We start from the raw sequence: 230,686 nt of genomic DNA, 5'->3' as shown, positions 1-230,686 counted from the left end.
TGTGGGATTCTCGCAGGTCTTCCAGCCGGACACACTGACGTTTGGCTTCATCGCACCGCTGGAAAGTTACCCTGACCAGCCTGCGCCGACGATGCGCAATCACTTGGCCCTTGCACGTACGGCGGATGAGGCCGGCTTTTCCGCCATCTGGCTGCGAGATGTCCCCTTCTACGACCCCGCATTTGGAGATCTGGGGCAGGTCTTTGACCCGATGTCCTATGCCGGCTTCCTGGCTGCGGCAACCAAGCGAATTGCGATCGGCACTGCTGGCATCGTCCTGCCCATACGCGATCCGCTCGCAATTGCCAAGCAAGCGACGACGCTTTCACATCTGACAGACGGCCGTTTCATTCTGGGTCTGTCCAGCGGCGATCGTCCTGCCGAATACCCCGCGTTTGGTGTCGATTTCGACACCCGCTCCGATCGCTTTCGTGACGCCTACGCGCTGATCCGTGCCGTTACCGAAGGGTGCTTTCCCCACTACCACTCCACGCACTTCGGCACGCTGGATGGCTCACTGGACCTGGTGCCTAAGCCGCAGGGCGGTCGTCTGCCGATCATTGCCGTCGGCCGGGCAGGCCAGAGCGTCGAGTGGCTGGCGCAGAACACCGACGGCTGGATCTGGCACCAGAGCGATTTCGCGCGTCTGGGCGAAGTTGTCGCGACCTGGCGGGGCTCAGTCCCCGGTTCGCTGTTCAAACCTTATGGCTATGGCACGTTCTTCGATCTCGATAGCGACCCTGACGCGCCACTGAGACCTGTCCGAGGTCTTTCGATCGGGCGCAAGGCGTTGATCGACCTGTGGCGCCGACAGCGTGATCTTGGCGTCAACCACGTCGCGCTCAACCTGAAGATGGCCCGCAGGCCAGCCGTCGAAATCATGGATGAGCTCGGCGAATACGTTCTTCCCCTATTCACTGCCGGCTGATCGGCACATTCGATAAATAAAGGAAAGTTTATGACCCGCGTTGTTCGCTTCCACCAGTACGGCACTGCAGACGTGCTGCGCATCGAAAACATTGACGTCCCCGCACCCGCTGCGGATGAGGTGCAGATATCGGTCCGTGCCATCGGCCTGAACCGCGCCGAAGTGATGTTCCGCAGCGGCGCCTACTTGCAAGAGGCCAAATTCCCGTCCCAGCTCGGCTACGAAGCTGCGGGCACTGTTCTGGCGACGGGTGGCGACGTCACCGGCTTCACCCAGGGCGATGCCGTCAGTGTCATCCCGACGCTTGACATGTCGCGGTGGCCCACCTATGGCGAGGTCATCAATATTCCGGCCCGGTATGTAGTAAAGCATCCGGCGAACCTCTCTTTCGAGCAGGCGGCAGCTTCATGGATGCAGTACGTCACCGCCTGGGGCGCGCTCGTCGATCAGGCGAGACTCACGGCAGATGACTTCGTCATCGTCTCGGCCGCCTCCAGCAGTGTCGGCATCGCTGCCTTCCAGATCGCACGCAGCGTCGGCGCCACAGTCATCGCCACGACCCGCACGAGCGCCAAGGCTCAAGCGCTGCTTGAAGCCGGTGCGCACCATGTGATCGTCATGGCCGAAGAGAACCTGGCCGCGCGCGTCAACGAGATCACTGGCGGCAAGGGCGCCCGCGTCGTGTTCGATCCCATCGGCGGCCCAGCCATTTCGCAGCTCGCTGATGTCATGTCCGTGGGAGGCATCCTGATGGAATACGGCGCACTAAGCTCGGACCAGGGCCCGTTCCCGCAGTTCGCTGTCCTTGGCAAGAGCCTCACCCTAAAGGGCTATTTGTACACCGAGATCGTGGGCAACGACGACGCGCTCGCGCGCGCCAAGGCCTTCATCACCGAGGGCCTGCGGACTGGCAAGCTCGACCCATTGGTGTCGCGCACGTTCCCGTTCGAGGACATCCAGGAGGCGACGCGCTTTCTGGAGTCCAACGAGCAGATCGGAAAGATCGTCGTCACCCTGTGACAAAGCCGAAGGTGCGAACAAGCGCATCTCGCTTCTTCCTCTCATTGCAACACTGGCGTCCGCACCGGGCGCCCTATAGAAAGGTATCCTCATGGCACGCGCAATTCGCTTTCACGAAACCGGTGGACCTGAAGTTCTCCGAATTGACGAAGTCCCAACATCTGAGCCCAAGAGCGGTGAAGTCCGGATCCGGGTTCACGCGCTCGGTCTCAACCGCGCTGACAGCATGTACCGTACCGGGCGATACGTGATCGAGCCAAAATTTCCCGCAAGCTTCGGCTATGAGGCCGCTGGCACGATCGACGCGGTCGGCCCAGACGTTGACGGGTTTGCAATCGGCGATCCGGTCGCGGTCATCCCGGCCTTCATGTTCGACGAGTACGCTGTGTTTGCGGATCTGGCGATCGCCCCGGCCCGCGCGGTCGTGAAGCTTCCGGCCGGGGTAAGCTGGGAGAAGGCGGCAGCAACCTGGATGCCCTTCACCACAGTCTGGGGGGCACTGATCGACATCGCGAACCTCGGTGCCGGTGACTTCGTCGTGCTGGGCGCTGCCTCGAGTAGCGTCGGCCTCGCCGCCATGCAGATTGCTCATCATGTGGGCGCCACTCCAATCGCGATCACCCGTAAGGGGGAGAAACTCGAAGAGCTGAAGAGCGCCGGCTTCACTTATATCCTGCAGACCGGTGCGGATGACATCGAGCGCGAGATCCTCAGGATCACCGACGGGCAAGGCGCTCGCGTCGTGTTCGACCCGGTCACGGGTCCTGATTTCGAGCACATCATCAAGGCCACTTGCAAAGACGCCATTGTCTTCATCTACGGCGCATTGAGCCATGACGCGACGCCGATACCGGTCATGCACATTCTCGGCAAACACACCACCATCCGGGGGTACGAGTTCATCGAAGTCACGAGCGACGACAGCAAGCTGGCGCGCGCCAAGGCCTTCATCACTCAGGGGATGAGTGCTGGTCACTTCAACGCCCAGATTGCTCGCACCTTCAAGTTCGAAGATGCCGTGGACGCCTATCGCTACCTCGAATCAAACAGCCAGTTCGGGAAGATCGTTCTGACGCTGGAGTGAGAGGTCGTTGATACCAGCGCTTTGACGTTGACCCAGTATGAACTACTGAAGCGAGCGGCATGAAAGCGCCGATTCTCCGTCCAGGCGGTCAATCAACGGTGTTGAGCCCTATTCTGACTTTGAATCAACCATTCACGACGAGGCAATTTATGAAGATTGGCATTTTGGGAACCGGAAATATCGGTAAGACGCTGGTCACGCGCTTGAGCCAGGTGGGGCACGAGGTGAAAGTTGCGAACGCACGCGGCCCCGAGACGATTGATCCAGAGATTTTGTCGTTTGGAGCGCGGGCGGTAAAGACCGAAGAAGCGCTTGTCGATGTGGATGCGGTGATTTTGTCCATCCCGCTCGGCCGCCTTCCGGGCATCGCTTCGTTGGTCGCGCGTCTTCCAGACGAGACAGTGGTGATCGATACCTCCAACTACTACCCCTTCCGCGACGAGAAGATCGAGGCGATCGACGGCGGACAGGTCGAGAGCCTGTGGGTCGTCGAGCAGCTCGGCCGCCCCATCGCCAAGGCATGGAATGCGATTGGCTCGGCTTCCCTGGCCAAGAAGGATAAGCCGGCAGGAGCGCCCGACCGCATCGCCATCCCTGTGGCTGCGGACCGGGAGAGCGATCGCGAGGTCGCCATGTCGCTGGTCGACGAGACCGGTTTGGACGCTTTCGACGCAGGCTCTCTTGCGGACTCCTGGCGGCAGCAACCTGGGGCGCCAGCCTACTGCACCGATCTCTCCTACGCCGAGATGCGCGCCGCATTGGATGCCGCGGAACGAAATAGGTTACCCAAGCGCCGAGACCTCGCCGTTGCCGTGATGCAGGAGCGCCTTGGCGACGGCACAACCAATCCGGACGAGGACTGGGGTGTCCGGTTGGCTCGTGTCATCAACATCTGATTGCTCAAGCAGCGGCGGGCAGACGCGCACGTTCACTGCTCCAACGAAAGCATCGGTTTCGATGTCCGCATTTGGCCGTAAGCAGTCATCAATGTGCCACGTAGCGTCGTTCAGACCCGACGTGACACAAGCTCGGCCAGAACCGTTTCAAGCTCGACATCGCCGTGGGTGATTTCATCCGGGCGTCCTTCGAAATCGATCCAACCTTCATTGAATCCATCCAGCATGCGCATCCGGGGCAGCGGATACTTCATGCCCTGCGATCGGAACAGCGCTTCCCAGGTCTGCCTGTCGACACGCTCGGCGCGGACGGGGCGAGCGAGCACGCGAGCAAAAGCCGACGCGAGATCGTTGGGCGACACCCGGCGCGGGCCTTCGAGTTCGAACACGCGTACGCCGGCCCAGGTCTGCTGGAGAAGTTCGGCTGCAACGCGCCCGACGTCTGCGGTAGCGACCATGGGTACGGGCTTGTCGAGCGGCAGCAGGTAACTGGCGATAACGCCATCGTCACGTGCGGACGCGACGTCCCATGCGGCGTTATCCATAAACCAGCCCGGCCGCAGGAAGGTCACCGGCATGGGCATCTTGCGCAACGCCTGCTCCATCAAGGTGCGCTGAGTGAGCAGATTGCTTTCTGGCGCGTGGGCTCCGATCGTCGACAGGCAAACCACTTTTTCGGGCCGTGCCTTTGCAATCGCCGTTGACACGGCATCGATCACCGCCTGCGCCTCGGGAAATCCTGGCTCGGGATCGAACTCGGAAGGAGGCAGGATGAAAACACCTTTTGCGCCTTCGAACGCAGCGGTGAGCGACGCAGCGTCTTCCATGCGAGCCATCGCGATTTCACAGCCTAGCGCGGCCCACGGACCCGCTCGTGTTGTGTCGCGCAACACCGCACGCACCGGTTGACCGGCTGCGAGAAGCTGGCGGGCGACTGCGCCGCCGACTTTGCCTGTGATCCCCGTAATTGCAAACATTGCCACTCTCCTTACATGGATAAATAACGTGGCGCCGCAAAGGCGCCGGTCATCGACGAAGCGTCGGTGAGGGGCATTCTGCGGAAATGCCAATCAAAACAAAATGACAGGGATGGCACTAGATAAGTGACACAGAATCACTAATTAGGCATGATTGAAATCGGTATTCAGCATGGCCGTCCGGGGCGAGGATGCTGTGCTGACCTGTAGCCGATCACTTGTTATCCCTCATCCGTCCTACGAGCGCGACCATGAAATACAGTAGCGAGAAGCTGTCCGGCGGCATTGGTGTGTTCGCAGCGGTAGTCGATGCAGGGACGTTTGCCGCCGCTTCGGAAGTGCTGGGAATGTCGCCGCCAGGCGTCAGTCGGGCGATTGCGCGGCTGGAAGAGAAATTGAAGATCCGGCTCTTTAACCGGACGACGCGCTCCGTCTCCCTGACAGAAGAAGGCCGCCGGTTTTACGAACAGGTCATGCCTCATCTTGCAGGGCTGGAGGAAGCAGCCGCGGCCGCGGCAGGTGGCGCGTCGGCGGTGCGCGGAAAGCTGAGAGTCAATCTGGACCCCGTGTTCTACCGGATCATTCTTGGGCAGCGGCTCAATGCGTTCATGGATGCGCACCCTGAGCTCGAAATCGAGTTCATCGCGCGAGACAGTCTGGGTGACCTCGTCATGGACGGCTTCGATCTTGCGCTACGGTTCGGCGAGCCCAAGTCATCCACCCTGGTCGCGCGGAAACTGCTGGATAGCGGCATTGTGACGGTCGCCGCGCCGTCGTACATCGCGCGTTGGGGGCGACCAGCTAAACCGGAAGAGCTTGAACGCGGCAACCACCGATGCCTTGAATTCCGTAATCCGGAGACGGGCAAGCCGTTCCCCTGGGAGTTCCACCGCAGGCGAAAACGCATCTTGGTCGACACCCGAGGCCGCCTCACGGTCAACGATCCCAGCGCGCTTCTCAATGCATGCCTGGCCGGCTCAGGGATTGCGCAGATGCTTGTCCTGGGCGCCGAGCATCTGATTGTCGAGGGTCGCTTGGTTAATCTGTTTCCCGAATGGACCGACGAGCGATATCCCTTTTACGCCTACTACCCGTCGCGGCATCACATGCCGGCAAAGACCAGGGCGTTTCTTGACTTCGTTATCGAGCTGACCCGCAATCCATGACGCGCCGGCACAGGCTGGCGCTGCGACGGCGTGACCGCGTCAACGCCGTTCTGTGCCGTTACGCACGTCGCACAAACTCCACAAAGGCGTCTGAGCTAAGCGGCCGGCTGACCAGATAACCCTGGATGGCGTCGCAGCCCGCGTCCTTTAACTCATCGGCCTGATGTTGGTGCTCGACCCCTTCGGCGATTGTTTTCATGCCCAGCGAACGAGCAAGACCGACGATGCCTCGAATTACCGCCGAGGCCTTCTCTGACGCCGCCAGCCCGCGGACAAAGGATTTGTCGATCTTGAGCGTGTCCACAGGCAGCCGGACCAGATAGCTCAAACTGGAGTATCCCGCACCGAAGTCGTCGAGCGACGTGGAGAGCCCGGCTTGTTTCAGCGTGGCGAGAACAGAAGTCGCCATTTCGATATCGCTGACCAGGCAGTCTTCCGTGATTTCCACATCGAGCATGGCGGCAGAGATGCCGTGTTTCCGGACGGCATGGTGAATGCGATCTGCCAGCCCCATATCGAGTAGTTGCCGAGCCGGTAGATTCAGGCTGATTCGCGGTACGTTGACGCCCATCTGTTGCCATGCGGCGATATGCAGGCAAACCGCATTGAGCAGCCAATCGACAAGTACGCCCTCGTAGGGGGACTCAAGCAGCAGCGCCAAGAATGCGTCAGGTGTCAGCAAGCCCCGTTCGGGATGACGCCAGCGAAGAAGCGCCTMGGCGCCGATCAGGGTGGCGTCCGCGAGAGATATCTGGGCCTGGAAATGAAGCTCGAACTGGTTCTGCGCAAATGCCGCACGCAGATCGGAGCGCAACGCGACCCGGTTGCGCACGCCCCGGTCCAGTATCACGTCATACGTGCGTACTTGAAGCCCGCCAGCCGACTTGGCCGCGTACATGGCCGTATCGGCCTGACTCAGCAACGTCTCGGCGGTTTCGGGGTCTTCTCCCATCAGCGCGATACCAACGCTGGCAGACAAAGATATCGCTCGACCGCCTATTTCGAACGGCATGGCAAGCGCGTTGAGCACCGCAAAGGCGCACGCTTCTGCCGCGCTTTTCGTGGTGTTGCGCAACAGTAGAACAAACTCGTCGCCGCCTACGCGCGCAGCAAAAAAAACAGGTCCGAGACTTGCGGTAAGCCTTACCGAGAAATTACGCAGCAGTGCGTCACCGGCAGCATGGCCGAACGCGTCGTTGACTTCCTTCAGATGGTCCAAGTCGATAAACAGCACCGCGACAGAGACGTCATTCGGCGTGCTTGGCAAGGCGGCGCCAGCGACGGCACGAGACAGGGCTTCCATGCAACTGCGTCGATTCGCCAACCCCGTCAGATAATCGTGACTCGCTTCAAACTCCAGTTGGGCAGCGTGCTCGTGTTCGCGCGTGACGTCGCGAAAAAGCACCGTAATACCCTCATCGTGGCGAAATGAGCGCGCTTCAAACCAAGTGCGGAGCGGGGCGTAATAGCCAGTGTGGCAGCCGGGACGTCCTGTGGCCGCTGTGTGCCGGTAGATCCGGTAGTAGCCGGAGTTCACCAAGTCCGGGTAACACTGCCAGATTTCGCGTCCGAGGAGGTTTTGTCGCTCCTGCTGCAAATATCGCTCGGCGGTGTTGTTGAGGTACGTAAAGCGCCAGGACTTGTCTATCGACATGAATCCGTCGCTAAGGCTATCAAGCATTTCCGCCAGGTGAGCCGGTGCCGGCTGGTGGGCGCCAGCAGCCGGTGGATCTTGCGTATGTCGTGCCATTTTTCGGACCTATGTTCGCGTGGAACTTAAGAGCCATTGTTGGCCCGCAAACTGTGCGTCCGCGCATTTTAACGGCCTTTGTGCAGCACAAAAATCGCGGTTTCTCGGGCCCCAGCCACCGCTGATGTTCAGTGACCGGCCCTCAGAGTCCCCGGATGGATATCGACCTAACCGGCGCCAAGGCCGTCTGCGAAAACGGCGTGCTTGTTCTGACGCTGCCGAAATCGGCAGGCAACCAGAACAGGACCCTTCAGATTGAATGAGTTCCGGACTCCACCCGCCACGACGGCTCGCGCTTTTCCAGGAACGCCGCGACGCCTTCGCGGGCCTCATCCGTGCTGCGGCAAGCCGCGATGCGTTCGACCGTGTCGTTGATGAGCGCGGCGTTGACGGGTTGCCCGGCGAAGTCTCGCACCAGCCGTTTGCTGGCCTGCACGGCGTCGGGGCCGTTGGCGCATAACGTGCGGCAGATGGCGTTGGCGGTGTCGTGCAATTGTTCGGCCGGAACTACCTCGTGCAGCAGGCCCAGGCGCAGCGCGGTGGCGGCGTCGAAACGCTCGGCCGTCAGGAAGTATCGATTGGCCGCGCGCTCGCCCATGGCGCGGATCACATACGGGCTGATCGTGGCGGGCAGCAGGCCCAGCCGGGTTTCGGACAAGCAGAAGTGCGCGCTGTCTGCCGCCACCGCGATGTCGCAGGCCGACAGCAAGCCCATGCCGCCCGCGTAGGCGTCGCCGTTCACGCAGGCGACGACGGGTTTGGGGCATGACCAAATGGTGTGCAGCATGTCGGCCAGCCGGGCGGCGTCGGCACGGTTGTCGGCGTCGGAGTAGGTGGCCATCTTGCGCATCCAGTTCAAGTCGCCGCCGGCGCAGAACGCCTTGCCCGCGCCCGTCAGCAGCAGCACGCGCACGCGGGGGTCTTCGCCCGCCTGCTTGACTGCGGTGGTCAGCGCGGCGATCAGCGTTTCGTCGAATGCGTTGCGCATGTCGGGGCGGTTTAGCGTCAGGCGGACGATGGCGCCGTCGTGGGTGATGTCCAGCGGGCCAGACAGCGGGGTGGTCACAGTCATGCGGAACCTCCGGATATTTTGAATTTGGCTCAATTACGTTGGATGATAAAGCTGATGATTCCAGCCGTAAATCGGGCCATTCAGGATGACTTCGATAAAAATATTGAGTTATCCTCAAAAAAATAACGGAGCGAGACATGAATCCACTTTCCGACGGCCAAGCTGCCGGTACGCGCACTGATTCCCACGCCAATGCCGGCGCGGATTCACGATACGCGTCGGTTTTTCGGCCCGGTTTGTTCGACGGCAAGACGGTTGTCGTGACGGGTGGCGGCAGCGGGTTGGGGCGCTGCACCGCGCATGAGCTTGCGGCGCTTGGCGCCCGCCTGGCGCTGGTGGGCCGCAAGCAGGACAAGCTGGATGCGGGGGCCGCTGAGCTTGCGCGCATCTACCCGGAAGCCGCCGAGCGCATCAGCCTGCACGCCTGCGATATCCGCGATGAAGCTGGCGTGCGCGCCACGGTGTCTGACGTGCTGACCCGCCATGGCGCCATCGACGGGCTGTTCAATTGCGCGGGCGGGCAGTTTCCCGCGCCGCTGGACCGCATCAGTTTCAACGGCTGGAATGCCGTGGTGCAGAACAATCTGCACGGCACGTTCCTGATGGCGCGCGAGGTCTACACGCAGCACATGCGCCAGCACGGCGGGGCCATCGTCAACATGTTGGCCGACATCTGGGGCGGCATGCCCGGCATGGGGCATTCGGGGGCGGCGCGCGCCGGGGTGTGGAACCTGACCGAAACCGCCGCCTGCGAATGGGCGCATGCCGGGGTGCGGGTCAACGCGGTGGCGCCGGGCTGGATCGCGTCAAGCGGCATGGACAGCTACGACGACCACTACCGCGCGGTGCTGCGCGAGCTGAAAACGAAGGTGCCGCTACAGCGCTTCGGCACCGAGGCCGAGCTGGCGGCGGCGGTGGTGTTCCTGCTGTCGCCCGCGGCGGCCTTCATCAACGGCAGCGTCATCCGGGTGGACGGCGGGGTGCCCAACGCGCGCCATTCGTGGACGTTGCAGCCCGCCGAACGCGGCGAGGTCTACAACGGCTTTCCTCAGTACGTGGCGCCGTCCTTGTTTGCAGAACCCGCGCCGGGTTCGTCTGATTCGTCCGACGCTTCGGACGCCTGAAGCCGATGCAGCGCGTCGCGCACTTCGCCGCGGAACCGGGCCAGCGCCAGCGTGTCCTGGCGCGGCGGCTGCAAGGCCTGCCACAGAAAGCCGACCAACTGGTCGGCGGTGGCGGCCACGTCCACGCGCGCGCCGCGCAGAATGGCGTCCCACAGCACATGCTCCATCGGGCCATACACGGTGGACCGCAGCAAGCGCAGCGGCATGTCGCGCCGAATGTCGCCGTCCGCCTGGCCCTGCGCCAGAATTCGCATCAGCGGCGCGGTGTAGCGGCGTTGCAGCCCGGCGTAGACCTCGCCGAAATCATCGTTGCGCGCGCGCCCCTCGGACAAAATGAACGCGCACAGCCCGGGCCCTTCGGCCAGCAGATGCCGCAAATGCGCATGCACCAGATAGTGCAATTGCGCGCGCGCGCCCTGCACATGGGGCAGGCTGTCTTCCACCTTGGCGATGATTTCGTCATACCAATCGCTGATCACCCGCACGCACAGTTCACGCTTGCCGCCGAAGTACGTAAAGATGGTGGCTTCGGACACGCCCAGCCGCTGGGCGATGTCGGTCGTCGTGGCGGCCTGGAAGCCGGCCTCGGAAAAGACCTGGCGGGCCATGTGCAGGATGTCGCGTATCCGCTGCTCGGACTTGGCGCTGGCAGGCGGGCGGCGTATCGGTACGGCGGGGGTTTTTTCCATGCGGACGGCGGTGGGGCGGGTAGGCGGAGCTTATTATTGAGCCAGGGTCAAGCCTGTAGAGCAAGCCCCTGGATGAATCCATAACAACATCAGAGACAAAATCATGCTGTCCCGAGCCGGATCTTATAAGCAGCTTGTGTCCGAATTCCAATGGCAGGTGCCGGCGGCGTTCAACATCGGCGTCGACGCCTGCGACAAATGGGCCGACGGCAGCGGCCGCCTGGCCCTGATCTTCGAAAAGAGCGACGGCGCGCAAACGCGCTACTCGTTTGACGACATCAAGGAACAGTCCAACCGCCTGGCGCACAGCCTGGCCCGCCACGGCGTGCGGCGCGGCGACCGCGTGGCGGTGTATTTGCCGCAGGCGCCTGAAACGGCCATGACCCATATCGCCGTCTACAAGATGGGCGCGGTGGCGGTGCCGCTCTTTACGCTGTTTGGCGTGGACGCCATTCAGTACCGGCTGGCCAATAGCGGCGCGGCCGCGCTGGTGACGGACACCGAAGGTTGCCGCAAGCTGCGCGAGATTCGCGCGAGCCTGCCGGATTTGAAAGTCATCTATTGCATTGATGGTGACGGCGACGGCGAGGCCGTGCCGTTTCACCCGGCGCTGGCCGCCGAGTCCCCCGACTACACCCCGGTGCAGACGGCGGCCGACGACCCGGCCGTGATCATCTACACATCCGGCACCACCGGCAAGCCCAAGGGCGCGCTGCACGCGCATCGCGTGTTGCTGGGCCATCTGCCGGGCGTGGAGATGTCGCACGAATTTTTCCCCGAGAACGCCGCCCTGATGTGGACGCCGGCCGACTGGGCCTGGATTGGCGGGCTGCTGGATGTGTTGCTGCCCGCCTGGCACCACGGCGTGCCGGTGCTGGCGCGCCGCTTCGAAAAGTTTGACGGCACGTCTGCCCTGGAGCTGATGGCGCGCCACGGCGTGACGCACACCTTCCTGCCGCCCACCGCGCTGAAGATGATGCGCGGGTMGGCTTACCCGGAAGGCGCGGGGCCGCTGGCGCTGCGCTCGGTGGCAAGCGGCGGGGAATCGCTGGGCGCTGAACTTATCGACTGGGGCCGCCGCGTGCTGGGCGTGAACATCAACGAGTTCTACGGCCAGACCGAATGCAATATGTTGGTGTCGTCGTGCTCGTCGCTGTTTGACCCGGAAATCGGGTCAGTCGGCCGCGCCGCGCCGGGCCATCGGGTGGTTATTGTGGATGACCAAGGCGTTGAAGTGGCCGATGGACAAGAGGGCAACATCGGCGTACTGCGGCCGGACCCGGTCATGTTCCTGGGCTACTGGAACAACCCCGAGGCCACCGCCGAAAAATTCGTGGGCGACGTCTTGCTGACAGGCGACTTGGGCGTGCGCGACGCCCAGGGCTTCATCCGTTTCGTGGGCCGCAACGACGACGTCATCACCAGCGCGGGCTACCGCATCGGCCCGGCCCCCATCGAAGACTGCCTGATCGGGCACCCCGCCGTGCGCATGGCGGCGGTGGTGGGCGTGCCGGATGCGCAGCGCACCGAAATCGTCATGGCCTATGTGGTGCTGAATGAGGGCGTCGAGGGCAATGACGACCTCGTCAAAGCCTTGCAGGCGCATGTCCGCACCCGGCTGGCCGCCCACGAGTACCCGCGCGCCATCCGGTTTGTAACCAGTTTGCCAACCACCGCCACCGGCAAGATCATCCGCAGGGAGCTGCGTGACGGCACCTATGCTTGAGCCGTCTCAACCCGTGACAATCTCGTCCATGTGGATGGGTTGACGGGTTGCCCAGCGCTGCAAGTATGATGGCGCAAATTGCATACGGCCCCACACAATTGGGGCCGTATCACCATTAGTCAAAGCATGGAGATAGCCCCAATGAATAAGCCATTGGATGGGGGTTTGGCCGCGTTGAACGTGCCAGCCTACGTCAAGCATCGCGGCCTGGTCGACTGGGTAGCCAGTTTTGTTGCACTGGCCAAGCCGGATCGCGTCGTGTGGTGCGACGGCTCGCAAGAAGAATATGACCGCCTGTGCGAACAGATGGTCCAAGCCGGCACCATGCGCCGGCTCAACCCCGCCAAGCGGCCCAATTCTTTCCTGGCGTGCTCGGACCCGTCCGACGTGGCGCGCGTGGAAGACCGCACCTTCATCTGTTCCGACCGCCCGGAAGACGCCGGCCCCACGAACAACTGGGCCGACCCGGCCGAGATGCGCGACACCTTGAACGGCCTGTTCGACGGCGCCATGCGCGGCCGCACGCTGTACGTCGTGCCGTTCTCGATGGGCCCGCTGGGCTCCGACATCGCCCACATTGGCGTTGAACTGTCTGACAGCCCGTACGTGGCCGTCAACATGCGCATCATGACGCGCATGGGCAAGCAGGTGTATGACGTGCTGGGCGCCGATGGCGACTTCGTGCCTTGCGTGCATTCCGTGGGCAAGCCCCTGGCCGACGGCGAAGCCGACGTGGCCTGGCCGTGCAACCCCACCAAGTACATCGTGCATTTCCCCAAGAGCCGCGAAATCTGGAGCTTTGGTTCCGGCTACGGCGGCAACGCGCTGCTGGGCAAGAAGTGCTTCGCGCTGCGCATCGCGTCCACCATGGGCCGCGACCAGGGCTGGCTGGCCGAACACATGCTGATTTTGGGCGTGACTTCGCCCAAGGGCCGCAAGTACCACGTGGCGGCGGCGTTCCCGTCCGCCTGCGGCAAGACCAACTTCGCCATGCTGATTCCGCCGCAAGGCATGGACGGCTGGAAGGTCACGACCATTGGCGATGACATCGCCTGGATCAAACCTGGCCCCGACGGCCGCCTGCACGCCATCAACCCGGAAGCCGGCTATTTCGGCGTGGCCCCGGGCACCAGCGAGCAGACCAACTTCAACGCCATGGCCACCTTGAAGGCCAACGTCATCTTCACCAACGTGGCGCTGACCGATGACGGCGACGTCTGGTGGGAAGGCATGACCGACACGCCGCCCGCGCACCTGATCGACTGGCAAGGCCAGGACTGGACGCCCGCCATCGCGCGCGAAACCGGCCGCAAGGCCGCGCACCCGAACGCGCGCTTCACGGCGCCCGCCGCGCAATGCCCGTCCATCGACCCCGAATGGGAAAACCCGAAGGGCGTCGTCATCGACGCGTTCATCTTCGGCGGCCGCCGCTCCACCACCGTGCCGCTGGTGACCGAAGCGCGCAACTGGGTCGAAGGCGTCTACATGGCCGCCACCATGGGCTCGGAAACCACCGCCGCCGCCGCCGGGCAGCAAGGCGTGGTGCGCCGCGACCCGTTCGCCATGCTGCCGTTCTGCGGCTACAACATGAGCGACTACTTCAACCACTGGCTGAAGCTGGGCAAGCAACTGGAAGCCACCGGCGCCACCTTGCCGCGCATCTACTGCGTCAACTGGTTCCGCAAGGGCCCGGATGGCAAGTTCGTGTGGCCGGGCTTTGGTGAAAACATGCGCGTGCTGCGCTGGATGCTGGGCCGCATCGACGGCCAGTCCAAGGGTGTGGACCAGGTGTTTGGCGTGTCGCCCAGCTACCAGGACATCGACTGGACCGGGCTGGAATTCACGCCCGACAAGTTTGAGCAAGTCATGTCGGTGGATGCGGGCGCGTGGCGCGACGAGCTGGCGCTGCACGACGAGCTGTTCACCCAACTGGCGGCGGGCTTGCCTGAAGACCTGCCGTCCACCAAGACGAAGATCGAAGGACGCCTGGCGGCCTGATCTGCCAGGCTTTGACCGGTGTGCTGAATGTGCAGCTGAGCGTTTAGCCGGTGCCGGTTAGCTGAACCGCACTCTGATCTGCCCGCGCGCCCCATCGGCGCGCGGGCTTTTTCTTTTCCGCTGGGCGGATCGCACCACCCCGCCGCAGATCACAAGGCACAATGCGTTCATGAAACTCGATCCGGAAGACCTGGCCAAGATCTCCTCATTGACCTTGGCGCATTACGAAGAGAACGCGGTGTCGTTTGAAGCGGGCACGCGCGACCACGACGTCAGCCAGAACATCGCGGCCTTGCTTCGGCATATCCCGGGCGCACCACCCTACGACATCCTGGACCTGGGCTGCGGCCCCGGCCGCGATCTCAAGACCTTTGCCGCCTTGGGGCACCGGCCGGTGGGGCTGGACGGCACGCCCAGTTTCGTCGATATGGCGCGCGCGGCCAGCGGCTGCGAGGTTTGGCAGCAGGACTTCCTGCAACTGGCGCTGCCCGCCGAGCGCTTTGACGGCATCTACGCCAACGCGGTGCTGTTCCATGTGCCGGGCCAGGAACTGCCGCGTGTGCTGCGCGAATTGTGGACGGCGTTGCGGCCGGGCGGCGTGCTGTTCAGCTCCAACCCGCGCGGTGGCAACCAGGAAGGGTGGAATCGCGGGCGCTATGGCGCGTATCACGACCTGGAAGGCTGGCGCGCGTTGATGACAAACGCGGGCTTTGAAGAGCTGGAACACTATTACCGGCCGGATGGCTTGCCGCGTGAGCAGCAGCCTTGGCTGGCCAGTGTGTGGCGGCGGGTGGGGTAGGGCGGCGCCGCGCGCTTGCAGGAATCGGACAGGCGCCGCGAATTTCGGCCAGGTCCGTCGACATAGATCAGACTTTCATCGAATAGCCGCAGTCTGCGGATAGCCGCCGCCGGATCTGGCTACCGCGGCCACGGCCCACGCCGCCAGTATTCACCTCATCCAATCAGCACTGCGATGAGGTGATGCGATGAAAGGTCTGGAAAACAAAGTCGCCATTGTGACGGGCGGCGCCACGCTGATCGGCGCGGGCGTCGTTCACGCGTTGCGCGCCAAGGGCGTGCGCGTGGCGCTCTTCGATATCGACGCCGCCAACGGCGAACGCGTGGCCGCGGCAGATAAGACCGGCGAACGCGTGGCCGCGGCCGGCAAGGCAGGCACGCGCTTCTGGCCGGTGGACATCACCGACGACGCACAACTGGCGCGCGGCGTGGCGGATGTGGCTGCCCACTTCGGGCGCATCGATTATCTGGTCAACCTGGCCGCCACCTATCTGGACGACGGCGCTGCATCCGGCCGCGCCGACTGGTTGCGCGCGTTGGACATCAACGTGGTCAGCGCCGTGATGGCGGCGCGTGCGGTCCACCCGCATCTGGTCGCCGCAGGCGGCGGCGCCATCGTCAACTTCACCAGCATCTCGTCGCGCGTGGCGCAGACGGGCCGATGGCTTTATCCCGTATCCAAGGCCGCGCTGCTGCAAGTGACCCGCAGCCTGGCGATGGATTACGCCGCCGACCGCATCCGCGTGAATTCCGTGTCGCCGGGTTGGACATGGTCGCGCGTGATGGACGAGCTGACCCAAGGCGACCGCGCCAAGACCGACCGCGTTGCCGCCGACTACCACCTGCTGGGCCGCGCGGGCGACCCGGCGGAAGTGGCCGAAGTCGTGGCGTTTTTGCTGTCCGACCATGCCAGTTTCGTGACCGGCGCCGACTACGCGGTGGACGGCGGCTATTCCGCCATGGGCCCGGAGCAGGCGCGTCCCGCCATCCCGCGTCTGGCCGAGTAAGCGCGCCGCCTTGCCACTACCGGCCCGCGCGCGCAGCGGCGGAGCCAGCAATCCAAAGGAGAGTAATGATGCGTCGAATCGCAATCGTGGGCGGCGGGCAGGCCGGACTGCCCCTGGCGTTGGGCCTGCTGGACAAGGGATACGCGGTGACGGTCGTCACCAACCGCGACCCCGACAACATCCGCAACGGCAAAGTGATGTCCAGCCAGTGCATGTTTGATGCGTCGTTGCAGGTGGAGCGTGACCTGGGCCTGAACCTGTGGGAGGCCGATTGCCCCACCGTCGACGGCATCGGCCTGGCCGTGCCGCATCCCGAACAATCGGGCCAGAAGGTGATCGACTGGGTGGCGCGGCTGGACAAGCCGGCGCAAGCCGTGGACCAGCGCATCAAGATGCCGGCGTGGATGGAATTGTTTGAAGCGCGCGGCGGCAAGCTGCTGATCCAGGACGGGGGCGTGGCCGAGCTGGAACTGCTGGCGGCGTCACATGACCTTGTGCTGCTGGCCGCAGGCAAGGGCGACGTCGTCAAACTGTTCGAACGCGATGCGCAGCGCTCGCGCTTTGACCGGCCGCAACGCGCGCTGGCGCTGACGTATGTCAGCGGCATGCGCCCCGCGCCGGACTATTCCCGCGTGGCGTTCAACCTGATTCCGGGCGTGGGCGAATACTTCGTGTTCCCCGCGCTGACCACTAGCGGCCCCTGCGAAATCATGGTGTTCGAAGGCATTCCCGGCGGTCCGATGGACTGCTGGCGCGACATCAAGTCACCGCAGGAACATCTGGCGCAAAGCCTGAACATTCTGCGCACCTATCTGCCGTGGGAAGCCGAACGCTGCGGCGCGGTGGAACTGACCGACGCCAATGGCATTCTTGCCGGCAGCTTCGCGCCCACCGTGCGCAAGCCGGTGATGACCTTGCCGTCGGGCCGGCTCGTGTTCGGGCTGGGCGACGCGGTGGTCACCAACGACCCGATCACGGGGCAGGGGTCGAACAACGCCACCAAGGCGTGCGCCGTTTACCTGGATGCGATTGTGGCGCACGGCGACGGCGCGTTCACCGCGGACTGGATGCAGCGCACGTTCGAACGCTTCTGGGAATACGGCGAAGCAGTTGTGGAATGGACCAACTCGATGCTGATGCCGCCCGCGCCGCATCTGTTGAAGTTGCTGAAGGCGGCTGAGGACTCGCCCGCGCTGGCCGGCGCCATCGCCAACGGCTTCAACCATCCGCCCGCATTTTTCCCGTGGTGGCGCGACGATGTCGCCTGCGACGCGTTCATCGCCTCGAATGCAGCCCGGGCAGCGCGGGCGGCCGCATGACGGCCCCGCTGGACTGGGGCAGCACGGACCTGCATCCCAAGGTCCTGCGTGGCGTGCTGGGCAGCTACCCGACGGGCGTGGCCATTGTGGCCACGCGTTGCCCGGACGGGCGCAATGTCGGGCTGACCATCAATTCCTTTGCCTCGCTATCGCTGGACCCGCCGCTGGTGTTGTGGAGCCTGGTGAACCATTCGCCAAACCTGGCGGCGTTTCGGGATTGCCGCCACTTCACCATCAGCGTGTTGGCCTGCGGGCAGGAAGCGCTGGCGATGCGGTTTGCGAGTTCCGCCGTGCCGGACAAATTCGACGGCACACCACTGCATGAAGTGCCCGAAGGCGTGCCTGCCATCGCCGGGGCCGTCGCCACCTTGGTCTGCGCCAACGATCAGCAAAGCCCGGCGGGCGACCATCTGCTGCTGTTTGGCCGCGTGCTGCGCGTGGCCAGCGCGGTCAGCGCCGTGGCAGCACCGCTGGTGTTCCACGCCGGGCGCTTCACCGCGCTGACCGCCGCCTAGCAGCCCCCCCCACTTCAAGTTGGAGCAAGTCATGGCGACCCCGTCAGCGGCGCAGATCATCATCGTCGGCAGTGGCATGAATTCATTGGTGTGCGCGGCGCTGTTGGCGCAGCGCGGCAAATCCGTGCTGGTGCTGGAACGCAACGACCGGCTGGGCGGCTGCATTCGTACCGAAGAACTTTTCCCCGGTTATCGGCACGACGTGCTGTCTTGCTGGTATCCGCTGTTTGTGGGGAGCCCCGCCTACGCGGCTTTGAAACCCGCGCTGCATGCGGCCGGTTTGGAATTCATGCAGGGCGATTACACGACGGGCCTCGTGCTGCCCGACGGTTCCGGCCTGGCGCTCAGGCAAGACATCGAAGACACCGCGCGCCGGCTGGACGCCTGGGCGCCGGGCGACGGCACGGCCTTTGCGCACATGGCGCAGCGTCTGTTTGGCGAAGACGCCGCGCTGACCTTCGGCCTGTTGGGGCAGAACCCCTACGGCGCCGGCATGGTGAAGCTGTTGTTCAAAGAATGGCGCAAGCGCGGTGCAGACGGCTTGGCCGCGTTTGCCGCGGATTCAATGGAGCCGTTTCGCCGCTGGGCCGAACGCGCATTGCAGTCCGACGCCGTGCGCGCCCTGATCGCGCCGTGGGTGTTGCACACGGGCCTGGGTCCGGATGACGCCGCGTCCGCGCTGATCGGCAAGCTGACGTTTGCGGCCGTGGTGGCGGGCGGCATGCCGGTGGTGAAGGGCGGAGGCAGCGGCATCGTCGCCGCGCTGGCCAAGGTGATCGAACAGCATGGCGGCCAGTTGCTGACCGGCACGACGGTCGAACGCATTCTGACGCGTGGCGATGGCCGCAAGCGCCGCGCGGTGGGCGTGGTGGCGAACGGCCGTGAGTACGCCGCGTCCGACGCCGTGGTGTGCAACGTGACGCCGGGCCAGTTGTATGAACAGCTGCTGCCGGATGCGCCCGCGCCCGTGCGCCAGCGCGCCGCCGCGTATCGCTACGGCCGGGGCGGCATGCAGATTCACTTCGCGCTGAATGCGCCGCCTGATTGGCTGACGCCGGAACTGCGCCACGTGCCGCTCGTGCATCTGACGGAAAGCATGGAGCAGGTCTGCCTGTCGGTCACCGAGGCCAACAACGGCCTGTTGCCCGCGCGGCCCACCTTGGCCATCGGCCAGCCCGTTGCCGTGGACCCCTCGCGCGCGCCGGACGGGGGGTGGATCTTGTGGGTGCAGATGCAAGAGCTGCCGGTGCGCGTCAAAGGCGACGCGGCGGGCCAGATCCACGTGCCGGCGGACGGCCGCTGGACCGATGCGCTGCGCGAAGCCGTTGCCGACCGCGTGCAAGCGCGTCTGGAAGGCGTGATGCCGGGCCTTGCCGGCCGCATCGTGGGCCGCCGCAGCTATTCACCCGCCGACCTTGAAGGCATGAACGTCAATCTGGTTGGCGGCGATCCGTATTCAGGGGTGTGCTCGCCCGACCAGTTCTTCTGGCTGCGGCCCTTTGCCGGCAGCCACGGCGCGCGCGGGCATCGCACGCCGCTGCGCAACCTCTTTCATATCGGCGCTTCTACCCATCCCGGCCCCGGCCTGGGCGGCGGCTCCGGCTATCTCGTCGCGCAACATCTGGCGCCCCGTGCGGGCAGGAGCGGAACATGAGCACACACTTTGAACCCCGGCGGCTGGCTTGTGCCGTGGCATTGGCGCTGGCTAGCGCGGCGGCGTCGGCCACCGAAGGGGGCGGGTTGGGCATCTACCCCGATGGCCTGGAAAACTTCATGTCGGGCGCGCTGCCGCCGCCCGGCGTGCACATGCTGGTCTATGGCGGCGGAGCGCGCTACGACACGCTGCGCGGCAACGATGGCCAACGTGTGCCGGTGCCGGGCTTCAAGGTCGACGTCAACGTGCTGGCGCCGCGGTTGATCTGGGTGACCGAGCAGCAGGTGCTGGGCGGGCAACTGGCCTTTCACGCCATCGCGCCCTTGCTGGACGTAACCTTCAAGGCGGCCGGCGAACGCTACCGCAGCACGGGCCTGGGCGACATGACGCTGGGCGTGGCGCTGGGCTATCACGTGTCGCCGTCGCTGCACTACGTGGTTGGGCTGGACATGTACGCGCCCACCGGCGAGTACAACCGCAACGACCCCTCCAGCCTGGGCAAGAACTACTGGACGGCGCAGCCCGTGTTCGCGTTGAGCCGCATCAGCCCCGATGGTTTTAACGCCGACCTCAAGCTGATGTACGACTTCAACTTCACGAACTCGGCCACCAACACCCGTTCCGGCCAGGCCATTCACGCCGACTACGCGCTGGGTTGGGGCGTGGGCAAGGGCTGGGTGCTGGGCGTGGGCGGCCACGCCTTCCAGCAGGTAACGGACGACAGCGGGCCGAACAGCGCCGCCGGCCGCGCCCGCGCGTTTGGTGTCGGGCCGGCGGTGCGATACCTGAACGACAAGGGCTGGCTGTTCACCGCCAAGTGGCAGCAGGAATTCAAGGTGAAGAACCGGCCCGAAGGGTCGCAGCTGTACGTGAAGCTGGCGATTCCGTTCTGATCGGCGCGCGGCCAGGGTTTGCCCGCCGCCGCGCCCGCGTGATACAAGACGGGCCTCTTCAGCTGTCTGCCTTGGTTTCATGGTCTCCGCTTCGACGCTTGGATTGTTCCTGGCAGGGGTCGCCGTCATTCTGGCGATGCCCGGCCCCACCAATACCTTGTTGGCCGCGGCCGGGTTGCGCCAAGGCTTCCTGCGGTCAGCACGCTTGACCGGCGCAGAACTGGCCGGCTACCTGATCGCCATCACGGTCTGGGGCCGCTTTCTGGAACAGGCGGCGCAGGCGTTCCCGTGGCTGCCGGCGGTGGTGCGCGTGGCGGCCAGCGTGTACATCGCCTATCTGTCCATCCGCATGTGGCGCGCGGCGCAAACGGTGCCATCGGCCGCGCAACAAATGATCGGCATGCGGACGCTGTTTGTGGCGACGCTGCTGAATCCCAAAGGCATCCTGTTTGCCAGCGCCATCTTCCCGCCTGCGGCCTTTTTGAACTTGTCCACGTACCTGGTCTTCATGGCGATATTCGCGGCGCTGCTGGTGCCGATCGGACTGATGTGGGTGGCGTTCGGCGCGTCGCTGGGCAACCAAAAAATCAAGTGGATCAGCCCGGCGCAAGTGCAGCGTGGGGCCTCTGTGGTGCTGGGTCTTTTTTCGTTGAGCCTGGCCTGGGCGGCGTTCCGATAGCGCGGCGCTCCATCGCGCCGGGTTCCGATAGGGCGGTGCTCCATCGCGCTGCGTTCCGATAGGGCGGAGTGAGCAGGGCGGTCTTATTCGCCCAGCCGCCGCAAGCTCTCGCTTGGGCTTTCGCCATAGCGTGCCTTGTAGCCGGCGCTGAACCGCCCCATGTGCGCAAACCCCCAGCGCAGCGCCACGCTGGCGATGTTCTGGCTTTCGCCAGACAGCAGCTCGGCGCGCGCGCGTTCCATGCGCAGGTCACGCAGATAATGCATGGGGCTCACGTCCAGGAATTCCTTGAACCCCGCATACAGGCTGCGCACGCTGACGCCCGCGATGCGCGCAAGATGCTCGGCGCTGACTGGCTCATGCGCGTGCGCTTGCAGGTAGTCTTGCACGCTGCGCACATGGCGCGGCAGCACCGCGCCGCGACGGCCAGGCGGCACGCCCGTGTAATTGTGGGGATGGGCCGACAGCAGGGTGGCGGCCACCAGTTGCTCCATCTGATGCACGATCAGCTTGTGCGTGGCCAGGTCCGCGTGCTGCGAAGAACAGTCCAGCAAATACGTCATCAGGCATCGCCATGCCGGACAATCGCGCCAGCGGAACCCCAGCTGAAAACGCAGCGGCCGATCCAGCGTACCGCCCAGCTGGCCCACCAGTGTGCGCTCCAGCAACGAACGCCCCACGCGCAGCATGAACTGATCGTTGTCGCCGCTCCAGCACATGGCCAGATCGTCGTCAGGGCTGACCACGGAAGCCAGCTCCGATGTGGAATCCACTTGTTGCGGGCCGCTGCGGATACAGGCGGAACCCGTCAACGGCATCTGCACCAGAAAGAAATCTTCCAACGGCCCGGGCCGAATCTCAACCTGCGCCCCGTAGCGCAGGCGGTTCAGCGAGACCTCGCCCAGCGGCAGATGATGCATGCGCGCGTCCAGCCGCTGCGCCGCGCCCACCACCCCCAAATGATGCGGCCGCATCACGCGGCCAACCATGGAACGCGCTTCGTCCAGATCGCCCGACGCAAACAACTGCTGCGCCGGCAAGCCCAGCACCGACTCGATCCGGGGGCCGGCGGGCGGCCAGGTCGTGCTGGAGGCGGACGATGTCGGGTTGAGCATGGCGGGGGCGTCCTTGCGGGGTCTCACGGGCCTTGAAGGCTCTGATAGTAAAGCGGTGCCGGTCCCGGGTGACTGGTGGAAAACCCGTCCCGCAGCCCGGGAGCCTGTCCGCTTTTTGCGTACGCTGTCCGCAAAATGCAGAAAACCGCGGAGGGCATCTGCGGTTTTCTGACGATGGCAACAATGCCGGCAGGTCAGTGCATCTGGCCGTAGCGTCCGGCGTTGAAGTCCTGGATGGCTTCAACGATTTCCGCCTGCGTGTTCATCACAAACGGGCCGTACCCCACCACAGGCTCATCAATTGGCTCGCCGCTCAAGATGAGGAACACGGCGTCGTTGTTCGCTTCGACCGTGATGCTTTCCCCATCTTGCGAGAACAGCGCCAGCTGCGCATCACGCGCCACCGTTTCCCCATTGACCAACACCGTGCCGCGCAGCATCACCAGCATGCTGTTGCGGCCCGCGGGAATGGGAAACGCCGCCGACTTGCCCGCATTCAAGCGCACGTCCCACACGTCAATCGGCGTGAACGTATGCGCCGGCCCGGCATGACCCGCGAAACTACCCGCAATCACCCGCACGCTGCCCGCGCCATCCGGCAATTCCGCCACCGGAATATCCGCATTGAGGATGCTCTGGTAACCCGCCGCCGCCGACTTGTCCTTGGCCGGCAGGTTCACCCACAACTGCACCATCTCAAGCTCACCACCCGTGCGCGTGAAAGCGTGCGAATGGAACTCCTCGTGCAGAATGCCCGACGCTGCCGTCATCCATTGCACATCGCCCGGACCAATCACGCCGCCGTTGCCGGTGGAATCGCGGTGTTCCACTTCGCCGCTGTAGACAATCGTCACGGTCTCAAAGCCGCGATGCGGATGCTGACCGACGCCGCGCGGATGGTCGGCCGGCTCGAACTTTGCGGGGCCGGCGTAATCCAACAGCAGAAACGGGCTCACGTTCTTGCCCTTGTCGTTGTAAGAGAACATCGAGCGCACGGGAAAGCCGTCGCCCACCCAATGGGGGCGAGGGGCTGCATGCAGGCCGAGGATCTTCTTCATGTTTCAACTCCTATTGCGCGGCCCCATCGGAGCCGTTCGACATAGCAATAAAGATAAGGGCGGAACGCTCGTTTCGGTAGACCCGGAAAGTGATAAGGACTGTTCCATGAATCGGACGATGACTATCAGTTCACATCTACAACTTTATGGCATCGGCCAGATGGATGACAGCCTGTTTTTTAGGAAAAGTCCGATATTTCAATCGGTTGGGCAACCGTAGAGTTCACCCATGCCGCCGGCAGCGCCGGCATCCCACCTACCGCCCACGCTCCAATTGCCTTCCGATCCCATGACGTCTACCACTCCCTTTCGCTTCCGCTCCGTCGCCACTTTTCTGTCCCTGGCCGCCGTCGGCATCGCCTCCGGCCTGCTAGCCGGCAAGCTCTACCTGCTGTGGCAAACCCTGGCGTGATGCGGCAAATCCTGGTGTGACGCGGCAAACCCTGGTGTGATGCGGCAAATTTCCGCCTGACGTATCCTTCCCGGCATGAAACAACGCGTGGACCCCGCGCCCGCCGGGCGCATCGAACCTGTCACCGGCTTTGCCCCCGTCGCCACCCCCGACGCGCGAGTGCTTGTCCTGGGCTCCATGCCCGGCGTGGCGTCACTGAAGCAAGCCCGCTACTACGCCCACCCCCGCAACGCGTTCTGGCCCATCGCCGCCCAGGTCCTGGGCTTTGACGCCACCGCAGACTACCCCCAGCGCCTGCAAGCCCTGCAAGCCGCCGGCGTCGCCCTATGGGACGTCCTGCAAACCTGCGAGCGCCCCGGCAGTCTGGATGCAGACATCCGCCACGACACCCTGATCCCCAACGACTTCGCCGCCTTCCTGCAAGCGCACCCGGCCATCACCCGCATCTGCTTCAACGGCGCCAAAGCCGCAACACTCTTCCGCCGCCACGTGATGCCCACCCTGACGGCCACCCTGGACTACCAAGACCTGCCGTCCACCAGCCCCGCCCACGCCGCCGCCTCATTCGATAAGAAACTGGCAGCCTGGAGCAGAGCGCTGAAAATCTAGGCAAGCACCCCGGCACCAGCACCAGCACCAGCACCAGCACCGGCACCGGCATCGGCACCGGCATCGGCACCGGCATCGGCACCGGCATCGGCATCCCGCAGCCCGCTCCCCAAAGCCCATCCGTCCAGCAAGGCCCCCCAAAAAAGCCCATCCGTTCAGCAGGCACCCCCCCAAGCCAAAAAAGGCCGCGCAGGGCGGCCGTCTTTGGCGACCCTGCACGATCTTCCCGCAGCCTCCGCCCCTGGCCAAAACGCCAAGCACCCCGCTCGCCCCAGCGGCGGTGGCTCAGCACTGACGCAGCCGGGTGTCCCGTGGGCGGGGCGGGCGCGGCCGTTCGGTGACGCCCGACGGAATCCGAAGGAAGCCGAAGGCGACGAGGATGAGGACGGGGCAGTCCGGCCCCGGCGGGCCGGACCGTCATCGTTGGCCGCGCCCGCCCCGCCCACGGGACTCCCGGCGGCCCAAGAACACCAGCCCCGGCAGGCAAGCAGCGCTGGCAAGCAAGCATCCCGGCCAGCAATTAGCCCGGCAGACACCCCCCCCATCAAGCAGTAACCGCGTCAAGCCACCAGCCAGCCCCCCGCTAGCAATCCCCAGCCCCCAAAAACAACACCCCCAATATCTCCGTCCCCAATTGACCCATATCAACTCCCTATATAACCAGGAGTGATAAGTTCATAACAACTAATAGCTACCCGTCACGAACACCTCAAACCCCATGCCTCCCGCACCCGACCACCCCCCCTCCAGCAAACGCGGCTTCCTTAAAGGCCTTCTGGGCTTAAGCGCCGCCGCCACCATCATCCCCATCCACGCCGAAGCCACCGGCCTGAACGGCCAACCCCCACGCCGCCCCGGCATCCCCGGCAAGCGCTACGGCATGGTCGTCGACATGCGCAAATGCATCGGCTGCCAGTCATGCACCGTCAGCTGTTCGCTAGAAAACCTGCCCCCCATCGGCCAATTCCGCACCACCGTTCTGCAATACGAAGTCACCCCCGACGACGGCGGCCCCTGTGCCATGGTCATGTTGCCGCGCCTTTGCAACCACTGCGACAACCCCCCGTGCGTTCCCGTCTGCCCCGTACAAGCCACCTTCCAGCGCGAAGACGGCATCGTGCTCGTCGACAACGAACGCTGCGTCGGCTGCGCCTACTGCGTCCAAGCCTGTCCCTACGACGCCCGCTTCATCAACCACGACACCCAGACCGCCGACAAATGCACCTTCTGTGAACATCGCCTGGAAGCCGGTCTGCTGCCCGCTTGCGTCGAAAGCTGCGTCGGCGGCGCGCGCGTCATCGGCGACATGAACGACCCCGACAGCGCCATCTCCAAACTGCTCGTCGAACACAAGGCCGACATCAAAGTCCTCAAGCCCGAAATGAAAACCGACCCCCACGTCTATTACATCGGCCTGCCCGATGCATTCGTGCACCAGGTCGACGGCCAAGCCGGCGTGCGCCTGGCTGGCGGACATTGAGCCACTGAAGGGGACATTCATGCAGATCTCGGAATTGCTCACGCCGGTCTATGACGCCGCCTGGCTGCCTTGGGCCGTGCAGTATTTCTTTCTTATCGGCATCGCCGCCACCACCGCACTGACCGCCGCCTTCGCCGCATTCGGCCACGCCGGCTCGCCCGCGCGCCAACTGCTGCCCGCCGCCGCGGCCGTACTGCTCGTCACCGCCATCGCAGCGCCTGTATCGCTACTTGCCGACTTACATCAACCCGGAAGATTCTGGCACTTCTACGCGCACCTCACGCCCTGGTCATGGATGTGGCTTGGCGCCTTGCTGTTGCCCGCCTTCGTCGGCCTGTCCGTGCTGTTCTGCGCCGCCTGGTGGTGGGGCCGAATCGCGTGGGCTCGCCTGCTGGCCGTTGCCCTGGCCCTGTCCGCCTTGTCCATCCTGGTCTACACCGGCGCCGAAGTCATGGTGCTGCGTTCACGGCCCTTGTGGCACACCGTGTTCCTGCCCATCAACTTCGCGCTGACCGCCTGGCTCGGCGCATTGGGCGCCATGTTCCTGGTGGGCCGCTGGCTGCCGGGCGGCCTGAAGGCGGTGCCGGTGGGCCTGCTGCGCCGCCTGAGCCTGACTGCGGTTGTGATGATGACGCTGGGCGCAGGCGCCTGGAGCCTGCTCGGCATGCTGGGCCTGGACCCGTCGTTTGACGCCGCGCTGCGCCTGTTCGCCGAATTCCCCATCTGGCGCATCAGCCTGGCCGGCGCCGTCATCACCGCCTTCTGCATGATCGCCTTGCTGCAACGGCCCGCATCGTCGCTGACTGCGCCGCTGCCGTCCGCCACGCTTGCGCTCACGATGCTGGCCGCCGCATGGATCTTCCGCTGGGTGGTCTTCATGAGCGTCCAAGGCGTACCCAAGTACGGCGCCGGACTCTATTTGTACGAGATGCMATGGGGCAGCGACGGCCTGCTGGGCATGGTCGGTGTGCTGGGCCTGTGCGTGGCGCTGGTCACCATGGTGACCTGGGCCTTGGAGCGGTTCCCCGCTCGCGCACGTGGCATGGCGGCCTGACGCGGCCGCCACATCAGGCCGCTAAATGATGCCGCTAAATCAGGCCCGCTAAATCAGGCCCGCCAAATCAGGCCCGCCAAATCAGGCTCGCCACATCAGGCCAGCCAAATGAGGCCAGCCGAATAAGGCCAGCCAGATGAGCCCGCCCGAACAAGACATGGAAGACAACACAATGAACAAGCACCCCGAACACGACAAGCCGGACCCTACGGCTGACGACCCCCACGAAAACTCCCCGCAAGACGCCGCCCGTCGCAAGCTGATGGTGCGCGGCGGCCTCGTCGCCGGCGGCATGGCCGCCTTTGCGGCCGGCTACGGTGAAACGGTCACACGCGCCGTCAAAGGCCTGGCCCACGGCACCGCCGGCGTCCCCACCGCCCACGCCGTGCGCGGCAACTCGCTGACGCCGGAATTCCGCATCGACCCGCTGACCGGCCTGCTCAACGCCCAACCCGGCCAGACCGTCAGCCCCTCCAGCTGTCTGGGCTGCTGGACGCAATGCGGCGTGCGCCTGCGCATCGACACCAAAGAAAACCGCATCCTGCGCGTGGCGGGCAACCCGTATCACCCGCTGGCCACGACGCGGCCCGCCGCCATGGAAGCGCCCGTGCGCGACGTCTACGCGCAACTGGGCGGCGACAACGGCCTGGAAGGGCGAGCCACGTCCTGCGCACGCGGCTCCGCCATGCTGGAACAAATGAACAGCCCGTTCCGCGTGCTGCAACCGATGAAGCGCGTCGGCGCCCGCGGCGAAGGCAAGTGGCAAACCATCTCGTTCGAACAGCTGGTGCAGGAAGTCTGCGAAGGCGGCGATCTCTTTGGCGAAGGGCATGTGGACGGCCTGCGCGCCATCTACGACCGCGACACCCCGCTGGACCCCGACAACCCCGAGTACGGCGCACGCGTCAATCAGTTCCTCTTTACCGATGCCTCCAACGAAGGCCGCACGCCGCTGATCCAGCGCTTTGCCGCGCAGTCGTTTGGCACGGTCAACTTCAGCAACCACGGCTCGTATTGCGGACAAAGTTTTCGCGTCGGCGCGGGCGCGGCGTTGGGCGACTTGAAAGGCATGCCGCACGGCAAACCCGATTGGGACAACGCACGCTTTGGCCTGTTCATTGGCGCGGCCCCGGCGCAGGCCGGCAACCCGTTCCAGCGGCAAGCCCGCCAACTGGCGGAAGCCCGCGTGCGCCCGGAAGAAGACAGCTTCACCTACGTCGTCGTGTCGCCCATGCTGCCCGCGTCGTCCAGCTTGTCGGCAGGGTCGGGCAACGAGTGGCTGCCCGTGAACCCCGCCGGTGACCTGGCCCTGGCCATGGGGCTGATCCGCTGGATTCTGGATCACGAACGCTTCGACGCCCGCGCGTTGGCGCAGCCCGGCCCCAACGCCATGAAGGCGGCGGGCGAAGCCACCTGGACCAACGCCACGCATCTGGTCGTGGCCGAACGCGGCCATCCGCGCCTGGGCAGTTTCGTGCGCGGCGCAGACATGGGCTGGCCGCGCCCGGCCGACGCCGATGACAAGTGGGAAGACGTCTACGTTGTGCGCCTGGAAGACGGCACGCTGGCGCCGCACACGACGGCGTCGCCCGCCACCCTGTTCGTGGACGACGCCATTGCCGTACCCGGGCTGTCGGCGGACCCGCTGCGCGTCTGCTCGTCGCTGGCCCTGCTGCGCGAAGAATCGCACCGCAAGTCGCTGGACGAATACGCCACCTTAAGCGGCGTGCCGGCCGACAAGATGGCATCGCTGGCGGAACGCTTCACCAGCTACGGCAAACGCGCCGTGGCCGATGCGCATGGAGGCACCATGAGCGGCGCGGGCTTCTACACGGCCTACGCCATCGCCATGCTCAACACGCTGGTCGGCAACTTGAACGTGGACGGCGGGCTGGTGCTGGACGCCGGCCCGTTTCCGCCTTACGGCCCCGGCCCGCGCTACAACATCGCCGGCTTCGCCAACCGCGCCACGCCCAAAGGCGTGGCCCTGTCGCGCAACCGTTTCCCCTACGAGAAATCCAGCGAATTCAAGCGCAAGAAGGCAGCCGGCCAGCCGGTGTACCCAGCGTCGGCGCCCTGGTATCCGGCAACCGGCGGCTTGAGTTCAGAGATGCTGGCATCCGCCTTGGCCGGGTATCCCTACCGCGCCAAAGTCTGGTTCAACCACATGAGCAACCCGGTCTACGGCATTGCCGGCTTCAAGACCGTGCTGGCCGACAAGATGAAAGACCCGCGCATCTTGCCGCTGTCGGTGTCGATCAACCCCTTCATCAACGAGACCAACGCGCTGGCCGACTACATCGTGCCCGACACCGTCACCTATGAAAGCTGGGGCGTGTCGGCGCCGTGGGCGGACGTGGTCGCCAAAGCGTCCACCGTGCGCTGGCCCGCCGTGCAACCCCGCGTGGCGCGCACCGCCACCAACGAACCCGTGTGTCTGGAAACATTCCTGATCGCCTGCGCCAAGCGCCTGGGCATGCCGGGCTTTGGCGCCAACGCCATCTCGGATAAAGACGGCGGCAAGCACGCGCTGGACACGCCGGAAGACTTCTTCCTGCGCGGCATGGCCAACATCGCATTTTCGGCGGGCCGCCCCGTGCCGGAAGCCAGCGACGACGACATGGCGTTGACTGGTGTGGACCGCTATCGCGGCCTGCTGGAGCAAAAGCTCAAGCCCGGCGAATGGCGGCAGGTGGCAATGCTGATGAGCCGGGGCGGGCGCTTCGACAAGATGGAAGACGCCTGGGTGCAAAACGGAGAATCGCGGCAGACGCGTCTGGCCTACGCCAAGCCTCTGCAAATCTGGAGCGAAGAACTGGCCGGTTTCCGGCACGCGATGACGGGCGAACGCTATAGCGGCTGCCCCACGTGGTATCCCGCAAGGCTGGCCGATGGCCGCGACGTGCGCGCCGAGTATCCCGCGCAGCAGTGGCCGTTCCTGCTTAGCTCGTTCAAGTCGAACCTGATGAGCTCGATGTCCATCGGCGTGAACCGCTTGCGCCAGGTGCATCCGCATAACCCGGTGTCGATCAACCGGCAGGATGGTGAACGCCTGGGCATCCGCAACGGCGACGCCGTGCGCATCGTGACGCCGGGCGGCGCGGTGACGGGGTTGGCGCTGCTGCGCGACGGCATCCAGCCGGGCGCGGTCGGCATCGAGCACGGCTATGGCCATACCGAACTGGGCGCGCGCGTGCACGTGGTGGACGGCAAGCCCATGCCGCATGACGCGTCGCTGTCGGCGGGCGTCAACCTGAACGACTTGGGCTTTGGCGACACGACTCGGGGCGAGCACGCCAACGTGTGGATCGATTGGGTGTCGGGGGCGGCGGTGCGCCAAGGCTTGCCGGCGCGCATCGAGCGGGTGTAGGGAAGGGGGGCCGATGCCCCAGCCTGACGCGGAAAGCCTCGCGTCAGTGCCTGAGGCTGGACGTCATCACGGCGTGACCGTGTCGGCCACCAGTTCCAGCCCGTCGGCAGGCACTGCCACGTCAGGCAGCATGCCGCTCAAGTCGCCAGGCTGAGCGGCGGCCGTGCCAGACCGGCTGATCCGGATTTCCACCCGGACCTTGCTGGCGCGGGACAGCGTGGCGTCGGGCGACATCGCGTTGCTGTCATCCAGTACGAAGGCGCGCGGCAAGTCCGACACGCGCATGCGCAGAATAGCCAGAGGCATGCGCGAGCCTTCAACGGGCCGCGCCAGAATGAACACGGTATCGCCGGGCTGCACGTTGCTGCGCAGCGATTCGGCGATGCGTGCGTGGCCGCTCAGGCGGGGCGTGGTGGCGGCGGTGCTGGCCTGCGGCGCCGGTGTTGCGGGTGCGCCGGCAGCCGGGCTGCCCGCAGCCGGTATGCCCGCAGCCGGTATGCCCGAAGCCGGTACGCCCGCAGCCGGTATGCCCGCAGCCGGTACTCCCGTCGCCGCCATCCCCCGAGCTTGCGCGATGTTCGATTGAATCTGACGTGCGGCTTCCGAATCCGGGGGCAGCAGCGTTTGCAAGCGTTCCCAATGCGCCAGCGCTTCGGCCGCGTCGCCCCGGCGCAGCGCCATCATGCCCGCCAGCGCCAAGGCTTTGGGCTGGTCGGGTTGTGCCGCCAACGCTTGCGCCACGGCCGCGATGGCGTTCGCGTCTGGCACGCCCTGATTGGCTGAAAGCAGTGCGTCGGCCAGATCGGCCAGCACGGCGGGTTGCCCCGGCACCAGACGCAGCACCTGCTGATACGCCGCCACCGCATCCGTGTAGCGGCCCAGCGTTTCGTAAGAGCGCGCCAGCGTGTACCAGCCGTCGGCGTCATCCGGCGTGGCGCGCAGGCGCTGCGCCAACGCGTTGATGGCTAGCGCCATGTCGTCGCCCGAGTCCTCGGCATGCGGTTCGGCCGCACGCGTCATGGTCACATCCGCCGCCGCCCGCGGGTTGCCCAGCTTGCCGTACAGCAGCACGGCGGCCACGGGAATCAGAACGCTTAACAGGCAGGCGGCGGCGATGCCGGCGCGCTGCCCACCGGCCGGCGCCGCTTGCGATTGGCGCAGCGCCAGGTCTTGCAACAGGTCACGCTGCAACTCCTCTTCCGCCCGCACACGTGCGGCCGGACTGAGACTGCCGTTGTTCAGGTCGCGCTGCAATTGTTCGCGCTGAGCCAGATAGAAGGCGCGCACATTGGCGTCTGCCGTGGCGGACGGCCGCGTCGGCGGACGGCGCACCAGCGGCGGGATCAGACACAGCAGCGTGGCCAGCAACAGCAACAGCACAACGAGCCATAGCGTGGTCATGAGCCAGTGTCCAGAAAGCGGGCGGCGCGGGCGCGTTCGTCGGCGGTCAGCGGCGCGCGGGCGCCGGCGCGCCGTTTGAGCGTACGCAGCAACACCCAGAAGCCCAGCGCCAGCAGGGCAAAGGGGCCTAGCCACAGCAACCAGGTGATGGGTTTGAAAGGCGGGTCGTAGCGCACGAAGTCGCCGTAGCGGTCTTCGAAGAAACGCATGATCTGGGCGTCGCTACGGCCTTCGGCCAACTGCGCATGGATCAGGTTGCGCATGTCATGCGCCAGCGGCGCGTTGGAGTCGGCCAGCGTCTGGTTCTGGCAGACCAGGCAGCGCAAGCCGTGCGCGAGTTTGTCGGCGCGCTGCTGATCGGCGGGCGATAAGGCGGGCAGGGCGGCAGCCGGAGGCGTGGCGGCAAAGGCGGCGGGCAGCGCATTCAACGCCGTCGCCAGGGTCAAGGCCAGCGTCAACGCCAACGCCAGCCTCATGCCCACCCGCAACGCCAACCTCTCCCTCAGCGTCAGCGCAGTCATCCCTTGCCGGCGCGCCGTCATTTCAGCTCCTTGATCAGCGGCTGAATCCGCGTGCGCCAGATCTCCGGGGTGATCAGCCCCAGCTGCTTGTAGCGAATACGCCCTGCGCCATCGATCACAAACGTTTCCGGCACGCCGTAGACGCCGTATTCGATCCCGACGCGGCCATCGGTGTCGGACGCCGACGCGATGTACGGGTTGCCATTGCGCGCCAGCCAGGCCAGCGCGTCGTCCGGTTTGTCTTTGTAGTTCAACCCATACAACGGCACGCCGTGGCGCTGGGCGGCTTCGCGCAGCACGGGCAATTCTTCGCGGCAGGGCGCGCACCACGACGCCCACACGTTCAGCAGCCACACCTGCCCGCGCAGCGATTGCACATCCAATTGTTGGCCCGGCGCTTGCAGCAGCGGCAGGCTGATTGCGGGGGCGGGCTTGTCGATCATGGCGGACGGCACGGCGCGTGGGTCACGCGACAGGCCCATCGCCAGGAAAATGGCCATCGCCATGAACACGCCCAGCGGCAGCAGGTAGCGCAGCATCAGACGCCCTCCCGCGATGCGTGGTGAACCGGGCGGCTATCGGGGGGCAAGGTTTTCGGATCGCGCACCCCCGCTTCTTGCGTGCGGCGATAGCGCTTGTCGCCCGCCGCCAGCAATCCGCCCAGCGCCATCAGCAGGCAGCCCGTCCAGATCCATGTCATGAAGGGTTTGACCTGAATACGCACCGTCCACGCCGTGTCGCCCACGGGTTCGCCCAGCGCCACGAACAGGTCGCGCGTGAAGCCGCTGTCAATATCCGCCTGGCTCAGCGCCATGTCCTGCACCGTGTACAAGCGCTTTTCCGGGTACAGCGTCACCACCGGCTTGCCGTTGCGCGTGACGGGAAACACCGCGCGCTGCGCACTGTAGTTCGGCCCGGTTGCTGGCGCGAGGCTGGCGAATGTGAATTGGTAGCCGCCCGCTTCCTGCGTGGCGCCCAGCTCCAGGCGTAGCTCGTGCTTGACCTCATAGCCGTTGGCCAGCGTGACGCCGGCAATGAAGATGCCCACGCCCGCATGCGCCAGCAGCATGCCGTACCAGCTGCGCGGCTGCCTGCCCAGGCGGCGCAGCCATTGTCCGCGCCCGTCGGTCTTGTCGTTCAGACGTTGCCAGGCGTGGACGGCGGCGCTGGCGACTGCCCACGCCGCCAGCCACAGGCCCAGCATGATCATCGGCGAACCCAGCCGCAGCGGGCCGGGCATGGCCAGCGGCAACAGCACGGCGGTGGCTACGCTGACGGCGAAGGCGGCGCGCAAGCGGCGGGCCAGTTCTGGCACCTCGGCCTGCTTCCAGCGCGCCACAGGTCCGACCCCCATCAGAAAAATGGCGGGCGTCATCAACGGCACGAACACGGCTTCGAAGTAGGGTGGCCCGATCGAGATCTTGCCCCAGTCCAATACGTCCAGCACCACGGGATACAGCGTGCCCAGCAGCACGGAGCCGGCCGCTACCGTCAACACCACGTTGTTCGACAGCAACAGCGATTCACGCGACAGCAACGCAAAGCCGCCGCCCAGTCCGACCGTGGGCGCGCGCCAGGCATACAGCATCAACGACCCGCCGACGATCACCGTCATGAAGGCCAGGATGTACAGGCCGCGCCCCGGGTCTACGGCGAACGCGTGGACAGACGTCAGCACGCCCGAGCGCACCAGGAACGTGCCCAGGATGCTGAGCGAAAACGTGCAGATCGCCAGCAACACCGTCCAACTGCGAAACGCGCCGCGCCGCTCGGTGACGATCAGCGAATGAATCAGCGCGGTGCCTGCCAGCCAGGGCATGAACGACGCGTTCTCCACCGGGTCCCAGAACCACCAGCCGCCCCAGCCCAGCACGTAGTACGCCCACGCGCTGCCCAGCAAAATGCCGACGGTCAGAAATGTCCACGCCGCCAGCGTCCAGGGCCGCACCCAGCGTGCCCACAGTGCGTCCAGCTCGCCCGACAGCAGCGCGGCGATGGCGAAGGCGAAGGCCACCGAAAATCCCACATACCCCATGTACAGCATGGGCGGATGCACGATCATGCCGGGGTCTTGCAGCAACGGGTTCAGGTCGCGGCCGGCCATGGCGGGGGGCATCAGCCGTTCAAACGGGTTGGACAGAAACAGCAGAAACAGCAGAAAGCCCACGCTGATCCCGCCCATCACCGCCAGCACGCGGGCGGCAAAGGGCAGCGGCAGGCGGCGGCTGAAGACGGCCACGGCCAAGGTCCAGGCGGTAAGCAAGTACAGCCATAGCAGCAGCGAGCCCTCATGCCCGCCCCACACAGCGGCGAAACGGTAGGCGGCGGGCAGGTCGGCATGCGAATTGCCCGCCACGTACAGCACCGAAAAATCGTTATGCACGAACGACCAGGCCAGGCAGCCAAAGGCCAGCGTCGTCAGCGCGAATTGGCCGACAGCGGCGGGCCGGGCCACGCGCAGCCCCGCTTGCCAGCCAGTGGCCGCGCCAATCAGCGGCAGCGTCGTTTGCGCCAGCGCCACCAGCAGCGCCAGGATCAGGCTGAAAAGGCCGATCTCGGGAATCATCGCGCCTCCGCCCGCATGGCGCTGTTGGCCGTGGCCGTGGCGTTGGCGGGACCTTTGTTGCCCGCGCGCTTCAACGCGTCGGCGGCTTCGGGCGGCATGTAGTTTTCATCGTGCTTGGCCAACACCTCGGTGGCGCGGAATACGCCGTCGGCATCCAGCTTGCCGGCGGCGACGACGCCCTTGCCCTCGCGGAACAGGTCGGGCAACAAACCTTGGTAGGTGACGGGTACGGTGTGCGCGGTGTCCGTCACGATGAAGCGCAAGGTCAGGCCGTCGGCCTCGCGGCGGACCGAGCCTGGCTCCACCAGCCCGCCCACGCGGAAACTGCCGGTGCGCGGCGCTTTCTTGGCCGCCACTTGAGACGGGCTGAAGAAGAACACCAGATTGGATTGCAATGCGTTGAGCACCAGCGCGGTGGCCAGCGCCAGCAGGCCGAGCCCGCCCGCGATGGCCAAGGCGCGACGCTTGCGCGGGGTCATGGGCGGTCCTCATCGGGGCGATCCGCACCCGCGCGCCTATCGCGGCGAACGCGTGCGCGGCGCCACAGCAGCATGACTTCCACGCCCATCAGCACCGCCGTCACGCCATACGCGCCCAGAATGTACGGACCATGCCCCTGAAGGGTAAAGATCGCATCCCAAGTCATCGGGCCTCCTTGGCGTTGGCGTGCAGCACGCCCGGCTCACGCTCCGCGATGATGCCGCGCACGCGCGCCAGCGCCACGGCCGCGCTGTACAGCCAGAACGCCGCCACCATCAGCAGCATGGCGGTGACCATGATGCGCGCCATGCTGGGCGCGGCCGTCAGATTGATGGACGCGCCTTGATGCAGCGTGCTCCACCAGCGCACCGAGAAATAGATGATGGGCACATTCACCACGCCGGCCAGCAGCAGAATGGCGCCGCCGCGATCGGCGCGCCGGATGTCGTCGGTGGCGGCCTGCAAGGCCATGAAGCCCAGATATAAGAACAGCAGAATCAATTCCGACGTCAGGCGCGCATCCCACACCCACCACGCGCCCCACGTGGGCTTGCCCCACAACGCGCCCGTCCACAAGGTCAGGAAGGTGAACAGCGCACCCGTGGGCGCCAGCGCGCGCATCATCATGAACGACAGCCGCGTGTTGTAAATCAGGCCCAGCGCGGCATACCCGGCCATCACCAGATACAGAAACATCGACATCCACGCCGCCGCCACATGGATGAAAAGAATGCGGTAGACCTCGCCCTGCTGGCTGTCGGTAGGCGCAACCGCCAGCCCCACCACCAGGCCCGCGGCGGCGAATAACGCGGCGGCCAGCGCCAGCAGCGGAATCAGCCGCCCGGCCAGCGGGTAAAACACCGCCGGCGATGCGTAACGCATCCAGCCCGAGCCAGACGCGGCGGCGTGCGCTGAGCCCGGCAGCGACGGTGACATGGACCCCGGCGAGGGCTGAGGCGAATGGAAGGCGGGAAGCTTCTGCATGGGGCCTCTTAGTCCAGCGCCACGCGCAGCGCGGCGGACGCGCTCCAGGGGCACAACAGAATGGCCAGGCACAGGCAGGCGCMCAGCAGCGACAATTGCGGCCCGGCGCCCAAGCCCGCGTGCGTGGCCGACACCGCGCCCGCGCCAAAGATCAGCACGGGCACATACAGCGGCAGCACCAGCAAGGGCAAGAGCGCGCCGCCGCGCAAACCCAGCGTCAGCGCCGCGCCCAGCCCGCCCACCAGCGCCAGCGTGGGGGTACCCAGCAGCAGCGATAGCGCAAGCACGCCAATCGCCTCGGGCGGCAAGCCGAATTGCAAGGCCAGCACGGGGCTGGCGAGTATCAGCGGCAAGCACACGCTGAACCAGTGCGCGGCCAGCTTCACGCCCACCAGCAAGGGCAGCGGATGCGGTGACACCAGCAACTGTTCCAGCGCGCCGCTGTCATGGTCTTGGGAAAACGGACGATGCAGGCTCAGCAGGATGCCCAGCAGCGCGCAGACCCACAGCACGCCTGGCCCGATGGCCAGCAGCAACGCGGGGTCCGGGCCTATTGCCAGCGGGAACAACGAGCCCGCAACGATGAAGAACAGCGTGGCGCCCAACGTATCGGCGGGCCGGCGCCAGGCGAGCCGGATATCACGCAGCGCCAACTGAGACAGCGTAGCCAGCATCCGCGTAGTCATCCAGGTTGAGGGTTTGCGTGCGGGTTGCGGCCGCGGCCACCGCATTCGGCTTGCGATGCGACGCCACCACCGCTGCGCCGCCGGCGTCCAGGTGCGCATCCAGGGCCGTCCACAACTGATCCAGGCTGGCCGCGTCCAGCCCCGCATCGGGTTCGTCCAGCAGCCATAACGGCTTGCCGCCCAGCACCACGGCGGCCAGCGCCAGCCGGCGGCCCTGGCCTTGCGACAGGCGCGCGGCAGGGGTGTGCAGACAGGCATCCAGGCGCCAGGTGCGCAAGGCGCTTGCGATGGCGTTATCGTCTTGCGGCGTGCCTGCCACGTGCAGGCTATACCGCATGTTCTCCAATGCGCTCAACTCGCCGGTCAGCCCATTGGCGTGGCCCAGAAACGCCACGCGGGCGAAGTAGGCGGATGGGTCTTGCCGGAAGTTGCTGCCTTGTGCATACAAGTCGCCGGACAGCGGGCGCAGCAGCCCCGCCAGCATGCGCAGCAAGCTCGTCTTGCCGCTGCCGTTGGCGCCTTGCACATGCAGCAGCTGGCCGGCGTGCAGATCAAAGCTGACCGCGCGTAAGCCATCGGGTTCGCCATGGAGTGGGCCACTGCGTTCGCCATGGGGGCCGCCAACCTGTCCGCCGTTCAGTCCCCCGCGCGGGCTGCGTAGCGCGCAAGCCGCCAGCATCGGCGGCGGGGCGTCAGCGGGCCGCATTCGCAACCTCTTTGGGCGCGCCGGGCGGTGTTGCATCGGAAGTCTGGCCCGGTGGAATGTGCGGCAGCGTGTGGGCAATGCCCTTGTGGCAATCGATGCAGGTCTTGGACTTGTCCGCCAGATACGTGCTGTGCATGTTCTGCGCACGCACGCTCTGGCGCGTGAAGTCCATGTATTCGTAGTTATGGCAGTTGCGGCATTCCAGCGAATCGTTGGCCTTGAAGCGCGCCCATTCGTGCTGCGCCAGTTCCAGCCGCTTGTCCACAAACTTTTCCCGTGTGTCGATGGTGCCGAAGATCTTGCCCCACACTTCCTTGGACGCCTGCATCTTGCGCGCGATCTTGTCCGTCCAGTTGTGCGGCACGTGGCAGTCGGAACACAGCGCGCGCACGCCTGACCGGTTGGTGAAGTGGATGGTGCCCTTCAATTCGGCGTACACGTTGTCGCGCATTTCGTGGCAGCCGGTGCAGAATTTTTCGGTGTTGGTCAGTTCCATTGCGGTGTTGAAGGCGCCCCAGAACAGGATGCCGCCAATAAAGCCGCCGATCGTCAGAAAGCCCAGGCTGAAATGCACGCTGGGGCGGCGGATGATGTTCCAGTAGCGCTTCAGAAGCTTGAACATGGCGGCGTCCTCTTCCTTACTTCTTCTGGGACGCCGGGGCGGTCAGGCGCTTGAGGATCACGTCGATGTCTTCATACGTGTTCGACACCAGCGGTTTGGCCTCGGCCTGCGGCACGTGGCATTGCACACAGAAATAGCGGCGCGGCGACACCTCGGCCAGCACATTGCTGTCGCGGTCCATGTAGTGCGTCACGCTTAAGGGTGGCGCCTGCGTTTCCTCGGTGTTCACGCGGGCATGGCAGGCCAGGCAGCGGTTGTAGTTCTTGTCGATCTGATAGCCGTCGATCTTGTGCGGAATGGTGGGTGGCTGCATCGAATACGTCCGCATCCGCTTGATGTCCTTGTTTTCAATCGGGCTGATCAGCGGCGGATTGGTTTCCTCGGCAATTGGCGTAGGGCCGCGCATGGGGTCTTCGACCTCAAGCGGCGGGGCGGCCCAGGCGGCCGAACTCAGGGCCGAGCCGATGGCGATCACGATGGCGATGGCGGTAGCGCGTACGTTCATGGCTGTCTCCCGGGCGCCTTCAGACCTTGACGATCTTGACCGCGCACTTCTTGAAGTCGGTCTGGAACGAGATCGGGTCGGTGGCGTCCAGCGTGACCTTGTTGATCAGCTGGCCGGCGTCAAACCAGGGCACGAAGACAAGGCCGCGCGGCGGCTTGTTGCGCCCGCGCGTCTCAAGCCGCGTGCGCATCTTGCCGCGCCGCGACACGATCTCGACTTCCACGCCGCGGCGCAGGCCCATCGCCTGCGCATCGTCGGGGTGCATGAAACAGACCGCGTTGGGAAAGGCGCGATACAGCTCAGGCACGCGCCGCGTCATCGAACCCGAATGCCAGTGCTCCAGCACGCGGCCGGTGGACAGCCAGAACGGATATTCCTGGTCTGGCGATTCCGGGGGCGGCTCGTAGGGCAGGGCGTAGATGACGGCGCGGCCGTCCGGGTTGCCGTAGAACTCGAAGCCCGCGCCGGCTTTGACGTAAGGGTCGCTGCCTTCGCGGTAGCGCCACAGCGTTTCCTTGCCATTGACGACCGGCCAGCGCAGGCCGCGCGCTTCGTGGTAGGTGTCAAACGGCGCCAGGTCGTGGCCGTGGCCGCGGCCGAATTCCGCGTACTCCTCGAACAGCCCTTTCTGCGCATAGAAACCGAACGCCTTCGCTTCCTGGTTTTCGTAGTCGGCGTTCAATTCGCTGTTGGGGAATTTGTTGACCTTGCCATTGGCGAACAGCACGTCGAACAGCGTCTTGCCGCGGTACTCGGGCTTTTTCGCCAACAAGTCCGCCGGCCACACTTCTTCCACCTTGAAGCGCTTGGAAAACTCCATCAGCTGCCACAAATCAGAGCGCGCATCGCCCGGCGCATTCACCAGCTGATGCCAGAACTGCGTGCGCCGTTCTGCGTTGCCATAGGCGCCTTCCTTTTCCACCCACATCGCGGCGGGCAGGATCAGGTCGGCGGAAATGGTGGTGACGGTGGGGTAGGCGTCCGACACAACGATGAAGTTGTCGGGGTTGCGGTAGCCGGGCAAACCTTCATTCATCAGGTTGGCGGCGGCCTGCATATTGTTGTTGACCATCACCCAGTAGGCGTTGATCTGCCCGTCTTTCAGCATGCGGTTTTGCAGCACGGCGTGCGCGCCCACCTTGTCGGGGATGGTGCCGTCGGGCAGTTGCCACAATGCTTCGGCATGCGCGCGGTGCTTGGGGTTGGTGACCACCAGGTCGGCGGGCAGGCGATGCGAGAACGTGCCCACTTCGCGCGCGGTGCCACAGGCCGAAGGCTGCCCCGTCAACGAGAACGGGCTGTTGCCCGGCGTGGAGATTTTGCCCGTCAGCAGGTGGATGTTGTAGACCATGTTGTTGGCCCACACTCCGCGCGTGTGCTGGTTGAAACCCATTGTCCAGAATGACGTCACGCGGATTTTCGGGTCGGCGTAAAGCTCAGCCAGATCCTGCAATTGCTTTTGCGGCACGCCGGTCAGTTTGGACGTGTATTCCAGGTCGTACTTTGAGACGAACTTCGCAAAGTCGTCATAGGTGATGGGCTTGGAGCCGCCGGCCTTGTCGGCGTTCTTGGCGGCCTTTTGCAAGGGGTGGTCGGGCCGCAAGCCATAGCCGATGTCGGTATTGCCTTCGTGAAACACCGTGTGCTTGTCCACGAAGTCGCGGTTCACGCGCTTGGTCTGGATGATGTAGTTGGCGATGTAGTTCAGAATGGCMAGGTCCGTTTGCGGCGTGAACGTCAGCGTCAGGTCGGCCAGTTCGTACGAGCGGTGCTCGAAGGTGGACAGCACCGCCACCTTGGTCTTGGGCGCAGACAAACGCCGGTCGGTGACGCGCGTCCACAGAATGGGGTGCATCTCGGCCATGTTCGAACCCCACAGCACGAAGGCGTCGGCGTTCTCGATGTCGTCATAACAGCCCATGGGTTCGTCGGCGCCGAAGGTGCGCATGAAGCCCACGGCGGCCGACGCCATACAGTGCCGCGCGTTCGGGTCCAGGTTGTTTGACCGGAAGCCCGCCTTCATCAGCTTGAGTGCGGCGTAGCCTTCCCATACGGTCCATTGCCCTGAACCGAACATGCCCACCGCAGTCGGCCCTTTGTCCTTCAACACCCGCTTGAACTGTTCGGCCATCACGTCAAAGGCCTGGTCCCAGGACACCGGCGCGAACTCGCCGTCCTTGGCGTACTTGCCGTCTTTCATCCGCAACAACGGGGTCGTCAACCGGTCGTTGCCGTACATGATCTTCGACAGGAAATAGCCCTTGACGCAGTTCAGGCCCTTGTTGACCTCGGCGTTGAAATCGCCATGCGTGGCCACGACCTGGTTGTCTTTCACCGCGACGTTCACGCCGCAGCCGGTCCCGCAGAATCGACAGGGCGCCTTCGACCATTTCAGTTTGGCGGCCTCGGATTCGGTCACGATGTTCTGCGTGTAGCCCACGATGGGAATGCCGGCCACGGTGGCGGCGGCAGCCGCTGCGGATTGCTTGATGAAGTCTCTACGAGCCATGGACATCGCCAATCTCCTCGTTCATCGCGGCGAGCGTGTCGGCGTGCTGGTAGACCAGCGCCGAAGCCAGCACGCCATCCAGGCGCTGGATCTCGGAGATCCGCGCCATCATGTCGTCGGTGGAGGGCGCTTCCAGCGTGACGACCAGCTTGCCGGTGTCGGACGCGCCATGGATTTCCGATCCCGCAATCGCCAATATCGCGGCGCGGACCTCGGGCAGTCGTTGGGGCAGGGCGTGCACCACCAGGCTCGCGATGTGCAGCTCGGGCGCCGCAGCGGGCGCAAGGGGGGGAAGCGCGGACATGGAGGGTTCCGTCGCGTCTGTTCAGCTGCCCGGAGGGCCGGCAAGCAGCTGGTAGAACCAGACGATGAAACCGTATCCCGCCACGATGATGACCGTAAGGACGGGGGCCATGACTGCCGTCAGGAACAGAAAGCTTCGCAGCTCCTGCGGCTTGGTATAGCCATCAGACTCGTTTTGCACACACCACCTCACTTTGATAGTTGGGGTATTGCATTGAACGTGCGGATGTCGAAGTTTTTAGCAGTGCTTTTACATGCCGTCAATGTTGCATCACGGCGAAACAATCATGAATTGGCGCTGTATAGGCAGGTGCCTGACGCTTGCCCGGACGGGTGTCCGGGGCAAGCGTCAGGCAGCCGTACTGATTCGCGTTGCTAATCAGAAGAAGGGTGACGGCTTCCAGTAGGAAGGGTGAGGGCTTCCTACTGGAAGGGCGAGCGCTTCGCTGGATCAGCCGATTGCGCCGTAGATGCGGCGCGCATCTTCTGCCGTGGCCAAGGGCCGGCCCAGCGCGCGGGCGCCTTCGGCGGCTTGGCGCACCAGGTCGGCATTGCCCGGAGCAATGCCGCCGTCGCGCAGCTTCAGATTATTTTCGAAGCCCACGCGCATGTGGCCCCCGAACGCCGCCGCCGTCGTGACGCAGGCGTTTTCCTCGGGCCCGAAAGCGCAGATCGCCCACGGCAGCGAATGATCGTAGGCAGCCAGAAAGGGCAGCAAGTCATACGCGGATGAGGTCTGGCCCACGCTGTACCGGCCAAGCACGAACAGCACTGACCACGCGCCGGGCGGCACCAGCCCGCGCGCGCGCAGCGACAGCCAGCGCCGCACATCGCCTTCGTCATACAAAATGATCTGCGTCATGATGCGGCGCTCGGCAATCCAGGCCAGGAACGCCGCCAGTTCCGCTTCGGGAATATCCGGCACGGCAATTTCACGCAGGCCGATCGACACGGCTTCGGGTTGCAGTTCACGCACCAGCGCGATTTGTTCCGCGGCCTTGTAGACGCCCGCGGCTTCGCTTGTGACCTGCACCAGCAGCTCGCGGCCCACGGCGCGTTCCACGGCCGCCAGCGCGTCGCGGTACGCCTGCGCATCCAGCAGATGGCTGCCGTCGGGCTTGCGCACATGCATGTGCATCATGCCGGCGCCCGCGTCCAGGCAGGCGCGCGCTTCACGCGCCAGGTCGTCGGCCGTCAACGGCACGGCGGGGTGGTCGGCGGCCTTCTTGTAGGCGCCGTTGGGCGCCACGGTGATGATGACGGGGGAATCGGCCAGCGCGGCGCGCGGCAGGGCGGGGGCGTTCAAGGTTGAATCTCCGGCAGCTCGGGGTTGATCAGGTCCAGGCCGGCGCGCAGCAGGCGGTCATAGCGCGCGCGTTCGGCGGCGATGGTCTCGGGCGTCCAGGTGTAGAAGCCTTCGCCCGCCTTCATGCCATAGCGGCCGTCAGCGGCGCGCTCGGTGAGGCAGCGCGCGGGGTGGTCCGCGTTGCAAAAGGTGGGATACATGGTGGCGCCCGCGGCGGCGTGCACGTCGATGCCCGCGTGGTCGCGCTGCATGACGGGGCCGGCGGCCAGAAAGCGGAAGCCGAAACCAAAGCGCACGGCGGCGTCCACGTCTTCCGGCGAGGCGATACCGCGGTCGATCAGGTCGAACGCTTCGCGCGACAGCGCGTGCTGCAAGCGGTTGGCCAGAAAGCCCGGCAGGTCCTGCTTGACCTTCACCGGCACGCTGCCGCAACGGCGCATGAAGGCGATCAGTGAATCTGCGCACGCGTTGTCGCTGGCCTCACCCAGCACCACTTCCACTAGCGGCACCAGATGCGCCGGCATGAAGAAGTGCAGGCCCAACATGCGGCCGCGCGTCTCCAGGCCCTGGCCGATGGCGCTGATCGGAAAGCTGGAACTATTGCTGGCCAGGATCGCGTCCGGCCGCGCGCGGCGCACCAAATCCGCAAACAGCGCCTGCTTGATGTCCAACCGTTCGGGAATGCACTCGATGACGAGGTCAACCGTGGACCAATCCACCTCGTCCAGGCTGGGCGCGGTGGCCAGCAGCGAGGCATTGGCTTCGCGGCCTATCGTCTTCAAGTTTTCGGCCACGCGGGCGGGCAGGCCCGCCGCGCGCTCGGTGTTCGATTCGATCACGGTCGTACGGCAGGCCGCGCGGGTCAACACCACCGCCACGTCAGCGCCCATCGTGCCGCCGCCCACCACCACTGCATGCGCCGCGCCCGGATTGGGCAGCGCTTTTGCGTCCGTCTGCATGGTTTGCTCCTATGTCTGGATCATCATTGGGGGCGAGTGTAGAGAACCCGCTTTGATTGATGAATCAGATTTTTTGGATAGAATGATCGCCAAATCAGATCAATAGGGCGGGGCGGCAAACCATGCAGATCAATCTTTCGATGCGCGATATCGACACCACCCTGGTGCTCGGCCGCACGCTCAACTTCCGCCAAGCGGCCGCGCAGCTGCATTTGTCGCAATCGGCGCTGTCCACGCAGATTCAACGCATTGAAGAGGCGCTGGGCGTGCGCCTGTTTGACCGCACCACGCGCACCGTGCGGCTGACGGCGGCGGGCGAGGTCTTCATGCAGCAGGCCGCGACCTTGCAGGTGGCCTTCCGCGACGCCATTGCCGCCGTCAGCGGCGTCACCAGCGCCGAGCAGGGCCAGGTGTCGGTCGCCGCCTTGCCGTCGCTGGCCGCGCGACTGCTGCCGCGCGTGCTGATGGCCTATCGGCAGGAGCACCCCAACGTCGCCCTGAAAGTGCGCGACACCTTGTCTGGCCCCGCGTTCGATCTGGTGCGCGCAGGCGAGGTCGACTTCGCGCTTACCGCCGCCGACCCCCAACACGCCGACCTGCACTACGTGCCGCTGATGTCCGACAGCTTTCTGCTGCTGATCCCCGAGTCGCACGCCCTGGCGAAAACGCGTGGACCGCTGCGCTGGGCCGACACCGCTACCGCCGCGCACGTGTCGATGGTGCAGCCCAGCAGCGTGCGGCAGTACACAGAGTGGGCCTTCCTGCAAAACCGCATCCGCTTCACGCCCGCGTTTGAAGCCGAACACCTGACCACCATTGTTGCGATGGTTGAATGCGGTTTCGGCGTGGCGGCGCTACCTGAGATTGCCGCGGGCGCAGTGTCGCAAACCGCCATTGTTCAGCGCCCGCTGATCGGGCCGGTGGCGGAACGGTCGATCGGCTTGGTCACGTCACGCAACCGCAGCCTGTCGCCCGCCGCGGCGGCGTTGGTGCAAACGCTGCGGGAGTATCTGGCGGCGCAGGTGCGGTAGGCGGTCAACGGTCGCGATTCTGCCAGCGTCCTTTTAGCGAGAATCGCTTGGGACGCGGCGGCGGCGAACCCGGCTTGACGACCCAGCGGTGCAGGTTCTCCAGCAGCGCCGCCCGAACCTCCGGCGGATAGTCGTCGATGGTCGTCAGCGGCGGAATCGGTTTGCCCGGCAGTCCCGCTTCCTGAATGATCTTCGGCCAACGGGGCCGCCAGCACAGCAACAGTGACGCCCAATGCGCCAGGCCCAACACCACCAGCGCAGGCGAGATCAGCAGCATCCCGAACCAGGTAATCGGGCCGCTGTGCCGCAAGTACGGGCCTAGCGCCTCGAACTGCGCGGCGAACGCGGGCCAGGGTAAAGGCAGATGCGAACTGATGCGCGGCGGGTCAACCGCGTCCAAACCGCCTTCGTCCATGTAGCGGCGGATGTACTCCCATTCGGCTTTCATCTCGGCTTCGCTAGCGCTTTTCTTGCCGACAAAAACCATGTTGGGGAATGGCAGCGGGGAATAGGGCGGGTACCAACCGACGATGAGATTCACACCCGGGACTTCATCGTGATGGATGTCATCCCAAGGCAATATCGCAATGCCGCCGCAGCTGGGCGGGCGATGGAGATAGACCTGGCGGGTGATGCGGTTGAATCGGATGAGGAGGTGGCGAGAGGTGAAGGATTCTAGGCGGGTGAAGCGGAAGAGGTATTTGAAGTAGATGTAAGGAGCGCCAAGGGTACCGATCAGCAATACTGTCAGCAGTATTGACTCTGCGATTCCCCATGTCCGCCATTCGTAGGCCGAGAAAAGAGAATGCATCAGATCAACGCCTGCAATGGAGGGTAAGAAAAAAATGGCCGATATCATCGTTATAAAACCGCGCTTTTCTTCCATGCCGCCGCATCGCATTTCCAGGATGGTGTTGTTGCAGGCGTAGACGGGGCCGCGCGATTGGGCGCGATCAAACCTCGCGGCGCGTAATCGCGCATATTCGGCAACGAGCAGATCTTCGTAGACTGGTCCCACAGGTTTGCTGGCGAGCTCGCTTGAGCCTTCGTCGACATGCTCTTGCAGCCAGGAATCGGATTTGACGACGGAGAGCCACATCAGCCATTCCATGAGGTACATCAGACGACCTCCAGCAAGGCGCTGTACAGCTGGGCCAGCTCATTTTCCATTTCCTTGTGAGGGGTATTTTTTTGGTAGTCGTGTCCGCGATAGGTTGAGCGCTTGCACCACTTTTCAAGAGCATCGTCATCAAAGATGGCTATCGCCACAGTGGCGCCAATGCCAATCAGCGTGCTGCGAAGGAGCAGTCCGCGCATGAAGGCCTGTATGGCTTGTCCTCCGAGAAATGAGGAAAACTTGGCTGCCGCGAGGATGATAGAGGTCACTGCGTAAGATTTTCCGCCTCGCTCCGCCAAGATCTTTAGCATTGAACCTGCGGCGGCGAATGCGATGCTAGATTGGCTGACAAACATTGCAAAAGCAGCACCGAAACGCACGGAGTATGCGGTCGCTAGGATTGACTTTCTTTCATCGATGGCAGTACCCGCATCCTCCCAGTCATACCTCATCAACACCACCCCACCCACCGCCGCAAGCGTCCCACCAATCAGCTTCAACTGCCCCAAGAACATCGTGGCTCCCTGACCGGTAGCGCTGGTCTGGCTGTAATGCCCCAGCACCAGCTCCGTACCCGCCGCGAGAATCTCCGTTCCTGCCGCGCCTGCAAGCAAACCATGGGCGATCAGTTCTCCCACGCCGCGTTCGTTGTCAGGCAGGTCGTGAACCTTCAGCGCAATCAGCGCAGCTTCGAAGAACAACAGCCAACTGCTTATGCGCAGCTTGTAGAAATCGCTGCGGCGGGCGTCGACGAGTTCCGTGGCGAAAGCGAAACGGGTGTTCCGGCCAATCTGCGCCCGTAGTTGTTTGGGGTCGGTGCTTCTGCCGAGCAGGGCAAGTTCGTCCATGCGTAAGTTGGTGGCGCGTGTGCTGATGCTGGCGGCGAGCCAGCTGCGCGTGACGCCGTGGAAGAACCATTCCTTGCCTGTGGAACCGTAGCGCAAGGATTGGCGGCCCAGGCTGGAATACCAGGCCAGCGCGCCGCCGGCCATATTGGTTTCTCCTGCGGCCGACAGTTCCTCGAATACGCCGTTGGCTTTGTCGAACAGATCGGCAAGATGCTGCACGGCGGCGAAGCCGGATTGGACCTGTTCGTAAATTTGATTATTGGATAACACAGGCGTGCGCATAGGTGCCTGTGTTTGGCTCGCTGTCTGGCCTTGCGCCTTGTCTAGGGTGCGTTGCAACTCCGCCTGAATTTCCCGCTGATTCAGCGCAAATCCCCGCATTGCCAGATTCGCGCGTTCGGTGGGATTGCCCGTCCACCATTCGTCAATCAAGTCAGCCGTTGACTTGCACCCGTCTGCACCCAGTACGCACAACCCTGTCTGCCCCGCGAATCTCCAGCCACTGGGCAAGTCTTCGTCGTCATAAACATCCAACGCGGTCAGCAGTTGTTCACTGGTAAGCCAGGATTCGTGATCGCGGGCGCGGGCCTGGCCCAAGCTTTCCGCGGCATCAGACACGGCGTCGAACTTTTCCAGCGCGACTTTCATGTCAGCCACCCGGATGGCTTGCCCCGGTTGCGCGGGAGCCAGGTATTTGGTCTCGAATCTGCGCCGGTACTCCCCGCTATCGAGCTTTGCCTGTACCTTTGCACGCATGGCGTCTTCGAACTGCGTGAGGTATTTTTCCGCTTCGCTGTCCCAGCGTTCGCGCTCATCGTCATTCAAGACCCAGTTGCGGCCGGCGGCCATGCCGGGGTCGTAGACTCTTGCGCGTTCGATATCGATATAGTGCTGGGCTTCCAGCGCCGCCGAGCGCGATTCGAACTGCTGTTTGACGTCAGTGAAGGCCTGGGCCACCAGGACGTTGCGCTGGTTTTTAACGCCCGTGGCGTCCTTGTCATCCAGATAGCGCTGCACCGATTCGTAGGCATCGTTGCGCCAGCTGTTGAGCTGTTGCGTGATGGCGATGGCGTCGTTCAGCACGATGGCAAAGCCCCGTGCGCGGCGCGAGCTTTCCTTCAAATCCGAAGACACAATCTGGCGTGCGTACCGGTTTTCGGGACTCGAGTACAGATGACCTGCCAGCCCGGGGGCGGTCTCGGGGTGATCCTGGGCGATGGCGTCCGCCAGCGTTTCGTCGATGATGCTGGGATCAAGGACGTCGGGGGCGCGCGAGCACGACATCATCAGTTGGCGGATATCGAACTTCTGTAGCTGGTTGCGCAAGAACCCGGAGCCGCAAATCTTGTMCAGCATGCGATCCGTCAAGAGGTCGGGCGTGAACAGCGCGCGCAGTTCTTCGATATCTTCAGGCGCTTTCAGGCGCAGCGTCCACCCGCCTGGACCGCTTTCGCCGGAACCGTACAGGGTGTGCACGCTGGGCTGCTGATCCAGGAGCGGATTGTCTGGCGGGAAGTGCTGTGGAGCGTAAGGGAAGACACGTTTCAGCAGGCCGCTGTCATAGCTGCGGTAGGCGCTTTCGCAGAACCACTCTTTGCCGAGCCGCTTCGTGAACAGGTACAGATAGCCCATGCGCATCGTGCGTACCGCATAGCGCGCCTGGCCACCTTCAAGCGGGGGGAACGCCGCGCCCAGCTGAGGCGGCAGCGCGGGCGCGAGGACGTCCATGGCGTTGCCGTCGTTGGTGATGACGGCGTAGCGCAGAGGAAGGATAGCGACCTCGGTTTTGCACGTAACAGCCGCGCTGGGGTCGTCTGCGCAGCGGGTTTTATCGGCAAGACGGAAGATCTGCGGCAACAGGGAAGCTAGAGTCGGCGTTGTCATGAGGCGGCCTTGTCGCGGATTACGGATGCCGGGGCGGTTGCGGCCAACGGCGCTTCTCCACGGGCCGCACGGTGGAGCGCGGTTTGCCAGACGGGGTCGGTTTGCAGGCTGGCGGCTGACCGCGATAGCGACATCAGTACAAAGGCGACCAGATCCTCGTGGCGGGCAAGACCAATCTGCTTGGCGGACGCTAGATGCGCGCGGATTTGGGCCAGGCGAACGCCCCGGCACGGGCTGGAAAAGACGTCGGGCGAGGCCTGTTCAAGCTCGTGCAGCAGCCGGTGAGGAAACGGGTCCCCCGTCAGCGCGCTCCAAAGCGTGTCGGTCAGCGCCAATGGGCCAGGGGGGAGGGATGGCGCGTGGGCGCTGCCTGGAATGCAGTGCCATTGCGGTTGCTTCACATCGGCGCCAAGAAACCACCATGACACGACCGGCGCGAAGACGTTGGCGACCCAGGCACGATCGGCGTTTCGATACAGCACGGGTGTAATCAATGGGTCGTAGTAGCGCAACAAGTACCGGTCACCGTTGTCGCCCTGCGCAAAGCTGGCGTGGTTCAAATGGGTGGCCAGATCGGCGGGGCTGAGCACGCTGGTGATCCAGGCCTGGACGAGATCGACGTCATAGAGGCCCGCCACCGACAACAGGCGATCCAGCGCGGCGTGACTGCTGTTGTCCGGCCCGGCTAGCATCGCGCCCAATGGCTGCAACGCCAGGTAGTCGGGATGCTGCAACAAGGGGTGCAATTGGCCGGCCATATCGCGATGTACCTTTGCACGCTGGGCCTCCGACAGCGGCGCCATATCGATCAAGACCATCAGATAGCGGGTTTTTCCGGGCGGGGCGGCATGGATGTCTTCTTCCAGAGCGCGTTGAAGCTGTTGCGGAATCATGGGCTTATCTTCATCAAGGCCGAGCGTTCTTTTGCTGCCTTGAGCCAGCAACTCAGGCAAACGGGTTCATCAAGATTCGGCGAGCCGTCGATGTGCAGCGGGATGCCTGCCCCGCCGCTTTGCTGGCTGAGCGGCCCCTTGAGGTTGATTGACACACCCTCCAGCGTGATGCCGCCATCGTCCAGCGTGATGGAGCCGCCGGGGCTTTGCAGCACGATGCGCTCGCGGGTTTGAAGCCGGTAGGTGGTGGTCTTGCGTTCGATGGCTTGGCCGGCTTCGATGCGGTGGTGCCCTTGAACCTGATGTTCGACGTGGCCGCCGGTGTTGATCCAGTGGTTGGCGTGCGTCTTGTCGCGCCGGTTATTGCCGACGTCTTCTGTGCGGTCGCGGCCGGTGATGATGGTGTGATCACGCACGATCTCCAGCAGGTCATCCTGGCCGATGCGATGCCGGCGGTCTTGGCCGATGTCCACCCGCTCATCAAGCCCCACGGTCTCGTCGCGGTTGTGGCCAACAAGAATTGTCTCGTCGTTTTCTACTTTTTCATGGCGGTCATGACCCACAAACGTACTCTCGTCGTGGTTGACGTGGATGTTTTGGTCCTTCTGCGCATGGATATAGATTTCTTCCTGATCCCGTTCGTCTTCAAAGCGCAGCTCGTTATAGCCGTCGCCTTTATGGGTCTGGCTCTTGATGGTCATGCGCGTTTTGTGGCGGGGCAGTTCATAGGGCGGCAATTGCAGCGCCATGTGGGTCCGGCCCGTGATGACCGGCTGGTCTGCATCGCCGTCCAGATAGTTCACGATGACTTCCTGCCCCACTCGGGGAATCGCCATGTGCCCCCAGGTGGCGCCAGCCCAGTTTTGCGATACCCGTATCCAGCATGAGCTGTGCTCGTCGTGATTTCCCAGGCGGTCCCAGGGGAATTGCACTTTGACGCGGCCGTAGCTGTCGCAATAGATTTCCTCGCCTGCGGGACCGGTCACGATCGCAACCTGCGGGCCATCAATGCGGGGCTTGGCCAACGGCGCGGCGCGCCATTCGGTGTGCTTGGAGACAAGTTCTGCGGTGTAGCTATAGCGGGTGCCTTGCTGGGCGTCGGCGCCGTCTTCCTGTTGGCTTGTGTGTTGGATGCCGTGGTGGCGCATGCGGATCGGGCGCCAGCCTTGATTCAAGTCTGGCCGGGGATGGCCAACGAGTTCGAACGACAGGCCGGGCACCAGACGAGGATCATCGCCTTCCACCTGGGCAATGCGCGCATCCCGCCGCAGGCCGCGCAGCCGGTTCTCGGTAAAAGGCTTACCCGCTTCGTCGCGCTTGTAGCGGCCGGGATAGTCATAGCGTTCGTAGCGGCGATCTTGGTGTTCCAGGTTGACGCCGTTGCGGCTGTGTTCCTGGCTGTAGCGCGGATGGGTATAGGTGTAGTCGCGTTGCGTCTGCCGGGCGGTGCGTACCTGCTCGGCATACGAAAACTTGCGTAGCGCGGGTTCTGGCTGCGTGCCGCCCGGCGCCGGGACGTAGCGCACGGGTTCGCCATCAATGCGGCCGTGTATCTGAAGGCGGTCGCTGTGCACCAGCCTGTGGCCCTTGGCGTGGTGGTGAAAGGCGTAGAAGAAGCCTTCTTCGCGAGCCAGGCGTTCCAGAAAATGCAAGTCGGTGTCGCCGGCCTGAACGCAATACTCGCGCGCCAGATGCTCGTTCGTAATCGTTTGTTCGTAGTCGATGATCCCATGCGCTTTCAGCACGGCTTGCAGAATTTCAGGCACCGACAACTGCTGGAAGATGCGCCAGTCGGAACACAAACCGGCGCGGGCCAGCATGGGTTCGACGGTGGCGCGGTAGCGCGTGCGGCGAAAGCCGGTGGTGCCTTGTTCAAAGCGCGACACCACGCCGTGCACGTACCGCACGGCGGTGTCGCCATGACTAAGCGTCAGCAACGCGGGCTGATCCAGGACGAGTCCGAAGTCGATCGAGGAATCGTCGCTGGCCAGCTCAAGATTCAGGATGAAAGGCTCGGAAAGCGCTTCCTCCAGCGTGAACTCGACGACCTCGAACGCCATGCCGCCGACGATGCTGAAGCTGAAGCGCAGGTCGCGCTGTCCGGTCACGATAGGCCCCCAAAATTCGGAGCCGACATGGTCGGCCACATTTCAGAGAGGGGCTATAGGACGACTATGAAAGTCAGGGGAATGGGTTTTGTACTGTGGCGCGGAACATCACGCCCGCAACCGCATCTGCTCCGACGCCAGATACGCGTCTCTCGACGGCAGCAGATGGTCCCGGCAGATGGTCATCAGCGCATTTCGGTCGCCGTCGCGCAGCGCCTGGATCATGGCCCAGTGTTCTTGTCTGGCGCGTTCTCGGTAGCCGGCGGCAACCAGGGTGCCGAAGCGGATCGGGTGGGTGCGGCGGGCGTATTCTTCGATGGCCTGGCCCAGCACGGCATTGTCGAGCAGGCCGAAGAATTCGCGGTGAAAGCGCTGGTTGCTGCGGAACACGCGGCGCGCGTCGCCGTCGGTGACTGCGGCGTCGTGTTCGCGCTGCACCGCCACCAGCGCCGCCAGCCGGGCTTCGGGCACGGGTAGCGGCATCTGGCTGGCGGCGTGCACTTCCAGCACTTCGCGCAGCGCGTACAACTCCATGACTTCGCGCGCGGAGAACGTCCGCACGACGGCGCCGATGTTGCGCTTTTTCTCGACCACGCCCAAGAGTTCTAGCTCGCTCAGCACTTGCCGCACGGCATGGCGCTTCATGGAAAAGCGCGCCATCAGCTCGTCCTCGGTCAGGCGTTCGCGCGGGTGCAGCCGGCCGAAGACGATGTCTTCTTCCAGGGCGGCCACCGCGGATTGCGTGGCGTCGGGGGCCTCTGCTTGCAGGGCGTCGGGCGTGATGGCGTTCATGGCGGCGGTTGGGTTGCGGGGGCCTGTGGCGTGGGGGTTGACAGCGTGGGGCTTACTTCTTGGGCACGGTGTCGTGCGTAACGCCGGCGCGCAGGAAGTCGAAATCAACGCCCTGGTCGGCTTGCGTCACGGTTTGCAGGAACAGCTTGCGGTAGCCGCGGTCGGCGGTGGGGCGGGTGATGGGCTTTTCCGCTGCGCGGCGCGCGAGTTCGGCATCGTCCACCAGCAGGGCAATTTCACGTTGCGCCACCGACAGGCGGATGCGGTCGCCATTTTGCACGTAAGCCAGCGGGCCGCCAATGGCGGACTCGGGCGTGACGTGCAGCACGATGGTGCCGGCCGCCGTGCCGCTCATGCGTCCGTCGGAAATGCGCACCATGTCTTTCACGCCCGCGCGCGCCAGCTTCTTGGGGATCGGCATGTAGCCTGCTTCGGGCATACCCGGTGCACCGGTCGGGCCGATGCGCTTGAGCACCAGGATGTCGTCGGCGGTCACGTCCAGCGCGTCGTCATCGATGCGGCGCGCCATGTCTTCGGCGTCTTCGAACACCACGGCGCGGCCTTCGTGTTCCATCAGCTTGGGGTTGGCGGCCGATTGCTTGATGATGGCGCCGCCCGGGGCCAGGTTGCCGCGCAGCACGGCCAGGCCGCCCACGGGGTAGATCGGCGACGCGGCCGTGCGGATCACGTCCTGCTTGAAGGGGGCGGGTGCGGCGTCCAGTTCTTCGCCCAGCGTGCGGCCGGACACGGTCATCACGTCCAGGTGCAGGTAGGGGCGCAGTTCGCGCAGCAGCGCGAGCATGCCGCCGGCGTCGTGGAAGTCTTCCATATAGTGCTGGCCCGACGGCTTCAGGTCGACCAGCACGGGGGTTTCGCGGCTGATGCGGTCCAGGCCCGCCAGGTCGATGTCGATACCCAGACGGCCGGCGATGGCGGTCAGGTGGACGATGCCGTTGGTGGACCCGCCGATGGACAGCAGCACGCGCAAGGCGTTTTCGATGGACTTGCCGTTGATGATCTGGTCGGGCGTCAGGCGCGACGCGGCCATGGCAACCGCTGTGGCGCCGGTGCGTTCGGCCACGCGCACGCGGTCGGCGGTGACGGCCGGGGCGGAAGCGCCGCCCGCCACCATCATGCCCAGCGCTTCGGTGATGCAGGCCATGGTGCTGGCCGTGCCCATCACGGAACAGGTGCCCACGCTGGCGACCAGCTGATTGTTGACGTCGGCGATTTCCGGCGCGTCGATCTCGTCGGCGCGGTAACGGCCCCAGTAGCGGCGGCAGTCGGTGCAGGCGCCCACGCGTTCGCCGCGATGCGAGCCCGTCAGCATCGAACCGGTAACCAGTTGAATGGCCGGCACGCCAGCAGAGGCCGCGCCCATCAGTTGCGCCGGCACCGTCTTGTCACAGCCGCCGATCAGCACGACCGCATCCATCGGTTGCGCGCGAATCATTTCCTCGGTGTCCATGGACATGAGGTTGCGCAGGTACATGCTGGTGGGCTGCGAGAAGCTCTCGTGCACCGAGATGGTCGGGAAGTCCATCGGCAGGCCGCCCGCCAGCATGACGCCGCGCTTGACCGCTTCGATCAGTTGCGGCGCGTTGCCGTGGCAGGGGTTGTAGCTGCTGCCGGTGTTGACGATACCGATGATGGGACGAGCCAGCGCGTCGTCGGACAAGCCGGCGCCCTTGATGAAGGCCTTGCGCAAAAACAGCGAGAAACCCTTGTCGCCGTAGTTCGTCAGCCCGCGGGCGACGCCGTGGGCGGTGGCGCTGTCGCTGTCAAAAGGGCCCATCGCGGGCTTGTCGCCCTTGGTCTCATCCGTCATTTTCAGTCCCGATAATATTATTGATAATCCAGGTGCAAGATCATATCCAGCCTTTGAAAGCGACCGCAAGCGGTTTGTGCGCCCCGATATATTGATCTATTTATCAGATCAGTCGATAGAAAAATTCTGATTCTTCTATCAAGTTTGCACTCCTACACTGGCGCGGTTGACGAGCCGGGCGTCCGTCCTATTCCAATACTCATCCCGGCTGGAGAGACCCCTATGTCAGACCTGCGTCTGCGGCCGCGCCGTGCCGTCCTGCTTTCCCTGCTGGCCATCTGTGCCGGTGTGTCCGCCCCGGCGATGTCCGCCGATGCCTACCCCGACAAACCCATCCGCCTGATCGTGCCGTACCCGCCCGGGGGCGCCACTGACGTGATCGGCCGCGTACTGGCGCAAGAGCTGACGGGCGCGCTGGGCCAGTCGGTGATCGTGGAAAACCGCGCAGGCGCGGCGGGCAATATCGGCGCCGACCAGGTCGCCAAGGCGCAGCCGGACGGCTACACCTTGCTGATGGGCGCGCTGACCAGCCACTCCATCAATGCCGCGCTGTACCGTGGCCGCGTGACGTATGACGTGGAAAAGAGCTTCGCGCCGGTGTCCATCGTTGGCACGGTGCCGCTGGTGTTCGTCGTGAACCCGTCGGTGCAGGCCAAGACGCTGTCGGAATTCATTGCGCTGGCCAAGTCCAAGCCGGGCTACATCACGATGGCGTCGGCCGGCAACGGTTCGCCGCAGCATCTGGCGGGTGAAATGTTCAAGCGCACCGCAGGCGTCGACATCCTGCACGTGCCGTACAAGGGCAGCGGCCCGGCCATGACCGACCTGATGGGCGGCCAGGTGCTCAGCATGATCGAAACCGTGCCTGCCGCACAGGGCAACATCAAGGCCGGCAAGCTGCGCGCGCTGGCGGTGACCTCGCCCCAACGCGTGGATGCGCTGCCGGATGTGCCCACTGCCGCCGAAGCCGGTTTGAAGGACTTCGAAGTCAGCTCCATGTTCGGCATCGTCGCGCCCGCCAATACCCCGGCGCCGGTGATCGACCGCCTGAACGGCGAGCTGAAGAAGATTCTGGCCAAGCCGCAAGTGCAGGCATCGCTGTTGAACCAGGGCGCCATCGCCACGTGGACGACGCCGGCCGACGCCAGCGCCCGCGTGTCGGCAGAACTGGCTCGCTGGACGAAGGTGATTGATGAAGCCGGCGTGAAGGGCGACTGACCGCCTGCTCGCGCTGCAAACGGCTCCGGGCGCTGATTATTCGCCCGAGTCCTCGCAAATTTGCGCCATTTACGCCACACGCCAGAGATTTCCCAAKGAATCTCTGGCGATATTTTTTGTGCGTTGCGTAGATGCTTGACGCAACAAGCACTTCAAACGCCGGTTCGCAGACGCATTAAATGGTCGGGAATGGCAAGAGTATTACGCGGCGCATCACAACGCCGATGCAATAATCCGTAATACAGCGTTTGACGCCCCTTAAGCGGGTATTGACCCCATTCGGACTAGGCCGTAATGTACTTTTCGGTCCAGGCCTTGGACAGTGGGGGGATACCACGATGACTGAGAATCAGGACGAAAAGTCGATCCTGTACACGCATTTCGGTACGCATAGCCCTTATTGGAGGCTGGCGGCCGATAGCGATGCCATAGAACTGGCTGCCATCAAGGGCGCAACGAATGTCGCGATGGGATTGCGCCCGGATCAGGCGGACATCATCCGCGCGCTGACGGGCATTACGTCCAGCGTGCGCATCGATATTGCGTTGTACGGCGATCTGCTCAGGCTCCATCTGGTGGGCCGCAAGATCAATCCGAATGAATGGGCCGGCACCGCATCGGCGCATTCCGATACCGAATCGGTTGCCAAGGACCTGGTCGAAGGCTTGTCGTTTGCCGAAACCGTGGTGTCCGAAGCCAACTCGGTGATCGTCATCGTGGACCAGAACGGCCGTGTGCAGCGCTTTAACAAGCTCAGCGAGGAATACACCGGCAAGCGCGAACAAGACATCGTCGGACGCAGCGTGTTCGAGATGTTCATGACGCGCGAAGAGGCCATGGCCTCGCGCCGCAATATCGCCGAGTTCTACAAGCGCGGGCAGTCCTATGAAGTGGAACGCCTGATCAACACGGTCAAGGGTCCGCGCCTGTTCCTGTTCCGCAATAAGTTCGTCACCAGCGGCAGCGGCGAAAAGCGCGTCTACCTGATCTGCTCGGGCACCGACATCACCGAAGAACGCGCCGCGCAGGAACGCCTGCGCGTGCTGGCCAACACCGACATGCTGACCAATCTGCCCAATCGCCACGCCATCACGGCGCGGTTGAAAGAGGCGCTGGCGGTGGGCAAAGACGGGCACGGCGGCGTGTTGTTCCTGGACCTGGACAACTTCAAACGCATCAACGACCACTACGGCCACGGCTTTGGCGACCGCCTGCTCAAAGCCGTGTCGGTGGCCATTTCGACTTGCCTGGCAGAAGGGCAGACGCTGGCCCGGCTGGGTGGCGACGAGTTCATCGTCTTGCAGGAAAAAGCGCAAGCCTGGGAACTGGAAGCCACGGCCGAACGCATCATCGAACGCCTGCGCGAGCCGTTCCGCCAGGGGCTGATCGAGGTCTACACCAGTTGTTCGATCGGCATCGCCATGTACCCCGACCACGGCGCGGATCTGGACAGCGTGGTGCGCAGCGCCGACATCGCCATGTACGTGGCCAAGGAAGCGGGGCGCCACACTTACCGCGTGTTCCAGCCCGAGATGGACCGCCGCAACGCCGACTACGTGTGGCTGGACACCAACCTGCGCAAGGCCTTGGCCGAAAACCACCTGATGCTGTACTACCAGCCCAAGCTGGCAGGGCGCACGGGCGAAGTCGATAGCGTGGAAGCCTTGCTGCGCTGGCGCTCGCCCGAGCGCGGCATGGTCTGCCCCAGTGTCTTCATTCCCTATGCCGAAGAATCGGGGCTGATCTCGCCGTTGGGCGTTTGGGTCATGCGCGAAGCCGCAAGGCAGGCGGCCGCATGGAAGCGCGACGGCCTGAACATCCGTATCGCCATCAACATGTCGGCGCGGCAGCTGGACGACAAGGGCGTGGTCAGCGACTTCATGCGCGCCATCAACGACGCGGGGATGGGCCCGTGCATGCTCGACATCGAGCTCACGGAAAGCTGCCTGATCGAAGACGAAGGCGCCGCCATCGACCTGATCAAGCAATTCCGCCAACTGGGCGCGCGCGTGCACCTGGACGACTTCGGCACGGGGTATTCGTCGCTGTCGCAGCTGGCGCGCATTCCGCTGGACGCCATCAAGCTGGACGCGAGCTTTGTGCGCGGCGTGAATGAAAATCCGGTGTCGCAAGCGTTGGCGCGGGCCATCGTGGCGGTGGCGCGCACGCTGGAATTGAAGGTCATTGCCGAAGGGGTTGAGACGGTTGAGGAAACCACGTTCCTCGATACCCTGGGCGTGGACGCCAAGCAGGGCTATCTATACGCCAAGCCCATGCCCGCCGCCGAGCTGTCGGCGTGGCTGGCGCATCGGCGCCGGCTGCATCTGATCGCATGACGTTTATTGCTTGACGCACATCGCCTGATTTGATCGCGTGATGTCTGCGCGTTGCGATCGACGGGGCCGGACGCCGGACGCCAGCCCCGTTATGCCAGTAGCGGCAATTCAATGCCGTGCTATCGGCGGCGGTATCAATGCATCGTCGCCTCCTGCACGGCGTCCGTGCTGGAAGCGCTGCGGCGGTTCTGCGCCAGCACCAGGCGTTCCATATAGGCGCGGTCCTTCGGATCGATCGAGAACGCGGCTTCGACCCAGTCTTCGGTAATGTCCATCAATTCGGAGCGTGACAGGTTCAGCACGCGCTGGCGCGCCCGCAGCATGGCCCGCATGCCGTTGAGCTTGGGCCGCATGACGTCGATGAAAGTGCGCGTGGCGCGGTACGCCTCGCCCGGTTCGAACAGTTTGTCGACCAAGCCCTTGCCGTGGAACCATTCGGCCGTGTGCGATTCGCCGGAGCTGATCAGCTCTTCGGCCAATTGCATGCCTGACCGGCGCGCCACCAGCGAATAGCCGCCCATGCCCGGGAACAGGTTGAACGCCATTTCCGGGAAGCCCATACGGGCATTGTTCTGCGCCAGCACGAAGTGGTGGGCCAGGGCGGCTTCAAAGCCGCCGCCCAGCGCCGTGCCTTCGATCATGGCCAGCGAAATGGCGCCGGTGTCGAAACCGCGCGACGCGGCATGTACGCAGTCCACGCAAGCCCGCGCATAGGCGCGCAGCGCTTCGCGCTTGCCTGTCCGGATGGCTTCGGCGAAGAAGTTCAGGTCTCCGCCCACGTTGTAGATCTGCGGCACCAGCGAGCCCGTGACCCAGAAGTCGATGGGCAGGCCCGAATCCTTGGCGGCGCGCGCCAAGGTCATGATTTCGTCGATAAGTTCGTGGTTAAAGCAAGGCCGCGGCTGCGCCCGGAGCATCATCCACATGACACGACGTCCTTCCTCATAAAACGCAGAAATCTGCTTCATGTTGCCGGCTGCGGTAAAGGGGTGGCAGTCTGTATGAATGAGTTGATTCATGTGCTTTCGTCCAATCGATCAAGGTGAGTCGGAGTACTGCCGGGTCAGCCTAATACAGAGCTTCCGGCTGTCGTCTCATGCAAACCTCGACCGGCTGGCCAGACTTGTCCGTAGGTCAAAGGCCCGAGTGATGAATGCAAAAACCGTGCGAACGGCGTTGCCGGCTCAACCGGTCGAACGAGCCGCGCATCGGCGCAACGGATGAGCACCTTCGCAAACTCAAGAAGATCCGGGCGTTCCCGGATGACCCGCTGAAATCAACAGGACTCATGCGTTGGGATGACTCTGTGGCGGAATGCCGACACAAAATAATTCTCATTTGCAAACAAAATTCGTTCTCGTTAGCATCGCGGCTTTCATAAACCTGAATTGTTGAAGGCGTTGCGATGTTTCCCCCGTTTGTTCCGCGCTCTCTGTCGTTGAGCGTTGCGCTTGCGCTGTCTTGCGCCTTGCCCCAAGCCGTTGCCCAGACGGCGCAGTTGCCCGCGATCAGCGTCGAAGGCGCCAATGCCGACGATCCCCGCGTGCCAGAAGTCACCACCGCCACGCGCACGCAGACGCCGGCCCGCTACGTGCCGCAGACGATCGACACCGTCAAGGTTGAAAACGTGCAGAACTACGGCGTCTCGACCATCAGCGATGCGCTGTCCGGCATGCCCAACGTGTCCAGCGCGCAAGACACGCGCTTTGACTCCGTGCGCATCCGCGGCTTTGACGCCAGCAATGACTTCTATCTGGACGGCATTCGCGACGACAGCCAGTACGTGCGCGACCTGCACAACATTGAACGCATCGAAGTGCTGAAAGGCCCCGCCGCCGTGTTGTACGGGCGGGGCAGCCAGGGCGGCATCATCAACCGCGTCAGCAAGGCGCCCACGCCGGGCCGCGAGTCCACCGTGGAAGCGCAGACGGGCAGCTGGGACCTGCGCAGCGTGTATGGCGACCTGAGCGCCGACCCCAGCGACAACGTCAGCGTGCGCTTGAACGTGGGCCAGGAAGACACGAACAGCTTTCGCCACAAGATCGGTGGCACGCGCCAACTGGTGGCGCCCGCCATCAACTGGCGCATCACGCCCAACCTGGACTGGCTGGTGCAGTACGAGTACAGCCGCTATGACCGCACGCCTGACCGCGGCATCCCCAGCGTTAACGGCCGCCCCGCCGACGTGGGCCGCAGCACCGTCTATGGCGACCCCGACCGTGACTACATCGACGACCGCGCCCAATCGTTCCGTTCACGCCTGGCCTACACGCTGGCGCCCGACTGGCAACTGCGCTACACGCTGGGCGTCTTCAAGCTGGATAGTGATTTCGACAACACCTACCTGACCGGCTACAACGCCGCCACCGGCAAAGTCACGCGCACGCGCTGGCAGCAGAACCTGTCCACCCGCAACATCACCAACAACCTGGAAACCGAAGGCCTGTTCCACACAGGCAGCATCGAACACCGGGTGTTGCTCGGCGTTGAGCTCTCGCACCAGGACCGTTCGCCCACGCTGTATTCGGCGGCCACCAGCGGGCCGGGCGCGCAACCCGTGCCGGCGTTGGACCTGGTCGATCCGAACCTGTCCTTGCAGCACAACGGCCGCATGGCGGTCAGCAGCGATGCGCGCCACAAGGTCAAGAGCCAGGGCTATTACCTGCAAGACCAGATCAAGCTGAACGACGCGTGGCAGGTGTTGATGGGCGTGCGCATGGACCGTTTCAGCATTGATTCCACGAACAAGCTGCTGGACGCGTCGGCCTCGCATGACAGCAGCGGCGTCAGCCCGCGCGTGGGCCTGGTGTGGACGCCGGTGCGCGACCATTCCTTCTATGCGTCCTATAGCAAGACGTTTTCCCCCACGGGCGGCGGCACCATCGGCATCACGCCGAATGCGCGCGGCAATACCAACGACCTGGACCCGGAACACACGCGCCAGACGGAAGTGGGCGTGAAAAGCGATTGGCTGGACGGGCAACTGAGCACGACGCTGGCCGTCTATCAGCTTGAGCTCTACAACCGCCGCACGACGGACCCCAATGATCCGACCCTGGTGCTGCTGACGGGCAAGCAGCGTTCACGCKGGGTCGAGCTGACCGCGGCGGGCCGCCTGATGGGCAACTGGTATCTGCGTGGGGGCGTGGGCTTACAGAACGCGTCCATCGTGGAAGACAACAATGGCCTGGCCGGCAACCGCATCAGCAACGTGGCGCGGCGTAACGGCAGCGTGTTCCTGACGTACAAACCCGCTGAAGGCTTGTACGGCGAAACCGGCCTGACCTTTGTGGGCGAACGCTATGCCGACAACACCAACCTGACGACGCTGCCGGGCTATGCGCGCTGGGACGCGCTGCTGGGATACCGCACGGGCAAATGGGATTGGCGCCTGGCCGTGCGCAACATTACCGACAAGACCTACTACAGCTCGGCCACTAGCGCCGGCCAGATCCAGTTCGGCGAACCGCGCACCGTTGTCGCCACGGCGCAATACCGGTTCTAGGCAAGGCGGGCAGGGCGGGCCCGCGTCAGTAGCCCGCATTCATGGCACGCAGCGTTGGCACGCAGCGTTGGCACGCAGCGTTGGCCCGCAACCATGGCCCGCGCTGCCCGCTACCCGCCAAGCGGTCAGGCGATGCCGCCGTTGGCGCGCAGAATCTGGCCGTTCACCCAGCCGCTGTCCGGCCCCGCCAAGAACGACACCACGCCCGCGATGTCGTCGGGCTGGCCCAGGCGTTCCAGCGGCGGCAGCTTCGTGAAGTGTTCGATCAGCTCCGGGCTTTTGCCTTTCAGGAACAGCTCGGTGGCGACGGGGCCGGGGGCCACGGCGTTCACGGTGATCTGGCGGCCGCGCAGTTCTTTCGAAAATACATGCGTGAAGCTCTCGACCGCCGCCTTGCTGCCGATGTAGATCGCGTAGCCGGGCAGGTTCAGCGCAATGGTGGTGCTGGACACGTTGACGATGCGGCCGCCATCGGCCAGCCGGGTCGCCGCCGCGCGCAGCGTGTTGAAGGTGCCGCGCGTGTTGATGTCGAACGTGCGTTCGAACTGTTCGTCGGTGGTGTCGGCCAGCGGTTGCACGCTGAGCACGCCCGCGCTGTTGACCAGCACGTCGATGCGGCCGAGTTCGGCCTGCACCTGGTCAAACAGAGCGGTGACGTCGGCCGCCTTCGACACGTCAGCGCGCACGGCAAGCGCGCGGCCGCCGGCGTCGCGGATCTCAGCGGCCAACGCATCGGCCTCGGACGCGCTGGCGGCATAGTTGATGGCCACGGCAAAACCGTCGCGGGCCAGGCGGCGCACGATGGCCGCGCCAATGCCGCGCGAACCGCCGGTCACCAGCGCAACACGTTGGGGGGCTTGTTGGGTCATGAGGCTAACTCCGTCTACAGGGTGGGGATGGAACGAATCATGAACTATTCCAAACAGAAGATAATTACCCTATATTCGCGAACATAATTCCATCTGCATTAATAATGGGCCGCCGCTATGGATCGTTTTCAAGAAATGCAGGTGTTTGTGCGCATCGCCGAACGCCGCAGTTTTTCGCAAGCGGCCGAAGACCTGCAAATTCCCCGCGCCACCGTCACCACGCTGATCAAGCGCATGGAAAAGCGCTTGGGCGCGCGCCTGCTCGAACGCACGACGCGGCAGGTCCGCATGACGCACGATGGTGAAGCCTATTACCAACGCTGCGTGCGCCTGCTGGCCGATCTTGAAGAAGCGGACGGCGCCTTTCTGAACACCGCGCCCAAAGGCTTGCTGCGGATCAATGCGCAAGGCACGCTGGCCAAGAATTTCGTCATGCCCGGCTTGCCTGGCTTTCTGGCGCGCTATCCCGATATCGTTCTGCACCTGGGCGAAGACGACCGCCTGGTGGATCTGGTGCGGGAAGGGGTCGATTGCGTGTTGCGCGCGGGGGCCTTGCAGGACTCATCGCTGGCAGGGCGGCAGATTGCGCAGATGCCGCAAGTGACGGTGGCCAGCCCCGCCTATCTGGCGCGCTTTGGCGTGCCGGCGCGGCTGGAAGACCTGGCCCATCATCAAACCGTGGATTTCCTGTCCAGCGCCACCGGGCGCGGCATTCCGCTGGACTTCATGGTGGATGGCCGCAACGTGCAAATCCGTGCGGCGGCGATTGTCAGCGTGACGGGGGCCGAACTCTATACCAGCGCAGCGGTGGCCGGCTTGGGGTTGGTGCAGGTGCCGCGGTATCGGGTAGAGCAGGAGCTGGCGGCGGGGCAGTTGCAGATCGTGCTGCCAGACTGGCCGCCCGCGCCCATGCCCGTGTCGGTGCTGTATCCGCAAAACCGCCAGGTGTCAGCGCGCGTGCGTGTCTTCACCCAGTGGCTCGCGGAGGTTTTCGCCAACGCCTTCGGTCAGACGATGCCGGTCAGGTAGTACACGGCGATCACCACGAAAACAGACATCGTCGATATCAATGTGATGGCGAAGATGTCGCCGTAGGACTGCCGGTGCGTCAGCCCCGTCACCGCAAGCAGCGTGATGACCGCGCCGTTGTGCGGCAGCGTGTCCATGCCGCCGCTGGCCATGGCGGCGATGCGGTGCAGCACGTCCATGGGGATGCCGGCGGCGTGCGCGCCGTCGATGAACGTCTGCGCCATGGCCGCCAGCGCAATGCTCATGCCGCCGGAGGCCGACCCGGTAATGCCCGCCAGCGACGTCACCGCAATGGCTTCGCCCACCAGCGGATCGGGAATGGACTTCAATGCGTCGGCCACCAGCAGGAAGCCGGGCAACGCGGCGATGACGCCGCCAAAGCCGTATTCCGCCGCCGTGTTCATCGATGCCAGCAACGCGCCCGACACGGCGCTCTTGCTGCCTTCGGCAAAGTGCGCCTTGATGCTGCGAAACGAGAACAGCAAGATCGTGAAGATGCCCGCAATCAGTGCGCCCATCACCGCCCACAACGCCACCTGGTCTTCCACATTGACGGCCATGGGCTTGGGTAAGCCGGGCAGGTTCACTTCGGAACCGGCCGGATACCAGCCCGGAATCCAGCGCGTCAGCAGGTAGTTCATCACGCCCACCACCACCAGCGGCAGCAGCGCAATCAGCGGATGGTGGTTGCGTTCGCTGGCGGGCGTGACCGGCTCATTGCGCAGTTCGGTGCCATAGGTTTCGCCCGCGGCGGCCGCGCGCTTGCGCCGCCATTCCAGGTACGAGACCCCTACCGTCAACGTGAACGCTGCGCCGATCAAACCCAGCCAGGGCGCGGCCCAGGTCGTGGTTTCGAAGAAGGTGGTGGGGATGATGTTCTGGATCTGCGGCGTGCCAGGCAGCGCCGTCATCGTGAAGGTGAAGGCGCCCAGCGCAATCGCGCCCGGCATCAGCCGCTTTGGAATGCCGCCTTGGCGGAACATCTCGGCCGCGAACGGGTACACGGCAAACACCACCACAAAGAGCGACACGCCGCCATACGTCAGCACCGCGCACACCAGCACGATGGCGACAATGGCGCGCTCCGCGCCAATCATGCGCAGCACCGCCTGCACGATGGCGCGTGAAAAGCCTGATAGCTCGATCAGCTTGCCGAACACGGCGCCCAACAGGAACACGGGGAAATACAGCTTGGCGAAGCCCGCCATGCGTTCCATGAACACGCCTGAGAACATGGGCGCCAATGCCGACGGGTCCGTCAGCAGCACCGCGCCCATGGCAGCAATGGGCGCGCACAGAATCACGCTATAGCCTCGATACGCCGCCAGCATTAGGAACGCCAGCGCCGCCACCACGATAAACAATCCGGTCATTCATTGCTCCTGGAATGAAGAGATAAGGGGTGCAGGGGCTACACCTTACCCGATCAAGCCGGGAGATCAGACCCGCAGCAGCGCGAGGGCCTGATGCGCGATGTTCAGGTCGACCGCAGCATCGTCGCCGTCGCCCAGATACCAGGCGGCCGACAGCCCGCACCAGGCCACTACCCATTGCAGCAGGCGGCGGCGCTCCAGGCCGGATTCATCCACCACGATCTGCAAGCGGCGTTCGAAGCAGCCGGGCACGGTGGCCACGGGTGGCACGGGGTCGGACAGGTCGGGGTTGCAGAAGATGTTGGCGTAGTCGAACGTGCGTTCGCCGGTCAGGCGCTTGGGGTCGATGACCAGCCAGCCGCGCTCGCCGAAATCCAGCACGTTGTCGTGATGCATATCGCCGTGCAGCACGGAGACGTCACGCGGGTCGTCCAACAGGGCGCGCGCGTAACGGGCGCTTTCGGCCAGGATGCCGCCGTGCGATTGCGCCATGGGCCAGAGATCGGTAAACCATCCCTCCAGGCCGCGCAGAGGGGGCAGCGGCTTGGCGCGTGGCGCGTGTAAATCGTTGAGCACGCCGCAAAGAATGCGCGTGGCTTCGTCGTCGCGGCCGGTGCGGGCATAGGCGGCGAGTGAGCGCGGGCCCATCGCGCGCTCAAGCAGGATGGCGTCGTCGTCGTGCGCCAGCACACGGGCCGCGCCGTGGCCGTCCCACCAGCGCATCAGCACGCCGCCTTGCCGTTCGTCTTCTTGCAAGGCGATCTTCAGCATGGCGGGCGCGCCCTGATGGATGACGGGCAGCAGCCGCGCCGCATGCGTCTCGATAGGCGCGCCGTCGGGCGTAAGGTTCCAGCGGGACAGGTAGGCGTCGAACATTGTGGGGACCATCGCTTAGCAATCCGAACAGCAATCCGAACAGGAATCCGAACCGGAATCCGAACCGGAATTCAAACCTGAACCCGAACTCGAACCGGAATCCAACGCCGCAGTCAGCGCCGCCGCCTTGCGCGCCAGCCTCGCCACGCCAAAGCTTGTGGCCAGTTCATGGCCTTCCAGATCGGCAAGCGGTATCCAGCGTGCGTCCCGCGCATCGTCGCCCGCCACGGGCTCGCCCGATTGCCAGCGGCACAGCACGGCGATCAGGATGAAATGCCGGCGTAATGCGCCCGCGTCGTCGCGGTCGAAGACGTCAACGGCGTCGAATACATGCAAGGGTTCGGCCACCACGCCGGTTTCTTCGAGCAATTCGCGCGCCGTCGCCGCTTCGATGCATTCACCGGCGTCAATCTTGCCGCCTGGAAATGCCCAGCAGTTTTCATCAGGCGGGTTGGCGCGGCGAACCAGCAGCACGTGGCCGTCTCGGATGACGGCGGCGATGGTGGCGGGAATGGGGCGAGCGGGGAGAGTGGTCATGAGGGCATCCAGCGGCAATGCGTGCAGTGTAGAACGCGGACGGGCAGGCGCCCGTCCGCGTGTCTATTGATGGCCCATGCTGATGCCGGGTGCCCATGCTCACTGCGGATGCTCAGTACCGAGCCTCCTTCCTGAGCCTCCGCTTACTTCTTCACCAGCGGGCAGGTCGACTTCGACAAGGGCATGAAGGCTTGATCGCCCGGCAAGGTCGCCACCAGCTTGTAGTAGTCCCACGGCCGTTTGGATTCTGACGGCTGCTTCACTTCAAACAGGTACATGTCGTGCACCATGCGGCCGTCTTCGCGGATGCGGCCGTTGGTGGCGAAGAAGTCGTTGATGGGCATGGCCTTCATCTGCTTCATTACGGCCTCCGGCGCATCGGTGCCCGCCGCCTGCACGGCCTTCAGGTAATGCATCACCGACGAATAGGTGCCCGCCTGGCTCATGTTGGGCATCTTCTTCAGCTTGTCGTAGTAGCGCTGCGACCAGGCGCGCGTCTGGTCGTTCATGTCCCAGTAGAAGGCTTCGGTCAGCGTCAGGCCGGCCGCCGCGTCCAGGCCGATGGCGTGGATGTCGTTGATATACAAGAGCAATCCCGCCATCTTCTGGCCGCCCTTGGTCAGGCCGAATTCGCTGGCGGCCTTGATGGCGTTGACCGTGTCGCCGCCGGCATTGGCCAGCCCTACGACCTGCGCCTTGCTGGCCTGGGCCTGCAACAGATAAGAGGCGAAGTCGCTGGAGCCCAACGGGTGGCGCGCCGCGCCCAGCACCGTGCCGCCATTGGCCTTGACGACCTCGGTGGCGGACGCCTGCAAGGTGTGGCCGAAGGCGTAGTCGGCGGTCAGGAAGTACCAGCTCTTGCCGCCTTTTTCGACGGTGGCGCGCGCGGTGGTGTTGGCCAGCGACCAGGTGTCGTAGGTGTAGTGCACGGAATAGGGCGAGCACAGGTCGTTGGTGATGCGTTCGGTGCCGGGGCCGCTGAAGACCACGATCTTCTTTTTTTCGCGGGCCACTTCCAGCACGGCCAGCGCGGGCGCCGAGCCTGCCACGTCCATGATGGCGTCGACTTTCTGCGTGTCGTACCATTCGCGCGCCTTGGCGGCGGCGATGTCGGCTTTGTTCTGGTGGTCAACCACCATCAGGTCAATCTTCTTGCCCAGCACCGTGCCGCCGAAATCTTCAATGGCCATCTGGGCGGCGGTGGCGCTGCCCTTGCCGGTGACGTCGGCGTACACGCCGCTCATGTCCAGGATCAGGCCGAGCCGGACGATGTCGTCAGAAATGGCGGCGGGCTGCTGCGCCCAGGCCGGTGCGGCGGCCGCCGCCGATAGGGCGGTGGCGGCGAACAAGCGGGTAATCGTGCTGCGGCAATGCATGGAAATCCGGGGCGTGTTGGCGTAAGCCATGGTTTGTCTCCTCTTGTGCCGGATCTGTCTGAAACTTGCTGGCGCTTCAATGGCGCTCTGGTTTGGGGGCGGGCCGCGCAAATGGACGTGGCGGTGGGGTGGGGCTCCTTGGGCGGTTGAACGAAGGGCGCGCGAATCAGCGATGGGCAAGCAGATCGAATTCCATCCGCACCTTGCGGAACGGGAATTCCAGCCGCGCGAAATACACCACGCGGCCGTCGATGCAGGCATAGCGGCGCAGCTCGGCCACGGGCGACGACACGGGAATTTGCAGAGACTCGGCGGATTCCTGGCCCGCTTCGATCACGTTCAGCACCTGACGCGCTTCGGTGATGCGCGCGCCGTAGAACTGATCCAGCACCGGGGCCACCGTGCTTTTCTGGATGCGGGTGCGATGCTTGCGGAACAGCCCGCTTTCCAGAAAGACTTCGCTGTAGCAGAAGGGGCCGGCGTCGGTCGTGTGTACGCGGCGCAGGTATTGGAACAGCCCGCTGCGGTCGGCCTCGCAAGGCATGCCCAGCGAGTCAGGCAGCGGAGAATCAGCGCTGGATTCCACCAGCGACACCGTGCCCAGCTGATTGCTCAGCTCGACGGTTTCGGCCCAGGTTTTTGGAATCAGCAAGGTTGGCGTTTCGGGCAGCTCGGCATTGACGAACGTGCCAGACCCGCGCGACCGCCGGATCAGGCCGTCTTGCTCCAGCAGGCCGAAGGCCTGGCGGATGGTCGCCCGCGAGATTCCATAGGTTTCCATCAGCGATTCCAGCGGCGGGATCTGCTGGCCCGGCCGCCAGGTGCGGTTCTGGATATGGCTGCGGAACAGCGCCGCCGCTTGCAGATAAAGCGGCTGGGGGCTGCGCGAGAAAAGCTTGCGGGCGGGCATGGTCAGGGGGCGGCCGGTGGGGAAAGATCCGAGAGCATAGCCTCCGCCATGTCGCGCAGGCGGTGTTTTTGAATCTTGACCGAGTTGGCGCTTTCCACGGACGGGAAGGCGTCCAGCACGGTAAAGCCCACGGGCGCCTTGAAACCGGCCATCGCCGCCTTGCACGCCGCCGTCCAGCCGGCGGGGTCGGCCGTGGCGCCGGCTTGCAGCAGCACAAACGCATACGGCACGATTTTGCCGTGGCGGGTGGCGCCCACCACCTGGCAGGCGCGCACGCCGGGCAGGGTTTCGACGACCTGCTCGATTTCCACGGGGTTCACCAGAAAGCCGGATAGCCGCAACGAATCGCCCATGCGCGTCTGGAAGACGAATTGGCGCGGGGTCAGCGTGTAGCCCAGGTCGCCTGTCTTGAAATAGCCGTCATCCGTGACCGCGTTGCGCGTGGCGTCGGGGTTGTCCAGATAACCCTGCATCAGGCTGGGCGACAAGATTTCGATTTCGCCCGATTGGCCGTGCGGCAGCACTTGCCCGGATTCAGGGTCGCGGGCGCGCACGCGGGCATCAGGATAAATCAGCGTGCCGCCGGGTTGATGGCGCGCCGACACGTCACCCTCTTGCGGGTCGCGCGGCTGGCCTGCCACCAGCGCGATCAGTTCGCTGGAACCGTACAGCCCCGTCAGCGGCACGCCCGCGTCGCGCGCCAAGTCCAGCATGTTGTCCAACGCGGGGGTGAAGCTGGCGAAGCCGAAGAGGCGCGCCGACGCAAACGTGCCGGGGGCTGCCGCCTGCATCATGCCCACCAGCGCTTCGTTGTTCGCATAGGTGTGCGTGACGGCGTAGCGGGCAACGGCCTGCGCGGATTCCGCCGCATTGAATACCGGCGCGCACACCACGGGCACGCCTTGCGCCAGCCCGCCCACCAGCGTCGCAAAGCCGAACGCCCCGCAGAACGGGGCGCTGGCCAGCACGCAGCTGTGGTCATCGTAGCCGAACGCCTGCACCACCGCCGCGCCATGACGCAGCAGCGTTTGCTGGTCGTGCAGCACAAACTTGGGCTTGGACGTGGTGCCCGACGTGGTGAAGCACAGCACGCCCGCGTTGCCATGCGGGGCGGGCGGCGGAGTTTGGGTGGCGAGCAAGTCTGCGTAGCGATGCGCCGGTTTGTCATGCAGGGTAGCCGGCGCATGTTCATCGTCAGCCCCCAGCGTGACGACGCCTTGCAAACGCGTCAGGTGTTCCGGGGCGACGCCGTCAAGAATCCCGGCGAAGTCGATGCCCTTGAAACCCGGCCAGAACACCAGCCAATCGGCCTGGCCGCGGCCAAGGATATCGGCCACTTCCAGCGCGCGAAAACGCGTGTTGACGGCCAGCACCAGCGCGCCCAGATGCGCGCAGGCCAGAAACGATTCCACCCAGGCCGCGCAGTTGGGCAGCCACACGGCCACGCGATGGCCGGGCTGCACGCCGATGCGTGCAAGCCCTGCCGCCAGGGCGCGGCTTTGTGCGCGCAGCTGTGTGGCGCTGATCCGCTGGTCTTGATCGATCAGCAGCGTGGCGTCGGGACGGCGGGCGGCAAGCGCGTCCAGGTGCGCGGAAAAAGTCGACGTGGGTGCGGTCATGGCTTACACCGTGGCAATCGGCGTTACCGGAGAACCCACCGCGCCGGGCATGCGCAAGGGCGGGGCGGTCAGCAGGAAGCGGTTGCGTCCCTGGGCGTGCAGCCAGTCGGCCAAGTCCTTCAAGTACCAGAGCTCGGCCAGCGGCACGCCGAGCTTGAACAGGCAGTGGTGGTGCAGCGGCAAGATCGAATGGCCGGGGCCGGACGTGCGCGCAGGGTAGGACTCCACGGCGTAGTTGTCGGCGCAGATGGCGGCGATGCCGCTGGCGGTGATCCAGTCCAGCAGGGCGGAGTCGGCGCCGTCCAGCACCGCGCCCGTCTGTTCCAGTTCGTGGGGATCGGGCTGGCCGTTCATGGCGACGACGCGCTCGGCGAAGCCTGTGCGCAGCACCAGCATGTCGCCGGGTTCGACGACGACGTTCTGGTCACGCATGGCGGCTTGCAGTTGTTCGTGGCCGACGAGCGTGCGGCCAGGGCCGAAGGCGCGCGCCAGATCCACCAGCACGCCGCGCCCTTGCATGCCTTTTTCGGCGTAGCGGCTGACGCTGAGCTTGCGCGCATACGAACCGCCGGGCGGGCAGCAGGCGTTGTCGGACGTGTCCGGGTCCACGCCGCCAAAGACGTCAACGCCCGCCGCAAAGCCGTTGTAGTAGACGCGGCGCGGCTCGCCGTCGCCTTGGATATCGAACATTGCGCCCACATGGCACAGGCCGTCCCACTGCGTGGAATATTGCATCGACAGCGTGACCTGATCGTCCGACAGCACGTCAACGGCCTCGGGCTGCACCTGCGACATCGCAAAGTTCAGGTAGGGCGTGCCTTCGCGGAACGTGGGTTTCAACGTAGGCGCATGACGGCGCGGGTTCAGCACGTTGCCGCCGGGCAGGTCCAACGGCAGCGACAGGCAGAACACCTTGCCCGCCTGCACTTCACGCACGCCCTGAAGCACCTTTTCTTCGGTCAGCAGGTTCAGCCTGCCGAGCTCGTCGTCCGGCCCGAAGTCGCCCCAGGTGGAACCTTCGGGGCGTTGCGTCCAGCGTTTCATCTCTTGTCTCCTGGTTATGTTCTATGTTTTTATAACTATAGTACGTATTTACGTACTTTGAAGTGCTTTGAATATTCCGCAGGTTGGAATTTTCCCCGATGTTGCCGAGTTGTACCCACAAGACTTAAGAAGAAATCCGCAGTCAGCGGATTCAAGAGGAGACAGATTCATGACCCAAGCCGTACCCCCGCGCGCCGGGTGGCGCAGCGTTGCCGTGGCCGCGTTGGCCACGCTGGCGCTGCCCGTCATTCACTCCGCCGCGCATGCCGCCGGCTACCCCGAGCACCCCGTCACGGTCGTCGTGCCGTATCCGCCCGGAGGCGGGGCCGACATCTTTGGCCGCGCCATCGCCAACGCGCTGCAACCGGGCTTGAAGCAAACCGTGCTGGTTGAAAACAAGCCCGGCGCGGGCGGCAATATCGGCATGGCCTACGTGGCGCGCGCCAAGCCGGACGGCTACACGCTGGGCTTGGGCACCATCGGCACGCAGACCATCAACCAGTTTCTGTACAGCAACATGACGTTCGACCCGGAGCGTGATCTGGTGCCGATTGCGCTGGTGTCCACCACGCCGAACGTGATCGCCGTCAGCGCAAAGTCGCCGTACAAAACCGTGGCCGATGTCATCAAGGCCGCCAAGCAATCGCCCGACAAGAAGCTGACTTACGCATCGCCCGGCATTGGCTCGTCGGTGCATTTGACGGGCGCGTACTTCGAGTCGATGGCGGGCGTGACGATGCTGCACGTGCCGTTCAAGGGCACGTCTGCCTCATTGCCTGCTGTGGCGGGCGGGCAGGTGGATCTGTTGTTCGACAACCTGCCGGGCGCGCTGGCGCAGATCAAGGACGGCAACCTGGTGCGCGGCGTGGCGGTAACGTCAGGCGCCCGCGACCCGTCGGTGCCCAATCTGCCCACCGTGGCGGAATCCGGCTTGCCCGGCTTTGACGTCACCGCCTGGTTCGCGTTGTACGCGCCGCGCAATACGCCGGCGCCGGTTGTCCAACAGCTGATCGACGCGGCACGCAGCGGTCTGCAAAGCCAGGCCATCGCCACGAACTTCGCCACCATGGGCGCGAAACCCGGTACGCTTTTCGGCGCCGACCTGGCCGCCTTCGAATCCGCCGAGCGCAAGAAGTGGGGCGGGCTCATCAAAGACAAAGGAATCACCGCGCAATGACAACCCCCATCGCACTGGTTACCGGCGGCAGCCGGGGCATCGGGCGCGCCATTGTGGCGCGCCTGCTCAAGGACGGCTATCACGTCGTCAACTTCAGCCGCCGCGCGCCTGATGACACGCTGCCGGGCGAAACCTTCCGCTCGGTTGACCTGGGCGATGCCGCCGCAACGCGCGCCGCCGCAACGGAACTTGCGGCCGAGCGCCCCGTGCTGCATCTGGTGAACAACGCCGGCATGATTCAGGTGGCCGATATTGAAGACGTCACTGAAGCCGACCTGCTGCGCACGATGGCGCTGAACATCACCGCGCCGGTGTTGCTGATGCAGGCCTTGCTGCCGGGCATGCGGCAGGCGGGCTACGGACGCGTCGTCAACATCGGCAGCCGCGCGGCGTTAGGCAAAGGCGGGCGTTCGGTGTACGGCGCATCCAAGGCGGGCTTGGCGGGCATGACGCGCACCTGGGCGCTGGAACTGGCCGCCCACGGCATCACGGTGAACACCGTAGCGCCAGGCCCCATCGCCACGGAACTGTTCAATCAGTCCAACCCGCCGGGCGCGCCCAAGACGCGCGCGCTGGAAGCGTCCATTCCCGTGGGCCGTGTCGGAACGCCGGACGAAGTGGCCCACAGCGTCGCCATGTTCCTGGACAAGCAGGCGGGCTTCATCACGGGGCAATTGCTGTACGTGTGCGGCGGAATGTCGGTGGGGCTGGCCGGGTAGGCCTGGCGGGGTAGGCGTGGCGGGGTAGGCGTGGCGGGGTAGAGGCGGCGGGGTAGAGGCGGCGGGGTAGAAGCCGCGAGGTAGAAGCCGCGGGGTAGAGGCCGCGAGGCAGAAGCCGCGGGGGCGCGGCTTGCTGCGGTTTACTTCGGCTTCCAGTGGCGCCCGTCGGTGGACCGGAACACGCCGCCCGTTGCGCAGCAGCCGCCCGCGCCCATCGCCATTTCACCGATCTCGGCTTCCACGGTGTTGCCCTTGCGGGTCAGCGATTGGCGCTGGCACGCCATGAACGACGGGTAGAACTCGGGTTCCAGCACGATCGTCCAGCGGCGCGCGCCGGTCGAAGATTCCGGGTCCGCCTCGTTCAGATAGACGTCGCAGTCGTGGACGATCAAATGCACGGGCTGCCCGTTGAGATCCCCCTTGAACTCGCGATGGGGAGCCAGGTCTTGAAACAGCTTTTGCTCCAGCGTCAGCTTTGGCTTGGAAGGCGTATCGTCGCAGGCGGTCAGCAGCGTCAGCGTCAGCAAGGCGGCCGCAACAGCGGTCCAGCGGGCAAGGCATTCGCGGTGATTCGGTAGCGTCATTGGGGTGGCCTGTTGGGTACCGGCCCCACGTGATGTTGGACCGTTTTTTTCGACATCTTACCGGTGCTCTGTAGCGCGCTGGCGCGTTCTTCTCGCAGCCGCCGCAAGACTTCCGTGGGCGCCACGCCAAAGTGCACCGCAAATTTGCGTTGGAAGGTGCGGCGCGACATATGGCAGGCGTCGGCCATGTCGTCCACGGACCAGCGGGCCGACAAGTGCGCTTCGATTTTTTCCACCAGATCGCGAAAGGGCGCCGCCACACGGTCTTGCAGGCGCAGGCTTTGGCTGTATTGGCGCTGGTCGCCATCGCGGCGCATGAAGACGACCAGCCGCCGCGCCACCTGCTGCGATAGCGCGCCGCCATGGTCACGTTCAATCAGCGCCAGCGCCAGGTCGATGCCGGCGGTCACCCCCGCCGACGTCCAGTACTTGCCGCTTTCAATGAAGATGCGGTCGTCTTCCACGCGCAGCGCCGGGTACAGCTGGCGCAGCCGGTCGGCCGACCGCCAGTGCGTGGTGACGGCGCGGCCATTGAGAAGATCGCAGGCGGCCAACAGAAAGGCACCCGTGCAAACGCTGCACGTGCGCGGCGTCGTTGCATCCCGGCGGCGCAGCCAGGCGCGCGTTTCCGCGTGCGCGCTGGCGCGGTCCACGCCGGGGCCGCCCGGCACCAGCAGCATGTCGATGGGCGTATCGCCATCGGCCTCGAATGTGTTGTCTGCCTGCATGCGCAAGCCCTGTTCCCAGGTGCTGACGACAGGCGTGGCGGCGATGGTGCTCAACTGATACAGCACGCGTCCGGCTTCTTCGTTGGCCGAGCTGAACGCCTGCCACGGGCCCGCCAGATCCAGCGGCTGGAAACCGTCGTACAACACGAACACCACGCGCTGAGGCGCGCGTTCTGGCGCAATCTCTGCATTTTTTGGCACACGCGGCCGGGCGCGTCCGCCTATGCTGGGCGTTGGCGTTCTTGAGGGAGCATCGTCATGCATGTGAATATTCTCTTGTTCGAAGGGCTGACCCAGCTGGATATGACCGGCCCCTACGAGGTCCTGGCGAATGCGCCGGGGTTTACCGTGGATTTTGTCTCAAAAAGCCTGGACCCGGTACGTTGCGATCGCGGCCTGAAATTTTTGCCGACCCAGACGCTGGCATCCGCCACGCAATGCGATCTGCTGGTGGTGCCGGGCGGGCCGGGCACGGATGATGCCATCGTTGACGCCGATTGGGTGGCGTTCACCCGGCAGCAAGGCCTGGCGGCGCAATATCTGTTTGGTATTTGCACGGGTTCTCTGCTGCTGGGCGCGGCCGGCCTGCTGCGCGGCAAGCGGGCGTCCAGCCATTGGCGTGCGCGCGAATTGCTGTCGCGCTTTGGCGCGATTCCTACCGACGAACGCTTGTGCGTGGACGGCAACACCTACACCGCGGGCGGGGTGACGTCAGGCATCGACATGGGCTTGAAGGTGGTGGCGGCGCTGTGCGGCGATGACGTCGCCAAGCTGATCCAGTTGCAGATCGAGTACGACCCGAAGCCGCCGTTTCCGGGCGGCACGCCCGCGACGTCTGAACCCGCTATCGTCGAGCGCTATCTGGCCATGTCGCAGGCGCGTTTTGACCGCCGCGCGGCGTTGGTGGACCGGGCGGCGGCGACTATGCCGTAACCCGCCACGAGGTGCGGCGCGGGCTACTTGCCCAGATGGTCCAGCGGCAGCGGGCTTTGCCGCTTGACCGTCTGAATGGCGAAGTTGCTGCGGATGTCTTTCACGCCGGTCAGCTTCAACAGCGTGCCCAGCAGAAAGCGCTCGTAGCCGCGCAGGTCCGGCACCACCACTTGCAGCAGAAAGTCAGACTCGCCCGACACCAGATGCGCCGCGATGACTTCGGGCAGGGCGCTGACCTCTTTGCGGAACTGTTCGGCGTCGCGTTCGTGGTGCCGTTCCACCTTCACGCCGACGAACACGGTCAGGCCCAGACCCACTTCGTCTGGCGCCAGCCGCGCTTCGTATCCCTGAATCACCCCCGCTTCTTCCAGCATGCGCACGCGCCGCAGGCAGGGTGAGGGCGACAAGCCAATCTGCTCGGCCAGCTCCACATTGGTCAGGCGGCCATTCTGTTGCAATGCTTCCAGAATGCGGCGGTCGTAAGCGTCCAGTTCATGTTTTGGCATGGAATTAGGAAAAGTGTTTTTCTGCTAGTGGATTATGCCAATCATCATAATTCCATTGGCATGAATCGCAAGCACATGCCAGCCCGATTTTCCTAGAATGACCGCCTTGAAGAGCATGCGTGGGAGCGCGGATATGGCCGATATGGCGTTGTTTCTTGGGGCCTTGCTGATTGTGTACGTGGTGCCCGGGCCGGACATGATCCTGTTGCTGGAAACCGGCGTCCTGCGCGGGCGCGGGCAAGCGCTGGCGGTCGCGGTGGGGCTGGCGATTGCGCGTGCCGCGCATGTGACCTTGGCGGCGCTGGGTTTGGCGGCCTTGTTCAAAACCCATCCCTGGGCCTTCGACGCTGCGCGCACGGTAGGCGGCTGCTATCTGGTGTGGTTGGGGGTGAAGTTGTTGCGCGCGAAGCCGGTGGCGCTTGACGCGACGGGCCAGCCGGCGGCGGGCGGCAAGGGGCTGGGCGGCGCGTTGCTCAGCGGCGTGCTGACCAACGTGCTCAACCCCAAGGCCTTGCTGTTTTGCTCGGTGCTGCTGCCGCAATTCGTGTCGCCTGCGCACGGGTCCATCGGACAACAATTTGCCGTGCTGGGCGTCATCCTGGTCAGCCTGGGGCTGACGTTCGACGTGATCTGCGCGTTGGCAGGCGGGGCAGTGGGGCGCTGGATGTCAGCCAGCCCCCGCGCTCAGAAAGTGCAAAGCGTGATCTTCGGCACGGCGCTGATCGGCTTCGGCTTACGCCTGACGTTGGCGCAGCGCCCGGCGTGATGCCGGGCGCTGTATGGCGAACGGGTTTTGGCAGAGCCTATTTGCCAAAACCTATTTGCCGGCCGCGATCTGCCACCCCTTAGATCTGCCACCCCTTACTTACCGAACGCAAACTCACCGGCGTCCACGTCTTCGTCTTCAGCGGGAGGCGGCGTGGCGCCGTCTTGCAACATCTCGGCTGCCGTCATGCCCTTGGTCAGTTCCAGCGCCTGCCGTTCAAACAGGCGCCGATACAGGCCGCCCTTCAAACGGACCAGCACGTCGTGGCTGCCTTCTTCGATGATGCGGCCGCGGTCCATCACCAGCAGACGGTCCAACGCGCGCACGGTGGACAGCCGGTGCGCCACCACCAGCGTCGTGCGGCCCACCATCAGACGGTCCATGGCCTGCTGGATCAGCACTTCGCTTTCGCTATCCAGGCTGGACGTGGCTTCGTCCAGAATCAGGATGGGTGAGTCCGCCAGGAACGCCCGCGCAATCGCCACGCGCTGGCGTTCACCGCCCGACAGCTTCACACCGCGTTCACCCACCAGCGTGTCGTAACCCTTGGGCAGCGACATGATGAACTCGTGCGCGCTGGCCAGCCGCGCCGCCTGCTCGATCTCGGCTTGTGTGGCGCCGGGCCGGCCGTAGGCAATGTTCTCGGCCAGCGTGCGGTGAAACAGCACCGGGTCCTGCTGCACGATGGCGATCTGGCTGCGCAACGATGCCTGCTTCACCTGGGCGATGTCCTGCCCATCGATGGTGATGCGGCCGTCGTTCACGTCATACAGGCGCTGAATCAGCTTGATGAACGTGGTCTTGCCCGAGCCCGAATGCCCCACCAGCCCGACGCGTTCGCCCGGCGCAATGCGCGCGGAGAATTTGTCGTACAGCGCGGTGTTGTGCGAGCCATAGCGGAATGTCACGTCCTCGAAACGGATTTCGCCTGCGGTGACGTGAATGGCGCCTGCGCCCGCGCGGTCAGCCACGCCCAGCGGCTGGCGTTCCATCGCGACCAGTTCTTCCATGTCGTTGACCGAGCGTTGCAGGTTGCGAATGTGCATGCCCACGTCACGCAGATAGCCTTGCAGCACGAAGAACATCGTCAACGTGAACGTGATGTCGCCCACCGTTGCCTGGTTGCGCGACCACAGCAGCAGCGACGCGCCCAGAATGGCGGCCTGCATCGCCACCAGCATCGCACCCTGAATGCCGCCGTTCAGCGTGGCGCGCACCCAGGTGCGGCGCGTGCGGTTGCGCCACTTGTTCACCACGCGATCCAGCCGCGCTTCTTCACGGTTTTCAGCGCCAAAGGCCTTGACCACCGCATTGCAGCTGACGGCGTCAGCCAGCGCGCCGCCCATGCGCGTGTCCCACGCGTTGCCCAGGCGCGCGGCGGGCGCGACAAACCCCAGCGACAACGCGGCGGTGACGGCGATGTACAACACCGAACCCAGGCCCACCACCAGCCCCATCAGCGGCCAATGCGCACCCAGCAAGGCGGTGGCGCCCACCAGCATCACAACGGATGGCAGCAGCGCAATCAGCAGCGTGTCGTTCAGGATGTCCACGGCCCACATGCCGCGCGTAATCTTGCGCACCGTCGAACCGGCGAAGCTGTTGGCATGCCAGTCCGTGGAGAAGCGCTGCACGCGATGAAACGCGTTGGACACGATGCCGTTCATCATCTTCAACGTGAAGGTGATGATGTTCTGGAACACGGCCTGGCGCAGCAGCGTGCCGCCCACGCCCAGCGCCACCAGCAGCCAGAAGGCGGTGATGGCGGCGCTCCAGGCCAGCTCGTTGCCGGATGAGCCAGAGGCCACGGCGTCGACCAGTTTGCCGGCGTACATCGGCGTCAGGATATCGGCCACAGCCGACAGCAGCGCCAGCAGCACGATGACAAGCGTGCGCCAGGGTTGCAGGCCCCAGTGCCGGAAGGTAAAGCCCAGAACATCCTTAAAGGCCTGTCCTCGAAAGTCGATTTTTTTTCTAGCCATAACAATGGCCTGGCGGCACAAGACACGCCAGGATGTCCTTGTGATGAAAGAGGGATAACAAGCCATGCGCCGAATGGGCACAGGCGACTGCGTTCAGGTTTTTGGAACAGGCACGGAGGACCAGTCGCTAGGTAACGGTCTAGCGATGGGTCCGCGCGGGCGACGACTTAGTGGCGTCGCGGGGACACGCGCGGGACGGCGTTCGGCATGGGGTGAATCATCATGCAGCCTCCCTGACGGTGAGTTGAGTGGACGAAAAGAAATGGGCACACGCCCGAATTGCTGATTCTATAGAAATGAGTTATGGGAATCAACGGGGCCAGAATGCGGATCGGGTCTGCTGTGGGTTTTTTTCAACGATCAATGTTCCAGGGTCAGCCAGAGCATCGGAGCATCTGCAAAAAAAACCCGCCTCCTGATCCAGGGTGCGGGTTTTTTGCGTCAGGGCCGGAGCACGCCTGTTGCGGATTCCGTCATTCCTTCTTGTACGCCAGGTAGTCCAGATGGATTCCGATATGGTCGGCGATGTAGCGGGCGTCGTGCCAAACCCCCCAGATGAACGAGGAACTTCGGTTGGTGAGGTTGGGCAGGCCGAGGAAGTAGATTCCTTTTTCGGCGGAGATGCCGCGCTTGTGGATGGGGTAGCCGTTTTGGTCAAACGTGTCGACGTCGATCCAGCTGAAGTCGACCTTGAAGCCGGTTGCCCACAGGATGGTCTTGATGCCGGCCTCGGCCAGATTCAGGCTTAGGGTGGGATACGTCAGGCACTCCGGATCGGGCAGCAGTTTCCAGGCATCCGGCTCGGGCGGAAGGTCCAGGCCATTCTGCTCGATGTAGGCGTCGGCTTCGCGCAGAACTTCGAAGTAGTCGGCATCGCCCTGGGCGACATCGCGGCCAAGGTTGTCGGCGAAGTGCAGCACCCCGTTTTCATACGACGTCGTGATGCCGACCAACTGGATGCCGTCGTGGGCAAGGCGCCGGAAGTCGATGGTCTTGCCGTTCTCGTAGCCGCTCACGGCGAAGGCGACGTGTTCGCGCTTGGGCTTTTTCTTCACTTCGTCCCACATGCCCAGCGCGCCCAGCCACCAGCAGTAGTCGCGTCCGCGGTAGGAGCGGGGCGGCCGGTAGTGTTCGCCCACGGACAGGTAGACGGTGCGGCCGGCCTGGCGGAGTTCTTCGGCGATCTGCGAGCCGGAGGCGCCCGCGCCGACGACGAGCACGGCGCCGTCGGCCAATTGCCCCGGGTTCTTGTAGGCCGAGGAATGAAGCTGCTGGATGCCGGCGCTTTCCGGCACGATTTTCGGATAGGTGGGGATCTGGAAGGGGCCGGTTGCGGCGACCACGTGCTGGGCTTCGATGGTGCCCGCGGAGGTGGTGACGGTGAAGCCCGGGCGCTTGTCGTTGCGCTGCACGCGCAGGACTTCGACGCCGGTGCGCACGGGCGCATTGAGCATCTTCGCGTAGTCTTCAAAGTACTGGGCCATGCGCTCCTTGGGCGGGAAGATATCAGGCCCGACGTCATCGAACTTCAAACCCGGAAAGCGGTCGTGCCAGGCGGGGCCGTTGGCCACCAGCGAGTCCCAGCGTTCGGAGCGCCAGCGTTCGGCGATCCGTTTGCGTTCGAGCACGATGTGCGCAACGCCCATCGCGCCGAGGTGCTCGCTCATTGCGATGCCGGCCTGGCCGGCGCCGATCACCAGCGTGTTGGTTTTTTCAATTGACATGTGAAGATCCTAAGGAATACCGAGACCCTGGTGCGTCTCGTGGCTGACACGACGATCCGATTGGCACGCAGTGTGACCCCGAAGCCTCAACTTGATAACTTCGTTTTTCGGACGGCTGACTTAGGAAAAAGCAAAGGTGTGGGTTTGCCCCGGGCGGCACACGCCATTGCGCTTGCGCCGTCATGATTTCTTTTTTCCGATGGCCCCCATCAGCATCGGCAATGCACTGGAAATAGGGCTTTACCGTATTCTTGACTGCACCAGAACGCTGGCGCCGCAGCACTTGCGTGCCATGCGGCCACCGCCTGTTTTTCCCGGAATTCTCGCGCCGGGAAACTGATCTTCAGTGAGTGCAGCAGCCATGCCGAATAGTCCCTATTCCTCCGATAGCTCCAGCGCGGTCAGCCTGGAGGGAGTGGTCAAGAAATATCGCGGTCACGCGGTGCTTCAACAGGTGTCCCTGAAGATCGAGCGCGGGGAGTTCCTGACGCTGCTGGGCCCGTCGGGCTGCGGCAAGACCACCTTGCTGAACCTGATCGCGGGATTTGCCGACGCGGACAACGGCGAGATCTTCATCGACGGCACGCCCGTCACGGCGCTGCCGCCGTATCAGCGCCAGATCGGCATCGTGTTCCAGAACTACGCGCTGTTCCCGCACATGACCGTAGAGCGCAATATCGCGTACGGCCTGCGGATGCGGCGCGTGCCGGCCGCCGAGATCGAGCGGCGGGTGCGTGAAGCCATGGCGCTCGTCAAGCTGGATGGCTTGGGCGAGCGCAAGCCGCGCGAGCTGTCCGGCGGCCAGCAGCAGCGCGTGGCGCTGGCGCGCGCGTTGGTGATCCGTCCTAAGGTCCTGTTGCTCGACGAGCCATTTTCCGCGCTGGACAAAAGCCTGCGCGGCGCCATGCAGGTGGAAATCCGCGATATCCAGCGCAGGCTGGGCGTGACGACGATCTTCGTCACGCATGACCAGGGCGAAGCCCTCAGCATGTCGGATCGCATCGCCGTGATGAACCAGGGCGTGATCCGGCAAGTCGCCACGCCGGACGAGCTATACCGCAATCCGCAGGACCCGTTCGTGGCATCGTTCCTGGGCGACGTCAACATCCTGCCCGCGCACTATCACGGCACCAGCGCGGAAACCATCCAGCTGCGCCTGGGCGCGGGGCTGACGCATATCCCCCGCCAGCGCTTGGTGGGCGGGTCGCACGAGGGCCACCGGCTTGATCTTTATGTCCGGCCTGAACATATCAAGCTGGAAGCGCTGCATAGCGGATCGGTCCTGAGCGGCACGGTCGTCAACCACGTGTTCCAGGGCGATCACGTGGATTTGTACCTGGATGTGCACATTCCTGTGGAAGGGCGCCAGCACGTCATGGTGCGCACCTTCGACCTGAACTGCCTGCATGAATGGCCCGTGGGCGCCGTGGCGGGGCTTGCCTTGCCCGGCCACGGGGTCAGTGTCTTCAACGCGCCGTCCTGAATACGGCTTCACGCGATGCCCCTTCCTGGCGGCCGCGCCTGCGCAGCCGCCGAGTTTCCATTCGTCTGCGAGGCACAGTGCCATGAATCAAATCCCCACTGAAATGCAAGCCATCATCGCCCGCGAGCCGGGCGACGCCACAGTGTTGACGCTGGCCGGCAGGCCAGTCCCGGCGCCGGGTCCCGGTGAAGTGTTGTTGCGCGTGCATTCGGCCGGCATCAACCGGCCCGACATCATGCAGCGCCAGGGCGTGAGCAAGCCGGCGCCGGGCGTGACCGACGTGCTGGGGCTGGAAGCTTGCGGCGAGGTCGCGGCGTGCGGACCCGGCGTGCCGGATTCCTTGCTTGGGCAACGTCTCATGAGCCTGCTTGCGGGCGGCGGCTATGCGCCGTGGTGCGTGGCGCGCGTGGATCATTCCCTGGCAGTGCCCAAGGCGCTGGACGACGCGCAGGCAAGCGCACTGCCGGAAGGCCTGTTCACCGTCTGGCATAACCTGTTCGAACTGGGCCGCCTGCGCATGGGTGAGACCGTGCTGATCCATGGCGGGGGAGGCGGCATCGGCACGCTGGCCATCCAGATGGCGCATGCCGCTGGCGCGCGGGTCATCGCCACGGACGGCGAACGCGATCGCTTGGATGCCCTGCGCGAACTCGGCGCCGACGAGGTGATCTGCTTTCATGACACGGATTTCGTGGAAGCCTGCGCGGCGTTCACGCAGGGCCGTGGCGTGGACGTCGTGCTGGATATCGTTGGCGGCGATTATGTGCGGCGCAATCTGCAGGCGCTGGCCTTCGGCGGGCGGCACGTGAGTCTTTCATTTCTGCAGGGGTCGGCCGTCAACATCGAACTGCTGACCCTGATGCAAAAGCAGTTGAGCTTGCACTCATCGACCATGCGTCCGCAAACCGATGCCGAGAAGGCTCGGATGGCGGTCGCGCTCAGGCGCCATGTGCTGCCGTTGGTGGCTGCGGGCCGCGTCCGGCCCAGGATGGCGCAAAGCCTGCCCCTGGCCGACGCCGTGCGCGCGCATCAGTTGCTGGAAAGCGGCAAGGTGTTCGGCAAGCTGGTCCTCAAACCCTGACAAACGGAGAACGGATTGAAACTTCTCTATGCCCCGACGTCCCCCTTCGTGCGCAAGGTCATGGTGTGCGCGCACTTGACCGGCCAGGCTAAACAGATTGAATGGCTGGCCAGCGCTGCACATCCGGTGAATCGCGACACGCGCATCGCCGCCCACAATCCGCTGGCCAAGGTGCCCACCCTGATCCTGCCGGACGGCAGAGCGCTTTACGACAGCTGCGTGATCTGCGAATACCTGGCCGAGGCCGCCGGCGATACGCAATTGTTTCCGGCGGGTCCGGCCCGCTGGGTGGCGTTGACGCGGCAGGCCCTGGGCGACGGCCTGCTGGATGCCGCCTTGCTGGCGCGCTACGAGCACACGGCCCGGCCGGCCGAGATCCAGTGGCCGCAATGGCGCGAGGCGCAGCTCGTCAAAGTCCAAGCCTGCCTGGCGGACATCGAGTCGCAGGCAGACGACCTGCCGCGAACGCATCCCAGCATCGGTGACCTGACCCTCGCTTGCGCCTTGGGGTATCTGGATTTCCGCTTTCCCGAATTGGACTGGCGCACGGCGCATCCGCGCGCCGCCGCGTGGTTCTCCGTATTCAACGACTTGCCTGCCATGCAGGCGACCCTTCCTCACGAAGCCTGAGACTGCCTCCATGACGACGCCAAGCGCCACCCCTRCATCTTCCACGGTCTGGTTTCTGAACGGGCCGAACGCCAATCTCTACGGACTGGACGCCAACAAGACTTATGGCTCCGACAGTTTTCCCGTGTTGCAGCAGCGCTGCGAAAGCAAGGCCGCCTCGCTAGGCATCCAGTTGAACTTCGTTCAGTCCAACCATGAAGGGCAGTTGGTCGACTGGATTCAGGAAGCGCGTGGCGCCGCGCAGGGCATCATCATCAACGCGGCCGGCCTGACCTATTCGTCGGTGCCGATCCTTGATGCCTTGTTATCCTTTCCGGGCAGAATCATCGAAGTCCACATGAGCAACATCTGGCGGCGGGAAGCGTTCCGCCATCATTCCTATATTTCCAAGGCCGCGGATGGCGTCATCGCGGGGCTGGGCGGCGATGGCTATGAGCTTGCCATCGAGGCCATGTCCCGCCTGATCCACCGCGGCGCCTGAGGCAGACCGGCCATGCACGCATCCTCCCGCCCCGCCGTATCGGGTGCAATGATCTTCTATAGCGATTTCGACGACTACACGGCCTGGCGCGACGCCATGCAGGCGTGCCTGCCGGACTTGCGTGTGGTGCACGCCAACGACGCGCACGATCCGGCCGACATTCATTACGCGCTGATCTGGAAGGCGCCGTCGGGCTTCTTCAACCGCATGAAAAACCTGCGCCTTATCGTGAATCTGGGCGCAGGGGTGGATTCGATTGTCGGCCGCGAAGACCTGCCCGCCGAGGTACCCATCACCCGTATCACCGATCCCAATATGGCGCGCATGATGGCGGGCTATGTGCTGTTTGCCGCCCTGCGGTATGCGCGTGACATTCCTTATTTCGAAGCGGCGCAGCGGCGGGGCGAATGGGCCTATCGCCATCCGCGCTCGCCGGAGGCGGTGCGGGTGGCGGTGCTGGGCCTGGGCGAACTGGGCGCCTATGCGGCGCGCGAACTGTCCCGCCAGGGGCTGAACGTGCTGGGCTGGTCGCGCAGCCCGCGCAACATCGAAGGCATCGAATGCCACGCTGGCATGGCGTCGCTGGATACCGTGCTGTCGTGCGCCGACATCCTGGTGGTGATGCTTCCGCTCACGCCGCAAACGCGCGGCCTGTTGAACCGTGAACGTCTGCAACGCCTGCCGCGTGGCGCGGCCCTGATCAATGTGGCCCGGGGCGCGCTGGTGGACCAGGCCGCCCTGACCGACCTGCTGAGTAGCGGCCATCTGGGCGGCGCGACGCTGGACGTCTTCGAGCGCGAACCCCTGCCGCCTGGCGACCCGCTCTGGGCCATGGAAAACGTGCTGATCACGCCTCACCTGGCATCGGTCGCCATTCCGGCATCCGCTGCCGGACAGATCGCCGACAACGTGCTGCGTGTCAGCCAAGGCTTGCCGCCCGTCAATCGCGTCGATGCCGCGCGCGGCTATTAAGCGGCGCCGCCCTGGCCCACGGGCCAGGGCATGTTGACCGGCTCTAGTGGTTGTCCTCGATATTGAGAATCCGGCCCAGCCCGAGGAAGCGGTTCGCGAAGATCAGCAGGCTGGCCGTCACCACGATATACACCACCGACAACGCGGCGAGCGTCGGGTCGGCGAACTCGCGCACATAGTTGTACATCGTCACGGGAAGGGTCTGCGTGCTCTGCGTGGTCACGAACAGCGACGCGGTGAATTCGCTGAACGACATGATGGCCGCGAACAGCCAGCCGCCTAACAAGCCGGGCGCGAGCAAGGGCACGGTGATGGTGCACAGGACCCGAACCGGCGACGCGCCCAGGCTGGCGGCGCTTTGCTCCAGGCGCTCGTCCAGGTTCTCCATCGAGACATAGACGCTGCGCAACACGAAAGGCAAAACAAGAATGACGTGGCACAGGATCACGATGCCGTAGCCACGATCAATGTTCAGCTGCGCCACCAGAATCAACAAGCCCAGTCCCACCGTGAAGTGCGGGATCACCAGCGGCGAGAGCAGAATCGCCTGCAGGATGTTCTTGCCGGGAAACGCCATGCGCTTGACGGCAATGGCCAGGCCGGTGCCGATCACCAGCGCCAGCAACGACGACCAGAATGTGACGACCACGCTGGCGCGAAAGCCGTCGCGGAAGTCGGAGTAGGTGAAAACACGCTCGAACCACCGCCAGGACCACGCCTGTGGCGGAAACGTGAGCAAGGCTTTTTCATTGAAGGAAGCCAGCACCACCACCACGACGGGCAGCAGCACGAAGGCCAGGATAAGCGTGATCAGCACGGGCGCGCCGATGCGCAGCCATAGGGGCAGGGATTTACGAAGACCCATGTCAATGTCCTCCAATGACTTTGAGACGGCGCGTGACGCGGCCAAGCAGCATCAGCGCGATCGCCGTCAGGCCCAGGCCCATGACGCTCAGGCTGGCCGCCAGGGGAAAGTTCATGGACGAGAATCCCAGCTGGTAGACCAATGTGGAAACCGTTGGAACGCGGCCTCCGCCAATCATTTGCGGCGTGGCGAAGGCGCTGAACGTCCAGGCGAATGAGGTCGTGATGCTGGCCAGGATGCCCGGCATCGATAGCGGAAGCGTGATGGTCAGGAACGTGCGGACCGGCCCCGCGCCCAGACTTTCGGCGGCTTTCTCATAGTCGCGGTCGATGTGTGAAATGGCGGTGGCCAGCATCAGCACGACCACCGGAACGGTAACGTGCACCAGCGCCACCAATACGCCAAGATGACTGAACATCAACGCACGCGGCGTATCGATCACGCCTAGCTTGAGCAGCATCGAATTGATGAAACCCGTACTGCCCAGCACGATGATCCACGAATAGGTGCGCACGATCTCACCCAGAAAGAGCGGCGTGATGGAGACGATCAGGATGAAAGACTTGATGTAGCGGTTTCGCACCCTGACCAGCGCATACGCCAATGGGTACGCGACGAGCAAGGAGAAGACCGTGGTTTCCACGCTCAGGCGCAAGGTGTTCACAAAGGCATCGACGTAAATCTGCTTGCCCATGCCCGAGAAGTTCGAGAGCGTCAGGCCGCCGACATCCAGCGACCCTGGAATGAAAGTGCGCAAGCTGTACTGCAGCACGGCCGCCATGGCGACGCAGATGCATAGCGCGATGAAGCTGGCCGGGGATATCAGCCATCCTCTCAGGGTGGAACGCGCATCCATGTTGGACCCATCCTTCGTATAGGGTGAAAGCGTGGCGGCGCCGCGGCCGGCAAGGCCGCGAGGCTGCGGGGCTGCGGTAGCGGCAATCAGTTCATGATGTTTTCGGTAAACCACTTGCGCCATTCAGCGGTCTTTTCGGCGCGCAGCTTGTCATCGATGACGATGGCCTGCGTATCCCATTGCTGCTTGGTCGTGAAAACGCCCGGCAGCGCGGCGTCTTCGGGTGAGACCTTGGCGTCGTCGATGACGGGGCTGGCTTTCTTGGCGGCCACGATCTTGGCCTGCACGTCTGGCGACAGCGCGATGTTCATGAACTTGTGCGCCAGGTCGGACTTGGCGGTGCCTTTCATGATGCCCATGGTGTCCACCCCCAGCACCGCGCCTTCCTTGGGCATCGCCACCTTGATCGGCACGCCTTGGCCGATCATGTAATAGGCGTTCATGGACAGCACGATCTGCACGGGCGTCTCGCCGGCAGCGATCAGTTGCTGGCTGTTGGCATCGTTGGTGTAGAAGGCCTTGAAGTTGGGTTTCAGGGCCTTGAGTTTGTCCTGGCCCTTTTCCCAGGTGCTCGCGTCGCCGCCCGAGAGCAACGCCGACACGTCGATGATATGGCTGGGGTCGAAATCGGGCGCGGACAGCTTGCCTTTCAGTGCCGGGTTCCAAAGATCGTTCCAGCTGTTGAAGGTGATGCCGGCGGGAACCAGATCGGGGCGATAGCCGATGGTGTACACATACGCCCAGCTGCCGATATGGTACGGGCTGATCTTGGCGCGATCGACCAGGTGCGAGTAATTGGGAATTTTGCTCAGGTCCAGCTTCTCGTACAGGCCGCCATTGACGTAGAGCCAGCCGATGTGCGATGTCGTGAACGTGATGTCGCTTTCCGGCTTGGTGGCGAGCTTGGCCTTGTTCAGGCGGTCGATGGTGCCGCCCGTGATGTACTTCACCGGCACCCCTGTCTGCCGCGTGAACTCCTTGCCGATGGTCTCATCGATAAGGTCCCGGAAGCTGCCGCCCCAGGTGCTCACCACCAGGGCATCCTGCGCGTGCGCCGTGCCAGTGAGGGCCGCGCCGGCCAGCATGCCCGCGCCAATGAGTTTCTTGATCATGACATCCCCTTGTCTATGTTGTGAACTACAAAACCTGCTCTAGGAAATTCTTCAGGCGTTCGTTTCTGGGCGAGGCAAAGAACTGTTCGGTGGGCGCGGTTTCGATGATCTCGCCGCGCTCCATGAACACACAGCGGTCGGCCACCCGGCGGGCGAAGCCGATCTCGTGGGTGACGCAGATCATGGTGATGCCGGTCTGGGCCAGGTCTTCCATGATGCGCAGCACGGAACCCACCGATTCCGGATCGAGCGCCGATGTGGGCTCGTCAAAGAGCATGATGCGCGGGCGCAGGCAGAGCGCGCGCGCGATGGCCACGCGCTGCTGCTGCCCGCCGGAAAGCTGGATCGGATACTTGCCGGCCTGTTCGGTCACATTGACCTTGGCGAGGTACTCCCGTGCCGTCTGTTCGGCTTCGCTGGCCGGCGTCTTCAAGGCGATCTTCAGCGCGAAGGTGCAGTTTTCCAGCACCGTCATGTGCGGAAAGAGATTGAAGCTCTGGAACACCATGCCCAGCTGGCGCCGAACCTGCTCCACGCTTTCCGGGCTGCGGGTCAGGGCGGTGCCATTGACGTGGATATCGCCCGAATCATGCTGTTCCAGATGGTTGATGCAGCGGATCAGCGACGACTTCCCGGACCCCGAAGGCCCGCACAGGATGACGATTTCGCCGCTGGCTACCTCAAGGTGAATATCGCGCAAGGCGTGGAACGACCCGTAGAACTTGTTCAACCCCGAGATGGATACCGCGGGCGCGCAGTCAGCGCGGACGGAGGACAACGGCGGCGTGATGCTGGACAGGATGGCAGTCATGATGGTTCGCGCTCTGATAGACGGTCGGCCGGACGGTTCAGACTCTGACGAGATAGCGGTTCAACCTGCGATCCGCGATCGAGAATCCAAGACGTATGCAGTTGGTGATGCACCAGTAGATGGCCGCCGCCGTGATCAGCGGCGTGAACGGGTCATAGGTGTAGTCGAACACCGTGTTGGCGGCCGCGGTCAGGTCAACCAGCGTGATGGCGCTGACGGCCGCCGTGCTCTTCACCATGATGAGCAACTCATTCTGATAGGCGCGCAGCACATAGCGCGCGACCAGCGGGAGCCGCAAGCGGAACAGGATTTGGGCGGGCTTCAGGCCCAGGGTCTGCGCGGCTTCGATCGTGCCCTTGGGAATTGCCGCCAGCCCGCCGCGGATGATCTCCGCCATGAAGCCCGAGTGCGTCATCGACAGACCCAGCCAGGCGCAGACATAAGCGCTGGAAAAAATGTTCCACAGAAAGGTGTCGCGCACGAAAGAGAACTGCGGCAGTCCGCTATAGATCAGATACAGCAACACCAGGCTGGGCACCCCGCGGAAAAACCCGATGTAGCTGCTGGCGAAGAGGGCGCGCGGGCCTGGCCGGAAGCTTGCCAGGGCAACCGGCAGCGCCAGCAGGAGGCCGATGACCAGCACCGGCAGCAGCACCGCGAACGTTGTGCCGGCGCCGGCCAGCAGTTTGGGCAGGCTCTCCCAGGCCACCTGGAAATCAAAGTGCATGAGAGGCTCCCTGAGTCACGACGGGATGAAAGCCGCGCGCGGCCCACGTTTCAACGCGGCGGGCCACGAAGTAGGTCAGCCAGGTCATCATGAGAAAGAAGCACGCCGCCAGCATGTAATAGACGAAGGGTTCCTTGGTCACGCCAGAGGCGAGCTTGGCGTAGGCCATGATTTCCTTCAGGCCGATCAACGAAATGAGCGCCGTATCCTTGAGTACGACGATCCACATATTGGTCATGCCGGGCAAGGCTAGGCGCAGCATCTGCGGCAGGATGACCTTCAGCCAGATGGCGCTGCGCGGCACCAGCAGCACGCGCGCGGCTTCGAACTGCCCGTGGGGCACGTTCTGGATTGCGCTGCGTATCAAGTCGGCCAGGTAGGCGCCGTACACCATGCCCAGCGCCGCCACCGCCGCCATGAAAGGCGTGATCTCGATACCCTGGCCAATGCCGAACGGCGAGAGCAAGCCGGCGACGATCTGCGAGCCGCCGTAATAGAACAGGAAGCCCACCAGCAGCGAAGGCACGCCCGTGAAGATGGACGCATACGGGAGCCAGATGATTCTGGCCAGCAGCGTTGGCCGTAGTGTGATCAGGGCAAAGAACGTCCCGATCGCAAGCGCCAGCAGATAGGCGCAGACGGCGACCTGGATCGTCATCATCGCGCCGGTCGCGAGTTGCTGCACGAAACCCATCGAAGGCATGAGGTATTCCTAAAGCCTGTTCACATTGAAAGGCGCCTTGCACAGACCTTGGCAAGCGTATGAAACATGCCGCCTGGTCCGCCGGCCTCGTGCCGGGCGGCTCAGGCAGGGCGCGGCTGCGGCTAGCGGCAGGCGGCTTCCTCGGGCAGGAGCTCCACGTCCATGTAGGGTTTACGCAGCTTGGTGAAGGTGCAGTCCTTGATGATGGTTTCCAGCGTGGCGTTCATGCGGCCGAGCAGTTCGCCGCTGTCCTTGCGGGCAATCCAGCTCGAGCCCGCTTCGCCGCCACCGGTCCACAAGTCGCCGCCCGCGAATTTCCAGCCTTTGCCCTGGGGCTTGGACAGGAACTCGTTGGTCCAGCTGATCTTGGGGCCCAGGCTCATGTCCAGCCGTCCGTTGGCAAGGTCAAGCCGGATCTGGTCGGGGTTGTCGTAGAACACGATCTGCACCGCGTTGCGGAACGTCTCGGACACGTATTTGGCTTGCGCCGAACCGCGTTGCAGGCCGATGCGCGCGCCCTTGAGCCCTTCGGGTGTGAAGGTGTAGTGCTTCGCTTCCGGCACCACGTAAGAGTCCGGATTGAACAGCACCGGACGGCCGAACAGCACCTTTTCCTTGCGTTCCGGCAGCGGCTTGGTCTGGCTGACCACGGCATCCAGTTTTTTCTGTAGCAGCGCGGGAATCAGGGCCTTGAAGTCCATGACGACGATTTCGCAATCGACCTTCATCCGTTTGCATGTCTCGCGCGCCAGGTCGGGTTCGAAGCCCGTCAGGCGGCCCGAGGGATCGACCATGCTGAACGGGGGATAACTTCCCTCGTTGCCAAGCACCAGCTTTTCGGCATGGGCCGGCGCCAGGACGAATAACGAGGCGCTTGCGAGTGTCAGCGCCGTGATGGTTTTGTGCAGATGCATCTTTTTCCCCTTGTTTATTGGTTCTCCGCCGTGGCGAAGTGCTTACACGACGTCTTTACATCGTGTCGGCCTTGTTCAGGTTTCCGTTGAACAGCGACCCGTAGCCGGGCTTGGCGCCTGCCGCGCCGGTGAGTTCCAGGCAGTGCCAGAACGAGGCCTGGATGGCCGAGATCACCGGCTTGCCGAGTTTCTGTTCCAGCGCCTCGATGGCCCCGACAGTCCGGAAATTGGTGCACGACACGAAGATGGCTGTGGCATCCGGGTGGTCGACCGACATCACGTGGTCATAGACTTTTTCAAGCGAGACCTCGGCCAGCGCGTGATCATCCGAGATGCCCAGGCAGGCGCTTCTGACGACCTCGTGGCCGTTTTCCTGCAGGAAGCGGATGGCGCGTTCGTGGATCTCGGGCAGATAAGGCGTGGCCAGCGCAACCTTGCCGGCCTTCACCTTCTTCAACGCCGCGAGCGTGGCGGTGGACGCCGTGGTGATCTTCGGCCCCGGCACCCATTGCCGCAGCTTCTGGATGAGCGCCTGGTCGTAGGCGGTGCCGTGCAGAAACGAAGCGCTGGTGCCGCCGAACAGCAGCACGTCGATAGGGGCCGCGCCCGCCAGGCGAGCCGCCTGCTCCAGCTCCGGGGCGTTCATCATTTCCTCGATGCCCTGCACGGTGACCTTGGGCAGCTTGATGCGTGCGGTATGAGTGGAAACCCCCGGCGCGGACATGGCCCACATCTCTTCTTCCATCACGACACTGGAGGCGATGTAGATCAGACCGATGCGGGCAAGGTCGCCCGAGCCGTCGTAGCGGAATTGGGGATAGGCAGCGGGTGGGGGCATTGAGGCGGTGTTCATCCGGTTTCCCTGCAAAGAGAGGTTGCTTCGGCTAGCGAAAACCAATGATGAGAGACGCGATCCGAGCGACCAAGTCGCCTTTTCCGTTGGCATGAATAGATTTTCCTGATGGCCGGACGAGCCGCCCCGATGCATGGCGAAGGTGCATCGCTGCAGGCGCCGCCCGCGTCAGGATTTCCGAGACGGGACGCCGGAAAAAACAAATAGGCGGCCGCCCGGCTTGGGCCGACCATCAGCGGGCAGGTCAAGGCCTTATGCGACGCCGCTTGCCAGGCTGGCGCGAGAGGCCCCGGATAAACCCTAATAAAGAGTCGAGCCATGAAGCACAAGCGCATACGCACCTTCAATACCAAGGCAACCTACCCGGAACAGAAACTCGACAACGATCTGTGCCAGGCCGTCGTCGCGCGCGGCAGCACGGTCTTTCTGCGCGGGCAGATCGGCCAGAACCTGGACACGTCCGAGAGCGTCTGCATCGGCGATGCCTCGGGTCAGGCGGAGCAGGCGATGAAGAACATCGACATGCTGCTCAAGGAAGCCGGCGGCGAACTGCAAGACATCTGCAAGATCACGATCTATCTCATTGATCCCCGTTATCGCGAGGCGGTCTATCTTGTGGTCGGCAAGTGGCTCAAGGGCGTGTTCCCCGTGTCCACGGGTATCGTGGTGTCGGCATTGGCGCGCCCCGAATGGCTGGTGGAAATCGACGCGACTGCTGTTATTCCGGATTGACGCCACAGGAGGCCCCGTCATGACTTTCTCGATCATTGCCCGTTGTCCGGCCACCGGCCAATTCGGCGCGGCCGTATCATCGTCGTCGCCCGCGGTCGCGGCGCGTTGCGTCCGGGCGCGTGCAGGCGTGGGCGCGGCGGTCAGCCAGAACATCACCGACCCCGCCCTGGGGCCGCTCATCCTTGATGCGATGAGCCAGGGCCATTCGCCCGAGCGCGCGCTGCAGTCGCTGGCCGAACGTCCGTTCATCAGCTACCGGCAGCTGATGGCCATCGACGCCACGCAGGCGCCGGCCATCTTCACCGGGTCGAACGCGCTCGGCCGTCTGGCCAGTGCAAAGGGTGAGCACGCCGCGTGCGCCGGCAATATGCTGGCGTCGCTAGATGTGCCCGCCGCCATGCTGTCGGCGTTCGAGAAGACGCCGGGTTCGCTGGCCGAACGCCTGATGCAGGCCATGCTGGCGGGGCAGGCGGCGGGCGGCGAAGAGGGGCCGGTGCATTCGGCCGGGCTGCTGGTGGTGGCGGAACTGGATTGGCCTATCGTCGACCTGCGCATGGACTGGGTGGAGCAATGCCCCGTCGAGACGCTTTACGAGGCCTGGAAGATCTACGAGCCGCAGATACAGGACTACATTACCCGCGCCCGGGACCCGCGCGCCGCGCCAAGCTTCGGCGTGCCCGGCAATCTGTGACAGGCGGTGGCAGGCGCCGAGTGCGAGAAAACCCGAGGAGCGTCCAGCCCGCTGTCCGGGCATAGTGGGACACTTTTTCCTCGGTGCGGCGCATGCCGGCGCCGGGCCATGGTGGCGGCCCGCCAGCCGGAACGCCACCTCCCTCCAGCCCGCTCCAGTTTTCTCACTTCGGACTATGCTCAATCGCATTTCGCTGCGCCAGATGGAGTACTTCGTTGCCACCGCCAAGCATGGCAGTATCGCCGCGGCATCCAGCCAGATCCACATTTCGGCGCCTTCGATTTCGGCCGCCATCGCACATGTTGAAACCGAGCTGGACGTGCAGTTGTTCGTCCGGCATCCGTCCAAGGGCTTGGCCCTGACGGTGCTCGGCCAACAGGTCATGAGCGAATGCGAAGATCTGCTCGAGCGCGCGTCGCGCCTCTACAAGATCGCGTCCGTCTCCAGCAACACCATCCAGGGCACTTTGCGCGTGGGCTGCTTCCAGTCGCTTACGGCCATGATCGCGCCCGAGGTGATCTTTGGATTCGCGCGTGCGTTCGACAAGGTCGAGCTGCACATGGTCGAAGGMGACCAGCAGTTGTTGATCGACAAGCTGCATACGCTGGAGATCGACGTTGCGCTGAGCTACGACCTGAGGCTGGGCGACGAGATATCGTTCGAGGCGCTGGCGCGTTTGCCGCCGCATGTGGTGGTGAGCGAACTGCATCCGCTTTCGCAGCAGATCGCGGTGACGCTGGAGGAGCTGGCCCGCCTGCCCATGGTGCTGCTGGACCTGCCTTTGAGCCGTGACTACTTCATGTCCCTGTTCGCGAAGGTCGGGCTGGAGCCGAACATCGTGGCGCGTTCGCGTTCCGAGGAAGTGGTGCGGTCCATGGTGGCCAACGGGATCGGCTATGCCTTGTTCAACGTGCGGCCGAAGTCCACCCAAGCGCTGGATGGCAAGCGGCTGGTGCGGCTGCGCCTGGTGGGTGAACACCGCCCCATGCTGCTGGGCCTGACGACCTACAAGCCGATGAAGCCGTCGCGCCTGACCGAGGTGTTCATGCAGCGCTGCCGCTCCTATATCTCAGATCAATACATTCCCGGCATGAGCGAAGGCAGCTTCTTCGATCCTTACGTACTTCCCGAAAACGTACTTCCCGAAAACGTGCTTTCCAAAACCGTGCTTCCCAAAACCGTGCTTCCCAAAACCGTGCTTCCCAAAAACAAATGAACGGACGGCGCGCCTGAGCGCCTTCCGCCTACTAGCAGGCCCACGCCATGAGCAAACCCACTCCGGACAACAGTCCCGACCTATTGCGCGAATTGCTCGCGTTCCCATCTGTCACGCTGACGCCGAACATCGAACTCATCGAGCGTGTGCGGGAGTTGCTGGCGCAGGCCGGCATCGCGTCCACGCTGGTGGCGGACCCGCAGGACGCTGGGCGGAGCAACCTGTACGCGTCCGTTGGCCCGCAGGATGTGCCCGGCATCCTGCTGTCGGGCCACACCGATGTGGTCCCCGTGACGGGCCAGCCCTGGACCTCGCCGCCTTTCGAGGCAACCCTGCGCGATGGGCGCATCTATGGGCGCGGCAGCGCGGACATGAAGGGCTTCGTCGCCTGCGCCGTGATGGCCATGATCCGCGCGGCCCGCCAGCCGCTTGCGCGCCCCTTGCATCTGGCGCTGTCGTTCGACGAGGAAATCGGCTGCGTGGGCGTGCGCCATATGCTGCGCGCGCTGGAACATATGGAACCGGCTCCGCTGCTCTGCGTCGTGGGTGAGCCCACGCTGATGAAGATTGGCACCGGCAACAAGGGCAAGGCGGCCTACCGGGCCTTGTGCTGCGGCCAGGCGGGCCACTCCGGGCTGGCGCCGCATTTCGTCAATGCCATCCACACGGCCAGCGATCTGATCAGCGCCCTGCGCGATGTGCAGCGCGACCTGGCCGAACACGGCCCGCGCGAATCCGGCTATGACGTGCCGTACACGACCGTGCACGCGGGCACCATCAAGGGCGGCACGGCGCTGAACATCGTGCCCGCGGAATGCGAAGTCAATTTCGAGATCCGCAACGTCGCGCAGGATGACCCCAACCAGATCCTTGAGCGGGTGCTGGCGCTCACCAGGACGAAAATGCGTGCCGCGGACGCCCGGCCCGATGCCGAGCCACCCCGGGTCACGACCGTCAACACCTATCCCGGCCTGTCCACGGCAGACGACTCGGAGGCCGTCGCGCTGCTGGCCTCGTGGCTGCCGCCGGACACGCCACGCGTCAAAGCCGCTTTCGGCACCGAGGGCGGGCTGTTCCAGCAGCTGTGGGCGCAGACGTCGGTGCTGATCTGCGGACCGGGCAGCATCGAAGTGGCGCACAAGGCCGACGAGTACGTCGAGCTGTCGCAGCTGGAGGCGTGCGACGCCATGATGGAAAAGTTGACGCAGTATCTGATGGCCTAGGGCGGGCGGGCATCCGGGTCATTGCGGCGTTTCGGACGCCTTCAGGAACCGCTGTCCCGCTGCTATGCTTGGCTGACTGGTCGCCACGCCGCAGTGCCGGGCCATGGCGACAGCCAAACCGCAACCTAGGAGCATCGACATGAAGCTATCCAAACGCGCGTTGTTGACAGGGCTGGCGCTATCCGCGTTGTTGGCAGTGGCCCCCGCGGCCATGGCGCATCACGGTTGGTCATGGGCAGAATCCGAACAGATGACCTTGAAAGGCACGGTCGAGCAGGTGCAGGTCGCGCCTCCCCATCCGACGTTGAGGGTGCGAGCCGATGACGGTGTCTGGGTGGTCGAACTGGGCAATCCCACCCAGACGAAGGAAGCGGGATTCGTCGAGGATTCCGCCAAACCGGGCGATGCCATCACCGCCATTGGCAACCGCGACCAGGACGCCGGCAACAAGCGCATGAAGGCTGTCCAGATCATGGTGGGCGGCAAGACCTACGACATCTATCCCAGCCGCATCAAGAAACCCTGAATTCCACAGCCTTTATCCATGCCCGAACTGCTTCGGCTGGCCCTGGAACAGCTTACGGCCCTGCCGCCAGCGCTGTGGCTGCGACGGTCCGGAACCCTCTATCTTCTKGTCAACGCCGCCCATATCGGCGCCATCGGCTTGTTGATCGGTTCGATCGTTCCGCTGGACCTGCGGCTGCTCGGCGTCCTCAAGCCCACTTCCTTGGCGCTCCTGGCGCCTGTGCTCGCGCGCACGGCCGCGGTTGGCCTTGCGCTGGCCATACTGTCCGGCGCCATACTGTTCACCGTGCGGGCGCAGGAATACCTGCAGAACCCGGCATTTGTCGTGAAGATGGGCTTGTTGGGCGCGGGCGCAATCAACGCCTGGCTCGTGCGCCGGGGCGGGGCATGGGGGGAAGTATTACAGGGAGGCCGCCCATCCAGCGCGCTGCGCTGCCAGGCCGCGTTCTCGCTGCTGCTATGGACCGGCTGCCTGGTAGCGGGCAGATGGATCGGGTTTCTGTAGCCCGCCTTTCGTCAAGACATCAATTTGATCAGGTAGGCGTCTGCGACGCTGGCCACCGCATTCAAGGTGGCGTCATCAGCCGAGCATTGCCAGAAACCTGGATGCCTTCGCCGCGTTGCGGGCCGATGTCGACGCGAATGCGGCAGGGGACACCCATGTCATCGCCTTGATCGATCCGGATGCTGCCCTCATGAGGCCAGCCCATATCGCGCAAATAGCCGCCCAGCGCGGCGGCGGCGGCGCCGGTGGCCGGGTCTTCGAACACCCCGCCCAATGGGAACGGATTGCGCACATGAAAATGTTGGTCCTGTTCCGCATGGATCAGGCAAAAGGTCGTCAGGCTTTCACGCTGGGCCAAGGCCTGGCCTTTGACGATGTCGTAGTCCATCTGGCGTAGCGCGTCGCGGGATTGCAAAGCCAGAACCAAATGGTCCGCCCCTGCATGCGCTAGCGCAGGCGGTATCCGACGGTCAAGATCCTCTTCCCGCAGCGCGAAGAGCTGCAGGGTTTCTTCGAGCAGCGCCGACCGCACGGCGCAACTTTTGGTGGCAGGCGACCGAAACGACGCGCTCCAGTCCGCCTTCGAGTAGCGCCCATCAACGGTGATCGTCGCCCGATTCAGTTGAAGCCTGAAGGTGCCCGAACCCTGCCGCTTCGCCAACGCCGCGCCAAGTGCGATCGTGGCATGGCCACAAAAATCCACCTCGACAAGCGGTGAAAAGTAGCGCACCCGCCAGCCGTATTCCTGCGGCGCGGCGAAGACGGTTTCCGAATAGCCGACCTGCCGGGCGATACGTTGCATTTCGTCCGCTGCGGGCAGCGATTCGCCAATGACCACGCCTGCGGGATTGCCGCCGGAGGACGCGGCCGAGAATGCCGCGATGTGCTCAACGTCCATTTTTATCCTTTGTGTCACACGCCACCCTCGCGCCATGCGCTGACGGCGTCAGGCCTGAGCGTGTATGGGTTCGAAGGAAGCAATCAGGTCAATTTCGACTTTTGCGCCATTGATCGCCAGTTGGGATACGACCGTCGAACGGGTCGGCCGGTGCTGCCCAAATGACTTGCCGAAGGCTTGGTCGAACGCGGCGAAGTCCGCTTTTTCTGTCACCCAGGCGTTTGCTTTCACCACGTTTTCAAGCCCTAGCCCATGTTTGGTGAGAACGGCGGCATGGTGCGCCAGGATCAGGGACGTTTGGGCAGCCACGTCTCCGTGAATCTCGCCCTTGTCATCGAATGCCAATTGGCCGGACAGAAACAGCAGGGAACCGGTGCGCAGCGCGGTTGAGAGGTGAGGCATGAAGTCTTCCTTTATCTTGGTGTGGTGTGAATAAAGAAATTTTCACGCGAATGACTGGCTCGCCGCCATAGCCGCTGATTGCAGGTCATTGCTGCACTGAATGCAGCGATGGAAAACGGCGTTACTACGTTGGCGCGCCGCCGGACCAGGGGAGATGGCGAAAAAGGTCCGTGATCCATTCGGCAAACGCTTCGGTCCTGGCTGGCGCATAGCGGCGCGAGGGACGGACCAGATAGATGCCTCCCTCCCTGTCGAACGTCCATGCCGGAAGCACTCGCACCAAAGAACCTGCCGCCAAGTCACGGGCCACCAGCCACTCTCCGGCGCCTATCACCCCAACGCCCGCCCGGGCGGCCTCAAGCAGCGCGATCGGGTCGTTGGTGCGCAATGTGCCGTTGGCACGCACCGTTTCTACCCGCTGTCCATCCGAAAGCCGCCACATCGGAAACGAGTTCAGGCTGGGGTTGCCGAGGCAGTTTTGCTTTTGCAGATCGGAGGGCTGATTCGGCATGCCATGGCGCTCAATGAATTCAGGCGAGGCGGCAAGAATGCGTTCATGGCTTGCCAGCTTTCTGGCGACGAGTTGGCTGTCGGGCAAATGCCCGATCCGAATTGCCGCATCGAAGCCGCCCTCGATCAAGTCGATGACGGCGTCGCTGTATTGGGCGTCAAGCACAAGCTTCGGGTGCTGGTTCATGAAAGAGGGCAGGCGAGGCGCCAACCACTGACGCCCCATCGTCGCGGGTAAAGCGACTTTCAGGGTGCCGTGCAATTCGCTGGCTTGTTCGGCCGCATCTAACTGCGCTTCGTTCAGCAGGTCCATGGCAACCTTGAGCTTGTCGGCAAGCCTTTTCCCAGCCTCGGTTAACTGCACTTGCCTGGTGGAGCGTTCCACCAACCTTACGCCAAGGCGAACTTCCAACGAAGCGATTCGCTTGGAGATAATGGTCGGATGCCGACCCAGTGATCGACCTGCGGATGCGAAGGAACGTTCCGCGGCCACCGCCAGCAAGGCCGCGATTTCGTCGATGTGGCGACTTTCCAATTCGGTCATTCTAAAAGCTACAAATTTGTAGGGCAGGTAAAACGGGAACGGGGCGCGGTCCCGCATCTAGCGGCCGTGTGAGCGCGGCGATGCTTCGACGCTCACCGACAGCGTTCAGCGTGCCGACATGCACCACGCAGGCATATGCTCAGATGTGGCGGCGCAGCCCGGGTTTGAATGACATTGCCCAGTGTGAACGGCCTGGTTCCAATAGAGGCGGAGCCGACTTGGATAAGTGTCGCATGCGGCGCCAGTTGGAGGCTCCATTTTATCGCCGCAGCCCAGAATTAAGCTCGTCGAACCGCGATAGGCGGAGCACGCCCGACAGCCCGTAGGGGCTGGCGTTGGCGTTCTGAACGGTTGGACTCGTCTTGATTATCGCGGACATAGCACACGTGCCTGGTCGGCTCTTCCCTTCTGATACGTGCGGGTCGCGGATGAGCTACGACCGCTTCTGGCTGTGAGGACGCTCGAGGACGTCCGCTGCCGACCCGAAGACCGTTAGGCCAACGCCTCGTTTGGAAATGTCGAGCCGACTCCGATGCTGGCGCTATCTGGAGGCGCCAGAAATCGCAGATTGCGCGCCCTGCGACGTTAAATCGGGAGGGGCGGTGGACAGCAAGCCCAGGTCGCCGAATACAGCGCGCACGATTTTCATGCGCGCAGCGGCATCCTGGCTTTTCTTAACGTCAATGTTGAGCGCGAAATAGAAAACCTCTCCCTGCCGTTCCAGATAGCCTACAAGCCAGCCCGTTTGCGGCGCGCCTGGTTCACCAAGCCCGGCCCATCCCGTCTTGCCACTCAGACGGTAGTCAGGTGTCTGTTCCAGGACGAGCATGTCTTTGGTCATCTGCACCGTCCGCTCGGCCAAGCCGAATTGATTGACATAGAACCGCCGCAAGAATTCCACCTGCTCGTTCGCGGAAATTCTGAGCGAACCGGTTAGCCAAAATTGATCTATGCCTCCAGAAATGTTCCGGTTGCCGTAGTCAAAGCGGTCGACATAAGCCTGCATACGTTCCGCGCCAATGCGCCTGGCGATTTCCTGGTAGTACCAGACCGCGGAGTTTTGTAGCGCCGATTCAAGCGTATGGTTTTGCGCCCATGCCGCCGGCCACCATGGCTGGCGAGGCGCGCGTTTACTGTCCCACTCGATTACGAAGTCCTTGCTTTTCGCTTCACCTGTTTCCAATGCAATGAGCGAATTGGGAATTTTGTAGGTGGACGCTGGCAGATACCGTTGAGCGGCCCTGACCTCGTCATAGCGCCGAAACTCTCCGGTCTGTCCGTCAAGAAGGACGAACGTGCCCTCTACTTGCTGCTCATGAAATCTCGCACCTATATCGACCACGGGCAGTTCGGCCTGAGCAGCTGCCGATCCGAGCAACGTCATTAGCAGCGGCAAGGCTGCTTTGGCAAACCGACGAAATTTTGACTTCATGTTCTCTCCTTGATTGTCATGCGGGATACATGCGGGCGCCAGAATATGCGTGTGTCTCAAGAGCGCCAATCAAGTTGCCGTAACCTCTGTAACATGGCGGAATGACTCGGCAAATCCAAATCGATTTAGGCCGTCCACTTCTTGTGGACGGAATGCCTGCGCGGTATCAGTCGGTTTGGCTGCTGCTAAGAGTCTGGTACGCGCAGCAAACAGGTGAGGTGTCAGTGCCCGGGTCGTCATTGCAGGCCCGATACCCGGGGAACTCCAACCTTCGCATGCTTGTTTCCCGCGCTTTTCGTGATTTCGCAACGTGGGGGGTGGAGGTGGGGTGGGGAAATTCCATTGACCTGCCCCCTGCGCTGCTCAATGCATCACGCCGCAGCCAGGGACCATTCTGGATGACGCGAGCGCAGGCAGATAGGGTGCTGTGCCGCCACGGCTCGGAGCCCGCAAGCCTGGACTTCTTAGCGAACTTTCTTGGCCTGAGGGGGCATGTATCCCCGCGCGCAGACCTTCTGCAATACGTGACCCAGGATGGGGACTACTGGAATCACCTGACCCAGGCCATGCGGCTCGCGCGAGATGGCATGGCGACGACGGGTATGAGTTGGGCTGCGAGTTATCGGGCCGCTGACCGAACGGCACTGGACGACTTTCAGCGAGCGTTGGCCATACTCAAAGAGAGTCTCGCATGGCGTCGTCACGGTAACGTAAGGCGCAGCGAGGCCGCGTTAAACAGGCTGGGGCGTATTCTCCAGTCAGAAGGCGTCGGCCCTTCCATGCCGACCTTGTCGGCAATGGCGTCGGTCGCCTCGGCCTGGAATAGCTATGCGCGCGGAGATATCAGGCAATCGCATGCCGGACTGGACCGTCTAGTGGCGGACCAGTTTCTGGCGCCTGTCATTCGCTACAACCCCCGCGTGCGCTTCGAATACCTGAATTTGCGTGCCTTGCTGCACAAAGGCAGCGCTCTCGAGGACAAGAGTGCTGATCGAGTCTTGAGAATGAATGAGGCGGAGAAGGCGATTTGCGCCTTGTCAGAAGCACTGCAGGCCGCTTACGAGGCGGACTCTGTCGAGGCCGCTCAGGATGTGGCGGCAAACATCGGATGGACGTTGTGGTTATTTTGGCAACAGCGGCTGCTTGCTGTACTCAACGACCAGGACGTTCATACGGTGCAAGGATTATCGCTACGCTGGCTGGGGCTATCGGAATGGATATGCGACCGCTTTGGCGTCGGCGGCAGTTCTGCCTGGAATACCGTGTTCGTACTCCGCATCGCTCGTGGCAGCTGTGATGACAGAAGCGGAGACTTGAAGCGCTTTCAAGCGCAGTCGCCCCTTCCTTTGGGCAAAATGTTAGAGGCAGTCAAGCCGTTCCAAGCGGCCTTTTCGCGTGCCAAGGGCTACGAAGACTGGTCGAATGTCGCGGCCTTCACGCTTGAGGAAAATGACGCAGGCCGAGTTTTCTACGGGGCGCATCAAGTGGCTAACTTGCTGCTTGAATTCGTTTGGTATCGCACCCATAGCGAGGGGCTGAGCCACCAAGTTTTCGCTGCGGTGGAGCGGTTTGCACACGTCGTGCAAGGTTTGGGTTCGGGGCAACGACGCTTTTTCAGGGAAAGCCTCAAAGCCTTGCCTGAGCCGCTCCAGATAGCCGCAAAGGATGCTGGGGCCTCACGCGACGCCGATTCGACAACGCTCCCACGGCAATGCAGTCAGGCGGACGGAGGCTAAACGACAACGCCGCCGGACTGCCCCGACGCGAATTCCGACCAGCACGTTTGCGTGAACGTATACAACGCGTCTTGTGCCGTCAGCGGCGTGCGCCCGGCCAAGCGCGCCAGCACGTAGTGGCCTTGGCGTTGCCGGTCGGGCGCAATGGGCACTTCCACCAGATGGCCCGCGGCCTGCTCGCGCCGCGTCACGCAGATCACGCCTAGCAGTAGCGTGTCAGTGTGCAGGGCAAGCCTTACCAGCGCGTCCAGATTTTCGCAGCGCGTGGTCACCATGGTTTCGGGCGCGCCGCCCGGCCCCAGCGTTTCGGCCAGCCGCAACGACACCTCGGGGCTGAGCGTGCTGGAGGCCACCGGGTACTGCCTGATCTGATCAATGCCCACGCGCTTGTGCGCCAGAATCGGATGCCCTTTGCGGCACACCATGCCCGCGCGCAAAGGCGCCAGCGGACGCGTGTCGATATCGGCGGCGTCGTACAGCATGCGCGCGTCGCACACCATGGCGTCGATGCGTTCGGCGCGCAGCATGTCCAGCAACGTGGCGGTGGCGCCAAGTTCGACGCCTACGCGCACGTGTGGGTGGTTGGCGGCCATGTGCGTGAGGAATGGGGAGAGCAACAAGGAGGCCGGCGTGGGACTTAGTCCTATATTCAGCGTGCCCGACTCGCCGCTGTGCAAGGTTTTGAGCTCACGTTGCAGCTCGGCCTCTTCGAATCGCATGCGGCGCGCACGTTCCGCGACGCAAGCGCCGTAGGGCGTCAGGCGCACTTGGCGCGTGCCGCGGTCCAAGAGCGGCAGGCCCAATTCGGCTTCCAGCGCCTGGATGCTGCGGCTGAGCGCGGGTTGCGACAGGTTCACTTTTTCTGCCGCGCGCGAAAACGTGCCGTGTTCCACAACGGCGAGCAGGTGTTTAAGTTTCTGAAAGTCCATGTCAGAAAAGCATCAATGCTATGAAATAAATGCATTGGAATTATAGTTTGCGGCTCCGTATGATGGCCCGCAGACGGTGTCCGCCAGAGACGCCGCACCCCGCGCCGGGTGACTCGCACCGTGACGCGGTTTCAAGAAATTCGGAGACAGATTCATGAAGCAGCACTTGTTGATGGCCGCCATCCTGGCGGCCTGCACGGGCGCGTTCGCCGCCCACGCGCAAACGCCGGCCACCCCTTCGGCTACCCCTTCCACAACATCTTCCTCAGCCGAGGCCCCCGCAGAAACCCGCGCCACGCGCCCGGCCGGCGGGCAGGTCACGATCCGCCGCGACGACTACGGCATGCCGCATGTGTACGCCAACACCGTCTACGGCATCTTCTATGGCTACGGTTACGCCGTGGCGCAAGACCGCCTGTTCCAGATGGAGATGGCGCGCCGCAGCACGCAGGGCCGAGTCGCCGAGGTGCTGGGCGAAAAAATGGTGGCCTTCGACAAATCGATACGCGGCAATTTTTCGCCCGAACGCATCCAGCGCCAGTTGGCCGCGCTGCCGGCATCCGAACGCCAGATTCTGGATGGCTACGCCGCGGGCATGAATGCCTGGATTGCGCAGGTGCGCGCCAAGCCGGGCAGCCTGATGCCCAAAGAATTCAATGACTTGCAGTTTCAGCCGTCAGACTGGACGCCTTACGACGTAGCGATGGTTTTCGTCGGCACGATGGCCAACCGCTTTTCGGACGCCAACAGCGAGATCGATAACCTGGCGCTGCTGACCGCGCTGAAAGACAAGCACGGCGACGCGCGCGCCATGCAGATCTTCAATCAACTGCGCTGGATGACCGACAGCCGCGCACCGACGACGGTGCCGGAAGAAGAGGGGGTGTATCAGCCGAACGCGGCGAAAGCGCAGGCCACGCTGTCTTACGCTTTGCCGCGATATGACGGCACGCCGCCCATGCTGGAACGTATCGCCCGCGATCCGCAAACGCGTGGCGTGCTGGACGCTGCCACGGCCGACGCGCCCGCGCGCCTGTTGGCGCAGTTTGCGGAATCGGGCCAGCCCGGCATTGCCGGTTTTCCCACCACCAGCAATATGTGGATCGTCGGGCGCGACCACGCCAAGGACGCGCGGTCGATTCTGTTGAACGGCCCGCAGTTCGGCTGGTGGAACCCGGCCTACACCTACGGCATCGGCCTGCACGGCGCGGGGTTTGACGTGGTGGGCAACACGCCGTTCGCCTATCCCAGCATTTTGTTCGGCCACAACGCGCACGTCACCTGGGGTTCTACCGCGGGCTTTGGCGACGACGTCGACATCTACGCCGAAAAGCTCGACCCTGCCGACCACACCCGCTACTTCCACAATGGTGAATGGAAGACGATGGAAAAGCGCACCGAGCTGATCGCGGTGAAGGGCGGCGAGCCCGTGCTGATGGACGTCTACCGCACGGTGCACGGCATCGTCACCAAGTTCGACGACAAGCAGCATGTGGCCTACGCGAAGGCGCGCGCGTGGGAAGGCTATGAGCTGCAATCGCTGATGGCCTGGACGCACAAGACGCAGTCGAAAAATTGGGACCAATGGAAGCAGCAGGCCGCGCGCCACGCGCTCACCATCAACTGGTACTACGCGGACGACCGCGGCAACATCGGCTATGCGCACACGGGCTTCTACCCCAAGCGCCGTGCCGGCCACGACCCGCGCCTGCCCGTGCCTGGCACCGGCGAGATGGATTGGGACGGCATGCTGCCGTTTGCCACCAACCCGCAGGTGTACAACCCGCGCCAGGGCTTCATCGCCAACTGGAACAACCAGCCGATGCGCGGCTACCCGTCCACCGACCTGTTCGCCATCGTCTGGGGGCAAGCTGACCGCTACGCCGAAATCGAAACCCGCATGAAGGCCATGACGGCCAACGGCGGCAAGGTCAGCCCGCAGCAGATGTGGGACTTGATCCGCACCACCAGCTACGCCGACGTCAACCGTCGCCACTTCCTGCCGTTCCTGCAACGCGCCGTGGCGGGGCTGCCCGCTGATGACGCCCGTGCGCGCCTGGTGGCGGGTCTGGCGTCCTGGGATGGCATGGGCACCAGCGACAAACAGCCGGGCTTCTATGACAACGCCGGTTCTGCCGTGATGGACGCCTGGCTGCGCGCCATGCTCAAAGCCACGCTTGCCGACGAGATGCCCGCCGACTTCTTCAAGTGGTACAGCGCAACCGGCTATCCCACGCCCGCGGCGCCCGCCACGGGTTCGGTCAACCTGACGGTGGGCGTGAAGGTGTTATTCAACGCGCTGGCCGGTCAGAATTCGGGGGTGCCGCAGCAATACGACTTCTTCAACGGCAAGCGCCCCGAAGCCGTCACGCTGGCCGCCTTGGACGAAGCCCTGGCCACGTTGCAGAAGACGTATGGCCAGGACCCCGCTGCATGGCGCATCCCCGCGCCGCCGATGGTGTTTGCGCCCAAGAACTTCCTGGGCGTGCCGCAGGCGGACGACAAGGCGGTGCTGAGCTACTCGGCCACGCAGAACCGCGGCACCGAAAACAACATGACGGTGTTCGATGCCAAGGGCGTGCACGCGGTGGATGTGGTGGCGCCGGGGCAGAGCGGCTTCGTCGCCCCGGACGGCACGCCTTCCGTCCACACCCGTGACCAGTTCGATCTTTACAACCGCTTTGGCAACAAGCGGGTCTGGTTCACGGATGCGGAGGTGCGCGCCAACGCTACGTCGGTTGAGACGTTGCGCTACTGACTGCGTAGCCGCCCTGGTGGCTGGCCAGGCGCGCATAGGCCCCTTGCTTTCGCAGCAATTGGTCGTGCGTGCCGGCCTCCGCCAGCGTGCCGCGTTCTAGCACCAGGATCAGGTCGGCGTCGCGGATGGTGGACAGCCGGTGCGCGATCACCAAGGTGGTCCGATGGCGCATCAGCGTGTCCAGCGCGCCGCGCACTTGCATCTCGGACAAGGTGTCCAGATGCGAGGTTGCCTCGTCCAGAATCAGCACGGGCGCATTCTTCAGGAAGGCGCGCGCAATCGAGATACGCTGACGCTGGCCACCCGACAACTGCATGCCGCGTTCTCCCACCTTGGTCGCCAGGCCCTCGGGCAGGGTGCGCACGAAGTCCGTCAAGGCGGCTTGCTCCAGGGCGCGCGCCAGCTCGTCGGGCGAGGCCTCGGGGCGGGCCAGCCGGATGTTGCCTTCCAGCGTGTCGTTGAACAGGTAGGTGTCTTGCGTGACCAGCGCTACCCGTTCGCGCAAGCCATCCAGCTGCAACTGGCGCACGTCCACGCCATCCAGTTTCACCACGCCCTGGCGCGGGTCCCAGAAGCGCAGCAGCAGGCTGGCGACGGTGCTCTTGCCCGCCCCTGACGCACCCACTACCGCCACGGTGGCGCCGGCCGGGGCCTTGAAGCTCAGGTCCTTCAAGGTGTCTTCCTGCTTGCCCGGGTAGGCGAAGCTGACGTGGTCGAACGCCAATGACAACCCATGCGTGGCGACAGGCGGCGCCAGCGGGCCGTCGGTAACGGGTTCCGGTTCGTTGGCCACCACATGCAGGCGGCGCGTGGCGGCAATGGTGTCGGCCAGTTGACGGCTGACCTGCGAAATTTCGGACACCGGCAGGAAGGTGGCCAGCGCAATCAGCACCAGCAACGGCAGCATGCTGGCCGACAGCGTGCCAGCCGCCACCTGCAACGCGCCGACGACGGCCACCGCCAAGCCGCCCAAGCCCATCGCGATTTCAAACCAGGCCGTTTGCTTGGAGAGATCACGCAGGATGTCCAGGCGGCGCACGCGGTACTGATCGGCCACTTTCAGGAACTGGTCGCGCCGGCGGCCGGTGGCCTGGAACGCGGTCAGATCGGCCAACCCCTGGATGGTGTCGGTGGTGTGCGCGCTCATTTCGCCCAGCGCCTGCCGGGCCTTGTCGCCCAAGGCGTCAACGTGACGGCGGCCACGCACGGGCGACACCAGCGCATAGGCCAGGAAGGGCAGCAGCGCCAGCGCCACGGGCCAGCTGTACACGCCCAGGAAGCCCAGCACCGACAGCGGCACCAGCACCGACACGATGGCCGGCGCGATGGTGTGCGCGTAGAAGTATTCGACCATCTCGATGTCTTGCGTGGCCAACGCCACCAGGTCGCCCGAACGTCGTTGCAGCAGGTAGGCGGGCGCCAGGCGTTCCAGCTTGTCGTAGAGCTTGACCCGCATGTCGGCCAGCAATTGATACGCCATCGCATGCGCCAGCCACGACTCCAGCCAGTGGAACAGGGCGGCCAACGGCGCGGCGATCAGCAGGCCAACCACCAGGCTGGAAATGTCACGGCCATCGCGTATGGCCGCTACGATCAGCGCGCTGAAAACGCCCACGCCGATGAAGGCCGCCACGCGCGCCACGCCCAGCAAGATGGTGGCGATGAGCGTGCCGCGCCACGGGCGCACCACCGACAGCAGGGTGCCCAAGGTCGCGCGCCAGCCGACCTGTTCAGCGTCGGCATCCAGTGAGCGCAGCACCGGGCCTTGCTTGGTGTCGGGGTCTGCGGCGGGGGTCGAGTCAGCGGTCCGGGCGATGTCGGGCGCAGCGTTGGCGGCGTGCGGGGCGGACCCGGTTACTGGCCCGTCTGTCGGCCCCGATATCGACCCGGATATCGACCCGGCCTCTGCCACCAAGGGCAGGCCCGCCGAGGGGTTCTCATGCGCCTCCGCCTGCTCGTGCATCAGCCGGTAGTACAAGCCGCGTTGCTGCATCAGCTCGGCATGCGGGCCCGCTTCCACCACGCGGCCCTGGTCCAGCACCAGGCTGCGGTCCGCGCCGATCACGCTGGCCAGCCGGTGCGCCAGGATCAGCGTCGTGCGTCCGGCCATCAACCGGTCCAGCGCCTGTTGAATCAGGGCTTCGTTTTCGGTGTCGACGGATGACAGCGCTTCGTCCAGGATCAGGATCGGCGCGTCGCGCAACAGCGCTCGCGCAATCGCCACGCGTTGGCGCTGGCCGCCCGATAGTTGCAGGCCGCGCTCGCCGATGCGGGTCGCGTAGCCGTCGGGCAGCGCCATGATGAAGTCGTCGATATTGGCCGCGCGCGCAGCGGCGCGCACCTGCTCGTGCGTGGCGTCGGGTCGGCCCAGACGCAGGTTGTCGTCTATGGTGCCGTGAAACAGCGTGATGTCCTGGCTGACCAGCGCCATCTGCGACAGCAGTGTTTGCGTGTCCAGCGTATTCACATCGTGTCCGCCCACGCGGATCACGCCCGCCTGCGGCACGCATTCCCGCAGCAGCAGACGCACGATGGTGGACTTGCCCGCGCCGCTAGGCCCGACGACCCCGACGCGTTCGCCCGCTGCAATGCTGAACGCCAGCCCCTGATGGGCGCGGCGTTCGGGCGTGTAGGAGAACGCGACGTTGTCGAATTCGATGGTCGGCGCCAGCCGGGCAGTCGTAGCGGGAATGGAGGAAGCAGCCGAAGCAGCGGAAACAGCCGAAGCAGCCGAAGTAGCCGAAGTAGCCGAAGTAGCCGAAGTAGCCGAAGTGGCGGAAGTAGCCGAAGTAGCCGAAGTGGCGGAAGTAGCCGAAGTAGCCGAAGTAGCCGAAGCAACCGAAGCAACCGAAGCAGCCGAACCAGCCGAAGTAGCGGAAGCAACGGTAGCGACGGAAGTCGCGGGTGCAGCCGGCTTGGCCACATTGGCGACCGCGTCAGGCGCCGGCGTCAACGGCTGCGCGTCCATCAGAGCGTGAATGCTGACAGCTGCCGATTGGCCCAGCATGCCTCGGTGCAACACCGAGCGCAGGTCGCGCAGTGGCCGGAAGATTTCGGTGCCGGCCATCAGCACGATCAGCAGCGCTTCAACGCTCATGTCGCCCGCCGACACGCGCCACGCACCCAAGGTCAACGCCAGCGCGGCGCCCAGCGCCACACCCAGGTCGCTGATGCCGCGCGTCAGCAGGCTGACCGACAGCACCCAGAACGTGTTGTCCGACAGGCTGCGAGCCTTGGCGGCCAGACGCTGGCCCCAGGCTTTGCCCTGGCCGTACGACTTCAACGTGGGCAAGCCTTGCACGGCGTCCAGAAAGTCTTCGCCGAAGGCGTTCAGCGAGCGCGTGCGCGCCTGGCTGGCGCGGCGGTCCAGCATGTGTACCGCCATCGGGCCGAACAAGGCGAACAGCGCCGCCGCGAGGAACACGAGCGCAGTGGGCACGTCCCAGAAGGCGATCACCGCAAAGATGGCGAAGGGCGCGGCGGCCGCAATGGCGACCTGCGGCAAATACTGGCCGAAGAACGTTTGCAACTGCTCAACCCCGTCCACCACCGTCAGCATGACGCCGCCCGTGCGCTGGTTGGCAAACCAGGCGGGGCCAAGTGTGACGATGCGGTCATACAGTTTGCCGCGCAGCGTCTGCTGAATCTGGGCCGAGGTGTGATTCGCCTGCACGGTGCGCCAGTGGTCAAAGCCCGCGCGCAGCAGCACCATTGCGCCCACGCACAGCGCGGGGGTGATCCAGTCTTGCCACGGCGCGCCGTTGAACACGCGGGCCAGCAGCTGGCCCAGGAAGACATAGCGGGCAATGCCAGCCGCCAGCGCCAGCAGGCCCAGGAAGATGCCGCCCGCCATGCCGGCGCGCAAGCCCGCGGTTAACCGCCACAATCGAGAGTCGAAATACATATCAATGCTCCATCCAGAGCCTGCATGGTCACTGATCCGCCGCACGCGCGAAAGCGATAGTTTTTCAATCATGGGTTGAGATAAACTCAACCGATGCCCGATCTGCCCAACCACACGCCGCCGCTGGCAGCGTTGCGCGCCTTTGAAGCCGTCGCCCGCCTGGGCAGCCTGAGCCGCGCGGCTGCCGAATTGCACGTCACCAAGAGCGCCGTCAGCCATCAGTTGCGGGCGCTGGAAGCAGATTTGGGCGTGCCGCTGTTGCGGCGGGGCGGCACAGTACGCCGCGCAGAGACAACCGCCGCGGGCACCGAGCTGCTGGCGTCCGTACAACAGGCCTTGACCCTGTTGGATACCGCGTGCCGCAATGTGCGCGCCTCGGCGCGAGGCCGCCGACGCTATACCTTGAACGTGTCCGCCAACCCGTCGCTGGCCGCGCTGTGGCTGGCGCCGCGCATTGGCCGCTTCATTGAATTGCATCCCGACATCGGCGTTCAGGTCTACCTGCACGCCAGCCAGGACCCGGCCTGGAAAAGCCAGGACATTGATCTGGCGTTTTTGCACGTGCGCGCGCGCGGGCCGCATCTGGCCGAGCCCGGCGATATTGCGTTGATGACCGAAACCGTCGTGCCCGTGTGCAGCCCCACGCTGATTGCCGAGGCGGATCGCAATGACCCTCGCGTTTTCCTGCGCCATCGCTGGCTTGAAGAAAAGCACATCGACAGCCCCGAAACCGATTGGCGCACGTGGAGCCCGCGGTTGGGCCTGGCCGAATCCGATTGGCAGGAGCCCATGGTGCTGAGCGGCCTGAGCACGGTGGTGGCGGCAGCCGCGGCGGGCGTTGGCATTGCGCTGGGCCGCGCGCCGCTCATCGATGAAGACCTGGCCAGCGGCCGGCTGGTGCCGCTGATGCCGCAACTGCGCATGCCGGGTTCGTGGGGCTACGTGATGCGCATCCACGCCAACCGGCCGATGGATGCGTCGTTGCCCGCGCTGGTGGAGTTTCTGGCGGAAGAAGGGCGCAGCAAAGGGGCGTGGTAATGCCGGACTGATCACCCGACCGCCCCACCTCCAGCCCGTCGGATCGCGGTGGGCGGCTTTCCTGGGGGCGTTTTAGTCGCTGGTCAGTTCCATGCTGCGCGTCACTTCTTCCTGCACGCGCTCCCAGATCGACCGCTTCAATTCCACAAAGCGCGGTGACAACTGCACATCAGCGCTGCGCGGATGCGGCAGGTCGTTCTGGATGTCTTGCACGATGCGCCCGGGTTTGGAACCCATCACCGCCATGCGCGTGGACAGCGTCAGGGCTTCGTCGATGGAGTGCGTGATGAAGACAATCGTCTTGCCGCTTTGCTCGTAGATCGACAGCAACTGGTCTTGCAGCACCTGACGCGTCATGGCGTCCAGCGCGGCGAAGGGCTCGTCGAACAGCATCACGTCGGGGTCATTGGCCAGCACCCGCGCAATCGACACGCGCTGCTTCATGCCGCCTGACAGCGCATGCGGATACTTGTCCGCCGCCTGCTTTAAGCCGACCATTTCGATGAACTTGCGGGCAATCGGCGCACGTTCCTGCTTGGACATGCCGCGCATCTTCAGGCCGAATTCCACGTTCTCTTGCACCGTGCGCCACGGAAACAGCGCGTACTGCTGAAACACCATGCCACAGGCGGCGGTCACGTCAGTGACGGTCTTGCCATTGATGGCGACGGTGCCGGTGTTGGGCGTGATGAAGCCCGCCATCAGGTTCAGCAGGGTGGACTTGCCGCAGCCAGACGCGCCCAGCAGCACCAGGAACTCACCGCGCTTGACCTCCAGGTTCACCTTGTCCAGCACGGTCACGTCGCCATAGGCCTTGGACACATCGGTCAGCTGGATCATCGTGTCGTTCATCGTTGCCATGCCAGCACCCATCGTTCAAGAAGCCGCAAACACAAGTCAGTTACCAGGACGGTGAAACTGATCAGGACCATGCCCAGCACCACGGTGTCGGTCTGGAAAAATTCCTTGCCGTTCATGATCATGAAGCCCAGGCCTTCCTTGGACGCGACCAGTTCGGCAGAAATCACGCACGTCCATGACAGGCCCAGAATGATCTTCATGCCCGATAGAATCTGCGGCAGGCATCCGGGGAACAGCACTTCGCGCATGACCTGCCAGCGGTTGGCGCCCAGGTTGCGCGCCGCCCGCACCAGCACCGGGTCGATGCTGCGCGACGCTTCCATCACGTACAGCAGCGCCGGCACGAACGACCCCATGAACACGATGCTGTACTTCTGCGTTTCGGTAATGCCGAACCACAAGAGCGACAGCGGAATCCAGCTCATGGAGGGCAGCGGGCGCAGAAACGAAATGATGGGGTCGAAGACGGCGCGCGCCACCTTCGATGTGCCCAACAGAATGCCCAGCGGAATGGCCACGATGACGGCTGCCAGAAAGCCCACCATCACGCGGCGCGTGGAGGCCAGCACGTTGTAGAGCAGCGTGCCCTGGTCCGACATCGACATGGCGCGCGCCAGCACCTGCGACGGCGCGGGCAGGAAGATCGGGTCGACCGCGCCGGCGCGGCACAGGCCTTCCCACAGCAACAAAAAGCTCAGAAGCGAAAACACGCTGACCCAGATCAGCCGTGTTTCCCTTGAAGACGAACGCGTGGACATGGCTTGTGTCCCGCTTACAGGTACGAGGCCTGGACCCAGTCCTTGACGGTGGGTGCGCGGTCGATCTGCTTGAGGGACACCAGCATTTCGGCCAGTTGCTGCATGCCGGTGACGAACTTGCCCGGCTCCACCATCAGCGCTTGCTGGTCCGCAGCCGAATACCACTGCGTCTGCTTGATGACGGCCAGCTGTTCTTCCTTGGACAAGCCCGTCAGCTCCAGCAGCACGCCTGCGGCCTCATCGGGCTGCTCGGTCAGCATGGTGTTGGCCTGGAACACGGCGTGCAGGAATTTCTTCACGGCGTCAGGGTTCTMTTTGCCCAGCTTCGTGTGCGTCAGCAGCACATCGGGGCCGGGGGTGATGCCGTATTGCTTGTAGAGCGAGAACGCCGTGTCGTCCAACAGCACGTGCGTGCCGGGCACGGCCTTGATGCGGTCGAACGCCGGGGTCCAGGCCACCGCCGCGTCGATCTGCTTGCCTTGGTAGGCAGACAGCAGGTTGGTCGCGGGCAGGTTGATGATGGACACGTCGCGGTCGGGGTTCATGCCCGCCTGGCGCAGCACGTCCAGCAACAACACGTGCGCGCTGGATGCATAGGTGACGCCGATCTTCTTGCCCTTCAGGTCAGCTACCGACTTCACGTCTTCGCGCACCAGCACGCCTTCGGCGCGGCCGAAGTTGTTGGGCGTGGCAATCACCTGAAACTGGCGCGCGCCCGCCGCCATCAAGGCCAGCGACGACACCACGCCCGTGCCGGCTAGGTCGATGTTGCCGGCCATCACGGCGCTCATGCGGTCGGACGACGTGGCGAAGCTCTGCCACTTGATGTCCAGGCCCTGCTTGGCGAACAGCCCCGTCTTCATGGCGATGTAGGCCGAGTAATGCCCCAGCCAGGCCGAGCCGCCGTACGTGTATGACGCATTGGCGGCGCGGCCGATCATGGGAAAGCCCAGGGCGCTTGCGCCCGCCAACGCTGCGGTGCGCACCAACATGGCGCGGCGATTCATGTTCATATTTTTCCCCTACGTAAAGTAGATTGACTGATAGATGTCATGTCGCCGGCACTCTGTGGTGCGGCAGACGAGACTTTCACCCGGGCATCGCGCCGCAGCATGAATATAAGGATTGGCGATGGTCGAAATTTGTTCTGCTTAAACAAAGCGGGCGGAACGTCGGCGTTTCATCAAGGCTTTTATTCAGTATTCGCGGTGCTTATATTGCGAAGCGCCACACACGGCAGGTTCACACTCGCGCCACTTGTCCTTGGAGCCTTGTCGTGAAAAGTTATGACGTGATCGTGATTGGTGCCGGCGTGATCGGCAGTTCGGTGGCGTTCCACCTGGCGGAGCTGGGCGCCAAAAACGTGCTGGTGCTGGATCGCGCCACGATCGGGGCGGGTACGACCTCGCAGTCTTCCGGCATTTTGCGCACGCACTATTCGGTGCGCGAAAACGTGGAGCTGGCCCAGCGTTCCTGGAACGTGTTCAACAACTTTGCCAGCTATGTCGGCGACGACGAGGCGTCCTGCGGACTGGTCAAGTGTGGCTACCTGATTACGGCGGCCGACGACGACAAGCTGGAACCGTTGCGCGGCGCGCTGGATCAGCAACGCGCGCAAGGCATTGCGCTGGAATTGCTGAACCCTGCCCAAGCCCGCGAACTCCTGCCGATTGCCTCGTTCGATGATGCCGCGCTGATCGGCTATGAACCCGAAGCCGGTTTCGCCGACGCCTATCTGGTGGCGACCAGTTTCGCGCGCGGCGCACGCCGCCGGGGCGTGACCATTCGCGAAAACGTCGACGTGCGCAAACTGCTGATCGAGAACGGCCGGGTGGTTGGCGTGTCCACGTCTGATGGCGACTTTGCCAGCCCGCTCGTCATCAGCACGCAAAACATCTGGACGCCCGAACTGGCCGGCTGGACCGGTGTGGCGATGCCCGTCGTGCCTGAACGCCATGCCGTGCTGGCGCTGGAATGCAGCGAGGCGCCCTATACCTATTCCATGCCGGTCTTCAAAGACCTAGCGTCGCCGGGCATGCTGTATTGCCGCAGCTATGGCGGCAACCAGATGCTGGTCAGCGAAGGCATCGTGGGCGAGGCGCTGCAAAAGAGCGACGCCGAGCAGGGCGATATTCCGCTGGACTACGTGGCCGAAGTGGGCGAACAGGTTGCCGCGCGCTTCCCGGCGTATGAGACGGCAGGCCTGGCCTCGTCCTGGACCGGCGTGTACGACGTCACGCCCGATTGGAATCCGGTGCTGGGCCGCGTGCCCAGCGTGCAGGGGCTGATTGTGGGGTTCGGCTTTTCGGGTCACGGCTTCAAGCTGTCGCCGACCGTGGGCCGGGTGCTGGCACAGGAAGCGCTGGGGCTGGCCACCGACGTGTCGCTCAAGCCTTACGACATCGGCCGCTTTGAAAGCGGCGCGTTGTTGACGGGCAAGTACGGCCTTGGCGCGGTGTCCTGATCCGATGCGCGCCGTGCACGCCAACTGGCAGGACTTGCCGCCTGAACCCTGGAAAAACGGCGGCGGCGTGACGCGCACCCTGGCGGTGGATGACGCCGCCAGCGCACGCATGATGCCGCCGCGCTGGCGGGTCAGCGTGGCCGACATCACTCGTGACGGCGCGTATTCACGCTTCCCGGGCGTTGACCGCGTGTCGGTCGTGCTGTCGGGGGCGGGCGTGGCGTTGCGTGGCGACGGCGTGGACATCGCGTTGTTGCCGGGCAGGGCGGTCGCGTTCGCGGGCGATGTCGCCTTGCAGTCGCACTTGCTTGAAGGCGCGGTGCGCGTGCTCAATCTGTTCGTTTTACGCGGCGCGGTTCAAGCGCAGGTTTGCTGCGGTGGCGCGCAGCCCGTCACCGTCAAGGCCGGATCGTTGGAAGACGCCGCCGGCCCCGCGTCCCACGTGCGCATCGTGGTGGACGCGCAGAATTTTTATATCGACTCGTCCTGTCAGGACGATGCCGTGTCCGCAGACGCGTTGCCGCCGGACGCCGTGCGGATCGATCTGCACATGGCGGCGCTTGGCGCGGTTTGATCGTTACGTTTGATGCGTTTGATGCGGTTGACGCGGTTGATGGGTTTGTTTGTTGGGTTGCTTTATTGGGTTGCTTTATTGGGTTTGATTATTGCTGTTCGCGCCCCGCGCGGCGCGTTTTGTTGATTCCTTGATTCAGGAGTGTTCGCATGAAGGTGATAGCCGCGGTCAAGCGCGTGGTTGACTACAACGTCAACGTGCGCGTCAAGGCCGACCAGAGCGGCGTGGAGATCGGCAACGTCAAGATGTCGATGAACCCGTTTGATGAAATCGCCGTCGAGGCGGCCGTGCGCTTGAAAGAGCAGGGCGTGGCGCAAGACGTGGTTGCGGTGTCTTGCGGCACGGCGCAGTCGCAGGAAACCTTGCGCACGGCCTTGGCCATTGGCGCTGACCGGGGCGTGCTGGTGCAAACCGACGTTGCCCTGCAACCGTTGGCGGTGGCCAAGCTGCTGCGCGCGGTCGTGCAAAAAGAACAGCCCGCGCTGGTGATTCTGGGCAAGCAGGCCATCGACGATGACGCCTGCCAAACGGGTCAGATGCTGGCCGCCCTGCTTGGCTGGCCGCAAGCGACCAACGCCAGCGCGATTGATATCGACGGCGGCGTGGCGCGCATCACGCGTGAGGTGGATGGCGGCCTGGAAGTGCTGGAGCTGACCTTGCCCGCCATCGTCACCGCCGACCTGCGTTTGAACGAGCCGCGCTACGTCACGCTGCCCAACATCATGAAGGCAAAGAAGAAGCCGGTGGATATCGAGACACCCGAGGCATTGGGCGTGGACCCCGCGTCGCGGCTGGAAACGCTGCGCGTGGAAGAACCCGCCGCGCGCGCGCCCGGCATCAAGGTGGCCGACGTGGCCGCGCTGGTCGACAAACTGAAGAACGAAGCGAAGGTGATCTGATGACGGTCTTGGTTATTGCCGAACACGACAACCGCGCCCTGAACAGCGCAACGCGCAACGCCATTGCCGCCGCCGGCAAACTGGGCGCACCCATTCATGTGCTGGTGGCGGGCGCGGATGCGCAAGCCGTGGCGGATGCTGCGGCCCGTACACCGGGCGTGGAGAAAGTGCTGTGGGCGGATGCGCCGCATCTGGGCGAAGGGCTGGCCGAGAACCTGGCCGCGCAGGCCGTGGCCGTCGCCGCGCCTTACTCGCATCTGTTCCTGGCCGCCACCACGCAGGGCAAGAGCGTGGCCCCGCGCATCGCCGCGCTGCTGGACGTGGCGCAGGTGTCTGACGTGATCGAGGTGTTGGCGCCCGACACGTTCAAGCGCCCCATCTATGCCGGCAACGCGATTGCCACGGTCAAGAGCGGCTACGCGGTGGTAGTGGCGACGATCCGCCCCACGGCGTTCGATGCCGTGCCGGCCGAAGGCGGTAGCGCGGCGGTGGAATCCGTGGCGGCGGTGGCCGATATGGGCCTGGCGCGATTCAAGCGCCGCGAGATCGCCGTGTCCGAACGCCCGGAATTGGGCGGTGCGCGCGTGGTGGTGTCAGGCGGCCGGGGTCTGGGCAGCGCCGACAATTTCAAGCTGCTGGACCCGTTGGCTGAAAAGCTGGGGGCGGCACTCGGCGCCTCGCGCGCGGCGGTGGATGCGGGCTATGCGCCCAATGATTGGCAGGTGGGGCAAACCGGCAAGATCGTTGCGCCGGAACTCTACGTGGCCGTGGGTATTTCAGGCGCCATCCAGCATCTGGCCGGCATGAAAGACTCCAAGACCATCGTCGCCATCAATAAAGACGGCGATGCGCCGATCTTTGGCGTGGCGGACTACGGCTTGGTGGGCGACTTGTTCGACGCCGTGCCCGCGCTGGCCGCGTCGCTGTAACGCGGGCTTAACGCCGCATGCTGCGCCACAGCGTGGCAGGCGGCAGCCCGAGCGCCGGCGCGATGTCTTTCTGAATCAGGCGTTCTACCGCCATCAGGATCACGTCGCGCGCTTCGGTGGGCAGCTTGCCCACTTCCTGCTGACGCGCGGCCAGATACAAGGTGCGCGACAGGCTGGGGTCATCCGCGCGGGTCACGCCCAGGTACGGCCCCAGCGGCAACACACGCAGCTGGTCCACAAAATGGCGCGACTGCCAGATGCACAGCGGCGTGCTGATCGCAAAGCCGATGCCGCCAGTAACCAGGCTGAGCAGCGGGTCGGTGTTGTCGAATTCAAAAGTGCGTTCGATCATCACGTCGTGTGATTCGATCAGACGGTCGATCTCGGCGCCGATGAACGAACGGGCGCTATAGCGAATGAACTGCGTGCGCTTGCCCAGTTCCTTCAGCGTGGTGATGGCCGACATGTCCATCGACCGCGGCACGATCAGCACATAGGGTTCGCTGAACAAACTGTACTTCTTGATGGTGGGCTTGCCCGCGACTGCGCTGGTGGTGACAACCAGATCCAGCTGCCGGTCTTCCAGCTGCTTGTCCAGCACGGGCGTGATGCCCGACCACAGCCGGATCTGGCGCGACGCGCCCGACAGGCCGTGGATCAGCGTCGGCCCCAACGTACCCGCAAAGGAATCCACGCAGCCAAAGCGCACGATGTTGCGTTTGGCGCGGCTCAGGTTGCGCACGCTTTCCGTCATGTCGCCCGCTTGCGCGAGCAGGCGCGCGGCATGGTCGAACAGCAGCTCGCCTGCGGGCGTGGGCCGCGCGGGGCGGGTGCTGCGGTCAAGCAGCTCGGTCGACATCGCGGCCTCAAGCTGCTTCACGCGCTGCGATACCGCCGCTTGCGACAAGCCCAAGAGCCGCGCCGCGCCGGATACCGACGCGGCTTCCACCACCGCCACCCAGGTCAGCAGCAGGCTCCATTCCGGATAGTTTTCCGTCGTGCTGAAGGAAAAACGGTTCATCGCCTGGCGGTGTCCTGAGGGGGGCTTAGGGTGTGCGGCGGGGGGCGCGTGTGGCTTAGCGCTGACGCGCCGTGGTTTGGCGCAGCGCCGCTTGCACCATGCCTTCAACGACGGGAATGACCTTGCCAGCCAGATCGGCGCGGTAGCCATAGGGATGCGTTTCGTCCATGTAGGTGGACTGGCACATTTCCAGCTGGATGGCGTGGATGTTGTCGGCCGGCGAGCCGTATTGGCGCGTGATGTAGCCGCCCTTGAAGCGGCCGTTGATGGCCCAGGTGTAGTCCGCGCAGCCGTCCAGTTGTTCGCGGACGGCGGCCAGGATGTCGGGCGCACACGCCGCGCCATCGGACGTGCCGATGTTCAGGTCGGGCAGCTTGCCGTCGAACAGACGCGGCAGCACGCTCGCGATCGAATGCGCTTCCCACAGCAGCACCGTGCCGTGTTCGGCCTTGATGCGGTCGAGTTCTTCGCGCAGCTTGGCGTGATAGGGCTGCCAGTACGTTTGCAGGCGGTGCGCGCGCTCGGCGTCCGTCAGCACGGCGTCGTTCTGATAGAGCGCGTCGCCGCGGAACGTTTGCGTGGGGCACAGGCCGGTCTTGGTCTGGCCGGGGTACAGGCTTTCGTCGTTGGGCGGGCGGTTCAGGTCCACCACATAACGCGAATAGCGCGCGCCAAGCACGGACGCGCCCAGCGCCTGGGCAAATTGGTACAGCGTGTCCAGATGCCAATCGGTATCGCCGGATTGCAGGCCCAGCGGCGTCATCTGTGCGCGTTGCGCATCGGGAATCTGGCTGCCGAGATGGGGAATGGAAATCAGCAGCGGCGAGGTGCCACGGCTGAAATGATAGAGGTCGCTCAAGGGAAAACTCCGGGTCACAAAGTCAGTGCGCTGCGGGCTCGGCCGCAGATGACGGGCGCTTGTATGCTAGGCAGCGCGGCCCGCCGCGGTAATTGCATCAGTTTAATGGATATTGATAATCAGGAAGGGTGATGCAAAAAAATGGGCTGGTGAAGCATGGGTTGCACAGGTTGCATTCATTGCATCGGTGGCATGGGTTGCATTGATTGCATAGGTGGCATCGGTTGCATGCCTCGCATCGGTTACGCGTACGGGCGCCACGGCAGGTCGGTGTTCCAGGCAGCGGCGATGTCATCGATCAGCACGCGCACTTTAGGCGATAGATGCCGCCGATGCGGATACACCGCATATACCGGCGCGCCCGCGCCCGCCACGGATTCCAGCACGGGGGCCAGGCGGCCGGCGCGCAAGTCGTCGGCCACCAGGAACGCGCCCAATTGCGCAATGCCGTCGCCGGCCACGGCCGCGTCGCGCAACGCCTCGGTGTGGCCCACCCGTAGCCGGCCCGCCACCGGAACCTGGCGTTCCTGTCCCTGAACGGTAAAGCGCCATGGCACCGGTTGCCCGGTATGCGTGAAGACCAGCGTCTGATGCTGGGCCAGCGCGTCGATGGTGGCGGGCGCGCCGTGGCGATGCAGATAATCGGGCGCGGCGCAGGTGATCAGCCGGTGGGGCGCCAGCACGCGCCGCACCAACCGGCTGTCTGCTTCGCCGCCAATGCGGATGGCGACATCGATGCCGTCGCGCACCAGATCGGTGTAGTCGTCCGAGAAACTGATGTCCGCGTCCACGTCCGGCCAGCGCTGCAAGTAGCTGCGCACCAGCGGCATCACATGCAAGCGGCCCAACGAGACAGGCAGGTCGATGCGCAAGCGGCCACGCGGCGCCTGCTGCCGGCTAGCCATGGCGTCGGTGGCGTTGTCCACCTCGGACAAGATGCGTTGCGCGTGCTCGTAGAAGAGGCGGCCGTCGTCGCTCAGGCTGACGCTGCGCGTGCTGCGATGAAACAGCCGCACGCCCAGGCATTGCTCCAGACGCGCAATGCACTTGCCGATGGCGGATCGGGACAGGCTCAGTTTTTCAGCGGCCGCGGTGAAGCTCTGCGCGTCGGCCACGCGCACGAAGGCGAGCACGTCGCCGATGTGATCGAGCCGTTGAAGCGGGGGCGGGTTGTTCACGAAAGATTGTCCACGGTTCGTCCCTTGTATTGCGCTTGTTGCCTGCTTTATCTGCAAATTGGAAACAGTAGACTGCATAAGGGTCGGCCCCGCAATGGGGCTTTTCTGGAACGCAACGCACGATGACCCAAACCTCTACCCCGCAAGCCGGCAGACCGGATTCGGCTTCAACTTCCCTGCGCGCCTGGCTGGGCGTCACCGCCGTGGGGCTGGCCACCTTCAGCGTGGTCACCACCGAAATGCTGCCGGTGGGCTTGCTGGTGCCGATCACGCACGAATTGAATGTATCGGTGGGCGAGGGCGGTTGGATGCTTTTCGTGCCGGCCATTCTGGCGGCCTTGTTTGCGCCGCTGATCGTCATCCGGCCCAAGGGCACCGATAGCCGTTGGCTGCTTTGCGGGCTGCTGGCCTTGCTGATGGGGGCGAATCTGGCCAGCGCGCTGGCGCCGTCCATGCCGTGGTTGTTGGGCGCGCGCGTGCTGGTGGGCATTTGCATCGGTGGCATTTGGGCGATCGCGGGCGGGCTGGCGGGCAGACTCGTTGCACCGCACGCGGTGGGTGCGGCCACCGCCATCATCTTTGGCGGGGTTGCGGTGGCCTCGGTGCTGGGCGTGCCGCTGGGCGCCTTCATTGGTGAACTGGCAGGGTGGCGCGCCGCGTTTGGGACGATGGCGGTGTTGTGCGCAGCCGTGCTCGTGCTGATCTGGCTGGCCTTGCCGCCGCTGCCCGCGCCGCGCGGCTTATCGGCGCGCGAACTGGCCGGGCTGCTTTCGAATCTGGCGTTGCGTCGGGGCTTGCTGATCACCTTGTTCATGGTGGCGGGCCATTTCATGGCGTACACCTTTGTGCGGCCGATGCTGCAAACGCAGGCGGGGTTTGGCCAGCAATGGATAGGCCTGCTGTTGTTCGCGTATGGCGTGGCGGGTGTGGCGGGAAATTTTCTGGCGGGTTCCGCCGCCGCACGCCGTCCCGCCGCCGTTTTGATGACAATTGCCGTCACCTTGCTGCTGACCCTGGCCCTGCTGGGCGGGCTGGGCCATTGGCCGCCGGCCAGCGCGCTGTTGTTGGTGGTGTGGGGGCTGGCGTATGGCGGCGTGTCGGTGTCGCTTCAGATCTGGATGCTGCGGGCGGCGCCTGACGCGGTGGACGCCGCCACGGCTTTTTTCGTGGCGATGTTCAACCTGGCGATTGCGGCGGGTTCCTTCTTGGGCGCGGCCAGCGTGGATGCGCTGGGCTTGCAGATGAACGCATGGCTGGCGGCGGCGTGCATGCTGTTGCCGGTGGGCGCGCTATGGCGCCGGCCGCACGCGCTGAAAGCCGCGTGATGGCGCGATCAGTCGCCGCTGAACATCGGCCGCAACGACGTTTCAAGGCGGACGGCGTGGCGCCTGCCTTCGACCTGGAACTCGTCTTCTTTGCCATTCGGCGCCGGATCGCGCAACCACATCAAGGCCGACAGACCCGACTTCGCGTCGTAGCTGCCGAACCAGTCGATCAGCCGCCCGAGATGGCAGCGCGCGCCCACCTGCACAGGAAAGTCAGCGACGATCTCGATCGAATAATGTCCCGGGCCGTAGTGGTAGTAGGCATCCTGATCCTCCGCTTTGACGCCCGCAGGGATGGGGCATAGCGGACGGGCAGGAGCGCCGGGCTCGCGGGCGGCGGCGGGCCCTTGCGCAGTTTCAGGATCAATGCGCGTCAACGCTTGCGTGAGCGCGGCGTGCAAGGAGTCGTCCAGCGTGCGGGCCGGTTCTTTGTCGGCGCGCTTCTGGTGTTTGGGAATGCTTAGCTGATAGCGGTAGCGCACGGTCAGCGTGGGGGCGTCACCGGGGTCACGGAAGGGGCGCAGCAGGTAGACATCGTCCGCGCCGAACCGGCTGTTGCGATAGGCCGCGTAGACGCGTCCGCGCAGCGTGATCCAGTCAGCCGCCTGGTTGGAGCCGCGTCCATTCAGTGTGTACAGGCCGGAGGCGGATTCGTTGTTGCCGTCGCCTGCGGTAGCGGTGAATTTGCCTTTGTCTCGGCGCAGGGCGCTGACGTCCGAGAACAGGCCCGTGCCGCCGGTGTAGGAGTCGATCACCACGTCGCGCAGGCCGTCGCCGTCCAGATCCATCAAGGTGTAGGACGCCACGCCGTTCTCGCCGCCTGACTCGATGCCGGATGCCAGCAGCGCCGCCCATTCATCTTGCGATACGCCGTTGGGGCGTTTGGTGGGAAATTTGGCTTCATCATCATCGTCACTTCGAACATTGTCGAAGCGCGTCTTGCCGGTTTTCACCGATAGCGCGGCCAAGGTGGACTCCAGCGGAAACTCGGCATCCGTCTGGCTCGCGGTTTGTACGGCCTGGCGCAAATCTTCAAGCGCCTGCCGGTCGGTCTCGTCCGGCACATAGGCGTTGGCACGGCGCAAACCATCCTGCAAGGCGCTCAGGCGCAGCAGGGTTTGGTCGCGGATGCAGTCGGTGTTGCCGCCGCAGCGGTTGCGCGTGCGCAGCCACTCGCGCTGTTCGTCGCGCAGCGCTGCGCGCCCGTCCGGCCGCGCAGCGCCAAGCTTGGCGTAAGCGTCCGACAAATCACTGTCTTGACGAAGCAGGTCGGCGTTGGCGCAAATGGCCAGTTCGGTCGGCGTTTTAGCTTGGGCGCAATTCATGCCTGCGGCAAGCGCCGGCGAGGCCAAGGGCAGCAAAATGAGCAGGCCGCCGAGCAAGAGCTTGGGAGTCGGGGTCAATAGGCACCGGGAAATGTGTAAGGTAGAGGGCATTACACGATTGAACGTTGAACCAGGCAAGCGGCCCGTCAGGTAAATGGGCCGCCTCCTTTTTTTATGAGCCCCATGATTGACGATCTGATCCAACTCGCCAAACTCACCAGCCTTGGGCTGGCGCTGATGCTTCCCTTGGCCAACCCGCTGACCTCGATGACGCTGCTGCTGTCGCTCGGCGCGCAGATTCCTTATAAAGAGCGCGAACGCCAGGTGACGCAGGCGGCGTATTACGTGGTCGGCATCATGCTGGTGACCTACTACGCGGGCGCGTGGATCATGCATACGTTCGGCATTTCGATTCCGGGCTTGCGCATCGCGGGTGGCCTGATCGTGGTCAGCATCGGTTTCAGCATGCTGTTCCCGCCTGCCGAACCGCGCTCGCTGGCGGCGGAAGCGGCCGCCGACGCCAAGGCGCGCGACACGCCGAACATCGCGTTCGTGCCGCTGGCGCTGCCTGGAACGGCGGGGCCAGGCACCATCGCCATGATCATCAGCGGGGCGGCCTCGGTTGATGGCGCGATCACGCCACAGTATCCGACGTGGGTGGTGGCGGTAACGCCCATCATCGTGTTCGCCTTGCTGGGCGTGCTGTTCTGGATCTGCCTGCGTTCGGCGGGCCGCATCGTGGCGGTGATCGGGCAAAGCGGCGTGGAAGCCATTTCACGCGTCATGGGCTTCCTGCTGGTGTGCATGGGGGTTCAATTCGTCATCAACGGCGTGTTGGAAATTGTGGGCAAGCATGTTGGTGGATAAGCCGGTGCGCCGCGCTGGACGCTTGCGTCGGGGGCTGGTGGGGGTGGGGCGCGTGCTGGTCACGCTGCTGGTGGCCATGTCTGCTCTCTGGGGTTGTCTTGCGCTGTGGTATCAGGCGCCGGGCGGCGTGTGGGGCAAGGGGGCGGCGGCCGCTGTGTGGGCCGCGCTATGCCTGGGCGCGGCGGTGGCGTGGTGGCGCGCGGGGCCGTGGCGGCGGGCAGGGTGGGCGTATCTGATCGGGCTGGTCCTGCTGGCCGGCTGGTGGCAAACGCTTGCGCCGTCCAATGACCGCATCTGGGCCGACGACGTGGCGAAGATGCTGCGCGGCACGGTGCAAGGTTCGACGGTCACGCTCGAGAACGTGCGCAATTTCGATTGGCGCACGGACACCGACTACACCGCCCGCTGGGAAACGCGGCAATACGATCTGGACAAGCTCGTGTCCGTGGACATGGCGCTGTCCTACTGGGCGGGCCCGGCCATTGCGCACACGCTCGTCTCCTTCGGTTTTTCCGACGGGCGGCACGTGGTGTTCTCGGTTGAGATCCGCAAGGAACGCGGCGAACAATTCTCCGAGATCGGCGGCTTCTTCAAACAGTTCGAATTGAGCGTGGTGGCGGCCGAAGAGCGCGACATCCTGTATGTGCGCGCCGGGCCTCGCGGGGAAAGCGTGTATCTGTACCCGGTGCACATGCCGGAGCGCGCGATGCGCGAGCTGTTTCTGTCCTACGTCAACACCGCCAACGCGCTGGTGACGACGCCGCGCTTCTATCACACGGTTACGGCCAACTGCACCACATTGGTCTACCGCATGGTCAACGCCATCGTGCCGGGCCTGCCGTTAGACTTACGCATCCTGCTGTCGGGCTATCTGCCCGAGTACCTGTACGACCAGGGCGGACTAGATACCAGCGTCCCGCTGGACGTGCTGCGAGCGCGGGCATCGATTGGCCATCAGGCCCCGCCGGGTGACGACCCGCTTGCCTTCTCCCGCCGGATTCGGCCTTAAATCTGATACGCGCGCAGCAACGTATCAATGCCGTAATGACAGGTCGCCAGCGCTTCGGCGGGCGGCCCGTCGGCATAGCCGCCGACCAGCCGCGCGTGGAACGCAATGCCGTTGATCAGGTTGCCGAGCGTCAGCGCCGCCTGGCGCGGATCGTCAATCTTCAGTTCGCCTTGTTCGCACGCGGCGCGCAGGCACTGTTCCAGCGGCGCATGAATTTGCGTGTCGACGGCCTGTTGCAGCGACGCCGCCAACTGCGGCATGCGATGGCATTCCGACACCAGCAGCCGGTGCAGCGCGGCCGATTTGGGTTGCACCGCATAGGTCAAGAGCCGCACCGCCAACTGCTGCAGCGCCGGCCCCACCGCCTGGCCGGGCGGCGCCTTCAGGAACACGGCGGCCCGCAAGTTGTCCAACTCGAATTGCAGCACGGCAGCCAGCATGCCTTCCTTGCTGCCAAACAGCTGATACGCCGTGGCGGCGGACCCGCCAGCCTGCTGCACGATGCGTTGGATGGACGTTTGTGCGTACCCAAGTTCCAGTAACAACTGACTGGCCACTTCAAGCAGCCGCAGCCGCCTGGCTTCGCCCTTGGTGGTCAGGGCGCGCGGCATCGGATCGGCCGAATCGCTCATCACCTGTTTCTCCCGGTTTCCATGGCATGGACATGACAGGGTTTTACCCCGTTTCGTCATGTAATGTGGAGTACATTTCATTTTTGAGCGCCGCAAAAGCGCGCTTCAAAAGAGTCAAAAGCGGGTATTTCCCACGCGAGTTGTTGACCCGGGACGAGTCCGGGCTGTTTTTGTAGGAGGGCGCCCGAATGTCCTGGCTGACCCTGAGCAGTGTCTTGATCATTGCGGCTGCCGCTGGCGCCGTTCTGCTGCGCCACCCCGGCGTGCTGTTGTACGACTGGATTGCCACTCGTAAGGCGGGCACCCGTACACGCGCAGCCCTGGCCGCCCCGAAAGCGCGTCCGCAAGCCGCCTCCGCCAAGCACGCCGAACCCGCCGCTCTGGCGGGGTAAAAAAATCCACACATAAAAAAAGCCACCCGTTTCCGGGTGGCTTAAGTCGTCAAGGGCGCCCCGACTCTGCTCAGTTGGGGCGGCCCGCAGCCTGCTTAGAAGCGATGGCGGATGCCGACGCCAACCGTGCTCATCTTGTCACCGTTGATGAAGGCGGCGCCATCGGCGTAGGACGCCAGAGCGTACAGGTTGGTCCGCTTGGACAGATCATACGTGTAGCCCAGGCTGTAGATGTCCATGGCGTACAGGTTCTTGTTCGGATCAGCACGCTGCCACGACGCGAAGACGTTGCTGGCGGCGCCGATGGGGGCGCTTACGCCGACCATGTACGAGTTGATGCGCAGGCCGTCCCACGTGAAGCGGCCATTCGTGAAGCCCTGGCCGTTGGCCGGGCCGCCTGCTTGCTGGCGGCCGCCCATCAACGAGAAATCCTGGCCGGCGAAAACGCCGTCTTCGGAACGGCCATAAGCCAGCGACAGCTTGACCACTTCGAAGTCGTAGGCGGCGCCGATAATGAACTGCTGCGGTTGCGGCTGGTTCGGCTTGCGGTATTGCACGTCATAGGACAAGGCCACCTTCAGCGGGCCGTTGTCGTAACGCACGCCGGCCGTCCAGGCGCGGTTGTTTTCCTTGGTCTTGAAGCCGGTCGGGCCTTCGACGTCATCGGTCGAGAACGAATAGCCCACGCCGCCTTGGAAGCCGCTCCAGACCGGGGTCTGGTACATGACCATGTTGTCGTAGCGAACCGTGTTGGCCGCGCTGAAAGCCATACCCATGTTGGCGTTCAGGTAGTCGAGCGAGAACGGATCAATGTCGCCGAAGTACTTGGACGCGATGTTGGTTTGGCGGCCCAGTTCCAGCAGACCGAACTGCTCGCTGTTCAGGCCGACGGTGGCTTGACGGCCGAACAGGCGGTCGCCTTGCGAACGGTTGCCATTATTGGCGGTGAAGCCGCTTTCCAACGTGAAGACAGCCGACAGGCCATCGCCCAGGTCTTCCGTTCCGCGCAGGCCAAAACGGGAACCGTTCTGGATGCCGTCGTTCATGCCGATCCGGGAGGAATAGTCGCCGCCGTTCACGCCACGGTTTGCGTCCGTGGTGCCAACCTTGCCACGTTGATAGGTCAGGCCCAGATCGACAATGCCGTACAGGGTGACAGACGTTTCAGCTTGGGCCGCACCGGCCATGCCAGCCAGAATCGCGCCTACGAGCAAAGTTTTCGTTAGTTTCATATCCACATCCGGTTCTAAGGCTTGTATTGCCTGCTTTCAGCATTGCGAAAGCAGCCCTGGTGTCCACAATAGGGAACACCGCCGGAATACATGAAACTGAAAACTACATAATGGTTCGGAATATACAAATTGGGGTCGTATTCCGATGGCTTACCCCTGACTCCTTCCTTAATGGCTAAGATTCAGTTACTTGAGACACATATGAAAACCTCCGATTTATTGCGAGATAACAACAGTTCTTTAGAGAGATGAACGGGCGTTAATCGCTAATGCAGGGAGGGTAACGAATTGAAGGGCGAATTTGAGCAGGGCCTCTTTCGTACAAATTGATAAATTGTGTCTATCATTTCGTTGCGATGAAGGCCCTGAAGGGTCGTTCAGCTGCCGTGCACGCGCGTTCGCGCAACTGGGGGGCGCTGGAGATGCCGCTACAGCAGCCCGTAACTTTCAAGAACGTAACGGTGCCGTCGCCCCTATGGCGCGCTGCGCAAGGTATTACCGGCCAGGTCTTTCCAGCCCAAGATGACCGCGCAGCGTGCGATGTTCGTACTCAGTGCGGAACAGCCCGCGACGTTGCAGCACGGGAATCACTTGTTCCACAAAGTCGTCGATGCCGCCGGGCAGAGACGGTGGCATCAGGTTGAAGCCGTCGGCGCCTTCGTTTCTGAACCAGTGCTCCATCTTGTCCGCGATCTGTTCTGGCGTGCCGACCATGGTGCAATGGCCGCCGCCCGCCGCCAGTCGGCCAAGTAACTGGCGCACGGTGGGTTGTTCGGTTTCGATGATCCGCAGAATGGTGCCGTACCGGCCTTTGGGCCCCTTGAAATCTTCAAGGGGCGGCAGTGGCGGTACGGGCGCATCCAGCTCCCACGCGCTGCAATCCTGAAGCACAAAGGTGCCAAGCTGGCGCAGCGACGCATCGCTGGGCAGCAGCACGTCCAGCTCGCGTTGCTTGGCGCGGGCCTCGGCCTCGGTGGACCCCACATACGTGACCAGCCCCGGCATGATTGGCACAAAGGCGCTGCGGCCGGCCGCAAGCACGCGTTGTTTGATGTCGCGGTAATAGGACTGCGCGGCGGGCAGGTCGTAGGCGACCGCATAGATCGCTTCCGCGCGCCGGGCGGCCAGGTCGCGGCCCTGGTCCGATGCGCCAGCCTGGAACAGCACCGGATGGCCCTGCGGCGGGCGCGGCACCGTTAGCGGGCCGTCGACCAGGAAATGCTCGCCATGGTGATGGATGGCTTGCACGCGTTCGGGCACGCCATAGACGCCGTTGCGGTCGATGGCCAGCGCATCGTCTTGCCAGGAATCGAACAGGCGCAACGCGACGTCGACGAATTCTTCAGCGCGCGCGTAGCGCCATTCATGGCCGGGCATGGCTTCATAGCCATGGTTGCGGGCCTCGGCGTCGAACATCGACGTGACCACGTTCCAGCCCATGCGGCCGCCCGAGATGTGGTCCAGCGACGCCACCATGCGCGCCGCGTGAAAGGGCGTGAAGAAGGTGCTGGACACGGTGCTGATCAGGCCGATGTGCGTGGTGGCGCGCGCGATGGCGGCCATGGTCGTCAGCGGTTCCAGATACCAGCGCGGGCCGTCGCCGATGTTGTCCATCGACTGCCCATCCGCAAAGAAAATGGCGTCCAGCTTGCCGCGTTCGGCCGTGCGCGCCAGCGACTCGTAGTAGCTGATGTCGCCCAGCCGTTCGGCCGCCGAATCGGGATGGCGCCACGCGGCGCGGTGATGGCCGCAGCCAAAGATGAACAGGTTCAAATGCAGCATGGCGCTTAGTTCTTCACGAGGCCGCCGTCGACGACCAGGTTCTGGCCGGTGACGCTGCGCGACCAAGGGCTGGCAAAAAACAGCACGGCGTCGGCGAACTGTTCGGGCGTGGTGACGGTGCGCAGCGGCGTGCTGGCGGCAATCAAATCGAACACCGCTTCGGGCGTTGCAGCCGACGCGTCGGTGGTGCGCAGCAGGCCGCCCGACACCATGTTGACCGTGATGCCATGGGGCCCAAGGTCGTGCGACAACGTCCGCGTGAACGACAGCAGCGCAGCCTTGGCGGCGGTGTAATCGTGATACGGCACGACCGGGTTCTGGACGAGGTTCGTGCCGATGTTGATGATGCGTCCGACCCCGGCCTCACGCATGCCGGGCAGCGCCGCCTGAGTCGTGTTCAACGCGCCGCGCACGCTGCCTTCGATCTGCTGATTCAGGTTGTCCCACGTCAGCGTGTCCGCATGCGGGCGGGCGTCGCCATTGAACTGGAACGCGGGCAGCGCGTTGTTGACGACGGTGGTGACCGGCATGCCGAAGTGGCTTTGCGCCTGCGCCACCAACGCCTGCACCGCCTGTGCATCGCGCACATCGGCCTGGATAGCCAGCGCGCGGCCCGGTGCGGTGGCGGCCAGCGCCTGCGCGGCGTCAGCGCTGTTCAGGTAGTTGATGACCACGCGCGCGCCTTCACGCAGAAACGCGCGCGCGATGTGCGCGCCCAGTCCACGGGCGCCGCCCGTGACAATCACCAGTTGTTCGTTCAGGGCAGGGGCGGGGTGTGCAAGGGACATGATCGGCTCGTCGGTTTCACCGGCACGCATGCAATCGGGTGCCGCAAGCGGGCGAACTTAGCACATTCCACGCGTTGACATTGACGCGCCGCTCTCCTACTCTTGCGGTCAATTCCTGGGGGAGCCCTGTTGGGCTGAGATTCCGCTTCATTGCGGTAACCCTTTGAACCTGATCCGGGTAATGCCGGCGAAGGGAAGGACATCGCACGGTTCGTGCGCCCTCCCTAGACTTTTATTCATCAGCGGCCCCTGTTACCGGACGGGCCGCTGCGCTGCGCGTCCGGCTGTCCGCCGGACCAGGGAGGACCGACTTCATGCTGACCCAATCCACCGCCTTGATGTGGCTGCTGCTGTTCTCGGGCGGCTTCGCCGTCGCCAGCGTCCTGTACACCCGGCGCAAGCGCGGCTCGCTGGAAGACTACATCGTGGCCCGCAACAGCCAGGGCGCGTTCGGCACCATCCTGACGTTGATGGCGTCAACGCTGGGGGCATGGATTCTGTTCTCGCCCGCACAGGCCGCAACCTGGGGCGGACTGGCCGCAGTGATCGGCTATGCGCTGGGCTCGATGTCACCGCGTCTGGTCATGATTCCGCTGGGCCGGCGCATGCGTGAACTGATTCCGCATGGGCATACGCTGACTGAATTCCTGATGGCGCGCTACGGCCGCCCGATGTACGGGCTGGCGCTGTTCATCATGCTGTTCTACCTGTTCATCGCCTTGTCGGCCGAGGTGACGGCGATTGCAAAACTGGTCACCATGCTGGCGCCCGTGCCGCTGTGGGCCACCGCCGCCATCGTGATGGGCACGACGCTGCTCTACACCACCTACGGCGGGCTGCGCTCGTCGATCTTCACCGATCAGGTGCAGATGATGGTCATCGTGCCGTTGCTGGTGATCTTGTGCGTGGTCGGCTGGCAAGCTGCGGGTGGCGCGCTGCCCACCATCGAAGCCCTGCAAGCGCGCGCGCCACAATTGCTGGACCTGACCGACCCCGTGGGCGTGAAAGCCGGCCTGACTTTCTTCGTGGCCATCTTGCTGACCGGCATCTTTCACCAGGGCAACTGGCAGCGAATTTATGCCGCAAAAGATGCCCGGTCGATGCGCAATGGTTTTCTGCTGGGCGGCATCCTGGCCGCACCGTTCATCTTCCTGATGGGCCTGTTCGGCCTGGCGTTCGTGGGCCTGGCGCCGCAGGGTGACAGTTCCATCGCACTGTTCAGCGTCATCATGCCGCACGCGCCCGCGTGGTTCGTGATTGCGTTGATCCCGCTGGGCCTGTCGTTGGTGATGAGCACGGCCGACACGGCAATCAGCGCCGTATCGAGCATCGTCGCCGTCGACATGCGCCGGCTGATGCCCAACGCCAACGGCATGGACATGAAGCGCCTGGCCCGCTGGGCGGTCTTGCTGCTGGCGATTCCGGTGATGATCGTGGCATCGCAAGGCTACAGCGTGCTGTACCTGTTCCTGCTGGCCGACCTGCTGTGCTCCGCCGCCGCGTTCCCCGTGTTCTATGGCCTGTTCAGCCGCAAGCACGATGGCGTGACGGCAACGACGGCGACCGTCGCGGGGCTGGCGGCAGGGCTGTTCTTCTTCCCGGCCCCGGGCGACAAACCCACGTTTCTGCTGGAATCGTTCCTGCTGGCGGCGTTTGTGCCGGTGGTCGTCACGGTGCTCATGCGCCTGGCGCGGCGCGGTATTCGGGAGTTTGATTTTTCGACGCTGAGCGCGGCGGTGCGGCGGCTGGATAAGGACGCGGTGTAAATCCGGCCTGCAACCCCCATCCCCGCAGACCGCCCGGAAAACAAAAAAGCCTTGGAACACGTTGTGGTGTCCAAGGCTTTCTTGTCTGGAATTTGGTGGAGCGGAGGAGGATCGAACTCCCGACCTTCGCATTGCGAACGCGACGCTCTCCCAGCTGAGCTACCGCCCCATTGAAGCAAGAGCAAAACTATACCTGAACTTTAAAGCGCCGTGCAATACGGCGCCAGGCAAAAATTTTCAGACGAATTCCAAGGTGGCGACGACAGGCGCGTGGTCCGACGGCTGCTCGTTGCGGCGCGGTTCCTTGTCGATCACGCAGGCGACGCAGCGCTTGACCAAGGGGGCCGACAGCAGGACGTGGTCGATCCGCAGGCCGGCGTTGCGGCGGAAGGCGAATTGGCGGTAGTCCCACCAGGAAAACGACTTTTCGGGCTGCTCGAACAGACGGAAGGAATCGGTCAGGCCCAGGTCGATCAGGCCTTGCAAGGCGGCGCGTTCCGGTTCGGACACCAGCACTTGGCCTTCCCATTTTTCGGGGTTGTGCACGTCTTCGTCGGCGGGCGCCACGTTGTAGTCGCCCAGCACGGCCAGGCGCGGGTACTGCTTGATCTCGTYGGCCAGCCAATTGCGCATGGCGTCGAACCACGCCAGCTTGTAGACGTACTTGTCGGAATCCAGCGATTGCCCGTTGGGGCAATACGCGCACACCACGCGCACATCGCCTTCGGGGCTGGGGAAGGTCAAGGCCAGCACACGCTGCTGCGGGTCTTCATAGCCGGGAATGTTGCGCACCATGGACGTGCCCGGCACGCGCGAAATGATGGCGACGCCGTTATACGTCTTCTGACCGGCCCAGACGGCGTGATAGCCGGCTTCCTTGAAAGCGTCTTCGGGGAAGTTTTCGTCGGTGAGCTTCAGTTCCTGGATGCACAGCACGTCGACAGGATTGGCGGCCAGCCAGTCCAGCACTTGCGGCAGGCGCACCTTCAGAGAGTTCACGTTCCAGGTGGCTAATTTCATGTTCTGCGTAGACCGTTTGTTGATGCGGTTCTCAAAGGCGCCGCCTTCCAAAAACCCGGTCTAGCTACGTATCTGGCTACGAATCTGGCTATTCATCCGGGGCGTGACCGGCGGGCGCCGGGATAAGGGCAGATGATACCTGCTCGTGCGGCGGCAAGGGCGCCGGGGCATGCGAAGGGTGGGGGCGTGATTGCGTCCTATATTGCCTTCTTGATAGGCCGCAGTTCGATGAAACTGACTAGACTGCCTGAACGTTTCAAATGGAGGAGCCTATGAAGACTTGGCCTTTGCAGGACGTTCAAACGCAGTACGCAGAATTTGTTGACGACGATGTATCAGCAGGTCCGCAACGCCTGATCGCAGGCGGCTTCAAACCGTCGGCGGTGGGCGCGGCGCCTCCAAGACTGGCACTGATGGCGCCCCGACCAACGCTTAAGTCGCTCTTGCTGACCGACTTTGCGCGCACAGAACATTTGGTGCCCGCCTGATTACCCCTCCGACCCGCTATTCAACATCCGGCTCTTCGCCTTCTCGATATGCGCGCGCATGACGTTACGCGCGCCGTCGGCGTCTTGTTCCTGAATCAGCCGATAGATATGGCGGTGTTCGTCGATGGCGGCGCGGGTGCGTTTCCAGGGTTCGCTGTGGACCAGGTGGCGCATGACGTTGACGGCGTGGCTGACGTCGTATTCCAGCGATTTCAGCACTTGTACAAAGCGCTGGTTGCCGGTGGCGGCGGCGATGGCGCGGTGGAAGCCGTAGTCGTGGTGGTGCGCGATGGCGCCTGACGCGTCGGCTTCTTCGTAGCCGGTCAGCATGCGGTCCATTTCGCGCAGGTCGTCGGCGCTGCGGCGCAGGGCGGCCAGGTAGGCGCATTCGGGTTCGATCACCATGCGCAGTTCAAGGCCTTCCAGAATGTGGCCGACGCGGCGTGCCGGGTCGATGGCGGGCATGCCGCCCATCAGGTCGGGCTTGGCGCGCACATAGGTGCCAGAGCCGCGAATGGAATCCACCAGTTGGTCTTCGCGCAGCCGGTCCAGCGCTTGCCGGACCACGGGGCGCGATACCTCGAACAACGCGGCCAGTTCCAGTTCCGTGGGCAGCTTGTTGCCCGGTGCGATCTTGCCGGTGGCAATCGCGTAGAACAGGCTTTCATAGACGCGCTCGGCAAAGCGTTCGGCGCGCACATAGCCCAGGCCCGACGCCACTTCGGCCAGCACGTCCAGTTCGGGGCGGGGGCGGGCGGCTGCCTCCAGCAGGGATTCCAGCTGCGGGTCACGCACATTGCTCATTGGGGCGCGCTCTTCTATTAGTGAGTTGAAGCCGGTCCATCAATAGGACCGGGCTTGTCAGTCTTCCGAACAATCCCTGCATCGTCGTAAATGGCTGAAATATCAGGGATTACCCGTATTCATATCCAAATATCCCGAAGCTTAGGAAAAAAGCTGTCAATTCAATTGACAAGTTATAGGGGGCTCCCGTAACTTGCCATCAAACCACATCAGCCGCGCCTTTGACGCGCGGACGGCGTAACCGGCCTGCCGGGTACGCCGGGAGACATCACACAAATCCCCACAGCAATCCCTCTTATGGGCACCCGCACACACTTCGCTTTCCGGCACCTTGCTTCGTGCCTGGGAGGCTGCGCGCGCGTCGGCGCCTTTTCCGCAACTGGCTATTCGGCCGCTACTTTACTCCGCACATCGTGACTCAGAAGAACTTTATCGCCAACCAATGGGTGGCCTCGGCCACCGGTGAAACCATTCCCGTCCTGAACCCGTCCGATGGCAAGCCCTTCGAGTCGATCGCCCGCTCGGGCGAGGCGGATGTCGACCGCGCCGTCACGGCTGCCCGCCAGGCGTTTGAAGGCGAGTGGGGCCAGATGGCGCCGGCTGCGCGCAGCCGTTTGCTGATGCGTATCGCCTTCGCGTTGCTGGACCGCCAGGAGGAATTGGCGCAACTGGAATCGGCCGATACGGGCAAGCCCATCAAGCAGGCCCGTGCGGATGCCGCCGCCGTTGCGCGCTACTTCGAGTTCTACGCCGGCGCTGTCGACAAACTGCACGGCGAGACCATTCCCTACACCCCGGGCTTCACCGTGCTGACCGTGCGCGAAGCGCATGGCGTGACCGGCCACATCGTGCCCTGGAACTACCCGTTGCAGATCTTCGGCCGCAGCGTCGGCGCGGCGCTGGCCGCAGGCAATGCCTGCGTGGTGAAGCCCGCCGAAGACGCCTGCCTGTCGCTGTTGAAGCTGGCCGAAATTGCCGCCGAAGTGGGCCTGCCCGCGGGCGCGTTGAACATCGTGACCGGTTATGGCCACGAAGCGGGCGCGGCGCTGTCGGCGCACCCGGGCATCGACCACATCTCGTTCACCGGTTCGCCGCAGACGGGCAAGATGGTGGCCCACGCGGCGGCCGAAAACCATGTGCCGGTGACGTTGGAACTGGGCGGCAAGTCGCCCCAGGTGGTGTTTGACGATGCCGACCTGGACGCCGCCATGCCGGTGCTGCTGGCCGCCATCATCCAGAACGCCGGCCAGACGTGCTCGGCTGGTAGCCGCGTGCTGATTCAGCGCGGCGTGTATGAAACGGTGATCAAGCGTTTGTCGGAAGCGTTCTCGGCTACTGTCACCGGCCCGGCCGCGCAAGACCTGGACGTGGGCCCGCTGATCAGCGGCCGTCAACATGACCGCGTGCGCGGGTTCCTGACGGAAGCCGAAGCCGAAGGCCTGAAGGTCGCCGCGCGCGGCAAGCTGAAGGACGGCGCGCCGGAAGCGGGCTACTACCAGCCGCCCGTGCTGTTCCGCGACGTGCCGCCCAACAGCCGTCTGGCGCAGGAAGAAGTGTTCGGGCCAGTGCTGGCCGCCATGGTGTTCGACACCGAGGAAGAGGCGCTGGAAATCGCCAACGGCACGCTGTACGGCTTGGTTGCGGGCGTCTGGACGCGCGACGGCGCCCGTCAGATGCGCTTGGCTCGCAAGCTGCGCGCCGGCCAGGTGTTCATCAATAACTACGGCGCGGGCGGCGGCGTGGAACTGCCGTTTGGCGGTTCGCGCCAGTCGGGCTACGGCCGCGAAAAAGGCTTTGAGGCGCTGTACGGCTTCACGACCTTGAAGACCATCGCCATCCGTCATTGATGGCACGCCGGGTGGCGCTCGCCACCCGCGTCCAGCGGGGCGGCTCCTGGCAAAATATCGGTTAACGTTGATGTTTTGCTTCAGGGGCCTGCCGCCCCGTTTTCAGGAACCGTATGTTCACCGGTATTGTTCAAGGCACCGCGACGATCGCGAAGATCGCGGATCGCGAAGGCCTGCGCACCTTCACGCTGGATTTTCCCCCTGGTTTTTGCGTTGATCTGGCCATCGGCGCCAGCGTGTCGACGGACGGCGTCTGCCTGACCGTGACCGAGCTGCTGTCGGACAACCAGGCGACGTTTGATGTCATGCTGCAAAGCCTGGCCATCACCACGCTGGGCAGCTATGCCGAAGGCGATCGCGCCAACGTCGAACGCGCCGCGAAAGATGGCGCCGAGATCGGCGGCCACCCCTTGTCCGGCCATGTGGACTTCACGTCTGAAGTGGTGATGGTGAAGTCGTCTGACACCAACCGCCTGATGCGCTTCAGCATCCCCGAACCCTTCCGCAAGTACGTGTTCGCCAAGGGCTATATCGCCATCAACGGCGCGAGCCTGACCGTGTCGGAAGTGAACCGGGCGGAAGGCTGGTTTGAAGTCTGGCTGATTCCCGAAACCCGCCGCATGACGGTGTTCGAGGACAAACAGGTGGGCGATTTCGTCAACATTGAAATTGAACGAAGCACGCAGGTGGTCGTGGACACCGTGCGCGAAACGGTGCAGGAAAGCCTGGGCAAGTTGCAGCCCTTGCTGGAAGCCATCCTGAAGGAAAAAGGCCTGACCCTGGAAGACTTCGTCAGCCCCCAGGGCAAGCTGAAGTAAGCAATGATCCGGGGCCACGGCCGGCCCCGGAGTCAAAGCCCAGGGCAGGTCGCAGAGGCTATGGCCATCCCTGACTGCGCTGGAATCCACGCTTACGCCAAACCCGTCAGCCCTCGAACGGCTGACCTTGCGGACGCACGCGAATGCCCGGCTGCAAGCGCGTCCACGGCAGATCCGCCGGGTCAGCCTGCATCGGACCGGGCGCTTTGGCCACCAGCACCTCGTGCGCGATAGGCTGGAAGTCGGCACGGAAATGCACCGAGCTTTTCACGACCAGAATCCCCATTTCCTCGGGCTGCACGCCGCCGACACGGAACAGGTTGCGGTCCAGCATCTGCGCCTTGCTGGCGCTGACCACGACGCGCACGCCGCCAATGCGCAGGCCCGCGACCGCGCCCAGGTCCACATCCATGCCATGCATCATCGGGCCGTCAAAGCGCAGCTTGCCGGGCGATAGCGTTTCGACGACGAAGTCGCCGGTAAAGGCGGAGTCGCCCGGCACGCCCGATTGCCCGCCCAGTTGCAGCGTGACCGTGCTGCCGATGCCAGCCGCGGTGGCGGTGCGCACGGCCTCGGGGTCGTAGAACAAGCCCAACGCGGCGTTCTGCGCATTGGCTTCGACCAGCGCGCGCAGCATGCCCGTGGTGTTGGCATCCCCACCCGCGCCGGGGTTGTCTTGCGTGTCCGCAATCACGACAGGGCGGGATGCGCCCGCCGCCAGCGCCTGCGCGCGCCGCACGGCTTCGGCGGGTTCAAGAAAATCGGGCGACCATTGCGGCTCCAATTCCAGCACCTGGCGGTACAGCGCTTCCGTGACCTGTTCCACGGCCGCCGCATCGGTGCCGTACGCCCAGACCACCGGACCACATTCCGGAAAATCCGCCGCCGGAAAGCCGGGCGCAAATGAGATGGACGCGACCCCAGGCGTTTGCTCCAGCTGCGCCAGCGTGTCGTACACGCCTTGCGACGGTTGCAGCATCGTGCACATGCCGTTGATCGGAATCAGGAAGGGCAGGCGGCGTTCGCTGCGCGCCCATTGCTTTCCCGCGGCGATGCGGGCCAGCAGCAGCCGGGCCGCGTGTTCGCCGGTATCGGCCATGTCCACGTGCGGATAGGTGCGGAAGGCGGCCAGCGCGTCGGCCTCTTGCAGCATCTGCGCAGTGACATTCGCGTGCAGGTCCAGGCTGGCCACAACCGGTACGTCCGGCCCCACGATTTGCCGCACGCGCGCCAGCAATTCGCCTTCGCCATCGTCCAGGTGTTCGGTGACCATCGCGCCGTGCAAGTCCAGGTAGACGGCGTCGTAGCGGCCCGCCCGAGCGGCGCCCAGGATTTCGCCCGCGATGCGCTCAAAGGCGTCGCGCGTGACATGCGCCGAGGGGCTGGCGCCCGCCCAGATCACCGTGTGCACGGTATGGCCTTGCGCCTGGATGGCGTTGATGAAACCGCCCGCTGGAATATTGACCGAGCGCAGCGCCAGCATGGCTTCGCCGCGCACCATGGCAGGGAAGCCCTCGCCGCGAACAAAGTTGTCATACCCCGCCTTGGACGGCGCAAAGGTATTGGTCTCGTGCTGGAAGCCAGCCACCAGGATGTGCATGTCGTTTCCTCTCGGTCTTGAGTCCGTGGATTCAGGGGTCCGGGAATTATTGGAGACGACGCCGGGATCAGCAATAGCGGCGCGCTGTTTTGTTTGATCAGCGGACGGCCGGTTTCAGCGACGTATGGGGTTACGGTTTTGAGACATTCTTTAGATTTAGATCAAGCAATACCAATGCGTTCCAGCGTCTTCTGGTCTAAGACCCGCATAAACACTCAAGAAAATTCTGAATTTCCCATGTGACGGGCGTTTTGGGGCGGCTTCGAATACAATGACGCCACTTTCGGAGGTTTCTATGTCGGTCATATCCGATATCAAAATACGCCCCCTGGAGCGCGGCGACCTGCACTTTGTGCACAAGATCAACAACAACGACGTCATCATGCGTTATTGGTTCGAAGAGCCTTACGAGGCCTACGACGAACTGGTCGCCCTTTATGACCGCCACTTGCACGATCAGAACGAGCGGCGCTTCATCATCGAGCACGACACCGGCCAACCCGCCGGCCTGGTGGAACTGGTGGAAATCGACTACATCCACCGCCGTGCCGAATTCCAGATCATCATCGCGCCCAGCTATCAGGGCCGGGGCTACGCCAAGGCGGCAACCCGCATCGCGGTCGGTTACGCATTCCGCGTGCTGAACATGCACAAGGTCTACCTGGTCGTAGACAAAGACAACACCGCGGCCGTGCACGTGTACGAGCGCTGCGGCTTTCAGATCGAAGGGCTGATGAAGGAAGAATTCTTCTCGAACGGCGCCTATCGTGACGCTTACCGCATGGCGCTGCTGCAACACGAGCACCTGCGCGATGTCGGCCCCGGCGCACCGGATGCGCCCGTGCTGCGCGACTGGCCGCAGGAAGAACAAACGGGCTGACAAGGCCCGTCCGTCTCATTCCTGAAAGCTTGCGTCACTCTGCCGCGCGCAGCAGACGCAGGCCGTTGGCCACCACCAGCAGGCTGGCGCCCACGTCGGCGAACACCGCCATCCACAGCGTGGCGTTGCCGGTCATGGCAAGCGCCAGGAACACCACCTTGATGCCCAGCGCCAGCACGATGTTCTGGATCAGCACGCGGTGCGTGGCGCGCGACAAGCGCAGGAAGGTGCCAATTTTTCGCAGGTCGTCATCCATCAAGGCCACGTCAGCGGTCTCGATCGCCGTGCCGGTGCCGGCCGCGCCCATCGCAAAGCCGATGTCGGCGCGCGCCAGCGCAGGCGCGTCGTTGATGCCGTCGCCCACCATGCCGACCTTGCCCGGGGTTTTGCCTTGGGGCGCCAACTTGCTTTCGATGGCGGCCAGCTTGTCTTCAGGCAGTTGATCGCCACGCGCTTCGTCAATACCCACCTGCTTGGCAATGGCTTGCGCCGTGGACGTGTTGTCGCCCGTCAGCATCAGCGTGCGCACGCCCAACGCATGCAGGTCGGCGATGGCGGTGGCGCTGGTGGGCTTGACGGTGTCGGCTACGGCGGCAAGCGTCAGCACGCGCGTGCCGTCGGTCAGCGCGATGGCGCTTTTGCCTTGGCGTTCCAGCTCGTCCAGCCGGGCTTCCAGTTTGTCGGTGGACACGCCAAGTTCACGCATCAGGCGGCGGTTGCCCAATTGATAGGTCACGCCATCCAGCGTTGCGCTGACGCCGCGGCCGGGCAGGGCGGTGAAGGCGCCGACTTCCAGCAAGGTCTTGCCGGCCTCGCGCGCGGCGTTGGCCACGGCGAGCGACACGGGGTGGTCGGACCGGGCCGCCAAGCTAGCAGCGATCAACGCAGCCGGCTGGCGGGTGGTGTCGGACACGTCCCAGTCTTGCAGATCGGTTTGCACCGGCTTGCCGTGCGTTAGCGTGCCGGTCTTGTCCAGCGCCAGCCATTTCAGGTTGCGGCCTTCTTCCAGATACACGCCGCCCTTGACCAGAATGCCGCGCCGCGACGCTGCGGTCAGGCCGCTGACGATGCTGACGGGGGTAGAGATCACCAGCGCGCACGGGCAGGCGATGATCAGCAGCGCCAAGGCGCGGTAGATCGCGTCAAACCAGGGCTGCGCCCACAGCAGCGGTGGCACCACGGCCACCAGCACGGCCACGCCCACTACGGCGGGCGTGTAGATGCGCGAGAAGCGGTCGATGAAGCGCTGGGTGGGGGCGCGCGCGCCCTGCGCCTGTTCCACGGCGTGGATGATGCGGGCCAGTGTGGTGTTGCCGGCCGCAGCCGTAACGCGATATTCGAACGAGCCGGCCGCGTTCACCGTGGCGGCGAAGACGGGGTCGTCCTGCGCCTTTTCCACGGGCAGGCTTTCGCCGGTGATGGGCGATTGGTCTACGGTAGAGCTGCCGCTGACGATGATGCCGTCAGCCGCGATGCGTTCGCCGGGGCGCACGCGCACCACGTCGCCCACCTGCAATTGCGCGGCGGGTACGTCCCGCCACGTGCCATCCGCCTGGCGGACGGTGGCCGTTTCGGGCGCCAGGTCCAGCAAGCCACGGATGGCGTTGCGGGCGCGGTCCAGTGAACGCGCTTCGATCAGCTCCGCTACGTTGAACAGGAACATCACCATGGCGGCTTCGGGCCACTGGCCGATCAGCACGGCGCCGGTGACGGCGATGCTCATCAGCGCGTTGATGTTCAGGTTGCCGTTGCGCACGGCGATCCAGCCCTTGCGATAGGTGCTGACGCCGCACGCCAGAATCGCGGCGACAGCCAGTGCCGCCGTCACGGCTAGCGGCCAGCTTGCAAAGTGCGAGAGCTCGGACAGGGCGGCCAACACGCCTGAACCGCCAATCAGCCACCAGTTCACCGGCTTGGCGCCGGGCGCGGGCGTGCCGGGGGCGCCATCGGCAAGCGGCTCGGGCGTCATGTCCAGCGACTTGATGGCGGCCACGATGCGGTCCAGCGCGCCTTCGGCGTGTACCACCGTCAGCACGCGTTGCATCAGGTTGAAGTCCAGCGCATGCACGCCGTCCAGCCCGTCGAGCTTTTTGCGGATCAGGGTTTCTTCAGTGGGGCAGTCCATCTGGCCGATGCGCAGGCGCGCCAGCACCTGGCCAGGGCCGGCGCTGAGGGTGGCCGTGCTAGAGGCTGATGCCGTGAAGCCCTGCCCGCCGTGGTCATGCCCGCAGCAGGCAGCCGCGGCATGCGACTGCGCGGGGGCGTGATCGTGATGGTGGCTGGTGGGGCTGTGACCGTGGCTGTGGTCATGGCCGTGAGCCGCATGGTCGTGGCCCGCATGCCCGTGGTCCGCATGGGCGTGGCTGGCATGCCCGTGGCTGGCATGCCCGTGGCCCGAGTGGCCGTGGCCGGCCTGTTCGTGGCCCGCATGGTCATGACCTGCATGCTCATGCGCAGCGTCTTGCCCCGTTTCCTTCTTCTGCCCGTGTGCATGCCCATGGCCGCCGCAGCAGGCGTCGCCCTGCGTTGCAGGGGAGGGCTGTTGGGATTTGACCGGAGGAAAAGCCATCGTTCTTCGCCTTGTTGAATCGGATGTTGGCATTCCACACCTTGGAGTTACTATAGGGTCAAGCCCAAATTTCAATCGGATGCGATCCAGGAGGCACGATGCGTATCGGCGAATTGGCCACAGCGGCCGGCACGACGGTCGAGACCGTCAGGTACTACGAAAAGGAAGGGCTGTTGCCCGCGCCCGACCGGGGCCTGAACAATTACCGCAGTTACGGGCAACCCCATCTAGAGCGTCTGCGGCTGATCCGCAACTGCCGGGCGCTGGACATGACGCAGGACGAGATCCGCGCCATTCTGTCCCTGGCCGACAACCACCAGACGGGTTGCGGCCCCATTAACGAACTGTTCGACGAACACATCTCGCACGTGGATGAGCGCATCGCCGAGTTGCTGCAATTGAAGGGCCAGCTGACCGAATTGCGCCAGCGCTGCCTGTCGGCGCGGCCCGACGCGGAAGACTGCGGCATCTTGCACGGCCTGTCTGAAATGCAGGTTGAAGAACGCCAGGAGCGGCACACGCACCTGGGTTGACGCCAAGGCGGAATCCGGTCCCAAAGTGGGCCGGATGTCCATGCTCGAGGCCGGGAGATACCCGACCCGGCTGCCGCCATCGATTAATATGAGAATCTATCTCTTTCACATTTGCGCCAGAATCAATGACCGCCACTTCTACTGCGACCCCGCTGCACGCCCTCACCACGCGCCGTTCCGTCAAGTTTCTGCGCGGCCCGGCGCCCAAACCCGACGAACTTGAACAGATCCTGCAAGCCGCCATGTCGGCCCCCGACCACGGCGCGTTGCGTCCGTGGCGCTTTGTCGTGATCCAGGGCGAAGCCATCGGCAAGCTGGCCGATGTGGCGCTGGAAGCGGTCAAGCGCAGCGGCGACCCGCGCATGACGCCCGAAAAAGAAAAATCAGTGCGTGAATGGATGGCTGGCGTGCCGCTGTTCGTGGCCGTAGCGCAGAAGATCGCGCACGACAACACCAAGATCCCCGAGCACGAACAATTGCTGGCCACGGGTTGCGCCGTCATGAACATCCTGAACGCCACCCACATGCTGGGCTATGGCGCCTTCTGGAGCACGGGCGTGGGCACCTACGTTGAAGACGTGCAGAACGCGCTGGGCCTGGATTCGCTGGATTACCGCTTCCTGGGCTATCTGGCGATTGGCACCCCGGCTTGCGCCGTGCCGCCCGCCAAGCGCCCCGACTTCCGCGACTTCGTCACGGAATGGACCGGCCCCGTCTAAGCCCTGCCGTTTTGCCATGACCGCATCCACGCAGCCTCCGGAGCCTTCCGCCGCCGAGCTGTATGACGCCCACCATTCCTGGTTGCAGGAGTGGCTGCGGCGCCGGTTGGGGTGCCGCCATGATGCGGCCGATCTGGCGCACGACACGTTCGTGCGCCTGCTTGCTGGCCGGCACACCGACCCCATTTGCGAACCGCGCGCATTCCTGACCACGTTGGCGCAACGCACGCTGTTCAGCTTCTGGCGGCGCCGGGAATTGGAACGCGCGTATCTCGACAGCCTGGCCGGCTTGCCGCAAGCCAGCGCACCCAGCGAAGAAAGCCGCGCGCTGGTGCTCGAGGCCTTGATGCACATCGACCGCGCCTTGCAGCGCTTGCCGCTGAAGGCGCGCCAAGCCTTCCTGTACAGCCAGCTGGATGAACTCAGCTACGCCGAAATCGCCCAGCGCATCGGCACGTCGGTGATCACGGTGCGTCGCTATATGAAACAGGCCATCACGCTTTGCGTGGCGGCACGCTTGTCTTTGCCCGTATGACGGCCCCGGCGTTGCCTGCCGATCTGGAGTCGGCCGTGGACTGGATGGTGCTGCTGTCGTCTGGCAGTGTGGCCGCCGCCGACCGAACCCGGTTTGAGCAGTGGCGGCAGGCCGACCCCCGTCACGCCGCAGCGTGGGACACCGTCAACACCGCCGTCAAAGCGTCGTTTTCCATGCTGGAAAGAGGCGAGCAGCGCCAGGCGGCCGGCGCCGCCTTGCTGACCCCGCCCGCCCGGCGAAGAATGTTGCGCAATGCGCTGGCCCTGGCGCTGACGGCAGGCGGCGTCGCCGCATTGGCCGACCGCCAAACGCCCTTGCGCACGCTAAGCGCCGACCTGCGCACGGGGACCGGCGAGCGTCGCGCCTACACCTTGGAAGATGGCAGCGAACTGACGCTGAATGCGCGTTCGGCCGTAGACGTGGACTTCAGCGCTGGCGTGCGCCGTGTTCGCCTGCGGGCAGGCGCGGTGTATGCGCGCGTGGCTGCCGATGCCGCGCGGCCATTCATCGTGTCCACCGCCGACGGCGAAGTGCAGGCGTTGGGCACCGTCTTCAACGTGGCGCGCGCGGATGGCGCAAGCCTGGCCAGCGTGGTCGAGCACAGCGTCGAAGTGCGCGCGGGCGGCCAGCGCCGGGTGCTGCAAGCGGGTGAGGGCGTGCGGTTTGATGTGCATGGCCTGGGCCAGCTGGACGCCGCGCTGGCCGATGCCGCCGCCTGGCACGGCGGCATGCTTGTCGTGCACGACGAACCGTTGGGCGTAGTGGTGGATGCGCTGAGGCCGTATCGGCGCGGCATTATCCGCATTACGCCAGAGGCCGCAAGGCTGCGCGTGTTGGGGGCGTTTCCGCTGGACGACATCCCGCGCACGCTGGAATCGTTGCGTCAGACGTTGCCGATCAGCATCAGCGCTGTGGGCGGATGGTTTGTCAGCATCGATCTGCGTGACCCCCGCGCTGAAAAATAAATGATCACTTTTGTGCGCGTCGTTGGACATCCCTCCTGAAACACCACACTGTTGCAGGAGCCTCCATGTTTCATCGCCACCCGCTGCGGCCGTTGACCGCCGCGCTGTTCATTGCCCTGGCCGCGCCCTACGCGCAGGCGCAATCTCAAAGCCAAAGCCAAACGCCGCCGCCCGCATCCGCCCGCGCCACCCTGCATTTTGATTTGCCCGCCGCAGCCTTGGGCGACACGCTGACGCGCATCGCACGCCAGAGCGGCCGCGCGGTGTCGGTTGACCCCGCCTTGGTCGCGGGCCGTAATGCGCCCGCCATCGCGGGCGATTACACCGCCGAAGACGCCGCGCGTCGTGCGCTTGCCGGTAGCGGCCTGGAACTCGCCGTCACCGCCAACGGCACGCTCAGCGCCCGGCGCGCACCCGACAGCACCGCGATGCTTGAGCCCGTCCGCGTGACGGGTTCCATCGAATCGCCCACCGGGCATGTCGACGGCTACGTGGCGCAACGCGCGTTGTCCGGCACCAAGACCGACACGCCCTTGATCGAGACGCCGCAATCGGTGTCGGTCGTAACCAGCGATCAGATCCGCGTGATCAAGGCGGGGTCGGTGGCGGATGCGCTGGGCTATACGCCCGGCGTGTCGTCGCAATCACCCGCCTTCAGCCGCATGGTCGATGACCTGATGCTGCGCGGCTTCAACGTAGCGGCCGGCAACTCCGGGCAATTGCGCGATGGCCTGAAACTGCAATCCAGCGTTTACGACGGCGGCCAGGAACCCTATGGCCTGGAACGCGTCGAGGTGCTGCGCGGCGCGTCCTCGGTGCTGTACGGGCAGCTTAGCCCCGGCGGCGTGGTCAACAGCGTCAGCAAGCGGCCATCGGCCGATACGCTGCGCGAACTGAATCTGGACGTGGGCAGCTATGGCCGCCGTCAGGTATCGGGCGACTTTACCGGCGCGCTGTCCGAGGACGGCGCGTGGACGTATCGCTTGACGGGTCTTGCCCGCAACGCCGACAACTGGGTGGACCACGTGCCGGACGACCGGACCTATCTGGCGCCCGCGCTGACGTGGCAGCCGTCGGCCGCCACGTCCCTGACCTTGTTGGCCAGCTATCAGCGCATCCGCACACGATTCGCTGCGCCCATGCCCGCCGCCAATACCTTGAACGGCCAGATCCCGCGCGACCTCTTCATCGGCGAACCGGATTTCGACCGCTACGACACCGACACCTACACCATCGGCTATGCCTTCGAGCACGCCTTCAACGACCGCGTGACACTGCGCCAAAGCGCCCGCTACTTCACGGCCGATGGCAACTGGGATTACTTGAGCTTCGGCGCGTTGCAGGCCAACGGCCAGACCCTGCGGCGCGGCGTGGTCAGCCGCAACGAACATTCGTATGGCGTGGCCACCGATACCTCGCTGGAGCTGAAGCTGGACGGCGGCCCCTTGCAGCACACGGTGCTGGCGGGCTTGGACTATTACCGCAGCGGCTACGACTCGCATCGCCATTCAGGCACGGTGGCGGCGCTGGCCGACATCTACCACCCCGTCTATGGCGCGGTGCCGGTGCTGAACACCGCCGCCGACTACGGCATCAACACGCGTTCCGATTCGCTGGGCCTGTACCTGCAAGACCAGATCAAGATCCAGGACAAGTGGGTGCTGGTGCTGGGTGGGCGCCAGGATTGGGCCGATACCGATCAGACCAACTACGCCAACGGCGCCAAGACCCGGCTGCGCGACACGGCCACGACAGGCCGCGTGGGCGTCGTCTACCTTGCCGACAATGGCCTGGCGCCGTATGTCAGCGCCAGCCAGTCGTTTGCGCCAACCATCGGTGTGGACCGCGCGGGCAATGCCTTCAAACCCACCAAAGGCACACAGTACGAACTGGGCCTGCGCTACGAGCCGCCGGGCGGAAACATGCTTTACAGCGCGGCCGTCTACGACCTGACGCAGACCAATGCGTTGACGAGCGACCCGGCCGACGCCACCTATTCCGTGCAGAGCGGCCGGGCGCGCTCGCGCGGGCTGGAGCTTGAAGCAAAGGCGCGGCTGGGCGCCATGAACCTGACGGCCAGCTATGCCTATACCGACGCGCGCACCACGCGCAGCACCGTGCCGTCGCTAGTGGATCAGCGCATCGCACTGGTGCCGCTGCACAGCGCCTCCGTCTGGGCCGACTACAACCTGACCGCCGCCGGCGTGGCCGGGCTGACCGTGGGCGCGGGCGTGCGTTACGCCAGCTCGACGAACCTGCCCGGTTACCCCGCCAATGTGCCGGGCCAATTCCTGGTCGACGCCATGGCCGCCTATGACTTCGGCGCGCTGGACCCGACGCTCTCGGGCCTGTCGCTGACGGTGAACGCGCGCAACCTGTTCAACCGCGGCTACCTGGCATGCGCGGGCGCGACGGGCTGCCGTTATGGCGACCCGCGCACGCTCTATGCCACCCTGAGCTACCGCTGGTAAACCAGGGAAAAACCCCTAGTGCGATGCGGGTCAGCAGCACGGCTGACCCGCCTCAACGAGCCTGTCCCCTGTGCTAATCTCGTCGACGGCCACGCATATTTATCCCTATGCGCGGGCCGACGATGGCAGCGCTTAGGGTCACACGCCTTTGGCAATGTCTTGGTAGGAAGAAAACGCGTGACACGATCAAGCGTGGAGACAAAATATGAGCCAATATGGGCCGTTGAAGTTGCACGTCCCCGAGCCCACAGGGCGTCCGGGTTGCAAGACTGACTTTTCCTATCTGCATCTTTCGCCGCCCGGCGAGGTGCCCAAACCCCCCATTGATGTTGCCGCGGTTGATACCGGCGCCTTGGCGTACAGCCTGGTCCGGGTGATCGACGACGACGGCCGCGCGGTCGGCCCCTGGGCGCCCGAGATCAGCAACGATATGATGCGCGCCGGCATGCGAGCCATGCTGAAAACGCGCATCTTCGACGGGCGCATGCTGACCGCCCAGCGCAAGAAGAAAATCTCGTTCTACATGCAGAGCCTGGGCGAAGAAGCCATTGGCTCCGCCCATGCGCTGGCGCTTGAGCAGGGCGACATGTGTTTCCCGACCTATCGCCAGCAAAGCCTGCTGCTGTCGCGCGATGTGTCGCTGGTGACGATGATGTGCCAGCTGATGTCCAACGAGCGCGACCCCCTCAAGGGCCGCCAGTTGCCGGTGATGTATTCCGATCGCCCTAACGGCTTCTTCACGATTTCGGGCAACCTGGCCACGCAGTTCATTCAGGCGGTGGGCTGGGCGATGGCCTCGGCCATCAAGGGCGACACGCGCATCGCATCGGCCTGGATTGGCGACGGCGCCACCGCCGAAGCCGACTTCCATACCGCGCTGACCTTTGCGCACGTCTACCGCGCGCCGGTCATCCTGAACGTGGTCAACAACCAGTGGGCCATATCAACGTTCCAGGCGATTGCCGGCGGCGAAGGCGCCACCTTCGCGGGCCGCGGCGTGGGCTGCGGCATTGCGTCGCTGCGCGTGGATGGCAATGATTTCCTGGCGGTCTATTCCGCCTCGCGCTGGGCCGCCGAACGCGCCCGCCGCAACCTGGGCCCGACCCTGATCGAATGGGTGACGTACCGCGCCGGTCCGCACTCTACCTCCGACGACCCTTCCAAATACCGGCCCGGCGACGACTGGGCGCACTTTCCGCTGGGCGACCCGATCGAACGCTTCAAGAAGCACCTGATCGGATTGGGCATCTGGTCAGACGCCGAGCACGACGCCGTGCGCGCCGAACTCGACGCCGAGATCGTTGCCGCCCAAAAGGAAGCGGAAAGCTACGGCACCCTGGTGGACGGCCACGTTCCCAGCGCCGCCAGCATTTTTGAAGACGTCTACAAAGACATGCCGGAGCATCTGCGCCGGCAGCGCCAGCAGCTCGGAGTTTGATCATGGCCATTGATAACAACGCTGGTCCGGCCTCTGCGCCGATGACCATGATCCAGGCTTTGCGCTCGGCCATGGATGTGATGCTGGAGCGTGACAACAACGTGGTGGTGTTCGGCCAGGACGTCGGCTATTTCGGCGGCGTGTTCCGGTGCACGGAAGGCCTGCAAACCAAGTACGGCAGCTCGCGCGTGTTCGACACGCCCATCTCCGAAGGCGGCATTGTCGGCGTCGCGGTGGGCATGGGCGCCTACGGCCTGCGGCCCGTGTGCGAAATCCAGTTCGCTGATTATTTTTACCCGGCGTCCGATCAGATCGTGTCGGAAGCCGCACGCCTGCGTTACCGCTCGGTGGGCGAATTCATTGCCCCGATGACGATCCGCATGCCTTGCGGCGGCGGCATCTACGGCGGGCAGACGCACAGCCAAAGCCCCGAAGCCATGTTCACGCAGGTGTGCGGGCTGCGCACGGTGATGCCGTCCAATCCGTATGACGCCAAGGGCTTGCTCATCGCGTCCATCGAGAACGATGACCCGGTGATCTTCCTGGAACCCAAGCGGCTGTATAACGGCCCGTTCGACGGCCACCACGACCGGCCCGTCACGCCATGGACCGGCCGGCCCGGCAGCGTGGTGCCCACGGGTTACTACACCGTGCCGCTGGATTCCGCCGCCATCGTGCGGCCGGGCAATGCGCTGACGGTGCTGACCTATGGCACGACCGTGTATGTGTCGCTGACGGCCGCCGAAGAAACCGGCATCGACGCCGAAGTCATCGACCTGCGCAGCCTTTGGCCGCTGGATCTTGAAACCATCGTGAACTCGGTGAAGAAGACCGGCCGCTGCGTGGTGGTGCACGAAGCCACGCGCACGTGCGGGTATGGCGCGGAATTGATTGCGCTGGTTCAAGAGCATTGCTTCCATCACCTGGAGGCGCCTGTGGAGCGTGTGACTGGTTGGGACACTCCCTATCCGCATGCGCAGGAATGGGCGTACTTCCCCGGTCCGCGCCGGGTCGGCGAAGCGTTCAAACGCGCGATGGAGGTGTGAGATGGGGATTCATATCATCAAGATGCCCGACATCGGCGAAGGCATTGCCGAGGTCGAACTGGTGGGCTGGCACGTCAAGGTAGGCGACACCGTCGCCGAAGACCAGCCGCTGGCCGACGTGATGACGGACAAGGCCACGGTGGAAATTCCATCGCCGGTCGTGGGCAAGGTGATTGCGCTGGGCGGCGACGTGGGCCAGGTGATGGCCGTGGGCGGGGAGTTGATTCGCCTGGAAGTGGAAGGCGAGGGGAATGTGCGCGCCGGGGCGGGCGCACCGCCGAAGCCTGCCGCGCCGGGACAAGGCGCGGACCCGTCCGCAACGCAAACCGCAGCACAAGGCGCAATGCAAACCGCAGCACAAGGCGCAACGCAAACCGCCACCCAGGCTGCAACGCCAGGGGCAACGCAAACGCAAACGCAAACGCCAACGCAAACGCCTGCCGCGAAGTCCGCGGGCGGCATCGCCGGCCAGATTGCGGCGTCGATGACGCCCGCCGCGGCGTCCGCCAAACCGCAAGCGGCGCGCTCGTCATTCGCTGCTTCGTCCGCCACGGGCGGCTCGCCGTCCGTTCCCCGTCAGCCCGGCGACAAACCGCTGGCCTCGCCCGCGGTACGCAAGCGTGCGTGGGATCTGGGGATTGAATTGCGTTTCGTCGCGGGCAGCGGTCCGGCCGGCCGCGTCATGCACGAAGACCTGGACGCCTATCTGCAATCGCAAGGGGCGGGCAACGCCGCGCGCGGCGGCACGGCGTATGTCGAACGCCACGACGAAGAGGCGGTGCCTGTCATCGGGCTACGCAGAAAGATTGCGCAGAAGATGGCCGAGTCCAAGCGCCGCATTCCGCACTTCAGCTACGTCGAGGAAATCGACGTGACGGAACTGGAAGACTTGCGCGTGCAGCTCAACCAGAAATGGGGCGAGTCGCGCGGCAAGCTGACCTTGCTGCCGTTGCTGGCGCGCGCCATGGTCGTTGCGCTGCGCGACTTTCCGCAGATCAATGCGCGCTATGACGATGAAGGTGGCGTGGTGACGCGTTACGGCGCTGTGCACATCGGCATCGCCACGCAAAGCGAAGGCGGTCTGATGGTGCCGGTGATGCGTCACGCCGAAGCGCGCGACCTTTGGTCGATGGCGGCCGAGATCGGCCGGCTGGCGCAAGCGGTGCGCAGTGGCACGGCCGGGCGCGACGAGCTGTCCGGGTCCACCATCACCATCACCAGCCTGGGCCCCTTGGGCGGCATCGTCACGACGCCGGTGATCAATCACCCCGAGGTCGGCATCGTGGGCGTGAACCGTATCGTTGAGCGGCCGGCCTTCCGCAATGGCGCCGTGGTGGCGCGCAAGCTGATGAACCTGTCGTCGTCGTTTGACCACCGCGTGGTGGACGGCATGGACGCGGCGCGCTTCATCCAGGCGGTGCGTGCGCTGCTGGAACAACCCGCGCTGCTTTTCGTGGAGTAAGCATGAGCCAGATCACAAAGACAACGACCTTGCTGGTGATCGGCGGCGGCCCCGGTGGGTACGTGGCCGCCATCCGCGCTGGCCAATTGGGCGTGCCGACCCTGCTCGTCGAAGGCGCGCAACTGGGCGGCACCTGCCTGAACATCGGCTGCATTCCGTCCAAGGCGCTGATCCACGCGGCCGAGGAATTCGACAAGGCGCGCCACTACGCAGGCAAGTCGGCGCTCGGCATTTCGGTGGCGACACCCGCCATCGACATCGCGCAGACGGTGTCGTGGAAGGACGGCATCGTCGGCAAGCTGACGGGCGGCGTCGGCGCGCTGTTGAAGAAGAACGGCGTGGAAGTCGTGCAGGGCTGGGCCAGCCTGCTCGACGGCAAAACCGCCGAAGTCACGACCGCAGACGGCAGCACCTTGCGCATCCAATGCGAACACCTGTTGCTGGCGGCCGGGTCCGAACCCACGCCGCTGGTGTCGATGCCGTTTGGCGGCATCGTGGTGTCGTCCACCGAAGCCTTGTCGCCCACGTCCATCCCCAAGCAGTTGGTGGTGGTGGGCGGCGGTTACATCGGCCTGGAGCTAGGCACCGTGTACCGCAAGCTGGGCGCGGAAGTCGCCGTGGTGGAAGCGCAGGACCGCATCTTGCCGACCTACGACGCCGAACTGACCAAGCCCGTTGCCGCCGCCCTGGTGAAGATGGGCGTGGCGCTGCACGTCAGCCGCAAGGTGTTGGGCTTGAACGGCGCGGGCGATGCGGTGCGTATTCAAGATGCGTCTGGCGCCGAAACCCTGTTGCCGGCCGACCGCGTGCTGATCGCCGTGGGACGCCGTCCGCGCACGCAGGGCTGGGGGCTGGAAAGCCTGCAACTGGATCGCAAGGGCAACGCGCTGCGAATTGACGACCAATGCCGGACGTCGATGCGTGACGTCTGGGCCATTGGCGACATTGCCGGCGAACCGATGCTGGCGCATCGCGCCATGGCGCAGGGCGAGATGGTGGCCGAATTGGTGGCGGGCAAACGCCGTCACTTCCACCCGGCCTCTATTCCCGCCGTGTGCTTTACCGACCCTGAAGTCGTGGTGGCGGGCCTGTCGCCGTCGGAAGCGGAAGGCGCGGGGCTGGACTGCCTGACGGCATCTTTCCCGTTCGCCGCCAACGGCCGCGCGATGACGCTGGAGTCCACCGACGGCTTTGTCCGCGTGGTGGCCCGGCGCGACAACCACTTGATCGTGGGCTGGCAAGCGGTGGGGCGCGGCGTGTCGGAATTGTCGACGGCGTTTGGCCAGTCGCTGGAAATGGGCGCCACGCTGGAAGATGTGGCGGGCACCATTCACGCGCATCCGACCTTGGGTGAAGCCGTGCAGGAAGCGGCGCTTAAAGCGCTGGGCCACGCGCTGCACATCTGATTCGGGTTGGGCTGATCGATGATCGGCCGGTAGCCGCAAGTGCTGCTACCGGCTGCCATCGACGTACGGCCGGGCCTGCAAGACGATGATGTTGTCGCCTTGCACGGCCCATTCGATATCCTGATCCACATTGCCCAAGCGCAGCTTGATCTGGTTGCCCACGGCGGCCAGCCGCGCAACGAGCGCATCGTTCAGCACTTGTCTTGATCCTTCGATCGGCACCTCGCGCACGCCACCCGCGGCGTCGGCCACCAACTGCGTGTCCTCGGCGGAACGGCTCAGCACCTGCACCGCCTTGGACCAAGTGGAATACATCAGCTGCTCGGCTTGGCGCTTGCCTTCCACCACCTTGATGCCCAGCCCGCGCTTGGCGGAAATGTACGTGACGTAGCGGCGCGACGCGTCAAAGGGGTCACGCGTGATCATCACGCCCGAGCTGTCTGATGCGGCCGCCTGCTGCACCAGCACCGCCATCACCACGCCATCCTGGCCGATGCCGGCCGCGCGCCGCGCCTCATAGGCTTCGAAGTTATAGACCGACGCCCATACGGTTTGCACGGCTTTTGCCAACGCGTCGGCCTGCGTCACGTTGGGTACGGTGGTGTACAACCCTGCGCCGCTGAAGCCGGGCAGGTCTTCGGAATTGGACGAGCTGCGCACGAACACGCCGCGCCCGTGCAACTGCTTCGTCCAGCGTTCGCGCCACGCGGCGGCAAGCGCGGCGTCGGGCGAGGCCTGGATGATGTCTTGCCGCAATGCCGCCAATTCGGCGCGGCGCACGTTGGCGTCCTGGGCGAAGTCGGGCCGTTGTTCCAGCGCGGCGATGCGTGCCGGAATGCCAAGTTGCTTGATGAATGCCGCGTACTGCGCGAATGGAATGCAGAAACCATCCGGCACGCTGGCCAGCGGCGGCAGCGCCGATTTCAGTGCGCCCAGGTTGGCCGCCTTGACCCCGCAGTACCGGCTGTCGCGCGTGGCCATGCCAGTCAGGGATTTCAGCGCGCGCACCGATAGATCGGGTTTGGGCAGGGCAGCGGCTTTGGGCGGGTCGTTGGGTTTGCCGTCGGGGTTGGTCCCGGGCGTTGGATCGGGTTTGGCCTGCGGCTTGGCGATGGGCTGCACCTGGTAGCCGTTGCTGTTGACGGTCAGCTCCACCCACTGGCCGTCATACTGGCGCAGCGCCGAGACGGCATCGCGCACGTAAGCGTTGGGAATGCGCCAGCCCTTGGCCAGCAGGTTCACATGCGACAACAAGGTGGACGGCCGCTGCGTGACCAGGCCCGCGACCGGCGAAATGGCGACAGGCACTTCGTCCAGCACCACGATATCGGTGGGCGCCAGATCCGGCGTGTCTTCGACCGACTTCACGATGCGAAGACGGCCCTGCGCACGGCCGGTGTTCAGCGGCAGAAACGTCTGTTCGCGCAACAGCGCCTCTTGCGTCACCAAGGCCAGCCCGGCGGTTTGCGCCGTCTGCTCTTGCGTCGTGGAGTTCGCCTTGAAGCGCACGGGGTCGTAGAACGTGGCGCGCAGCTTGTCTTCGGTCAGGCGCAACAGCGCGGGCGTGACGCGGTCGCCTTCCCAGAACTCGTAGGTGTAGCCGGGCAGATCGCGCTGCCAGCTCAAGGTGCCGAACAACAGACGCCGGTCGGGGTCTTTGTACTGGGCAATCAGCGTGGCCTTGTCCGCGTCTGGCAGCAACCGGCGTTCGCGCGCAAAGTTCTCGTGCAGCGTATAGCGCGGCGTGTCGATGTAATAGATGCGGTCGCCGTGACGCCGGTCAATCACGAACAGCACATGCGGAATCTCAAGCGGCGTGCCAGYGTTATAGACGCGCGCCAACTGCTGGAATTCCGCCTGCGTGCGGATCTGGTTCAGATACGCCGGCCCGCCGTGCTTGGCATCTTCCGCTTGTTTGGCGGCCCGCTCGTCCGGGCGCAGCGGGCGGGCGTTCTCATAGGGCGAAGGCTTGCGTGCCGTCTGCGCCTGCGCGGCCGGGTGGATGCTGGCAGCCAGCAGGCCAAGGGCTGTCAGAACGATCAGGCTGGGGCGGCGCAACGGGCGTAGCGCGTGAAGGCGGCGGGTGGCGGGCGATAGGCGCATGAAGGGGGCGCAAACAGGGGGCGCAAAAAGGGGAGGCGAGATGGGGACGCAAAAAAGGGGCAGGTCGCAAGGAGTTGCGATGATATCGGAGCCCCTGCCCCGGCCCGTAGTCGGATGTGACCGGATGTGCCCATTCCTGTACGAATCGCCTTTCGCGCCTTGACGCGCTCTACGCGCCTCAAGCGCCTCAAGCCCCTCAAGCGCCTTACAAAATACCCAGTTTCAGTGATACGCGGCCGCAAGCGATTCCCGTGTAATCCACCCCTGGCAATAAGCCGCGCCGGCGGCACGAGACCCAGCCCGTTTCTGCACGCGCGGACGGGCGAGGTGTCTCGTAGGGCCTTTCCGCAGGGGGAGCGAAAGCTGCCCCTGTTTTTTTTGGGGCTTGAGGATTGCTGTGGGTGACCGCAGAAAGCGGTGACTTGGTCTGGTCCTCGGCTTTGCGACGTATTCGATGTCCGAACCAGGAAGCGTGACCGCTTCCTGGCCGGTCAAGCTATCAATACGTGCCGCGCAGGGTCAGCATGAAGTTGCGAGGCGCCCCGTACCAGTTGCCGCCGTTGGACGCGCCGACTCGTTCGTAATACACCTTGTCGAACAGGTTGTTGACGTTGACCGTCGCCGTCCATTGCGGCGCAAAGCGGTATTGGGCCATCAGGTTGACGGTGGCGTAGCCTGCCTGCTGGAACTTGTACGGCGTATACGAGCCGCTGTCGCGCGAGTAGGCCGTGCCTGTCACGTAGTTGGCGCTTTGCACCTGGGCGCTGCCGCCGATGCGCCAGCGCGACAAGTCGCCGGGCAGCGTGTAGGCCGTTGACACCTTCAGCAGATGGCGCGGCGTGATGCTGCTGTAGACGGCGTCGTTGGTCTTGTCGCGGGTGTTGTTGAAGGTGTAGCCCAGCGCCACTTCCCAGCCAGGCGAGACCTCGCCGCCAATTTCCATGTCCAGGCCGCGGCTGACCACTTTGCCTTGGGCCAGGTAGCAGCAGTTGCCGGCCCACGCGTCGTAGTCTTCCGGGTAGCGGCTGTCCAGCACGCCGGTGCCGGTGCGCTCGACGTTGAACAGGCTGAACGTGGCGTTCAGGCGGCCATCCAGCAATTCGCCCTTGACGCCCATTTCATAGCTCTTGCCTTTGATGGCGGGCAACGGGGAGCCGGGCAGAGGGCCAGCCTTCAGCAGCCCTTGCGGTTTATGGATGGTGGCGTAGCTGACATAGGCGGACCACGCGTCGTTCAGGTCATAGATGATGCCGCCGTAAGGCGTGGTGGCGGTCGGTTCGCGGTAGGACGTTTTCGAATAGGGCACCCAGCTGCCATTGATGGGTTCGGACACCGTCTGGTAGAACTTATAGGAGCTGAAGCGCGCGCCCGCGATCAGGTGCAGACGTTCGGTGGGGTTGATCCGCAACACGCCGTACATGCCTTTCTGCTCTTGGCCCCACGGGTCGTAGCGTTCGTTTTCCGGCAGACTCAGGTCGGGGTTCCACAGGTTGCGGTTAAAGACGTTGACCGGCACCTTCCATTCGTCCACGGGTTTAGAGACGGCCCACGTGCCTTCGCTGCGCTGCCAATCGGCGCCCAGCAACGCTTCGTGCGTGCCGCCTAACAGGTCGAAGCTGCCAGACAGATTCACATCCAGCAGGTTCTGCGTGTTGGTCATTGCGTACCGGCCGCCGCCCCAGGTGGCGCCCAGACCCGTTTCGCGATCCACGCCGCCGTTGGCGAAGGCGGTGAGCGATTTGCTGTCGGTTTCCTCGCGGGTGTAGTTGGCTTTGAAGCGCCAGGTGTCGCCCAGCCGTTGTTCCAACTGCGCAAAGATCTGCTTGGTGTCGGTATGGATGTAGGTCCAGGGCTGGCTCAGGTTGGTTGAGCGAGACAACCCGATGTCGCCGCCATCCGTGTACCGCGGCAGGCCGCTGCGGCTGCCTTGTTCGCGCATCCGGCTGTAGCTGCCGCCCACCGTCAGCAGCGTGCTGCGAGTCAGGTCGGCTTCCAGCACCCCGTAGATCTGCGGCGTTTCGGTCGTGCTGTGCGACATGAACGAGCCGGTGTCCCCGTAGACGGCGACGGCGCGGCCGCGCAGCCGGCCGTCGAAGCCCAAGGGGCCGGTGGCGTCGATCATGCTGCGGTAGTTGTCCCAGCTGCCGGCCGAAGCCTCCACCGTCAGCTGATATTCCCCCATCGGCTTCTTGCGCACCAGGTTGATGATGCCGCCCGGGTCGCCCATGCCACCCATCAGGCCCGAGGCGCCGCGCATGATCTCGACGCGGTCATAGAACGCCATGTCCTGGGTGGGGCCGTAGGTGTACGAGCCCAGCGCCAACGGGGCGCCACCGTCGATCTGCATGCTGGTGATCTGGAAGCCGCGTGAGTAATAGTCGGACGAATAGGAATTTACGCGGCGCACCGTGATGCCGGGCGCGCGGCTCATGGCGTCGGTGACGTTGACCAGATGCTGGTCGTCGATCAATTGCCGGGTCACGACCGACACCGACTGCGGCACTTCGCGAAACGCCAGATCGGTTTTGGACGCGGTGCTGGTGACCAGGCTGGTGTAAGACCCGGTGCCTTCGGTCGTGCCGTCGGCAGCGCGACGCGCAATGACGGTCACGGCCGCCATGGTGGTGGCGTCCAGGTCCTTGGGTTCGGGTTCGATGGTGACGGTGTTGCCACGAATGACCGCGATCAGGCCGCTGCCGGCCAGGATGCGGTCCAGTGCTTGTTGCGGCGTCAGGCGCCCCGAAACCGGCGGCGCCGTCTTGCCCGCCACCAGTTCCGGTGCGTACAGCACTTCCAACGACGCTTGGCGGCTCACTTCCACCAAGGCGTCATGCAAGGGTTGACGCGCGGTGTTGACCAGCACGGCGGCGCTCTGGCCCTGTGCTTCCTGGGCCTGCGCGTCGGGGGCTTGAGTCAGACCCAGCGCAATCAGCAAGGGCAGCGTGCGCAGGGCAAGACGCGGGCTGCGCAGTCGCAACGGCAGGGCGACGCCGTTGCGGGAAAGTCTACGGTTCACAAGAATAGTTCCAATAATGATTCTCAGCGGCAATGCCGCGCCACCCTTTGGCCAAAGGTCTCCTCGGGCCGCCGCATGCGCGGCCGCCCCTCTTAGCTAAAGAGTGCGATTGGCGCGAAAACCCTGAAGAAATCGCGAATCGATTGTGAAACTATATGTTTCACTGAAGAGGGGGCGGCCTTGTCGTCCGCCCCAAGCCGTCAGCGCGCCTTGACGACGTACCGCTTGTCGCCTTCCGCTTCGATGCGCACGGGCGCAATGCGAGGCAGCAATTCCAGGAAGCTGGCTGGCTGGTCGATGCTGATCGCGCCCGCAATGCGCACCTTGTCCCATCCGCCGTCCGCCAGCCGGATGGCATAGGGCGCATAGCGGTTCATTTCGGCCACGGCATCAACCAGCGGCGTGTTGTTGAACACGATGCGGCCCTGGTGCCAGGCGGTCAGCGTCGACGTGTCCACGGCATGCGGCGCGCCCAGGCTTGACCGTGACGCCGTCAGGCCTTGGCCGGGTGTCAACGCGGCACGTTGCCAAAATCGCATGCCCGCCGGCTTGACCTCGACCGCGCCAGACAGCACGGCGACGTCGGTGGCATCGCCGTGGCGGCGCACGTTAAAGCGCGTGCCGGTGACCCGGATCTGTGCATCGCCTGTCTTAACGATGAATGGGCGGCTGGCGTCGGCCTTGACCGAAAACGTGATCTCGCCCGCCGTCAGATCGACTTCGCGTCGGTCGGGATAGAAGCGCACGTTCGCCTGCGTATCCGTATTCAGTTCCAGGACGGAGTCGTCCGCCAGCGCAACCTGGCGGCGTTCGCCATGGGCGCTGGAAAGTGCGGACTCGTAGGTCGGTGCAGTGTTCTGCATCAGCGGCGCCATGGTCACGCCAATGGCCAGCGCCACGCCGCCCGCCAACGCGATGTTGGCCCACTGCGGCAGCCTGCGAGCCGGCGCGGCGGCGGCTTCGGGCTCGCGGGCCAGCGCACGCAGCCGGTCGGCCGGCACCGCCAATGTGTCACGCCACACCTCGTCCAGCAGCGCATATTCGCGCGCATGCGCAGGGGCTTCCCGCAACCAGCTGTCAAAGGCCTGCTGATCGGCATCGCTCATCCGGCCCGAGCGCGCGCGGGCGTACCAGAACGCCGCAGCGTCGCGCGGGTCATCGAAGGTGGGACGGGGGCCGGAGTCGGTCATGGAGGCGGGTTCAGTCGGGCGCATAGCGGTGCAGAGCGTCGCGCAGATGGCGCATGGCGCGCATGATATAGCGCTCGACGGAATTCAGCGACACGCCCAGCCGCGCGGCAACTTCTTGCTGAGAATACCCCTCCAGCCGATGCCAGATATAGGCCTGGCGGCATTTGATGGGCAGTTGCAGCAGGGCCGCTTCAACGGCCTCGGCAAGTTGCGCGGTGCGCACGGCGGCGCTGCTGTCCACATCCTGGGGATGCTCGTCTTCGCTGATTTCATGCAAGGGCAGCGTGGGCAGCCGCGCTTCGCGGCGCGCATTGCCGGCCAGGCGGTTCATGCTGGAGCGGTACAGATAGGCCTGCGGCTCCAGGATGCTGCTGCTGTCTGCCTTCAACAGGCCGATGGCTGCGTCTTGCAGCGCATCTTCGGCCTCGTGGGTATTGCCGACCTTACGCACCCAGCCGCGCACCATCTCGGCATAGCAGCCGATCCAGCCTTTGTCTTGAGGTTTGCTGCGAGGCATGGACGAATGGGGCAGAGGCAACGGGGGAAAGGCGCGTAGTGTAAATCATTCTTATTAAAGCCGGCGCGCGCAGGGGCGGCTGGATAAGAAGGCGGGCTCCAGATGCAACAAGGCCCCCAATCGGGGGCCTTGCTTCAAGCCGCCAGCCGGAGCCAGCGCTTGCCGGAATCAGCCTTCGGCCGTTTCCGCCAGCACGCGTTTGGCTTCTTCGGCCACGCGTTCGGGGGCGGTGCCGCCGATGTGCTTGCGGGCGGCAACCGAGCCTTCCAGCGTCAGCACCTGGTGGACGTCGTCGCCGATCTGGGCGTGATAGGCCTTCAGTTCGTCGGTGGACAAGTCAGCCAGGTCGCAGCCGCGTTGTTCGCAATCGCGCACGGCGTGGGCGACCACTTCGTGCGCGTCGCGGAACGGCACGCCGCGCTTGACCAGGTAGTCGGCCAGGTCGGTAGCGGTGGCGAAGCCTTGCAGGGCGGCGGCGCGCATGTTGTCGGCCTTCACCTTGATGCCGGCAGCCATGTCCGCAAAGATGGTCAGCGTGTCGCGCACGGTGTCCACGGTGTCGAACAGGCCTTCCTTGTCTTCCTGGTTGTCCTTGTTGTAGGCCAGCGGCTGGCCTTTCATCAGGGTCAGCAGGGCGACCAGGTTGCCGTTGACGCGGCCGGTCTTGCCACGGGCAAGTTCTGGCACGTCGGGGTTTTTCTTTTGCGGCATGATCGAGCTGCCGGTGCAGAAGCGGTCGGCCAGGTCGATGAAGCCCACGCGCGGGCTCATCCAGAGCACGAGCTCTTCGGACAGGCGCGACACGTGCGTCATGATCAGCGCGCCGGCGGCGCAGAATTCGATGGCGAAGTCGCGGTCAGACACGGCGTCCAGCGAGTTGCGGCACACGCCATCAAAGCCCAGCGTCTTGGCGACGCGTTCGCGGTCGATGGGGAAAGACGTGCCGGCCAGTGCCGCCGCGCCCAGGGGCAGGCGGTTCACGCGGCGGCGGCAGTCGGCCAGGCGCTCGGCGTCGCGGCCGAACATTTCGGCGTAAGCCAGCAGGTGGTGGCCGAAGGTGACCGGCTGAGCGACTTGCAGATGGGTGAAGCCCGGCATGATGGTGCCGGCGTTGTCCAGCGCGACGGCGGCCAGCGCGTGACGCAGCTGACGCAGCAGGTCTTGCAGGTTGTCGATTTCATCGCGCAGCCACAGGCGGATGTCGGTGGCGACCTGGTCGTTGCGCGAACGGCCGGTGTGCAGGCGCTTGCCCGCATCGCCTACCAGTTCCACGAGGCGCTTTTCGATGTTCAGGTGCACGTCTTCCAGATCCAGCAGCCATTGGAAGCTGCCGGCGTCGATTTCAGACAGGATCTGGGTCATGCCGCGCTGGATGTCAGCCAAGTCCTGGGCGCCGATGATGCCCTGGGCGGCCAGCATGTCTGCATGCGCGAGCGAGCCCTGGATGTCGTGGCGCGCCAGGCGCTTGTCGAAATCCACGGAAGCCGTATAGCGTTTGACGAGTTCGGAAACCGGTTCCGAGAACCGGGCGGACCAGGCCTGCGCCTTATTGGCGAACTGGTTTTGATCGGAGGAGGGAGTGTTTGCCATGATGGGCGGAATTATAGGGCCTGCCGAACCGGCGGCGCACGCAAGGGGGTAGCATGGCCCCAATATCGGCGGCTCGGAACCTCGGATGACGCCGACTTGTCGGATAATCCCCGGTTAGTTTCAAGACCTTAGAGCGAGTCAGAAGAATATGCCCCTGGAATGGGAAGAACTGGTCACCCAGCTTGATACGCACATGCCGCACGAGGCTTGGGCGCAAACGCTGGTCGGTATTGGCGCGCTGATCCTGACGGCGCTGTTCGTCCAGTGGGTGGTCGCGCGCGTCGTGCTGCTGCTGGCGCACCGGGTCCTGGTGCTGAGCGGCCGGGGCGATTGGGACAAGGCGCTGCAACGCCGCCGCGCCTATCAAAACCTTTGGTATGCCGTGCCGTTTGCGGTCGTGTCTATGGGCATCGACCTGGTCCCGCACGTGGAAAAAGCGGTGACGGTGGTGGGCCGGCTGGCGCATGCCGGCGCGTGGATCTGTGTGTTCGTGGCGTTCTCGGGCGTGCTGAGCGCCTGGCAAGACACGTATTCCGCCACGACGCGGGCGCAGACCCGGTCAATCAAGGGCTATATCCAGATCAGCAAGCTGGTGCTGATGGCAGTGTGCACCGTGCTGGTGCTGTCCATCCTGATCGACCGCTCGCCGCTATGGATGATTTCCGGCCTGGGTGCGCTGTCGGCGGTGCTGCTGCTGGTGTTCAAGGACACGCTGCTGTCGCTGGTGGCCAGCACGCAGCTGACCAGCAACGACATGCTGCGCATTGGCGACTGGATCGAAATGCCGCAGTCCAACGCCGACGGCTTCGTCAAAGACATCGCCCTGCATACGGTCAAGGTGCAGAACTGGGACAACACCGTCACCACGGTGCCCACCTACAAATTGTTCTCGGAAAGCTATCGCAACTATCGCCACATGTTTGAATCGGGCGGGCGGCGCATCAAGCGCACGCTGCGTATCGATGCATCCAGTGTGCGGTTTCTGACCGACGAAGAAGCCCAGCGGCTGATGCGGTTCCGGCTGCTGCATGACTATCTGCAAGCCAAGACCCACGATATTGCTCAGGCTAATCAGACGATGGGCGAGCTGGCCAGCGTGCCGGCCAACCGCCGCCGGCTGACCAATATCGGCACGTTCCGCGCGTATGGGCTGGCGTTTCTGAAGCAGAACCCGGAAGTGCGGCAAGACATGGCGATGATGGTGCGCATGATGGAGCCCACCGCCGACGGCATCCCGGTCGAGGTCTATTGCTTTACGGCGGTGACCGCCTGGGTGGAATACGAGCGCATCCAGGGTGATATTTTTGACCACCTGCTGGCGATTCTGCCGGAACTGGGCCTGCGTCTGTACCAACAGCCGTCCGGTGCCGACATCGGCGCCATGGGCAGCCAACTGCGTGAAAACGCCATCCAGACGGCGCTGGCCGCCGAGCGCGACCGGCAAGGGCTGGCGCTGACGGACGGGCAGGGCATGCCGCCTGAGCGCGGGCCGGCTGACGGGATGATGCCGCGCTAGGGCGTGGCGGCCCCGGGGCGCCATGAGATAATCCGCCGGTTGGAACTTACGTCTTCATTGACTCCAGGCGATCACCCCGATGTCGAACCCGTTCTTCAACCTGTATTCCCACGGCTTCGCCCGGGTGGCGGTCGGCGTACCCGAATGCCGGGTCGCCGATCCGGCCTTCAACGCCGCGCAGACCATTGAATTGGCCCAGCAGGCCGCCCAGGGCGGCGCCGTGCTGGTGGCGTTCCCCGAGCTGGGCCTGTCCGCCTACACCTGCGACGATCTCTTCCACCAGAAAGCGCTGCTGGATGAATGCGAAGCCGCGCTGGCCCAAGTGGTGGCTGCCACGGCCGAGCTGGACATCGCCGTCATCGTCGGCGCGCCGCTGCGCGTGTCGCACCAACTGTTCAATTGCGCGGTGGTCGCGGCTGGCGGCCGCATTCTGGGCGTGGTGCCCAAGAGCTACCTGCCCAATTACGGCGAGTTCTACGAAGCGCGCCAGTTCAGCGCCGCCGATTGCGCGGCCGCCACTGAAATCCGATTGCTGGACCAGACGGTGCCGTTCGGCCCCGAGCTGCTGTTCCAGATGGACAAGCTGCCGCTGTTCCAATTCCACGTTGAAATCTGCGAAGACGTCTGGGTGCCGATCCCGCCGTCCTCGTTCGCGGCCTTGGCTGGGGCGACCGTGCTGGTCAATCTGTCCGCCTCGAACATCGTCGTGGGCAAGTCGGAATACCGCCATCAACTGGTGGCGCAGCAATCGGCGCGCTGCCTGTCCGCGTATATGTATACGTCGGCGGGGCGGGGCGAATCGTCTACCGACCTGGCTTGGGACGGGCAGGCGCTGATCTACGAAAACGGCGAGCTGCTGGGCGAATCCGAACGCTTTCTGAACCATTCCCATCTGCTGTTCTCGGACGTGGACCTGGACCGCCTGTCGCGCGAGCGCATGCGGCAGACCACGTTCGGCCAGTCGGTGCGCCGCCATCAGGACGAAGTGCGCAAGTTCCGCACCGTGGCGGTGCCGGTGAGCCCGCCGCTGGATGACGCCGAGCTGCCGCTTGAGCGTCGCGTGGCGCGATTCCCCTATGTGCCGGCGGACCCGCAACGCCGCGACGCCCGCTGCAAAGAGGTCTACAGCATCCAGGTGCAGGCGCTGGTGCAGCGCTTGTCGGCCAGCAAGATGGCGAAGGTGGTCATCGGCATTTCTGGCGGGCTGGATTCCACGCACGCCTTGCTGGTGTGCGCGCAGGCCATGGATACGCTGGGCCTGCCGCGTTCGAACATCCTGGCCGTGACCATGCCGGGCTTCGCCACCAGCACCCGCACGCTGCAACAGGCGCGCCGGCTGATGGCGGTGGTGGGCTGCACGGCGTCGGAAATCGACATCCGCCCCAGCTGCCTGCAAATGCTGAAAGACCTGGGCCACCCCTATGCAGACGGCAAGCCGGTCTACGACATCACGTTCGAAAACGTCCAGGCGGGCGAGCGCACCAACCACCTGTTCCGGCTGGCGAATTTCAGCAACGCCATCGTCATCGGCACGGGCGACTTGAGCGAGCTTGCACTGGGTTGGTGCACGTATGGCGTGGGCGATCACATGTCGCACTACAGTGTGAACGCCAGCGTGCCCAAGACCTTGATCACGCATCTGGTGCGCTGGGTGGCTGAGTCTGGCCGTCTGGGCGACGAGGGCGCCGCCGTGTTGCTGGACGTGCTGGGCACGGACGTCAGCCCCGAATTGGTGCCGGGCGGCGCGGACGACAAACCCGTTCAGAAAAGCGAAGACTCAATCGGCCCCTACGAATTGCAGGACTTCAACCTGTACTACACGCTGCGCTATGGCTTTGCGCCCACCAAGGTGGCGTTCCTGTCGCTGGCCGCCTGGCGTGACCGCGAGGCGGGCGCGTGGCCGGAAGCCGGGCATGTCGTGCGCAACCAGTACGACCTGGCCGCCATCAAGCGCAACCTGAAGATATTCCTGGACAAGTTTTTCCGTACCAGCCAGTTCAAGCGCACCTGCGTGCCGAACGCGCCGAAGGTCGGCTCGGGCGGTTCGTTGTCGCCGCGCGGCGATTGGCGCGCGCCCAGCGATTCGGAATCGGTGGTGTGGATGCGCGACGCCGAACGCATTCCGGACGCCGAACCGGACGCCTGATCGGGGTTCTCCCGCAATGACGCTGGCGGCCCGCTTGCACGGCGGCCCCGGTGTTATTCTCTTATTCATCGCGCGCTGGCCGCCTTGCAAGCGGCGGCCCGGGCGCCGCAACAGATCAAACACCCAGGACGACCAACGTGAAACAAGTCACCGCCATCATCAAACCCTTCAAGCTCGACGAAGTCCGCGAGGCGCTGGCCGAAGTCGGCGTCAGCGGCTTGACCGTCACCGAGGTCAAGGGTTTCGGCCGTCAGAAAGGCCACACCGAACTCTATCGTGGCGCGGAATACGTGGTGGACTTCCTGCCCAAGATCCGTGTTGAAGTCGTGCTGCCCGATGACCAGGTCGAAGCCGCCATCGAAGCCGTGGTCAAGGCCGCGCGCACCGGCAAGATCGGCGACGGCAAGATTTTCGTGTCGCCCGTTGAGCAAGCCATTCGCATCCGCACTGGCGAAAGCGACGAAGAAGCACTGTGATCCGCGCCGCCTGTTGACCGCCAGATCAGGCCGCCTGTTGACCGCCACTTCTGACCGCCATTTCTGACCGCCATTTCTGAACGCCAGATCAGGCCGCCGTATCTGAACGCCATATCGGCCACGTCATCTTCCAAGGCGCTCGCTCCGGCAASGGGGCGAGCGCCTTCGTACTTCTAGCGGATGAGCTGATTCATTTCCAGAATCGGCATCATCACCGCCAGCACAATCAGCAACACAAAGCCGCCCATCAGCAGGATCAGCGCGGGCTCCAGCAGCGCCGTCATCGCCATGGCGCGCCGTTCCAGATCGCGCGACAGGTTCTGCGCGCCGCGATCCAGCAGCTCGGGCAAGCGGCCGGTTTTTTCGCCGCTGGCGATCAAATGCACCAGCAGCGACGGGAACACTTTCTGCGCGCCCAATGACGCCGACAGCGCCGCGCCTTCGCGCACGCGCGCCGATGCTTCGTCCACCGCCAGGCGCAGCACATCGTTGCCCAAGGTGCGGCGCGCGGCTTCCAGCGCGGTCAACAACGCCACGCCGCTGCCGCACAAGATCGCCAAGGTGGAGGCAAACCGCGCAGCGTTCACGCCCAGCACGAAGCGTCCGGCCAATGGCAGCTTCAGCACGCGCGCATGCCAGGCGCGCCTTGCGGCAGGCGCGCGCAAGGTATAGCGCCACAGCACAATGGCCGCCACCAGCGCCACGCCCGTCACCGCGCCCCATTCGCGCACATAGTCCGACAGCCCCAGCATCACGCGGGTCAGCAACGGCAGTTGCTGCTTGGCGTGGTTGAACGCCGACACCACTTGCGGCACCACATAGCCCAGCAGAAAAATCACGATGATGACCGACACGCTGGCCACCACCGCGGGGTAGATGAACGCCGTCATCACCTTGCTGCGCAAGGTGTTGCGTTCTTCGATGTAGTCGGCCAGCTTCTCCATCACTTGCGCCAGGTCGCCGGACTCTTCGCCCGCGCCGATCAGCGCGCGATAGATCTCGGGAAAGTCACGCGGCCGGGCGGCCAGCGCGGTGGACAGGCGATGGCCCGCGCGCACGTCGTCGCGCACGCTGCCCAGTGTTGCGGCGATATGTTTTTTTTCGGCTTGCTCAAGCGTGGCCGACAGCGCGGCATCCAAGGGCAAGCGCGCGGCCAGCAGGCTGGCCAGCTGACGCGTCAGCCACGCAAGATCCGCGTCCGACAAGCGGGTGCGCAGGCTGGCGCCAAGGCCTTCCGCGCGCGCCGCCAATGCCGTAGACAAGGGCAACAAGCCACGGCCGCGCAACTGGTTGCGGGCGCCGCGTTCGGTGTCGGCATCAATCGTGCCGCGCACGATTTTTCCTAACGCGTCAGTGGCTTCGTATCGAAAGGAAGGCATGGTGAAAGCAAGGGGCTGCGCGGACGCAAAACGCATCAGAAAAATGCAAATGCAAAACGCGCAAAAGCCCCGAATTTAATGGGTTTCAAGCCGATATGTTGCATGTCAAATATGACCGTAGTGTTGCACTGTCACCCCGTATACTCCGACGCGCTTTCACGTTTTTTCACACGATTTCACGTCTCCAGGCACCTACCTCGTCATGCGTCACATCGCGCAATTCAGCCTTGCAGTCTTGCTTGCGGCAAGCCAAATCGGACCGGCAATCAGCACGGCCCATGCTCAACAGGCGGACAACCGCGTCAGCCTGAATTTCGTCGACACCGACATCCCCGCCGTGCTGCGCGCGTTGTCGCTGTTCACGCAGCGCAACTTCCTGGTGGACCCGCGCGTCAAGGGCAAGCTCACGCTGGTGTCGGACCGGCCCGTGGACAGCGGGCAGGCCTTGTCGATGCTGACGGGCGCGCTGCGCTTGCAGGGCTTCGCCATCGTTGATGTGGATGGCGTGACGCGCGTGGTGCCCGAAGCCGACGCCAAGCTGCAAGGCAGCGCGGTGGTGGGCAACACGCGGCCAGCGACGAGCGTGGGCGGTGCGCCCGCAGGAGGCGCTGCGCGTGGGCCGGTGCCGGTTTCGGCATTCGCCAAAGGCGGCGGCAACAGCGGCGAAATGCTGACGCGCGTGTTCCCCTTGAAGTACGAGAACGCGGCGAACCTGGTGCCCGTGCTGCGCCCGATGGTGCCGCCGAACAACCCCATCAACGCGTATCCCGGCAACAACACGCTGGTAGTGACGGACTACGCCGATAACCTGGAACGCATCGCGCAGGTCATCGCGCGCATCGACGTGCCCAGTTCGATCGACACGGACGTGGTGCCGGTGCAATCCGGCATCGCCACCGACATTGCGATTCTGGCGTCGCAGTTGCTGGACACGCAAAGCAGCGACCCCACGCAACGTATTKCGGTCGTGGCCGACCCGCGCAGCAACAGCGTGCTGGTGCGTTCGGGCAGCCCGGCGCGCACGCGTTTGGCGCGCGACCTGATCCTGAAGCTGGACGCGCAGCAGAACCGCGCGGGCAACCTGCACGTGGTGTACATGCGCAACGCGCAGGCCACGCGCATCGCTGAAGTGCTGGGCGGCTTGCTGACGGGGCAGGCGAACTCGGCGCCGGGCGCGGCGGGCGGGGCAAGCGGCGGCACGGGTGGCGCCCAAGGCGGCGCGCGCACGCAGAACACGTCGGCCAGCGGCATGCAGTCGGGGCAGGGCATGTCCGGCATGTCCGGCAGTACGGGTTCGTCCAAGGGCGGCTTGTCGGGCGAGCAAGAGCGCATTGCGCGTGAAGACAACAGCACGCAGGCCGTGTCGTATTCGGCGGGCGGGGCCACCATTCAGGCCGACCCGTCCACCAATTCGCTGATCATCTCGGCGCCGGAACCGCTGTACCGCAGCTTGCGTGAAGTGATCGACCAGCTGGACCAGCGCCGCGCGCAGGTGCTGGTGGAAAGCCTGATCGTGGAAGTCAGCGAAGAAAAGGCCGCGGAATTCGGCATCCAGTGGATGACCGGCGCGGGCAACATCAACAGCAACGGCACCAGCTTCATCGGCGGCACCAACCTGGGCGGCAGCGGCATCACGGGCAACGGCCCGACGTCGATCGACGCCCTCGGCGGCGGCTTGAGCCTGGGCGTGGTCAAGGGCACGGTTGATGTGCTGGGCAATAAGGTGATCAACCTGGGCGTGCTGGCGCGCGCCATGCAGAACACGGGCGAAGCCAACATCCTGTCGACGCCGAACCTGCTGACGCTGGATAACCAGTCGGCCAGCATCCTGGTGGGCAAGACGGTGCCGTTCGTGACGGGCCAGTACGTGACGTCGGGCAGCAATGGCAGTTCGAATCCGTTCCAGACGATCGAACGCGAAGACGTGGGCCTTAAGCTGAACATTCGTCCGCAGATTTCGGAAGGCGGTGCGGTGAAGCTGGACATCTACCAGGAAGTCAGCAGCATCGATGAAAGCCGTTCCAATTCCACCTCTGGCATCGTGACCAACAAGCGCGCCATCGACACCAGCGTGTTGATTGATGACGGCCAGATCATCGTGCTGGGCGGTCTGTTGGAAGAAAACGTGACGCTGACGTCCAACAGTGTGCCGGGCTTGGGTTCGCTGCCGGTGATTGGTTCGCTGTTCCGCTACGACACGCGCAAGCGCACGAAGACCAACCTGATGGTGTTCCTGCGCCCCTACGTGGTGCGCGACGCGAACCGCAGCGCCAGCGTCACGATGGACCGCTACGACTACATGCGCCGCGCGCAAGCCGCGGTGCAGCCGGGCGAACACTGGGCGCTGCCCGACATGCAGGCGCCGATGCTGCCCACGCCGGGTTCCGCGCCGACGATATCGAACAACGCCTATGACCTGCGCCCCGAGCAGCAGGCGGCCACGCTGCGCCGTCCGCCGCCCGCCACCGTGGAATCGTTTGCGGTGCGGCAGTATCCGGGCATGACGCCGCAGCGTTCCGCGTCGGCGCCCATCCGCGTGTCGCAATCGCTTATGCATAGCGTGGCCGTGGACCCCGAGTCGCTGCTATGAGCGCGCATCCCTTGCCCTATGCCTGGGCCCGCGCCCAGCGCGCCGTGCTGTCGCTGCGCGCGGGGCAGGCGCAGTTGACGGTCAGCCCGCGCACGCCGGAATGGGCGGTGCGCGAGATTCGCCGCTGCCATGGCGACATCGCGCTGGCGCAGGTGGATGACGAGGCGCTGGAAACCTTGCTGACCGCCGCGTACAGCCATTCCGAAGACGCCGCATCGGTGATGGGCGTGGCGGAAAACGAGATCGACCTGGATCGCTTGTTGCAGGACATGCCCGAAGTGGCCGACTTGCTGGAAGCGCAGGACGATGCGCCCGTCATTCGCATGATCAACGCGCTGTTCGCCCAGGCCGCGCGCGATGGCGCAAGCGATATCCACATCGAGCCGTTTGAGACGCACTCGGTGGTGCGTTACCGCGTGGATGGCACCTTGCGCGATGTGGTGTCGCCGCGCAAGGCGCTGCACGCCGCGCTGATTTCGCGCATCAAGATCATGGCGCATCTGGACATCGCCGAAAAGCGTTTACCGCAGGACGGGCGCATTGCGCTGCGCGTGGGCGGCCGGCCAATTGATGTGCGCGTGTCGACGTTACCCACCGGCCACGGCGAACGCGCGGTGCTGCGTTTGCTGGATAAAGAAGCGGGGCGCTTGCAGCTGGAACGCCTGGGCATGTGCCCCACGGTGCTGACGCAGCTGGACCGCCTGATCCGCCAGCCGCACGGCATCGTGCTGGTCACGGGGCCGACCGGCAGCGGCAAGACCACCACGCTGTATGCGGCGTTAAGCCGTCTGGATTCGGCGACGAGCAACATCCTGACGGTGGAAGACCCCATCGAGTACGACTTGTCGGGCATCAGCCAGACGCAGGTCAACGCCAAGATCGACATGAGCTTTGCGCTGGCCCTGCGCGCCATTTTGCGGCAAGACCCGGACGTGATCATGATCGGCGAAATCCGCGATCTTGAAACCGCACAGATTGCAGTGCAGGCGTCGTTGACGGGCCACTTGGTGCTGGCCACGCTGCACACCAACGACGCCGTGTCCGCCGTGACGCGCTTGACGGACATGGGCGTTGAACCCTTCCTGTTGGCCTCGTCCTTGCTGGGCGTGCTGGCGCAGCGGCTGGTGCGCAAGCTGTGTCCGGAATGCAAGAAGCCATCGATGCAGGACGGCATGCGTGTGTTTCATCCGGTGGGCTGCCCCACGTGCAACCACACGGGTTACAGCGGGCGTTCGGGCATCCATGAGCTGTTCACGGTGGATGATGAGGCCCGCAGGCTGATCCACGAAGGACGCGACGAACGCGAACTGCGCCTTGCCGCCACGGCAGCCGGCATGCGCACCATGCGGCAGGACGGCCAGCGCTGGGTGGAAGGCGGGCAGACCTCGCCCGAGGAAATCGTGCGCGTCACGCGCGACGCGTAGCGCTGGGTCGGGCGGCCGCTGTCGTGCCATCGGCAAGGGCAGCGGCAGGGACAGCGGCAAGGGCAGCAGCAGGGACAGCGGCAGGGGCAGCGGCAGGGGCGGCGGCAGGGACAGAGGCAGGGACAGCGGCAGGGGCAGCGGCAAGGACAGCAGCAAGGACAGCGGCAGGGGCAGCGGCAAGGGCAGCGGCAGTAACGTTTGGCGCGGCCTTACTTGCCGGTGCCGAACGTCACGGTGTCGCCCGAACGGCGGCCTAGCGTAGACATCAATCCATCCAGCGCTGCCCGTTGTGCTTCATTGGCCGACGCCGCGTAGGTGGCCTGGCCTTCGAAGCTGACGCCGCGCGCACCGGCATTGCCTTGTCCCGTGACGGTCAGCAAGCCGTTTTCGGTGGTGAGCGCCAGCGTCGCACCTGCCTTGCCCGCACCTTGCACGCGCAGCAGATACGTGCCAACGGGCGTGACAGAGGTCAGCGCGGTGCCGGCATTGCGCCAGCGCAGGTCGGCAATGGGGCCGGCCGGCAAGTCACCGCCCAGCCGCAACGCCTGCCAGTTGATTTCCAGCATGCCTTCGGGCGCCAGCGTGTTCCACGGCGCGCCAAGCGCAGGCAGCACGGACGCAGGCACGCGCAACGACTGCGCCGGCACCGACAGGCCATTCCAGCTGACCCGCGCACGCAGCGGCCCTTGCAGCCAGGGGTGAGTAACCTCTAGCGCCATCGTGTCCCAACGCCATTGCCACTGCACGGCTTGCGGCAGCACGCGCTGTGCGCCTTGAGGCCCAAGCGCAATCCAGGCGCTGCCGCGCCATAAGGTGCCGCTGGCATCGGCCAGCGCAACGACGGACGCGTCCGATTGCAACGCCAGCAGCCAGCGCGCGGGCAGCACGCTGACGCCAGCCGCCACGGCGCATGCCGCGCCGGCCAGCCAGAGCGCGGCGGTACGTCTGTTCAAGCGGGGTATCGGCATCAGCGGGCTCCTGCCTTGTCGGGCAGCGCCAACGTCACGCGGCCGTTGACCAAGCCGGGCAGCGGCCTGCCGTTCGGATTGGCGGCGCGCGTGAGCGCCACGTTCTGCGTGGCCAAGCCCCAATCGCGGCCCGCGCCATCCAGCCAGCGCAGCAGCGCGGAAGACGGCGCCTGGTTCAACGTCAGTTGCACGCCGGTTCCGGTTTCCGCTTGCGCCAGCGTCCACATGCCCGCGGGCAGCCCCGCGCGCTCCAGGCTCGCGCCGAGTTCGGCGGGGGATGGCATCGAGGCCGACGGCGCTGCCGAGCGCTGGCGCAATGTGCGCGCCTGGGTGGTCAGGTCGGCCACGGTGGCGGCCTGGCCGCGCAACACGGGCAGTTCGGCCTGTAGCTTGCGCATCGTGTTCAAGGGCGGCTCGATCAGCGTCACGAACACCACCGCAGCGCCCAGCAGCGCGGCGGCGCCCGTCACCAGACGCCGTTCGCGCGGCGCCAGGGCCAGATACCGCTGCCGCGCGCGGGCAAGCGCCGGGTCGATGGGTTTGCGCAGGGATTGCCAGGCGGCTTGCAGGCGCAGAATCGATGAATGAATGCGTGGCGAAGTCATGGTTGCTTGCGCAGGATGCGCCAGGTGTTGTCGGTGTCACCCCGTTCCAGCTTCAGGCCGAGCGCGGCGGCTTGCTGGATCAGCGCGGGGGTTTCGGCGACGCGTTGGGCTTTGTCGTCGGCGTCCGCCAGTTGCAGCGTCAGCGCCTGATCGGCGTAGGTCAGCTTTGCGACCTTGTCGGCTGCGAACGGCAGCGTTTGCGCAGCGGCGCGCGCCAGCGGCAGGAAGTCCGCTGCGCTGGCGGCACCCCGATTGGCTTGCAGCGCGTCCAAGCCTTGCTGCGCCTGGCGCGGCGGGTCCAGCACCACGGGCAAGTCAGGAAAGGCGGCCAGCACCTGCTGGCGCATGCCGGCTTTCAACGTGTCGGCTTCGGCGTTCAACTGAGAGGCATGGATGTTCAGGCCTGCGATCCAGACCACCGCCGCCGCCGCGCCCCAGCGCCACACCGGCCGCCAGCGCGACACGCGGGCGGGCGCCAACTGCGGCATGGCAAGCGACCACGACGGCGACGGCGCTTGCCAGCGCGGGTCGGCCGGGTCGCGTAGCGGAAGCGATGACGGGGGCGCCAGCGTTTGCGGCGCGATCAACGCGTAAGCGCGCAGGCCATGCGCGTTAAGCAGGCTCCAGGCGCGGCGCACGGGTTCGCGTGGGGACCAGGCCAGCGCGACGCTGCCATCGGCGGCACGTGGGCCAAACCCGATCGCCAACGCATCCAGGTCGCTCAACACCAGCGGTTCCAGCGCGCTGTGAACTGCCGCGGCGTAGCGGGCGCGCGCCACGGCGGGAATCTGCACCGTCGTGGCGATGACATCGGCGGGATGCAGTACCGCTTCGCATGTGGCGTTGGGATAGGCGTTGCCCAGCGCGCGCAAGGTCAGCTCGCCTTGCTGCGCGCAACGTCCGCGCCGGTCGAACCAGGCAAAGGGCAGGGGCGAGTCGGCGGTGAACTCGTCCAAGGCCGGAAGCGCAATGCGCAGGGAATTTTTCAAGGGTTCTCTCTTGTCCAGATCGTGTCGGGCGCGGCGGGCGGGGCGCTGCGCACCAGGGCTTGCATCGACACCCGGGCGCGTTCATAGACCACGGTGCCGCTTGCCATGAACCAGCCACTGGCGGTGGTGACGGTGGGCGCAGCGCCTTCGATACCCGTGCCAGCCAGGCGGTTGGCGAAGTCGCCGGCGTTGTTGAACCAGTTGCCGCGGTCGCGCTCGCCGGTCATGGCGCGCGCCTGGGCAAGCGACAGGCCAGGCACCAGCGCCGCGATGACTTCGGCGGGCGCGGTGTTGACGTTGACGCTGGTGGCGGTGGGCAGCACGGTCATCGTGCGGCGCATTTCGTTGCGCTCGGGCGTGTCCAGACCCAGCTGCGCGGCAATTTCATCTACGCCGCGCGGCAGCGGCGCGCGCGCATCGGGCGTGGCCGTAGGTTGGCCGTTGGGGGATGACGGCGCATCGGCCGCCAGCGCAGGGGGCTGGGCGGCGGCGATGATGTCGATCAGGTGGGCGGCCAGCGTGTCGGGCAGTTGCTGCACATTCAGCAAGCGGCGCAGCACTTTTTCCTGCTCGGGCTGCGGCACGCCATTGCGCGCCAGATTGCTCAGGTTGTACTTGCCCTGTTCGTCTTGCACGCGGCCCGAGAACACGGCCACGCGGTCGTCGCCCGGCCGTTCGATACGGGTGTCGAGCACAGGCGTCGCCCAGATCTGATCGCCGCGCGTCGTGGATTCACGCTTGCCGTGGTCGCGGATGACCAGGCGCGCCCAGTCGATGCCGCCCGCCAGCATCACGCGCGCCTGCACACGCGACAGCTCGTTTTCCATGCGGCGGGTGCTGGCGGTCTGGCGCTGGAACAGGCTGGTCGTCAGCGCGGCCACGATGGCCACGATGATCAGCGCGCTGATGACCGCGGCGCCACGCTCGCGGAGCGAGGGGGAGCGCGATGGTTGGCGTGATGTCGGCTGCGCGGGTGAGGGCGATGATAGTCGCGAAGGCGGACGCAACGCCGTGCGCGATGATTGGCTCGTCATGGCAGCTCCAGGATGCGCGTGTAGCGTTGCGGCGGCGCGGCCGCGCCGCGTTCCAAGGTGATTTCGATGCCGGTGGGCGCGGTGCCAAAGCTGGCGTTGACGTCGACCCAGCCGGTGCCGGGCACCCAGGCGCGCACGCTCAGCACCCGCACCCCCGGCAACAGCAGCACGCCATTCACGGCAGCCGGAAGCGGGCTGCGCGGGGCGGCCGGCCCGCTGGCGCGCCACAATCCATCTGCCCGCACTTGCCACTGCACGCGCTGCCACAGGCCGTTGCCATCGGCATCGGGACGCAGCAGTTCCAACGTCTGGCCGCCGCTGGTTCGCCGCAGCAGGCGCAGGCCGCTGGTCAAGGCCAGGGCGTCTTTGCCCGGCGAATCAAAACTTGGGCCGGTGTAAGACAGCTCTACATCGCGCGCCATCTGGCCCAGCGTACGCACGATGGCGTCGGTGTCTTCGGCCTGCTGTTCGATCCAGTCGCGTGCGTTTGACACACTGGCCAGCCCGCGCCAGGCCATCAGGCTCACCAGCGCCATCAGCGCCAGCGCCACCAGCACTTCAATCAGCGTAAAGCCGCCCTGCGCACGGCGGGCGGGAGTTGGGAACGCGCGGTGCATCGTCATCGCAGGCTGGACAGCAGCCCGTCCAGTTGCAGCAGCACGGCGTCGGGCCGGGGCGAGGCCGTGTCATGCACGTTGACCGACACCTGACGGAAGCTGCGGTTCATGGAATTGGTAAAGACCAGTTCGCATTGCAGCGCGCGCCCGCCTTGCGGGCAGGGCACCGTCTGCGAACCGGCGCGCGGCAGGCTTTGCTCCAGCCGCAGTTGCGTGAGCGCGTTCTGCGCGGCCAGCAAGGCCAGCGTCTTGTCCTGCAAGGCGCGATTGTTGGCCGACATCACGCCCGTCGCGCGCAGCGCGGCCGCCATCGCAACGGCAATGATGGCCAGCGCCACCAGCACTTCAATCAGGGTGAAGCCACGCTGGCGATCAGCGGGGCGGGGCGGTTCAGCGGATGTCATAGCGGCCGGAGGCGTCGCGTTGCAAGGTGACGGTGGCGTCCCCCGCGCGCAGGGTCAGCGTGATCGGGTCGGCAACCCATTCGGTGTTGAAGACAAGCGGGCGGTCAGGGGTCAGGCGCAGTTGCACCACGCCCGCCTGCCAGGATTGCGGGCGCAGCATCTCGTCGTGCTCCAGGCGGTCAACCGGCACGGGCACGTCTTCCTGTGCGCTGGGGCCGGGCAAGCGGCCCGCGCGTTCAAACGACCAGCCCTGGTCATTCGCCAGCCACCGGATGGCGCGGCCATCGCTGCGGGCTTCGCTTTGCGCCACGGTGAACGCGTCCGCCAGGCGCTGCGCGTCGGCCCGCAGGCCGTTGTCGCGCTTGCCGATGGACAGGCTCACCATGCTGGCGGCAATGGCCACGATCACCAGCACCACCAGCACTTCAACCAGCGTGAAGCCGCGCTCAGAGTTCCCAGGAACCGATGTCGGCATCGCCGTTTTCGCCCCCGGGCTTGTTGTCGGCGCCGAACGAGAACACATCGATATCGCCCTTCACGCCGGGGCTCAGGTACTGATAAGGATGACCCCAGGGGTCATTGGGCAGCTTGTCCAGATAGCCACGCCAGTTGTTGGCGCCATCCGGCTTTTCCGCCAGCGCGCGCAGACCCTGCGCGGTTGTGGGGTAACGCCCGTTATCCAGCCGGTACAGCTTGAGCGCCTGCATGATGCCCCCGATATCCTGGCGCGCGGCCACCTGCCGTGCCTGATCAGGGCGATCCAGCACGCGCGGCACAATCAGGGCCGCCAGAATCCCCATGATCACAATTACCACCATGATCTCGATCAGGGTGAAACCTTGCTGGCGGGCAAGCCCGCGCGGTAACTGACGCACTTTACAACTCCGGTCTTTCGGTAGAAGCCCGGAATTGTGGACATGAAATATGACAGTAATGCGGTGCGAATCGGCCGGCCTGCTACCATGGCCCTTCTACAAGGAGCGGTAATGGCTACAAAAGAGAAGTCTTCGACTGGTTTGGCGGCGTTGGTTGAAAAGGCGCTTCAACAGAAGAAGCTGGCTGCCGCCACGCAGAAGCCGACGGGATCATCCCTGTCGAACATGGCGGGACGCAAGCAAATGGGCCGGCCCGCTGGCCGCAAACGCTGATTGGCAGATTGGTTTGCGGATTGAAGGGCGCTTGAAAGGACGCGCCGCCTGATCCGCATAGACGGGGCTTTGAAGAACGCATCGTTCGACGACGCATCGTTCAACTAAGCATCGTTCAACCAAGCATCGTTCAACCAAGCAACGTTCAACTAAGCATCGTTCTACGACGCAAGGTTCGACCACTCAGCATTTAATTCACCTGCGCAATTCCCGCCGGCGCTACCAACGCGGCGGGGGTGGCCAGGCGATTCATTCTTCCCCCCTGTTCTACCGTCACGGCGTCCACGGCGATATCGCGCAACACGATACCCGGGGCGACTTCATCGCCTGTGCGCCACGCCAATGGCGGGCCGCCATCCACGCTTAGCACGGCCGCGCCATCGGGTCCGGCTGCGATCAAGCCCAGCACGCTGATCTGCGTGCGCATCACTTCGTCTTTGCCGAACCATAACGCTACCGGCGTGTTGTCGGCCGCGCGCGGCGCGCTGGCGGATACTGCGGGCGGCAGCGGGCCGGGGCGTGGGGCCAGCAGAATGGACGCCCACACGCCCACGCCAGCGGCGAAAGCCAGCACGGCAAGGACGCGCAGCGCGGCGGGTGCGGAGGGCAGGGCGGGGCGGAAAGACAGCGGCATGGGGCAGCGACGGCGCAAAAGAGGAAGCGAAAGAGGAAGCGAAAGAGGAAACGAAAGCAAGGCGAAAAGCGACGCGCCCGACTATAGCGGTTGTTCATGACAAGCCCGCGATGGTCTTTTGTTTCTGGATTCAGGTTCTGTACAGCTTTCTGTCATTGGCCTTACACGGCGCTTATCCAGAATGCGGTCACGCTTGGGCTTAACAGCCGGGCATTCATTCGATCCAACTGGGAACCCGCATGCAAGACACGAATCAAGCCAATCGCCGCCGACTCCTGAAGATGCTGGGAGGCGCGCCGATGCTGCCGATTGGCGGCGTCAGCATGGCTGCGCTGCTGGCCGGCTGTAATTCGAGCGATGACGATGATGACTCGTCCACCCCGCAGCCCAACCCTGATCCCAATGCGCCCGTGACGCCCGGTACGCCGGTGACGTTCACGTCGGCCTCGTTCACGCCGATGGCCGCGCCCACGCTTGCCAACCCGGAACTGATGGCGCGCACGACGGTGAGCTCGGCCCTGTCGCTGACGTTCAGCGATGGGTCCAAGCGCACGGTTGAGCTGGGCTACGAGCCGTTCTTCATGACGGGCGATACCGTGCCGGACGGCAAGGGCGGCACGATGGTCGCGGGCGGCTACTTCAACCTGGCCGGCGCGCCCATCATGGACAACTCGGTGCCCGCCAAGGCGCGCCAGTTTTTCTCGAACTGTCCGGATGGCACGTCGCTTCTGGCTTTGTCGGCGCCCACGACGGTGCCCGGCGTTGCTGGCAACGCTGTCTACGCCGTGGTGCAGTTCGAATACCAATCGATGGACCAGGCCGGCAATGACATGTATGGCCTCTTGCCGTCGCCGATTGCCGTGCTGACGCTGTCGCAAGACCCGAACACGGGCAAGCTCAGCCTGGTGAAGTACAGCAACGTGGATACGTCGTCGGTGCATGGCCTGTGGATCACCTGCGGCGCCAGCCTGTCGCCGTGGGGCACGCATTTGTCCAGCGAAGAATACGAGCCGGACGCCACCACCGCCCGCACCACGCCGTCGTTCCAGACCTACAGCTTGAACGTCTACGGCGATGCCACCAAGGCCAATCCGTACCACTACGGCCACATGCCCGAAGTGACGGTGCTGCCGGACGGCACCGGCACGATCAAGAAGCACTACTGCATGGGCCGCATCTCGCACGAGCTGGTGCAGATGATGCCTGATCAGCGCACCGCGCTGATGGGCGACGACGCCACCAACGGCGGTCTCTTCATGTTCGTGGCCGATCGCAAGGCGGACCTGTCGGCCGGCACGCTGTACGTGGCGCAATGGACGCAGACCTCGGGCACGGGCCCGGGCGCCGGCACGCTGAAGTGGATCAAGCTGGGCCACGCCACCAGCGCCGAAGTCAAGGAACTGGCTGACCAACTGACGGCCGCCGACATCATGGACGTGCGCACCATTGACCCGACTGACGGCTCGTTTACGAAGATCCGCTACAGCGGCAAGGACAACTGGGTGAAGCTGCAACCCGGCCGCCGCCAAGCCGCGGCCTTCCTGGAAACGCACCGCTATGCGGCGATGGTGGGCGGCACGCTGGCCTTCACCAAGATGGAAGGCACCACCGTCAACGCCAAGGACAAGATTGCCTACAGCGCGATGTCGCGTATTGAATCGTCGATGATCGACGGCAAGGTTGCGGGCCTGAAGGTCGAAGCGAACTCCGCTGGCGCGGTGTACCAGCTGCACATGAAGGCGGGCCAGGTGGATACCGACGGCAGCGCGATCGACAGCGAATGGGTGCCGGTGGACATGGGCGCCGTGACCGAGCTGATCGGCAAGCCCCTGGCCACGCCGGATGCGCTGGGCAACACGCACAACGCCGATTTCATCTCGAACCCCGACAACCTGAAGTTCTCGGAAAAGCTGCGCACGCTGTTCGTGGGCGAAGACAGCGGCGGCCACGTGAACAACTTCATGTGGGCGTACAACGTGGACACCAAGGCGCTGTCGCGCTTGCTGTCCTGCCCGGTGGCGGCAGAATCCACCGGCTTGCAAGCGGTGGACGAGATCAACGGCTGGACCTACATCACCAGCAATTTCCAGCACGCGGCCGACTGGGGCAGCGTGCACGCGGTGGTGCGTCCCACGCTGGAACCGCTGGTCAAGGCCAACTACAAGGACGGCTTCGGCGCAGCGGTGGGGTATCTGACGGGCGTGAAGATCGGCGCATAGGACCACGCATAAGACCGCGCAAAGGATCTCGCACAGGACCGCGCAAAACACCGCGCATAGGACCGCGCATAAGACCGGAACTCCGGCAGCGCAATGCGGCCTTGGCCCTGTCGGGTTGACGCCGTGATATCAGGGGACCGGCTTGCCGGTCCCCTGATGCATTTTTAGCCCCGGCGTTGGCAGATCAGATGCCGGCAGGGACTCATTACATGCGTGTAACGGCGCACGCGGCCCCGAGGGCTGCCTCCTACACTCGGCGTCGAAGGCCGCGCCTCCGGCGCTCGGCCTCGCAGTTGCCCCACGTGTTGTCTCAGTTTTTTCACTGTTGGTTCGTTACCGCAAGGAGCGTACACATGAAAGATCCAAGCCATCCCGATCGCCGCCGAGTCCTCAAGATGCTGGGTGCTTTGCCGATGCTGCCAGTGGGCAGTACGGGCATCGCGGGCATCGCCGCGTTGCTGTCAGGCAGCCAGTCCGGCGCGTCCGCCGCCCATCAACCTGCCACCTTCCTGTCCGCCGAATTCATCTCGATGCCCGCGCCCACACTGGCCGACCCGCAACAGCTGGCCCGCACGACGGTCGAGTCGGCGATGGACCTGGTGTTCAGCGACGGCTCGCGCCGCCGCGTGCAACTGGGCTACGAGGCGTTCTTCATAACGGGCGATGCCGTACCTGATGGCCGCGGCGGCACGGTTATCGCGGGCGGCATCTACGACATCCACGGCGCGCCCATCCTGGACCGCTCGGTGCGCGGCCGCACGCGCCCGTTTTTCTCGGACTGTCCCGATGGCATGTCCTTGCTGACGCTGGACCGGTCCGAAGGCGAAGCCGACGGTGCGACCGGGCCGCCCGCGCGCACCGTGTACGCGGTGGTGCAGTTTGAATACGTCACGCGCAACCAAGCGGGCGCCGACATGTGGGTGCGGCTGCCGTCGCCGATGGCGGTGCTGACCTTGTCGCAAGATCTGGCTACCGGCAAGCTCAGCCTGGTGAAGTACAGCAATGTGGACACCGCGCCGGTACACGGCTTGTGGAACACCTGCGGCGCGAGCCTGTCGCCCTGGAACACCCACTTGTCCAGCGAAGAGTACGAACCCGACGCCACCACGGCGCACGCGTCCGAATCGTTTCGCGACTTCAGCGGCCATGTGTTCGGCGATGCCAAAAAAGCCAACCCCTATCACTACGGCCATCTGCCAGAGGTAACCGTGCATGCCGACGGCACGGGCACGGTCAAGAAACACTATTGCCTGGGGCGTATCTCGCACGAGCTGGTGCAGGTCATGCCCGACCAGCGCACCGCACTGATGGGCGACGACGCCACCAACGGCGGCCTCTTCATGTTCGTGGCCGACCGCAAGGCGGACTTGTCGTCCGGCACCTTGTACGTAGCGCGCTGGACGCAAACCTCCGGCGTCGGCCCCGGGGCGGCCACGCTTACCTGGATTCGATTGGGCCACGCGACCAGTGATGAGATCGAAGACATGGCCGGCCAGCTTACCGCCGCCGACATCATGGACGTGCGCACGCAAGACCCTGCAAACGCCGCCTACACGCGTATTCGTTTTGACGGCAAAGACAACTGGGTCAAACTGCATCCCGGACGCCGGCAGGCCGCTGCCTTTCTGGAAACGCATCGCTACGCGGCGCTTGCCGGCGGCACGCTGGCGTTCTCGAAGATGGAAGGCACGACGGTGAACGCGCGGGACAAGATCGCGTACACGGCCATGTCGCACATTGAATCTTCCATGACCGACGGCACCTCGCCGCACCTGCATGTGCAAGGCCCGGAAGCGGGCGCGGTGTATCAGATGCGCATGATGGCCGGGCAGGCGGACACCCAGGGGCGGGCGATTGCCAGCGATTGGGTGCCCGTGGACATGGCCGCCGTGCCAGAGCTGGTGGGCGAAATGCTGCCGCAGCCCGATGCATTGGGCAACCGCCATCACACCGAGCGGGTGTCAAACCCCGACAACCTGAAGTTCTCGGAAACGCTGCGCACGCTGTTCGTGGGCGAAGACAGCATGGGGCGCATCAACAGTTTCCTGTGGGCGTTCAACGTGGACACCCGCGTGTTGTCGCGCGTGCTGGCTTGCCCCGTGGCTGCGGAATCTACCGGCCTGCATGCGGTGGATGAGATCAACGGCTGGACATACATCACCAGCAGTTTTCAGCACACGGCTGACTGGCACCCCGTGCATGCCACGGTACGGCCGGTGCTGGAACCGCTGGTGAACGCCCGCTACCGCAACGGTTTTGGTGCGTCGGTAGGCTATCTGACCGGGGTGAAAATCACCCCTTGATTCACACGCGCAAGACAGCATGAAGGGTTGCGCAAAAGAATCCTGATTCGACGATCAATCTTTCTGCCCTTTGTTTCATGGGTCTTTCACGTTGGGCCGCCACTATGTGCCCAGCGAAAAACCCTGTTCATGAAACGAGAAGAGAAGATGCAAGCATCGAATTGGAGAAGATGGTGCGCCATGTTGCTGGCCACCAGCGCATTGGCGGGCTGTGGGGGCAGCGATGACGACGGCGAGGACGCGACCCCCGCTCCGCCGACGCAGCCGCCCGTTACCGAGCCGGGGCAGGCCAAGGTCGACAAGGTGTTGTTCATTGGTGTCGACGGCCTGACCTATGACGCCATGCGTCGCGGCGTGGCGGACAAGACGCTGCCGAACATTGGCCAGTTAACCGCCACGCGCGCCTGGACGGGCGGCGTCACGGGCAGTGTGACGCAGCAGGCCACGCTGGCCGCGCCCGGCTGGGCGACGCTGCTCTCGGGCCAGTGGGCCGACGTGCATGGCGTGCGGTCTAATGCCGCGGGCCAGGCGCTGAAGGCGGCCAGCCTGTTCCAGCTTGTGAAGACGGCGCATCCTGAGGCGCGCACCGCCGGCGCGTTCAACTCGCCCTTGCTGGCCGGCCTGGTGGGCAGCGACCGCGACGCCGGTTACCTGCAAGCCTTGACCGATTGCGCAGGCGTGGACGATTGCGTCGCCACCCAGGCGCGCGACCGCATCACGGAAGGCTATGACTTGGTGGTGGCGCAGTTCGGCGCGCCGGAACGCGCGGCGTCCGATAACGGCTTTGGCGCCAACTACGACGCAGTCATCCGCCAGACGGACGCGGCCGTGGGCGTGCTGGCCAAGCAGATCGCCGACCGCCGTGCCGAACACCCGAACGAAAACTGGCTGATGGTGGTGGCGTCCAGCCACGGCCTGGGCAAGACGGGCGTGGGCGACGGCCTGCCGCTGTCGGCCAACAAGACCATCGTGCTGGCCTCGAACCAGCCGGCGATGTTGGGCGGCACCGCGGACGACGCCTCGTTTGATGGCGTGTGGGACAACAATTGGTACGCGCTGCCCAGCGCTGCGGATGTGGCGCCCACGGTGCTGGCGCACTTGAGCGCGCTGCCCCCCGCAGGCCAGTACGACATGGCCGGCACGTCGCTGTCTGAAACCTTGGCGGTGCGCCGTGTTCAAGCGCGCACGTCCATGGACAACAAGACCGTGACCTTGTCGTGGGTGCGCGTGGGCGAGCCCGATGGCGACATCGTGGTCAGCCGCGATGGCGTTGAAGTGGCCCGCCTGCCCGGCACCGCCACGGACTATGCCGATACCGGCTTCACCTTCGACACCGAAGGCGTGCACACGCTGAACTACAGCGTGTCGGCCGGCCGCGCCGTCAGCGCCACGCGCGCTTCGGTGCTCTACGCCAAGCCCGTGCCGCTGCTGGCTTCCTTGCGTACTGGCCTGACGATGTTGTTCCCGTTCGAAGGCAATGTGACCGACCTGGCGGCAGGCGGCGGCGTCATCACGCCGTACGACGGTGCGCAGACCCCGGCGTTTGCGGATGCCGGCGTGTTCGGCAAGATGTTCCAGAACGAGCGCGGCTCGGCCGCCCTGGGCGCCTTCAAGCTGGACTACCCGGCAGGCATGCTGGACAGCGTGCAGGCGTTCACCATCGGCTTCTGGTATCAGTCGGACGGTACGGCAAACGACCGTTCCATTCTGGGCAACAAGGACTACAACTCCGGCGGCAACCCTGGCATCACCATCGCCCAGTGGGCCGGCCCCGAGCTGCGCTTCAACCTGGCGGGCGGCACGCGCGTCGATATCAACGGGGTGAAGTTCACGCCGAATAAGCCGGTCTACATCGCCATGGCCATCGACAAGACGGCCAAGACCATGACCGCCTACGTGTACGACAGTGAAATCGGCTTCTCGCGCCGCGTCACCGGCACGGCCGCGGTGAACCTGGCGCAGATCGCTGGCGTGTTCGGCCCGCACATTGGCCTGAACGAAGACGGCCGCGGCACCTACGGCATCTGCTGCGCCGGCACCAAAGGCCCGTACACGATGTATTTCGACGACCTGGCCTTCTGGTCCCGCGCGCTGACCGAAGACGAAGTGAAGTCGCTGGCCATGTCCGGCAAGTCCGTTTCCGAACTGTTTCCCTGATGTTTCCTGGATAGAAAAAACATGAGTCATTCCATGATCTTGCGCAACCTTCTGCGCGCTGGCGCGGTACTGATGCTGACCGCCACGCTGGCCGCCTGCGGCGGTGATGACGGCGACGACAGCACGCCGCCCGACAACGGCGGCGGCACCGAAACGCCCACGCCCACGCCCGTGCCGCCCACGCCGGCCAAGCCCGAACTGCGTTGCGCGCCTTGAGCCGCGCCTCTTACCGAGTCATAGGAAAAGCATCCGTGAAGTCCGAAAAAGACCCGATCCACGCCGGCAAGCGCCGCTTCCTGCGTAACGCCGCCGCTTCCACCGCCGGCCTGACCGCGCTGTCGATGTTCCCGCCCGCCATCCGCCGCGCGCTGGCCATTCCGGCCAACAACCGCACGGGCACCATCAACGACGTTGAACACGTGGTGATCCTGATGCAGGAAAACCGCTCGTTCGATATGTATTTCGGCACGTTCAAGGGCGTGCGCGGTTTTGGCGACCGCATCACGATTCCGCTGCCGCAGAACCGTTCGGTGTGGGAACAGACCAACGGCACCCGCGTGGTGATGCCGTATCACCTGGACAGCACGCAGGGCAACGCCCAGCGCGTGTCCGGCACGCCGCATGATTACGTGGACGCGCAGATGGCGTGGGACGGCGGCCGCATGGACCAGTGGCCGCGCTACAAGCAGAACCAGTCGATGGGCTACTACCGCCAGAAAGAGGTGGCGTTCCAGTTCTCGCTGGCCGAAGCCTTCACGCTGTGCGACGCCTATCACTGTTCGTCGCACGGCGGCACCAACACGAACCGCTTGTTCCACTGGACCGGCACGAATGATCCGCTGGCGCAGGGCAACGGCCCGTCGACCCGCAACCAGTGGGACAGCCTGGGTGCGTCCACCACCGGCTGGACGTGGATGACGTACCCGGAACGTCTGCAAAAGGCGGGCGTCAGCTGGAAGGTTTACCAGAACCTGCCCGAGAACTTTGGCGACAACCCGCTGGCCGGTTTCCAGCAATACCGCCGCGCCAACGAGCAGGCGGGCAACGCCGCCAGCGGTTCGCCGTACCCGGCCTGGACGCCCAGCATGGACGCCGCCAACCCCTTGTACAAGGGCACGGCCAACACCATGCCCGACGGCGGCTTCCTGCAATCGCTGCGCGACGACGTCAACAACGGCACCTTGCCGCAAGTGTCGTGGATCGTGGCGCCTGCCACGTATTCCGAGCACCCCGGCCCGTCCAGCCCCATCCAGGGCGCGTGGTACATCCAGGAAACGCTGGATGCGCTGACGTCGAACCCGGACGTCTGGAGCAAGACGGTGCTGTTGATCAACTTCGACGAAAACGACGGCTACTTCGACCACGTGCCGTCGCCCGCCGCCCCGTCGCTGAACGCGGATGGGTCGATGGCTGGTGCGTCCACCGTCAACACCGACCTGGATCGCCACACGCACGCGTCCGCTCAGGATGCGGCGGATAACCGCGTCTATGGCCCCGGCCCGCGCGTGCCGATGTATGTGGTGTCGCCGTGGAGCCGTGGCGGTTGGGTCAATTCCCAGGCGTTTGATCACACGTCGGTGCTGCGTTTCCTGGAAGCCCGTTTCGGCGTGGCGGAAGACAACATCAGCCCGTGGCGCCGTGCGGTGCTGGGCGACCTGACCTCGGCCTTCAACTTCGCCACGCCCAATGACGAGAAGCTGCCTGACTTGAATCTGTTGACCCGTTCGGGCTCGGACCAGGAACGCGCGGCGCAGGAAGCGCTGACCGCCGTGCCGCTGCCGGACACGACGACGCAGGCCAAGCCGGTGCAGGAAAAGGGCTACCGCTACGCGCGCGCCTTGCCGTACGAGCTGCACACCAGCGGCCGCAGCCAGCCCAGCACGGGCAACATGTGGCTGCTGTTTTCCAACACGGGCAAGCAGGCTGCCGTCTTCCATGTCTATGACCGCCTGCATCTGGACCGCCTGCCGCGCCGCTACACGGTGGAAGCGGGCAAGCAACTGGAAGGCAGCTGGGACACGGCCGCTGACGGCGGCAAGTACGACCTGTGGGTGCTGGGCCCCAACGGCTATCACCGCCACTTTGCCGGCGACCTGGCCTTGGCGCGCACGTCGCAGCTGGACCCGGAAATCCGCGTCTGCTACGACATCGCCAATGGCGACGTCTATGTCAGCTTCATCAACAGCGGCAAGGACGCCTGCACGTTCGAAGTCACGCCCAACGCTTACTACACCAACAATGAGCGGTGGACGCTGACGGTGCCGGCGGGCAGCAAGGTGGAACAGCACTGGGCGCTGGAAGCCAGCGGCCACTGGTACGACTTCACGGCCCGCCTGGCCGAAGACCCGTCGTACCTGCGCCGCTTCGCCGGCCACGTTGAAACGGGCAAGACGTCCATCACCGACCCGGCGATGGCGAGCTAAGCCCCAAGGGCGTAAGCCCTAAGCAGGTAAGCCTGAGCAGGTAAGCCCTGAGCAGGTACGCCCCCAGCATCAGGCGGTGGTTTGCGGTTCGCGCGCCCGGAAGGCCGTGGCGCACGCTTCGCAGATCGCCGCCGTGATGCTCTGGCGCGCGTGCTCGCGCCGTTCCAGCATGCCGATGGCCCGCGAAAGCGGGCCTAAGTCTTGGGGCAGCGTCAGAATCCGAAGTTCGGGGCTGTGTTGCCAGTTGGACCCGTTGATCAGCGGCAACAGGGTCACGCCGACCTCTTGGCGCACCAGCTCCACCAGCGTCTCGATGGCGTTGAGTTCCAGGAATTCGTTCAGCGGCACCGCCAGGCGCCGCAGCAGGCGGTCAATCTGCAAGCCCGTGCGTTGCGTGCGGTCAAAGCGCAGGAAGGGGTTGTTCGCCAGCACCTGACGGGCGTCCTTGCCCGTGGCGGATGCCGGCGCAATCACCACCAGCTGCTCTTCATATAGGGGAGTCCAGCGCGTGCTGGCCATCTTGCGGCCGGCTTCCACCAGAAAGGCCGCGTCCAGCTCGCCGTCTTCAACCTTGCCGGCCAGCTCGCTTGCCTTGCCCGACAGGATGCGCACGTCCAGCTTGGGGTGGGCTTTCTTCAAGCCCGACACCACCTTGGACAGCGTGCCCATGCACGACACGATGCTGCCCACCGAGACCGACCCGGCCAGTTCGCCCGGCACCGTGCGCGGCAGGCGCATTCGGTCGTATAAATCCAGTAAATGCTTGATTTCAGGTAGCAATTCCCGGCCGGCTGCGTTAAGAATGGCAAGTCGGCCGCTACGGTCGAAGAGTTCGCGCCCCAGCTCCGCTTCCAGCGAGCGCATTTGAAAGCTGACGGCGGCCTGGGTCAGCGCCACTTGCTCGGCCGCTTCGGAAAAAGAGCCATGGTGGGCAACCGCCAGAAACGTGCGCAAAAACCGGATGGTGCTCATAGCGATGACCCATAAAAATTTCTTTTATGACGGAACAAAAAATCAAATTGATTTAATTAGATCACGAGAGTACCTTCGCCTGCTTAACCCGATTTGACCCGTTCAGACCTGTTTAGAGACAAGCCACATGAAATCCTTCGACTGGGGCAACCCGTATCCTTCCGTTCGCATCCCGCTGTTTGCGCGCAACGTGGTGTCCACGTCGCATCCGCTGGCAGCCCAAGCCGGGTTGCGCATGCTGCTCAAGGGCGGCAACGCCGTGGACGCCGCCATTGCGGCCGCCGCCACGATCGTGCTGGTTGAACCGGTTTCCTGCGGCTTGGGCGGCGACTGCTTCGCCATCGTCTGGGACGGCAAGGAACTGCATGGTTTGAACTCGTCGGGCGTGGCTCCGGCGGCCTGGAACACCGCGTACTTCAAGGCGAAGTACGGCACAGGCCCCGACGGCCTGGCCATTCAGCCCAAGCGCGGCTGGGACGCCGTGACGGTGCCGGGCGTGGTGGCCGGATGGGCTGCCTTGCATGAAAAGCTGGGCAAGCTGCCGTTCGAACAACTGTTCGAACCCGCCATCGAAATCGCCGAGCGCGGCTACGCCGTGCCGCCGGTCGTGGCGCACAAGTGGGGCGCCGCCGCCGAAGAACTGAAGTCGCAGCCGGGCTACGCCCAGGCGTTCATGCCGGAAGGCCGCGCGCCCAAGGTTGGCGAACACTTCCGTTTCCCGGATGCCGCCAACACGCTGCGCCGCATCGCTGAATCCAAGGGCCGCGACTTCTATGAAGGCGAGCTGGCCGAACGGATCGCCGCCTTCAGCAAGGAATGCGGCGGCGCGATGACGCTGGAAGATCTGCGCAATTACCGTCCGGAATGGGTCAAGCCGATTTCCAAATCGTACCGTGGCTACGAACTGCACGAGATCCCGCCGAACGGGCAGGGCATTGCCGCGCTGATCGCGCTGGGCATCGTCGAACGCTTTGACATGTCTGACATTCCGGTGGATTCGGTGCAGTCGCAGCACATCCAGATCGAAGCCATGAAGCTGGCGTTTGCTGACCTGTATAAGTACGTGGCCGACCCGCGCGCCATGCAGGTGACGCCCGAGCAGATGCTGTCGGACGCCTACCTGGACAGCCGCGCCAAGCTGATCCGCCTGGATCAGGCCACGCACTTCGAAGCCGGCCGCCCGCATGCCGGCGGCACCATCTACCTGACCGCCGCCGACGAAAACGGCATGATGATCTCGTTCATCCAGTCCAACTACATGGGCTTTGGATCGGGCGTGGTGGTGCCGGGCACCGGCATCAGCATGCAGAACCGTGGCGTGGGTTTCTCGATGGACCCCAAGTCGGCGAACGTGGTCGAAGGCGGCAAGCGCCCGTTCCACACGATCATCCCGGGCTTCCTGACGCGCGGCGGCAAGCCGGTCATGAGCTTTGGCGTGATGGGTGGCGACATGCAGCCGCAAGGCCACATGCAGACCGTCGTGCGCATGATCGACTACCACCAGAACCCGCAGGCCGCGTGCTGCGCGCCGCGCTGGAAGGTCAACCGCGACTTCACGCTGGACATCGAAACCAATATGAAGGCGTCCACCATTGCAGGCTTGAAAGACCTCGGGCATGCTTTGAAGTCTGTTGACGATCCGTACATGGACTTTGGCGCGGGCCAGTTCATCTGGCGCATGTCGGAAAGCGACAACGAGCTGGGTTACGTCGCCGCCAGCGACAGCCGCCGCGACGGCCAGGCCGTCGGCTTCTAAGACGGCCATCCACATTCAAGCATCGCAAGCAACAAGGGGAAATAACACAATGAAACGCTTGACCTTGACCTTCGGCGCCAGCCTGCTGGCGCTGGCTGCGGGCGCCGCGTGCGCCCAGAACATCCGGATCGGCCTGCAGGAAGATCCCGACGTTCTGGACCCGCATCGCGCCCGCACCTACGTGGGCCGCATCGTGTTCACGTCGCTGTGCGACAAGCTGGTGGACATTGATCCCAAGCTGCATTTCGTGCCGCAGCTGGCCACGTCGTGGTCGTTCAGCCCTGATAACAAGGTGCTGACGTTCAAGCTGCGCGAAGACGCGCTGTTCCATGACGGCGCGAAGTTCGACGCCGCCGCGGCCAAAGCCAACCTGGAACGCGCGATGACGCTGCCGGACAGCCTGCGCAAGGGCGAACTGGCCTCGGTTGAAAAAGTGGATGCGCCGGACGCCACGACCCTGGTGCTGACGCTGAAAAAGCCCGACGCCACCTTGCTGGCCCAGCTGTCYGACCGCGCAGGCATGATGCTGTCGCCCAAGACCTTCGCCGACGCGGACGTGGCCTCGGTGGGCCGCAAGCCCGTGTGCTCGGGCCCGTACAAGTTCGTTGAACGCATCCAGAACGACCGCATCGTGCTGGAAAAATTCGACCAGTACTACGACGCCAAAGACTACGCGTTCAAGCGCGTCACTTTCCTGCCCATTCCCGACACCACGGTCCGCTTGTCGAACCTGCGCGCCGGCGATCTGGACTTGCTGGAACGCCTGAACCCGTCCGACGCGCCGCAAGTGAAGACCGACGCCAGCCTGACGTTTGCGCCGGTGGCCGGCCTGGGCTTCCAGCAGTTCATGTTCAACGTGGCCAACGGCAAGCGCGCCGAAGACAACCCGTTCAAGAACAAGCTGGTGCGCCAGGCGTTCCAATACGCCATCGACCGCAACGCCATCAACGAAGTGGCAGGCGGCGGCATTTTCGAACCGGCCCAACAGCCGTTCCCGCCGGCAAGCCCCTATCACAGCGACAAATTCCCCGTCACCAAGCGTGACGTGGCCAAGTCCAAGGCCTTGCTGAAAGAAGCGGGCCTGGACCGCGTGAAGGCGGAGCTGGTATTCGGCAACAACACCACGACCTCGTCGGTGGCTGAAATCGTTCAGGCGATGGCGTCCGAGGCGGGCTTTGACCTGTCCTTGCGTCCCACGGAATACGCGGCCCTGCAAAAGGAATCGTCGGGCGGCAACTTCCAGGTCGTGATGCTGGGCTGGTCTGGCCGCGTGGACCCGGATGGCAACATCCATTCGTTCGTCACCTGCAAGGGCGCGCTGAACGATGGCCACTACTGCAATCCGGAAGTGGACAAGCTGCTGAACGAGGCCCGCACCGTTACGGATGAAGCCAAGCGCAAAGCGATTTACGAGCAGGCGCAGACCATCATCCAGGACGAACTGCCGGGCGTGTACAACTACTACCAGCCGTGGCCGTTTGCGATGGGCAAGAAGGTCAAGGGCTTTACGCCGTATCCTGATGGCATGATCCGCCTGAAGGGTGTGACGTTCGCGCAAAAGTAATGACGACGCGCGGCGCGCCTTTTGGGGCGCTGCGCACATGGGATGCGGCGACGCATCCCATGGTTCTTTGCGGCGGCCGCGCGCCAGGTGTTGTTGGCCTGACGCCGTCCGCCGTTCCTGTTCTACGGTTTTTCCCACATGCTTAAACTAATCTTGCGCCGCGTGATCGTCGCGATACCGACACTGATACTGGTGTCGATGATCGTGTTCATGCTGCAGAAAATCCTGCCCGGCGACCCGGTGCTGACCTTGGCCGGCGAAGAGCGCGACCCGGCCGTCCTGGATTACCTGCGCGACAAATACCGCCTGAACGATCCGCTGCCGATGCAATACGCGGCCTGGGCCGGCCAGGTGCTGCAAGGCGATCTGGGCAAGTCCCTGCGCACCGACGTGCCCGTCACGACGCTGATCGCGCAAAAGCTGCCCGTTACCCTGCAACTGGCAGCCATGGCCATGTTCTTTGCGCTCTTGATCGGCATCCCGATGGGGATCATCGCCGCCGTGCGCAAGGGCAAGCCCATTGAAATGGGCGCCAACATCGCGGCGCTATCCGGCATGTCCATCCCCAACTTCTGGCTGGGGATCATCCTGATCATGGTGGTATCCGTGCAGTGGAAGCTGCTGCCGGCGTCCGGTTATGTGTCGCCCGCGGAAGATTTCTGGCTGTCGATCAAGACCATGCTGATGCCGTCGCTGGTGCTGTCCACCGCGATTGCCGCCTACCTGATGCGTCACACGCGTTCGTCCATGCTGGAAGCGCTGTCGGCTGATTACGTGCGCACCGCGCGCGCCAAGGGCGTGTCGCCGCGCCAGGTCGTGCTGCGCCACGCGCTGCGCAATGCGCTGATGCCGATTGTGACGCTGGTGACCTTGCTGTTCGGTGAATTGCTGGCCGGCGCCGTGCTGACCGAACAGGTCTTCACGATTCCGGGCTTCGGCAAGCTGGTGGTGGACGCGGTGTTCACGCGCGATTACGCGGTGGTGCAGGGCGTGGTGCTCTGCGTGGCGGTGGGCTTCATTCTGATGAACCTGCTGGCCGACATTCTGTACATCTTGGTCAACCCCCGCCTGAGGCACTCATGAGCGCACTTCCTGCAACGGCCGCTGCCGTCACGCCGCCCCGCAGCCGCAATCGCGCCTGGGGAAAATTCAAACGCAATCACATCGCGATGCTGGGTCTGGCCATCGTTGCGTTCTTCGTCCTGTTGGCCGTGTTGGCGCCGTTTATCGCCAACCACGACCCCTTGCAGACCAGCTTCACCACCATCCGCAAGGCGCCGTCGGCGTCGTACTGGCTGGGCACCGATGAGCTGGGCCGCGACATTTTCAGCCGCATGGTCTATGGCGCCCGCGCGTCGTTGATGGCGGGCCTGGTGTCGGTGCTGATCGCGCTGGTGGTCGGTGTGCCGTTCGGGCTTGCCGCCGGTTATTTCGGCGGCTGGACGGACAGCATCATCTCGCGCGCCACGGAAGCGCTGCTGGCCATTCCGTTCCTGATCCTGGCCATCGCGCTGGCCGCCTTCCTGGGGCCGAGCCTGACCAACGCGATGATCGCCATCGGCGTATCGGCCGCGCCCAAGTTCGTGCGTCTGACGCGCGGGCAGGTGCTGGCGGTGAAGAACGAAGACTATGTGCAGAGCGCACGCGCGTTGGGCGCATCTGACCTGCGCATCATCGGCCGGCACGTGTTCCCCAATGTGATGCCGCCGCTGATCGTGCAAGCCACGATCACCATCGCCACGGCCATCATCGCCGAGGCCAGCCTGTCGTTTCTGGGCCTGGGGCTGCAACCGCCGACCCCGTCGTGGGGCTCGATGCTGAACACGGCCAAGAACTTCATGACCCAGGCGCCCTGGATGTCGATCTTCCCCGGGTCGGCCATTTTCCTGGTGGTGCTGGGCTTCAATCTGCTGGGCGACGGCCTGCGCGATGCGCTTGATCCGCGTCAGGAAAAGTAATCACTATGGCAACCATGGACCCTAAACGCGTCGTTCAGGTCAGTGACCTGACCGTGCGCTTCAAGACCCCCGACCGCACGGTGGAAGCCGTGCGCAATGTGTCGTTCCACGTTGACCGTGGCGAAACGCTGGCGATTGTCGGCGAGTCCGGTTCGGGCAAGTCGGTAACGTCGCTGGCGCTAATGCGCCTGGTGGAATACGGCGGCGGCAAGATCGTCAATGGCGATATGTTCCTGCGCCGCCGCAATGGCGAGGTGCTGGACTTGGCCCATGCCCCCGACACCACGCTGCAACGCGTGCGCGGGGCGGACGTGGCGATGATTTTCCAAGAGCCGATGACCTCGCTGAACCCGAGCTTCACGGCCGGCAACCAGATCGCCGAAGCCCTGCAATTGCACCAGGGCCTGGACGCGGCAGCCGCGCGCGCCGAGACGCTGCGCATGCTGGAACGCGTGCGCATCCCCGAAGCCCGCGCCATTCTGGACCGCTATCCGCACCAGTTGTCGGGCGGCATGCGCCAGCGTGTGATGATCGCGATGGCGTTGTCGTGCAAGCCTCAGTTGCTGATCGCCGACGAACCGACGACGGCGCTGGACGTCACCATCCAGGCCCAGATCCTGCAACTGATTCGTCAGCTGCAAGAAGAAATGGACATGGGCGTGATTTTCATCACGCACGATATGGGCGTGGTGGCTGAAGTGGCCGACCGCGTGCTGGTGATGTATCGCGGCGACAAGGTGGAAGAGGGCGGTTCGGACGAGATCTTCGCGCGTCCGCAGCATGCCTATACGCGAGCGCTGTTGTCGGCGGTGCCGCGCCTGGGCGCGATGCATGGCACGGATGAACCCGCGCCGTTCCCGCTCTTGAAGGTGGAAGAGGCCGCGCATGTGGCGGACCCGGCTGCGCTGGTGGATGCCCCGGTGGCGGCGCCGTCAACCGTGCGCCGCGAGAACGGCCCGGTGCTGAAGGTGCGCGACCTGACGACCAGTTTCGACATCACCGGCGGCATTCTGGGCCGGGTGCAGAAGCGCGTGCACGCGGTGGAGAAGGTCAGCTTCGACCTGTATCCCGGCGAGACGCTGTCGCTGGTGGGCGAGTCCGGTTGCGGCAAGACCACGACGGGCCGTTCGCTGTTGCAGCTGGTGAAGAGCAAGAGCGGCACGATTGAGTTCGACGGCAAGAATATCGGCGCGTTGCGCGGCAGCGCGATGCAGACGTTGCGCCAGCACATCCAGTTCATTTTCCAAGACCCGTTCGCGTCGCTGGACCCGCGGATGACGGTGGGCTATTCCATCATGGAACCGCTGCTGATCCATAACGTGGCGCGCGGCAAGGCGGCGCAGGATCGCGTGCGCTGGCTGATGGACAAGTGCGGGCTGCTGCCTGAGATGATCGACCGCTATCCGCATGAGTTTTCGGGGGGGCAACGTCAACGCATCTGCATTGCGCGGGCGTTGGCGTTGAATCCGAAGGTGGTGATTGCGGACGAGTCGGTGTCGGCGCTGGACGTGTCGATTCAGGCGCAGATCGTGAATCTGCTGCTGGATTTGCAGCGGGAATTGGGGGTGTCGTTCCTGTTCATCTCGCATGACATGGCGGTGGTGGAACGGGTGAGCCACCGGGTGGCGGTGATGTATCTGGGGCAGATTGTGGAAATCGGCCCGCGCCGTGCGATCTTCGAAAATCCGCAGCATCCGTATACGAAGAAGCTGATGGCTGCGGTGCCGATCGCTGATCCCCAGCGGCGGCATCGGGAGCGGTCATTGCTGGTGGATGAGATTCCTAGCCCGATGAGGAAGCTGGGGGATGATCCGCTGGTGGAGCCGTTGGTTGCCGTCGGAGACGGGCATTTTGTCGCCCGACATTCGGTGGGGGTTTATTGAGGCTGGTTTTTTTGGTGTAGCGGGTTTTGAGTCCGTTCGTTTTGAGTTCCGGTTTGGGTTCTTAACCCGCGTGTGGCGTCGGGGCGGGGGTGAGCGGGGCTCAACGATTGCGGTCCGGAGCCTTCGCTCCGGACGCCCCCTTCGTCATCTTCGTGGTTGCCTGCGGCAACTGCCTTCAGATTCCCTCGGGCGCATCGACTCGCCCCGCTCACCCCCGCCCCGACGCCACACGCTGCAATAGCGGCCAGTGACGGGCGCTGGGGAGGGCGGTTTGCTTGGCATTTTTGCCTCGGGTTTTAGTGGGGTGGAAGATCTTGCGGGGCCGCCAAAGCCGGCCGCGCGGGCGGCCTTTTTTGGCGTTTGGGTGGTGGGGCGTCGTGGCGGTGTTGGATTGGAGGCTGGCGTCAGGGCTTGGGCGATCAGTATGCTAAGTCACTTGCACGGCTGGCCACACTTCATCCGTTCTACAAATGATCTCCATGATTTGAGCCGGCTGCTGTCGGTGGTATCACCGCCTTTGCAAGGCCAGCTTTAATCCAAACGCGATGAAGACCGCGCCTGTCATGCGGTCCAGGCTGCGGGTGACTGCGGGCTTTGACAGCCATTTTGCTAGCGGGCGCGTTGCGGCGACTAGCAATGCGAACCAGAGTACGCCCAGCAGCGCGTGGATCGCGGCGAGCAGCAGGCTGAAAGTCAGCACGTTGGTGCCGGCTGGGATGAATTGGGGCAGGAAGGTGATGTAGAAAATGCCTACCTTCGGATTCAACGCGTTGGTCAGGCAGCCTCGCAAGAACCAGCCGGTGGCGCTGGTTGCCGAGGGGATGGCGGCGGGTTCGGCGGGGTGCGACGGCGTCGATTTCTTGCCAGGCAGTGTGCGCCACAGCAATTTCGCCCCTAGGTAAAACAAGTACGCCGCTGCACAAATCCGCAGGGTGTCATAGGCCAACGTCGACACCGCCAACAACGACCCCAAGCCAAAAGCGGCGATAGCGCCCCAAATCAGGCACCCGGCACAAATGCCCAAGCCTGCCATCAGCGCACGGCGTCCGCCTTCGACAGCGGCGGTTCGCAGCACCAATGCGGTATCCAGCCCCGGCGTAATCGTGAGGATGGCGGCAGCCAATGTGAAGGCGAGCAACGCAGCGTTAGCGGTCATAAAAGGAGCAAGATCGAAGGGAAAGCGCGAAGGGCCAAGAGCGCCACCAAACAAAAAGTGTACGCCGCCTTCCGTCACTTGAACCCCAGTGCCGGATGGGCGGCGCGCCAGAAAGTCACCACAAGAAATCAGCCCGCCGCCGCGCGCCGCCCATCTCTACCCACCCCCCACGATGGCGGCCCCCTAAACTAGCGGCTCTCCGCAAGCGCGCAAGCGTCCATCGCCCACGCACGACCGCTGCGTATGCCGATTGCCGCCGCCCGGGCGGCAGCAATTCGGCGGGCCCCGCACGCCTCGTCCCTGACCACAGCTCTAGCAGCGCATCAAGCCCAGACATCGGCAGCTCGTTGCCGTGGCCGTCATGGCTGCGAGCAACCTCGATGCGCCCGAGGGAATCTGAAGGCAGCGGCCGTAGGCCGCAACGAAGATGACGAGGGGGCAGTCCGGAGCGAAGGCTCCGGACCGCAATCGTGGGCGCGAGCAGCCATGACGGCCACGGCGACGAGCGACCTACGAAGCACCTCTTGAACGCCTCTCCACGAAGTGCCCCCCTGAACGCCGTCCCCACGAAGCACCCTTCGAACGCCTCTCCTACGAAGCACCTCTTGAACGCCCCTCCCACGAAGCACCTCTTGAACGCCTCCCCTACGAAGCCCCCCCCACATCCGACCAAAGCCCCCAACGGTCATCAAGCGTTATCATTGCGCCCTCCAAGCAATTAGCAAGACTTCACGGATCACCGCCATGGCCCTGCGCGCCACCATCTACAAGGCCGAACTCAACGTCGCCGATACCGACCGTCATTACTACGGCAGCCACTCGCTGACCGTCGCCCGTCATCCGTCGGAAACCGACGAACGCATGATGGTGCGCCTGGTCGCTTTCGCCCTGCATGCGCAGGAAGAGTTGGCGTTCACCAAGGGCTTGAGCGACACCGATGAGCCGGACTTGTGGGTCAAGGATCTGACTGGCGCCGTCAAGCTGTGGATCGAAGTGGGCCAGCCTGAAGAGCGCCGCATCTTGCGCGCCTGTGGCCGTGCGGATGAAGTCATCGTGTATTGCTATGGCGGCTCGGCCAGCAAGATCTGGTGGGATGGCGTGCGTAACAAGCTCGAGCGCACCCGCAACTTGAAGGTCATCAACCTGCCGTCGGACCAGAGCAAGGCGCTGGCCAAACTGGCCGAACGCACCATGCAGCTGAACGCCAATATCTCGGACGGCATCGTCTACTTCTCCGCCGAGAAGGGCGAAGTCAGCGTCGAGCCAGAGGTCTGGCGCTAAGCCGTCAGGCGTTGCTCGTCGACCCGGAGGTCTGGCGCTAGGCCGTCAACCGTTGCTCGTCGACCCGGAAGTCTGGCGCTAAGCCCTCAGCCGTTGCCCGTCGACCCGGAAGTCTGGCGCTAGGCCGTCAGCCGTTGCTTGTCGACCCGGAAGTCTGGCGCTAAGTCATCAGACTTCTTGCGCCGCCCCCACGCCGGGCGGCGCACGTTACAAATCCGCCTTAAAAATCGCTTGCGCGCCGGATTTTTGCGGGATTAATATGACGATCATCATATTTAGAAATCCCAAGGTCCCCATCATGGCTGGCCCGTCCTCCCGCAAAGAGCTCTCTCACGAACGTATCGTCGACGCCGCCGCGCGCGCGATCCGGCGCGAAGGGTATGGGGGCGTGGGGGTGGCGGACGTCATGAAGGAAGCCGGTCTGACTCACGGCGGGTTCTATGCGCACTTTCCGTCTCGCGAGGCCTTGTTGGCCGCCGCCATGGAGCGCGCCGGGCGCGATGGCGCCGCGCGCATGATGAAGAGAATGGCCGAACGGCAGGCCGAGGGCGCGAGCCCGTTGCGGGCGTGGGTCGAAACGTATTTGGGTGATGCGCATTTGACGGGTTGCGAGAGTGGTTGCCCGGTGTCGGCGCTGGCATCCGAGATTCCGCGTCAATCGGCCGAAGTCCGCGAAGTGTCGGCGTTGCGTGTGCGGCGCTTGCTGGATGCGCTGCGGCAGGTGCTGCCGCCCACTGCTGGCGAGCATGCCGCGGTGGCGGTGACGAGCACGTTGGTGGGCGCGTTGCAGTTGGCCCGCGCGCTGGGGGATAACGACGAGGGGCGCGCCGTGTTGGCCTCTGCCCGCCAAGCCATCCTGGAGCAGTACGACCACAAGGACGCCGCGCTGTCCGCCTGAAGACTTACCGATTTTTTCAAGGCCGCATTACGTGGCCTTTTTACCCAACCTAAATATGATGATCATCATATTTTGATCGCGCAGTCCCCCTTGTTCTAAGGAACTCATCATGGATTTGAAGAATGCAGTTGTTTTGATTACCGGCGCCAACCGCGGATTGGGGCTGGCATTCGCCCGCGAGGCGTTGGCCCGTGGCGCCCGCAAGGTGTATGCCGGCGCGCGTGATCCGTCCACCGTCACCTTGCCTGGCGTGGAAGCCATCAAGCTGGACGTGACGAATGCCGACGATGTGGCGGCCGCCGCCAAGCATGCGTCGGACGTGACGCTCGTGATCAACAACGCTGGTATCGCGGCAACAGGCGGCTTTTTGGCGGAAGGCAGCATCGAATCGGTGCAACGCCATCTGGACACCAATCTGATTGGTTCTTTGCGTGTCGCACAGGCGTTTGCTCCCGTGCTGGCCGCAAACGGCGGCGGCGCGCTGCTGAACGTGCTGTCGATCGCCAGCTGGATCAATGGGCCGCTGCTGGGCGTGTACGCGATGAGCAAATCCGCGGCGTGGGGCATGACGAACGGCCTGCGCAACGAGCTGCGTGCGCAGAAGACGCAGGTGCTGGGGCTGCATATGGGGTTCGTGGATACGGATCTGACCAAGGGCCTGGATGGCCCGAAGTCCACGCCGGAAGCCATCGTTGCCCAGGCGTTCGATGGTTTGGAAGCGGGCGCCGAGGAAGTGCTGGCCGATGATCGGACGCGTCTGGTGAAGCAGGGCTTGTCCGCCGAGCCGGCGGTGTATCTGAAGGCGCTGGGATAAGACGGCCATGCACGCTACCGCTCGTTCCTCTGCGCCTGCCGCAGGTTCGCCTGCCGCAGGATCGGCTGCCGCAGCATCGGTTGCCGCAGGTTCCGCTGCCGCAGGATCGCCTGCCGCCGCTCCGGCCGCCACCTCTCCCTGGCCGATCTTCTGGGTCGCCAGCATCGCCGTGTTCCTGGTGTCGCTCGACAGCACCATGCTGTACGCCGCGTTCGGCGCGCTGCGGGCCGGGTTTCCCGAGGCGTCGGCGGCGGATATGTCGTGGGTGCTTAACGCCTACACGGTCGTCTTCGCCGCCATGTTGATTCCGTCGGGCGGGTTGGCTGACACGCACGGCCGCAAACGCATGTTCATGGTGGGCGTGGTGCTGTTCCTGGCGGCGTCCGCGGCGTGTGGGCTGGCGGGCAGCGTGGGGTGGCTGATTGCCGCACGCGTGGCGCAGGCCGTGGGCGCGGCTTTGCTGACGCCGGCGTCATTGTCGATTGTGCTGGCCGCGTTTCCGACCTCGCAACGCGCGGTGGCGGTCAGCTTGTGGGGCGCGGTGGGCGGATTGGCGGCGGCTGTGGGTCCCAGCTTGGGCGCGTTCGTCGTTGACTGGGCCGGTTGGCCGTGGGCGTTCTACATCAACCTGCCGCTGGGCGCGTTGTCGCTGTGGTTTGGTGCGGGGCTGCTCAAGGAATCGGTGAAGCCGGAAGCGCGGCGGCGTGTGGATGGCGTGGGCATGGCCTTGCTGATGGTGGCGGTGGGCGCGCTGGCGTTGGCGATTGTGCAGTCGGAATCACCCACCTGGACACGCCTGGAGCTGGGTGTGGTGGCGGCGGTGGGCGTAGTGTCGCTGGGCGCGTTTGTGGCCTGGGCGCGCGCCACGCCGCATCCGCTCGTGGATCTGGCGCTGTTCAAGCACCGTACGTATCGCTATGTGAACCTGGCCACGCTGAGTTTTGGCATCGCGTTTGCGATGATGTTCTTCGCGTTCTTTTTCTACATGACGGGCGTGTGGCATTACAGCCTGCCGCGCGCCGGGCTGGCCGTGACGCCGGGGCCGCTGCTGGTGATGCCCACCGCGATTCTGACCGGGCGATTGGCGGCGCGCATGGGCCATCGGCCGTTCCTGGTGGGCGGTGCGCTGATCTATGCGGCAAGCGGCCTGTGGTTCTTGCTGGTGCCGGGCGAGCAGCCCGCGTACTTGACGCAATGGCTGCCGGGCTTGCTGCTAAGCGGGATTGGCGTAGGCATGGTGCTGCCGTCGTTGTCGGGCGCGGCGGTCAGCAAGCTGCCGCCCCAGCACTACGCGGTGGGCAGCGCGGTCAATCAGGCCACGCGCCAGATCGGCGGGGTGATGGGGGTGGCGATCACGGTGCTGTTGTTGGGGCACGGCGCGGTCAGCCACGCGGCATTCTCACCGCTGTATGTGGGGCATGTTGCCCTGGCTTTGGTGACGGCGCTGCTGTGCCTGGCGGTGGACACGCGGCCGGGGAAAGGGTGATGGCCCCTGTGCCGTGATCCCTTGCTGTCCTTAGCCTGCGGTTTGAAACTTCAGAAAACGTTGGCCTTCGTAGGCCAACTCACCCACCAATTGGAAGCCCAGCCTGGCAAGACCTCTAAGCCGTGTCCGGCTGGGCGGCAGCAGGATGCTGACCGGCCCGATGCCCAGCGCATGGCGGCGGGCCATGAAGTGGCGAAAGATCATCGCACCGTGCCCCCAGTACGTCGGCAGCAGAACCAATGCAAGGTCGGCCTCGTCGCCTTCCTTTTGAAAACCGCCCCAGCCAGCAAAGCTGCCATCAATCCGTAGTGCCCAGGGGCCATACCCGTTCGCGAGCCACTGGGCGTCTTTGCCCTTGGCCCAATCCGCGACGGCTTTTTCGGTCCACTCGCCGGTGGCAAGCGGCATGTGCCGTATCACGTCGGGGTGGTTGAGCAGGCCAATCCAGTCCTCGGTCGGGATCTCGGCAAAGGCGTGCAGCGAGAGCGTCATGCTTCGTCCCTTTGATCGTTTTGGTTCGACGCTTGATGCCGCCTGATGGCGTCGGCCCGGGATGGCGGTCAGCCCGCGCAGGCGTCCGCCGCCGTGTTGGCGGGGTCGCTGCAAGCCTTCCATTTTTCGGGCGGCATGGCGGGCACCAACAGGATGCGCGTCGCCGGGTCAGGGTAGAAATAGACGCGCCAGGGGTGGTCTCCCATCGTCTTCCAAACCTGTTGCTGCTGCGCGGGCGTCAAGACCGCCACGTTCTGCGTACTGTCGGCGCCCTGGGCCAGCACGATCTGCGTCTCGGGGTCCCAAGACATCATGTCGTCATCCATCGGCACATCGTCCTTGATCCGGACGATGCGCCATGGATTTTCAGGCACCTCGAGCGGCAGGGCGGCCAGCGTTTTCTGTTCCAAAGGGTAAACGCGTTCGCGCGGTTTGACGGGCGGGGCCGCGTACGCCAAGGGCGTTTGGTCGGCGCCCGGCACAAAGTAGTTGGTGGCCAGGCGCACGTAACGCGGCCCCGGCTTGCCTTGCGCATCCAACAGCTGAACCGACACCGGCTGCCCCGGCGACACCAGATCGATCACCCGCAGCAAGCGCCCCGAGTCGTCGCGCACAAAGTGGCGGCGGGCGCCGGCGCTCTTCGTGTCGCCGCAACCATCGTCAATGAACGTAGTCAGCTGGCCTTGCGCGTCGCGTTGCAGGCAGGCGCTGCGAGTGGCGTAGTAGGGCTGCGGGTTGGACGGGCTGGACAGGGAATATTCGGTGTACGCGGTCAGCGCGCCCGAGGCGTTGTACGACAGCGTGTAGCCGCTTTCAAGCACGGCCTCGCCGCGCATCGAGCGGTAGCGTTCAACCCGGCAGAGCTGGCCTTCCGGGTCGAAATACAGTTTGGTGGGGGCGGGGCGGGCGCGCTTGTCGCTGACCCGATACGCGGACCAGTCGACCTTGTCCATCCACGTGCGCGGCATCAGTTCGCCGTCGTCGAGCACGGCCAGCCGGGAATTTGTTGGGACGCGTTCGCCGCGCTTGCCCAGCAGCACGCGTTCGCCGTCCAGATCAACGGAGATCGATACGGCAGGCAAGGTCGACGCCACTGAAAAATCAGTATCCGCCGGGCCGCAGGTGGCGTGCGCCGCCGAGGCGAACAGCAGCGGCGCGGCGGCCAGGGCAACGCGTAAGACACGCGGCGGCTTATGCATATTGCAGCGAGTCCATGAACTTCACCAGGTCCCAGAATTCCTTGGACACGCCGCCCAGGCGCAGCTTGCCCTGGGTGTCTTCGAACAGCAGAAAGGGGTAGGCGTTGCGCGCGTAGACGCCGTTGTCCGGCAGCCGGTAGGGCGTGAAGACTTCCGGATTATTGAAGTAGCGTTCCAGCCGCCCGCCGCCATCCACATGCATGTAGCGCACGCGCAGCGTCTGGGATTTGTAGGTGGCGTGCGTGTCGGGATAGACGCCGCCGTCGCCCGCGACCACCGAGTCCGACAAGGCCGCCATGAACACGCGCGCGATACCCACGAAGTGAATCTCGCCGCTGGTGCTGCCGCCCTTGGCCTTCGCCAGTTCCTTCACCAGCTGCGTGGCGCGCGAACCCGGCACCAGCGTGTTGGCAAACATCGCATCCACATCCGCGCTGGCCGGGTCGGGCAGCTGGCGCAGCCTCTGGAAGTCTTGCCGGAAGGCTTCCAGCCATTGCTGATAGCGCTGGTTTTCCTGCTGGCGATCAAAGGTTTGGGCGTGGCTTGTGCCGGCGTGCAGCGCAATCAGCACGGTAAAGAGCACGGCGGTGGCCAGCAGCCAGATGCGCCGGAGCCCTGCGGCGGACAACGGCATATTCTTGTCGGAGTGTGTGTGCATAGGGCGCGATGATATCGCCCAAGATGATGCTGATTTGCGCGCGAACGTGACAGATTGTGATCGGCAAAAAGGGCTTAGTGTTTTCCCGATAGAACAGCCCGTCAGGGTGTTTGTTCCATTGACGGTACATTAGGACACCCCTAGAGTTCCCGGCATGGGAACCTCACTACCTTTGCCGAAGTACCACCAGATCTACCTCGTCCTGCGCGAGCAGTTGCAGGAAGGGCGATTCGATCAGGATGGACTGCCTGGCGAGCACGCGCTGGCCGATCAGTTCGACGTGGCCCGCATCACCATCCGCAAGGCGATGGAGATGCTGGTGGCCGACGGCCTGGTGTCGCGCCGCCCCGGGTTGGGGACGTGGCCGTTGCGCGGGGCGTCCGCCGCCCACACCGCGCCCGCCGCCAATGCGCCACAGAAGGCGCACCTGACCGGGCTGCTTGAGAACATCGTCAACATGGGGCTGCGCACCTCGGTGCAGGTGCTGGACAGCTCGCTGGTGTTTGCGCCGCCAACCGTCGCCGAGTCGCTGCGCATCCCGCCCGGCACACCCGTGCACAAGAGCCTGCGCGTGCGCAGCACCGAGGCCGGGCCGCTATCCCACATCACGACTTACGTGCCGCAAGCCGTGGCCGATTTCACGCGCGAAGACCTGGAACGCGAACCCTTGCTGATGCTGCTTGAGGCGGCCGGCGTGGAATTTGGCGGCGCCACGCAGACGATATCTGCGCGGCTGGCCGATGCGCAGGTGGCGCGCCATCTGGATGTGTCTGTGGGCTCGGCGCTGCTGGCCGTTACCCGCGTCGTGCGCGACGTGAACGACCGTCCTGTTCAGCTATTGCAGGGCCTGTACCGGCCCGACCGTTATCAATACCAATTGCAGCTGTCGCGCGTCGGCAGCATCGACGCCAAGGTCTGGGTCAGCGAAGAGCTGTCGGCCCAATTTCATTGAACCCCTTCGGAGATCACCCATGAATTCGCGCCGCACCTTCCTCTATCGCTCCGCCGCCGCCGCGGCGCTCGTGTCCACGCCCTGGGTGGCGCGCGCCCAAGGCGCAACGCCCGTGAAGATCGGCGTGCTGCACCCGGTGACGGGCGCACTGGCGTACTCGGGGCAGCAATGCCGGCTGGGCGCGCTGCTGGCCATCGAAGACATCAACAAGGCGGGCGGCATCAAGTCGTTGGGCGGCGCGCCGCTGTCGGCGGTGTTGGGGGATGCGCAGTCGCGCCCCGAAGCGGGTTCGGCCGAAGTCGAGAAGATGAACGAGGCGGGCGTGTCGGCCATTGTGGGCGCGTATGCGTCGGCCATCTGCCTGGCCACGACGCAGACCGCCGCCAAGTACAACCTGCCGCACGTGGTGGATGTGGGGGTGGCCGACCAGATTGTGGAGCGCGGCCTGAAGAACACCTTCCGCTTCGGACCCGGCTACCGCGCCTGTAGCGAACGCGCCATCGCCGACCTGGCCGCCTTGAACGACGCGGCTGGCAAGCCGGCCAAGACCGTCATGATCGTGCACGAGGATTCCTTGTTCGGCACCGGCACGGCGGCGCTGTTGGCGAAGTCGCTGCCGGAGCACGGCTTCGAAGTGAAGGAAGTGGTGAAGCACCCGAACCCCACGCGCGACTTCAACAACATCGTGCTGCGCATGAAGTCGGTGAATCCGGATATTGTCATCCCGGCCAACTACTACAACGAATACGCGCTGCTGCTGCGCGCCATGAAGCAGCAGAAGGTGCAGCCCAAGGCCATCTATTCGGTGCTGGGGGGCGCGGCGTCCAGCTACAAGTTCCTGAAGGAATTTCCGGACATCGCCAACGGCATCATCGACTGCAACCACTGGTTCAACCCCAAGGACCCGCGCGTGGCGCCGCTGAAAGCGCGCGTCGAAGAGAAGGGCGCGTACTTCAGCTATGAAGTGTTCATGACCTACGTTGCGGTGCAGTTGCTGGCCGATGCCATCGAGCGCGCCAAGTCCGCTGACCGCGCCGCCATCATCGACGCGCTGGCCGCCAGCACCTTCCACGACAACCTGATGCCGTATGGCCCCACAAAGTTCGTCAACGGCCAGAACACGGGCGCACAGCCGCTCTTGACGCAGGTGATCGGCGGCGACATCAAGGTGATCATCCCGGCGCAATACCGCCAGGCCGACGCCATCTTCCCGTTGAAGGCCTGAGGGCAAGCATGCTGGACCCTGCCATCCTCTTTTCGTCGGTGCTCAACGGCCTGACGACCGGCGCGGTGTACGCGCTGATCGCCTTGGGGCTGACCCTGATCTACGGGGTGCTGCACATCATCAACTTCGCCCACGGCGCCGCCCTGATGGTGGCGCTGTATGCGGTCTACCTGCTGAAAGACCGGCTGGGTATCGACCCTTACGCGGCGTTGCCGCTGGTGGTGGCCGGCATGTTCGCGCTGGGCTATGCGTTGCAGCGCTTCGTGATCAACCGCGCCAGCCACGGCAAGGACGAGAACATTCTGCTGGTGACGCTGGGGCTGGCCATCGTGCTGGAAAACCTGGCGCTGGTGTGGTTCAAGTCGGACACGCGCAGCATCGACACGGCCTACACCTTGTCTACCGTCGAGATCGGCCCCGCCATGATTGCGCTGCCCAAGGTCATCGCGTTTTGCGGCGCGCTGGCGGTGGCGGCGGTGCTGTTCTGGATCATCCGCAGCACCGACCTGGGCCGCGCCATCCGTGCCGTGGCGCGTGAAAAGCAGGGCGCCAAGCTGATGGGCATCGACGTGGAAAAGGTCTATGCGCTGTCGTTCGGCATCGGCATGGCCTGCCTGGGCGCGGCCGCCTGCTTCTTGCTGCCCGCGTACTACGTCAACCCGCAAGTGGGCAGCGGCTTCGTGCTGGTGGCGTTCACGATTGTGGTGCTGGGCGGCATGGGCAGCTTTGTGGGCGCGCTCGTGGGCGGCTTGTTGATTGGCGTGGTGGAGTCCATCGGGGGCCTGTTCCTGGGCGACTCGCTGGGTCAGATGGGCATTTTCGCGATCTTCATCGCGGTGCTGCTGTTTCGCCCGCAGGGGCTGTTCGGGGCGAGGGGCTGAGCATGAACCGGGATCTTTCCGCAATTGCGTTGTTCGGAGTGGCGGTGGCCGCTTTGGCCACGTTCGCGCAGTCAGGCGTGCTGCTGACTTTTGTGATGATGTCGATGTACGCGGCGCTGTTGTCGCAGGCCTGGAACATTCTGGGCGGCTATGGCGGCCAGCTGTCTTTCGGCCATGCGCTGTTCTTTGGCGTGGGCGCGTATGCGCAGGCGCTGGGCCAGCTGAACTTAGGCATCAACCCCTGGCTGGCGCTGCCGATGGCCATTGCGCTGGGCGCGCTGGTTGGCATGGCCGTGGGCGGGCTGACGTTTCGCTACGGCTTGAAGGGTTCGTACTTTGCGCTGGTGACGCTCGCCTTTGCCGAGGTGTTTCGCATCCTGGCCTTGTCGGCGTCCTTCACCGGAGGCGGGGTGGGGCTGATGGTGCCGCTGCAAGAGGGCGCGGCGAACATGCAGTTCGCGTCCCGCCGTGGCTACATCTATCTGCTGCTGGCCTTTGTGGTGCTCGCGCTGATGGTCACCGCCTGGCTGCGTCATTCGCGCTTTGGCGCGTACCTGCAAGCAGTGCGCGACAACGAAGACGCGGCGCGCGCCATCGGCGTGAATCCGCTGCGCGTGAAGCTGGGCGGCATTGCGCTGTCGGCGGCGTTCATGAGCGCGGCGGGTGCGTTCTATGTGCAGGTGTTCCAGTACATCGACCCCGGTATTGCGTTTGGCTCGGCGGTGTCGGTCGAGGCCCTGGTGGGCGCGATCGTGGGCGGCATGGGCACGCTGTGGGGGCCGGTGCTGGGCGCGGTCGCGCTGCATGGGCTGGCCGACCTGACACGCAACCTGTTTGGCGAACTGCCGGGCATCAGCATGGTGATCTACGGCGTGGTGCTGATTCTGATCGTGATGTTCCTGCCGCGCGGCATCAGTGGCGGCGGCCAATCGCTAGGCCGCCTGTTTGGCAAGGAGCGCGCCCGTGCCTGAGATCCTGCTGCAAGCTCGCAATCTGTCGATTTCGTTTGGTGGCCTGAAGGCCGTTCAGGACGTGAACCTGGCCGTGCCGCAAGGGTCGTTGACCGCCTTGGTTGGCCCCAACGGCGCGGGCAAGACCACGCTGTTTGCGCTGCTGTCGGGTTTCTTGAAGCCCAGCGCTGGCTCGGTGCATTTTGCCGGGGAAGACATCACGGGCCGCGCACCGCACGAATCCGCGCAACTGGGCCTGACCCGCACCTTCCAGATCGTGCAGCCGTTTGGCGCGCAGACGGTGCGCCAGAACATCGCCGTGGGCGCGCATCTGCGCTTGCGTGACCGGCGGGCGGCGCTGGCCGCGGCCGAAGACGTCGCCGCACGCGTCAACCTGCAAGGGGCGCTGGACAAGCCCGCGGCCGACCTGACCGTGGCGGGCCGCAAGCGCCTGGAACTGGCCCGCGCACTGGCCACGCGGCCGCGCTTGCTGCTGCTGGACGAAGTGCTGGCTGGCCTGAACCCGAGTGAGATCGACGAGATGATTCCGGTCGTGAAAAAGCTGGTGGACGATGGCGTCACCGTATTGATGATCGAACACGTGATGCGTGCGGTGATGAGCCTGGCCGAACACGTGTGGGTGCTGGCCCAGGGCCGCTTGATTGCGTCGGGCACACCCGGCGAAGTCACGCGCGACCCGACAGTGGTGGAAGCCTATCTGGGGCATGGCGCGGCGGCGCGCCTGGCCGCGCAAGGGGCGCCGGCATGAGCGCGCTGCTGGAAGTGAGCGGCCTGCGGGCAGGCTACGGGCGCATGGAAGTGCTGCGCGGCGTGGACCTGACGGTGGGCGAGGGCGAAATTGTCGTGCTGCTGGGCAGCAACGGCGCGGGCAAATCCACGCTGAACAACACCGTGTGCGGGCTGTGCAAACCCTGGGGCGGCTCCGTCCGCTTCGACGGCCACGACCTGACCGGCCGCCACTATCGCGACGTGGTCAAGGCGGGCTTGATCCAGGTGCCTGAAGGCCGCCGCATCTTCCCGAACTTAAGCGTGCTTGAAAACCTGGAACTCGGGTCCTTCACCCGGGCACGCGAGCATCGCGCCGCAAACGTGGACAAGGTGCTGGATATTTTCCCGCGCCTGCGCGAGCGCCTGACGCAGCTGGCCGGCACCATGTCGGGCGGCGAACAGCAGATGCTGGCGATTGGCCGGGGCTTGATGGCCGAACCCCGGCTGCTGATTCTGGATGAGCCATCGCTGGGCTTGTCGCCCTTGATGGTCGAGGAATTGTTTGGACTGATCCAGCGCCTGCACGCCGACGGGCTGGCGATTTTGCTGGTGGAGCAGAACGTGGGCCAGTCGCTGGAAACGGGGCAACGCGCCTATGTGCTGGAAAACGGGGCGGTGCGTTATAGCGGATCGTGCCCGGAACTGATGGCCAGCGACGACGTGCGCCGCGCCTATCTGGGGATGTAGCGATGTCTGCTTCTGAAGTTCATCAGCCTCAAGCCAATCAGCCTCAAACCCACCGGCCTCAAACCCTGGCGCAAAAGCTGATCGCCGCCGCCTGCGGCCGGCCCGCTGTCGATGAAGGCGAAATCGTGACCTGTGCCGTGGACCTGGCGATGTTCCATGATTCCAGCGGCCCCCGGCGCTTGCAGCCCATGCTGGAAGAATTGGGCGCGTCGCTGTGGGACCCGGCAAAGATCGTGCTCGTCATTGACCACTACGTGCCCGAATCCGACGACGAATCGCGCCGCATCGTCCGCATTGCCCGCGACTGGGCGGCGGGGCAGCAATTGCCGAATGTGTATGACTCCGTCGGCATCTGCCACGTAGTGGTGCCGCAGCACGGCCATATCCGGCCCGGCATGTTCTGTGTAGGCGGCGACTCGCATTCGCCCACGGGCGGCGCGTTCGGCGCCTATATGTTTGGCATCGGCAGCACCGAGATGTTGGGCGTGGCCGTTACCGGCCAGATCTGGGTCAAGGTGCCCAAGACGCTGATGATGCGGTGGAGCGGGCGGCTGGCCGCAGGCGTCACCGCCAAGGACATGATGCTGCACATGATCGGCCGCTACGGCATGAATGGCGGGCGCTATCAGGCCGTGGAATTTTGCGGCGAGGCCGTGCGCGCGCTGTCCATGCAGGAACGCATGACCTTGTCGAACATGAGCGCCGAGCTGGGTTCGCAGGTTGGGCTGATCGCGCCTGACGACACCACGGCCGCCTATCTGCGCCAGGCCGGCGTCACGGCCGAGCTGGACCTTGCCCGTTGGCAAAGCGATGCGGGCGCGGACGCCGAATGGCACGACTTCGATGCCGCGTCGCTGGCGCCGCAAGTGGCGGCCCCGCACAGCCCGGCCAACGCGCGCGACGTGGATCACTACCCCGATGTGCCGCTGCAAGTGGCATACATCGGCGCCTGCACGGGCGCCAAGCTCGACGACTTGCGCGCCGCTGCCACCGTGTTGCGCGGACGAAAACTGGCTGCGGGCATGCGCCTGATGGTGGCGCCCGCCAGCCTTCAAGACCAGCAACTGGCGGATCAGGAAGGCGTGATGCAGGTGCTGCGCGACGCGGGCGCGGACGTATTGGCAACGTCATGCGGGGCTTGCGCCGGATATGGCGGTTCCATTCCAGACGGCGCTACGGTCATCTCCACCACCGCACGCAACTTCAAAGGACGCATGGGCTCCGAGACGGCGCAGGTCTATCTGGCGTCGCCCTACACCGTGGCGGCGTCGGCAGTGGCCGGTCGCATCGCCGACCCCCGGGAGTTCATGGCATGACGGATCACACAAGGTCGCACCGCGTCTGGCGCGTGGGCGCAGATATCGACACCGACGCGCTCGCCCCGGGCGCCTATATGAAGTTCGGCATCGACGAAATCGCGCGCCACTGCCTGCAACGCGTGCGGCCGGAATTTGCGGCGCAGGTGCAGCCGGGCGACGTGCTGGTGGCCGGACCCAACTTCGGCATCGGCTCATCCCGCGAGCAGGCCGCCGCCGCCTTGGTGCGGCTGGGCGTGGCCGCCGTCATCGCGCCGTCGTTCAACGGCTTGTACTTTCGCAACGCCTTCAACGTGGGCTTGCTGCTGCTGACGTGCCCGCAAGCGGAAGCGCTGGCGGACGGCGAACGCATCACGTTCGACGCCACCGCCGGGCGCGTCGGCCGCGAGCAGGGCGGCACACATTCTGAATTGCACTGCGAGACCGTTCCCGCCTTCCTGATGGACATGGTGCGGGCCGGCGGACTGCTGAATCTGCTGAAACAGCGTCAAACCTCTTAGGAAGAACACCATGCTTGATCCCGTCACCCTGGCGGTCCTGAAGGGCCGTCTGGAACAGATTGCCGATGAGATGGACGCGACGCTGTACCGCAGCGCGTTCAACCCCATCATTGCCGAGGCCCACGACGCCTGCCACGGTATGTACGACGCGGCCACGGGCGCCACCCTGATCCAGGGCAAGTCTGGCTTGCCCGTCTTCGTGGGCGCGATGGCCTTCGCGGTGAAGGCCGCCGCCAAGGTGGCGGCCGAGCGCGGCGGCATGGTGGAAGGAGACGTCTGGCTGTTCAACGACCCCTACGAGGGCGGCACGCACGCCAATGATTTCAAGCTGGTGCGCCCGGTGTTCCGTGGCGGCCAGCTGTTCTGCTTTCTGGCGTCCGCCGCGCATTGGCACGATGTGGGCGGCGCGGTGCCGGGCAACTACAACCCGGCGGCCACCGAATGCTGGCAGGAAGCCGTGCAGATTCCGCCGGTGCGCATCGTGCGCGCGGGCGTCCTGGACCTGGACGTGCTGGCCATCCTGAAAGCCAACACCCGCTTGCCCGACAGCCTGTGGGGCGACTTGAATGGCCAACTGGCTGCGCTGGAATTGGGCGCCGGCCGCTTGGATGGCCTGCTGGATGAGTACGGCGACGCCATCGTGCTGGAATCCCTGGACACCTTGCGCGAGCGCGCGCGCCGCTTGATGCGTGACCACATCGCGCAGCTGCCCGACGGCGAATACGCGTTCGAGGACATGCTGGACAACGACGGCGTGCGCGACGTGGCGCTGCGCATCGCGCTCACGCTGAAGATCGCGGGCGACCGGCTGACGCTGGATTTCACCGGCACGTCGCCCGCCTGCGCGGGCCCCGTCAATATTTCGCGCGCCACCGCCATCGCCGCTTGCTACGTGGCGCTGAAGCACCTGTTCCCGGATGTGCCGGCCAATGCGGGCGTGCTGGACGCGGTGGACGTGGTGTTGCCCGATGGCCTGGTCATCTCGGCCGACCGGCCGCGTCCGGTGGGCGGCTATACCGAAACCATTCTGCGCATGATCGACGTGATCTTCTGCGCGATGGCGCAAGCCGCGCCCGAACGCGCCATGGCGCAGGCTTACGGCACGATCAACGCGCTGTCCATTGCCGGCTATCGCAGCGATGCGGCACGCAAGGGCCAGCGCTGGGTGATGTTCAGTTTCTTTGGCGGCGGCCACGGCGGCCATTCCGATGGCGATGGCCTGAGCCACGGCAATGCGCCGATCTCCACCGCCACCATTCCGCCGCTGGAAATCCTTGAGGCCGCCTATCCCGTGCGCTTCACGCAATGGGCGTTGCGGCCGGACTCGGCGGGCGACGGGGCGCATCGCGGCGGCTTGGGCGCCATCTACGAAATTGAATTATTGGAAGACAGCGCCGAGGCGTTCATCTTTGGTGAGCGCGGGCGCAGCGCGCCCAAGGGCATCGCGGGCGGCGGCCAGGCCGCGCTGAACGTTTTCCGCTATCAGCAGGACGGGCAATGGCGCACGCCGCCCATGAGTTCAAAAATGCTGGGCATCCAGTTGCAGCGCGGCGACCGCGTGCGGCTGGAGACGCCGGGCGGGGGCGGGTATGGCGACCCCGCCGGCCGCAGCACGACGGCGCGTGAGCATGATCGCAAGATGGGCTATGTGGGCGATATCGCCAACAACAAGAAGGAGCAGTTGGCATGAGCGCGGCAGATCAAACACCCACTCAAGGATTGGTCGTCGGCGTGGACGTGGGCGGCACGTTTACGGACCTGTTCGTGCTGGACGAGGCCGGCGGCACGGCGCGTGTCGTCAAGGTGCCGTCCACGCGCGGCGAAGAAGCGCGCGGCTTCATGAACGGCATTGCCCGCGTGGCGGATGGCGCGGGCGCCATCGCCACCATCGTGCACGGCACCACCGTTGGCACCAACGCGCTGCTGGAGCGCAAAGTGGCGCGCACCGGCATCATCACCACGGCGGGCTTTCGCGATGTGCTGGAAATGCGCCGCCGCGATCGTCCTCAAACCTGGGGCCTGCGCGGCAACTACGAGCCGGTGGTTCCGCGTGACCTGCGCTTGGAAGTCAGCGAGCGCGTGCTGGCCGACGGCACGGTGCATACGCCGGTGGACCTGGACCAGGTCGAGGCGGCGGCGCGGTCGTTGCTGGAGCAGGGCTGCGAAGCGGTGTGCGTGTTCTTCGTGAATGCGTATGCGAACCCGGTCAACGAAGCGCAGGCCGTGGCCCGGGTGCGCGCGATCTGGCCGAACAGCCATGTCACTGCGGCGACTGAAGTGCTGCCCGAAATCCGCGAATTTGAACGTTGCTCCACCGCCGTGCTGAACGCGGCGTTGCAGCCGGTGGTGGGCAGCTATCTGACCCGTCTGGAGTCCGACCTGCGCGAGCACGGCTTCGAAGGCGAACTGCTGGTGGTGCAGAGCAACGGCGGCGTGATGTCGCGGCAGACGGCGTGCGATGTGCCGGTGCGCACCGCGCTGTCAGGCCCGGCGGCAGGCGTGATCGCCTGCGCGGCCATTGCGCGCGCGTCTGGCTTTCCCAACGTCGTCACTGGGGATATGGGCGGCACGTCATTCGATGTGTCGCTGGTGGCGGGCGGCGAAGCCTCGTTGTCGGCGCAGACCGTGATCGACTTCGGTATGGTCGTGCGCGCCCCGATGATTCAGATCGAAACCATCGGCGCGGGCGGCGGCTCGATTGCCAGCGTGGATGCGGGCGGCCTGTTGCAGGTCGGCCCCGAATCCGCGGGCAGCAACCCCGGCCCGGCTTGCTATGGCCGGGGCAACACCCGCCCCACCGTCACCGACGCCAACGTGCTGCTCGGCCGCATTTCGGCAGACCGCCCGCTGGGTGGCGGCCTGTTGGCCACGATGAACGTGGAGTTGGCGCGCGCCGCCATCGACGAGCACGTCGCCAAACCCCTGGGCCTGGACGTACACGCCGCAGCCGAGGCCATCCTGACGGTGGCCAACGCCAAGATGGCGGGCGCCATTCGCGTGGTGTCGATTGAACGCGGGCACGATCCGCGCAAGTTCGCCTACATGCCGTTCGGCGGCGGCGGCGCGCTGCACGTGTGCGCCATGATGAATGAAGTCGACGCCGCCCACGGCATCGTGCCGCGCTACCCGGGCGTGACGTCTGCGCTGGGTTGCGTCATGGCCGACATGCGGCACGACGGCGTGCAGACGCTGAACACGGCGCTGGATGCGCTGGATACCGAGGATCTGGTCGCGCGCATTGACGGCTTGGCGGCGGCTTGCCAGGAACGGTTGGACTCGGCGGGTGTGGCCTTTGAGGGCATCCGTGAAAGCATCGAGCTGGACATGCTGTACGTGGGCCAAAGCCACACCGTGCGCGTGGAGGTCACGCGCGATGCATTGACACGCCCGGGCATTGCGGCCGCCTTCGAACGCGCCTACCGCGCGGCGTTTGGCAGAACCTTGAGCGGCATTGCCGTGCGCATTCTGAACCTGCGCTATGCCCGCATCGGCCAGCGTCCCAAGTTTGACCTGTCGCTGCTGGCGCCGACCTGCCAGGACATGCCCGCAGCGCTGGGTACGCAACACGTCTTTCACGCTGGGCAATGGCGCGACGCCGTGCGCTATGCGCGCCTGGACTTGCCGGTAGGCGCCGAGGTGCCGGGCCCCGCCATTCTTGAGCAGCCGGACACCACCATCTGGATCGAACCCGGCTTTGCCGGCCGCGTCGATGCGCTGGGCAATCTGTTGATCAGCCGTCAAGACGCCTAGGAGACCACCATGCATCCCTTGGACCCTCGCACGACGGCATTGCTCATCGTCGATCTGCAAAACGATTTTCTGGCGCCGGGCGGTGCGTATGACCGGGGCGGCGCCGTCAGCCGCGAGGCGCGCGCCTTGCCAGCCCGCGTGGCGCCGGTTGCCCGCGCAGTCAAGGCGCATGGCGGCTTGGTGGCCGCCAGCCTGTTCACCTTGTGGCCTGATGCGCATGGCGAACCCATGATCTCGCCGCATCTGAAGCAGTTACGCCCGTTCCTCGCGAAAGGCGATTTCGCCGCCGGGTCGCGCGGTCAGGCCAACGTGGCCGAGCTGGACGGGCTGGTGGACGTGTCGGTCTGGAAGGTGGCGTATTCAGCGTTCTTCAATACGCAGCTGGACTGGGTGCTGCGCCGCGCGGGTGTGTCCAACGTGGTCATCGCCGGCATCGTCACCAACGGTGGCGTGGCCAGCACGGCGCGCGATGCTCATATGCGCGACTATCACGTGACGGTGCTGGCCGACGGCTGCGCCGCGCCCACGCCTGCCATGCACGATGCCGCGCTGGCTGATTTGCGCACGGTGGCCGACATCACCACCTGCCAGGGCTTTCTGGACCGGCTGGCAGGATGAGCGCACCCGCCATCAAACAGGGCAAGCCAGATGCCGCGACCCACGCCGATGCCATGCATGTGCCCGTGCTCATCATCGGCGCGGGCGCTTGCGGGCTGACCGCCGCGTTGCGGCTGGCGGAAGCTGGCATTGAAACGGTATTGATCGAGCGCGACGCCACGCCCAGCGGGTCGACGGCGCTGTCGTCGGGCTTCATTCCGGCGGCGGGTTCCGCCGTGCAGCGCGCGGCCGGCATCGATGATGACGCCGCGCGCTTTGCGGCCGACATCCAGGCCAAGGCGCACGGCACGGCCGCGCCGCATCTGGTGGCTGCCTACACCGGCGCTGCCGCCGCGGCCATGGACGCGCTGGCGCGCCACGGCCTGGCGTTCGACGTGCTGGACGGCTTTCTCTACCCTGGCCATTCCGCGCGCCGTATGCACACGTTGCCGGAACGCACCGGCCAGGCGCTGGTGGCCGCGCTGGAACGCGCCGCGACCACGGCGGGCGCGATGTTGCTGACGCGAGCACTCGCCCGAGACATCTGGGTCGATGACGACGGCCGCGTGACCGCTGTTGGATGCGAACGGCCCGATGGCTCGATGGATGTGATCGGCTGCGACGTGCTGCTGCTGGCCTGCAACGGCTTTGGCGGCAACACGGCCATGGTGGCCGAGCATCTGCCCGCCATGCGCGAGGCCGTCTACGGTGGCCATGTCGGTAACGACGGCAGCGCCATCGCATGGGGCAGGCAGTTGGGTGCACGGCTGGCGGATTTGGGCGGCTACCAGGGACATGGTTCCTGGGCAACGCCGCAAGGGGCGCTGATCTCGTGGGCCGTGATGATGGACGGCGGCGTGCAGATCAACGCGCGCGGCCAGCGCTTTCATGACGAGACGCACGGCTATTCCGAAGCCGCCGTCCACGTACTATCGCAGCCGGGCGGTGTGGCCTGGAATGTGTTCGACGACCGCACGCTGGCGTTGGCGCGCGGTTTTCCGGATTTCGTTGCAGCTGAAGCGGGCCACGCCGTCAAGACGTGCGCCGGCCTGCCAGAACTGGCCGCGCTGATCGGATGCGACGTGGAGACATTGCGTCAGACCTTGGAAGGGGTCCGTCCGAATGCAACGGCTTCCGACCCGGGCTTGGGCAGTAACTCGGGCATTGACTCGGGCAGCGGCTCGGGCGGTGACCCTCACCCTGACCCGAACCCTGACCCACACAGCCGCCGTTTCGAACGCAGCCTGCAAGCGCCGTATCACGCCATCAAGGTGACGGGCGCGCTGTTCCACACGCAAGGCGGGCTGGATATTGATGCGCAATGCCGTGTGCTGAATCACGACGGCCAACCGCTGCCCAACCTGCTGGCCGCGGGCGGCGCGGCGCGCGGCGTGTCGGGCAACGACGTGTCGGGCTATCTGTCCGGCAACGGACTGCTTAGTGCAGTGGCGGGCGGCCATATTGCCGCCGCCACCGCGGCCACGCTGCTTCACCGCACGCTTGTACAGGAATCTTCATGATGCAACCCTTGAACGCGCACTTGGCCACGGGCGCCGTGTTGGCGCCGGGCGTCTACGACCCCCTGTCGGCATTGATCGCCGAGCAGGCAGGCTTTTCCGCGCTGTATTTGTCGGGCGCGTCAATCGCGTACACCCGGCTGGGACGCTCGGACATCGGGCTGACCACCTATTCGGAAGTTGAAGACACGCTGGCCCGCATCACCGAACGTGTGGCCACGCCGGTCATCGTGGACGCCGACACGGGCTTCGGCAACGCGTTGAACACGCAACGCACGGTGCGCGGCTTTGAACGCGCGGGCGCCGCGATGATCCAGCTGGAAGACCAGACGTTTCCAAAACGGTGCGGCCATCTGGACGGCAAGACGGTGATCCCCGCCTCTGAGATGTGCGGCAAGCTGCGCGCGGCGGTGGATGCGCGGGCGTCGTCGTCCACGTTGATCCTGGCGCGCACCGATGCGCTGGCGGTCGACGGATTGAACGCCGCGTTGGACCGGGCCGAATCCTATCTGGAAGCGGGCGCCGACGCGTTGTTCATCGAAGCCTTGCGCACCCCTGAACAGATGCAGGCGGCGTGCGCCCGCTTTGCCGCCCGCGTGCCGCTATTGGCCAACATGGTCGAAGGCGGCAAGACGCCAGTCCAGAGCGCTGACGCATTGACCGCGCTGGGCTTTCGCATCGTCATCTTCCCGGGCGGCACGGCACGCGCCGTGGCGCACACCTTGCAGGGCTATTACGGCAGCCTGCGCCAGCACGGCACGACGGCGCCGTGGAAGGATCAGATGCTGGATTTCGACGGCTTGAACGCCGTGATCGGCACGCCGGAATTGCTGGAGCAAGGGCGGCGTTACGAAGGGTAGACAGGCAAGGGTACGACTGCACCCCTTGGTGTCCGGCCCTGGCATCAGCCGCAGTGCGGTCTTATTCCTGATGGCCTAAGCGCGCTGCCTTGTTGATGTCGAAGGCGCCAGCATTTCGCTCGCGCCTTCGCCCGCGGCATGCTCAGAAATTCGTCGCAGGCAATGCACTTCGCCGATCAACGGCGCTAACATGGATTCGCTGCGACCACTCGGCCAACTATTGTGCTGGCCGGGCAAGCGCTGTCTGTGCTGGACGAAGACGGCGGTATCGGCACGAGGGGGCAAAATGACTAGAAGAATTCGGGTCTCCATCCTTGCTGTGTTGCTGCTGATCTTGACGCCAGCGCTGTGTGCTGCGGCGGACGACGCGCGTTCGGAAGCGGCGTCGCTTGAACTGGCGTTGGAGACGGCGCCGGTCGAGATCGACGGGCAAGTGCTGTTCAAGGTCCGGGGGCTGTCCTCTTTTCCTGCCGGTAAGCGCGCCGAGGCCATCACCGAGCGTATCAAGAACGCGGCGGCGGATGCCTCGTTTGCAAGCGCCGATCTCCGAACCGACACCGTTGGGAACGGGACGGTGATCATGGCGGGCAAGAACCCGTTGATCATTGTGAGCGACGCGGACGCCCAGCTTGAACAGACCACCCGCGACAATCTTGCGGCGTTGCACTTGCTGCGAATCAAACAAGCCATTGACGAATTCCGGGCGGCGCGCCGAGCCGACACGTTGCTCAAGGCTGGCCTTTACTGCGCCGGGGCTACGGTCCTGCTGGCGCTGGTCATTGCCGTGCTGCTCTTGCTTAACCGGTGGCTGGACAAGGCGGTATCCAAGCTGTTGAAGAGTCGTGTCAAGGCGGTCGATATCCAGTCTTTTGAGATTCTGCGTTCAGACACCATTTGGAAGGCATTGCACGGCCTGGTGCTGGCGATTGGTGTCGTGACCGTGGTGGCATCGGTGTATGTGTACCTGCAATACGTGCTTGCGCTCTTTCCCTGGACCCGGTCCCTGTCCAACGGCCTGTTGAACGTGGCCACTGACACCGCCGAGAACCTGGGGAAATCCGCGGCGGCAGTGATCCCGGACATTCTTATCCTTGTCCTCATCTTCTACCTGGCACGGTTTGCTCTGCGGCGGGTCAGGCATTTCTTCGATGCGGTTGAGCACAAGCGCGTGACGTTTGCGCAGTTCGAGCCGGAATGGGGCATGCCCACGTACAAGCTGGTCCGGGTGCTGATTCTGGCCTTCGCGTTCATCGTGGCGTACCCCTATATTCCCGGCTCTGAAACGGCGGCGTTCAAGGGCATTTCGATCTTCATTGGCCTGGTCATATCGCTGGGCTCATCGACGGCGATTTCGAACTTTATCGCCGGCTATCTGATGACGTATCGACGGGTGTTCAAGGTGGGGGACCGGGTCAAAGTGGGTGACGTGATCGGCGAAGTCGTCTCCGTTCGCCTTCAGGTGACCCATATTCGGACGAACAAGAACGAGGAAATCACAATTCCGAATTCCCAGATACTGAACAGTGACGTCACCAACTACAGTTCGCTGGCCAGCACCCAAGGGCTGATTCTTCACACCACGGTCGGCATCGGCTATGAGACCCCGTGGCGTCAGGTGGAAGCCATGTTGTGCGCCGCGGCTGAGCGGACGGCGGTCGTGCTTACCGATCCCAAGCCCTTCATCCTGCTGACCAAATTAGGAGACTTTGCGGTTACCTATGAACTGAATGTGTATGTCCGCGATACGCAGAGAATTGCCAAAACCTATGCAGATCTGCACCGCCATATCCTGGATGTGTTCAACGAATACGGCGTGCAAATCATGACCCCCGCCTACGAAGGAGATCCCGACGTGCCGAAGGTGGTGGCGCCGGAACAGTGGTATTCGGCGCCGGCGGCGCCGGATAAGAGCACCGAACGCTAATCACGCGCTGTCTGCGTCGGCGTCGTCAATTATTGAGTTGCGGCAGCGTGGCGTATTCTGTTTTCCCATCCTTGCCCCGCTTGATGAGGACCGCCCCGTTGCCGCCAAAACGCGAATGCGAAAGCTCAGCTAGTCACGCCGGTTGTCGGCGAAGGGCGTTGCAGCAAGGTGTCCTGGTACTGGTTAACCGCCCCTTCAATCGTTTGAAACAGACGGTCTGCGCCGAGCGTTTCGCCCAGCGGTGACCGCCTGACCGTTGCAAGCACGCCGGGGGTCAGGTTCGCCAGCCACAGCGAGACGCCGTCGCGGCTCAGCCGGCTCTCCGCCTCGCTCATTCTCTTCAGCGCGGTGTATTCGATATCGAACACACTGCCCATATCCAGCACGACGACATTGGGCCGCGTCGTGGCGATCCACTGCGTGATCTTCCGGCCGATGTTGTCCGCGTTGGCAAAGAATATGCGTCCCTCGGGCCGAAGCAGCAGAAGGCCTGCAAGCGCCTCATCGTCGGGGTGATCGGGGGACGCAGGCCGGTACAGGTTCGTGTGCGGCTTGCGCAGCAGCCGGTGCAGGGGAGGGTTGGACACTTGATGGGCCAGGGCGGCCAGCGACACGATGATGGCCACCAGAATGCCTTGCAGCGTGCCAAGCAGCACCACCCCGGCCAGCGCAACCAGCGCCCAAACCAGCTCGGTGCGCCGCACCCTGGCAATCGCTTTGAACTCAGCCGGATTGAACAGGCCAACCGAATACATGATGACGACCGCCGCCAAGGTGGTGTGCGGCATCATGCCAATCAAGGGGGCCAATAGCAGCATGACTCCCAGCGTGACGGCGGCCGTGACGCAACCGGCTGCTTGCGTGCAGGCGCCGGCGCGCCGGTTCACTGCGGTTTGGCTGGTGCCGCCGCCCGCAGGCATGGCGCCGAAGAGGGCGCCGCCCACATTCGAAAAGCCCGTGGCGATCAATTCCCGATTGGCGTCGGGCAAGGCCTCGCCCACTTTCGCAAAGGCGCGTCCGGCGGCGATCGTCTCGGTGAAACTCATCAACGCAATGCCAAGCGCCATGGGCCAGAGCTGACCGATCAACGCAGCGTCCGGCAGGGTCAACGACGGTAAGCCCGTGGGTACCGCGCCCACCGTCTGCACGCCAAGATCACTTAGGCCGAACAGGCTGGCGGCCGCGATGGCGATGGCGACGGTCACCAGCGGTGCAGGGACGCGCGGCATGCCGCGTTCAAGCACAAGGAGCAGGACCAACGTGATGGCGCCGACGGCGGCTGTGGCGATTGAGAGGTGCGGAAGCCCTTGCAAAATGGACAGTGCGTTCGATAGAAACGAGCCCTTCGGGAAGTGGATGCCGAGCAGCTTGGGCACCTGATCAACCACGATCACAATCGCAATGCCCGCCTTGAATCCCGTCAATACGGGCTCGGAAATAAAGTTGGCCAGGTATCCCAACCGAAAGAGCGACGCCGCGATCAGCACGATGCCCACCAGCAGCGCAAGCGTCGCGGTCGCAATCAGAAGTTGAGCGGGCTCTCCGCCAGGCACGGCGCGATCCAGCGCGGTTGCGGTAAGAATGGCCAGCGTGGTGGTGGTGCTGACACTGAGCGGCCGGGACGTGCCAAGGAAGGCATACACGATCATCGGCACGAACGCGGTATAGAGCCCCACCTGCACCGGTAAGCCTGCAACGGTGGCATAGGCAAGGGACTTGGGAATGACCACGGCTGCCGCCGTCAGCCCCGCCGTGACGTCCTTCACCATCCACTGCTTGTCGTAATGGCGTAACCATTCAGGCAGGTGCGGCCGGCGTCCAGATTTTCCCGGCGCTTCGATTTTCATGGCGGGCCTCCGGGAGCCACCACCTGATGCTGCCGATGCTGGCAGCTGAATTTGATTGTGATCCCGGGCAACGCGTGACGTCCATGATGATCCCGGCGAAAAGGCGTAAGAATCGAACCGGCGCGTTCAAGCTCGCTGTCGCATTCGGCTTGGCGTGATGACGATTCATCGCGTTCTTCGTTTGCGGGGACTGACGGTATTTTGCCGAAATTAGCATGGACTTTGCGCTTGATCGGTAGCAACAATGCATCACATATCCGCGCGCGCAGCCGGAGGACGCCAGCACCCAGGTGCGCGCCGCATCCACGATCCAGAACGTCGACTTTCGAGGGCCGAACGCCATGGACTTCCTAAGCAACATGCTGCAGCGCTATCCCGAGCTAGCCGTCTTCCTTGCAATCGGACTGGGCTATTGGGTCGGTGGATTCAAGGTTCGCGGTGTGGGCTTCGGGCCGGTGACCGGGTCCTTGCTCGCGGGGCTGCTGATTGGCTACTTCGTCCGTGTGCCGGTGTCCGACACCGCCAAGCAGGTGCTGTTCCTGATGTTCATGTTCGGCATTGGCTACTCCGTGGGCCCAAGCTTTTTTCGAGGCATGAAGGACGGCGGATGGCGGTGGGTGGTGATTGGCATTGTGGTGCCGGTTGCGGGCTTGCTCACGGCATGGGGGCTGGCGGTCTTGCTAAAGCTCGAGGTCGGGTATGCCGTTGGCCTGCTATCAGGCGGGCTGACGGAATCGCCAGCGATTGGCACAGGCAGCGAAGCGATCCGGAATCTTCCCATCAGCGTCGAGGAGAAAGACCGGCTGATCAGCCAAATCGCCGTGGCCGATGCGCTGTGCTACATCTTTGGTACGTTCGGCGTCATCTGGTTCTGCTCGAGTTTGGGGCCAAAGTTATTGGGCTTGGATCTGAAGGCCGAAGGCGCCAAGCTTGAGTTGGTCTATGGAATTCAGCGGCAGAAAGCGGGCGTGACTTCCGCGTGGCGCAAGTTCGACTTGCGTGCCTATCGCTTTCAGTCTGATCACCCCGCGGTGGGCCAAACCGTCGCCTGGGTTGAATCGCTGTACGCCCCGGAGCGCGTGTTCGTGGAACGCATCCGGCGCGACGGCTCCCTCCTGTTGGCCGCGCCCGATACCGTCTTGCGCGCGGGGGATATCGTTGCCGTCTCTGGCAAAAGCGACGTGATCATCAAGCTGTTGGACGGCAACGCCGTCGAAGAACCCGACCGGGAACTGCGTGACATTCCAAGCGCGGTGTTCGATGTCGTGCTGTCTGACTCGCGGCTGTTCGGCAAGACGGTCGCTCAGGTTGCGGAGCAAGCCGAGGAAGTGCGCGGCGTGTTTCTGCGCAGAATCCGGCGCGATGGCGTAGAAATACCGGTGGGTTCCGGCACGGTGCTTCAGCGTGGTGACGTGCTCAGCATTGTTGGGCTTGAGCCTGCCGTTGAACGCGTGGCCGCGCGTATCGGCAGCGTGGTGCGGGATATGGATTCCACGGATTTTGTTGCGTTGGGTTTTGGAATTTTCATCGGCGCGGTGGTGGGGACGTCGCTTGTGCTGCCGATTGGCAGCATGCATATCGCCATTGGAAGCAGTGTGGGTACGCTGATCCTGGGCTTGTTAGTGGGCTGGCGGAATTCGGCGAAGCCTTTGTTTGGCCGCATCTCGCATGGCGCGCTTGAGTTCATGAAGTCAATCGGCTTGGCCGGTTTCGTGGCCATGATCGGTTTGAAGGCAGGCCCGGTCTTCGTCGATGCCCTGCGCGAAGTCGGGCTGACCATATTCTTGGCGGGCATTGTGGTGACAATGGTTCCGCAATTCGTCGGATTGCTGGTGGGACGATATCTGCTTGGCCTGGAACCGCTTTTACTGTTGGGGGCGCTGGCCGGGGCGCAAACGATGACGGCCGGCCTGGCCGCGGTTCAGGAAAAATCGGATAGCCCGGTCGCCGTCATTGGTTACTCGGGCACCGTGGCGCTCGGGCATATTCTGCTGACCACGTGGGGAACGGTGATCGTTTGGCTGCTGGTTTGACGATCGTGCCCATCGGCCTGCGCCTTCATGCCTGCCACCATGCCCACGCCCGCCTCTGATGAGGGTCCGGCCCAGCGGTGGCTGCGCTGGCTGCCCGGGCTGGCCGTGTTGCGGTCCTATCAAGCGGCTTGGCTGTCGAGGGATCTGGCTGCCGGCCTGGCGTTGACGGCGATGCTGGTTCCTGTGGGCATTGCCTATGCCGAGGCGTCGGGCGTGCCGGGGGTCTATGGGCTGTACGCCACGATTGTGCCGTTGTTGGCCTATGCAATTTTTGGTCCTAGCCGCATTCTGGTGCTGGGGCCGGACTCCGCGCTCGCGGCGCCGATTCTGGCGGTGGTGCTGAGCGTGTCGGGCGGCGACCCCATGCGCGCGGTGGCCGCGGCCAGCCTGATGGCGATCATCGCCGGGCTGTTCTGCATCGTGTTGGGTCTGCTGCGGCTCGGGTTCATTACCGAGCTGCTGTCCAAGCCCATCCGCTATGGCTACATGAATGGCATTGCGCTGACGGTGCTGGTCAGCCAGTTGCCGAAGTTGTTCGCGATTCCGATTGAGGATGCCGGCCCATTGCAAGAACTGTGGCGGCTCGCGCAGGCGGTGGCCGATGGACAGGCCAACGGGTATGCCTTTGCGGTGGGGGCGGCCAGCTTGGCCGCGATCTTGCTGCTTAAGCGCTTTGACCGGGTGCCAGGCATTCTGATCGCCGTGATCCTGGCGACATTGGCCGTGAGCCTGCTGCGGCTGGACGTCCAGGGGGTAAAAGTGCTGGGCGAGATTCCGCAGGGGCTGCCGACATTCACGTGGCCATGGCTCAGCAATGCGGACTGGGCCACGATCGTGCTCGGCGGCTGCGCCGTGGCGATGATTTCGTTTGCGGATACCAGCGTGCTGTCGCGCACGTATGCCGCGCGCACGCACACACGCGTCGACCCGAACCAGGAAATGGTGGGGCTGGGCATGGCCAACCTGGCGGCGGGTTTCTTCCAAGGCTTCCCCATCAGCAGCAGCGCATCGCGCACGCCCGTGGCCGAGGCAGCAGGCGCGCGGACACAGCTGACAGGGGTGATCGGTGCGGCGGCCGTGGCGCTGTTGCTGGTGTTTGCGCCCAACCTGCTGCGCTATTTGCCCAGCAGCGCGCTGGCCGCCGTGGTGATCGCCGCCGCCCTCGGCCTGTTCGAGTTCAAGGACTTGCGGCGCATCTACCGCATCCAGCAATGGGAGTTCTGGCTGTCGATGTTGTGTTTTGCCGCTGTGGCGGTGTTCGGCGCCATACCCGGGATCGGCTTGGCCGTGGTCATCGCCGTCATCGAATTCCTGTGGGACGGCTGGCGGCCGCATTTTGCGGTGCTTGGGCGTGTGCCGAACTTGCGCGGCTACCACGACTTGAAGCGGTATCCGCATGCCGCGCTGATCGATGGGCTGGTGCTGTTCCGCTGGGACGCGCCGCTGTTCTTTGCGAATGCCGAGCTGTTTCAGCAACGGCTGCTGGAAGCCGTGCAGGCGTCACCCACGCCAGTGCGGCGCGTCGTGGTCGCGGCCGAGCCCGTCACAAGCGTCGACGTCACGTCGGCGGACATGTTGCGCGAGTTGAGCCAACATCTGGCAAAGGAAGGCGCCGCCCTGCATTTTGCCGAGATGAAAGACCCGGTCCGCGACAAGCTAAAACGTTTCGAGCTGACGGAGATTCTGGGCGACGACCACTTTCATCCCACAGTGGAAAGCGCCGTGGACAATTATCTGGGTCTATGACTTTTGGCCTATGACTTTCGGCTTGCCAATTTTCGGCCTGCCGATTTCAGACGACGACCCTCAGTCTGCGGCTCGTAGTCTGTAACCCTTACCGCGCCGTGCGTTGATGCGGCACCAGCGGCGGCGCCGGCTGATTGGCGATCAAGTCCCAGAACCCGGGCAGGAAGCACTCCGCCACCAGCAGCGGCTGGCCTTGGCGCCAGAAGACGGACCTGCGTGCCCAGACGCGGCCCGCATCCTGTTCCCGGCGATTGGCCGGCAGCACATCGCGCGCCGTGGCGTAAAACGGCACGGGCGAGGCCAGGCGGCGGCACGCGAACGGTGAGCGGATGACGGTGCTGTCGTGATACAGCATGTCGGCCAGCGGCCGGGTCAGCAGGCGGCGCATGCCTTGCCAGGCGCCGTGCGAGGCGCGCAGCGGCGTCAGGCTGCGGGCGGGCACGCTGTCCACGCCGTTCACCGACATCAGCACTTCGCGTATCCATACCGGCGAGCCGGGGGCGATGCCCATGGCCAGCGCTTCGTCGCGGGGCGCGCCGTCGGCGTACTCGGCCAGCACGCGCAGGCGGACGTGGCCAACCTGGCGCAGGCCGGCGGTGAGTGCGCCCGGGCGGAACAGCCAGTGGCGCAGGGCAGGGGGCAGGACGGGCGGCGCGGCGGCCAGCCAGCCTGCGGCAAGAGGGGGGTGATGGGCTGCGGGTTTCATCATGGCTGCGTATTATGCCAAGCCCTGCTGGCGGCCTGCCTGCGTCGCAATGCCGCAGGCGGGGGCGCGGCGCTCAGCCGGCGCTTGACGTGCACATGCGGGCGGCCCATGCAGGTCACCCGCGTCCGCATACAATACCGCCCATGGAAAAAGTACGAATCTCCAAGCTCATGTCCGAGCGCGGACTCTGCTCGCGCCGCGAGGCCGACAGCTATATCGAACGCGGCTGGGTCCGCGTGGACGGCGTTGTGGTGTCCGAATTGGGCGCCAAGGCGTATCCCGATCAGGTCATCACGCTGGAGCGCGCCGCGCAGGCGCGCCAGACCTCGCGCGTCACCATCCTGATCAACAAGCCGGTGGGCTATGTGTCGGGCCAGGCGGAAAAAGGCTATACGCCCGCGGTGGCGCTCATTGATTCGCGCTCGCGCTTTGCTGGATGCCGGCATCCGCAACGCTTCGAGCGCGCGCATCTGGAAGGGCTGGCCGTGGCCGGCCGGCTGGATATTGATTCCCAGGGCCTGCTGGTGCTGACGCAAGATGGCCGCATCGCCAAGCATCTGATCGGTGAAGACTCCAGCGTTGACAAGGAATACCTGGTGCGCGTGCAGGGCGACTTGTCCGACCGTGGGCTGGCGCTGCTGAACCACGGCCTGTCGCTGGACGGCAAGGCGCTGAAACCCGCGCAGGTGCGTTGGCAGAATCACGACCAGCTGCGCTTTGTGCTGCGCGAAGGCAAAAAGCGCCAGATCCGCCGCATGTGCGAACTGGTTGGCCTGAAGGTCATAGGCTTGAAACGCGTGCGCATTGGCCGCGTGTCGCTAGGCGATCTTCCCCTGGGGCAGTGGCGCTATCTGCGCGACGACGAGGGATTTTGAATTGATCGGCTCCGCCGACAAGTGATGTCGGCGGTCAGTAGATTTTTCAATCTGTTTCCGTGCCCCCGCTATTTCATGAAAGCGGGCGTATCCTTCGTTTGCCCGCCGCTGCCCAGACGCTCCATCAGAAATTCGATGAAGATCCGGGTCTTGGCGGGTAGAAGCCGGGTTTCGGTGACCGCATAAACGGGAAACGGCCCCAGCTGCCAATCTGGCAGCACGCGCCGCAACTGCCCGGACTGCTGTTCGGCCGTCTGGCCGCCCACCAGCACCGCGATGCCCGCGCCCAGCATGGCCAGGCGCCGCGCCATGGCCACGCCGTTGACGGAAAACCGGTTGCCCGGCGTGAACTCGATGTGCTGGTCACCGCAGTTGAGCGGCCAGCGCGTGACGCGGCCAGCGCCTTCTGCGCGGAATTCGATGCACTCGTGGCGGGTCAAGTCACTGGGATGTTTGGGTTCCCCGTGCTTCTCCAGGTATTCGTGCGAGGCATACAGATGGGCGGGCAGCATGCCCAGCAGCCTTGCAATCTGCGTCGAGTCGGGCAGGTCGCCGATTTCGATCGAGATATCGCAAGTCTGGAACACGCGTGAGGCGTGGTCCGGATTTGCCAGATCCAGGAAAAACGTGACGTCGGGATAGCGGCGGGAGAACTCCATGAACGATTCAGCCAGGAAGTCCGTGCCGAAATCCGCGGGCATGTTCACCCGCAGCGGCCCGGCTGGCGTATCGACCAGCTTCTGCAATTCTTCATGGGCAATCTGCGCTTCGGCGACGATGCGCTGGCAGCGTTCAAAGTACAAGCGCCCGGCGTCGGTCAGTTCGACCTTGCGGGTGGTGCGGCTCAGCAATCGCAGGCCGACCGACCGTTCCAATTCGGCCACCTGGCGAGACAAGGTGGATTTCGGGACGCCCAATGTCGCGGCAGCACGGCTAAAACTATGCGTTTTGGCGACTTCGACGAAGAGTTCCATGCCTTGTAATCGTTTCATGGCGAGATTCTGTCATAGACCGGGTGCTCGGAATTGTCCCATAAATGGAATGATGTTTTCTTATTGCGCCCCTTTGTTTCTGGGGCGGGATAACTCAAAATGCGGGTTCCGCAATGCAGCAATGCGATAAAGCCCAGCCTGCGTGTTCAACGCGAATCCACCCAGTTGATGCACATGGTCCCGCACATCCGCGAGAGCGGACGCTGCGTGGGGGCCGACTATTTTTTTCGGGAATGCAATCTATGAATAAGAAAAGCGCTATGTGGCGCAGCGCGGCAGTTGTCACGCTGACGGCATCGGCTCTCACGCTGGCCGCTTGCGGCAAGAAGCAGGACGCGCCGCAGGCGGGCAAGCCGCAAGTTTCGGTGGTGACCCTGACGACGCAGCCCGTTTCGCTCACCACTGAATTGCCGGGCCGCACGTCCGCATTCCGCGTGGCTGAAGTCCGGCCCCAGGTGAACGGCATCGTTCAGAAGCGCCTGTTTACCGAAGGCGGCGAGGTCAAGGCCGGCGAACAGCTCTATCAGATCGATCCCGCGTTGTACCAAGCCAGCTTCGATAGCCAGAAGGCCGCATTGGCCCGCGCACAGGCGCAGCAGAAGACGGCTGCCTTGCTGGCCGAACGCTACAAGCCGCTGGTTGCCACCCGCGCCGTCAGCCAACAGACCTATGACAACGCCGTGGCCTCGCGCGACCAGGCCGCCGCCGACGTGCTGTCGGCCAAGGCCGCGCTGGACACTGCGCGTATCAACCTGGTTTACACCAAGGTGCTGTCGCCGATTGACGGCATCATCGGCCGTTCTTCCGTGACCGAAGGCGCGCTGGTTACGGCCAACCAGACGGGCGCTTTGGCTGCAGTGCAGCAAATTGACCCGATCTACGTTGACGTGACCCAGTCCAGCGTGCAGCTCTTGCGTTTGCAGGACGCCTTGGCCAGCGGCCAGTTGAAGCGGGCCGACGGCGAACAAGCCGCGCTGGTCACGCTGACCTTGGAAGACGGCTCGCAATACAAGCAGACCGGCAAGCTCCAGTTCTCGGAAGTGACCGTGGACCAGGGCACGGGTTCCATCACGCTGCGCGCGGTGTTCCCCAACCCGGATCGCCGTCTCTTGCCCGGCATGTTCGTGCGTGCCCGCCTGGCTGATGGCGTGGCCGCCGACGGCCTGCTGGTGCCGCAACGCGGTGTGACGCGCAACCAGCGCGGCCTGCCGACGGCGCTGGTCGTCAATGCCAAGAACCAGGTGGAACTGCGTGAACTGAAGACCGACCGCGCCATTGGCGACAAGTGGCTGGTCACCGACGGCCTGGCCGCGGGCGACAAGGTGATCGTGGAAGGTCTGCAAATGGTGCGTCCGGGCGTGGAAGTCGTTGCGACGGAAGCCGGCGCCAATGCGCAGCAGCCGCAAGCGGCGAATGCGGCTAACGCGGCGAACGCCGCGCCGGCCAAGCAGTAATCAGGGAGCCATGCATGGCAAAGTTTTTTATCGATAGGCCGGTTTTCGCCTGGGTGATCGCGATCGTGCTGATGATGGCCGGCGCGCTGTCCATCCTGCAATTGCCGGTCTCCCAGTACCCCAACATCGCGCCGCCGGCCATCGGCATCGCGGTGACCTACCCGGGCGCGTCCGCGCAGACCGTGCAGGACACCGTGGTGCAGGTGATCGAGCAGCAGATGAACGGTCTGGACGGCTTGCAGTACATCTCGTCGGAAAGCAACTCCGACGGCAGCATGTCCATCACGCTGACGTTCAAGCAAGGCACCAACCCGGACACGGCGCAGGTGCAGGTGCAGAACAAGCTGGCGCTGGCGCAGCCGCTCTTGCCGCAGGAAGTGCAGCAGCAGGGCATCCGCGTCACCAAGGCCACAAAGAACTTCCTGATCGTGGCGGGCTTTGTGTCCACCGACGGCACGATGACCAAGGACGACTTGGCCGACTATGTCGCGTCGTACGTCCAGGACCCCATCAGCCGTACGCAGGGCGTGGGCGACTTCCAGCTGTTTGGCTCGCAGTACGCGATGCGCATCTGGCTGGACCCCGCCAAACTCGTGAACTACGGGCTGACCACGGTTGACGTGGTGGCGGCCATCAAGGAACAGAACGTGCAGGTGTCGTCCGGCCAGCTGGGCGGCCTGCCGTCCGTGCGCGGGCAGCAGCTGAACGCCACCATCATCGGGCCGTCGCGCCTGGAGAAGCCGGAAGATTTCGGCCGCATCCTGCTCAAGGTCAACACCGATGGTTCGCAAGTGCGCCTGGCTGATGTCTCGCGCATTGAACTGGGCGGCCAGACCTACGCCATCGACAGCTTCTACAACGGCAAGCCCGCCTCGGGCCTGGCCATCAAGCTGGCGCCGGGCGCAAACGCCCTGGACACGGCGCAGGCCGTGCGCGACACCATCAACAACTTGAAGCCGTACTTCCCGCCGGGCATGGACGTCGTGTATCCGTATGACACGACGCCGTTTGTCAGCCTGTCGATTCACGAAGTGTTCAAGACGCTGGTCGAGGCCATCATCCTGGTGTTCCTGGTGATGTACCTGTTTCTGCAGAACTTCCGCGCCACCATCATCCCCACGCTGGCCGTGCCGGTGGTGCTGCTGGGCACGTTCGGCGTGCTGGCCGCCTTCGGTTATTCCATCAACACCTTGACCATGTTCGGTATGGTGCTGGCCATTGGCCTCTTGGTGGACGACGCCATCGTGGTGGTGGAAAACGTTGAACGGGTGATGGCCGAAGAAGGGCTGACACCGAAGCAGGCAACCCGCAAGTCCATGAGCCAGATCACCGGCGCGCTGATCGGTATCGCCATGGTGCTGGCCGCCGTGTTCATCCCGATGGCGTTCTTTGGCGGTTCAACGGGCGTGATCTATCGCCAGTTCTCGATCACGATCGTGTCGTCGATGGTGCTGTCGGTGCTGGTGGCCATCGTCTTCACGCCGGCGTTGTGCGCGACGTTGCTCAAGCCCATTCCGAAGGGCCATCACGGCACGAAGCGGGGTTTCTTCGGCTGGTTCAACCGCACCTTCGAACGCAGCAGCAACGGCTACGCCAACAGCGTGGCGCGCGGGCTTAACCGCACCAAGCGTCTGATGGTGGTGTACCTGGCGCTGGTCATTGCAATGGGCTGGCTCTTCACGCGCATTCCCACGGCGTTCCTGCCGGCGGAAGACCAGGGCATTTTGTTCGCCCAGATCCAGACGCCTGCGGGCGCCACGGCGGAAGCGACCAAGGCCGTTATCGATGACGCCACGAAGTACCTGCTGACCGAAGAAAAAGACGCCGTGACCTCGGTGTTCGCCGTCAACGGTTTCAACTTCGGCGGCCGCGGCCAGAACGCGTCCATCCTGTTCATCAAGCTGCGAGACTGGGAAGAGCGGGGCGACGCCAAGCTGAAGGCCGGCGCCGTGGCGGCACGCGCCAACGCGCACTTCGGCAAGACCGAGCGCCGTGCGCAACTGTTCGTGGTGCCGCCGCCGTCCGTGATGGAACTGGGTAACGTCACCGGCTTTGACTTCCAACTGATGGACCGCGCAGGCGTGGGCCATGAAAAGCTGCTTGCCGCGCGCAATCAGCTGCTGGGCGAAGCCGCGAAGAGCCCGGTGCTGGTGGGCGTGCGCCCCAACGGCATTGAAGATGCGCCGCAGTACCAGCTGGATATCGACCGCGAAAAAGCGCGTGCGCTTGGCGTGGCCGTGTCGGACATCAACAGCACGCTGGCTACCGCGTGGGGCTCGTCGTACGTCAACGACTTCATCGACCGTGGCCGCGTGAAGAAGGTGTTTGCGCAGGGCGAGGCCTCGTCACGCATGCTGCCGGAAGACCTGAACAAATGGTATGTGCGCAACAGCGCGGGCGACATGGTGCCGTTCTCGGCGTTCTCGAAAGCGACGTGGAGCTTCGGCCCGCAAAAGCTGAACCGCTACAACGGCGTGCCGTCCTACAACATCCAGGGCCAGGCGGCGCCGGGTTATAGCTCGGGCGCGGCGATGGAAGAAATGGAAAAGCTGGCGGCCAAGCTGCCGGTGGGCGTGGGCTTTGAATGGACGGGCTTGTCGTTTGAAGAGCGCCTGTCGGGTTCGCAGGCGCCGGCCCTCTACGCCATTTCGCTGATCGTGGTGTTCCTGTGCCTGGCCGCGCTGTATGAAAGCTGGTCGATTCCGACGGCGGTCATGCTGGTGGTGCCGCTGGGGATTATCGGCGTGCTGCTGGCGACGTTGGCGCGCGGCTTGTCCAACGACGTGTACTTCCAGGTGGGGCTGCTCACCACAGTGGGGCTGGCGGCCAAAAACGCCATCTTGATTGTGGAGTTCGCCAAAGAGCACTTTGAATCCGGCGCGAGCCTGACGGAATCGGCCATTCACGCCGCCCGCCAGCGCCTGCGTCCGATTCTGATGACGTCCCTGGCGTTCATCCTGGGCGTGACGCCGCTGGCGATCTCGTCGGGTGCGGGGTCGGGCAGCCAGAACGCCATCGGCACCGGCGTGATCGGCGGTATGTTGACCGGCACCTTCCTGGCTATTTTCTTTGTCCCCGCGTTCTTTGTGATCATGCTGCGCATGTTCAAGGTGAAGCGCATGAGCGAGAACCTCGACAAGCACGACACCAGCGCCAATGGCTCGCAGGACGTGTCCGCGGAAGGACGACCGTAATGAAATTTCCGATGAGAACCTTGTTGTCTGTTTCTCTGGCGGCGGCCCTGGCGGGCTGCTCGCTGGCCCCGACCTACGAACGGCCCGACGCGCCGGTCGACGCCGCGTACCCCACCGGCCCGGCCTACAAGGCGGACGGTTCGCAGGCGGCGTTGGGGATGTCCACCGCCGATATCGGCTGGCGCGACTTCTTCAGCGACCCGCTTTTGCAGCAGCTGATTGAACTGTCGCTGGCGAACAACCGCGACTTGCGCGTGGCGGCCCTGAACGTGGAAGCGGC

The 230,686-nt window shown here is 64.6% G+C and carries 198 protein-coding genes, 1 tRNA gene, 1 pseudogene and 1 riboswitch (2 of these 201 running past the window's edge); of the genes and pseudogenes, 105 read left to right on the top strand and 95 right to left on the bottom strand.

Annotated elements, in window-relative coordinates:
• The 4 genes from AC1DB0_RS12635 to AC1DB0_RS12620 form a co-directional block, all read left to right on the top strand.
• A protein-coding gene (locus AC1DB0_RS12635) for an LLM class oxidoreductase (protein WP_476756988.1) crosses the window boundary here: on the top strand, positions 1-928 show its 3' portion. Its footprint begins 80 nt before the window's first position; only the last 928 of its 1,008 coding nucleotides appear in the window; its start codon lies off the left edge, out of view; its stop codon occupies positions 926-928.
• A 30-nt stretch (positions 929-958) separates the two neighbouring features.
• Positions 959-1,948 (top strand): zinc-dependent alcohol dehydrogenase family protein, encoded by a 990-nt coding sequence (locus AC1DB0_RS12630; protein WP_476756987.1) that lies wholly within the window; start codon positions 959-961, stop codon positions 1,946-1,948.
• 91 nt (positions 1,949-2,039) lie between these two features.
• Complete coding sequence (locus AC1DB0_RS12625) at positions 2,040-3,032, top strand: zinc-dependent alcohol dehydrogenase family protein (protein ID WP_476756986.1); 993 nt, start codon at positions 2,040-2,042, stop codon at positions 3,030-3,032.
• 149 nt (positions 3,033-3,181) lie between these two features.
• The gene (locus AC1DB0_RS12620; protein WP_476756985.1) at positions 3,182-3,928 is read left to right on the top strand and encodes an NADPH-dependent F420 reductase; all 747 of its coding nucleotides are present in this window, start codon (positions 3,182-3,184) and stop codon (positions 3,926-3,928) included.
• Positions 3,929-4,038: 110 nt separating this feature from the next.
• Here AC1DB0_RS12620 and AC1DB0_RS12615 read toward each other — a convergent pair whose 3' ends face one another.
• A complete protein-coding gene (locus AC1DB0_RS12615; RefSeq protein ID WP_476756984.1) occupies positions 4,039-4,905 on the bottom strand; it encodes an NmrA family NAD(P)-binding protein in 867 nt (288 codons plus the stop codon).
• A gap of 251 nt (positions 4,906-5,156) precedes the next feature.
• Between AC1DB0_RS12615 and AC1DB0_RS12610 the strand changes: the two genes are divergently transcribed.
• The gene (locus AC1DB0_RS12610; protein WP_476756983.1) at positions 5,157-6,071 is read left to right on the top strand and encodes a LysR family transcriptional regulator; all 915 of its coding nucleotides are present in this window, start codon (positions 5,157-5,159) and stop codon (positions 6,069-6,071) included.
• Between the two features lie 58 nt (positions 6,072-6,129).
• Here AC1DB0_RS12610 and AC1DB0_RS12605 read toward each other — a convergent pair whose 3' ends face one another.
• Both AC1DB0_RS12605 and AC1DB0_RS12600 read right to left on the bottom strand, forming a co-directional pair.
• Entirely contained in the window at positions 6,130-7,752 is a 1,623-nt protein-coding gene (locus tag AC1DB0_RS12605) for a putative bifunctional diguanylate cyclase/phosphodiesterase (RefSeq protein WP_476758687.1), read from the bottom strand.
• Between the two features lie 319 nt (positions 7,753-8,071).
• Positions 8,072-8,893 carry an enoyl-CoA hydratase/isomerase family protein gene (locus AC1DB0_RS12600; RefSeq protein ID WP_476756981.1) on the bottom strand — a complete coding sequence of 274 codons (822 nt, stop codon included), beginning with the start codon at positions 8,891-8,893 and terminating at the stop codon, positions 8,072-8,074.
• Positions 8,894-9,030: 137 nt separating this feature from the next.
• Here AC1DB0_RS12600 and AC1DB0_RS12595 point away from each other — a divergent pair, with 137 nt between their 5' ends.
• Positions 9,031-10,017: an SDR family oxidoreductase gene (locus AC1DB0_RS12595; protein WP_476756980.1), complete on the top strand. Its 987-nt coding sequence runs from the start codon at positions 9,031-9,033 to the stop codon at positions 10,015-10,017.
• Here AC1DB0_RS12595 and AC1DB0_RS12590 read toward each other — a convergent pair.
• Positions 9,942-10,706, bottom strand: a complete 765-nt coding sequence (locus tag AC1DB0_RS12590; protein WP_054426314.1) for a TetR/AcrR family transcriptional regulator — start codon at positions 10,704-10,706, stop codon at positions 9,942-9,944. The genes AC1DB0_RS12595 and AC1DB0_RS12590 overlap by 76 nt on opposite strands.
• A 103-nt stretch (positions 10,707-10,809) precedes the next feature.
• Here AC1DB0_RS12590 and AC1DB0_RS12585 point away from each other — a divergent pair, with 103 nt between their 5' ends.
• From AC1DB0_RS12585 to AC1DB0_RS12545, 9 genes are all read left to right on the top strand, one after another.
• The gene (locus AC1DB0_RS12585; protein WP_476758677.1) at positions 10,810-12,432 is read left to right on the top strand and encodes an acyl-CoA synthetase; all 1,623 of its coding nucleotides are present in this window, start codon (positions 10,810-10,812) and stop codon (positions 12,430-12,432) included.
• A gap of 141 nt (positions 12,433-12,573) precedes the next feature.
• Complete coding sequence (locus AC1DB0_RS12580; RefSeq protein WP_054426312.1) at positions 12,574-14,430, top strand: phosphoenolpyruvate carboxykinase (GTP); 1,857 nt, start codon at positions 12,574-12,576, stop codon at positions 14,428-14,430.
• A gap of 169 nt (positions 14,431-14,599) precedes the next feature.
• Positions 14,600-15,229, top strand: coding sequence for a class I SAM-dependent DNA methyltransferase (locus AC1DB0_RS12575; RefSeq protein ID WP_342067346.1), 630 nt, complete (start codon positions 14,600-14,602; stop codon positions 15,227-15,229).
• 187 nt (positions 15,230-15,416) lie between these two features.
• Positions 15,417-16,235 (top strand): SDR family oxidoreductase, encoded by an 819-nt coding sequence (locus tag AC1DB0_RS12570; protein ID WP_476756978.1) that lies wholly within the window; start codon positions 15,417-15,419, stop codon positions 16,233-16,235.
• Between the two features lie 68 nt (positions 16,236-16,303).
• On the top strand, positions 16,304-17,554 hold the full coding sequence (locus tag AC1DB0_RS12565; protein ID WP_476756977.1) for a styrene monooxygenase/indole monooxygenase family protein: 1,251 nt from the start codon (positions 16,304-16,306) through the stop codon (positions 17,552-17,554).
• Positions 17,551-18,069, top strand: coding sequence for a flavin reductase family protein (locus AC1DB0_RS12560; protein WP_476756976.1), 519 nt, complete (start codon positions 17,551-17,553; stop codon positions 18,067-18,069). Before AC1DB0_RS12565 ends, AC1DB0_RS12560 begins: the two co-directional genes overlap by 4 nt.
• Positions 18,070-18,100: 31 nt before the next feature.
• The gene (locus AC1DB0_RS12555) at positions 18,101-19,723 is read left to right on the top strand and encodes a phytoene desaturase family protein (RefSeq protein ID WP_476756975.1); all 1,623 of its coding nucleotides are present in this window, start codon (positions 18,101-18,103) and stop codon (positions 19,721-19,723) included.
• Positions 19,720-20,616: a SphA family protein gene (locus tag AC1DB0_RS12550; RefSeq protein WP_346553117.1), complete on the top strand. Its 897-nt coding sequence runs from the start codon at positions 19,720-19,722 to the stop codon at positions 20,614-20,616. The genes AC1DB0_RS12555 and AC1DB0_RS12550 overlap by 4 nt, the downstream gene beginning before the upstream one ends.
• A gap of 79 nt (positions 20,617-20,695) precedes the next feature.
• Entirely contained in the window at positions 20,696-21,295 is a 600-nt protein-coding gene (locus AC1DB0_RS12545; protein WP_447577472.1) for a LysE family translocator, read from the top strand.
• Positions 21,296-21,378: 83 nt separating this feature from the next.
• On the opposite strand, the gene AC1DB0_RS12540 is transcribed toward AC1DB0_RS12545, so the two are convergent.
• Both AC1DB0_RS12540 and AC1DB0_RS12535 read right to left on the bottom strand, forming a co-directional pair.
• Entirely contained in the window at positions 21,379-22,410 is a 1,032-nt protein-coding gene (locus AC1DB0_RS12540; RefSeq protein WP_476756974.1) for an AraC family transcriptional regulator, read from the bottom strand.
• 194 nt (positions 22,411-22,604) lie between these two features.
• Positions 22,605-23,468 (bottom strand): pirin family protein, encoded by an 864-nt coding sequence (locus tag AC1DB0_RS12535; RefSeq protein WP_054426301.1) that lies wholly within the window; start codon positions 23,466-23,468, stop codon positions 22,605-22,607.
• Between the two features lie 289 nt (positions 23,469-23,757).
• On the opposite strand from AC1DB0_RS12535, the gene AC1DB0_RS12530 reads away from it, so the two are divergent.
• The 5 genes from AC1DB0_RS12530 (at position 23,758) to AC1DB0_RS12510 (ending at position 30,393) form a co-directional block, all read left to right on the top strand.
• Positions 23,758-23,880, top strand: coding sequence for a hypothetical protein (locus tag AC1DB0_RS12530; protein WP_276325561.1), 123 nt, complete (start codon positions 23,758-23,760; stop codon positions 23,878-23,880).
• A 75-nt stretch (positions 23,881-23,955) separates the two neighbouring features.
• The gene (locus AC1DB0_RS12525) at positions 23,956-24,489 is read left to right on the top strand and encodes a DNA-deoxyinosine glycosylase (protein WP_346553111.1); all 534 of its coding nucleotides are present in this window, start codon (positions 23,956-23,958) and stop codon (positions 24,487-24,489) included.
• 718 nt (positions 24,490-25,207) lie between these two features.
• On the top strand, positions 25,208-25,969 hold the full coding sequence (dsrO, locus tag AC1DB0_RS12520) for a sulfate reduction electron transfer complex DsrMKJOP subunit DsrO (RefSeq protein WP_054426297.1): 762 nt from the start codon (positions 25,208-25,210) through the stop codon (positions 25,967-25,969).
• 19 nt (positions 25,970-25,988) lie between these two features.
• A complete protein-coding gene (gene nrfD, locus AC1DB0_RS12515) occupies positions 25,989-27,023 on the top strand; it encodes an NrfD/PsrC family molybdoenzyme membrane anchor subunit (protein WP_476758676.1) in 1,035 nt (344 codons plus the stop codon).
• Between the two features lie 172 nt (positions 27,024-27,195).
• Entirely contained in the window at positions 27,196-30,393 is a 3,198-nt protein-coding gene (locus tag AC1DB0_RS12510; protein ID WP_476757091.1) for a molybdopterin dinucleotide binding domain-containing protein, read from the top strand.
• 66 nt (positions 30,394-30,459) lie between these two features.
• Here AC1DB0_RS12510 and ccmI read toward each other — a convergent pair whose 3' ends face one another.
• The 16 genes from ccmI to AC1DB0_RS12430 all read right to left on the bottom strand — a co-directional run bounded on the left by ccmI (position 30,460) and on the right by AC1DB0_RS12430 (position 43,941).
• Positions 30,460-31,794, bottom strand: a complete 1,335-nt coding sequence (gene ccmI / locus AC1DB0_RS12505; RefSeq protein ID WP_476756972.1) for a c-type cytochrome biogenesis protein CcmI — start codon at positions 31,792-31,794, stop codon at positions 30,460-30,462.
• Complete coding sequence (locus AC1DB0_RS12500) at positions 31,791-32,270, bottom strand: cytochrome c-type biogenesis protein (RefSeq protein WP_175170022.1); 480 nt, start codon at positions 32,268-32,270, stop codon at positions 31,791-31,793. The genes ccmI and AC1DB0_RS12500 overlap by 4 nt, the downstream gene beginning before the upstream one ends.
• Positions 32,271-32,332: 62 nt before the next feature.
• Positions 32,333-32,854 carry a DsbE family thiol:disulfide interchange protein gene (locus AC1DB0_RS12495; RefSeq protein ID WP_054426293.1) on the bottom strand — a complete coding sequence of 174 codons (522 nt, stop codon included), beginning with the start codon at positions 32,852-32,854 and terminating at the stop codon, positions 32,333-32,335.
• Positions 32,854-34,881 (bottom strand): heme lyase CcmF/NrfE family subunit, encoded by a 2,028-nt coding sequence (locus AC1DB0_RS12490; protein ID WP_342067334.1) that lies wholly within the window; start codon positions 34,879-34,881, stop codon positions 32,854-32,856. Before AC1DB0_RS12490 ends, AC1DB0_RS12495 begins: the two co-directional genes overlap by 1 nt.
• Positions 34,878-35,360, bottom strand: coding sequence for a cytochrome c maturation protein CcmE (ccmE, locus tag AC1DB0_RS12485; protein ID WP_427947396.1), 483 nt, complete (start codon positions 35,358-35,360; stop codon positions 34,878-34,880). Before ccmE ends, AC1DB0_RS12490 begins: the two co-directional genes overlap by 4 nt.
• Complete coding sequence (gene ccmD / locus AC1DB0_RS12480) at positions 35,357-35,527, bottom strand: heme exporter protein CcmD (protein WP_427947398.1); 171 nt, start codon at positions 35,525-35,527, stop codon at positions 35,357-35,359. Before ccmD ends, ccmE begins: the two co-directional genes overlap by 4 nt.
• The gene (gene ccmC, locus AC1DB0_RS12475; protein WP_054426390.1) at positions 35,524-36,297 is read right to left on the bottom strand and encodes a heme ABC transporter permease CcmC; all 774 of its coding nucleotides are present in this window, start codon (positions 36,295-36,297) and stop codon (positions 35,524-35,526) included. The genes ccmD and ccmC overlap by 4 nt, the downstream gene beginning before the upstream one ends.
• Before the next feature lie 56 nt (positions 36,298-36,353).
• Complete coding sequence (gene ccmB / locus AC1DB0_RS12470; RefSeq protein ID WP_476758675.1) at positions 36,354-37,019, bottom strand: heme exporter protein CcmB; 666 nt, start codon at positions 37,017-37,019, stop codon at positions 36,354-36,356.
• Complete coding sequence (gene ccmA / locus AC1DB0_RS12465) at positions 36,985-37,737, bottom strand: heme ABC exporter ATP-binding protein CcmA (RefSeq protein WP_175169925.1); 753 nt, start codon at positions 37,735-37,737, stop codon at positions 36,985-36,987. The genes ccmB and ccmA overlap by 35 nt, the downstream gene beginning before the upstream one ends.
• On the bottom strand, positions 37,724-38,359 hold the full coding sequence (locus AC1DB0_RS12460) for a cytochrome c3 family protein (RefSeq protein ID WP_054426283.1): 636 nt from the start codon (positions 38,357-38,359) through the stop codon (positions 37,724-37,726). Before AC1DB0_RS12460 ends, ccmA begins: the two co-directional genes overlap by 14 nt.
• 16 nt (positions 38,360-38,375) lie before the next feature.
• A complete protein-coding gene (locus AC1DB0_RS12455; protein ID WP_054426281.1) occupies positions 38,376-38,864 on the bottom strand; it encodes a nitrate reductase cytochrome c-type subunit in 489 nt (162 codons plus the stop codon).
• 19 nt (positions 38,865-38,883) lie between these two features.
• Complete coding sequence (napA, locus tag AC1DB0_RS12450) at positions 38,884-41,379, bottom strand: periplasmic nitrate reductase subunit alpha (RefSeq protein WP_054426279.1); 2,496 nt, start codon at positions 41,377-41,379, stop codon at positions 38,884-38,886.
• Positions 41,363-41,677, bottom strand: coding sequence for a chaperone NapD (locus tag AC1DB0_RS12445; protein ID WP_054426277.1), 315 nt, complete (start codon positions 41,675-41,677; stop codon positions 41,363-41,365). Before AC1DB0_RS12445 ends, napA begins: the two co-directional genes overlap by 17 nt.
• A 21-nt stretch (positions 41,678-41,698) precedes the next feature.
• Positions 41,699-41,857: a periplasmic nitrate reductase, NapE protein gene (gene napE / locus AC1DB0_RS12440; protein ID WP_054426275.1), complete on the bottom strand. Its 159-nt coding sequence runs from the start codon at positions 41,855-41,857 to the stop codon at positions 41,699-41,701.
• Between the two features lie 270 nt (positions 41,858-42,127).
• On the bottom strand, positions 42,128-42,982 hold the full coding sequence (locus tag AC1DB0_RS12435; RefSeq protein WP_054426273.1) for a beta-keto acid cleavage family enzyme: 855 nt from the start codon (positions 42,980-42,982) through the stop codon (positions 42,128-42,130).
• Complete coding sequence (locus AC1DB0_RS12430; protein ID WP_054426271.1) at positions 42,979-43,941, bottom strand: 3-hydroxyacyl-CoA dehydrogenase family protein; 963 nt, start codon at positions 43,939-43,941, stop codon at positions 42,979-42,981. The genes AC1DB0_RS12435 and AC1DB0_RS12430 overlap by 4 nt, the downstream gene beginning before the upstream one ends.
• A 122-nt stretch (positions 43,942-44,063) precedes the next feature.
• Here AC1DB0_RS12430 and AC1DB0_RS12425 point away from each other — a divergent pair, with 122 nt between their 5' ends.
• Positions 44,064-44,972: a LysR family transcriptional regulator gene (locus AC1DB0_RS12425; RefSeq protein WP_391568855.1), complete on the top strand. Its 909-nt coding sequence runs from the start codon at positions 44,064-44,066 to the stop codon at positions 44,970-44,972.
• A 4-nt stretch (positions 44,973-44,976) separates the two neighbouring features.
• Here the strand turns inward: AC1DB0_RS12425 and AC1DB0_RS12420 are convergent, their stop codons facing one another.
• The 6 genes from AC1DB0_RS12420 to AC1DB0_RS12395 all read right to left on the bottom strand — a co-directional run bounded on the left by AC1DB0_RS12420 (position 44,977) and on the right by AC1DB0_RS12395 (position 54,442).
• Positions 44,977-46,092 carry a hypothetical protein gene (locus AC1DB0_RS12420; protein WP_476756971.1) on the bottom strand — a complete coding sequence of 372 codons (1,116 nt, stop codon included), beginning with the start codon at positions 46,090-46,092 and terminating at the stop codon, positions 44,977-44,979.
• On the bottom strand, positions 46,092-48,821 hold the full coding sequence (locus AC1DB0_RS12415) for a T6SS effector BTH_I2691 family protein (protein WP_476758674.1): 2,730 nt from the start codon (positions 48,819-48,821) through the stop codon (positions 46,092-46,094). The genes AC1DB0_RS12420 and AC1DB0_RS12415 overlap by 1 nt, the downstream gene beginning before the upstream one ends.
• Positions 48,818-49,714, bottom strand: coding sequence for a DUF4123 domain-containing protein (locus AC1DB0_RS12410; RefSeq protein ID WP_454668646.1), 897 nt, complete (start codon positions 49,712-49,714; stop codon positions 48,818-48,820). Before AC1DB0_RS12410 ends, AC1DB0_RS12415 begins: the two co-directional genes overlap by 4 nt.
• On the bottom strand, positions 49,711-51,822 hold the full coding sequence (locus AC1DB0_RS12405) for a type VI secretion system Vgr family protein (RefSeq protein WP_476756969.1): 2,112 nt from the start codon (positions 51,820-51,822) through the stop codon (positions 49,711-49,713). The genes AC1DB0_RS12410 and AC1DB0_RS12405 overlap by 4 nt, the downstream gene beginning before the upstream one ends.
• A gap of 108 nt (positions 51,823-51,930) precedes the next feature.
• Positions 51,931-52,614 carry a GntR family transcriptional regulator gene (locus AC1DB0_RS12400; RefSeq protein WP_054426262.1) on the bottom strand — a complete coding sequence of 228 codons (684 nt, stop codon included), beginning with the start codon at positions 52,612-52,614 and terminating at the stop codon, positions 51,931-51,933.
• 52 nt (positions 52,615-52,666) lie between these two features.
• Positions 52,667-54,442 carry an IlvD/Edd family dehydratase gene (locus tag AC1DB0_RS12395; protein WP_175169931.1) on the bottom strand — a complete coding sequence of 592 codons (1,776 nt, stop codon included), beginning with the start codon at positions 54,440-54,442 and terminating at the stop codon, positions 52,667-52,669.
• Positions 54,443-54,664: 222 nt separating this feature from the next.
• Here AC1DB0_RS12395 and AC1DB0_RS12390 point away from each other — a divergent pair, with 222 nt between their 5' ends.
• Positions 54,665-55,660, top strand: coding sequence for a Bug family tripartite tricarboxylate transporter substrate binding protein (locus tag AC1DB0_RS12390; RefSeq protein ID WP_054426258.1), 996 nt, complete (start codon positions 54,665-54,667; stop codon positions 55,658-55,660).
• A gap of 338 nt (positions 55,661-55,998) precedes the next feature.
• Complete coding sequence (pdeR, locus tag AC1DB0_RS12385; protein WP_054426255.1) at positions 55,999-57,996, top strand: cyclic di-GMP phosphodiesterase; 1,998 nt, start codon at positions 55,999-56,001, stop codon at positions 57,994-57,996.
• Positions 57,997-58,130: 134 nt separating this feature from the next.
• On the opposite strand, the gene AC1DB0_RS12380 is transcribed toward pdeR, so the two are convergent.
• Positions 58,131-59,015 carry a crotonase/enoyl-CoA hydratase family protein gene (locus AC1DB0_RS12380; RefSeq protein WP_054426253.1) on the bottom strand — a complete coding sequence of 295 codons (885 nt, stop codon included), beginning with the start codon at positions 59,013-59,015 and terminating at the stop codon, positions 58,131-58,133.
• 386 nt (positions 59,016-59,401) lie between these two features.
• Here AC1DB0_RS12380 and AC1DB0_RS12375 point away from each other — a divergent pair, with 386 nt between their 5' ends.
• Entirely contained in the window at positions 59,402-61,501 is a 2,100-nt protein-coding gene (locus AC1DB0_RS12375; RefSeq protein WP_476758673.1) for a TonB-dependent receptor, read from the top strand.
• A 125-nt stretch (positions 61,502-61,626) separates the two neighbouring features.
• Here the strand turns inward: AC1DB0_RS12375 and AC1DB0_RS12370 are convergent, their stop codons facing one another.
• Positions 61,627-62,370: an SDR family oxidoreductase gene (locus AC1DB0_RS12370; RefSeq protein WP_441371186.1), complete on the bottom strand. Its 744-nt coding sequence runs from the start codon at positions 62,368-62,370 to the stop codon at positions 61,627-61,629.
• Positions 62,371-62,487: 117 nt separating this feature from the next.
• On the opposite strand from AC1DB0_RS12370, the gene AC1DB0_RS12365 reads away from it, so the two are divergent.
• Positions 62,488-63,399, top strand: coding sequence for a LysR family transcriptional regulator (locus tag AC1DB0_RS12365; RefSeq protein WP_476756967.1), 912 nt, complete (start codon positions 62,488-62,490; stop codon positions 63,397-63,399).
• Here the strand turns inward: AC1DB0_RS12365 and AC1DB0_RS12360 are convergent.
• The 7 genes and pseudogenes from AC1DB0_RS12360 to AC1DB0_RS12330 all read right to left on the bottom strand — a co-directional run bounded on the left by AC1DB0_RS12360 (position 63,378) and on the right by AC1DB0_RS12330 (position 71,134).
• A complete protein-coding gene (locus AC1DB0_RS12360) occupies positions 63,378-64,772 on the bottom strand; it encodes a GntP family permease (RefSeq protein WP_054426248.1) in 1,395 nt (464 codons plus the stop codon). The genes AC1DB0_RS12365 and AC1DB0_RS12360 overlap by 22 nt on opposite strands.
• A gap of 66 nt (positions 64,773-64,838) precedes the next feature.
• The gene (locus AC1DB0_RS12355; RefSeq protein ID WP_427947307.1) at positions 64,839-65,648 is read right to left on the bottom strand and encodes an aminoglycoside phosphotransferase family protein; all 810 of its coding nucleotides are present in this window, start codon (positions 65,646-65,648) and stop codon (positions 64,839-64,841) included.
• A 105-nt stretch (positions 65,649-65,753) separates the two neighbouring features.
• A pseudogene (locus AC1DB0_RS12350) lies at positions 65,754-66,185 on the bottom strand (NUDIX hydrolase); the annotation flags it as partial.
• Between the two features lie 143 nt (positions 66,186-66,328).
• Positions 66,329-67,591, bottom strand: coding sequence for an ABC transporter substrate-binding protein (locus AC1DB0_RS12345; protein ID WP_175169936.1), 1,263 nt, complete (start codon positions 67,589-67,591; stop codon positions 66,329-66,331).
• 136 nt (positions 67,592-67,727) lie between these two features.
• Positions 67,728-68,471: a GntR family transcriptional regulator gene (locus tag AC1DB0_RS12340; RefSeq protein WP_342067753.1), complete on the bottom strand. Its 744-nt coding sequence runs from the start codon at positions 68,469-68,471 to the stop codon at positions 67,728-67,730.
• A 2-nt stretch (positions 68,472-68,473) separates the two neighbouring features.
• Positions 68,474-70,090: an AMP-binding protein gene (locus AC1DB0_RS12335; protein ID WP_175169938.1), complete on the bottom strand. Its 1,617-nt coding sequence runs from the start codon at positions 70,088-70,090 to the stop codon at positions 68,474-68,476.
• A gap of 3 nt (positions 70,091-70,093) precedes the next feature.
• Complete coding sequence (locus tag AC1DB0_RS12330; RefSeq protein WP_054426240.1) at positions 70,094-71,134, bottom strand: cyclase family protein; 1,041 nt, start codon at positions 71,132-71,134, stop codon at positions 70,094-70,096.
• Between the two features lie 169 nt (positions 71,135-71,303).
• Here AC1DB0_RS12330 and AC1DB0_RS12325 point away from each other — a divergent pair, with 169 nt between their 5' ends.
• Positions 71,304-72,311: a Bug family tripartite tricarboxylate transporter substrate binding protein gene (locus tag AC1DB0_RS12325; protein WP_441371191.1), complete on the top strand. Its 1,008-nt coding sequence runs from the start codon at positions 71,304-71,306 to the stop codon at positions 72,309-72,311.
• On the top strand, positions 72,308-73,030 hold the full coding sequence (locus AC1DB0_RS12320; protein WP_175169939.1) for an SDR family oxidoreductase: 723 nt from the start codon (positions 72,308-72,310) through the stop codon (positions 73,028-73,030). The genes AC1DB0_RS12325 and AC1DB0_RS12320 overlap by 4 nt, the downstream gene beginning before the upstream one ends.
• 140 nt (positions 73,031-73,170) lie before the next feature.
• Here the strand turns inward: AC1DB0_RS12320 and AC1DB0_RS12315 are convergent, their stop codons facing one another.
• A complete protein-coding gene (locus AC1DB0_RS12315) occupies positions 73,171-73,614 on the bottom strand; it encodes a hypothetical protein (protein ID WP_254600555.1) in 444 nt (147 codons plus the stop codon).
• The gene (locus tag AC1DB0_RS12310) at positions 73,611-74,498 is read right to left on the bottom strand and encodes a GlxA family transcriptional regulator (protein ID WP_447982883.1); all 888 of its coding nucleotides are present in this window, start codon (positions 74,496-74,498) and stop codon (positions 73,611-73,613) included. The genes AC1DB0_RS12315 and AC1DB0_RS12310 overlap by 4 nt, the downstream gene beginning before the upstream one ends.
• Before the next feature lie 102 nt (positions 74,499-74,600).
• Between AC1DB0_RS12310 and AC1DB0_RS12305 the strand changes: the two genes are divergently transcribed.
• Entirely contained in the window at positions 74,601-75,275 is a 675-nt protein-coding gene (locus tag AC1DB0_RS12305; RefSeq protein WP_175169940.1) for a DJ-1/PfpI family protein, read from the top strand.
• Between the two features lie 23 nt (positions 75,276-75,298).
• Here AC1DB0_RS12305 and AC1DB0_RS12300 read toward each other — a convergent pair whose 3' ends face one another.
• Positions 75,299-75,781 carry an Lrp/AsnC family transcriptional regulator gene (locus AC1DB0_RS12300; protein ID WP_175169941.1) on the bottom strand — a complete coding sequence of 161 codons (483 nt, stop codon included), beginning with the start codon at positions 75,779-75,781 and terminating at the stop codon, positions 75,299-75,301.
• Between the two features lie 142 nt (positions 75,782-75,923).
• Here AC1DB0_RS12300 and AC1DB0_RS12295 point away from each other — a divergent pair, with 142 nt between their 5' ends.
• Complete coding sequence (locus AC1DB0_RS12295; protein ID WP_245636414.1) at positions 75,924-76,547, top strand: LysE family translocator; 624 nt, start codon at positions 75,924-75,926, stop codon at positions 76,545-76,547.
• Between the two features lie 95 nt (positions 76,548-76,642).
• On the opposite strand, the gene AC1DB0_RS12290 is transcribed toward AC1DB0_RS12295, so the two are convergent.
• Complete coding sequence (locus AC1DB0_RS12290; RefSeq protein WP_476756965.1) at positions 76,643-78,529, bottom strand: ABC transporter ATP-binding protein; 1,887 nt, start codon at positions 78,527-78,529, stop codon at positions 76,643-76,645.
• Positions 78,530-79,002: 473 nt separating this feature from the next.
• Complete coding sequence (locus AC1DB0_RS12285; RefSeq protein ID WP_054426225.1) at positions 79,003-80,253, bottom strand: flavin-containing monooxygenase; 1,251 nt, start codon at positions 80,251-80,253, stop codon at positions 79,003-79,005.
• A gap of 361 nt (positions 80,254-80,614) precedes the next feature.
• Between AC1DB0_RS12285 and AC1DB0_RS12280 the strand changes: the two genes are divergently transcribed.
• The 5 genes from AC1DB0_RS12280 (at position 80,615) to AC1DB0_RS12260 (ending at position 84,900) form a co-directional block, all read left to right on the top strand.
• Positions 80,615-81,736: an ABC transporter ATP-binding protein gene (locus AC1DB0_RS12280; protein WP_175169944.1), complete on the top strand. Its 1,122-nt coding sequence runs from the start codon at positions 80,615-80,617 to the stop codon at positions 81,734-81,736.
• 82 nt (positions 81,737-81,818) lie between these two features.
• Positions 81,819-82,817: an NAD(P)H-quinone oxidoreductase gene (locus AC1DB0_RS12275; protein ID WP_476756964.1), complete on the top strand. Its 999-nt coding sequence runs from the start codon at positions 81,819-81,821 to the stop codon at positions 82,815-82,817.
• Between the two features lie 15 nt (positions 82,818-82,832).
• Positions 82,833-83,447 carry a glutathione S-transferase gene (locus AC1DB0_RS12270; RefSeq protein ID WP_476756963.1) on the top strand — a complete coding sequence of 205 codons (615 nt, stop codon included), beginning with the start codon at positions 82,833-82,835 and terminating at the stop codon, positions 83,445-83,447.
• 10 nt (positions 83,448-83,457) lie between these two features.
• Positions 83,458-83,928, top strand: coding sequence for a type II 3-dehydroquinate dehydratase (locus AC1DB0_RS12265; protein WP_476758672.1), 471 nt, complete (start codon positions 83,458-83,460; stop codon positions 83,926-83,928).
• Positions 83,929-83,940: 12 nt separating this feature from the next.
• Positions 83,941-84,900 (top strand): 2-hydroxyacid dehydrogenase, encoded by a 960-nt coding sequence (locus AC1DB0_RS12260; protein WP_346553079.1) that lies wholly within the window; start codon positions 83,941-83,943, stop codon positions 84,898-84,900.
• A 43-nt stretch (positions 84,901-84,943) separates the two neighbouring features.
• Here the strand turns inward: AC1DB0_RS12260 and AC1DB0_RS12255 are convergent, their stop codons facing one another.
• The 8 genes from AC1DB0_RS12255 to AC1DB0_RS12220 all read right to left on the bottom strand — a co-directional run bounded on the left by AC1DB0_RS12255 (position 84,944) and on the right by AC1DB0_RS12220 (position 91,741).
• Entirely contained in the window at positions 84,944-85,765 is an 822-nt protein-coding gene (locus AC1DB0_RS12255) for an ABC transporter permease (protein WP_476756961.1), read from the bottom strand.
• A 1-nt stretch (position 85,766) separates the two neighbouring features.
• On the bottom strand, positions 85,767-86,621 hold the full coding sequence (locus AC1DB0_RS12250) for an ABC transporter permease (RefSeq protein ID WP_476756960.1): 855 nt from the start codon (positions 86,619-86,621) through the stop codon (positions 85,767-85,769).
• An 86-nt stretch (positions 86,622-86,707) separates the two neighbouring features.
• The gene (locus AC1DB0_RS12245; protein WP_054426213.1) at positions 86,708-87,733 is read right to left on the bottom strand and encodes an ABC transporter substrate-binding protein; all 1,026 of its coding nucleotides are present in this window, start codon (positions 87,731-87,733) and stop codon (positions 86,708-86,710) included.
• Between the two features lie 25 nt (positions 87,734-87,758).
• On the bottom strand, positions 87,759-88,544 hold the full coding sequence (locus tag AC1DB0_RS12240) for an amino acid ABC transporter ATP-binding protein (protein ID WP_054426211.1): 786 nt from the start codon (positions 88,542-88,544) through the stop codon (positions 87,759-87,761).
• A gap of 37 nt (positions 88,545-88,581) precedes the next feature.
• Positions 88,582-89,271 (bottom strand): ABC transporter permease, encoded by a 690-nt coding sequence (locus AC1DB0_RS12235; RefSeq protein ID WP_054426209.1) that lies wholly within the window; start codon positions 89,269-89,271, stop codon positions 88,582-88,584.
• Complete coding sequence (locus AC1DB0_RS12230) at positions 89,261-89,974, bottom strand: ABC transporter permease (protein ID WP_476756959.1); 714 nt, start codon at positions 89,972-89,974, stop codon at positions 89,261-89,263. The genes AC1DB0_RS12235 and AC1DB0_RS12230 overlap by 11 nt, the downstream gene beginning before the upstream one ends.
• A 122-nt stretch (positions 89,975-90,096) precedes the next feature.
• Complete coding sequence (locus AC1DB0_RS12225) at positions 90,097-90,888, bottom strand: transporter substrate-binding domain-containing protein (RefSeq protein WP_476756958.1); 792 nt, start codon at positions 90,886-90,888, stop codon at positions 90,097-90,099.
• A 55-nt stretch (positions 90,889-90,943) separates the two neighbouring features.
• Positions 90,944-91,741 carry a maleate cis-trans isomerase family protein gene (locus AC1DB0_RS12220; protein ID WP_342067766.1) on the bottom strand — a complete coding sequence of 266 codons (798 nt, stop codon included), beginning with the start codon at positions 91,739-91,741 and terminating at the stop codon, positions 90,944-90,946.
• A gap of 318 nt (positions 91,742-92,059) precedes the next feature.
• On the opposite strand from AC1DB0_RS12220, the gene AC1DB0_RS12215 reads away from it, so the two are divergent.
• The 6 genes from AC1DB0_RS12215 (at position 92,060) to AC1DB0_RS12190 (ending at position 96,633) form a co-directional block, all read left to right on the top strand.
• Positions 92,060-92,473 carry a RidA family protein gene (locus AC1DB0_RS12215; protein ID WP_054426203.1) on the top strand — a complete coding sequence of 138 codons (414 nt, stop codon included), beginning with the start codon at positions 92,060-92,062 and terminating at the stop codon, positions 92,471-92,473.
• 19 nt (positions 92,474-92,492) lie between these two features.
• A complete protein-coding gene (locus AC1DB0_RS12210; RefSeq protein WP_346553072.1) occupies positions 92,493-93,164 on the top strand; it encodes a DUF1028 domain-containing protein in 672 nt (223 codons plus the stop codon).
• A gap of 175 nt (positions 93,165-93,339) precedes the next feature.
• Entirely contained in the window at positions 93,340-94,380 is a 1,041-nt protein-coding gene (locus AC1DB0_RS12205) for a LysR substrate-binding domain-containing protein (RefSeq protein WP_476756957.1), read from the top strand.
• A gap of 47 nt (positions 94,381-94,427) precedes the next feature.
• Complete coding sequence (gene argE / locus AC1DB0_RS12200) at positions 94,428-95,603, top strand: acetylornithine deacetylase (RefSeq protein WP_476758671.1); 1,176 nt, start codon at positions 94,428-94,430, stop codon at positions 95,601-95,603.
• Positions 95,604-95,742: 139 nt separating this feature from the next.
• Entirely contained in the window at positions 95,743-96,129 is a 387-nt protein-coding gene (locus AC1DB0_RS12195) for a DUF6152 family protein (RefSeq protein ID WP_054426198.1), read from the top strand.
• An 18-nt stretch (positions 96,130-96,147) separates the two neighbouring features.
• Positions 96,148-96,633, top strand: coding sequence for a DUF6644 family protein (locus AC1DB0_RS12190; protein WP_476756955.1), 486 nt, complete (start codon positions 96,148-96,150; stop codon positions 96,631-96,633).
• Positions 96,634-96,694: 61 nt separating this feature from the next.
• Here the strand turns inward: AC1DB0_RS12190 and AC1DB0_RS12185 are convergent, their stop codons facing one another.
• The 4 genes from AC1DB0_RS12185 to blaOXA all read right to left on the bottom strand — a co-directional run bounded on the left by AC1DB0_RS12185 (position 96,695) and on the right by blaOXA (position 100,419).
• Positions 96,695-97,531: a PhzF family phenazine biosynthesis protein gene (locus tag AC1DB0_RS12185; protein WP_476756954.1), complete on the bottom strand. Its 837-nt coding sequence runs from the start codon at positions 97,529-97,531 to the stop codon at positions 96,695-96,697.
• A gap of 48 nt (positions 97,532-97,579) precedes the next feature.
• Positions 97,580-97,933 carry a RidA family protein gene (locus tag AC1DB0_RS12180; RefSeq protein ID WP_175169954.1) on the bottom strand — a complete coding sequence of 118 codons (354 nt, stop codon included), beginning with the start codon at positions 97,931-97,933 and terminating at the stop codon, positions 97,580-97,582.
• 124 nt (positions 97,934-98,057) lie between these two features.
• Complete coding sequence (locus AC1DB0_RS12175; RefSeq protein WP_175169955.1) at positions 98,058-98,987, bottom strand: LysR family transcriptional regulator; 930 nt, start codon at positions 98,985-98,987, stop codon at positions 98,058-98,060.
• A 541-nt stretch (positions 98,988-99,528) separates the two neighbouring features.
• Positions 99,529-100,419 (bottom strand): class D beta-lactamase, encoded by an 891-nt coding sequence (gene blaOXA, locus AC1DB0_RS12170; protein WP_427945254.1) that lies wholly within the window; start codon positions 100,417-100,419, stop codon positions 99,529-99,531.
• Positions 100,420-100,694: 275 nt separating this feature from the next.
• On the opposite strand from blaOXA, the gene AC1DB0_RS12165 reads away from it, so the two are divergent.
• A complete protein-coding gene (locus AC1DB0_RS12165; protein WP_476756953.1) occupies positions 100,695-102,155 on the top strand; it encodes a hypothetical protein in 1,461 nt (486 codons plus the stop codon).
• Here AC1DB0_RS12165 and AC1DB0_RS12160 read toward each other — a convergent pair.
• Positions 102,152-103,084, bottom strand: a complete 933-nt coding sequence (locus AC1DB0_RS12160) for a LysR family transcriptional regulator (RefSeq protein WP_476756952.1) — start codon at positions 103,082-103,084, stop codon at positions 102,152-102,154. The two genes, AC1DB0_RS12165 and AC1DB0_RS12160, sit on opposite strands and share 4 nt — an antisense overlap.
• A 154-nt stretch (positions 103,085-103,238) precedes the next feature.
• Between AC1DB0_RS12160 and AC1DB0_RS12155 the strand changes: the two genes are divergently transcribed.
• Positions 103,239-105,842 carry a penicillin G acylase gene (locus tag AC1DB0_RS12155; protein ID WP_476756951.1) on the top strand — a complete coding sequence of 868 codons (2,604 nt, stop codon included), beginning with the start codon at positions 103,239-103,241 and terminating at the stop codon, positions 105,840-105,842.
• On the opposite strand, the gene cydC is transcribed toward AC1DB0_RS12155, so the two are convergent.
• A complete protein-coding gene (cydC, locus tag AC1DB0_RS12150) occupies positions 105,814-109,746 on the bottom strand; it encodes a thiol reductant ABC exporter subunit CydC (RefSeq protein ID WP_476756950.1) in 3,933 nt (1,310 codons plus the stop codon). The two genes, AC1DB0_RS12155 and cydC, sit on opposite strands and share 29 nt — an antisense overlap.
• Before the next feature lie 93 nt (positions 109,747-109,839).
• On the opposite strand from cydC, the gene AC1DB0_RS12145 reads away from it, so the two are divergent.
• Complete coding sequence (locus tag AC1DB0_RS12145) at positions 109,840-110,784, top strand: LysR substrate-binding domain-containing protein (RefSeq protein WP_441371203.1); 945 nt, start codon at positions 109,840-109,842, stop codon at positions 110,782-110,784.
• Positions 110,785-110,856: 72 nt separating this feature from the next.
• Here the strand turns inward: AC1DB0_RS12145 and AC1DB0_RS12140 are convergent, their stop codons facing one another.
• The 3 genes from AC1DB0_RS12140 to AC1DB0_RS12130 are packed head-to-tail and all read right to left on the bottom strand — an operon-like array spanning position 110,857 to position 113,416.
• On the bottom strand, positions 110,857-111,645 hold the full coding sequence (locus AC1DB0_RS12140; protein WP_054426187.1) for an ABC transporter ATP-binding protein: 789 nt from the start codon (positions 111,643-111,645) through the stop codon (positions 110,857-110,859).
• Positions 111,633-112,403, bottom strand: coding sequence for an ABC transporter permease (locus AC1DB0_RS12135; protein WP_476756949.1), 771 nt, complete (start codon positions 112,401-112,403; stop codon positions 111,633-111,635). The genes AC1DB0_RS12140 and AC1DB0_RS12135 overlap by 13 nt, the downstream gene beginning before the upstream one ends.
• 14 nt (positions 112,404-112,417) lie before the next feature.
• Positions 112,418-113,416, bottom strand: a complete 999-nt coding sequence (locus tag AC1DB0_RS12130; RefSeq protein ID WP_476758670.1) for an aliphatic sulfonate ABC transporter substrate-binding protein — start codon at positions 113,414-113,416, stop codon at positions 112,418-112,420.
• Positions 113,417-113,679: 263 nt separating this feature from the next.
• Here AC1DB0_RS12130 and AC1DB0_RS12125 point away from each other — a divergent pair, with 263 nt between their 5' ends.
• The 4 genes from AC1DB0_RS12125 (at position 113,680) to AC1DB0_RS12110 (ending at position 117,269) form a co-directional block, all read left to right on the top strand.
• Positions 113,680-114,867 carry an NAD(P)/FAD-dependent oxidoreductase gene (locus AC1DB0_RS12125; protein WP_342067436.1) on the top strand — a complete coding sequence of 396 codons (1,188 nt, stop codon included), beginning with the start codon at positions 113,680-113,682 and terminating at the stop codon, positions 114,865-114,867.
• Positions 114,868-114,871: 4 nt separating this feature from the next.
• A complete protein-coding gene (locus tag AC1DB0_RS12120; protein WP_476756948.1) occupies positions 114,872-115,441 on the top strand; it encodes a HutD/Ves family protein in 570 nt (189 codons plus the stop codon).
• A 149-nt stretch (positions 115,442-115,590) separates the two neighbouring features.
• Positions 115,591-116,340, top strand: a complete 750-nt coding sequence (locus AC1DB0_RS12115; RefSeq protein ID WP_175169964.1) for an electron transfer flavoprotein subunit beta/FixA family protein — start codon at positions 115,591-115,593, stop codon at positions 116,338-116,340.
• Positions 116,340-117,269 carry an electron transfer flavoprotein subunit alpha/FixB family protein gene (locus tag AC1DB0_RS12110; RefSeq protein WP_054426176.1) on the top strand — a complete coding sequence of 310 codons (930 nt, stop codon included), beginning with the start codon at positions 116,340-116,342 and terminating at the stop codon, positions 117,267-117,269. Before AC1DB0_RS12115 ends, AC1DB0_RS12110 begins: the two co-directional genes overlap by 1 nt.
• Before the next feature lie 7 nt (positions 117,270-117,276).
• On the opposite strand, the gene AC1DB0_RS12105 is transcribed toward AC1DB0_RS12110, so the two are convergent.
• The 3 genes from AC1DB0_RS12105 to AC1DB0_RS12095 all read right to left on the bottom strand — a co-directional run bounded on the left by AC1DB0_RS12105 (position 117,277) and on the right by AC1DB0_RS12095 (position 120,327).
• Complete coding sequence (locus tag AC1DB0_RS12105) at positions 117,277-118,290, bottom strand: LysR family transcriptional regulator (protein WP_054426174.1); 1,014 nt, start codon at positions 118,288-118,290, stop codon at positions 117,277-117,279.
• A gap of 55 nt (positions 118,291-118,345) precedes the next feature.
• The gene (hutG, locus tag AC1DB0_RS12100; RefSeq protein ID WP_175169966.1) at positions 118,346-119,149 is read right to left on the bottom strand and encodes an N-formylglutamate deformylase; all 804 of its coding nucleotides are present in this window, start codon (positions 119,147-119,149) and stop codon (positions 118,346-118,348) included.
• A gap of 242 nt (positions 119,150-119,391) precedes the next feature.
• The gene (locus AC1DB0_RS12095; RefSeq protein WP_476756946.1) at positions 119,392-120,327 is read right to left on the bottom strand and encodes a LysR family transcriptional regulator; all 936 of its coding nucleotides are present in this window, start codon (positions 120,325-120,327) and stop codon (positions 119,392-119,394) included.
• A gap of 122 nt (positions 120,328-120,449) precedes the next feature.
• Between AC1DB0_RS12095 and AC1DB0_RS12090 the strand changes: the two genes are divergently transcribed.
• Positions 120,450-121,652 (top strand): MFS transporter, encoded by a 1,203-nt coding sequence (locus tag AC1DB0_RS12090; RefSeq protein ID WP_476756945.1) that lies wholly within the window; start codon positions 120,450-120,452, stop codon positions 121,650-121,652.
• 8 nt (positions 121,653-121,660) lie between these two features.
• On the opposite strand, the gene AC1DB0_RS12085 is transcribed toward AC1DB0_RS12090, so the two are convergent.
• Positions 121,661-123,055 carry a lysozyme inhibitor LprI family protein gene (locus AC1DB0_RS12085; RefSeq protein ID WP_476756944.1) on the bottom strand — a complete coding sequence of 465 codons (1,395 nt, stop codon included), beginning with the start codon at positions 123,053-123,055 and terminating at the stop codon, positions 121,661-121,663.
• Positions 123,056-123,160: 105 nt separating this feature from the next.
• Between AC1DB0_RS12085 and AC1DB0_RS12080 the strand changes: the two genes are divergently transcribed.
• Both AC1DB0_RS12080 and AC1DB0_RS12075 read left to right on the top strand, forming a co-directional pair.
• On the top strand, positions 123,161-123,844 hold the full coding sequence (locus AC1DB0_RS12080; protein WP_054426164.1) for a MarC family NAAT transporter: 684 nt from the start codon (positions 123,161-123,163) through the stop codon (positions 123,842-123,844).
• Positions 123,831-124,853 carry an Lnb N-terminal periplasmic domain-containing protein gene (locus tag AC1DB0_RS12075; protein ID WP_476756943.1) on the top strand — a complete coding sequence of 341 codons (1,023 nt, stop codon included), beginning with the start codon at positions 123,831-123,833 and terminating at the stop codon, positions 124,851-124,853. The genes AC1DB0_RS12080 and AC1DB0_RS12075 overlap by 14 nt, the downstream gene beginning before the upstream one ends.
• Here AC1DB0_RS12075 and AC1DB0_RS12070 read toward each other — a convergent pair.
• Complete coding sequence (locus tag AC1DB0_RS12070; protein ID WP_054426160.1) at positions 124,850-125,485, bottom strand: TetR/AcrR family transcriptional regulator; 636 nt, start codon at positions 125,483-125,485, stop codon at positions 124,850-124,852. The two genes, AC1DB0_RS12075 and AC1DB0_RS12070, sit on opposite strands and share 4 nt — an antisense overlap.
• A gap of 188 nt (positions 125,486-125,673) precedes the next feature.
• On the opposite strand from AC1DB0_RS12070, the gene AC1DB0_RS12065 reads away from it, so the two are divergent.
• A complete protein-coding gene (locus tag AC1DB0_RS12065; RefSeq protein WP_346553037.1) occupies positions 125,674-125,877 on the top strand; it encodes a hypothetical protein in 204 nt (67 codons plus the stop codon).
• Between the two features lie 95 nt (positions 125,878-125,972).
• Here AC1DB0_RS12065 and AC1DB0_RS12060 read toward each other — a convergent pair whose 3' ends face one another.
• The 3 genes from AC1DB0_RS12060 to AC1DB0_RS12050 form a co-directional block, all read right to left on the bottom strand.
• Entirely contained in the window at positions 125,973-127,109 is a 1,137-nt protein-coding gene (locus tag AC1DB0_RS12060; RefSeq protein ID WP_054426155.1) for a porin, read from the bottom strand.
• Positions 127,110-127,604: 495 nt separating this feature from the next.
• Positions 127,605-128,891 (bottom strand): LLM class flavin-dependent oxidoreductase, encoded by a 1,287-nt coding sequence (locus AC1DB0_RS12055; protein ID WP_054426154.1) that lies wholly within the window; start codon positions 128,889-128,891, stop codon positions 127,605-127,607.
• 5 nt (positions 128,892-128,896) lie between these two features.
• Positions 128,897-129,679 carry a 3-oxoacyl-ACP reductase gene (locus tag AC1DB0_RS12050; protein ID WP_054426378.1) on the bottom strand — a complete coding sequence of 261 codons (783 nt, stop codon included), beginning with the start codon at positions 129,677-129,679 and terminating at the stop codon, positions 128,897-128,899.
• Between the two features lie 107 nt (positions 129,680-129,786).
• Positions 129,787-129,892: riboswitch (TPP riboswitch) on the top strand.
• A 101-nt stretch (positions 129,893-129,993) separates the two neighbouring features.
• Between AC1DB0_RS12050 and AC1DB0_RS12045 the strand changes: the two genes are divergently transcribed.
• The gene (locus AC1DB0_RS12045; protein ID WP_476756942.1) at positions 129,994-131,445 is read left to right on the top strand and encodes a sodium:solute symporter family protein; all 1,452 of its coding nucleotides are present in this window, start codon (positions 129,994-129,996) and stop codon (positions 131,443-131,445) included.
• A 93-nt stretch (positions 131,446-131,538) separates the two neighbouring features.
• On the opposite strand, the gene AC1DB0_RS12040 is transcribed toward AC1DB0_RS12045, so the two are convergent.
• Positions 131,539-131,614: transfer RNA gene (locus AC1DB0_RS12040), tRNA-Ala, on the bottom strand.
• A gap of 68 nt (positions 131,615-131,682) precedes the next feature.
• Complete coding sequence (xth, locus tag AC1DB0_RS12035) at positions 131,683-132,465, bottom strand: exodeoxyribonuclease III (protein WP_476758669.1); 783 nt, start codon at positions 132,463-132,465, stop codon at positions 131,683-131,685.
• A 272-nt stretch (positions 132,466-132,737) separates the two neighbouring features.
• Between xth and AC1DB0_RS12030 the strand changes: the two genes are divergently transcribed.
• Positions 132,738-132,953 (top strand): hypothetical protein, encoded by a 216-nt coding sequence (locus AC1DB0_RS12030; protein WP_054426150.1) that lies wholly within the window; start codon positions 132,738-132,740, stop codon positions 132,951-132,953.
• On the opposite strand, the gene AC1DB0_RS12025 is transcribed toward AC1DB0_RS12030, so the two are convergent.
• Positions 132,954-133,757 carry a FadR/GntR family transcriptional regulator gene (locus AC1DB0_RS12025; protein ID WP_054426147.1) on the bottom strand — a complete coding sequence of 268 codons (804 nt, stop codon included), beginning with the start codon at positions 133,755-133,757 and terminating at the stop codon, positions 132,954-132,956. It abuts the gene before it with no gap.
• 410 nt (positions 133,758-134,167) lie between these two features.
• Between AC1DB0_RS12025 and AC1DB0_RS12020 the strand changes: the two genes are divergently transcribed.
• Together AC1DB0_RS12020 and AC1DB0_RS12015 are read left to right on the top strand one after the other, a co-directional pair.
• Entirely contained in the window at positions 134,168-135,604 is a 1,437-nt protein-coding gene (locus tag AC1DB0_RS12020) for an aldehyde dehydrogenase family protein (protein WP_476757090.1), read from the top strand.
• Between the two features lie 113 nt (positions 135,605-135,717).
• Positions 135,718-136,422: a riboflavin synthase gene (locus AC1DB0_RS12015; RefSeq protein ID WP_054426143.1), complete on the top strand. Its 705-nt coding sequence runs from the start codon at positions 135,718-135,720 to the stop codon at positions 136,420-136,422.
• A gap of 106 nt (positions 136,423-136,528) precedes the next feature.
• On the opposite strand, the gene AC1DB0_RS12010 is transcribed toward AC1DB0_RS12015, so the two are convergent.
• Complete coding sequence (locus AC1DB0_RS12010; RefSeq protein ID WP_476756941.1) at positions 136,529-138,022, bottom strand: M81 family metallopeptidase; 1,494 nt, start codon at positions 138,020-138,022, stop codon at positions 136,529-136,531.
• A gap of 295 nt (positions 138,023-138,317) precedes the next feature.
• On the opposite strand from AC1DB0_RS12010, the gene speG reads away from it, so the two are divergent.
• Positions 138,318-138,902 (top strand): spermidine N1-acetyltransferase, encoded by a 585-nt coding sequence (gene speG / locus AC1DB0_RS12005; RefSeq protein ID WP_006218930.1) that lies wholly within the window; start codon positions 138,318-138,320, stop codon positions 138,900-138,902.
• 34 nt (positions 138,903-138,936) lie between these two features.
• Here the strand turns inward: speG and AC1DB0_RS12000 are convergent, their stop codons facing one another.
• A complete protein-coding gene (locus AC1DB0_RS12000) occupies positions 138,937-141,471 on the bottom strand; it encodes a heavy metal translocating P-type ATPase (protein ID WP_476756940.1) in 2,535 nt (844 codons plus the stop codon).
• Positions 141,472-141,569: 98 nt separating this feature from the next.
• On the opposite strand from AC1DB0_RS12000, the gene cadR reads away from it, so the two are divergent.
• From cadR to lpdA, 9 genes are all read left to right on the top strand, one after another.
• Positions 141,570-142,004: a Cd(II)/Pb(II)-responsive transcriptional regulator gene (gene cadR / locus AC1DB0_RS11995; RefSeq protein WP_054426138.1), complete on the top strand. Its 435-nt coding sequence runs from the start codon at positions 141,570-141,572 to the stop codon at positions 142,002-142,004.
• 125 nt (positions 142,005-142,129) lie between these two features.
• On the top strand, positions 142,130-142,723 hold the full coding sequence (locus AC1DB0_RS11990; protein ID WP_054426136.1) for a nitroreductase family protein: 594 nt from the start codon (positions 142,130-142,132) through the stop codon (positions 142,721-142,723).
• Between the two features lie 16 nt (positions 142,724-142,739).
• Complete coding sequence (locus AC1DB0_RS11985; RefSeq protein WP_476756939.1) at positions 142,740-143,258, top strand: sigma-70 family RNA polymerase sigma factor; 519 nt, start codon at positions 142,740-142,742, stop codon at positions 143,256-143,258.
• Positions 143,255-144,223, top strand: coding sequence for a FecR domain-containing protein (locus AC1DB0_RS11980; protein WP_476756938.1), 969 nt, complete (start codon positions 143,255-143,257; stop codon positions 144,221-144,223). The genes AC1DB0_RS11985 and AC1DB0_RS11980 overlap by 4 nt, the downstream gene beginning before the upstream one ends.
• A gap of 65 nt (positions 144,224-144,288) precedes the next feature.
• The gene (locus AC1DB0_RS11975; RefSeq protein WP_476756937.1) at positions 144,289-146,694 is read left to right on the top strand and encodes a TonB-dependent siderophore receptor; all 2,406 of its coding nucleotides are present in this window, start codon (positions 144,289-144,291) and stop codon (positions 146,692-146,694) included.
• A gap of 205 nt (positions 146,695-146,899) precedes the next feature.
• Entirely contained in the window at positions 146,900-148,132 is a 1,233-nt protein-coding gene (locus tag AC1DB0_RS11970) for a 3-methyl-2-oxobutanoate dehydrogenase (2-methylpropanoyl-transferring) subunit alpha (RefSeq protein WP_054426129.1), read from the top strand.
• Positions 148,133-148,134: 2 nt separating this feature from the next.
• Positions 148,135-149,178, top strand: a complete 1,044-nt coding sequence (locus tag AC1DB0_RS11965; protein WP_054426127.1) for an alpha-ketoacid dehydrogenase subunit beta — start codon at positions 148,135-148,137, stop codon at positions 149,176-149,178.
• Between the two features lies 1 nt (position 149,179).
• The gene (locus tag AC1DB0_RS11960) at positions 149,180-150,640 is read left to right on the top strand and encodes a dihydrolipoamide acetyltransferase family protein (protein ID WP_476756936.1); all 1,461 of its coding nucleotides are present in this window, start codon (positions 149,180-149,182) and stop codon (positions 150,638-150,640) included.
• 2 nt (positions 150,641-150,642) lie between these two features.
• Entirely contained in the window at positions 150,643-152,046 is a 1,404-nt protein-coding gene (lpdA, locus tag AC1DB0_RS11955; RefSeq protein ID WP_476756935.1) for a dihydrolipoyl dehydrogenase, read from the top strand.
• Between the two features lie 45 nt (positions 152,047-152,091).
• Here the strand turns inward: lpdA and AC1DB0_RS11950 are convergent, their stop codons facing one another.
• The 5 genes from AC1DB0_RS11950 to argH all read right to left on the bottom strand — a co-directional run bounded on the left by AC1DB0_RS11950 (position 152,092) and on the right by argH (position 160,462).
• Positions 152,092-154,149 (bottom strand): PEP/pyruvate-binding domain-containing protein, encoded by a 2,058-nt coding sequence (locus AC1DB0_RS11950; RefSeq protein ID WP_476758668.1) that lies wholly within the window; start codon positions 154,147-154,149, stop codon positions 152,092-152,094.
• A gap of 499 nt (positions 154,150-154,648) precedes the next feature.
• Positions 154,649-157,165, bottom strand: a complete 2,517-nt coding sequence (locus AC1DB0_RS11945; RefSeq protein WP_245636411.1) for a TonB-dependent siderophore receptor — start codon at positions 157,163-157,165, stop codon at positions 154,649-154,651.
• Positions 157,166-157,365: 200 nt separating this feature from the next.
• On the bottom strand, positions 157,366-158,355 hold the full coding sequence (locus tag AC1DB0_RS11940; RefSeq protein ID WP_054426119.1) for a FecR family protein: 990 nt from the start codon (positions 158,353-158,355) through the stop codon (positions 157,366-157,368).
• 10 nt (positions 158,356-158,365) lie between these two features.
• Positions 158,366-158,872: an RNA polymerase sigma factor gene (locus AC1DB0_RS11935; RefSeq protein WP_156336826.1), complete on the bottom strand. Its 507-nt coding sequence runs from the start codon at positions 158,870-158,872 to the stop codon at positions 158,366-158,368.
• Between the two features lie 168 nt (positions 158,873-159,040).
• A complete protein-coding gene (argH, locus tag AC1DB0_RS11930) occupies positions 159,041-160,462 on the bottom strand; it encodes an argininosuccinate lyase (protein ID WP_169272684.1) in 1,422 nt (473 codons plus the stop codon).
• A gap of 148 nt (positions 160,463-160,610) precedes the next feature.
• Between argH and AC1DB0_RS11925 the strand changes: the two genes are divergently transcribed.
• The 3 genes from AC1DB0_RS11925 to AC1DB0_RS11915 all read left to right on the top strand — a co-directional run bounded on the left by AC1DB0_RS11925 (position 160,611) and on the right by AC1DB0_RS11915 (position 164,600).
• Complete coding sequence (locus AC1DB0_RS11925) at positions 160,611-161,978, top strand: mechanosensitive ion channel domain-containing protein (protein WP_342067418.1); 1,368 nt, start codon at positions 160,611-160,613, stop codon at positions 161,976-161,978.
• A gap of 79 nt (positions 161,979-162,057) precedes the next feature.
• Positions 162,058-164,124: an NAD(+) synthase gene (locus tag AC1DB0_RS11920; RefSeq protein ID WP_476756932.1), complete on the top strand. Its 2,067-nt coding sequence runs from the start codon at positions 162,058-162,060 to the stop codon at positions 164,122-164,124.
• Positions 164,125-164,261: 137 nt separating this feature from the next.
• Positions 164,262-164,600 (top strand): P-II family nitrogen regulator, encoded by a 339-nt coding sequence (locus AC1DB0_RS11915; protein ID WP_006218942.1) that lies wholly within the window; start codon positions 164,262-164,264, stop codon positions 164,598-164,600.
• A gap of 173 nt (positions 164,601-164,773) precedes the next feature.
• On the opposite strand, the gene gspF is transcribed toward AC1DB0_RS11915, so the two are convergent.
• Positions 164,774-165,979, bottom strand: a complete 1,206-nt coding sequence (gene gspF, locus AC1DB0_RS11910) for a type II secretion system inner membrane protein GspF (protein ID WP_054426370.1) — start codon at positions 165,977-165,979, stop codon at positions 164,774-164,776.
• Positions 165,980-166,181: 202 nt separating this feature from the next.
• Here gspF and gspD point away from each other — a divergent pair, with 202 nt between their 5' ends.
• Positions 166,182-168,569, top strand: a complete 2,388-nt coding sequence (gene gspD, locus AC1DB0_RS11905; RefSeq protein ID WP_476758667.1) for a type II secretion system secretin GspD — start codon at positions 166,182-166,184, stop codon at positions 168,567-168,569.
• On the top strand, positions 168,566-169,993 hold the full coding sequence (gene gspE, locus AC1DB0_RS11900; RefSeq protein ID WP_054426109.1) for a type II secretion system ATPase GspE: 1,428 nt from the start codon (positions 168,566-168,568) through the stop codon (positions 169,991-169,993). The genes gspD and gspE overlap by 4 nt, the downstream gene beginning before the upstream one ends.
• Positions 169,994-170,202: 209 nt before the next feature.
• Here the strand turns inward: gspE and AC1DB0_RS11895 are convergent, their stop codons facing one another.
• Genes AC1DB0_RS11895 through gspG form a run of 8 tightly spaced genes read right to left on the bottom strand, consistent with a single transcriptional unit; the run spans position 170,203 to position 175,485 of the window.
• Complete coding sequence (locus tag AC1DB0_RS11895; protein WP_447981447.1) at positions 170,203-170,961, bottom strand: type II secretion system protein N; 759 nt, start codon at positions 170,959-170,961, stop codon at positions 170,203-170,205.
• Complete coding sequence (gene gspM / locus AC1DB0_RS11890; protein ID WP_054426104.1) at positions 170,961-171,566, bottom strand: type II secretion system protein GspM; 606 nt, start codon at positions 171,564-171,566, stop codon at positions 170,961-170,963. The genes AC1DB0_RS11895 and gspM overlap by 1 nt, the downstream gene beginning before the upstream one ends.
• Positions 171,563-172,555, bottom strand: a complete 993-nt coding sequence (gene gspL / locus AC1DB0_RS11885; protein ID WP_447981450.1) for a type II secretion system protein GspL — start codon at positions 172,553-172,555, stop codon at positions 171,563-171,565. Before gspL ends, gspM begins: the two co-directional genes overlap by 4 nt.
• Positions 172,552-173,589, bottom strand: coding sequence for a type II secretion system minor pseudopilin GspK (gspK, locus tag AC1DB0_RS11880; protein ID WP_245636410.1), 1,038 nt, complete (start codon positions 173,587-173,589; stop codon positions 172,552-172,554). Before gspK ends, gspL begins: the two co-directional genes overlap by 4 nt.
• Positions 173,586-174,212, bottom strand: coding sequence for a PulJ/GspJ family protein (locus tag AC1DB0_RS11875; protein ID WP_476756930.1), 627 nt, complete (start codon positions 174,210-174,212; stop codon positions 173,586-173,588). Before AC1DB0_RS11875 ends, gspK begins: the two co-directional genes overlap by 4 nt.
• A complete protein-coding gene (gene gspI, locus AC1DB0_RS11870) occupies positions 174,209-174,610 on the bottom strand; it encodes a type II secretion system minor pseudopilin GspI (RefSeq protein WP_054426100.1) in 402 nt (133 codons plus the stop codon). The genes AC1DB0_RS11875 and gspI overlap by 4 nt, the downstream gene beginning before the upstream one ends.
• Positions 174,597-175,085 carry a type II secretion system minor pseudopilin GspH gene (gspH, locus tag AC1DB0_RS11865; protein WP_054426098.1) on the bottom strand — a complete coding sequence of 163 codons (489 nt, stop codon included), beginning with the start codon at positions 175,083-175,085 and terminating at the stop codon, positions 174,597-174,599. The genes gspI and gspH overlap by 14 nt, the downstream gene beginning before the upstream one ends.
• Positions 175,057-175,485, bottom strand: coding sequence for a type II secretion system major pseudopilin GspG (gene gspG / locus AC1DB0_RS11860; protein WP_054426097.1), 429 nt, complete (start codon positions 175,483-175,485; stop codon positions 175,057-175,059). The genes gspH and gspG overlap by 29 nt, the downstream gene beginning before the upstream one ends.
• Before the next feature lie 42 nt (positions 175,486-175,527).
• Between gspG and AC1DB0_RS11855 the strand changes: the two genes are divergently transcribed.
• Entirely contained in the window at positions 175,528-175,758 is a 231-nt protein-coding gene (locus AC1DB0_RS11855) for a hypothetical protein (protein ID WP_342067412.1), read from the top strand.
• Between the two features lie 190 nt (positions 175,759-175,948).
• Here AC1DB0_RS11855 and AC1DB0_RS11850 read toward each other — a convergent pair whose 3' ends face one another.
• The gene (locus AC1DB0_RS11850) at positions 175,949-176,392 is read right to left on the bottom strand and encodes a general secretion pathway protein GspC (RefSeq protein ID WP_054426095.1); all 444 of its coding nucleotides are present in this window, start codon (positions 176,390-176,392) and stop codon (positions 175,949-175,951) included.
• 239 nt (positions 176,393-176,631) lie between these two features.
• Between AC1DB0_RS11850 and AC1DB0_RS11845 the strand changes: the two genes are divergently transcribed.
• The 5 genes from AC1DB0_RS11845 to AC1DB0_RS11825 all read left to right on the top strand — a co-directional run bounded on the left by AC1DB0_RS11845 (position 176,632) and on the right by AC1DB0_RS11825 (position 185,494).
• Positions 176,632-178,611, top strand: coding sequence for a PhoX family protein (locus AC1DB0_RS11845; protein WP_476756929.1), 1,980 nt, complete (start codon positions 176,632-176,634; stop codon positions 178,609-178,611).
• Between the two features lie 353 nt (positions 178,612-178,964).
• Positions 178,965-180,914 (top strand): PhoX family protein, encoded by a 1,950-nt coding sequence (locus tag AC1DB0_RS11840; RefSeq protein WP_476756928.1) that lies wholly within the window; start codon positions 178,965-178,967, stop codon positions 180,912-180,914.
• Between the two features lie 147 nt (positions 180,915-181,061).
• Positions 181,062-183,071, top strand: a complete 2,010-nt coding sequence (locus tag AC1DB0_RS11835; RefSeq protein ID WP_476756927.1) for a LamG-like jellyroll fold domain-containing protein — start codon at positions 181,062-181,064, stop codon at positions 183,069-183,071.
• Between the two features lie 21 nt (positions 183,072-183,092).
• Positions 183,093-183,287, top strand: a complete 195-nt coding sequence (locus AC1DB0_RS11830; RefSeq protein ID WP_054426089.1) for a hypothetical protein — start codon at positions 183,093-183,095, stop codon at positions 183,285-183,287.
• A gap of 35 nt (positions 183,288-183,322) precedes the next feature.
• Positions 183,323-185,494 (top strand): phosphocholine-specific phospholipase C, encoded by a 2,172-nt coding sequence (locus AC1DB0_RS11825; RefSeq protein ID WP_476756926.1) that lies wholly within the window; start codon positions 183,323-183,325, stop codon positions 185,492-185,494.
• Between the two features lie 69 nt (positions 185,495-185,563).
• Here the strand turns inward: AC1DB0_RS11825 and AC1DB0_RS11820 are convergent, their stop codons facing one another.
• Positions 185,564-186,466 (bottom strand): LysR family transcriptional regulator, encoded by a 903-nt coding sequence (locus AC1DB0_RS11820; RefSeq protein WP_054426085.1) that lies wholly within the window; start codon positions 186,464-186,466, stop codon positions 185,564-185,566.
• 127 nt (positions 186,467-186,593) lie between these two features.
• Here AC1DB0_RS11820 and ggt point away from each other — a divergent pair, with 127 nt between their 5' ends.
• From ggt to AC1DB0_RS11795, 5 genes are all read left to right on the top strand, one after another.
• The gene (gene ggt / locus AC1DB0_RS11815) at positions 186,594-188,222 is read left to right on the top strand and encodes a gamma-glutamyltransferase (protein WP_054426083.1); all 1,629 of its coding nucleotides are present in this window, start codon (positions 186,594-186,596) and stop codon (positions 188,220-188,222) included.
• A 49-nt stretch (positions 188,223-188,271) separates the two neighbouring features.
• Positions 188,272-189,786, top strand: a complete 1,515-nt coding sequence (locus tag AC1DB0_RS11810; protein WP_175169998.1) for an ABC transporter substrate-binding protein — start codon at positions 188,272-188,274, stop codon at positions 189,784-189,786.
• A 138-nt stretch (positions 189,787-189,924) separates the two neighbouring features.
• Positions 189,925-190,869 carry an ABC transporter permease gene (locus tag AC1DB0_RS11805; protein ID WP_054426079.1) on the top strand — a complete coding sequence of 315 codons (945 nt, stop codon included), beginning with the start codon at positions 189,925-189,927 and terminating at the stop codon, positions 190,867-190,869.
• A complete protein-coding gene (nikC, locus tag AC1DB0_RS11800; RefSeq protein WP_054426077.1) occupies positions 190,866-191,744 on the top strand; it encodes a nickel transporter permease in 879 nt (292 codons plus the stop codon). Before AC1DB0_RS11805 ends, nikC begins: the two co-directional genes overlap by 4 nt.
• A 14-nt stretch (positions 191,745-191,758) precedes the next feature.
• Positions 191,759-193,627: a dipeptide ABC transporter ATP-binding protein gene (locus tag AC1DB0_RS11795; RefSeq protein WP_156336859.1), complete on the top strand. Its 1,869-nt coding sequence runs from the start codon at positions 191,759-191,761 to the stop codon at positions 193,625-193,627.
• 508 nt (positions 193,628-194,135) lie between these two features.
• Here the strand turns inward: AC1DB0_RS11795 and AC1DB0_RS11790 are convergent.
• Positions 194,136-194,783, bottom strand: a complete 648-nt coding sequence (locus tag AC1DB0_RS11790; RefSeq protein ID WP_476757089.1) for a LysE family translocator — start codon at positions 194,781-194,783, stop codon at positions 194,136-194,138.
• Positions 194,784-195,527: 744 nt separating this feature from the next.
• Here AC1DB0_RS11790 and AC1DB0_RS11785 point away from each other — a divergent pair.
• The 4 genes from AC1DB0_RS11785 to AC1DB0_RS11770 all read left to right on the top strand — a co-directional run bounded on the left by AC1DB0_RS11785 (position 195,528) and on the right by AC1DB0_RS11770 (position 199,262).
• Positions 195,528-196,064 (top strand): YaeQ family protein, encoded by a 537-nt coding sequence (locus tag AC1DB0_RS11785; RefSeq protein WP_054426071.1) that lies wholly within the window; start codon positions 195,528-195,530, stop codon positions 196,062-196,064.
• A 298-nt stretch (positions 196,065-196,362) separates the two neighbouring features.
• Positions 196,363-196,962, top strand: coding sequence for a TetR/AcrR family transcriptional regulator (locus AC1DB0_RS11780; RefSeq protein WP_476757088.1), 600 nt, complete (start codon positions 196,363-196,365; stop codon positions 196,960-196,962).
• A gap of 109 nt (positions 196,963-197,071) precedes the next feature.
• Entirely contained in the window at positions 197,072-197,776 is a 705-nt protein-coding gene (locus AC1DB0_RS11775) for an SDR family oxidoreductase (RefSeq protein WP_447981457.1), read from the top strand.
• Positions 197,777-197,783: 7 nt separating this feature from the next.
• Positions 197,784-199,262, top strand: coding sequence for an MFS transporter (locus AC1DB0_RS11770; RefSeq protein WP_476756925.1), 1,479 nt, complete (start codon positions 197,784-197,786; stop codon positions 199,260-199,262).
• A 30-nt stretch (positions 199,263-199,292) separates the two neighbouring features.
• Here the strand turns inward: AC1DB0_RS11770 and AC1DB0_RS11765 are convergent, their stop codons facing one another.
• From AC1DB0_RS11765 to AC1DB0_RS11755, 3 genes are all read right to left on the bottom strand, one after another.
• Positions 199,293-199,754, bottom strand: coding sequence for a GNAT family N-acetyltransferase (locus tag AC1DB0_RS11765; RefSeq protein WP_476756924.1), 462 nt, complete (start codon positions 199,752-199,754; stop codon positions 199,293-199,295).
• A 68-nt stretch (positions 199,755-199,822) separates the two neighbouring features.
• The gene (locus AC1DB0_RS11760) at positions 199,823-200,953 is read right to left on the bottom strand and encodes a hypothetical protein (RefSeq protein WP_476756923.1); all 1,131 of its coding nucleotides are present in this window, start codon (positions 200,951-200,953) and stop codon (positions 199,823-199,825) included.
• A complete protein-coding gene (locus AC1DB0_RS11755) occupies positions 200,946-201,611 on the bottom strand; it encodes a hypothetical protein (RefSeq protein ID WP_476756922.1) in 666 nt (221 codons plus the stop codon). The genes AC1DB0_RS11760 and AC1DB0_RS11755 overlap by 8 nt, the downstream gene beginning before the upstream one ends.
• Positions 201,612-201,765: 154 nt before the next feature.
• Between AC1DB0_RS11755 and AC1DB0_RS11750 the strand changes: the two genes are divergently transcribed.
• From AC1DB0_RS11750 to AC1DB0_RS11685, 14 genes are all read left to right on the top strand, one after another.
• Positions 201,766-202,563: a GntR family transcriptional regulator gene (locus AC1DB0_RS11750; protein ID WP_476756921.1), complete on the top strand. Its 798-nt coding sequence runs from the start codon at positions 201,766-201,768 to the stop codon at positions 202,561-202,563.
• 19 nt (positions 202,564-202,582) lie between these two features.
• The gene (locus AC1DB0_RS11745) at positions 202,583-203,788 is read left to right on the top strand and encodes an ABC transporter substrate-binding protein (protein WP_054426059.1); all 1,206 of its coding nucleotides are present in this window, start codon (positions 202,583-202,585) and stop codon (positions 203,786-203,788) included.
• Between the two features lie 8 nt (positions 203,789-203,796).
• On the top strand, positions 203,797-204,669 hold the full coding sequence (locus AC1DB0_RS11740; RefSeq protein WP_054426057.1) for a branched-chain amino acid ABC transporter permease: 873 nt from the start codon (positions 203,797-203,799) through the stop codon (positions 204,667-204,669).
• Positions 204,670-204,671: 2 nt separating this feature from the next.
• Positions 204,672-205,640, top strand: coding sequence for a branched-chain amino acid ABC transporter permease (locus tag AC1DB0_RS11735; protein WP_342068031.1), 969 nt, complete (start codon positions 204,672-204,674; stop codon positions 205,638-205,640).
• On the top strand, positions 205,633-206,388 hold the full coding sequence (locus AC1DB0_RS11730) for an ABC transporter ATP-binding protein (RefSeq protein ID WP_342068032.1): 756 nt from the start codon (positions 205,633-205,635) through the stop codon (positions 206,386-206,388). The genes AC1DB0_RS11735 and AC1DB0_RS11730 overlap by 8 nt, the downstream gene beginning before the upstream one ends.
• The gene (locus AC1DB0_RS11725; protein WP_054426051.1) at positions 206,385-207,095 is read left to right on the top strand and encodes an ABC transporter ATP-binding protein; all 711 of its coding nucleotides are present in this window, start codon (positions 206,385-206,387) and stop codon (positions 207,093-207,095) included. The genes AC1DB0_RS11730 and AC1DB0_RS11725 overlap by 4 nt, the downstream gene beginning before the upstream one ends.
• A 2-nt stretch (positions 207,096-207,097) precedes the next feature.
• Positions 207,098-208,411, top strand: coding sequence for a 3-isopropylmalate dehydratase large subunit (locus tag AC1DB0_RS11720; RefSeq protein WP_476756920.1), 1,314 nt, complete (start codon positions 207,098-207,100; stop codon positions 208,409-208,411).
• Entirely contained in the window at positions 208,408-208,911 is a 504-nt protein-coding gene (locus tag AC1DB0_RS11715) for a LeuD/DmdB family oxidoreductase small subunit (RefSeq protein ID WP_342068035.1), read from the top strand. The genes AC1DB0_RS11720 and AC1DB0_RS11715 overlap by 4 nt, the downstream gene beginning before the upstream one ends.
• A gap of 10 nt (positions 208,912-208,921) precedes the next feature.
• Complete coding sequence (locus AC1DB0_RS11710) at positions 208,922-210,601, top strand: hydantoinase B/oxoprolinase family protein (RefSeq protein ID WP_476756919.1); 1,680 nt, start codon at positions 208,922-208,924, stop codon at positions 210,599-210,601.
• Positions 210,598-212,661 (top strand): hydantoinase/oxoprolinase family protein, encoded by a 2,064-nt coding sequence (locus tag AC1DB0_RS11705; RefSeq protein WP_476756918.1) that lies wholly within the window; start codon positions 210,598-210,600, stop codon positions 212,659-212,661. The genes AC1DB0_RS11710 and AC1DB0_RS11705 overlap by 4 nt, the downstream gene beginning before the upstream one ends.
• Positions 212,662-212,670: 9 nt before the next feature.
• On the top strand, positions 212,671-213,279 hold the full coding sequence (locus AC1DB0_RS11700) for a cysteine hydrolase family protein (RefSeq protein ID WP_476756917.1): 609 nt from the start codon (positions 212,671-212,673) through the stop codon (positions 213,277-213,279).
• The gene (locus tag AC1DB0_RS11695; RefSeq protein ID WP_476756916.1) at positions 213,276-214,778 is read left to right on the top strand and encodes an FAD-dependent oxidoreductase; all 1,503 of its coding nucleotides are present in this window, start codon (positions 213,276-213,278) and stop codon (positions 214,776-214,778) included. Before AC1DB0_RS11700 ends, AC1DB0_RS11695 begins: the two co-directional genes overlap by 4 nt.
• Positions 214,775-215,635, top strand: coding sequence for an isocitrate lyase/PEP mutase family protein (locus AC1DB0_RS11690; RefSeq protein WP_427950209.1), 861 nt, complete (start codon positions 214,775-214,777; stop codon positions 215,633-215,635). The genes AC1DB0_RS11695 and AC1DB0_RS11690 overlap by 4 nt, the downstream gene beginning before the upstream one ends.
• 190 nt (positions 215,636-215,825) lie before the next feature.
• Positions 215,826-217,559 (top strand): mechanosensitive ion channel family protein, encoded by a 1,734-nt coding sequence (locus AC1DB0_RS11685; RefSeq protein WP_454668698.1) that lies wholly within the window; start codon positions 215,826-215,828, stop codon positions 217,557-217,559.
• Positions 217,560-217,684: 125 nt separating this feature from the next.
• On the opposite strand, the gene AC1DB0_RS11680 is transcribed toward AC1DB0_RS11685, so the two are convergent.
• The gene (locus AC1DB0_RS11680; protein ID WP_476756915.1) at positions 217,685-219,406 is read right to left on the bottom strand and encodes a SulP family inorganic anion transporter; all 1,722 of its coding nucleotides are present in this window, start codon (positions 219,404-219,406) and stop codon (positions 217,685-217,687) included.
• 341 nt (positions 219,407-219,747) lie between these two features.
• Here AC1DB0_RS11680 and aspT point away from each other — a divergent pair, with 341 nt between their 5' ends.
• The gene (gene aspT, locus AC1DB0_RS11675) at positions 219,748-221,439 is read left to right on the top strand and encodes an aspartate-alanine antiporter (RefSeq protein ID WP_054426361.1); all 1,692 of its coding nucleotides are present in this window, start codon (positions 219,748-219,750) and stop codon (positions 221,437-221,439) included.
• 27 nt (positions 221,440-221,466) lie between these two features.
• Complete coding sequence (locus AC1DB0_RS11670) at positions 221,467-223,185, top strand: SulP family inorganic anion transporter (protein WP_476756914.1); 1,719 nt, start codon at positions 221,467-221,469, stop codon at positions 223,183-223,185.
• A gap of 88 nt (positions 223,186-223,273) precedes the next feature.
• Here the strand turns inward: AC1DB0_RS11670 and AC1DB0_RS11665 are convergent, their stop codons facing one another.
• The gene (locus AC1DB0_RS11665; RefSeq protein WP_476756913.1) at positions 223,274-223,894 is read right to left on the bottom strand and encodes a chorismate--pyruvate lyase family protein; all 621 of its coding nucleotides are present in this window, start codon (positions 223,892-223,894) and stop codon (positions 223,274-223,276) included.
• Between the two features lie 140 nt (positions 223,895-224,034).
• Between AC1DB0_RS11665 and AC1DB0_RS11660 the strand changes: the two genes are divergently transcribed.
• Positions 224,035-224,766, top strand: a complete 732-nt coding sequence (locus AC1DB0_RS11660) for a pseudouridine synthase (RefSeq protein ID WP_054426027.1) — start codon at positions 224,035-224,037, stop codon at positions 224,764-224,766.
• 68 nt (positions 224,767-224,834) lie between these two features.
• On the opposite strand, the gene AC1DB0_RS11655 is transcribed toward AC1DB0_RS11660, so the two are convergent.
• Entirely contained in the window at positions 224,835-225,740 is a 906-nt protein-coding gene (locus tag AC1DB0_RS11655) for a LysR family transcriptional regulator (protein ID WP_054426024.1), read from the bottom strand.
• A gap of 278 nt (positions 225,741-226,018) precedes the next feature.
• Here AC1DB0_RS11655 and AC1DB0_RS11650 point away from each other — a divergent pair, with 278 nt between their 5' ends.
• The 3 genes in view from AC1DB0_RS11650 to adeC are tightly spaced (at most 14 nt apart) and all read left to right on the top strand, a layout consistent with a single transcriptional unit that may run on beyond the window.
• Positions 226,019-227,212 (top strand): efflux RND transporter periplasmic adaptor subunit, encoded by a 1,194-nt coding sequence (locus AC1DB0_RS11650; protein WP_156336856.1) that lies wholly within the window; start codon positions 226,019-226,021, stop codon positions 227,210-227,212.
• Between the two features lie 14 nt (positions 227,213-227,226).
• Complete coding sequence (locus tag AC1DB0_RS11645; protein ID WP_054426020.1) at positions 227,227-230,406, top strand: efflux RND transporter permease subunit; 3,180 nt, start codon at positions 227,227-227,229, stop codon at positions 230,404-230,406.
• A protein-coding gene (adeC, locus tag AC1DB0_RS11640) for an AdeC/AdeK/OprM family multidrug efflux complex outer membrane factor (RefSeq protein ID WP_476756912.1) crosses the window boundary here: on the top strand, positions 230,406-230,686 show its beginning. 1,351 nt of this gene lie beyond the right edge of the window; 281 of the gene's 1,632 nt are visible here — the first part of the coding sequence; its start codon is at positions 230,406-230,408; the stop codon falls past the right edge of the window. Before AC1DB0_RS11645 ends, adeC begins: the two co-directional genes overlap by 1 nt.

Source organism: Achromobacter sp. 10T422, assembly GCF_056394065.1.
Note: the sequence above shows the minus strand (reverse complement) of the source record. Positions and strands in the feature narration are given on the sequence as shown.

Bases quoted from the DNA above. Each gene is read 5' to 3' on its own strand.
- AC1DB0_RS12630 (WP_476756987.1), top strand. From the start codon at position 959: ATGACCCGCGTTGTTCGCTTCCACCAGTACGGCACTGCAGACGTGCTG.
- AC1DB0_RS12625 (WP_476756986.1), top strand. From the start codon at position 2,040: ATGGCACGCGCAATTCGCTTTCACGAAACCGGTGGACCTGAAGTTCTC.
- AC1DB0_RS12620 (WP_476756985.1), top strand. From the start codon at position 3,182: ATGAAGATTGGCATTTTGGGAACCGGAAATATCGGTAAGACGCTGGTC.
- AC1DB0_RS12615 (WP_476756984.1), bottom strand. From the start codon at position 4,905: ATGTTTGCAATTACGGGGATCACAGGCAAAGTCGGCGGCGCAGTCGCC.
- AC1DB0_RS12610 (WP_476756983.1), top strand. From the start codon at position 5,157: ATGAAATACAGTAGCGAGAAGCTGTCCGGCGGCATTGGTGTGTTCGCA.
- AC1DB0_RS12600 (WP_476756981.1), bottom strand. From the start codon at position 8,893: ATGACTGTGACCACCCCGCTGTCTGGCCCGCTGGACATCACCCACGAC.
- AC1DB0_RS12595 (WP_476756980.1), top strand. From the start codon at position 9,031: ATGAATCCACTTTCCGACGGCCAAGCTGCCGGTACGCGCACTGATTCC.
- AC1DB0_RS12590 (WP_054426314.1), bottom strand. From the start codon at position 10,706: ATGGAAAAAACCCCCGCCGTACCGATACGCCGCCCGCCTGCCAGCGCC.
- AC1DB0_RS12580 (WP_054426312.1), top strand. From the start codon at position 12,574: ATGAATAAGCCATTGGATGGGGGTTTGGCCGCGTTGAACGTGCCAGCC.
- AC1DB0_RS12575 (WP_342067346.1), top strand. From the start codon at position 14,600: ATGAAACTCGATCCGGAAGACCTGGCCAAGATCTCCTCATTGACCTTG.
- AC1DB0_RS12570 (WP_476756978.1), top strand. From the start codon at position 15,417: ATGAAAGGTCTGGAAAACAAAGTCGCCATTGTGACGGGCGGCGCCACG.
- AC1DB0_RS12565 (WP_476756977.1), top strand. From the start codon at position 16,304: ATGCGTCGAATCGCAATCGTGGGCGGCGGGCAGGCCGGACTGCCCCTG.
- AC1DB0_RS12560 (WP_476756976.1), top strand. From the start codon at position 17,551: ATGACGGCCCCGCTGGACTGGGGCAGCACGGACCTGCATCCCAAGGTC.
- AC1DB0_RS12555 (WP_476756975.1), top strand. From the start codon at position 18,101: ATGGCGACCCCGTCAGCGGCGCAGATCATCATCGTCGGCAGTGGCATG.
- AC1DB0_RS12550 (WP_346553117.1), top strand. From the start codon at position 19,720: ATGAGCACACACTTTGAACCCCGGCGGCTGGCTTGTGCCGTGGCATTG.
- AC1DB0_RS12545 (WP_447577472.1), top strand. From the start codon at position 20,696: ATGGTCTCCGCTTCGACGCTTGGATTGTTCCTGGCAGGGGTCGCCGTC.
- AC1DB0_RS12540 (WP_476756974.1), bottom strand. From the start codon at position 22,410: ATGCTCAACCCGACATCGTCCGCCTCCAGCACGACCTGGCCGCCCGCC.
- AC1DB0_RS12535 (WP_054426301.1), bottom strand. From the start codon at position 23,468: ATGAAGAAGATCCTCGGCCTGCATGCAGCCCCTCGCCCCCATTGGGTG.
- AC1DB0_RS12530 (WP_276325561.1), top strand. From the start codon at position 23,758: ATGACGTCTACCACTCCCTTTCGCTTCCGCTCCGTCGCCACTTTTCTG.
- AC1DB0_RS12525 (WP_346553111.1), top strand. From the start codon at position 23,956: ATGAAACAACGCGTGGACCCCGCGCCCGCCGGGCGCATCGAACCTGTC.
- dsrO (WP_054426297.1), top strand. From the start codon at position 25,208: ATGCCTCCCGCACCCGACCACCCCCCCTCCAGCAAACGCGGCTTCCTT.
- AC1DB0_RS12510 (WP_476757091.1), top strand. From the start codon at position 27,196: ATGAACAAGCACCCCGAACACGACAAGCCGGACCCTACGGCTGACGAC.
- ccmI (WP_476756972.1), bottom strand. From the start codon at position 31,794: ATGACCACGCTATGGCTCGTTGTGCTGTTGCTGTTGCTGGCCACGCTG.
- AC1DB0_RS12500 (WP_175170022.1), bottom strand. From the start codon at position 32,270: ATGAGGCTGGCGTTGGCGTTGACGCTGGCCTTGACCCTGGCGACGGCG.
- AC1DB0_RS12495 (WP_054426293.1), bottom strand. From the start codon at position 32,854: ATGCTGCGCTACCTGCTGCCGCTGGGCGTGTTCATGGCGATGGCCATT.
- AC1DB0_RS12490 (WP_342067334.1), bottom strand. From the start codon at position 34,881: ATGATTCCCGAGATCGGCCTTTTCAGCCTGATCCTGGCGCTGCTGGTG.
- ccmE (WP_427947396.1), bottom strand. From the start codon at position 35,360: ATGACCCCGCGCAAGCGTCGCGCCTTGGCCATCGCGGGCGGGCTCGGC.
- ccmD (WP_427947398.1), bottom strand. From the start codon at position 35,527: ATGACTTGGGATGCGATCTTTACCCTTCAGGGGCATGGTCCGTACATT.
- ccmC (WP_054426390.1), bottom strand. From the start codon at position 36,297: ATGTCACCGTCGCTGCCGGGCTCAGCGCACGCCGCCGCGTCTGGCTCG.
- ccmA (WP_175169925.1), bottom strand. From the start codon at position 37,737: ATGCGGCCCGCTGACGCCCCGCCGCCGATGCTGGCGGCTTGCGCGCTA.
- AC1DB0_RS12460 (WP_054426283.1), bottom strand. From the start codon at position 38,359: ATGTTCAAGCTTCTGAAGCGCTACTGGAACATCATCCGCCGCCCCAGC.
- AC1DB0_RS12455 (WP_054426281.1), bottom strand. From the start codon at position 38,864: ATGAACGTACGCGCTACCGCCATCGCCATCGTGATCGCCATCGGCTCG.
- AC1DB0_RS12445 (WP_054426277.1), bottom strand. From the start codon at position 41,677: ATGTCCGCGCTTCCCCCCCTTGCGCCCGCTGCGGCGCCCGAGCTGCAC.
- AC1DB0_RS12430 (WP_054426271.1), bottom strand. From the start codon at position 43,941: ATGCAGACGGACGCAAAAGCGCTGCCCAATCCGGGCGCGGCGCATGCA.
- AC1DB0_RS12425 (WP_391568855.1), top strand. From the start codon at position 44,064: ATGCAGATCAATCTTTCGATGCGCGATATCGACACCACCCTGGTGCTC.
- AC1DB0_RS12420 (WP_476756971.1), bottom strand. From the start codon at position 46,092: ATGTACCTCATGGAATGGCTGATGTGGCTCTCCGTCGTCAAATCCGAT.
- AC1DB0_RS12410 (WP_454668646.1), bottom strand. From the start codon at position 49,714: ATGATTCCGCAACAGCTTCAACGCGCTCTGGAAGAAGACATCCATGCC.
- AC1DB0_RS12400 (WP_054426262.1), bottom strand. From the start codon at position 52,614: ATGAACGCCATCACGCCCGACGCCCTGCAAGCAGAGGCCCCCGACGCC.
- AC1DB0_RS12395 (WP_175169931.1), bottom strand. From the start codon at position 54,442: ATGACGGATGAGACCAAGGGCGACAAGCCCGCGATGGGCCCTTTTGAC.
- AC1DB0_RS12390 (WP_054426258.1), top strand. From the start codon at position 54,665: ATGTCAGACCTGCGTCTGCGGCCGCGCCGTGCCGTCCTGCTTTCCCTG.
- pdeR (WP_054426255.1), top strand. From the start codon at position 55,999: ATGACTGAGAATCAGGACGAAAAGTCGATCCTGTACACGCATTTCGGT.
- AC1DB0_RS12380 (WP_054426253.1), bottom strand. From the start codon at position 59,015: ATGAATCAACTCATTCATACAGACTGCCACCCCTTTACCGCAGCCGGC.
- AC1DB0_RS12370 (WP_441371186.1), bottom strand. From the start codon at position 62,370: ATGACCCAACAAGCCCCCCAACGTGTTGCGCTGGTGACCGGCGGTTCG.
- AC1DB0_RS12365 (WP_476756967.1), top strand. From the start codon at position 62,488: ATGGATCGTTTTCAAGAAATGCAGGTGTTTGTGCGCATCGCCGAACGC.
- AC1DB0_RS12360 (WP_054426248.1), bottom strand. From the start codon at position 64,772: ATGACCGGATTGTTTATCGTGGTGGCGGCGCTGGCGTTCCTAATGCTG.
- AC1DB0_RS12355 (WP_427947307.1), bottom strand. From the start codon at position 65,648: ATGTTCGACGCCTACCTGTCCCGCTGGAACCTTACGCCCGACGGCGCG.
- AC1DB0_RS12345 (WP_175169936.1), bottom strand. From the start codon at position 67,591: ATGGCTTACGCCAACACGCCCCGGATTTCCATGCATTGCCGCAGCACG.
- AC1DB0_RS12340 (WP_342067753.1), bottom strand. From the start codon at position 68,471: ATGCCCGCCCGCAAGCTTTTCTCGCGCAGCCCCCAGCCGCTTTATCTG.
- AC1DB0_RS12335 (WP_175169938.1), bottom strand. From the start codon at position 70,090: ATGACCGCACCCACGTCGACTTTTTCCGCGCACCTGGACGCGCTTGCC.
- AC1DB0_RS12330 (WP_054426240.1), bottom strand. From the start codon at position 71,134: ATGAAACGCTGGACGCAACGCCCCGAAGGTTCCACCTGGGGCGACTTC.
- AC1DB0_RS12325 (WP_441371191.1), top strand. From the start codon at position 71,304: ATGACCCAAGCCGTACCCCCGCGCGCCGGGTGGCGCAGCGTTGCCGTG.
- AC1DB0_RS12320 (WP_175169939.1), top strand. From the start codon at position 72,308: ATGACAACCCCCATCGCACTGGTTACCGGCGGCAGCCGGGGCATCGGG.
- AC1DB0_RS12315 (WP_254600555.1), bottom strand. From the start codon at position 73,614: ATGACGCTACCGAATCACCGCGAATGCCTTGCCCGCTGGACCGCTGTT.
- AC1DB0_RS12305 (WP_175169940.1), top strand. From the start codon at position 74,601: ATGCATGTGAATATTCTCTTGTTCGAAGGGCTGACCCAGCTGGATATG.
- AC1DB0_RS12300 (WP_175169941.1), bottom strand. From the start codon at position 75,781: ATGCCAAAACATGAACTGGACGCTTACGACCGCCGCATTCTGGAAGCA.
- AC1DB0_RS12295 (WP_245636414.1), top strand. From the start codon at position 75,924: ATGGCGTTGTTTCTTGGGGCCTTGCTGATTGTGTACGTGGTGCCCGGG.
- AC1DB0_RS12290 (WP_476756965.1), bottom strand. From the start codon at position 78,529: ATGGCTAGAAAAAAAATCGACTTTCGAGGACAGGCCTTTAAGGATGTT.
- AC1DB0_RS12285 (WP_054426225.1), bottom strand. From the start codon at position 80,253: ATGTCAATTGAAAAAACCAACACGCTGGTGATCGGCGCCGGCCAGGCC.
- AC1DB0_RS12280 (WP_175169944.1), top strand. From the start codon at position 80,615: ATGCCGAATAGTCCCTATTCCTCCGATAGCTCCAGCGCGGTCAGCCTG.
- AC1DB0_RS12275 (WP_476756964.1), top strand. From the start codon at position 81,819: ATGAATCAAATCCCCACTGAAATGCAAGCCATCATCGCCCGCGAGCCG.
- AC1DB0_RS12260 (WP_346553079.1), top strand. From the start codon at position 83,941: ATGCACGCATCCTCCCGCCCCGCCGTATCGGGTGCAATGATCTTCTAT.
- AC1DB0_RS12255 (WP_476756961.1), bottom strand. From the start codon at position 85,765: ATGGGTCTTCGTAAATCCCTGCCCCTATGGCTGCGCATCGGCGCGCCC.
- AC1DB0_RS12250 (WP_476756960.1), bottom strand. From the start codon at position 86,621: ATGGATGCGCGTTCCACCCTGAGAGGATGGCTGATATCCCCGGCCAGC.
- AC1DB0_RS12245 (WP_054426213.1), bottom strand. From the start codon at position 87,733: ATGATCAAGAAACTCATTGGCGCGGGCATGCTGGCCGGCGCGGCCCTC.
- AC1DB0_RS12240 (WP_054426211.1), bottom strand. From the start codon at position 88,544: ATGACTGCCATCCTGTCCAGCATCACGCCGCCGTTGTCCTCCGTCCGC.
- AC1DB0_RS12235 (WP_054426209.1), bottom strand. From the start codon at position 89,271: ATGCACTTTGATTTCCAGGTGGCCTGGGAGAGCCTGCCCAAACTGCTG.
- AC1DB0_RS12230 (WP_476756959.1), bottom strand. From the start codon at position 89,974: ATGCCTTCGATGGGTTTCGTGCAGCAACTCGCGACCGGCGCGATGATG.
- AC1DB0_RS12225 (WP_476756958.1), bottom strand. From the start codon at position 90,888: ATGCATCTGCACAAAACCATCACGGCGCTGACACTCGCAAGCGCCTCG.
- AC1DB0_RS12220 (WP_342067766.1), bottom strand. From the start codon at position 91,741: ATGAACACCGCCTCAATGCCCCCACCCGCTGCCTATCCCCAATTCCGC.
- AC1DB0_RS12215 (WP_054426203.1), top strand. From the start codon at position 92,060: ATGAAGCACAAGCGCATACGCACCTTCAATACCAAGGCAACCTACCCG.
- AC1DB0_RS12210 (WP_346553072.1), top strand. From the start codon at position 92,493: ATGACTTTCTCGATCATTGCCCGTTGTCCGGCCACCGGCCAATTCGGC.
- argE (WP_476758671.1), top strand. From the start codon at position 94,428: ATGAGCAAACCCACTCCGGACAACAGTCCCGACCTATTGCGCGAATTG.
- AC1DB0_RS12195 (WP_054426198.1), top strand. From the start codon at position 95,743: ATGAAGCTATCCAAACGCGCGTTGTTGACAGGGCTGGCGCTATCCGCG.
- AC1DB0_RS12185 (WP_476756954.1), bottom strand. From the start codon at position 97,531: ATGGACGTTGAGCACATCGCGGCATTCTCGGCCGCGTCCTCCGGCGGC.
- AC1DB0_RS12180 (WP_175169954.1), bottom strand. From the start codon at position 97,933: ATGCCTCACCTCTCAACCGCGCTGCGCACCGGTTCCCTGCTGTTTCTG.
- AC1DB0_RS12175 (WP_175169955.1), bottom strand. From the start codon at position 98,987: ATGACCGAATTGGAAAGTCGCCACATCGACGAAATCGCGGCCTTGCTG.
- blaOXA (WP_427945254.1), bottom strand. From the start codon at position 100,419: ATGAAGTCAAAATTTCGTCGGTTTGCCAAAGCAGCCTTGCCGCTGCTA.
- AC1DB0_RS12165 (WP_476756953.1), top strand. From the start codon at position 100,695: ATGCTTGTTTCCCGCGCTTTTCGTGATTTCGCAACGTGGGGGGTGGAG.
- AC1DB0_RS12160 (WP_476756952.1), bottom strand. From the start codon at position 103,084: ATGGACTTTCAGAAACTTAAACACCTGCTCGCCGTTGTGGAACACGGC.
- AC1DB0_RS12155 (WP_476756951.1), top strand. From the start codon at position 103,239: ATGAAGCAGCACTTGTTGATGGCCGCCATCCTGGCGGCCTGCACGGGC.
- cydC (WP_476756950.1), bottom strand. From the start codon at position 109,746: ATGTATTTCGACTCTCGATTGTGGCGGTTAACCGCGGGCTTGCGCGCC.
- AC1DB0_RS12145 (WP_441371203.1), top strand. From the start codon at position 109,840: ATGCCCGATCTGCCCAACCACACGCCGCCGCTGGCAGCGTTGCGCGCC.
- AC1DB0_RS12140 (WP_054426187.1), bottom strand. From the start codon at position 111,645: ATGGCAACGATGAACGACACGATGATCCAGCTGACCGATGTGTCCAAG.
- AC1DB0_RS12135 (WP_476756949.1), bottom strand. From the start codon at position 112,403: ATGTCCACGCGTTCGTCTTCAAGGGAAACACGGCTGATCTGGGTCAGC.
- AC1DB0_RS12120 (WP_476756948.1), top strand. From the start codon at position 114,872: ATGCGCGCCGTGCACGCCAACTGGCAGGACTTGCCGCCTGAACCCTGG.
- AC1DB0_RS12115 (WP_175169964.1), top strand. From the start codon at position 115,591: ATGAAGGTGATAGCCGCGGTCAAGCGCGTGGTTGACTACAACGTCAAC.
- AC1DB0_RS12110 (WP_054426176.1), top strand. From the start codon at position 116,340: ATGACGGTCTTGGTTATTGCCGAACACGACAACCGCGCCCTGAACAGC.
- AC1DB0_RS12105 (WP_054426174.1), bottom strand. From the start codon at position 118,290: ATGAACCGTTTTTCCTTCAGCACGACGGAAAACTATCCGGAATGGAGC.
- AC1DB0_RS12090 (WP_476756945.1), top strand. From the start codon at position 120,450: ATGACCCAAACCTCTACCCCGCAAGCCGGCAGACCGGATTCGGCTTCA.
- AC1DB0_RS12080 (WP_054426164.1), top strand. From the start codon at position 123,161: ATGATTGACGATCTGATCCAACTCGCCAAACTCACCAGCCTTGGGCTG.
- AC1DB0_RS12075 (WP_476756943.1), top strand. From the start codon at position 123,831: ATGTTGGTGGATAAGCCGGTGCGCCGCGCTGGACGCTTGCGTCGGGGG.
- AC1DB0_RS12070 (WP_054426160.1), bottom strand. From the start codon at position 125,485: ATGAGCGATTCGGCCGATCCGATGCCGCGCGCCCTGACCACCAAGGGC.
- AC1DB0_RS12065 (WP_346553037.1), top strand. From the start codon at position 125,674: ATGTCCTGGCTGACCCTGAGCAGTGTCTTGATCATTGCGGCTGCCGCT.
- AC1DB0_RS12060 (WP_054426155.1), bottom strand. From the start codon at position 127,109: ATGAAACTAACGAAAACTTTGCTCGTAGGCGCGATTCTGGCTGGCATG.
- AC1DB0_RS12055 (WP_054426154.1), bottom strand. From the start codon at position 128,891: ATGCTGCATTTGAACCTGTTCATCTTTGGCTGCGGCCATCACCGCGCC.
- AC1DB0_RS12050 (WP_054426378.1), bottom strand. From the start codon at position 129,679: ATGTCCCTTGCACACCCCGCCCCTGCCCTGAACGAACAACTGGTGATT.
- AC1DB0_RS12045 (WP_476756942.1), top strand. From the start codon at position 129,994: ATGCTGACCCAATCCACCGCCTTGATGTGGCTGCTGCTGTTCTCGGGC.
- AC1DB0_RS12030 (WP_054426150.1), top strand. From the start codon at position 132,738: ATGAAGACTTGGCCTTTGCAGGACGTTCAAACGCAGTACGCAGAATTT.
- AC1DB0_RS12025 (WP_054426147.1), bottom strand. From the start codon at position 133,757: ATGAGCAATGTGCGTGACCCGCAGCTGGAATCCCTGCTGGAGGCAGCC.
- AC1DB0_RS12015 (WP_054426143.1), top strand. From the start codon at position 135,718: ATGTTCACCGGTATTGTTCAAGGCACCGCGACGATCGCGAAGATCGCG.
- AC1DB0_RS12010 (WP_476756941.1), bottom strand. From the start codon at position 138,022: ATGCACATCCTGGTGGCTGGCTTCCAGCACGAGACCAATACCTTTGCG.
- speG (WP_006218930.1), top strand. From the start codon at position 138,318: ATGTCGGTCATATCCGATATCAAAATACGCCCCCTGGAGCGCGGCGAC.
- AC1DB0_RS12000 (WP_476756940.1), bottom strand. From the start codon at position 141,471: ATGGCTTTTCCTCCGGTCAAATCCCAACAGCCCTCCCCTGCAACGCAG.
- cadR (WP_054426138.1), top strand. From the start codon at position 141,570: ATGCGTATCGGCGAATTGGCCACAGCGGCCGGCACGACGGTCGAGACC.
- AC1DB0_RS11990 (WP_054426136.1), top strand. From the start codon at position 142,130: ATGACCGCCACTTCTACTGCGACCCCGCTGCACGCCCTCACCACGCGC.
- AC1DB0_RS11985 (WP_476756939.1), top strand. From the start codon at position 142,740: ATGACCGCATCCACGCAGCCTCCGGAGCCTTCCGCCGCCGAGCTGTAT.
- AC1DB0_RS11980 (WP_476756938.1), top strand. From the start codon at position 143,255: ATGACGGCCCCGGCGTTGCCTGCCGATCTGGAGTCGGCCGTGGACTGG.
- AC1DB0_RS11975 (WP_476756937.1), top strand. From the start codon at position 144,289: ATGTTTCATCGCCACCCGCTGCGGCCGTTGACCGCCGCGCTGTTCATT.
- AC1DB0_RS11970 (WP_054426129.1), top strand. From the start codon at position 146,900: ATGAGCCAATATGGGCCGTTGAAGTTGCACGTCCCCGAGCCCACAGGG.
- AC1DB0_RS11965 (WP_054426127.1), top strand. From the start codon at position 148,135: ATGGCCATTGATAACAACGCTGGTCCGGCCTCTGCGCCGATGACCATG.
- AC1DB0_RS11960 (WP_476756936.1), top strand. From the start codon at position 149,180: ATGGGGATTCATATCATCAAGATGCCCGACATCGGCGAAGGCATTGCC.
- lpdA (WP_476756935.1), top strand. From the start codon at position 150,643: ATGAGCCAGATCACAAAGACAACGACCTTGCTGGTGATCGGCGGCGGC.
- AC1DB0_RS11940 (WP_054426119.1), bottom strand. From the start codon at position 158,355: ATGACCGACTCCGGCCCCCGTCCCACCTTCGATGACCCGCGCGACGCT.
- AC1DB0_RS11935 (WP_156336826.1), bottom strand. From the start codon at position 158,872: ATGCCTCGCAGCAAACCTCAAGACAAAGGCTGGATCGGCTGCTATGCC.
- argH (WP_169272684.1), bottom strand. From the start codon at position 160,462: ATGGCAAACACTCCCTCCTCCGATCAAAACCAGTTCGCCAATAAGGCG.
- AC1DB0_RS11925 (WP_342067418.1), top strand. From the start codon at position 160,611: ATGCCCCTGGAATGGGAAGAACTGGTCACCCAGCTTGATACGCACATG.
- AC1DB0_RS11920 (WP_476756932.1), top strand. From the start codon at position 162,058: ATGTCGAACCCGTTCTTCAACCTGTATTCCCACGGCTTCGCCCGGGTG.
- gspF (WP_054426370.1), bottom strand. From the start codon at position 165,979: ATGCCTTCCTTTCGATACGAAGCCACTGACGCGTTAGGAAAAATCGTG.
- gspE (WP_054426109.1), top strand. From the start codon at position 168,566: ATGAGCGCGCATCCCTTGCCCTATGCCTGGGCCCGCGCCCAGCGCGCC.
- AC1DB0_RS11895 (WP_447981447.1), bottom strand. From the start codon at position 170,961: ATGCCGATACCCCGCTTGAACAGACGTACCGCCGCGCTCTGGCTGGCC.
- gspM (WP_054426104.1), bottom strand. From the start codon at position 171,566: ATGACTTCGCCACGCATTCATTCATCGATTCTGCGCCTGCAAGCCGCC.
- gspK (WP_245636410.1), bottom strand. From the start codon at position 173,589: ATGACGAGCCAATCATCGCGCACGGCGTTGCGTCCGCCTTCGCGACTA.
- AC1DB0_RS11875 (WP_476756930.1), bottom strand. From the start codon at position 174,212: ATGACGATGCACCGCGCGTTCCCAACTCCCGCCCGCCGTGCGCAGGGC.
- gspI (WP_054426100.1), bottom strand. From the start codon at position 174,610: ATGACATCCGCTGAACCGCCCCGCCCCGCTGATCGCCAGCGTGGCTTC.
- gspH (WP_054426098.1), bottom strand. From the start codon at position 175,085: ATGCCGACATCGGTTCCTGGGAACTCTGAGCGCGGCTTCACGCTGGTT.
- AC1DB0_RS11855 (WP_342067412.1), top strand. From the start codon at position 175,528: ATGAAATATGACAGTAATGCGGTGCGAATCGGCCGGCCTGCTACCATG.
- AC1DB0_RS11850 (WP_054426095.1), bottom strand. From the start codon at position 176,392: ATGCCGCTGTCTTTCCGCCCCGCCCTGCCCTCCGCACCCGCCGCGCTG.
- AC1DB0_RS11845 (WP_476756929.1), top strand. From the start codon at position 176,632: ATGCAAGACACGAATCAAGCCAATCGCCGCCGACTCCTGAAGATGCTG.
- AC1DB0_RS11840 (WP_476756928.1), top strand. From the start codon at position 178,965: ATGAAAGATCCAAGCCATCCCGATCGCCGCCGAGTCCTCAAGATGCTG.
- AC1DB0_RS11835 (WP_476756927.1), top strand. From the start codon at position 181,062: ATGCAAGCATCGAATTGGAGAAGATGGTGCGCCATGTTGCTGGCCACC.
- AC1DB0_RS11830 (WP_054426089.1), top strand. From the start codon at position 183,093: ATGAGTCATTCCATGATCTTGCGCAACCTTCTGCGCGCTGGCGCGGTA.
- AC1DB0_RS11820 (WP_054426085.1), bottom strand. From the start codon at position 186,466: ATGAGCACCATCCGGTTTTTGCGCACGTTTCTGGCGGTTGCCCACCAT.
- ggt (WP_054426083.1), top strand. From the start codon at position 186,594: ATGAAATCCTTCGACTGGGGCAACCCGTATCCTTCCGTTCGCATCCCG.
- AC1DB0_RS11805 (WP_054426079.1), top strand. From the start codon at position 189,925: ATGCTTAAACTAATCTTGCGCCGCGTGATCGTCGCGATACCGACACTG.
- nikC (WP_054426077.1), top strand. From the start codon at position 190,866: ATGAGCGCACTTCCTGCAACGGCCGCTGCCGTCACGCCGCCCCGCAGC.
- AC1DB0_RS11795 (WP_156336859.1), top strand. From the start codon at position 191,759: ATGGACCCTAAACGCGTCGTTCAGGTCAGTGACCTGACCGTGCGCTTC.
- AC1DB0_RS11790 (WP_476757089.1), bottom strand. From the start codon at position 194,783: ATGACCGCTAACGCTGCGTTGCTCGCCTTCACATTGGCTGCCGCCATC.
- AC1DB0_RS11785 (WP_054426071.1), top strand. From the start codon at position 195,528: ATGGCCCTGCGCGCCACCATCTACAAGGCCGAACTCAACGTCGCCGAT.
- AC1DB0_RS11780 (WP_476757088.1), top strand. From the start codon at position 196,363: ATGGCTGGCCCGTCCTCCCGCAAAGAGCTCTCTCACGAACGTATCGTC.
- AC1DB0_RS11775 (WP_447981457.1), top strand. From the start codon at position 197,072: ATGGATTTGAAGAATGCAGTTGTTTTGATTACCGGCGCCAACCGCGGA.
- AC1DB0_RS11770 (WP_476756925.1), top strand. From the start codon at position 197,784: ATGCACGCTACCGCTCGTTCCTCTGCGCCTGCCGCAGGTTCGCCTGCC.
- AC1DB0_RS11765 (WP_476756924.1), bottom strand. From the start codon at position 199,754: ATGACGCTCTCGCTGCACGCCTTTGCCGAGATCCCGACCGAGGACTGG.
- AC1DB0_RS11760 (WP_476756923.1), bottom strand. From the start codon at position 200,953: ATGCATAAGCCGCCGCGTGTCTTACGCGTTGCCCTGGCCGCCGCGCCG.
- AC1DB0_RS11755 (WP_476756922.1), bottom strand. From the start codon at position 201,611: ATGCACACACACTCCGACAAGAATATGCCGTTGTCCGCCGCAGGGCTC.
- AC1DB0_RS11750 (WP_476756921.1), top strand. From the start codon at position 201,766: ATGGGAACCTCACTACCTTTGCCGAAGTACCACCAGATCTACCTCGTC.
- AC1DB0_RS11745 (WP_054426059.1), top strand. From the start codon at position 202,583: ATGAATTCGCGCCGCACCTTCCTCTATCGCTCCGCCGCCGCCGCGGCG.
- AC1DB0_RS11740 (WP_054426057.1), top strand. From the start codon at position 203,797: ATGCTGGACCCTGCCATCCTCTTTTCGTCGGTGCTCAACGGCCTGACG.
- AC1DB0_RS11735 (WP_342068031.1), top strand. From the start codon at position 204,672: ATGAACCGGGATCTTTCCGCAATTGCGTTGTTCGGAGTGGCGGTGGCC.
- AC1DB0_RS11725 (WP_054426051.1), top strand. From the start codon at position 206,385: ATGAGCGCGCTGCTGGAAGTGAGCGGCCTGCGGGCAGGCTACGGGCGC.
- AC1DB0_RS11720 (WP_476756920.1), top strand. From the start codon at position 207,098: ATGTCTGCTTCTGAAGTTCATCAGCCTCAAGCCAATCAGCCTCAAACC.
- AC1DB0_RS11715 (WP_342068035.1), top strand. From the start codon at position 208,408: ATGACGGATCACACAAGGTCGCACCGCGTCTGGCGCGTGGGCGCAGAT.
- AC1DB0_RS11710 (WP_476756919.1), top strand. From the start codon at position 208,922: ATGCTTGATCCCGTCACCCTGGCGGTCCTGAAGGGCCGTCTGGAACAG.
- AC1DB0_RS11705 (WP_476756918.1), top strand. From the start codon at position 210,598: ATGAGCGCGGCAGATCAAACACCCACTCAAGGATTGGTCGTCGGCGTG.
- AC1DB0_RS11700 (WP_476756917.1), top strand. From the start codon at position 212,671: ATGCATCCCTTGGACCCTCGCACGACGGCATTGCTCATCGTCGATCTG.
- AC1DB0_RS11695 (WP_476756916.1), top strand. From the start codon at position 213,276: ATGAGCGCACCCGCCATCAAACAGGGCAAGCCAGATGCCGCGACCCAC.
- AC1DB0_RS11690 (WP_427950209.1), top strand. From the start codon at position 214,775: ATGATGCAACCCTTGAACGCGCACTTGGCCACGGGCGCCGTGTTGGCG.
- AC1DB0_RS11685 (WP_454668698.1), top strand. From the start codon at position 215,826: ATGGATTCGCTGCGACCACTCGGCCAACTATTGTGCTGGCCGGGCAAG.
- AC1DB0_RS11680 (WP_476756915.1), bottom strand. From the start codon at position 219,406: ATGAAAATCGAAGCGCCGGGAAAATCTGGACGCCGGCCGCACCTGCCT.
- aspT (WP_054426361.1), top strand. From the start codon at position 219,748: ATGGACTTCCTAAGCAACATGCTGCAGCGCTATCCCGAGCTAGCCGTC.
- AC1DB0_RS11670 (WP_476756914.1), top strand. From the start codon at position 221,467: ATGCCTGCCACCATGCCCACGCCCGCCTCTGATGAGGGTCCGGCCCAG.
- AC1DB0_RS11665 (WP_476756913.1), bottom strand. From the start codon at position 223,894: ATGATGAAACCCGCAGCCCATCACCCCCCTCTTGCCGCAGGCTGGCTG.
- AC1DB0_RS11660 (WP_054426027.1), top strand. From the start codon at position 224,035: ATGGAAAAAGTACGAATCTCCAAGCTCATGTCCGAGCGCGGACTCTGC.
- AC1DB0_RS11655 (WP_054426024.1), bottom strand. From the start codon at position 225,740: ATGGAACTCTTCGTCGAAGTCGCCAAAACGCATAGTTTTAGCCGTGCT.
- AC1DB0_RS11650 (WP_156336856.1), top strand. From the start codon at position 226,019: ATGTGGCGCAGCGCGGCAGTTGTCACGCTGACGGCATCGGCTCTCACG.
- AC1DB0_RS11645 (WP_054426020.1), top strand. From the start codon at position 227,227: ATGGCAAAGTTTTTTATCGATAGGCCGGTTTTCGCCTGGGTGATCGCG.